The organism is Chitinophaga agrisoli, assembly GCF_008386695.1.
Taxonomy (GTDB): domain Bacteria; phylum Bacteroidota; class Bacteroidia; order Chitinophagales; family Chitinophagaceae; genus Chitinophaga; species Chitinophaga agrisoli.
Window position 1 is genome coordinate 346029 of record NZ_VUOC01000001.1, and the last position, 230686, is coordinate 576714.

General features: G+C 49.8%; 178 protein-coding genes and 12 tRNA genes (1 of these 190 running past the window's edge). 79 read left to right on the forward strand and 111 right to left on the reverse strand.

All coding sequences use genetic code 11. From position 1 onward, the window contains the following. The first annotated feature begins 41 nt into the window (after positions 1-41). Entirely contained in the window at positions 42-1193 is a 1152-nt protein-coding gene (locus F0L74_RS01420) for an amidohydrolase family protein (RefSeq protein WP_149836059.1), read from the forward strand. Between the two features lie 254 nt (positions 1194-1447). After that, the gene (locus F0L74_RS01425) at positions 1448-2554 is read left to right on the forward strand and encodes a mechanosensitive ion channel family protein (protein ID WP_149836060.1); all 1107 of its coding nucleotides are present in this window, start codon (positions 1448-1450) and stop codon (positions 2552-2554) included. A gap of 197 nt (positions 2555-2751) precedes the next feature. Here F0L74_RS01425 and F0L74_RS01430 read toward each other — a convergent pair whose 3' ends face one another. The 3 genes from F0L74_RS01430 to F0L74_RS01440 are packed head-to-tail and all read right to left on the reverse strand — an operon-like array spanning position 2752 to position 4819. Further along, a complete protein-coding gene (locus tag F0L74_RS01430; protein ID WP_149836061.1) occupies positions 2752-3258 on the reverse strand; it encodes a thioredoxin family protein in 507 nt (168 codons plus the stop codon). A 10-nt stretch (positions 3259-3268) separates the two neighbouring features. After that, positions 3269-3814, reverse strand: coding sequence for a MerR family transcriptional regulator (locus F0L74_RS01435; RefSeq protein ID WP_246197597.1), 546 nt, complete (start codon positions 3812-3814; stop codon positions 3269-3271). 33 nt (positions 3815-3847) lie between these two features. Continuing rightward, complete coding sequence (locus F0L74_RS01440; RefSeq protein WP_149836062.1) at positions 3848-4819, reverse strand: M23 family metallopeptidase; 972 nt, start codon at positions 4817-4819, stop codon at positions 3848-3850. A 598-nt stretch (positions 4820-5417) separates the two neighbouring features. Between F0L74_RS01440 and alaS the strand changes: the two genes are divergently transcribed. Then, complete coding sequence (gene alaS / locus F0L74_RS01445) at positions 5418-8033, forward strand: alanine--tRNA ligase (protein ID WP_149836063.1); 2616 nt, start codon at positions 5418-5420, stop codon at positions 8031-8033. A gap of 118 nt (positions 8034-8151) precedes the next feature. Beyond that, complete coding sequence (locus tag F0L74_RS01450; protein WP_149836064.1) at positions 8152-8403, forward strand: hypothetical protein; 252 nt, start codon at positions 8152-8154, stop codon at positions 8401-8403. A 14-nt stretch (positions 8404-8417) separates the two neighbouring features. Here F0L74_RS01450 and F0L74_RS33190 read toward each other — a convergent pair whose 3' ends face one another. Beyond that, entirely contained in the window at positions 8418-8594 is a 177-nt protein-coding gene (locus F0L74_RS33190; protein WP_188315820.1) for a hypothetical protein, read from the reverse strand. 172 nt (positions 8595-8766) lie between these two features. Between F0L74_RS33190 and F0L74_RS01455 the strand changes: the two genes are divergently transcribed. Both F0L74_RS01455 and F0L74_RS01460 read left to right on the forward strand, forming a co-directional pair. After that, positions 8767-9339 carry an NADPH-dependent FMN reductase gene (locus F0L74_RS01455; RefSeq protein ID WP_149836065.1) on the forward strand — a complete coding sequence of 191 codons (573 nt, stop codon included), beginning with the start codon at positions 8767-8769 and terminating at the stop codon, positions 9337-9339. Between the two features lie 155 nt (positions 9340-9494). After that, positions 9495-10541 (forward strand): PDZ domain-containing protein, encoded by a 1047-nt coding sequence (locus F0L74_RS01460; protein ID WP_149836066.1) that lies wholly within the window; start codon positions 9495-9497, stop codon positions 10539-10541. 86 nt (positions 10542-10627) lie between these two features. Here the strand turns inward: F0L74_RS01460 and F0L74_RS01465 are convergent, their stop codons facing one another. Further along, entirely contained in the window at positions 10628-12028 is a 1401-nt protein-coding gene (locus F0L74_RS01465) for an aldehyde dehydrogenase (RefSeq protein ID WP_246197598.1), read from the reverse strand. A gap of 187 nt (positions 12029-12215) precedes the next feature. Between F0L74_RS01465 and gatB the strand changes: the two genes are divergently transcribed. Together gatB and F0L74_RS01475 are read left to right on the forward strand one after the other, a co-directional pair. Then, positions 12216-13670, forward strand: coding sequence for an Asp-tRNA(Asn)/Glu-tRNA(Gln) amidotransferase subunit GatB (gene gatB / locus F0L74_RS01470; protein ID WP_149836067.1), 1455 nt, complete (start codon positions 12216-12218; stop codon positions 13668-13670). 180 nt (positions 13671-13850) lie between these two features. Further along, positions 13851-15020, forward strand: coding sequence for a TlpA disulfide reductase family protein (locus tag F0L74_RS01475; protein ID WP_149836068.1), 1170 nt, complete (start codon positions 13851-13853; stop codon positions 15018-15020). An 80-nt stretch (positions 15021-15100) separates the two neighbouring features. Here the strand turns inward: F0L74_RS01475 and F0L74_RS01480 are convergent, their stop codons facing one another. From F0L74_RS01480 to F0L74_RS01525, 10 genes are all read right to left on the reverse strand, one after another. Then, on the reverse strand, positions 15101-15619 hold the full coding sequence (locus F0L74_RS01480) for a hypothetical protein (protein WP_149836069.1): 519 nt from the start codon (positions 15617-15619) through the stop codon (positions 15101-15103). Positions 15620-15698: 79 nt separating this feature from the next. Further along, the gene (locus F0L74_RS01485; protein ID WP_149836070.1) at positions 15699-17186 is read right to left on the reverse strand and encodes a SusD/RagB family nutrient-binding outer membrane lipoprotein; all 1488 of its coding nucleotides are present in this window, start codon (positions 17184-17186) and stop codon (positions 15699-15701) included. A gap of 20 nt (positions 17187-17206) precedes the next feature. Next, a complete protein-coding gene (locus F0L74_RS01490) occupies positions 17207-20320 on the reverse strand; it encodes a SusC/RagA family TonB-linked outer membrane protein (RefSeq protein WP_149836071.1) in 3114 nt (1037 codons plus the stop codon). 495 nt (positions 20321-20815) lie between these two features. After that, positions 20816-21673, reverse strand: coding sequence for a hypothetical protein (locus tag F0L74_RS01495; RefSeq protein ID WP_149836072.1), 858 nt, complete (start codon positions 21671-21673; stop codon positions 20816-20818). Positions 21674-21699: 26 nt separating this feature from the next. Next, entirely contained in the window at positions 21700-23418 is a 1719-nt protein-coding gene (locus F0L74_RS01500) for a SusD/RagB family nutrient-binding outer membrane lipoprotein (RefSeq protein WP_188315821.1), read from the reverse strand. Positions 23419-23442: 24 nt separating this feature from the next. Next, the gene (locus F0L74_RS01505) at positions 23443-26595 is read right to left on the reverse strand and encodes a SusC/RagA family TonB-linked outer membrane protein (protein WP_149836074.1); all 3153 of its coding nucleotides are present in this window, start codon (positions 26593-26595) and stop codon (positions 23443-23445) included. 344 nt (positions 26596-26939) lie between these two features. Then, a complete protein-coding gene (locus F0L74_RS01510) occupies positions 26940-28388 on the reverse strand; it encodes a SusD/RagB family nutrient-binding outer membrane lipoprotein (protein WP_149836075.1) in 1449 nt (482 codons plus the stop codon). A 25-nt stretch (positions 28389-28413) separates the two neighbouring features. Continuing rightward, positions 28414-31647 (reverse strand): SusC/RagA family TonB-linked outer membrane protein, encoded by a 3234-nt coding sequence (locus F0L74_RS01515; protein WP_149836076.1) that lies wholly within the window; start codon positions 31645-31647, stop codon positions 28414-28416. A 945-nt stretch (positions 31648-32592) separates the two neighbouring features. Next, positions 32593-33303: an IS1595 family transposase gene (locus tag F0L74_RS01520; protein WP_149836077.1), complete on the reverse strand. Its 711-nt coding sequence runs from the start codon at positions 33301-33303 to the stop codon at positions 32593-32595. Positions 33304-33554: 251 nt separating this feature from the next. Beyond that, positions 33555-35963 carry an efflux RND transporter permease subunit gene (locus F0L74_RS01525; RefSeq protein ID WP_149836078.1) on the reverse strand — a complete coding sequence of 803 codons (2409 nt, stop codon included), beginning with the start codon at positions 35961-35963 and terminating at the stop codon, positions 33555-33557. A 106-nt stretch (positions 35964-36069) separates the two neighbouring features. On the opposite strand from F0L74_RS01525, the gene porZ reads away from it, so the two are divergent. Together porZ and recO are read left to right on the forward strand one after the other, a co-directional pair. Beyond that, a complete protein-coding gene (gene porZ / locus F0L74_RS01530; RefSeq protein WP_149836079.1) occupies positions 36070-38352 on the forward strand; it encodes a type IX secretion system anionic LPS delivery protein PorZ in 2283 nt (760 codons plus the stop codon). A gap of 19 nt (positions 38353-38371) precedes the next feature. Further along, on the forward strand, positions 38372-39109 hold the full coding sequence (gene recO / locus F0L74_RS01535; protein ID WP_149836080.1) for a DNA repair protein RecO: 738 nt from the start codon (positions 38372-38374) through the stop codon (positions 39107-39109). A gap of 10 nt (positions 39110-39119) precedes the next feature. Here recO and F0L74_RS01540 read toward each other — a convergent pair whose 3' ends face one another. The 5 genes from F0L74_RS01540 to rsfS form a co-directional block, all read right to left on the reverse strand. Next, positions 39120-39905, reverse strand: a complete 786-nt coding sequence (locus F0L74_RS01540) for a UDP-2,3-diacylglucosamine diphosphatase (RefSeq protein WP_246197599.1) — start codon at positions 39903-39905, stop codon at positions 39120-39122. Positions 39906-39981: 76 nt separating this feature from the next. Then, positions 39982-40419 carry a hypothetical protein gene (locus tag F0L74_RS01545; RefSeq protein ID WP_149836081.1) on the reverse strand — a complete coding sequence of 146 codons (438 nt, stop codon included), beginning with the start codon at positions 40417-40419 and terminating at the stop codon, positions 39982-39984. Positions 40420-40503: 84 nt separating this feature from the next. Then, complete coding sequence (locus F0L74_RS01550; protein ID WP_149836082.1) at positions 40504-41139, reverse strand: LutC/YkgG family protein; 636 nt, start codon at positions 41137-41139, stop codon at positions 40504-40506. Between the two features lie 11 nt (positions 41140-41150). Next, on the reverse strand, positions 41151-43175 hold the full coding sequence (ftsH, locus tag F0L74_RS01555) for an ATP-dependent zinc metalloprotease FtsH (protein ID WP_149836083.1): 2025 nt from the start codon (positions 43173-43175) through the stop codon (positions 41151-41153). Between the two features lie 115 nt (positions 43176-43290). After that, a complete protein-coding gene (gene rsfS, locus F0L74_RS01560; protein WP_149836084.1) occupies positions 43291-43692 on the reverse strand; it encodes a ribosome silencing factor in 402 nt (133 codons plus the stop codon). 217 nt (positions 43693-43909) lie between these two features. On the opposite strand from rsfS, the gene F0L74_RS01565 reads away from it, so the two are divergent. Continuing rightward, complete coding sequence (locus F0L74_RS01565; protein WP_149836085.1) at positions 43910-44653, forward strand: biotin--[acetyl-CoA-carboxylase] ligase; 744 nt, start codon at positions 43910-43912, stop codon at positions 44651-44653. A gap of 160 nt (positions 44654-44813) precedes the next feature. Here the strand turns inward: F0L74_RS01565 and F0L74_RS01570 are convergent, their stop codons facing one another. Beyond that, positions 44814-46361 carry an ArnT family glycosyltransferase gene (locus tag F0L74_RS01570; RefSeq protein ID WP_149836086.1) on the reverse strand — a complete coding sequence of 516 codons (1548 nt, stop codon included), beginning with the start codon at positions 46359-46361 and terminating at the stop codon, positions 44814-44816. Between the two features lie 384 nt (positions 46362-46745). Between F0L74_RS01570 and F0L74_RS01575 the strand changes: the two genes are divergently transcribed. Further along, the gene (locus F0L74_RS01575; protein WP_149836087.1) at positions 46746-47738 is read left to right on the forward strand and encodes an aldo/keto reductase; all 993 of its coding nucleotides are present in this window, start codon (positions 46746-46748) and stop codon (positions 47736-47738) included. Here the strand turns inward: F0L74_RS01575 and F0L74_RS01580 are convergent, their stop codons facing one another. The 4 genes from F0L74_RS01580 to F0L74_RS01595 form a co-directional block, all read right to left on the reverse strand. Further along, positions 47739-48071, reverse strand: a complete 333-nt coding sequence (locus F0L74_RS01580) for a translation initiation factor (RefSeq protein WP_149836088.1) — start codon at positions 48069-48071, stop codon at positions 47739-47741. A gap of 49 nt (positions 48072-48120) precedes the next feature. Further along, positions 48121-49005, reverse strand: a complete 885-nt coding sequence (locus tag F0L74_RS01585; RefSeq protein ID WP_149836089.1) for a diacylglycerol/lipid kinase family protein — start codon at positions 49003-49005, stop codon at positions 48121-48123. Positions 49006-49059: 54 nt separating this feature from the next. Further along, entirely contained in the window at positions 49060-49908 is an 849-nt protein-coding gene (gene nadC / locus F0L74_RS01590; RefSeq protein ID WP_149836090.1) for a carboxylating nicotinate-nucleotide diphosphorylase, read from the reverse strand. 164 nt (positions 49909-50072) lie between these two features. Continuing rightward, positions 50073-50591 (reverse strand): DUF4783 domain-containing protein, encoded by a 519-nt coding sequence (locus F0L74_RS01595; RefSeq protein WP_149836091.1) that lies wholly within the window; start codon positions 50589-50591, stop codon positions 50073-50075. Between the two features lie 336 nt (positions 50592-50927). Here F0L74_RS01595 and gpmI point away from each other — a divergent pair, with 336 nt between their 5' ends. From gpmI to uvrC, 4 genes are all read left to right on the forward strand, one after another. Next, entirely contained in the window at positions 50928-52451 is a 1524-nt protein-coding gene (gpmI, locus tag F0L74_RS01600; protein WP_149836092.1) for a 2,3-bisphosphoglycerate-independent phosphoglycerate mutase, read from the forward strand. A gap of 123 nt (positions 52452-52574) precedes the next feature. Beyond that, positions 52575-53897 (forward strand): LVIVD repeat-containing protein, encoded by a 1323-nt coding sequence (locus tag F0L74_RS01605; RefSeq protein WP_188315822.1) that lies wholly within the window; start codon positions 52575-52577, stop codon positions 53895-53897. Positions 53898-54128: 231 nt separating this feature from the next. Then, positions 54129-54701: a hypothetical protein gene (locus F0L74_RS01610; RefSeq protein WP_149836094.1), complete on the forward strand. Its 573-nt coding sequence runs from the start codon at positions 54129-54131 to the stop codon at positions 54699-54701. An 8-nt stretch (positions 54702-54709) separates the two neighbouring features. Then, complete coding sequence (gene uvrC, locus F0L74_RS01615) at positions 54710-56515, forward strand: excinuclease ABC subunit UvrC (protein ID WP_149836095.1); 1806 nt, start codon at positions 54710-54712, stop codon at positions 56513-56515. Between the two features lie 7 nt (positions 56516-56522). Here uvrC and F0L74_RS01620 read toward each other — a convergent pair whose 3' ends face one another. The 8 genes from F0L74_RS01620 to F0L74_RS01655 form a co-directional block, all read right to left on the reverse strand. Then, positions 56523-57110, reverse strand: a complete 588-nt coding sequence (locus F0L74_RS01620; protein ID WP_149836096.1) for a DinB family protein — start codon at positions 57108-57110, stop codon at positions 56523-56525. 119 nt (positions 57111-57229) lie between these two features. After that, complete coding sequence (gene porN, locus F0L74_RS01625; protein ID WP_149836097.1) at positions 57230-58285, reverse strand: type IX secretion system ring subunit PorN/GldN; 1056 nt, start codon at positions 58283-58285, stop codon at positions 57230-57232. 23 nt (positions 58286-58308) lie between these two features. Continuing rightward, complete coding sequence (gene porM / locus F0L74_RS01630) at positions 58309-59844, reverse strand: type IX secretion system motor protein PorM/GldM (RefSeq protein WP_149836098.1); 1536 nt, start codon at positions 59842-59844, stop codon at positions 58309-58311. A 52-nt stretch (positions 59845-59896) separates the two neighbouring features. Then, positions 59897-60631 carry a type IX secretion system motor protein PorL/GldL gene (gene porL / locus F0L74_RS01635; RefSeq protein ID WP_246197600.1) on the reverse strand — a complete coding sequence of 245 codons (735 nt, stop codon included), beginning with the start codon at positions 60629-60631 and terminating at the stop codon, positions 59897-59899. A gap of 132 nt (positions 60632-60763) precedes the next feature. Beyond that, the gene (gene porK, locus F0L74_RS01640) at positions 60764-62065 is read right to left on the reverse strand and encodes a T9SS ring complex lipoprotein PorK/GldK (protein ID WP_246197601.1); all 1302 of its coding nucleotides are present in this window, start codon (positions 62063-62065) and stop codon (positions 60764-60766) included. A gap of 491 nt (positions 62066-62556) precedes the next feature. Further along, positions 62557-64605, reverse strand: coding sequence for a thioredoxin domain-containing protein (locus tag F0L74_RS01645; protein WP_149836100.1), 2049 nt, complete (start codon positions 64603-64605; stop codon positions 62557-62559). Between the two features lie 205 nt (positions 64606-64810). Then, positions 64811-65578 (reverse strand): uroporphyrinogen-III synthase, encoded by a 768-nt coding sequence (locus F0L74_RS01650; RefSeq protein ID WP_246197602.1) that lies wholly within the window; start codon positions 65576-65578, stop codon positions 64811-64813. A 69-nt stretch (positions 65579-65647) separates the two neighbouring features. Further along, entirely contained in the window at positions 65648-66838 is a 1191-nt protein-coding gene (locus F0L74_RS01655) for a DUF4271 domain-containing protein (RefSeq protein WP_149836102.1), read from the reverse strand. A gap of 118 nt (positions 66839-66956) precedes the next feature. Between F0L74_RS01655 and hemW the strand changes: the two genes are divergently transcribed. After that, positions 66957-68081 carry a radical SAM family heme chaperone HemW gene (gene hemW / locus F0L74_RS01660; RefSeq protein ID WP_149836103.1) on the forward strand — a complete coding sequence of 375 codons (1125 nt, stop codon included), beginning with the start codon at positions 66957-66959 and terminating at the stop codon, positions 68079-68081. A 78-nt stretch (positions 68082-68159) separates the two neighbouring features. Here the strand turns inward: hemW and F0L74_RS01665 are convergent, their stop codons facing one another. Further along, a complete protein-coding gene (locus F0L74_RS01665) occupies positions 68160-69044 on the reverse strand; it encodes an oxidoreductase (RefSeq protein ID WP_149836104.1) in 885 nt (294 codons plus the stop codon). A 534-nt stretch (positions 69045-69578) separates the two neighbouring features. On the opposite strand from F0L74_RS01665, the gene F0L74_RS01670 reads away from it, so the two are divergent. Continuing rightward, positions 69579-71957 carry an ABC transporter permease gene (locus tag F0L74_RS01670; protein ID WP_149836105.1) on the forward strand — a complete coding sequence of 793 codons (2379 nt, stop codon included), beginning with the start codon at positions 69579-69581 and terminating at the stop codon, positions 71955-71957. Positions 71958-72077: 120 nt separating this feature from the next. On the opposite strand, the gene F0L74_RS01675 is transcribed toward F0L74_RS01670, so the two are convergent. Further along, a complete protein-coding gene (locus F0L74_RS01675; protein ID WP_149836106.1) occupies positions 72078-73223 on the reverse strand; it encodes an endonuclease/exonuclease/phosphatase family protein in 1146 nt (381 codons plus the stop codon). A 172-nt stretch (positions 73224-73395) separates the two neighbouring features. Between F0L74_RS01675 and F0L74_RS01680 the strand changes: the two genes are divergently transcribed. Continuing rightward, positions 73396-74376 carry a glycosyltransferase family 61 protein gene (locus F0L74_RS01680; protein WP_149836107.1) on the forward strand — a complete coding sequence of 327 codons (981 nt, stop codon included), beginning with the start codon at positions 73396-73398 and terminating at the stop codon, positions 74374-74376. A 427-nt stretch (positions 74377-74803) separates the two neighbouring features. On the opposite strand, the gene F0L74_RS01685 is transcribed toward F0L74_RS01680, so the two are convergent. The 3 genes from F0L74_RS01685 to F0L74_RS01695 all read right to left on the reverse strand — a co-directional run bounded on the left by F0L74_RS01685 (position 74804) and on the right by F0L74_RS01695 (position 76542). Continuing rightward, positions 74804-75562: a hypothetical protein gene (locus F0L74_RS01685; RefSeq protein WP_188315823.1), complete on the reverse strand. Its 759-nt coding sequence runs from the start codon at positions 75560-75562 to the stop codon at positions 74804-74806. 38 nt (positions 75563-75600) lie between these two features. Beyond that, positions 75601-76176 (reverse strand): Crp/Fnr family transcriptional regulator, encoded by a 576-nt coding sequence (locus F0L74_RS01690; protein ID WP_149836109.1) that lies wholly within the window; start codon positions 76174-76176, stop codon positions 75601-75603. A 66-nt stretch (positions 76177-76242) separates the two neighbouring features. Continuing rightward, on the reverse strand, positions 76243-76542 hold the full coding sequence (locus F0L74_RS01695) for a hypothetical protein (protein ID WP_149836110.1): 300 nt from the start codon (positions 76540-76542) through the stop codon (positions 76243-76245). A 1505-nt stretch (positions 76543-78047) separates the two neighbouring features. Here F0L74_RS01695 and rhuM (F0L74_RS34075) point away from each other — a divergent pair. From rhuM (F0L74_RS34075) to rhuM (F0L74_RS33990), 3 genes are read left to right on the forward strand one after another with little or no spacing between them, the layout of a single operon-like run. Continuing rightward, positions 78048-78209, forward strand: a complete 162-nt coding sequence (gene rhuM / locus F0L74_RS34075) for a RhuM family protein (RefSeq protein WP_368732344.1) — start codon at positions 78048-78050, stop codon at positions 78207-78209. Next, the gene (gene rhuM, locus F0L74_RS33985; RefSeq protein ID WP_213086866.1) at positions 78169-78471 is read left to right on the forward strand and encodes a RhuM family protein; all 303 of its coding nucleotides are present in this window, start codon (positions 78169-78171) and stop codon (positions 78469-78471) included. Before rhuM (F0L74_RS34075) ends, rhuM (F0L74_RS33985) begins: the two co-directional genes overlap by 41 nt. A 31-nt stretch (positions 78472-78502) precedes the next feature. Further along, the gene (gene rhuM / locus F0L74_RS33990) at positions 78503-78880 is read left to right on the forward strand and encodes a RhuM family protein (protein ID WP_213086867.1); all 378 of its coding nucleotides are present in this window, start codon (positions 78503-78505) and stop codon (positions 78878-78880) included. A gap of 248 nt (positions 78881-79128) precedes the next feature. On the opposite strand, the gene F0L74_RS33995 is transcribed toward rhuM (F0L74_RS33990), so the two are convergent. Further along, positions 79129-79326 carry a helix-turn-helix domain-containing protein gene (locus F0L74_RS33995; RefSeq protein WP_149836111.1) on the reverse strand — a complete coding sequence of 66 codons (198 nt, stop codon included), beginning with the start codon at positions 79324-79326 and terminating at the stop codon, positions 79129-79131. Positions 79327-79538: 212 nt separating this feature from the next. Between F0L74_RS33995 and F0L74_RS01710 the strand changes: the two genes are divergently transcribed. Beyond that, the gene (locus F0L74_RS01710) at positions 79539-80087 is read left to right on the forward strand and encodes an outer membrane beta-barrel protein (RefSeq protein ID WP_149836112.1); all 549 of its coding nucleotides are present in this window, start codon (positions 79539-79541) and stop codon (positions 80085-80087) included. A 28-nt stretch (positions 80088-80115) separates the two neighbouring features. Here the strand turns inward: F0L74_RS01710 and F0L74_RS01715 are convergent, their stop codons facing one another. Further along, positions 80116-81222, reverse strand: a complete 1107-nt coding sequence (locus tag F0L74_RS01715; protein WP_149836113.1) for a DNA alkylation repair protein — start codon at positions 81220-81222, stop codon at positions 80116-80118. Positions 81223-81323: 101 nt separating this feature from the next. On the opposite strand from F0L74_RS01715, the gene F0L74_RS01720 reads away from it, so the two are divergent. Continuing rightward, entirely contained in the window at positions 81324-81854 is a 531-nt protein-coding gene (locus F0L74_RS01720; RefSeq protein WP_149836114.1) for a DUF4136 domain-containing protein, read from the forward strand. Between the two features lie 101 nt (positions 81855-81955). Here the strand turns inward: F0L74_RS01720 and F0L74_RS01725 are convergent, their stop codons facing one another. Both F0L74_RS01725 and F0L74_RS01730 read right to left on the reverse strand, forming a co-directional pair. Continuing rightward, positions 81956-83104 (reverse strand): glycoside hydrolase family 172 protein, encoded by a 1149-nt coding sequence (locus tag F0L74_RS01725; protein WP_149836115.1) that lies wholly within the window; start codon positions 83102-83104, stop codon positions 81956-81958. A 142-nt stretch (positions 83105-83246) separates the two neighbouring features. Further along, positions 83247-84431 carry an aldose epimerase family protein gene (locus tag F0L74_RS01730; protein WP_149836116.1) on the reverse strand — a complete coding sequence of 395 codons (1185 nt, stop codon included), beginning with the start codon at positions 84429-84431 and terminating at the stop codon, positions 83247-83249. A gap of 491 nt (positions 84432-84922) precedes the next feature. Here F0L74_RS01730 and F0L74_RS01735 point away from each other — a divergent pair, with 491 nt between their 5' ends. After that, positions 84923-85933, forward strand: coding sequence for a LacI family DNA-binding transcriptional regulator (locus F0L74_RS01735; RefSeq protein ID WP_149836117.1), 1011 nt, complete (start codon positions 84923-84925; stop codon positions 85931-85933). Positions 85934-86193: 260 nt separating this feature from the next. Here F0L74_RS01735 and F0L74_RS01740 read toward each other — a convergent pair whose 3' ends face one another. Together F0L74_RS01740 and F0L74_RS01745 are read right to left on the reverse strand one after the other, a co-directional pair. Then, positions 86194-87168: a deoxyhypusine synthase family protein gene (locus F0L74_RS01740; protein ID WP_149836118.1), complete on the reverse strand. Its 975-nt coding sequence runs from the start codon at positions 87166-87168 to the stop codon at positions 86194-86196. Positions 87169-87348: 180 nt separating this feature from the next. Continuing rightward, on the reverse strand, positions 87349-87804 hold the full coding sequence (locus F0L74_RS01745; protein ID WP_149836119.1) for a hypothetical protein: 456 nt from the start codon (positions 87802-87804) through the stop codon (positions 87349-87351). 663 nt (positions 87805-88467) lie between these two features. Here F0L74_RS01745 and F0L74_RS01750 point away from each other — a divergent pair. The 6 genes from F0L74_RS01750 (at position 88468) to F0L74_RS01775 (ending at position 93359) form a co-directional block, all read left to right on the forward strand. Continuing rightward, the gene (locus tag F0L74_RS01750) at positions 88468-89055 is read left to right on the forward strand and encodes an acyl carrier protein phosphodiesterase (protein ID WP_149836120.1); all 588 of its coding nucleotides are present in this window, start codon (positions 88468-88470) and stop codon (positions 89053-89055) included. Between the two features lie 133 nt (positions 89056-89188). Continuing rightward, positions 89189-89788, forward strand: a complete 600-nt coding sequence (locus tag F0L74_RS01755) for a DUF2911 domain-containing protein (protein WP_149836121.1) — start codon at positions 89189-89191, stop codon at positions 89786-89788. Between the two features lie 329 nt (positions 89789-90117). Continuing rightward, the gene (locus tag F0L74_RS01760; protein ID WP_149836122.1) at positions 90118-91260 is read left to right on the forward strand and encodes a cystathionine gamma-synthase; all 1143 of its coding nucleotides are present in this window, start codon (positions 90118-90120) and stop codon (positions 91258-91260) included. Positions 91261-91294: 34 nt separating this feature from the next. Further along, positions 91295-92068 (forward strand): TIGR02757 family protein, encoded by a 774-nt coding sequence (locus F0L74_RS01765; protein ID WP_149836123.1) that lies wholly within the window; start codon positions 91295-91297, stop codon positions 92066-92068. Between the two features lie 14 nt (positions 92069-92082). After that, positions 92083-93024 carry a DUF6263 family protein gene (locus tag F0L74_RS01770; RefSeq protein WP_149836124.1) on the forward strand — a complete coding sequence of 314 codons (942 nt, stop codon included), beginning with the start codon at positions 92083-92085 and terminating at the stop codon, positions 93022-93024. Continuing rightward, complete coding sequence (locus F0L74_RS01775; RefSeq protein ID WP_149836125.1) at positions 93021-93359, forward strand: hypothetical protein; 339 nt, start codon at positions 93021-93023, stop codon at positions 93357-93359. The genes F0L74_RS01770 and F0L74_RS01775 overlap by 4 nt, the downstream gene beginning before the upstream one ends. Before the next feature lie 3 nt (positions 93360-93362). On the opposite strand, the gene F0L74_RS01780 is transcribed toward F0L74_RS01775, so the two are convergent. The 3 genes from F0L74_RS01780 to F0L74_RS01790 all read right to left on the reverse strand — a co-directional run bounded on the left by F0L74_RS01780 (position 93363) and on the right by F0L74_RS01790 (position 97923). Next, the gene (locus F0L74_RS01780) at positions 93363-94025 is read right to left on the reverse strand and encodes a sterol desaturase family protein (RefSeq protein WP_149836126.1); all 663 of its coding nucleotides are present in this window, start codon (positions 94023-94025) and stop codon (positions 93363-93365) included. Between the two features lie 93 nt (positions 94026-94118). Further along, positions 94119-96722, reverse strand: coding sequence for a bifunctional glycoside hydrolase family 9 protein/polysaccharide deacetylase (locus F0L74_RS01785; protein WP_246197603.1), 2604 nt, complete (start codon positions 96720-96722; stop codon positions 94119-94121). Further along, the gene (locus F0L74_RS01790; protein WP_246197604.1) at positions 96709-97923 is read right to left on the reverse strand and encodes a serine hydrolase; all 1215 of its coding nucleotides are present in this window, start codon (positions 97921-97923) and stop codon (positions 96709-96711) included. The genes F0L74_RS01785 and F0L74_RS01790 overlap by 14 nt, the downstream gene beginning before the upstream one ends. A 99-nt stretch (positions 97924-98022) precedes the next feature. On the opposite strand from F0L74_RS01790, the gene F0L74_RS01795 reads away from it, so the two are divergent. Together F0L74_RS01795 and F0L74_RS01800 are read left to right on the forward strand one after the other, a co-directional pair. Next, positions 98023-99039, forward strand: a complete 1017-nt coding sequence (locus tag F0L74_RS01795; RefSeq protein WP_149836128.1) for a fumarylacetoacetate hydrolase family protein — start codon at positions 98023-98025, stop codon at positions 99037-99039. Positions 99040-99101: 62 nt separating this feature from the next. Then, positions 99102-99986, forward strand: a complete 885-nt coding sequence (locus F0L74_RS01800) for a flavin reductase family protein (RefSeq protein WP_149836129.1) — start codon at positions 99102-99104, stop codon at positions 99984-99986. 79 nt (positions 99987-100065) lie between these two features. On the opposite strand, the gene F0L74_RS01805 is transcribed toward F0L74_RS01800, so the two are convergent. Next, a complete protein-coding gene (locus F0L74_RS01805) occupies positions 100066-100836 on the reverse strand; it encodes a DUF4197 domain-containing protein (protein WP_149836130.1) in 771 nt (256 codons plus the stop codon). A 57-nt stretch (positions 100837-100893) separates the two neighbouring features. Further along, positions 100894-101727, reverse strand: a complete 834-nt coding sequence (locus F0L74_RS01810) for a universal stress protein (RefSeq protein WP_149836131.1) — start codon at positions 101725-101727, stop codon at positions 100894-100896. A gap of 276 nt (positions 101728-102003) precedes the next feature. On the opposite strand from F0L74_RS01810, the gene lysS reads away from it, so the two are divergent. Further along, positions 102004-103515, forward strand: coding sequence for a lysine--tRNA ligase (lysS, locus tag F0L74_RS01815; protein WP_149836132.1), 1512 nt, complete (start codon positions 102004-102006; stop codon positions 103513-103515). A gap of 1030 nt (positions 103516-104545) precedes the next feature. On the opposite strand, the gene F0L74_RS01820 is transcribed toward lysS, so the two are convergent. From F0L74_RS01820 to F0L74_RS01835, 4 genes are all read right to left on the reverse strand, one after another. After that, positions 104546-105535, reverse strand: coding sequence for a potassium channel beta subunit family protein (locus tag F0L74_RS01820; protein ID WP_149836133.1), 990 nt, complete (start codon positions 105533-105535; stop codon positions 104546-104548). Positions 105536-105787: 252 nt separating this feature from the next. Beyond that, positions 105788-106339, reverse strand: a complete 552-nt coding sequence (gene lptC, locus F0L74_RS01825; protein ID WP_149836134.1) for an LPS export ABC transporter periplasmic protein LptC — start codon at positions 106337-106339, stop codon at positions 105788-105790. 27 nt (positions 106340-106366) lie between these two features. Then, positions 106367-107662, reverse strand: coding sequence for a BamG family beta-barrel-assembly machinery protein (bamG, locus tag F0L74_RS01830; protein ID WP_149836135.1), 1296 nt, complete (start codon positions 107660-107662; stop codon positions 106367-106369). Between the two features lie 164 nt (positions 107663-107826). Continuing rightward, positions 107827-108462: an LON peptidase substrate-binding domain-containing protein gene (locus F0L74_RS01835; protein ID WP_149836136.1), complete on the reverse strand. Its 636-nt coding sequence runs from the start codon at positions 108460-108462 to the stop codon at positions 107827-107829. Positions 108463-108574: 112 nt separating this feature from the next. Between F0L74_RS01835 and F0L74_RS01840 the strand changes: the two genes are divergently transcribed. The 5 genes from F0L74_RS01840 to meaB are packed head-to-tail and all read left to right on the forward strand — an operon-like array spanning position 108575 to position 113172. Continuing rightward, positions 108575-109531 carry a glycosyltransferase family 2 protein gene (locus F0L74_RS01840; protein WP_149836137.1) on the forward strand — a complete coding sequence of 319 codons (957 nt, stop codon included), beginning with the start codon at positions 108575-108577 and terminating at the stop codon, positions 109529-109531. A gap of 15 nt (positions 109532-109546) precedes the next feature. Then, positions 109547-110593 carry a glycosyltransferase family 4 protein gene (locus F0L74_RS01845; RefSeq protein WP_149836138.1) on the forward strand — a complete coding sequence of 349 codons (1047 nt, stop codon included), beginning with the start codon at positions 109547-109549 and terminating at the stop codon, positions 110591-110593. A gap of 1 nt (position 110594) precedes the next feature. Further along, on the forward strand, positions 110595-111353 hold the full coding sequence (locus F0L74_RS01850) for a glycosyltransferase family 2 protein (RefSeq protein WP_149836139.1): 759 nt from the start codon (positions 110595-110597) through the stop codon (positions 111351-111353). A gap of 22 nt (positions 111354-111375) precedes the next feature. Next, positions 111376-112281, forward strand: coding sequence for a glycosyltransferase family protein (locus F0L74_RS01855; RefSeq protein ID WP_149836140.1), 906 nt, complete (start codon positions 111376-111378; stop codon positions 112279-112281). After that, positions 112282-113172, forward strand: a complete 891-nt coding sequence (meaB, locus tag F0L74_RS01860; RefSeq protein WP_149836141.1) for a methylmalonyl Co-A mutase-associated GTPase MeaB — start codon at positions 112282-112284, stop codon at positions 113170-113172. A gap of 52 nt (positions 113173-113224) precedes the next feature. Here meaB and F0L74_RS01865 read toward each other — a convergent pair whose 3' ends face one another. Beyond that, positions 113225-115105, reverse strand: a complete 1881-nt coding sequence (locus F0L74_RS01865) for a chloride channel protein (RefSeq protein WP_149836142.1) — start codon at positions 115103-115105, stop codon at positions 113225-113227. Between the two features lie 514 nt (positions 115106-115619). On the opposite strand from F0L74_RS01865, the gene F0L74_RS01870 reads away from it, so the two are divergent. The 3 genes from F0L74_RS01870 to F0L74_RS01880 all read left to right on the forward strand — a co-directional run bounded on the left by F0L74_RS01870 (position 115620) and on the right by F0L74_RS01880 (position 117228). Further along, positions 115620-116162 carry a protoglobin domain-containing protein gene (locus F0L74_RS01870; RefSeq protein WP_262714227.1) on the forward strand — a complete coding sequence of 181 codons (543 nt, stop codon included), beginning with the start codon at positions 115620-115622 and terminating at the stop codon, positions 116160-116162. 89 nt (positions 116163-116251) lie between these two features. Further along, positions 116252-116512 carry a DUF2024 family protein gene (locus F0L74_RS01875; RefSeq protein ID WP_149836144.1) on the forward strand — a complete coding sequence of 87 codons (261 nt, stop codon included), beginning with the start codon at positions 116252-116254 and terminating at the stop codon, positions 116510-116512. A 77-nt stretch (positions 116513-116589) separates the two neighbouring features. After that, positions 116590-117228, forward strand: coding sequence for a MarR family winged helix-turn-helix transcriptional regulator (locus F0L74_RS01880; RefSeq protein ID WP_149836145.1), 639 nt, complete (start codon positions 116590-116592; stop codon positions 117226-117228). A 41-nt stretch (positions 117229-117269) separates the two neighbouring features. Here F0L74_RS01880 and F0L74_RS01885 read toward each other — a convergent pair whose 3' ends face one another. The 15 genes from F0L74_RS01885 to F0L74_RS01955 all read right to left on the reverse strand — a co-directional run bounded on the left by F0L74_RS01885 (position 117270) and on the right by F0L74_RS01955 (position 133442). After that, a complete protein-coding gene (locus F0L74_RS01885; protein WP_149836146.1) occupies positions 117270-117488 on the reverse strand; it encodes a hypothetical protein in 219 nt (72 codons plus the stop codon). Between the two features lie 37 nt (positions 117489-117525). Next, on the reverse strand, positions 117526-118095 hold the full coding sequence (locus F0L74_RS01890) for a DUF420 domain-containing protein (RefSeq protein ID WP_149836147.1): 570 nt from the start codon (positions 118093-118095) through the stop codon (positions 117526-117528). Positions 118096-118112: 17 nt separating this feature from the next. Next, a complete protein-coding gene (locus tag F0L74_RS01895) occupies positions 118113-118799 on the reverse strand; it encodes an SCO family protein (RefSeq protein ID WP_149836148.1) in 687 nt (228 codons plus the stop codon). A 63-nt stretch (positions 118800-118862) separates the two neighbouring features. Beyond that, positions 118863-119267, reverse strand: coding sequence for a cytochrome C oxidase subunit IV family protein (locus F0L74_RS01900; protein ID WP_149836149.1), 405 nt, complete (start codon positions 119265-119267; stop codon positions 118863-118865). Positions 119268-119351: 84 nt separating this feature from the next. Then, a complete protein-coding gene (locus F0L74_RS01905) occupies positions 119352-120026 on the reverse strand; it encodes a cytochrome c oxidase subunit 3 (protein WP_149836150.1) in 675 nt (224 codons plus the stop codon). A gap of 56 nt (positions 120027-120082) precedes the next feature. Next, positions 120083-120637, reverse strand: coding sequence for a cytochrome c oxidase subunit 3 (locus F0L74_RS01910; protein ID WP_246197605.1), 555 nt, complete (start codon positions 120635-120637; stop codon positions 120083-120085). 31 nt (positions 120638-120668) lie between these two features. Then, entirely contained in the window at positions 120669-121544 is an 876-nt protein-coding gene (gene cyoE, locus F0L74_RS01915) for a heme o synthase (RefSeq protein WP_246197606.1), read from the reverse strand. A 94-nt stretch (positions 121545-121638) separates the two neighbouring features. Further along, entirely contained in the window at positions 121639-123462 is a 1824-nt protein-coding gene (locus F0L74_RS01920) for a cytochrome c oxidase subunit I (protein WP_149836152.1), read from the reverse strand. A 91-nt stretch (positions 123463-123553) separates the two neighbouring features. Beyond that, positions 123554-124618, reverse strand: a complete 1065-nt coding sequence (locus F0L74_RS01925; protein ID WP_149836153.1) for a cytochrome c oxidase subunit II — start codon at positions 124616-124618, stop codon at positions 123554-123556. 106 nt (positions 124619-124724) lie between these two features. After that, on the reverse strand, positions 124725-125933 hold the full coding sequence (locus F0L74_RS01930; protein WP_149836154.1) for a quinol:cytochrome C oxidoreductase: 1209 nt from the start codon (positions 125931-125933) through the stop codon (positions 124725-124727). A 106-nt stretch (positions 125934-126039) separates the two neighbouring features. Further along, the gene (locus F0L74_RS01935; RefSeq protein WP_149836155.1) at positions 126040-126681 is read right to left on the reverse strand and encodes a c-type cytochrome; all 642 of its coding nucleotides are present in this window, start codon (positions 126679-126681) and stop codon (positions 126040-126042) included. A 151-nt stretch (positions 126682-126832) separates the two neighbouring features. Next, positions 126833-127426: a DUF3341 domain-containing protein gene (locus F0L74_RS01940; protein ID WP_149836156.1), complete on the reverse strand. Its 594-nt coding sequence runs from the start codon at positions 127424-127426 to the stop codon at positions 126833-126835. 90 nt (positions 127427-127516) lie between these two features. Continuing rightward, entirely contained in the window at positions 127517-128953 is a 1437-nt protein-coding gene (gene nrfD / locus F0L74_RS01945; RefSeq protein ID WP_149836157.1) for an NrfD/PsrC family molybdoenzyme membrane anchor subunit, read from the reverse strand. A 107-nt stretch (positions 128954-129060) separates the two neighbouring features. Then, positions 129061-132120 (reverse strand): TAT-variant-translocated molybdopterin oxidoreductase, encoded by a 3060-nt coding sequence (locus F0L74_RS01950; RefSeq protein WP_149836158.1) that lies wholly within the window; start codon positions 132118-132120, stop codon positions 129061-129063. Between the two features lie 50 nt (positions 132121-132170). After that, positions 132171-133442 (reverse strand): c-type cytochrome, encoded by a 1272-nt coding sequence (locus F0L74_RS01955; RefSeq protein WP_438502953.1) that lies wholly within the window; start codon positions 133440-133442, stop codon positions 132171-132173. Between the two features lie 325 nt (positions 133443-133767). Between F0L74_RS01955 and F0L74_RS01960 the strand changes: the two genes are divergently transcribed. The 3 genes from F0L74_RS01960 to F0L74_RS01970 all read left to right on the forward strand — a co-directional run bounded on the left by F0L74_RS01960 (position 133768) and on the right by F0L74_RS01970 (position 136591). Continuing rightward, a complete protein-coding gene (locus F0L74_RS01960) occupies positions 133768-134556 on the forward strand; it encodes a copper resistance protein NlpE N-terminal domain-containing protein (protein ID WP_149836159.1) in 789 nt (262 codons plus the stop codon). Positions 134557-135310: 754 nt separating this feature from the next. Continuing rightward, positions 135311-135874: a phosphoribosylglycinamide formyltransferase gene (gene purN, locus F0L74_RS01965; protein WP_149836160.1), complete on the forward strand. Its 564-nt coding sequence runs from the start codon at positions 135311-135313 to the stop codon at positions 135872-135874. Between the two features lie 51 nt (positions 135875-135925). Next, on the forward strand, positions 135926-136591 hold the full coding sequence (locus tag F0L74_RS01970) for a hypothetical protein (protein ID WP_149836161.1): 666 nt from the start codon (positions 135926-135928) through the stop codon (positions 136589-136591). Between the two features lie 86 nt (positions 136592-136677). On the opposite strand, the gene F0L74_RS01975 is transcribed toward F0L74_RS01970, so the two are convergent. From F0L74_RS01975 to F0L74_RS01990, 4 genes are all read right to left on the reverse strand, one after another. Next, positions 136678-137235 carry a thioredoxin family protein gene (locus F0L74_RS01975; RefSeq protein WP_149836162.1) on the reverse strand — a complete coding sequence of 186 codons (558 nt, stop codon included), beginning with the start codon at positions 137233-137235 and terminating at the stop codon, positions 136678-136680. 48 nt (positions 137236-137283) lie between these two features. Beyond that, positions 137284-139584: a TonB-dependent receptor gene (locus tag F0L74_RS01980; RefSeq protein ID WP_149836163.1), complete on the reverse strand. Its 2301-nt coding sequence runs from the start codon at positions 139582-139584 to the stop codon at positions 137284-137286. A 147-nt stretch (positions 139585-139731) separates the two neighbouring features. After that, positions 139732-140916, reverse strand: coding sequence for a GTP-binding protein (locus F0L74_RS01985; protein WP_149836164.1), 1185 nt, complete (start codon positions 140914-140916; stop codon positions 139732-139734). A 115-nt stretch (positions 140917-141031) separates the two neighbouring features. Beyond that, entirely contained in the window at positions 141032-141427 is a 396-nt protein-coding gene (locus F0L74_RS01990) for a MerC domain-containing protein (RefSeq protein ID WP_149836165.1), read from the reverse strand. Between the two features lie 190 nt (positions 141428-141617). On the opposite strand from F0L74_RS01990, the gene F0L74_RS01995 reads away from it, so the two are divergent. The 5 genes from F0L74_RS01995 (at position 141618) to F0L74_RS02015 (ending at position 145505) form a co-directional block, all read left to right on the forward strand. After that, entirely contained in the window at positions 141618-142250 is a 633-nt protein-coding gene (locus F0L74_RS01995) for an ABC transporter ATP-binding protein (RefSeq protein ID WP_149836166.1), read from the forward strand. Positions 142251-142445: 195 nt separating this feature from the next. After that, positions 142446-143648 carry an ABC transporter permease gene (locus F0L74_RS02000; protein WP_149836167.1) on the forward strand — a complete coding sequence of 401 codons (1203 nt, stop codon included), beginning with the start codon at positions 142446-142448 and terminating at the stop codon, positions 143646-143648. After that, the gene (locus F0L74_RS02005) at positions 143641-144375 is read left to right on the forward strand and encodes a DUF3299 domain-containing protein (protein WP_149836168.1); all 735 of its coding nucleotides are present in this window, start codon (positions 143641-143643) and stop codon (positions 144373-144375) included. Before F0L74_RS02000 ends, F0L74_RS02005 begins: the two co-directional genes overlap by 8 nt. A 49-nt stretch (positions 144376-144424) precedes the next feature. Beyond that, entirely contained in the window at positions 144425-145051 is a 627-nt protein-coding gene (locus F0L74_RS02010; RefSeq protein ID WP_149836169.1) for an SCO family protein, read from the forward strand. Between the two features lie 22 nt (positions 145052-145073). Next, positions 145074-145505 carry a Fur family transcriptional regulator gene (locus F0L74_RS02015; RefSeq protein WP_149836170.1) on the forward strand — a complete coding sequence of 144 codons (432 nt, stop codon included), beginning with the start codon at positions 145074-145076 and terminating at the stop codon, positions 145503-145505. Positions 145506-145538: 33 nt separating this feature from the next. Here the strand turns inward: F0L74_RS02015 and F0L74_RS02020 are convergent, their stop codons facing one another. From F0L74_RS02020 to F0L74_RS02030, 3 genes are all read right to left on the reverse strand, one after another. After that, positions 145539-147251, reverse strand: a complete 1713-nt coding sequence (locus F0L74_RS02020; RefSeq protein ID WP_246197607.1) for a M3 family oligoendopeptidase — start codon at positions 147249-147251, stop codon at positions 145539-145541. 199 nt (positions 147252-147450) lie between these two features. Then, positions 147451-148131 (reverse strand): DUF5606 family protein, encoded by a 681-nt coding sequence (locus F0L74_RS02025; RefSeq protein ID WP_149836172.1) that lies wholly within the window; start codon positions 148129-148131, stop codon positions 147451-147453. A 71-nt stretch (positions 148132-148202) separates the two neighbouring features. Continuing rightward, positions 148203-150776: a lamin tail domain-containing protein gene (locus tag F0L74_RS02030; protein WP_149836173.1), complete on the reverse strand. Its 2574-nt coding sequence runs from the start codon at positions 150774-150776 to the stop codon at positions 148203-148205. 163 nt (positions 150777-150939) lie between these two features. Between F0L74_RS02030 and F0L74_RS02035 the strand changes: the two genes are divergently transcribed. After that, positions 150940-151929 carry an aspartate-semialdehyde dehydrogenase gene (locus tag F0L74_RS02035; RefSeq protein WP_149836174.1) on the forward strand — a complete coding sequence of 330 codons (990 nt, stop codon included), beginning with the start codon at positions 150940-150942 and terminating at the stop codon, positions 151927-151929. Positions 151930-152310: 381 nt separating this feature from the next. Next, positions 152311-152562 carry a hypothetical protein gene (locus tag F0L74_RS02040; RefSeq protein WP_145710668.1) on the forward strand — a complete coding sequence of 84 codons (252 nt, stop codon included), beginning with the start codon at positions 152311-152313 and terminating at the stop codon, positions 152560-152562. Positions 152563-152672: 110 nt separating this feature from the next. Here the strand turns inward: F0L74_RS02040 and F0L74_RS02045 are convergent, their stop codons facing one another. The 4 genes from F0L74_RS02045 to uvrB all read right to left on the reverse strand — a co-directional run bounded on the left by F0L74_RS02045 (position 152673) and on the right by uvrB (position 158783). Beyond that, on the reverse strand, positions 152673-153335 hold the full coding sequence (locus F0L74_RS02045) for a DUF2461 domain-containing protein (RefSeq protein ID WP_149836175.1): 663 nt from the start codon (positions 153333-153335) through the stop codon (positions 152673-152675). A 117-nt stretch (positions 153336-153452) separates the two neighbouring features. Continuing rightward, positions 153453-154559 carry a porin gene (locus tag F0L74_RS02050; RefSeq protein ID WP_149836176.1) on the reverse strand — a complete coding sequence of 369 codons (1107 nt, stop codon included), beginning with the start codon at positions 154557-154559 and terminating at the stop codon, positions 153453-153455. Positions 154560-154861: 302 nt separating this feature from the next. Next, positions 154862-156247, reverse strand: coding sequence for an ammonium transporter (locus tag F0L74_RS02055; protein ID WP_149836177.1), 1386 nt, complete (start codon positions 156245-156247; stop codon positions 154862-154864). Positions 156248-156722: 475 nt separating this feature from the next. Further along, a complete protein-coding gene (gene uvrB / locus F0L74_RS02060) occupies positions 156723-158783 on the reverse strand; it encodes an excinuclease ABC subunit UvrB (RefSeq protein WP_149836178.1) in 2061 nt (686 codons plus the stop codon). A 167-nt stretch (positions 158784-158950) separates the two neighbouring features. Here uvrB and F0L74_RS02065 point away from each other — a divergent pair, with 167 nt between their 5' ends. Next, on the forward strand, positions 158951-159751 hold the full coding sequence (locus F0L74_RS02065; RefSeq protein ID WP_149836179.1) for a S1/P1 nuclease: 801 nt from the start codon (positions 158951-158953) through the stop codon (positions 159749-159751). 143 nt (positions 159752-159894) lie between these two features. Here the strand turns inward: F0L74_RS02065 and F0L74_RS02070 are convergent, their stop codons facing one another. After that, on the reverse strand, positions 159895-160818 hold the full coding sequence (locus F0L74_RS02070) for a PfkB family carbohydrate kinase (RefSeq protein ID WP_149836180.1): 924 nt from the start codon (positions 160816-160818) through the stop codon (positions 159895-159897). Positions 160819-161358: 540 nt separating this feature from the next. Between F0L74_RS02070 and F0L74_RS02075 the strand changes: the two genes are divergently transcribed. After that, the gene (locus F0L74_RS02075) at positions 161359-161853 is read left to right on the forward strand and encodes a hypothetical protein (RefSeq protein WP_149836181.1); all 495 of its coding nucleotides are present in this window, start codon (positions 161359-161361) and stop codon (positions 161851-161853) included. Between the two features lie 231 nt (positions 161854-162084). Here F0L74_RS02075 and F0L74_RS02080 read toward each other — a convergent pair whose 3' ends face one another. The 3 genes from F0L74_RS02080 to F0L74_RS02090 all read right to left on the reverse strand — a co-directional run bounded on the left by F0L74_RS02080 (position 162085) and on the right by F0L74_RS02090 (position 173996). Next, the gene (locus tag F0L74_RS02080; protein ID WP_149836182.1) at positions 162085-164115 is read right to left on the reverse strand and encodes an OmpA family protein; all 2031 of its coding nucleotides are present in this window, start codon (positions 164113-164115) and stop codon (positions 162085-162087) included. Positions 164116-164142: 27 nt separating this feature from the next. After that, positions 164143-165147, reverse strand: a complete 1005-nt coding sequence (locus F0L74_RS02085) for a PorP/SprF family type IX secretion system membrane protein (RefSeq protein WP_149836183.1) — start codon at positions 165145-165147, stop codon at positions 164143-164145. A 65-nt stretch (positions 165148-165212) separates the two neighbouring features. Next, the gene (locus F0L74_RS02090) at positions 165213-173996 is read right to left on the reverse strand and encodes an Ig-like domain-containing protein (RefSeq protein WP_149836184.1); all 8784 of its coding nucleotides are present in this window, start codon (positions 173994-173996) and stop codon (positions 165213-165215) included. A 1172-nt stretch (positions 173997-175168) separates the two neighbouring features. Here F0L74_RS02090 and F0L74_RS02095 point away from each other — a divergent pair. The 5 genes from F0L74_RS02095 to F0L74_RS02115 all read left to right on the forward strand — a co-directional run bounded on the left by F0L74_RS02095 (position 175169) and on the right by F0L74_RS02115 (position 183949). Further along, a complete protein-coding gene (locus tag F0L74_RS02095) occupies positions 175169-177730 on the forward strand; it encodes an NACHT domain-containing protein (protein ID WP_149836185.1) in 2562 nt (853 codons plus the stop codon). 605 nt (positions 177731-178335) lie between these two features. Next, on the forward strand, positions 178336-179244 hold the full coding sequence (locus tag F0L74_RS02100) for a transglutaminase domain-containing protein (RefSeq protein WP_149836186.1): 909 nt from the start codon (positions 178336-178338) through the stop codon (positions 179242-179244). A gap of 103 nt (positions 179245-179347) precedes the next feature. Next, positions 179348-181195, forward strand: a complete 1848-nt coding sequence (locus F0L74_RS02105) for a chloride channel protein (protein ID WP_149836187.1) — start codon at positions 179348-179350, stop codon at positions 181193-181195. A 170-nt stretch (positions 181196-181365) separates the two neighbouring features. Beyond that, a complete protein-coding gene (locus F0L74_RS02110) occupies positions 181366-181968 on the forward strand; it encodes an NAD(P)H-dependent oxidoreductase (protein WP_149836188.1) in 603 nt (200 codons plus the stop codon). A gap of 97 nt (positions 181969-182065) precedes the next feature. Beyond that, complete coding sequence (locus F0L74_RS02115) at positions 182066-183949, forward strand: monovalent cation:proton antiporter-2 (CPA2) family protein (RefSeq protein WP_149836189.1); 1884 nt, start codon at positions 182066-182068, stop codon at positions 183947-183949. 6 nt (positions 183950-183955) lie between these two features. On the opposite strand, the gene F0L74_RS02120 is transcribed toward F0L74_RS02115, so the two are convergent. Then, a complete protein-coding gene (locus tag F0L74_RS02120; protein WP_149836190.1) occupies positions 183956-184270 on the reverse strand; it encodes a hypothetical protein in 315 nt (104 codons plus the stop codon). Positions 184271-184353: 83 nt separating this feature from the next. Here F0L74_RS02120 and F0L74_RS02125 point away from each other — a divergent pair, with 83 nt between their 5' ends. Further along, positions 184354-184905, forward strand: a complete 552-nt coding sequence (locus F0L74_RS02125) for a cupin domain-containing protein (protein ID WP_149836191.1) — start codon at positions 184354-184356, stop codon at positions 184903-184905. Positions 184906-184929: 24 nt separating this feature from the next. Here F0L74_RS02125 and uxuA read toward each other — a convergent pair whose 3' ends face one another. After that, the gene (gene uxuA / locus F0L74_RS02130) at positions 184930-186096 is read right to left on the reverse strand and encodes a mannonate dehydratase (RefSeq protein ID WP_149836192.1); all 1167 of its coding nucleotides are present in this window, start codon (positions 186094-186096) and stop codon (positions 184930-184932) included. Between the two features lie 84 nt (positions 186097-186180). Between uxuA and F0L74_RS02135 the strand changes: the two genes are divergently transcribed. From F0L74_RS02135 to F0L74_RS02145, 3 genes are all read left to right on the forward strand, one after another. After that, complete coding sequence (locus tag F0L74_RS02135) at positions 186181-187440, forward strand: alkaline phosphatase family protein (protein WP_149836193.1); 1260 nt, start codon at positions 186181-186183, stop codon at positions 187438-187440. 60 nt (positions 187441-187500) lie between these two features. Beyond that, positions 187501-189159, forward strand: coding sequence for a RagB/SusD family nutrient uptake outer membrane protein (locus F0L74_RS02140; protein WP_149836194.1), 1659 nt, complete (start codon positions 187501-187503; stop codon positions 189157-189159). Positions 189160-189618: 459 nt separating this feature from the next. Beyond that, on the forward strand, positions 189619-190089 hold the full coding sequence (locus F0L74_RS02145; RefSeq protein ID WP_149836195.1) for a hypothetical protein: 471 nt from the start codon (positions 189619-189621) through the stop codon (positions 190087-190089). A 67-nt stretch (positions 190090-190156) separates the two neighbouring features. On the opposite strand, the gene F0L74_RS02150 is transcribed toward F0L74_RS02145, so the two are convergent. The 15 genes from F0L74_RS02150 to F0L74_RS02220 form a co-directional block, all read right to left on the reverse strand. Next, complete coding sequence (locus tag F0L74_RS02150) at positions 190157-191257, reverse strand: slipin family protein (protein WP_149836196.1); 1101 nt, start codon at positions 191255-191257, stop codon at positions 190157-190159. Between the two features lie 633 nt (positions 191258-191890). Further along, on the reverse strand, positions 191891-192376 hold the full coding sequence (locus tag F0L74_RS02155) for a ribonuclease H-like YkuK family protein (protein WP_149836197.1): 486 nt from the start codon (positions 192374-192376) through the stop codon (positions 191891-191893). A 20-nt stretch (positions 192377-192396) separates the two neighbouring features. Further along, a tRNA-Phe gene (locus F0L74_RS02160) sits at positions 192397-192468 on the reverse strand. Positions 192469-192473: 5 nt separating this feature from the next. Further along, positions 192474-192547, reverse strand: a tRNA-Asn gene (locus tag F0L74_RS02165). A gap of 4 nt (positions 192548-192551) precedes the next feature. Further along, positions 192552-192624 (reverse strand) — tRNA-Lys (locus F0L74_RS02170). A 44-nt stretch (positions 192625-192668) separates the two neighbouring features. Beyond that, positions 192669-192742 (reverse strand) — tRNA-Lys (locus F0L74_RS02175). A 7-nt stretch (positions 192743-192749) separates the two neighbouring features. Continuing rightward, positions 192750-192822 (reverse strand) — tRNA-Arg (locus tag F0L74_RS02180). An 11-nt stretch (positions 192823-192833) separates the two neighbouring features. Next, positions 192834-192912, reverse strand: a tRNA-OTHER gene (locus F0L74_RS02185). A 6-nt stretch (positions 192913-192918) separates the two neighbouring features. Next, positions 192919-192991: transfer RNA gene (locus F0L74_RS02190), tRNA-His, on the reverse strand. 7 nt (positions 192992-192998) lie between these two features. Further along, positions 192999-193070: transfer RNA gene (locus tag F0L74_RS02195), tRNA-Gln, on the reverse strand. Between the two features lie 3 nt (positions 193071-193073). Then, positions 193074-193146: transfer RNA gene (locus F0L74_RS02200), tRNA-Ile, on the reverse strand. A gap of 7 nt (positions 193147-193153) precedes the next feature. Then, a tRNA-Ile gene (locus tag F0L74_RS02205) sits at positions 193154-193226 on the reverse strand. A 54-nt stretch (positions 193227-193280) separates the two neighbouring features. Continuing rightward, a tRNA-Asp gene (locus F0L74_RS02210) sits at positions 193281-193352 on the reverse strand. 30 nt (positions 193353-193382) lie between these two features. Then, a tRNA-Asp gene (locus F0L74_RS02215) sits at positions 193383-193454 on the reverse strand. Positions 193455-194446: 992 nt separating this feature from the next. Next, positions 194447-195166: a phytanoyl-CoA dioxygenase family protein gene (locus tag F0L74_RS02220; protein WP_149836198.1), complete on the reverse strand. Its 720-nt coding sequence runs from the start codon at positions 195164-195166 to the stop codon at positions 194447-194449. Between the two features lie 182 nt (positions 195167-195348). Here F0L74_RS02220 and F0L74_RS02225 point away from each other — a divergent pair, with 182 nt between their 5' ends. Continuing rightward, positions 195349-196026 carry a hypothetical protein gene (locus F0L74_RS02225; RefSeq protein WP_149836199.1) on the forward strand — a complete coding sequence of 226 codons (678 nt, stop codon included), beginning with the start codon at positions 195349-195351 and terminating at the stop codon, positions 196024-196026. Between the two features lie 362 nt (positions 196027-196388). Beyond that, the gene (locus F0L74_RS02230; RefSeq protein WP_246197608.1) at positions 196389-197156 is read left to right on the forward strand and encodes a murein L,D-transpeptidase catalytic domain family protein; all 768 of its coding nucleotides are present in this window, start codon (positions 196389-196391) and stop codon (positions 197154-197156) included. On the opposite strand, the gene F0L74_RS02235 is transcribed toward F0L74_RS02230, so the two are convergent. From F0L74_RS02235 to F0L74_RS02245, 3 genes are all read right to left on the reverse strand, one after another. Further along, complete coding sequence (locus F0L74_RS02235) at positions 197143-198777, reverse strand: L,D-transpeptidase family protein (RefSeq protein ID WP_149836201.1); 1635 nt, start codon at positions 198775-198777, stop codon at positions 197143-197145. The two genes, F0L74_RS02230 and F0L74_RS02235, sit on opposite strands and share 14 nt — an antisense overlap. Beyond that, the gene (locus tag F0L74_RS02240) at positions 198774-199223 is read right to left on the reverse strand and encodes a BP74-related protein (protein WP_149836202.1); all 450 of its coding nucleotides are present in this window, start codon (positions 199221-199223) and stop codon (positions 198774-198776) included. The genes F0L74_RS02235 and F0L74_RS02240 overlap by 4 nt, the downstream gene beginning before the upstream one ends. 197 nt (positions 199224-199420) lie before the next feature. After that, positions 199421-200611 (reverse strand): DUF5009 domain-containing protein, encoded by a 1191-nt coding sequence (locus tag F0L74_RS02245; RefSeq protein WP_149836203.1) that lies wholly within the window; start codon positions 200609-200611, stop codon positions 199421-199423. A gap of 157 nt (positions 200612-200768) precedes the next feature. Here F0L74_RS02245 and F0L74_RS02250 point away from each other — a divergent pair, with 157 nt between their 5' ends. The 3 genes from F0L74_RS02250 (at position 200769) to F0L74_RS02260 (ending at position 204831) form a co-directional block, all read left to right on the forward strand. Beyond that, entirely contained in the window at positions 200769-201134 is a 366-nt protein-coding gene (locus F0L74_RS02250) for a BlaI/MecI/CopY family transcriptional regulator (RefSeq protein ID WP_149836204.1), read from the forward strand. Between the two features lies 1 nt (position 201135). Further along, positions 201136-202467, forward strand: a complete 1332-nt coding sequence (locus F0L74_RS02255; protein WP_149836205.1) for a M56 family metallopeptidase — start codon at positions 201136-201138, stop codon at positions 202465-202467. A gap of 63 nt (positions 202468-202530) precedes the next feature. Then, positions 202531-204831: a GH92 family glycosyl hydrolase gene (locus F0L74_RS02260; RefSeq protein WP_149836206.1), complete on the forward strand. Its 2301-nt coding sequence runs from the start codon at positions 202531-202533 to the stop codon at positions 204829-204831. A gap of 265 nt (positions 204832-205096) precedes the next feature. Here the strand turns inward: F0L74_RS02260 and F0L74_RS02265 are convergent, their stop codons facing one another. Both F0L74_RS02265 and F0L74_RS02270 read right to left on the reverse strand, forming a co-directional pair. Beyond that, a complete protein-coding gene (locus tag F0L74_RS02265) occupies positions 205097-206167 on the reverse strand; it encodes a family 10 glycosylhydrolase (protein ID WP_188315824.1) in 1071 nt (356 codons plus the stop codon). 12 nt (positions 206168-206179) lie between these two features. Beyond that, positions 206180-207016 carry a carbohydrate-binding family 9-like protein gene (locus F0L74_RS02270; protein ID WP_149836208.1) on the reverse strand — a complete coding sequence of 279 codons (837 nt, stop codon included), beginning with the start codon at positions 207014-207016 and terminating at the stop codon, positions 206180-206182. Between the two features lie 771 nt (positions 207017-207787). Here F0L74_RS02270 and F0L74_RS02275 point away from each other — a divergent pair. Next, entirely contained in the window at positions 207788-208147 is a 360-nt protein-coding gene (locus F0L74_RS02275; protein WP_149836209.1) for a winged helix-turn-helix transcriptional regulator, read from the forward strand. A 24-nt stretch (positions 208148-208171) separates the two neighbouring features. Here the strand turns inward: F0L74_RS02275 and F0L74_RS02280 are convergent, their stop codons facing one another. Further along, positions 208172-210022: a gamma-glutamyltransferase family protein gene (locus tag F0L74_RS02280; protein ID WP_149836210.1), complete on the reverse strand. Its 1851-nt coding sequence runs from the start codon at positions 210020-210022 to the stop codon at positions 208172-208174. 79 nt (positions 210023-210101) lie between these two features. Continuing rightward, positions 210102-211106, reverse strand: coding sequence for an endo alpha-1,4 polygalactosaminidase (locus F0L74_RS02285; protein WP_149836211.1), 1005 nt, complete (start codon positions 211104-211106; stop codon positions 210102-210104). A 253-nt stretch (positions 211107-211359) separates the two neighbouring features. On the opposite strand from F0L74_RS02285, the gene F0L74_RS02290 reads away from it, so the two are divergent. The 9 genes from F0L74_RS02290 to F0L74_RS02330 all read left to right on the forward strand — a co-directional run bounded on the left by F0L74_RS02290 (position 211360) and on the right by F0L74_RS02330 (position 227051). After that, positions 211360-212511, forward strand: coding sequence for a T9SS type A sorting domain-containing protein (locus F0L74_RS02290; protein ID WP_149836212.1), 1152 nt, complete (start codon positions 211360-211362; stop codon positions 212509-212511). A gap of 681 nt (positions 212512-213192) precedes the next feature. Next, positions 213193-216192 carry a SusC/RagA family TonB-linked outer membrane protein gene (locus F0L74_RS02295; protein ID WP_149836213.1) on the forward strand — a complete coding sequence of 1000 codons (3000 nt, stop codon included), beginning with the start codon at positions 213193-213195 and terminating at the stop codon, positions 216190-216192. A 17-nt stretch (positions 216193-216209) separates the two neighbouring features. Beyond that, positions 216210-217685: a RagB/SusD family nutrient uptake outer membrane protein gene (locus F0L74_RS02300; protein ID WP_149836214.1), complete on the forward strand. Its 1476-nt coding sequence runs from the start codon at positions 216210-216212 to the stop codon at positions 217683-217685. 48 nt (positions 217686-217733) lie between these two features. Further along, entirely contained in the window at positions 217734-218918 is a 1185-nt protein-coding gene (locus F0L74_RS02305; RefSeq protein ID WP_188315825.1) for a carbohydrate-binding protein, read from the forward strand. A 10-nt stretch (positions 218919-218928) separates the two neighbouring features. After that, on the forward strand, positions 218929-219966 hold the full coding sequence (locus F0L74_RS02310; protein WP_149836216.1) for a DUF5007 domain-containing protein: 1038 nt from the start codon (positions 218929-218931) through the stop codon (positions 219964-219966). 12 nt (positions 219967-219978) lie between these two features. Continuing rightward, the gene (locus F0L74_RS02315; RefSeq protein ID WP_149836217.1) at positions 219979-223206 is read left to right on the forward strand and encodes a SusC/RagA family TonB-linked outer membrane protein; all 3228 of its coding nucleotides are present in this window, start codon (positions 219979-219981) and stop codon (positions 223204-223206) included. Between the two features lie 19 nt (positions 223207-223225). Next, on the forward strand, positions 223226-224713 hold the full coding sequence (locus tag F0L74_RS02320; RefSeq protein ID WP_149836218.1) for a RagB/SusD family nutrient uptake outer membrane protein: 1488 nt from the start codon (positions 223226-223228) through the stop codon (positions 224711-224713). A gap of 10 nt (positions 224714-224723) precedes the next feature. Continuing rightward, complete coding sequence (locus F0L74_RS02325) at positions 224724-225437, forward strand: fasciclin domain-containing protein (protein WP_188315826.1); 714 nt, start codon at positions 224724-224726, stop codon at positions 225435-225437. Between the two features lie 12 nt (positions 225438-225449). Continuing rightward, complete coding sequence (locus tag F0L74_RS02330) at positions 225450-227051, forward strand: IPT/TIG domain-containing protein (protein ID WP_149836220.1); 1602 nt, start codon at positions 225450-225452, stop codon at positions 227049-227051. On the opposite strand, the gene F0L74_RS02335 is transcribed toward F0L74_RS02330, so the two are convergent. Further along, on the reverse strand, positions 226996-228189 hold the full coding sequence (locus F0L74_RS02335) for an MFS transporter (RefSeq protein ID WP_246197609.1): 1194 nt from the start codon (positions 228187-228189) through the stop codon (positions 226996-226998). The two genes, F0L74_RS02330 and F0L74_RS02335, sit on opposite strands and share 56 nt — an antisense overlap. A gap of 150 nt (positions 228190-228339) precedes the next feature. Here F0L74_RS02335 and yiaK point away from each other — a divergent pair, with 150 nt between their 5' ends. After that, positions 228340-229329: a 3-dehydro-L-gulonate 2-dehydrogenase gene (gene yiaK, locus F0L74_RS02340; protein WP_149836221.1), complete on the forward strand. Its 990-nt coding sequence runs from the start codon at positions 228340-228342 to the stop codon at positions 229327-229329. 6 nt (positions 229330-229335) lie between these two features. Here the strand turns inward: yiaK and F0L74_RS02345 are convergent, their stop codons facing one another. Both F0L74_RS02345 and F0L74_RS02350 read right to left on the reverse strand, forming a co-directional pair. Further along, entirely contained in the window at positions 229336-230094 is a 759-nt protein-coding gene (locus tag F0L74_RS02345) for a c-type cytochrome (RefSeq protein ID WP_149836222.1), read from the reverse strand. Positions 230095-230216: 122 nt separating this feature from the next. Continuing rightward, on the reverse strand, positions 230217-230686 hold the 3' portion of the coding sequence (locus tag F0L74_RS02350) for a hypothetical protein (protein WP_149836223.1). It continues 244 nt past the right edge of the window; 470 of the gene's 714 nt are visible here — the last part of the coding sequence; the start codon falls outside the window, past its right edge; its stop codon occupies positions 230217-230219.

Sequence of the window (230686 nt, forward strand, 5' to 3'; positions counted from 1 at the left end):
TGCAAAATTAACATCATTTAATTTATTATAAGCAACCGGGTATGACCCAACCTATTAAATTAAGCGGCAAGGATCTGTTTAACGGGCGCCAGTTACTGGGCCCAGACAAGGTATTGATACTGGATAAGAGCGGCCGGGTGGCCGATATTGTGGATAAAAATGAGGCCGGCGGTGATATACAGGAGCTGGATGGCATTCTGAGCCCGGGCTTTGTAAATACCCATTGCCACCTGGAATTATCGCATATGAAGGGTATGATCCCGGAAAAAACCGGGCTGCCTGCCTTCCTCACAGCCGTTATGACCCGGCGGGGGGCGCCCTCTCCCGATACAGACGCACAGCTGGCTGCCGCGGAAACCGCGATGTGGGAGCAGGGCATCAGCGCCGTGGGAGATATCTGCAACGGCACGGCTACCCTACCCCAAAAGCAGCAGGGACGGCTGTATTACCACTCTTTTATCGAGTGTATGGGCTTTATAGACGCCGCTGCCGGACAACGGTTTGAGCAAAGCCTGGCGGTATACCGGCAGTTCCAGGAGACCATCAGCCCCCAACACCGCTGTTCCCTGGCGCCGCATGCCCCCTATTCTGTGAGCGCCACCCTGTTTGGCCTGCTGGCCGGATTGGAAAACAATACGCCGCTGACCATCCATAACCAGGAGAGCGAGGCGGAAAACATCCTGTACCGTCAAAAAACAGGGCCATTCCTGGAATTTTATGAGCATTTTGGCATGGACATCAGCGGTTTTAGTGCCGGCCATGCCAGCAGCCTGCAGGCCTGTTTACCGTATCTTTCCGGCAGCCCGCTGCTGCTGGTGCATAATACTTTTAGCGCGGAGGCAGATATGCTGGCGGCCCAGGAACGCGCCCTGCCTGTGTATTGGTGCCTTTGCCCGCTGGCGAACCTGTATATAGAGGACCGTTTGCCGGATATTGATCTGCTACGGCGGACGGGATGTACCGTTGCCCTGGGTACGGACAGCCTGGCATCTAATCACCAGTTATCTATCTGGGCGGAGATACAGGCCATCCGGGAGCGGTATCCGGAGATACCGCTGGCGGAACTATTGCAATGGGCCACTTTTAATGGTGCGCAGGCGTTGGGGATTGGCGACCGGTATGGGAGTTTTGAGCAAGGCATGCAGCCGGGGGTGGTGGTGATTGGGGAAGCCGGCGTTACCAGGGTGGTGTGAGATATTGGCATAGATCAGTGCAAAGGGGTATTTTACGACAGAACAACCATCCTCCCAAAGCCCTTACAGCTGAGCATTTCACGATGAATTAAGAGGAGAAAACCCCTGAAACCCGCTGTAATATGGGAAATATATGGGTTGCATATAAGTGTGATATGGGTTGCATATGGATGACATATGGGGCGGATATTTAGCAAGCCCTTCAATCTATTATAATCCTCCGTTATATTTGCAGCCGCGAAACTTTACTTAACATGGAATCAATACTGGACCAGCAGTTACTGGGCAATCCTATACGTAGCTATCTGATATTGGCGGTAGTGCTGCTGGTGATATTTGCAATAAAACGTTATCTGTCCGGGTGGATCGCCTCCCTGGGCTTTAATCTTATCAAACATTGGTCGCCGCAGATAGAGCGGCGGGAACTGGCCCAGCTGCTGTTACGCCCCCTGGAAACATTCCTGGTGCTGGTGGCTTTTATGCTGACCATTAACCATTTCCGGTTTCCGCCAGCGCTGAATGTAATCATCTATAATAAATACACGCTTAAGGACATGACGGATACGCTGATGCAGATCGCATTCAGCATATGTATCCTGTGGATATTACTGCGGCTTATTGACTTTGTAGCCCTGATCCTGGAAAAGCAGGCAGACCTTACGGAGGATATGACGGATAACCAGTTCATTGTGTTTTTCCGGGACTTCTTTAAGGCGATCATTACCATATTGGGGGTGATCGTACTGATACGGATCCTGTTTGGCTCTGACCTGGTGAACAAGATCATTGCGGGCCTGGGTATAGGCGCTGCCGCCCTAGCCCTGGCCGCCAAGGAAAGCATTGAGAACCTGATAGGCTCCTTTATCATCTTCTTTGACAGGCCTTTCCGTGTGGGGGATAGCGTAAAGGTGGACGCCTACCAGGGTACGGTAGAAAAGATAGGGCTGCGCAGCACCCGCATCCGCACGCTGGAGAAGACATTTGTAACGGTGCCTAATAAAAAGATGGTGGACAGCATACTGGATAACCTGACGCTGCGCACGCAGCAGCGGGTGGCCATGAAGCTGGAGCTGCCTTCTGAACTATCTGCGGATATGGTGCTGAAAGTGGTGCATGATATACAGGGGATCCTGGGGAGCAATAGCCATGTGCTGCCGGGGTTTACTGTCAACCTGCATGATTTTAATAAAGATACGTACCTGGTACAGGTGATCTATAATACCTACATCATAGAGGGCCTGCAGTATGCCGCGCTGCGGGAGACCGTCAACCTGGCGATCATCCGGGCGCTGGAAGAGCAGGGAATAAGGCTGCCCAGCACAAGTACGCGGGTGGATGTGCAGCTGAACGGGCAGGGGTAAAATGATGGTGTCAGGGGTGAAGTGATGGTATATTAACCCAAACGGGCAAGATACAAGATACAGGAGAAGGCAAGGAGAATAGCGGCCTAACAGGGTTAAAATAATATCAGAAGGGCCGGTTAAAAGTAAAATTTACTTTTAACCGGCCCTTCTTGTTGTATAAATTTAGTGATTTATCTGCGGCAAATCATCCGGGATCAATTGTCGCCTTTATCTTTTTTATCACTTTTGAGGAGAATTTTGGCCAGGTCTGCTTCTACGGATTCATCTACGGAGTGGGTGATACGGCCTATTTCCTTGCCTTCTTTCATGACGATGAAGGTGGGCACTTTTTTGATCTTATAGTCCTGGGGGGCGCCGCTATCCAGCTTCTCATCAGCCCCAAAGATCAGCATCTGTGTTTCCGGGCTGCCGGCCAGTACCATTACCTTATACAGACGGGGGAAGAGCTCCCGGCTCTGGGCATCCCAGGTGCCTATGATGGCTACTATATTGAACTTATCGCGGTTGCTTTTGATATAGTTCAGCATATTGTCATTAGGCTGATATTTATTTACGCCGGTATAGAACCAGGCGTAGGCGGTATCGCTTGTTAAGGCTTTCAGATCCAGTTTACCCTTCAGCACATGAGCAGTTTGCGCCTGGCTGGAGAGGGCTGCAAAAAATAGTAAGGTTCCTCCCAGTAATAATGTTTTTAATCTCATATCCATTTTTTTATAATTGATCTTTAAGTTCCGTGAGGAACCCTCGTACTTTAAGCAAAGCCTGTACCATTTCGAAATTACGGGCGGCTAACTTCTTATCTTCTTTTAGTTTTTGCTTGGCGCCTTCGATGGTATACTTGCGTTCGCGGAGCAGGTGATAGATGAGTTTCAGGTGGTGGATGTCTTCCTGCCGGAAGAGGCGGTCGCCTTTGCGGTTCTTTTTGGGCTGGAGGATATCGAATTCATTTTCCCAGTACCGGATCAGGGAGGTATTGACACGGAACATCCCTGCTACTTCGCTGATGGAGTAGTATTGTTTGTCCAGCGCTACTTTATCCAGTTCCTTGATCACGTCTCCGTCATCGCTTACGTCTTTCAACGATTTGCGGCCCCGCTTTTTCTTTTGCGGCGCAGCGGTCACTGGTTCAGCAGGCGCGGTCATTTTATCCGCAACGGCAGCCCTGGCGTCTGGAGGCGTTGTTACTGCCTTTTCCACCTTCTCTACGGGAGGGGTGGCTGGTTCCAGGGAGCCAAAAAGGTCCAATTGGTGCATCATGGCAGAAGATCAATGTGGCAAATATCCACCAAATTAATCAAAAGACTGATTACCAGAGCGGGCTATTTTTAACATCCGGTCAAATTCTTCCGGGGAGAGGTCGTTGAAGAAGAAATATACGGGGTCTACTTTTTCGCCGTTTTTCATCACTTCATAGTGGCAGTGGGGGCCGGTGGATTTACCGGTGCTGCCTACCCAGCCCAGCACATCGCCGCGTTTTACGGTTTGGCCGGCTTTTACTTTGGTGCGGAGCATGTGGCCGTAGAGGGTCTTGTATCCATAACCATGGCGTATGAGCACGTGGTTGCCATAGCCTACATCGCTCAGGCTGGCCTCTTCCACCACACCGTCGCCGGTGGAGTAGATGGGTGTGCCGCTGGGGGCGGAGAAATCCAGGCCCGCATGAAATTTAACGGTTTTATATACTGGGTCTATACGGTATCCGAAGCCGGATGCAATACGTTTCAGGTCTTTGTTGGCCACGGGCTGTATGGCGGGAATGGAGGCCAGCATCTGCTGTTTGTTCTTTACCAGGTTATCTATTTCTGAGTAGGATTTTTCCTGGGAGCGGATGCGGTTCATGAGCTCTTTGAGCAGTACGGCGGTGCTGGCAATGATATCGCTGCTGGCGAAGGACTGGAGCTGGGCCAGTTCTTCTTCTTTCTCAATGGTGCCGGCGCGGGCGCTGTCTGGTATGGGAGAAGCTTCAAATATAACGCGGTAGATCTCGTTATCGCGGTGCTGTAATTCCGTGAGCTGGCCTTTGGCCTCGTTCATACGGTGCTGCAGGGCATCGTATTGTTCCCTCATGTTGTCGATCTCGCGGCGGAGGGACTTTTCCTTGGGCGAATCCAGGAAACGGTAGGATACGGACAGGAATAGTACGCCGGTAACGATTGCGGCAGACAGGAATCCGAGGATCCGTAATACTTTTACCCGTAGGGATACTACGAGCTTCTCGTATTTAAGGGTTTGCGTGTTATAGAAATATTTGACCTTCTTCATGAACCAGGTTAGCTTTTCTTTTAGCCAGGACATTTGTCCTAACGTAGTTCCTTCAGTTTTAGTATTTGGGGCGAACGGGATGAAAAATAGCGGTTAGCTTTGAGCGGTTAGCGCTTAGCTAAAGGCTGTGGCTTTGGGCTGCGAGCTGCCGGCGGGTGAGGCCGGGAGTTGCAGAGCCGTAGGCTTTGAACCGGTAACAGACCATTACCGGCGCACCGGCGGTAACGGCGTACGGCCTTCAAATGCTGTGCGTTAGCATTGGCAGCACGTGTTGCGCTGCAAAACTAACGGTTCGCTTTGAGGGCTGCGAATATGGTTAGCACCTACCGGGCTACACGCCAACGGACAAATGCTACACACCTTATTTTGAATAATGTTACAGGTTTCAATATTTTTGCACTCCCCCTGCAAAATCTATAGATCTGGCAGGGATAGGGGCGTGCAAACCTAATGGAATTAGATTAAAATGGCAATCTTTTGAGTGTCAATTTTCTAAGTACCTACAGTTGGCTTAAAATACAAATTAAAGCCAAATTTAGATCAGACGCAATTTTATTTATAAAGTTTTAAATACATATTAATAGGATATAATACTTTTATGACAGCTTCCGAGATCCGACAGCAATTCCTGGACTTTTTTGCTTCCAAAGGCCACCACATTGTGCCATCAGCGCCTATCGTGGTGAAGAATGACCCTACCCTGCTGTTCACCAATGCGGGTATGAACCAGTTCAAGGACTACTTTCTGGGCAACAAGCCCGCGGCGTGGGCGCGTGTGGCGGATACGCAGAAATGCCTGCGGGTGAGTGGAAAGCATAATGACCTGGAAGAAGTGGGGATCGATACCTACCACCATACCATGTTCGAGATGCTGGGCAACTGGAGCTTTGGAGACTATTTTAAGCAAGACGCCATTGCCTGGAGCTGGGAGCTGCTCGCCGATATTTATAAAATACCTAAGGACCGCCTGTATGTGACCGTATTTGAAGGCGATGCCAAAGAGAACCTGCCCCGTGATGAGGATGCTTACGACTTCTGGAAACAGCATATTGCCGAAGACCGGATCCTGATGGGCAACAAAAAGGACAATTTCTGGGAAATGGGCGATACCGGCCCTTGTGGCCCCTGCTCTGAGATACATGTGGATTGCCGCCCGGATGCCGAAAGGCAGCAGATAGATGGCCGTACCCTGGTGAACGCCGACCATCCGCAGGTGATAGAGATCTGGAATAACGTATTCATGCAGTTTAACCGCCTGAAGGACGGCAGCCTGGTCCCCTTACCCGCTAAACATGTAGATACCGGTATGGGCCTGGAGCGCCTGGTACGCGTACTGCAGGGTAAAACATCCAATTACGATACGGACCTGTTCATGGGCACCATCCATGCAACGGAAAAGCTGGCCGGCCTTAACTATGGCGGTACAGATACCAAACCGGATGTAGCTTTCCGCGTGATAGCCGACCATATACGCGCCATCTCCTTTACCATTGCCGATGGGCAGCTGCCTTCGAATACCGGCGCGGGGTATGTGATACGCCGCATCCTGCGCAGGGCGGTACGCTATTACTATTCCTTCCTGGATACCAGAAAACCGCTGTTGCACGAGCTGGTGCCGGTACTGGCACAGCAGTTTGCACACGTATTCCCGGAGTTGCAGCAGCAGGCAGATTTTGTAAAGAAGATCGTATTTGAAGAGGAAAATAGCTTTTTACGCACACTGGAAAGCGGTATGCGCCGTATTGAGGATGTGCTTAGCAAAGGCGCCGCTAACAAGATCATAGATGGTAAAGCGGCTTTTGAACTGTACGATACCTATGGCTTCCCTATCGACCTTACCTGGCTGATAGCCACAGAAAACGGGTTTACGGTAGACGCGGATGGGTTTAAAGCTGAAATGGCGCAACAGAAGAACCGCTCCCGCGCGGCTACAGAACTGGATACCGGCGATTGGGAAGTATTGGAAGACGCTCCAGTCACCACCTTTGTAGGTTATGAACTGCTGGAAAACACCACCCGTGTAACCAAGTACCGTAAGATAAAAGCCAAAGGCAAAGAGCAATACCAGCTGGTGCTGGAACAAACGCCTTTTTATGCAGAAAGCGGCGGACAGGTAGGCGATACCGGCGTATTATTGTTTGGCGACGAAAGCATTGCCGTTACAGATACCAAAAAAGAGAATGACCTGATCGTTCATTTTACCGATAGCCTGCCGGCCGATATAACTGTACCCGTGAAAGCGGTGATCAACCGCGAACAACGGCAGGATACCGCCCGTCACCACTCTGCCACCCACCTGCTGCACGCTGCGCTGCGCCAGGTACTGGGCACACATGTGGCCCAGAAAGGATCGCTGGTGAATGCAGAGTACCTGCGTTTTGACTTCTCTCATTTTGCCAAGGTAACAGACGAGGAAATGGCTGCCATCGAAGAGATCGTGAATGAAAAGATACGGCAGAATATACCCGTGGTGATCCGCGAAATGCCGCGCGAAGAAGCTATGCAATCCGGCGCTATGGCCCTGTTTGGCGAGAAATACGGGAATGTGGTGCGCGTAGTGATGATAGACCCGGCCTATTCCGTAGAGCTGTGCGGCGGTACCCATGTGGGCGCTACCGGCGAACTGGGACTGTTCAAATTCATTTCAGAAGGCGCTGTAGCCGCCGGCGTACGCCGCGTGGAAGCTGTTACCGGCGCATGCGCGCTACAGTTTGTTAATGAGCAGCTGCAACAGCTGAAGGAGATCAAAGGCGCGCTGAAAAATCCGAAGGAACCAGTGAAAGCGGTGGATAACCTGGTACAGGAAAAAGCCAGCCTGGAGAAACAACTGGCCCAGCTGGAACTGGAAAAAGTGAATGCGCTGGCAGTACGCCTTAAAGAGGAAGTAAGCGCTATTAATGGCGTGAACTTTATTGGAAAGGTGGTGACTGTTGGGAATACAGAGGCGTTAAAACAACTGGGCACTGCCCTTAAGAATATTGATAACCATGTTATAGTGCTGGCGGCTGATGTGAATGGGAAAGCCGGTGTAGCGGTGTTGGTAGCGGATAGTTTGACGGCAGCGAAAGGATGGGATGCTACGAAGATCATTAAGGAACATGTGGCGCCGTTGATCAAAGGCGGCGGCGGCGGGCAGAAATCGTTTGCTACTGCCGGCGGGCAAGAAACGGGGAAATTGGCGGAAGTGATTGAGAAGGTGAAGGGGTTGTTGTGAGAGGGTGAGTGTTGTGGAGAGTGAGGCGTGGTTGGCGAAAGAATTGGAACCCGCATAGGCTGAGAGGCTTATGCGGGTTTAAATTTTTCTTACATTCGCATAAAGCAATGATAATGAAATGAATACATCAGATATCAGGCTGAAACTTTATGAATACATTCGAGTGGCTGATGCTAAAAAAGTAAAAGCGATCTTCACATTGGTAGAGCATGAGATAAACGAAATGAATCATTGGTGGGAGGACCCTGAGGTGCTTGATGAGCTGGATAAACAATCTGAAGCCTTCGAAAGCAGAAAAGAAAAAGGTTCTCCCTGGAAAGAAGTTAAAAAGCGTATTCTGGTGAATAACGCTAAACCCCGCAATAAATGAATTGTACTGAACTGTTATGAACGTTTTGCTTTTTGTTGTTTGGTGGCAGGCTTTTTCGTTACCGTACGTTTCTTACGGCCTGTTTGCCTGTAGTAGGCTATGGCCTCATGGATCATAGATTTGTCCTGCTCCGTTAGCGGCGTGGGATCTACCACAAAATCGACTCCCTTTGGTTCTTTAATGCATCCCATTGTTATTTTTTGAAATATTGATTAATAAGCTTTGCAGCTGCCTCCGGAAAGATAACGCAAACCGGCCAAGCATCCCCCAAAAACCTAATATCCGTTACAACAACATTTCTTAATCTACCTTAAGATTTATTTTATTCCCCCTTCGTTTCTTTGTATCATTAAACAAACGAAGATGTACAACCTGAAAATAATTACCTCTACTACACGGCCCGGCAGAAAAGGACCTGCTATTGCTAACTGGATAGCTAACATCGCTGCACAGAACCCTGAGCTGAACATCGAGATCCTGGAACTGGGCGAGATCAATCTGCCTATGATGGATGAACAGCACCACCCGGCTATGCGTAAATATGAGCATGCCCATACCAAAGCCTGGAGCGCTACCATCGAAAATGCAGATGCTTTCATTATTGTTACTGCGGAATACAATTTTGGTATCCCCGCCCCGCTGAAAAATGCATTGGATTACCTGTTTCATGAGTGGAACCATAAACCGGTGGGTATTGTAAGCTATGGCGGTATATCCGGCGGCACGCGCGCCGCCCAGATGCTGAAGCAGGTAGTGACTACGCTTAAGATGTTCCCTTTATATGAGACAGTGATCCTTCCTTTCTATAGTCAACATATGGAGAACGATCAGTTCAAGGGCACTGAGTCTGCTAATGCTTCTGCACAGCTTATGCTGAAGGAATTACACCGCGTTATACCTGCTATGCAGATCATGCGGGAAGTACAGCCTGCTTAATTCCACAACGGACGTTTTATAATTCGATACTTCTATCTAATAAAAGGGAGCCTATGGTTCCCTTTTAACATTCCATTAAGTCCCCATCCACCGCTTTTTAACTTTTCCTTTGTGCAGATACCCCCTAAATTTGTCGTATTAAAATTTAGTATATCATGGGAAAGTTACTCCAAACGCTGACCCTGGCAGGATTGACCTGCTATGCGCTGCTGACGGCGCCGATAGCGAAGGCGCAGGATGCAGACGCCCCTGGCAAAAAATCCGATAAGCTGGGCGAATATGATGAGATCATCATCAAACGAAAAACTAACCAGGACGGTAAGGTAACCGTCGAGATCAAGGATGGCGAGGTATGGGTAGACGGCAAGAAGCTGGAAGAGTACAAAGATGGCGACCTGACCGTATACCGCCGCAAGATCCGGCCGATGGATGGCAATGCTTTGTCGTTTAATGGCCCGCGTGGCGGCATGTCATTCTTCAATAATGATGACGATGACAACGACGGCGGCATGGTGATTGGTGGCAGTAAAGCCTTGCTGGGCGTGCTTTCTGAAAAGAAAGAAGCTGCAGGCGTTACCATTAAACAGGTATCCAAAGACAGCCCGGCAGATAAAGCCGGCCTGAAAGCAGGTGATGTGATCACCGCGGTAGATGCGGATAAGATCGCAGAGCCGCAGGACCTGTTTGAAAAGATAGGCGAACATGATCCCGGCGATAAGGTAACCATTACCTATCTGCGGGATGGGAAGGAGCACAAAGCGACGGCTACGCTGGATGAGCGGAAAGATGCCGGTACGTTCAACTTTTCACCGGCGCCGCGCGGCAATGGCAATGATAATTTCTTCCGGTTTGCGCCTCCCCGTGGGCGGCAGCCTTATGGCGGCGGCAATGGATTTGGCTGGTTCAATGAAGGCGATAACCGCGATACCCGCCTGGGATTATCTGTACAGGATACGGAAGATGGTAAAGGCGCCCGCGTACTGGATGTGAACGAAGGCTCTGCAGCCGCTAAAGCCGGTTTTAAACAGGATGATATCATTACCTCTATTGGCGGCGAAGAAGTGAACTCTGCCAGGGATGTAGTGAACAGCTATCGTGATAATAAGGATAAAGGCAGTATTACCGCTAAGGTGAAGCGTAATAATAAAGAGCAAACGCTGACCATTACGGTGCCAAAGAAATTGAATAAAGCAGACTTATGATAATGAGGTAGTGGAGTTGTGAGATTAATTTGATATGGTTTTAAGTGTGTGAAGATGCCCGTTTGCCGTAATGGCGAGCGGGCACTTTACTTTATAAGCAGTTTTACATATTTGAGCTTGTTTTTGAAGGGGGGATATTTCATCGGCACATCCAGCCAGGTGGCGGTACGCATAATGCCTTTGGGATGGGTAAAGGTATCGAAGCTGTAACGGCCGTGGTAATGTCCCATACCGCTGGCGCCCACGCCGCCAAAGGGCAGCTCCGGATTGGTGAGGTGTACCAGGGTATTGTTGATGCAGCCGCCGCCAAAACGTACCTGCTCTTCCAGCAGCTTACGGGTGGAGGCCCTTTTTGTGAATACATATAACGACAGCGGATAAGGATGCCGGCGGATGAGCTGCATGGCTTCCTTCAAGTCATCAAAGGCTAGAACGGGCAGGATGGGGCCAAAGATCTCTTCCTGCATAATGGGAGATGACCATTCTACTTCTTCTATCAGGGAGGGCGCTATGTACAGCTTTTCGCGATCTGCCCGGCCGCCGTGGATGATACGGCCCTGTTGCAGATAGGCGGTTAACGTATCAAAGCGGCGGGCGTTGATGATACGGCCATAGTCCGGGCTGGCGGCAGGGTCCTGACCATACTGGTCTACGATCGCCTCTTCCATGGCGGCTATGAGCGCGGCCTTTACCCGGCTGTGCACCAGTACATAGTCCGGCGCTACACAGGTTTGTCCTGCATTCCAGAATTTACCCCATACAATACGCCTGGCAGCCACTTTGATATTTACGCGGTCATCCACCACGCAGGGCGATTTGCCACCCAGTTCCAGCGTTACCGGCGTTAAGTGCTGCGCCGCCATCTCCATCACTTTTTTACCCACGGCGGTGCTGCCGGTAAAGAATACATGATCAAAACGGTGCTCCATGAGGGCGGGTATCACCTCGCTCCCTTCGCCCTGGATGAGGGCAATGTATTGGGGCGGAAAGGTGTCTGCGATAAGCCGTTCGATAACGGTGGCGGTATGCGGGGCCAGCTCGGAAGGCTTGAGCACCGCGCAGTTGCCGCCGGCGATAGCTCCGGCCAGAGGGCCCACCAGCAGCTGAAATGGGTAATTCCAGGGGGCGATGATGAGCGTGAGCCCCAGGGGCGAACGTATGATCTTACTATGGCTGGGGTAATGCTCCAGGGGGCTGGTGACCTCCTCTGGCTGCATCCAGCGTTTGAGGGAGGTGAGTATATGATCTATTTCTGTGTATAGAAAGCCTACTTCGCTGCCGTAGGCCTCCAGCGCGTGCTTGCCCATATCTGCATGCAGGGCCTCCAGGATGGCGTTTTCGTGCTTTTTAATGGCTTGTCTGAGCCGTTTAAGCTGCGTTTTGCGAAAAGCATAGGGCAAGGTGGCGCCGGAATCAAAATATGCTTGTTGGGCGGCATATATATCATTGATATTCATATTGATAATATGCGGATGAGCGATTGTCATACAGAATAACTTCATTACTAATGTACTGATAAAAAGCGAAGGGGCCGCGCAGTGGGCTGGTGGAGCCGGGTGGGCGGAGCGGGTGGGCGCAGCGGGGCCGGTGGATATGAGAAGTGCGGATAAAAATATATCTTCGCCTCCACACATTGCATGGCAGCGTATCTGCACAAATGCACCTTGAATTTTTATGAGCGCGAACATTGACTATAACAAGTATGAGACGGTAATCGGGCTGGAAGTACATGCCCAATTGCTCACGGAGAGTAAGTTATTCTGCGGCGACAGTGCGGCGTTTGGCGGCGCTCCCAATACGCATATCAGCCCTATTACGCTGGGACATCCGGGCACGCTGCCCCGTATGAACCACAAAGCGGTGGAATATGCCGTTAAGCTGGGCCTGGCTTGTCATTGCGGGATAGCGGAGGAAAATTATTTTGCACGTAAGAACTATTTTTACCCGGACCTTCCCAAAGGCTACCAGGTATCCCAACATACGGCGCCCATCTGCAACGGGGGCTTTGTCACTATTATTACCGCGGACGGCGAGCGCAACGTGCAGCTGAACCGCATTCACCTGGAAGAAGACGCCGGTAAATCTATTCACGACCAGGAGCCGGATAACACCCTGGTAGATTATAACCGCGCCGGCGTGCCGCTGGTGGAGATCGTAACAGAGCCGGATATGCATACCGGCGATGAGGCCTATGCCTATCTTACCGCCCTCAGAAGGCTGGTGCGCTGGCTGGGCGTATGCGACGGTAATATGGAAGAAGGCAGCATGCGCTGCGACGCGAACATATCCATCCGCCTGAAAGGCGAAACCACCCTTGGCACCAAGGTGGAGGTAAAGAACATGAACTCCATCCGCAACGTAAAAAGGGCCATTGAGAACGAAGTAAAACGGCAGATAGAGCTGCTGGAGACCGGTGGTACCATTATACAGGAAACCCGCAGTTTTGACGCCTCCAATGGCAGTTCTTTTTCCCTGCGCTCCAAAGAGGAAGCCAATGATTACCGGTACTTCCCGGAGCCGGACCTTGCCCCTTTCCGCCTGAGCCAGGAGCTCATTGGCGGCATAAAAGCGGCCTTACCTGCCCTGCCGGATGAGCTGGTGCAGCAATATACTACCCAATACGGCCTGCCCGAATATGATGCCCGCGTACTGTGCGATGATAAGGCCACGGCGGATTATTTTGCCCAGGTAGTAACCGCGGCGCCCCAGTATAAAGCCGCCGCCAACTGGCTGTTAGGCCCTGTAAAACAATACCTTAATGAACATACCGCAGGTATGGAGCAGTTCCCGCTACCAGCCGCCTCACTGGCAGCGCTGATAACGCTGGTAGAATCCGGCAAGGTGAACTTTTCCATCGCCTCATCCCGTATATTCCCCGAAATGATCCAGCAACCCGGCCGTTCGCCGCTGGAGATAGCTACGGCCCTTAACCTGCTGCAGGATACCAATGCGGACAATATTTCGCCCATTATAGACGAGGTATTGGCTAAATACGCTGGTAAGGTGGCAGAATACAAAGCCGGCAAAAAAGGCATCCTATCCCTGTTTGTGGGCGAAGTAATGAAGCTGTCAAAAGGCAAAGCGGATCCAAAGCTCACCAACCAGCTGCTGCTGGAAAAGCTTAAATAGTGATGAACGGTTAGCCCCGGGCCTGTAAACCACTGTACAAATGGCGGTAAAGCCTGCCGTATGGGCAATACGGCACACTTTTCGTTACATGAGCGGATCACCCCTTATGGGTGATTATTCCTTATTTTTGGGTAATAAAATCATGAAACCATCGGAAACAGGATCGAAAAAATACTTTGCATGAAAAAAATAACATTATGGCTGGCCCTGGGTTTGTTGCTGGCAAGTTGCGGACAACAGACAGAGAAAGGCAATTTTAACATATCGGTGCATTTAGCCAACGCCCCGCTGGGTCCCGTATTCCTGGAAGAGCTAACCCTCAAGGAAGTGAAAGTGGCAGACACCACTACCCTCAAAGACGCAAGCGGTAAATTTACCCTCAAAGGCACTGTGCCGGAGCAGGGCCTGTACCGCATCCGGTTTGGCAACAGTAAATACATCCTGCTGGCCCTGGACGCCGGCGATATGAAGATAGAAGGCGATTATGACAACCTGGATAAGATCAGCATAAAAGGCTCTGAAGCTTCTGCTGCTTTACAGGACCTTATGACGGACGCTAACGCCAAAGGCCAGGCGCTTACTATGGAAATGCGCGCGGTTGACAGCCTGCAGGGCGCCCATCTGCCTGACAGCGTTCTGCAAGAGAAGGTGAAAGCCCTGCAGCAAAAGGAATCTGATCTGCAGCAATCTTTTATCGCCTATGCGGACAAAACGCCTTACCCCGCCAATGCGGTATTTGCATTGAGCATGATCAGCAACCCGGAGATACTGATAGATCAAAAACAGGTGATCACCAACGTGGAAAAACGTTTTCCGGAGAATACGCTGGTAAAAAGCCTTGCCGGCCGTATTAACGAAATTGAGCAGCAGGTAGCTACCGGCGGTAAAGCCAACGCGGACAGCGGCGCTGAAGAAGAAAGCATGTCTGCCGTAAAGGTGGGTGATATGGCCCCTGATTTTACGCTGCCGGATCCTTCCGGGAAGATGGTAAAACTGTCTTCTTTCCGTGGTAAATACGTACTGGTGGATTTCTGGGCCAGCTGGTGCCAGCCCTGCCGTATGGAAAACCCGAATGTGGTAAAAGCTTATCAACAGTATAAGAACAAGAATTTCACCATACTGGGTGTTTCCCTGGACAAAAAGAAAGAAAACTGGGTGCAGGCGATACAGGCAGACGGCCTTACCTGGAGCCATGTGAGCGATCTGAAATTCTGGGATTCTGCCGTAGTGCCTTTATATGGCATTAACGGTATCCCTACCAATTTCCTGATGGACCCTAAGGGTAAAGTGATCGCCGCTAATTTAAGGGGTCCCGCACTGGAGCAGAAGCTGCAGGAAGTAGTGAAATAATCTTTTAAGACCGTATTATATAAAGAATGGGATGGCATCGCTGCCATCCCTTCTTATTTTGTCCTAATTCGAGAGCGTTGTTATGGTTCAATACGCAGGCGGCACTGAACGGGAACAATGGTGCTGTTATCTTCCATTGTTAAGAGGAACATCATGGCCCTTTCTACCAGCGTACCTGCGGTTACAGTTGCCGGGATCACATTGCCGGCGCCGGTTAGTTTGCTATTCCATTCTGTAATGGAGGTAGTGATGGTAACGGTAGTACCATTCACCGTAACAGGCGCATCCAGGTAAGATGTTATAGCGGCGTTGGTTACGTTACCCGGCGTAATGGAGGTAGCACCGGCAATAGCCCTGGTTACTTCTTTGATCTTTACGCTGGCGTTTGAGGGGATGCTCATGGTTATTTTTATAACGCCATCACCACTCAGCTTTAGTTTATAATATGGGTTGAAACCATAGGTGGTAGCCCCATCAAAAGTGACCGGTATCTCCGGCTTGTTATCCTTTACCAGATCGTCTGTGAAGTCTTTGCTGCAGGCGGTGAACATGGTGGCCAGCAGGGCAAAGAATGTTATCTTATTCAATATCTTTTTCATCTGCGATTAGTTTAATCTTGTTTAAGGCAGGCAAGCTTCCCGCCTCATGCGGGAACAGGTTCCACCGTTTCAGTTGCTATCAATCAACGTCCCACCAAACTTTAACGTTGGGTAAAGGCGCGGGTGAAAAGTTAGGGTTCCTGGCCACTTCCTGATCGATATATTGCGCTCTTACCGGGCGTTTACCATCTATACCTACAGCATTCTGGTGTTCTGCCATTACGGGGTAACCGGTACGGCGGTAATCGTTCCAGGCCTCCAGCGGGTTGCCGGTAAGGGCTATGTATTTCTGGGTGATGATCTGTTCTACCTGCTGCGCTACTGTACCACTGAGGGTTACGACGGCAGCATTGGCGGCAAAATAGGCGTCAATAGCCGTGTTCTCCACGCCGGCATCCTGCATGGAGGCGCGGATCCCTTCTTTATACAGCGCATCGGCATTTGCATCCGGGATAGAGATATCCAGGGTAAGCGCGGCCTCTGCCAGTATAAAGGCCCGCTGTGCATTTGTGAGCAGGCGTACAGGGCCAACACCATCCAGGCCGGTGATCACGGTGCTTAACCTGGAGAAAGTGGTATTAGTTGGTATGGTGCCCCTGTAACCATTATCCAGGGTAACAAAATTACCGGAGGGTTTGGTCACCCAACGATCCAGACGGGGATCATTCAGGGCCTGCAGGCGGGTTACGTAACGGGTGCTTACCAGCATCTCATCACGGAAACTGCTCACATTAATTAGATAAAACAGCGGGCTTTGGCTGCCTACTACGTTACCAAACTTAACGCCCATATTCTCCGTGTTTGATTTGATATAGTCTGCAGCCAGCGCCTCGTTAATAACGGTAGCGGCCAAAGCCGGCTCTCTTTTACTGATCTGCAGGGCCAGTTTCATCAGCAGGGTGTAACCGGCTTTTTTCCAGTTGGCGAGGTTGCCGCCGTAGATCAGATCGTCTTTAGTTCCCGGTTTAAGAGCAGAGGTAGCATCCAGATCAGCAATGCCTTCGCGCACCAGGTCAAACAGGCTTTGTATGCCCAGGCCAGCGTTGCCTTTATAGATATCTTCCTGTTTATCCAGGCGGGGCTGCAGCACGCTATTACCTTCTGTGGGGTAATCGCGGCCTTTCAGGGCCTGGGAATAAGGGATATCGCCCCATATGTCTGTTGTAAAGGCAAAGGTATAACCGAGCATGATCTTCCCTACGCCGGAATAGGCCTTGGAGTCCAACTCGTCGCCACGGCGTATCATATCCTTGAAGGCGATCAGGGAGCCGTCATAGAGGTCCAAACGCCATTGGTTGCCAAAGTCTGCGCCGTTGGTGTTGTAGATATCCCAGGTGGAAGGGCTGCCTGCAGTGCCGGTATGGTAGTCCATAATTACCTGGCCAAAGCGGTTCATATCGCCGGCGGCGGCAAAAGCGGCGCCAGACAGGCCGGATGCCAGCAACTGTGCAGGCTGTACTTCCAACGGGTTGTTGGGCGTATCATTTACATCCAGGTATTTTTTACAACTGGTGGTGGCAACCGCCAGTAATACTATGGGTATATATTTAAGCAATCTTGTCGTCATCGTGTACTTGATTTTACTGTTTAGAATGTAACCCTCAGGTTTGCGCCAAAGTTCCTGGTGGCCGGCGCACCGTTCAGATCCATGCCCTGTATGTTACCGGCGCCCTGTGTGTTGGTCTCAGGATCTGCGGGATAGTGGGGAGCATAGAAGAACAGGTTACGCGCGCTGGCGCCCAGGCTTACAGAGCCGATAGCTGAATTCAGGAACCAGCGGGAAGGCAGCGTATAATACATGGATATCTCGCGCAGGCGGTATACCGTTGCATCAAACACAGCGCCTTCAGAAGCCAGACCACCTAATGCAGCCCAGTAAGACTGTGCACTGATCTGGATATTATTGGGCACATATTTACCATCGCCGGTGGCTATTACGCCGGGCAGAATGCGGGGCTGATCCCTGTCAGCCGCGGTGATCGCCAGGCTGCCGTTGCCCCTGACATCCGCCATGCTAAAGGAGTAGATATCCCCGCCCTGTTTGGTATCTATCAAAAAAGACAAGGAGAAGTTCTTATAGCGGAATGTGTTGGTGATACCTGCAATCCAATCCGGATTGGGGTCTGAGATCACCTCGCCTGCTATACCGGGTACCAATAAACCGGTAGTGGGATTGATAAGCAGCTGACCGGCGTCGTTACGTGCATTTTTGGTGCCGATGATCACGCCATAAGCATATCCTTCTGCAATGGAAGGCTGGATACCGATGAAGCCATCGCCTGTGATGGCGGTATTCTTAATATCGCCCACGTTATCGCCAATACGGTGCACCATGTTACGGATGCGGGTGTAGTTGATAGACACATCCCAGCTAAAGTCACGGAACTGCAGCGGCGTAGCGTTTACCAACAGCTCAATACCCTTATTGGTCATTAAACCTACGTTAGCCGTACGGGTATCAAAACCAGAGGAGTTGGAAATAGACAGGTTAAAGATCTGGTTCACGCTTCTTGTGTAGAAGTAAGTAGCGTCTATACTTACGCGGCTTTTAAACAGGCCTACGTTAATACCACCTTCATAAGAATAAGTAAACTCCGGCGTAAGCTTATCCGGCGCCAGGCGGTTGGAAGGGTCGAAGCCCGGTACAAACCCGCCGGTTGTAGAGATGGGGAAAGTAATGCTGGCGGTGTTGTTACCGTAACTGGATTTGGTGTATGTATTGTTCAGCAGATAGGGATCCGCATCACGGCCTACCCTGGCGGCGTTTACGCGCAGTTTCAGGTAAGACAGCACATCAGACTTCAGCTTGAAAGCATCTGTAGGTACAAAGCTTAATGCTGCGGAAGGATAGAAGTATTTGTTGTTGTCTTTAGGCAGTGTAGAGGACTGGTCCATACGGCCGGTGAGCTCCAGGAACAGGTAGCTCTTGTAGTTAAAGCTTAACTGGCCGTAGTAGCCCAATAACCTTCTGCGGTTGCTGGTTTCTGTACTGGTAGAGAATACCAGGGCGCCTGCAACGTTCTCAAAGTTAGGTACTGTAAGTGACTGCGCGTTGATGGTAGCGTTCTGGAAATCGCGGTGGTTGATGTTCTGGCCCAGTAAAGCGGTTAATTCCAGACCGGGCGTGAACAGGTCCTTTTTGAAGGCGCGGATATTCAGGTCGCCGTTAAACTCGCCACGGTAGAACTGGTCTTCCAGGATCTGGCCTTCCGGGTTACGGGCGGATGTTGGCTGTGCTACGAATTTGCGGCGGTCGTTATACATATCACCGGTTACGCGGTAAGAAGCGCTTAACCATTTGGTGAAGTCATAGCTCAGGGTAAAGTAACCGAACACGCGGTTCAGCTTACTGGTGAACTGTTCGTTGAACACGCTCCACATGGGGTGGTTCTGCGTAGTATTATAGAAGATACTGCGGCCGGTAATAGGATCTTCAAAGGGTTGCCCCATGAGATCATAGCTACGGGGAATACGCGTAAGCAGACCAAAGGCGCTGCCGCCGTTACCCTGCGGTATACCCAGCTGGTTGCTGCGCACATATGTAACAGAGGAGCTTACTTTAATACCATTCTGGAATTTGCGGTTACCGCCCAGCTGTACGCTGTGCCGGTTGAATTCCGTTTCCGGTATAATACCTTTCTGTAAAGTGCTGGATAAGCCCAGGGTAATATTATTATCTGCCGTACCGGAAGAGAGGTTCACGCCATTCTGTATGATCCTGCCGGTCTGGAAGAAGTCTTTTACGTTGTTGGGATACGCCTTGTAAGGAACACGGGTACCCTGTGTAGTGGTGATAGAATCCAGCGAGCCAAAAGCGGGGCCCCAGGAGTTGCTGGAGTTGGCCACATAATCATTATTGGCGCCTTGCCCGTATTCATTCTGGAATTCAGGCAGACCTGATACCTGGGAGAAGTTCATGGAAGAGGTAACAGTAACTTCCGTTTTACCCGTCAACCCTTTACCACTTTTAGTAGTGATGAGGATAGCGCCGGCGGATGCGCGGGAACCGTACAAAGCTGCAGCAGCGGGGCCTTTCAGCAGGTTCACAGATTCTATGCTCTCCGGGGCAATATCTGCCAGGCGGTTAGAAGGCTGTGTACCAAAGAGGGTGTTCTGCGTATTATCCACATCGTTGCTGAATATTACGCCATCCACAACGATCAGCGGCTGGTTACTACCAGAGAAGGAAGTGATACCCCTTATATTAATATTAGTGCTGGCGCCGGGCGCACCGCTGGAGCTGGAGATATTTACGCCCGCTACCTTACCGGCTAATGAGTTCAGCACGTTGGGCTCTGATTTCTGGGAAAGATCTGCGCCGCTAACGGTTTCCGTAGCGTAACCCAGGGAGCGTTTATCACGTATGATACCCTGTGCCGTTACTACTACTTCCTGCAGGCTTTTGGTATCTGGCTTTAATTGTATGGTAATGCTGGAGCTATTGCCAACACCAATTTCCTGGGCTTCGTAACCTACAAAGGAAATAATCAATGTGGCTGAATTCTCCACTGCATCCAGCTTAAAGGAGCCATTTGGAGTAGATACAGTACCGGTATTAGTGCCTTTAATCTTTATGGTAACGCCGGGAAGCGGTGTACCATCCTTTGCATCCAGTATCTTACCGGAAAGGGATCGGGTCTGTGCTAAAGCGTGCACCACACCCATGGCTACAAATAGCCATAGCAGTAAAGCTTTTTTCATGAGTGATTTAGATTGATTGATGGTTTATTTTACAGCATTTTAGGTCATAAGAGTCCCCGTTGCTTCAACAAGTCCCCGTCAAAGCAATAGCAGGTTTAAACATATACCTGTTACGTTATGTCATTTTGGTTGTTCGTCTTGTTCCTATGCGGGAAATAATCGGGTAACACTATCACTCCGTGTGTAATGGCTATTCTTCACCAACAGTGTGTCGCATATTATTACTCATAGGTTGAATTCATAGTACTACAGGGTTTCTGGGCAAATAGGCAAAGGCTCACAAATTGATTATTACTTGCTACGTTCCCTGGTACAGATACTTGATTTTGGTTTAGATTATTTTTTAGATTTTGGTCTTGCTACTGATACTAAATGCAATATATAAATTTAGTAGGAAATAACAACATACAACTTAAATGTTACCGGCAAAAAAATACCCCGTAACAGGCGTTGTATACCGTGTTACGGGGTAGTATAAACGTATTATGTACTGCGCTATTTATGCAGTTCAACAGTTGCTGCGCCAAAGCTGCCTTCGTCTACGGTATTGGTTAACCGTACAGACATGGTAGTAGCACATGCATCTACAGTACCTGTGCCTTCCGCAGCAGGTTTATGATAAGGCGTACCAGGCAGGGTAGGCAGATATACCTGTTTGGGCACTGTTATTTCCTGTGTTTTGAGGTTGACGTTGAAACGTATTACAGCGGTGGGATCCTGTACCCAGCCGGTGATCTTGAGCACATTTGTACCTTCCAGCGCTATTGTTACCGGGTAAGAGGCTTCCCAGAAATCCGGGTCATCTACTGTAAACGTACCCAGCAAATCATTTATATCCAGCGGGCATACTTTTTTATACTGTATGCTTAGGCTGGAGCCGGGAAAGTTCTGTGCATCGCCGCCGTAAGGCTCTGTACCATCAGTCCTGAAAATAGGAATAAAGGTGCCGTCGGTCAATGTAACGTCTGCGCCTATATCAAACGCATCGCCGGTTTGTATATCTGCGGCTGTTTTACCAAACAACTGCGCCAGCTGGTCAGCAGTTACATCTATTGTGGCCGGGAAGGATGATACATTCGCCTTCAGGGTTTTGATCTTAGACTTGTCGCCATTCATGACAACTACTATATCCATTTTCTGCGGCTTGTTATCGTTAGCAAAGTAGAGGCCTACATTAAAGCGGCCGCGGAATGTTGCCGGGTCTTGTATCAGCACATCTACGCTGGTGTCTTTTACAAACTGCGGCAGTACGGTGCGTTTAAGATCCGGTATGGCAGGATTATCCTTATCCCGGCAGGAGCTGACCATCAATACCGCAGCGCATAATATCATTAAGCTGAATATCTTGTTCATACGTTAGTGTTTTTAGCTTTAACAAATCACTTATCCCAGAATACGGGGTAAGAAGCCGGCTGCTTTTGCGCAGGGGCATTGGTATTTACGTTCAGGTCATCTACGCTCCAGGGCAATGATAATGGGTAGGCGCGGCTTAGCTGTACCTGTACAGGCGGTTGGACGGGGTTGAAAGGGTCACCATTGATGGGTGGCTGAAAACGGCCGCCGGGCGCCTGTGTAGGATCTTTAGGATTGAACAGCACCGGGTAGCCGGTACGGCGGTAATCCGTATAGGCATCCACACTGCTGCCAAAGGCGTTGATCCATTTTTCCGTCATAATGATCTCCAGCCTGCCGGCAGCGGGTTTGCCGTCAAATTCTGCCAACACTTTATCACGGTAGGTATCTGCTGCGGCAGCACCTGACAGCGTTGGTACCGTTTGGGTATTGCCAACCAGGCTCACTACAAAATCTACCATCTTAAATGATTCATCCATTGCGGCTGACAGCTTAGCCCTGGGATCGCCAGCTATTACGCCGGCCTGCATCAGCTCTGCTTCTATAAACAACACATCCGCATACGTCAGGAATTTATAGGGGGCTGCGCCGGTAGCGCTGCTGCCATCTATTTTTTCTCCTTCGCCATCATCATAGCGGCCGCCCACCGGGTAGATACCGAATACGGTCATGCTTTGGTCCTGTGACCAGTCGCGGTTAGGGCCGACGGAGCCGAACAGGATGGAAAGGAAACCGCCGTCCCGGTACTCTACGGGGCTTTGTGCGGGATCATCAACTGTCAGCTGACGGTAGAAGTAATAAGGCACACGCGGGTCCGGATTACCGGTAAAAATGCGTTTGTTGTAGCCTTTCATGATCTCCCAGAACCAGGGGCTTTGGTAGTGTGTTTTTTGTCCGGCGTAATAATCATTAAAGCCAGGATTACGGTCATCCGGAGAGGTACCTTTACCATACCGCATCAGGAGGCTTTCGTCTGTGCTGCTGATAAGGTTATCATCCGCTATGAGCGCGTTTACCTGAGTGGATACGTTCTGTACCAGCCTTACCTGGTTGTATAACTTCAATTTAATGCTGTTACCGGCTTTGGTCCACAGATCCGTATCACCGTTGTAGATAATATCATCTACCTCCGGTACTGCGGTATTGGGCGCATCTGCGGTAAGGTCGGCAATGCCCTCATCCAGCAGGGCAAACAATTTGGGATAGATCTCTGCGCCTTTGTCGTATTTAGGGAAGCGGATACCGTCTGAGGCCAGCTTATTTGCTTCTGAGAAGGGCACATCTGCAAAAACATCCACCATCTGGCTAATGGCATACGCCTTCAGGATCTTGGCGATGCCCGTGTATACCTTGTTGCCTTCTTCCGTACCCTGGGTGATGATCACTTCCAGGTTCTGGAGGCAACCCAGTATGTCTGCTCCTACCTGTGCAGGGGAACTGCTGTACATACCTTTCCAGGCGCCGTTGATATCGAACTGGCTACCATCTGCACCGTATTGGTCCTGTACCTCACGTACTACTACCTGGTGGGTATATACGGATAATACTTCTGTGAGGCCGCGTGCGCCGCGGTTATCGTTGGTGAAACCCAGGGCATAGGACAAGCCCTGTTCTGCCGTGGGCAGCAAGCGGTTGAGCGAGGTTTTCTCCGGATGATACGGGTCCTGGTTAATATCGAGAAAGCCTTTAGTACAGCCGGTCATGATCACCAGCGTTACCAAAAAACTATAGATTGATCGTTTCATTGTTTCCATTTTTTGGTTGATAAATCAGAAAGTAACCTTGAGGTTTACACCAAAGCGGCGGGTAGTAGGCGCTGCGGACAGCTCTATACCTTGTGTGGTGGTGTTACCAAAGCTGTTAGCTTCCGGGTTAAACCGGGTGTACTTGGGGAAATTAGGCGCCAGGTACCACAGGTTACGACCAGAAAGTGTGAGCGTTAAACCGGCAACAGGTATATTCTTAAACAGGCTCTTGGGGAAATCATAACCCAGGGTCACTTCGCGGAGCGTGTATAAGGTAGCGTCATATACATTCCATTCCGTAGCGGAGTTGATAGCGAATGTTTCGCCAAAGTAGAGCTCATTCATACTAATGGCAGTGGTATTCGGGATCTTTTCTCCTTTATCATTCAGGATGGGTTTGCCGGTATTGGCATCGCCATAGAAGCCAGGAATGATACGTGCTGTTTCGCGGTCTTCTGTATCCCGTGTTACGCCGCGGCCCAGTAATGAGCTTACGGTTACGGAATACATATCTCCATGCTGTGTCCAGTCAAACAGCGCTGAAAGGAAAAACCCTTTATAGTTGAAGTTGGTGCTGAAGCCCGCTTTAAAATCAGGGTTAGGGTTGCCTATCATCTGTTGATCTGTAGCCCGTATCATGAAACCGGTGGCGGGGTCTATGAGCAGATTGCCCTGATCATCCCGGTAATCCACGGTGCCGCGTAAATAACCAAAAGGTTTGCCCGGCTCCAGGTAGGGGGAGATCTCTGCTAAGATATTCTCCAGCGGTACCCTGTCTACGCCCGGCAGCAGTTCCTTTACAATGCTCTTGTTATGGGTCAATACGCCGTGTAATGACCAGGTGATATCTTTGGTCCTTACCGGTATCACATTCAGGTCTATTTCCACCCCTTTGTTGGTAAGCTTACCAAAGTTCTCTATCACTTCTGTAAAGCCGGAAGAAGCGGGAAGGGTTACTGGCGCTATCTGGTTGGTAGAGTTCCTGTAATAATAAGCAGCATCCAGGGCGATCCTGCTGTCCCAGAATTCGAGGGTGGCGCCTACTTCAAAGTCCTTGGTGAACTCTGGTTTCAGGTTAGGATTGGCGGCACGGGGGTTCAGTAATAAACCGGACTGTCCCTGGAAGGGAGCGTTGATACTGTATATATTCCGTAACAGGTAAGGGTCCGCATCGCGGCCTACTTTTGCCCAGCTGGCCCTTAATTTACCAAAGTTCAGCACTTTACTGTCTATGCCAAATGCCTGGGTAAATACAAAGGAGCCTGCCACACTGGGGTAGAAATAACTACGATTATTGCTGGGCAGGGTGGATGACCAGTCATTACGGCCGGTGAGGGACAGGAAGGCGAATTGTTTGTACCCGAATTCGATATCACCAAAAGCACCCCAGAGGCGGCGGCGGAAGTAGTCCGCATCTGACAGCACGCTCTTGGTATTAATGATGGTATAGATGCCAGGAGATACCATTTCGTTACCCTGCATGATCTCTTCACGTTTAGTACGCTGGTTCACGTTATGCCCCAGGATCACTTTCAGGTCAAAGTCCTTGTTATTGAGCTTTGGGGTGAACGTAGAGATCAGGTTGGATTCTATCTCCTGGAACTGGTAGTTCTGTTCTTTGATGCGGCCTTTACCTTCTGCCGCGCGGGAGCCTATATCTGTTATTTCCCGGCGGAAGAGGGTATTGGTATTGGTACCTATCTGGTAGCTCACATTCCACCAGGGGGCGATATCATAGCCCAGCTTTATGCTGGCGATATAGCGGTCCGTATTGGTGGTAATGGTGTTATGCTTCCATGACCAGAAGGGGTTATCATATTGCGCCTTACTGGTAGAAACGGGCAGGCCGTTCGCATCTTCAAAGGGCAGGTTGAGGTCCCAGTTACGGGCCAGGAACAGGTTACGCGCAAATGAAGAAGCGGAGCCATCCACCTGGTTCTCACCAAATACGCCCCCTACCTGGTTACTGCGCGCATAACTGAAGTTAGCGCTAACGGTAAGGCCCATATCTAAGCGGGTAGTACCGCCAATGGCCAGGTTGCCGCGGTCGAAGGCGGAGTTAGGTACATAACCATCCTGCTTGAGGTAGGAAGCGGTAGCGCTCACGGATGATTTTTCATCGCCAGCGTTTACGCTCACGGAATTCTCGTATACGGTACCTGTTTTAAACAGGTCCTTTACGTTGTTGGGATAAGCCCGGTAAGGCACTTTGCCGCTGGGAAAAAGATCCGGGAAAGCGGCGGCATAATCCGGCCAAACATCAATGGAATCGATGGTGCCAAATGCGGGGCCCCAGGAGCCATTGGCATTGGCGTAGTTGAACAGGGTACCTGCGCCGTATTTGTTCTGATAATCCGGCAGGTTGGCGACCGTTTCAAAGGCAAGGCCGGTCATGTAGGTGAGCTCCAGTCCTTTCTTGGAACGACTGGCGCTACCGGACTTGGTGGTGATGATCACCGCGCCGTTGGATGCACGGGAACCGTACAGTGCCGCAGCAGCAGCGCCTTTAAGCACGGTCATGGAGGCGATATCATTGGGGTCCAGGGATGAGAGGCCGCTGGAGTAAGCGCCACCGCCGGATGTTTGGCTGGAGGTGGTTACCTGGTCGTTGTTGTACGGGATACCGTCTACAATGATCAGGGGCTCGTTATTACCATAGAACGAGGTATTACCCCTTATGTTGATCCTGGTAGCGGCGCCCGGGGTACCCTGGGAGGTGCGGATATCCACACCGGCTACTTTACCTTGCAGGCCCTTGAGCACATCCGGCTCAGATTTCTGCACCAGCACATCCGGTTTTACCGTGGTAGCGGAATAGCCAATAGATTTTTCTGAACGGCGTATGCCCACCGCCGTTACCACAATCTCGCCTAATTGTTTTTTGTCTGCCTCCAATCCTACACTTATGGTACCATTGGCGCCCACCTGCCGTTCCTGTGAGAGGAAGCCTATAAATGAAAATACCAGGGTGTTAGCCTGGTCTATATCATTTATCCTGTAAGTTCCGTCGGGGCTGGTGTAAACTCCTTTGTTTGTTCCTTTCACCTGTACAGTAACACCCGGCAGGGGTGATCCGTCTTTATTATCTGTTACTTTTCCGGTGACCGTTCGTGTTTGGGGATAAGCGTGGAGGGCGCTAATGACCGTAAGCAGCCATATGAGTAGCTCCTTTTTCATAGACGTGAAGATTTTGGTTGATGATAAAAACGTTTAACACTAATAATTTACGAAAAAAAAGGCGATTTGGGGCTTAAAAAAGTGGTAGGGGAGTCAATAACCATATAAATAAAGCTATATGTTATTTATTTCGATTATTTGTAAAGTCTGCAATTATTGAGCGGGAAAGATATGTAAGATGCTCACTGAAAGCGGGATTTGTTGCATTTTATTATTGCAATCGTTTGTTGCATCAGCTGGCTGTACAGGGTGGTTTTGGACAGAACAGCTCTTTTTATCTAGTTATAAAAACAAAAGGCTGCCAGTAGTACGGCAGCCTTTTGTCTTATTAAAAGCGGTATTTATTATGGTTTAGCCCACCAAACTTTGGTAGCTACCGGCACCAGTCCGGGGAAGTTAGCATTCTGCGTTACTTCTGTATTAGGATACAGTAAGCGAGCAGGCATGGTAGTACCACCTAAAGAAGACACTTTAGAGGGAACGAAGAAATCCGGGAACCCTGTACGACGCCATTCTGACCATGCTTCAAAGCCCTGGTTACCACACATGGCATAGTATTTCTGTGTGATGATAGCTTTGATCTGATCTGCCGGAGTACCTGGGAATGCTGCCACCTGGGTGGTGATATATGTACCGGGCTCTATCGCGTATGAGGTAAAGCTGGCGGTAATACCCTGCTGATACAGCGCCTTAGCATCGCCTGTACGCCAGCCACGGGCTACTGCTTCTGACTGCAGGAAATAACTTTCTGCAGCGGAGATCAGTTTCACGGGCGCTAATGCAGACTGGTCATTTTTAGGATCTGCGCCCACTATGATGGTAGGAGCGGAGAATCTTGTTCCAGCGGGCACGTTGTTATAATTACCCTGCGCAATACCGGCTACGGTGTTGGCGCCACCAGTAGTGTCTACAGTGTAGAATACTTTCACGCGCGGGTCATTCAGCGCGTTCATGGCATTTACAGCAGTAGCGCTGGCGGCCAGGTTAACCGTTCTGCCAAGTGACAGGATCTCTGCGAACAGCGGGTTTTGGTTACCACCTGTAGTAGAATACGTAATCTTTGCATCTGCCTGCAGCAATGGAGCATTTTGCAACGTGGCAACGCTATCAGCCATAGCAGCGCCAGCTACGTTAGACAAACGCATAAATGCACGCAGCTTTAAGGTGTTGGCAAACTGTTGCCACAGGGCCATTTTACCGCCAAATACGATGTCATCTTCATGCGGCGTTGCCTCTGTGCCTACATCAATCAGGCTCAGGCCTTTGTTGAGGTAGGTGAATATGCTATCGTACACTATTTTCTGCGCGTCATAGTGAGGATTGGTAATGTCTGTATTATTAGCCTCTTTTACCGGTACATCGCCAAAGGCATCTGTAATCATCTGATAGGTGTAACCTTTCATGATGTATGCAACAGCTGCGTATTGCCTGTACTGCGGTGCACCTTCTGATTTACGGATAACTACCTGCAGATCCTGCAGTGCATTCGTATACAGGGCACGCCAGGGCCTGTCAAAGCTGGATGCGTTAATTGAGTATTGATCTATGGACCTATACTGGGAAGCGCCTGGAGACTGTGTCCAGTACTGTCCCCAGATGCTGCCATAGATCTGGAACTGATTACCTAATACAAACCCGGTGGCGGCCTGGGCAGACGGCAGCAACAGCGTCACGTCCGCATCAGAGGGGGCGTTAGGGTTATCGTTTATATCCAGGAATTTTTTACATCCTGTAATACTAACCGCACCAAGGGCCAGGGCCAGTGCTGCTATTTTTATTTTGGATCTTTTCATGATTGTCTGTCTTTTTTAAGCAACATTAAAAACTAGCCCTAACGTTTACGCCAAAGTTCCGCAGAGACGGCTGGGCAGTAAAGTCAAAACCTTGCAGGTTACCGGCGCCAGCGGAGTTGATCTCCGGATCAGCAAAACCGTTCTCTTTGGGAGTCCAGATGAACAGGTTGTTACCAAAAACACCAACGGACAGATCACCAAACGGCGTTCTGTTTAGCAGGCTCTTAGGCAGGCGGTAGGTAAGGCTGGCCTGACGGAGCTTAACATAAGATGCGTCAATTACATTCTGACCAGAAGGGATCACCTCTGTATAATAGAAGTAAGGATCATACTTTACATCTGTGTTAGGTACCAGTTTGCCGGTGCCATCGTCATATACGGAGTTGGCCCATACACGGGGATCGCGGCCGCCGACAGCAGTTGTTGCAGCGGTACCGTTGAACTCAGTGATGTCTTTGGTCCTGGAGAAGAATTTACCACCCTGTTTGGTATCAAATAATACGTTCAGGGAGAATCCTTTGTAGGTAATGTTGGTACCCCAGGATGCCTGGTATTTAGGATTATAAGAACCCAGGTAAACGCTACCAGGCGTTAACAGGGGAGCGCCGTTGTTCTTGCTTACGATCACATGGCCCTGGTCATCACGCTGCAGGTCCTGTGCGTAGAAGGTACCATAAGGCCGGCCTTCTGCCGCTACGATAGCCATACCGCTCAAACCACCCAGAGATACCTGGGATACGCCTTCGATGTTCAGGTCCAGCACCTTATTGGTGTTTTTAGTATAGGTACCGTACAGTTCTACTGTAAGGCCATAGGTGGTGCGGATAGGCGTGCCACGCAGCCCCAGCTCTATACCTTTATTTTCCACAGCGCCGGCGTTGATCACTTTACTTCTGAAACCAGTTACTTCAGAAATAGGAATGCTCAGGATCTGGTCTTTGGATTTATTGCGGTAGTAGGAGAAGTCTACTGAAATACGGTTATCCAGGAAATTCAACTCTGTACCTACTTCATAAGCGGTGGTGATCTCAGGTTTCAGGTTCGGATTACCGATCCTGCTATCCTGCGTTAAACCAGGAACGCCGTTGAAGGGGAAGGTAGTGCTACCAAAACCGCTGGTGATATCTGTTTTTACAAAGTAAGTGTTCAGCAGGTAAGGATTGGCATCGTTACCTACCTGTGCCCAGCTGGCGCGTAATTTACCATAGTTCAGGATCCTGGAGAAGCTGGTACCATTGAGGAGCTCAGTGAACACCCATGAACCGCTTACGCTGGGATAGAAGAAGGAACGGTTGTTTACAGGTAAGGTAGAGGACCAGTCGTTACGGGCGGTAGCGTCCAGGAACAGCATGTTCCGGTAAGCCAGGCTTAACTGACCATACAGACCTATCAGGCGACGGCTGGTATATTCATCAAAAGTATATACGGGACCGTTACTGTTATCGAGGTTGTACCATCCGGGTACTACCAGACCGGCAGACCTGTTGGTGCTAACTTCTGAAGTAGTGAAAGTACGTTGGCGGATGTTGTTACCTACCATTAAGGAAGCAGAGAAGTCTTTGCTGAAATCCTTTTTAGCGGTGATCATCAAATCATGAGTGATCTCGCTCAGGTTATAGTTATCTTCTTCATACTGACCAACTTCAGAGTGGGTTTGCAGATCGCCGCCGCTATTGTAATAAGCTTCGTCGATCGGGAGCAGGTTGTATTTGGGATACTTGAGCCTTCTGCGGTCAGCGTAAACGTCCGCACCCAGCCTTTCAGTGATATTCAGCCAGGGCAGTGGTTTATAACCTATTGTGAAGTTACCGAACACGCGGTCCACATCGTTTTCGTTACGATAGTTCTGCAGCAGGTAGTAAGGGCTGGCGGTATAAGCGCCGTAGTAGCCGTATACTTCCTGTCCGGCAGCGTTACGGATGCCGCCATAGCTATTGTAAGGATTGTTCAGGTCACCGATCTTATCAACAGGGATATCGCGGGGGGTCTGTATTACGTTGTCAAATACGGAACCAGGACCCTGGCCACCCTGTATCATGTTGCTCTTGATCTTGTTATAGTTAATGGACACGCTGGTGTAGAACTTGTTGCTCAGGTCTGCGCTACCATTAAAACGAACGCCATAACGATTGTATTTATCGCTATTGCCGGGCATTACCCCATCAGAGTTCAGGCTGCTTAGCGCCAGGTAATAAGCGGTTTTTTCCCCGCCACCGGATAAGGCCACGTTGTTATCGATGGCTTTACCCAGGTCAAAGAAGTTCTTTACGTTATCCTTCTGGGCTACGTAAGGTTTCTCCTGGCGAACGCCGTTGATCTCCTGTCCCCAGGGTTTGGTCTGACCGTCGAATTTGGGGCCCCAGCTAAAGTTCTCCCTAAAGTCAGGCTGCATGCCACCACCCTGACCGTAGTCATTCTGGTAATCAGGCAGTTTCAGCACGTTGGAGAAAGTACCGGTAGTGCTAACGGTCACCTCATTTTTCTTAGCGCCTTTTTTACCTGATTTGGTGGTGATGATGATAGCGCCGTTGGAAGCACGGGAACCATAGAGTGCCGCTGCGGCAGGGCCTTTCAATATGGACATAGAGGCGATATCATCCGGGTTGATATCGTTACCGCGGTTACCGAAGTCCACAGAAGAGCGGGCATCTGTACCACCGGTACGGCTATCGTTATTACCAGTGATGCTGGTGTTATCTACGGGCACACCGTCTATCACCAATAAAGCCTGGTTATTACCGGAGATGGAGGAACCACCTCTTAATACGATCCTGGAGGAGCTACCAGGCGCGTTAGCGGTGGAAGTGATGTTTACGCCGGCTACTTTACCAGATAATGCATTGAGGGCGCTGGTGCTGTGCGCCTGGCCGATCTCTTCTGCATTTACGGTGGGGGCAGCGTATCCCAATGAGCGCTTATCCCTGCGGATAGCGTTGGCGGTTACTACTGTTTCTGTGAGGCTGGTAACATCTTGTTGCAGTACTATATCGATGTTATTGGAGCCTTTAACAGCCATTTGCTGTTCTTTCATACCTACAGATCTGAAAACCAGGGTAGCTCCTTCCGGTACCTGGATAGAGTAGCTACCATCGGGACTGGTAGTTACCCCTGTAGTGGTGCCTTTCACAATTACGGCAGCACCTATTACCGGTTGGCCATCGTCTGCCGAAGTTACTTTTCCCTTAATGGTCCGGCTTTGTGCGAAAGCCTGCCCAACCAGGAACAATACAGACAGCAGAAGAAATAGACTTTTCCTCATAAGCTTTGTTTAGTTTGTTGATTGACTGATTGATTGATTATACTGATTGATTGACTATAAACTAACTGATTGACTAATATATTGACCGATTAACTACATTGACTAACCATACTAATGATCCATTAATAGCACAAGTTGATTAATCCATTGGATCAACCTTACTGATTGATTGATAATTTGTATTGATCGTTGTCAAATGCCAGATAATCGTACTGATCGATTGATTTACGTTAGATTAACCTTATTTACCGAATAAAATCCGTGCTGATTGATTACCTATTTAGATTAACCTTACTGATTGATTGATTAATTGTACTGATCGATTACCTACGTTAGATTAACCATGCTGATTGATTGATTACCTCTGTACTGATTGATAAAAAATAAAGCACTAATTACCCCAGACCCCTACTATGGCGTCTTTAACAAATCTTCCTTCCTTAACAGTATTTTGGTTGCTTACTTGGGAGACGTACTTAGCGCTGCGATTAAATAGATTTCGATTCTGGCAAAGCGAGTATATCCTGTTATTAAGCAAAGTTTCCTGTTTCCGTGTTTTAATACTTTTTTAACATTTCAAAGGTAAGCCGATTAAGAAAACGATTTGAAAATATAGCACAATAATAACACGGAAACGCGGATGTTTTAACAGTGTTTTAACGTATAGTTAAATTTTACAATCGATAATGGTTGATAGCTAGTGTATTATCATTAAATCTTTACTAGATAAATATGATAAACATTTTTATCTAGTACTATAAAAAGTAAGCAAGCGGTAGGAATACCGCCTGCGCTCATCAACCAAAATCTAAATCTAGATAATCCAGATTTATTGCAAAATTTTGAAATGTGTTCGCTGGCGAATGTCTGCTCCTGAGCCACTATCCCGTGTAATTAACCGGGTATGTGTAGCGCACATGACCTTTTCTTAATGTTTAAACCTAGTCAGGAGAGGTTGAGTGTATGCGTCTTCAGCAGGTTTAGCAACACTTCGTACAGGTCCTCATTCCGGTGATTGTACCGGAACTCGCACTCCTTCAGATGAAGGTAGACTGTACTGCGGTTTAACCCTTTGAATTTAGCAAGGCGATGTTTGGTGAGTCCCCAGAAGGCGTCTATGTCCTCCGCAGCTGTCCCGTTGCTGTTTTCCCCAATGCTGTTGTGTTCCAGGCGGTATAAGCGGTAATGTCCCAGGTCCACCACATTGCTGAAATGACGTAACCGTTCTGCTGTCCCCAAGGTTTCCAGCACGGAACGGCCTCTTACGATGGCATGTATCATAGCCCGGCTCACGTCCGGGAGGATCTCCGTATGCAACCGCTCTGAGTGCCGGTAAATGCCAAATACGATAGGTTTGATAGCACGGCTTACCTCGGTTTTAACGGACAGGGCGGTATCATGGCCGTTACGATGCTCGTAATGGTCATGACGTTCCTGGCTGTTACCGGGTTTCACCATGCTCTCTGCGGGCTGTTGCTGCTCGCAATACCTGGCTATTTGCTGACGGATTTTCTTCAGGTAACTGTTCACAGTTACCCGGCTGACCCCACTAATACTGGCTATCTGAGTAGCCGTGAGGTCTTCAGAGAAGAGCTTAAGGATCTCCTTAAATTTTCGCTCAGACAAGTGAGCGCCCTTTAAGTACCTGTTTTTCATTGAACAAGAAGGTTAGAATGGCATGTTAAACCTCCTACTTTTTAATGGGTATATAGTGCGCTTTTATACAAACGGCTAAATGGGGGTGATGAATGTTGGTTACTAGATTATTTTATGCACGGAACTTGTCCAGATCGGCTAATTTTAGCATGCTAAAATCCCTAAAAAGCGAACGTCCCGGAGGCTGAATTCCGGGACGTTCACGTTTTAGCAGGCAATGAGTGTTTAGCACCGCTAAATAAGTTTACATATTACTTTTCGTCATCCTTGAGGCCTAATTTGGACATTTCTACATCCGGTTCATCATCCAAGGTTGGCCATAATTCTTTTTTCTTTGCTTTCCTGATCACTGCTTTCTCCATCCACAAGAGCAGGGCCGGCAGTATAGTTAAATTGGTCACCATGGCCATTACCAGCGTTAAAGACGTTAACCAGCCAAGGGATTTGGTACCGCCAAATTCGCTGAATGCAAAGATCATGAACCCTGCAAACAGGATAAGGGAGGTATAGATAATACTAAGACCGGTTTCGTGGATGGTTTGCTTAACTGTGGCAGAAATATCGAAATTATGATGCGGTAATTCCTGCTTAAAGTTCACCAGGAACCGGATAGTTACGTCTATGGCTATACCCAGGGCCACGCTAAACACCAGTACGGTGGATGGCTTTAGCGCAATATTCATCCATCCCATTACACCAGCGGTAACTGCCAGCGGAATAATATTGGGGATAAGCGATATAAGGAGCATGCGCCAACTGCGGAACAGGTAGAGCATACAGAAGATGATGAGCACAAAGGCCAGCAGGATACTTTCTGTAAGGCCATTAATAATGAAACGGCTGCCCTCCAGGAAGATAACGCTGGTACCGGTGAAGGATACGTTATAGTGGGCGGTGTCGAAGATCTCCTGCACTTTAGGCCGCAGAGAATCCAGCAGGATGGGCAGGCGGCGGGAGCCAACATCCGCCATGTTCACACTTAAACGGGCCACCTGGTGGGTGCTATCCATAAAAGAGGCCAGCAGTTTGGTAAAGGAGGCATTGCTATTATTTCCTGTGTTCTTATTACGCAGGTAGGGCGCAAGAAAGCCTATATCAAACTGGTTGGGCACGCTATAATTGCTACTGTCACCATTATAATAGGCCTGCCGGGCAAATTTAACGCCTTCTACTACGCTCAGCGGCCGTGCAAAGTCTGGCTGGGCGGCTATCAGTTTGGTGAGCTCATCCAGCTTATTCAGGGTTTGCAGCCCTGTTACACCGTTTTTCTTTTTGGTATCTACAGTGATCTCCAATGGCATTACGCCTTTGAAGTTATGCTCAAAGAATTTTAGATCTGTATACAGGCGGTCGCTTTTCGGGATATCATCCAGCATGTAAGCTTCCGGCCGCAGGCGTAACATACCCAGTATGGCGCCTACTACCAGCGCAATTGTAACTATGTATACAAAGGGACGGTATTTAAAGACGAGCGTGTTCAGCAGGTCCAGGATTGCGCGGAACGAGCGGTTATCCAGGTAGCTGGTATGTTTGGTCTTGGGCGGGGGCAGATAGCTGAGCACCGCGGGCAGGAATATAAAGGAGATGAGGAAGATGAACATGATGTTGGAACCTGCCACTACGCCAAACTCCTTTAACAGCGGGCTTTGGGTAAAGTAAAACACGCCGAAACCGATAGCGGCGGTAATATTGGTGAACAAGGTTACTACGCCCATACGCTGGATCATGCGAACCAGGGCCTCTGTTTTATGCCCGCTTTTGGCATATTCCGTATGGTATTTGTTGAGGAAGTACACGCAGTTAGGGATACCGATCACTACGATCAGCGGCGGAATAAGCCCGGTGAGCAAGGTGATCTTGTACTGGCACAGCTCGATAGTACCCACCGACCATATTACGCCTATTGCCACCACGATCATTGACATAAGCACAGCGCTGAAAGAGCGGAAGAACAGCAGCAGGATCAGTGCGGTTAATATAAAGGACAATTTCAGGAACAGCTTCATCTCATCGGCCACTTTGGTAGCCATAATGGTGCGTATCAGGGGTAAACCGCTCATCCGTACCTGTGTCTGGTGTTTTTTGGCAAAGCTGTCCGCCAGGTCCGTTAGCTGTTTTACCAGCCCTACGCGCTTTGCGGAGTTCATCACATCCTTATTGATGCGGATGGCCATGAGGTAGGCATTGGAAGACGGATTATACAGCAATCCCTGGTAAAAGGGGAGAGAACGGAAAGTGGTAGCCAGGCTATCCAGCGTGGCCTGATCCAGCTTCCCTTCCGGGAAGGCCGGCACCACGGTCAGCTTTCTGGTGCTGTCATTCTTTACCAGGTTAACTGCCACGGGCACACTCAATACATTCTCTACGGCCGGTACGCCTTTTATATCCTTATTCAGCTGCACGTAGTCATTGAAGAAATCTGCTTTAAAGAACTGGTCTGTTTGTACGCCCAGCACCATCAAATTGCCATCTTCCCCAAACTGCTGCCGGAACTGCTGGTAAATAATATACTCAGGGTTATCCCTGGGTATGGCGCTGCCATATTCATAGGAGAGCTGCACCCTGCTGGCATAGAAGCCCATAACGGCCGTACCTGCCAGTAACAATAACAATAGCGGTAATCGGAACTTTAACACCCAACCTGCTAAGCGTTGCCACATAGAGAAAATTTGAATTTATAAATAGCGTAAAGGTAAATAAATTCATGTGCAAATGTGAGCGTGTACAATTTGCATATTCGCACATTTGCACATTAACTTTGGGTATATGCGATGGATCCTATTTCCCCTTATTTTGCTGTTACACCTGTGTATTGCCCAGGCCCAGTCCGTGCCAGTAGGCCATTGGCGGGAGCATTTGCCCTATCGTCAGGCCCGGGCCGTAGCCAGCGGTAATGGCAAGGTATATTGCGCCACGGCTTATAATCTCTTCTCCGTAAGCATTGATGATCATGACATTACCCGTTATACCAAACTAAATGGCCTGCATGATGCCGGCATCAGCGCCATAGGGGTGGATGAGGACCGCTACCTGGTAGTGATCGCCTACCGGAACGGCAACCTGGACCTGTTACAGCAGGAGCAGGTGACCAATTTGCCAGACATCCTCCGTAAAAATATACAGGCCGATAAAACCATTAACCGCGTTTTTTTTAATAAGGGAATGGCCTGGTTGTGTACCGGATTTGGGATGGTGCTGGTGAATACCGACAAAAAAGAAATAGCCGACACCTATGTTATAGGCTATGACGGGGCCTACACCCCTATCTATGCTGTGGCTGCCGATGGTAACTATTATTACGCCGCCACCGCTCAGGGGGTGAAAAAAGCGCCGGCCGCCGGCAGTAACCTGGCCAATTATCAAAACTGGACGCCGCAGATGCAGGGCCTGCGTAATGATACCGTGCAGCAGATCCTGTACCTGCAGCAACGCCTGCTTTGCGCGCAGCATGACAGTCTTTACTACTGGGACCAGGACCGCTGGACCCCCTGGTATGCGGATGGCTGGCGGATCAACTCCCTGACGGTAAGCGGTACACAGCTGCTGGTATGTGAGCAGCAGGGCGCCAACGCCCGGGTCATTAGTTTATCTGCCAACGGCGCCATTACCAACACTTTACAGGATGGCCTGTTGCCTGCCCCCGTACAGGCTACCGGACAAGACAATACGATCTGGACGGCCGATGCGCAGAACGGCCTGGTATATTATGATGGCACTGCTTTTAGCAGCCTTACCCCTAATGCCCCCGCGGATGTGGTGGCCGGGAATATGCTTTTTATCAACAACAGCCTCTGGGCTACGGCCGGCGCCGTAACAGAAAATTGGACCGCTACGGGTAACCGCAACGGCTATTTTGTGTTTGAAAAGGAGGAGTGGCATAATTTCAACGGCAGCACGCAGCCTTATCTCAATGCGGTAAAAGACCTGTTACCGCTGGCAGCCGATGCTGCCGGTAACCGCTACATAGGCTCTTTTGGTAATGGCCTGCTGGTACTGGACGCCAATGGGCAGCATACCATCATCCAACGACCCACTTTACCAGGAGCCAACGATGATCCGCAGTCTACCCGTGTAAGCGGCCTGGCCACTGACGCTGCCGGTAACCTATGGCTCAGCGCTTATGGCGCGGACCGGGATGTACTGGTGAAAAAGCCAGACAATAGCTGGATCAGTTTCCGGATCCCGTATGCACACACCTATAATGCTGTAAGCGATATATTGATTGATGATTTTGACCAGCCGTGGATCATATCCCCCCGGGAAAACGGCTTGTTTGTGCTGAACCACGGCGGCACCCTGGAAAATACGGCAGATGATCACTGGATGCTGTACCGTGCCGGCGCGGGCCAGGGCAACCTGCCCGCTAACGACGTACGCTGCCTGGCCAAGGATAAGGATGGCTGGATATGGGTAGGCACCACGCAGGGTATTGCTATCTTTCCCTGTGCGCAGAATGTATTTGGGGCGGGCTGCAGCGCATACCTACCCATTGTAAAGCAGGATAATTTTGCCGGTTACCTGTTCCGCGATGAGCAGGTGAACGCTATTGCGGTAGACGGCGCCAATCAGAAATGGGTAGCCACGGAAAAAAACGGCGTGTGGCTGATCAACGCCACGGGAGAACAGATACTGGCTCATTTTGATACGGATAACAGTCCCCTGCCGGATAATACCGTATATAAGGTGGCTATTGACCCGCTGACGGGCGAAGTATATTTTGCCACCCGCCTGGGGCTGGTATCCTACAGGGGCACTGCCACGGAGGGCGTTACAGACATGAAAAAGGATAGCGTACTGGTATTCCCCAACCCGGTGCCAGCGGGCTATAATGGTATTATTGCCATCAGGGGCCTGGTGGCCAATGCCCGTGTAAAGATCACGGACATCAGCGGGCGGGTGGTATTTGACACCCGCGCCCAGGGCGGCCAGGCGGTATGGAACGGGCGGGATTACACCGGGCGCCGGCCGCAAAGCGGTATATACCTGGTATTTGCCACGGACGATAATGGCGCGGAGAAACTGGTGACAAAACTGGCGTTTATCAACTGATGTCCTAACTTCGTATATCATGTTACATAAAACGCGCGGCATAGTATTAAGGGTTGTGAAGTACGGGGACACCAGCGTAATTGCGGGTATTTTTACGGAGCTGTTTGGCATGCAATCCTATATAGTGAACGGCGTACGCAGCTCCAAACCACAGGCAGCCAAAGGCAACCTGCTGCAGCCAGGCAATATACTGGAGATGGTGGTGTATCATCATGAACAGAAACAGCTGCAGCGCATTGCGGAATTTAAGATGGCGTACATCTACACATCGCTGCATTATAATGTGGTAAAGAATACGGTGGCGCTGTATATTATAGAACTGCTGCAGAAATGCCTGAAACAACCGGAGCAGCAACTGGATCTCTACTATTTTGCAGAAAACACCCTGCAGCTGCTGGATGGCAGCGAGGCCGCCATAGCAGCCAATCTTCCCTTATATTTTACCCTTAAACTGGCGGAGATGCTGGGCTTCCAGCTTAATGGCCGCTATACAGAATACACCCCATACCTGGACCTGCGGGAGGGTACGTTTGTGGACCTGCCCCCGCACCATAGCTATCATCTGGATGATGTGAACAGCGAATTGACAGATATGCTGTTCCAATGCGCGCAACCACCGGCCCTGGGATATATTACCATGAGCAAAGAGCGCCGGCGTAAGCTATTGTATGCCTACCTGGACTTCCTGAAACTGCATCTGCCGGATTTTACGGAGCTGCACTCCCCTACAATATTACATGAGATACTGGATGCATGAGGAACAGCGTTTAGCTCTCAGCTTTTAGTGTTTGCTGGTATTTTTCGAGGGTGAGGTTTGTACCATCGAATACGGCGTAGGTGAAATAATTGAGCCAGTCGCCCAGGTTGATGTAGCGGCTGTTGGGGCCTACCTGGAGATCCAATGGCAGGTGGCGGTGCCCGAAAATGAAGTAGTCGAAATGTTCTTTCTGTAGTATTTCTTTGCTGTAGATGGCCAGCCATTCATTTTCTTCTCCCAGGAACTGTTCTAACTCCATGCCGGTGGCGGCGCGGCTTTTACGGCTGAAATAGTTGGCGAGCGCAATGCCCCAGGAAGGATGCAACAGGGAAAAGAGCCAGCGGCATACGGGATTACGGAAAACCTTTTTCAGGAATTTATAGCCATGATCGCCGGGGCCTAAACCATCGCCGTGGCCTATATAGAAGTTTTTATCGCCTATTGTGTAGGTCTGCGGCTCGAAGAACACGGGGATATTCAGCTCTTCTTCAAAATAGCCGTTCATCCACATATCATGATTGCCTATGAATACGGTAATGCCTATGCCCTGATCAGACAGCTCTGCCAGCTTGCCCAGCAGGCGGGTATATCCCTTGGGGATGACCTCTTTATACTCAAACCAGAAATCGAAGATATCGCCTACGAGGAAGATGTGCTGCGCATCCTGGGCCACCTCATTGAGCCAACGCACGATCACCCTTTCCCGGTCGCGGCTGGCGGCCGCATTGGGAGCGCCCAAATGAAAGTCTGAGGCGAAGTAAATACGTTTACCAGCAGGCAACCCGATCCGTGACACTTTAATTAGTAATTAATAATGAATAGTTAATAATTGTAAATCAGTGGTGCAAGATATGGTTTTCGGGTGGGAAAAGTTAATTCCCCATGCGGGCATCACGGTATTCATCTTCAATGTTGGTCATGTCTATCTTCACGGGATCATCAAAGCCATTGAACAGGAATATTTCCCAGGCGTATTTAGAGCGGTTGAGGTCTATGGGCACTACTTCGCCGGTGGTTTTCACGAACTCCAGTTTAAACTGGCTGGTGTTGAGGATCTTTACCTGCTTGCTGGTCAGGAATTGCCGGGCCTCGTTCATGTACTGCTGGTTGGCGTCTGCAATACCCTGGAAGCTTTTCTCTCCAAAGTCCCGTTTGAGCTGGCCCATTTTACCGCGGCCGGGCGTGTAGAAAACGGCGCAACGGCCGGTTATGCGCATAACGCCGGCTTCTTCGTTACCGGAGGCGCCTGTGTAATTACAGGATAAGGATGTTGTGAGGATGATGGCCAGCGCCATTAATAACCTTGTCATAGTTCGATGATATGCTTAACAGAACAGCGTCCCGATGAATACCAGGACGCTGTTTTTATAATCAGTTAATGTTGTTTTTAGCAACTATTCGTCTACCAGGAACACATATACTTCCTTTGGGCCATGTACGCCAACCACTAACGTCTTTTCGATGTCTGCGGTACGGCTGGGGCCTGAGGCAAAGGAGATGGCAGAAGGCAGCACGCCGTTATAGCGTTCTTTTAGCCGGTTAATAGCGTCCTTGAGGTCAAATACCAGCTGATGCGTATAGGCGATCACCAGGTGCACCGGCGTGTATACGGGCAGGGCCCTCCCGGAAGGCTGTGCAGCGCTAAGCACCATGGTGCCGGTACGCGCTATCAGGTATTCACAATCGGTGATGGCGGCTTCTGCGTTGTGCATATCCCCTTTGTTGAGGAAAGACAGCTGATCCAGCTTAAAGCTTTTCAGCAGGGAGGGCGTCTGGCAGTGAACGTTTGTCCACTCCTTGTGCGCTGCCAATGCCTGCAGATTGTCTACCACTTCCTGTTTACCGGTGCAAAAGATGAACTTCCCCTGCAGGCGGGCAAACTCCTCGGCAAACTTTAACTCCAGCCCTTCGTTCTCCGTTTTGAAAACAGTATTGTTGCCCTCCGAATTAGGGAAGGGCAACTGTACCGGCTGGCTTAATGCATTCCGTACTCGTTTGAGAATATTTTCCTTGGCGGGAGAAATCTTCATTCTACTACCTATTACGCATTAACAGGGGTGGGAGAAGGATTGATGATATCTGTAGGATGTACGCCATCGGTAGTCATACCTTCTTTATTCAGGTGGTGCTCCTTGTGCGTATCATACGGACGTTTACCGATCAGTCTTTCCAGGTCTGCCTGGTATAATACTTCTTTTTTCAGCAGTTCCTGTGCCAGTACCTTCACATTATCCAGCCTTTCTGTAAGCAGGGATTTGGTGCGGAGGTATGCTTTTTCTATCAGGTTGCGTACTTCTTCATCGATCATTTTGGCGGTTTCCTCAGAGTAAGGCTTTGTAAAGGCCTGATCGCTGTTAGGATCGTAGAAGGAAACGTTACCTACCTTATCGTTCATACCGTATACGGTAACCATTGCATACGCCATGCGGGTGATCACCTGCAGGTCGTTCTGTGCGCCGGTGGATACTTTGCCGAATACGATGTCTTCTACCGCACGGCCGCCCAGGGTCATGCAGATATCGTCCATCAGCTGTTCGGTATTGTACAGGTATTGTTCTTTAGGCAGGTATTGCGCATATCCCAGCGCGGCAACGCCACGTGGTACGATGGTCACTTTCACCAGGGGATTGGCGTGCTCCAGGTACCAGCCGCAGATAGCGTGGCCGGCCTCGTGGTAAGCGATCACCTCTTTCTCTTCCGGGGAAATGATCTTGTTCTTTTTCTCCAGACCACCAATTACGCGGTCAACCGCATCGTTGAAGTCTTCCATTTCCACTTCATTCTTGCCTTTACGGGCAGCAATGAGGGCGGCCTCGTTACATACGTTGGCGATGTCTGCGCCGGCAAATCCGGGAGTCATAGCGGCCAGTTTCCTGATATCGAGGTTGGGTGATGTCTTGATAGGTTTCAGGTGCACGTCAAAGATGGCTTCGCGGCCTACCAGGTCTGGTTTATCGATGGAGATCTGGCGGTCGAAACGGCCGGGGCGCAGCAGGGCGCTATCCAGTACATCCGGACGGTTGGTGGCAGCCAGGATGATGATACCGCTATCGGTACCGAAACCATCCATTTCTACCAGCAGCTGATTCAGGGTGTTCTCGCGCTCGTCATTACTCATCATCACGTTTTTACCCCTTGCACGGCCGATAGCGTCTATTTCATCGATGAAGATGATACAGGGCGCTTTTTCGCGGGCTTGTTTAAACAGGTCGCGTACACGGCTGGCGCCTACCCCTACGAACAGCTCCACAAAGTCAGAACCGGACATAGAGAAGAAGGGCACCTGGGCTTCGCCTGCCATGGCTTTTGCCAGCAGGGTCTTACCGGTACCCGGAGGGCCTACCAGGAGTGCGCCCTTGGGTATTTTACCACCCAGGGAGGTATATTTCTTGGGTTGTTTAAGGAAGTCGACTATCTCCATGACCTCCACCTTGGCTTCGTCAAGGCCAGCTACGTCGTTAAAAGTGATATTTACGCGGGTGCCTTTATCGAAGAGGGTGGCTTTGGATTTACCTATGTTGAAGATACCGCCGGGGCCGCCGCTACTACCGGCAGGGCCGCCCATTTTACGCATGAGCAGGATCCACAGGCCAATGATGAGGATAATGGGCAAGAGCAGTTGTATAACCGGTTCAAACCAGCTTTGGCGGTCTACATAGTATACGTTTACCTGGTCTTCCTTCTTTACTGCCTGTTGGGCTTTATCCAGATCTGCCTTAAAACTTTCTTCGCTACCGATACTGAATTGAAAATGCGGGCCTGGGTTGGGGGCTCCGAAACGTCCTTTTGATACTTTCTCGTATTTTGGTTCGTTTAATTTCTCTTTCTTGATGTAAACCTCCACGTATTTCTTGTTCACTACTACCAGCTTGTCCACGTCTCCCGGCTGTAAATTCTCCAGTTGGAACTGCTGGAAGCTGATCTCTTGCGGCTGTGAACGAAAATCAAGGAAGTTCATAGCCAGCAGGGCGATACCAATAAAGGCATACACCCAGTATATATTGAACTTTGGTCCTTTCTTTGGCGATTTGTCCGAACCCTTAATAAAATTGTTGCCTCTTTCCATAATAATCTAGTCGCTCCTTTACGGATGTTTATTGCAATGTATTTCGTATTTTTTTTATCATCAACTATTATTTATTAATAGTTAATGTATGTAACACTGACTATTCGGGTTTTTATCATTCAATGTGTTCAGTTCTTTCAGCATCGCTCCACATTTCTTCCAGGTTATAGAATTTGCGTGTTTCCGGCTGAAAAACGTGCACCACCACATTCACATAGTCTACCAGTATCCATTGCTGCGCGGTAAAGCCTTCGTGCTTATACGGTTGTTCACCTGTAGCCAGTTGCACCTGCTCTTCCACGAAGTCTGCAATGGCCCTTACCTGTGTGTTGGAATTAGCTTCACATATGATAAAGAAATCGGCCACAGCTTCAGGGATATGGCGCAGGTCCAGGGATACTACATTTTCCCCCTTTTTTTCCTGGATGGCCTTTATGATGGTGGTAAAAATCTCACTGTCTCTGCTTAAGCGTGTTTGCGCTTTCTTACGCGTGCTCAGAACGGTTAAGGGTGCCAATAAAAACTTGTTTTTGTTAAAAATAAACTTTAATTATCAAAATTACTAAAGAAGCGGGAAATATAACTGGTATAATGGCCCGCAGTGGCCGTCCAAATGTTAAGAAAACAATAAAATACGTTACTTTCCCGGCCGTTGTTATTTTTATGCCTGTGAACCGGACGGAAACTACCAGTGAGGCCGATCCGGCTGAAAAACATTCAAATTAGGATTTCTCGTGATTGGACAGCCTTTTTACATTTTAGACAAAATAGACAGCACCAATAACTATGCCATGGAGCAGGTAAATACGGGGCTGATAACGCCTGGTACGACCTGGTTTGCCATGGAGCAAACGGCCGGAAAAGGGCAGCGTGGGAAGCAATGGTTCTCGCCTCCGGGAGAGAATATCATGATGACCATAGCGCTGCAACCCAATGGGCTGCCGCTTTCCCGGCAGTTCCTGCTCAGTGTAGCCGTGGCGTTGGGCGCGGCGGATTTCTTTGGCCGTTATGCGGGGGATGAAACCTGTATAAAATGGAGCAATGATATTTACTGGCGTGACAGAAAGGCAGGCGGCATTCTGATCGAAAATGTGCTACGGGGCAGCACATGGCAATATGCCATAACGGGTATAGGGATCAATATTAACCAGACGCAGTTTCCCGAGCATTTGCCCAATCCTGTATCCCTGCGGCAGATCACAGGTAAGAGCTGGGATGCGGTAGAGCTGGCGCAGGAGCTGTGCCGGAGCCTGCAGCCCTGGCTGCAGCAGCTGCATCCGGCGCATTATAATTCGTTGCTGCAGGAGTATAAAAGCCGTCTTTTCCGTCTGGAGCAGCCGGGTTTGTACCGGATGCAGGGGGAGTATTTCCAGGGAACGATACGGGATGTACTGCCTGACGGAAAGCTTTGCCTGGAGCGGGATGGCGAGTTATTACAGCTGGATTTTGGCGAAGTGGAGTTTATTATTGCGAAATAAATTAGCCTTGCATCAGCAGCCTATGTTTTTAACGGATATTCCGCGTGCGCCTGACCGATTGCGGACGGTTCTCCGGCCGGTTGCGGACATATTCGAGGCGCATGGAAGGCTGCATTCTCAGGGTGTCTTACCATTACCGGCAGCTGGCAGCGGTTACCGGCTACCAGGCCCGTAATTCCCGGATCTGCTGGCGTTGCAGCTCGCGCAGGCCGGCCGGGGCCTCTGGTTTTATGTCTTTTAGCAGGTACACGCTTGTGCCGTACTCCCGGGCCAGCGGGTTGGTGACCTGCCCTATCTTTTCAATGGAAGTTGAAAACCTGTGGGCATGTTCGTCCGGCTCCTCATCATCTACCAGGATAATGTACTGCAGGTCTTCCATCCGAGGGAACCAGAAGATATAGTCCGCATTAAACGATAATGCAAAAGGCAGTTTACCATTCCCATAATAGTTAAGCGCGCCCGCCTGCCCATAGTTGCCGCAGATAACCATGGTATGCGCCCTGGCCGGTTCCGGGATCAGCTCATATGCCTTTACGGAGAGATTGGCCATCTCCCGCCAGCCCAACATGTCTGCAAAATCCTGGGGCAGTGCATGATCTTTCCCATCTTCCCAATGCAGCAGGCCGAACGCCTGGAACTTCTTCGCTTTTTGCTGGATCACCTGCGGGGTTAATACCGGAAAAAGCACGTTGAACACATAAGCAAAGGGTAATATCACCAATAACAGCCATGCTACCCGCATATATTTTAACCAGCTTGCGCTGAACAGCCGTTCCCAGCATACCGCGCCAAAGGCCAGCAATACCGGGTATAAACCCAGCGCGTAATAGCTTTTAGCCCGCAGGTACAGGAACAGCGTGATCACAAACACGTACGTAAGCCCCAGGAAGAGGTAGGGCCGGAAAGGCCGGTACAGGAATAGCGCTACCAGGCCGGCCACAAATACAAAGGCGCCTGAAATGAAGAACAGGAACTGGTCTTTCATGAAATCGAAGCGGTTCACATTCACCAGCTGGTATTTGGTGAGCTCTGCCATATGGTGCATAACGGGCATTCCATTGGCGATCTGCCACCAGATATTAGGCAGCGCCAGCAGCAGGGCGATGCCGATGCCTGTGTACAGGTATTTGTTAAAAAAAACCTTGCGCTGGGGCGAGAGCAGTACCGCAGGCATGAGGCCCGCCACCAGGAAGAGGATATTGTATTTATTCAGGAAGCCGAGGCCGATAGCTACTCCCAGCCATAGCAGGTTACGCCGGTGGCCGTTATGGATGTAACGAATGAGCAGGTAAAATACCCAGGTCCAGCTGAGCACGTCAAAGGAGTTGGGCTGGTACAGCATATTGAGGCGCAGCATAGCGGAGCAGAGGTATACCGTGCCTGCCAGCAGCTGTGCGTATATACCCCCTTCTAATTCTTCTATCATGCGCCAAACCAATACCATGGTGCCGGCGCCAAACAGGGCCGGAAAGAATTTTACCCAAAAGAAGCCACCGCCCAGCCATTTGATCAGGAGGGAAATGAATGCCGTAAAAGGCGGAACAGACAGATACCCTGCGGAGAGATGGCTGGCGAGATCGAGGTGCAGGTATTCATCCCGGTGGAGATCATATACGGGATTGATGATGCAATAGTGCAGGACCATCTTCACAAGGATGAGCGCAGCCAAGAGATAATATGTGGTTTTACGGTGCGTGATTACTTTCATGGTGCGGTGTTGTTCTTATGCATATACATGCATATAAAGGGTAATATAGTTATTCAGCGGCAGATCCGTATAGGCGGCATAAAAAACGTCCCGGGGGAGTAAACCCGGGACGTTCATTGCAGTTAAAGCTTTAACCTTGTTTAAAACAAGATTTTGGTTGATAAAGGATAATTCAATTTGTGAATTCTTTGTTAAATAATCAAAAATATAATTGCAACTGTATGTCAAATTGAGGGATACATTCCTCCGGAAGCCGCTATCCAAAATCATAGCGGCGGTATTGAATAAAAAAATAAGCGGCTGTTTTTAAGGATGCGTAACTTTGCAATCTTCACTATAAGTACCCCCTTTACCTTATTCAATGACCAGATAAAATCAATTTTTATGCAATACAGGACGTTAGGAAAAACAGGAGAAAAAATACCGGCTATCGGGCTGGGATGTATGGGTATGTCACATGCTTATGGCAGCGCCGGTGACCGCAACGATCAGGAATCGCTGGCTACATTGGAGTATGCGCTGGAACTGGGTATTAATTTCTGGGATACTGCGGATATGTACGGCAAAGGCGCTAATGAAGAGCTCCTGGCCAGAATACTGGCAAAAAAGCGGCAACAGGTGTTTGTGGCCACTAAGTTTGGTTTCCGTTATAATGCGGATGGCAGCACGTATATAGACGCCTCGCCGGCTTATATCAAACAAGCCTGTGACGCCAGCCTTCAGCGTTTAGGGACGGATGTGATAGACCTATACTATGCGCATCGTATAGACCCTAATATACCGGTAGAAGATACTATTGGCGCTATGGCGGATCTGGTAAAAGCGGGCAAGGTACGTTACCTGGGCCTGTCTGAGCCGTCTGTTGCCTCTATCCGTAAGGCGTATGCCATCCATCCTATTGCCGCTTTGCAGAATGAGTACTCCCTGTTTACGCGTGATGTAGAGCGGGAAACGCTGGCGGTAACACGGGAACTGGGTATTTCGCTGATCGCTTATAGCCCGCTGGGAAGAGGTATGAGTGCGGCGACCGCTGTTGATCTGTCGCAACTGCCGGAAGGGGATTTCCGCCGTACGCTGCCGCGTTTTCAGCAGCAGGAGCTGGAGCAGAATACCTTGCTGGTAAAGAAGCTGGAAAGCCTTGCGCACGATAAACACTGCACTACGGCGCAGCTATCGCTGGCGTGGCTGCTGTCTGAGGGAGAAGATATCATTCCTATCCCCGGTACTAAACGCCGTAAATACCTGCAGGAAAATGCCGGAGCGGCGGACATTAACTTAACCACTGCTGAGCGGCAGGAGATCCGGGATATACTAAAATCTACCGCGGTAGCCGGTGACCGGTATGCCGATGGTATGATGCGGCTGGTGAACAAATAGTTATTTCACGTTATACTTCCAGTCCTGCAGCCATTTTATCACTTTGTCCCGGTAATCGCCCTGGATGATGATAAGACCGTCTTTCACGCTACCGCCCGTGCCGCATTTTGTTTTAAGCTCCTTACCCAGCTGTTCCAGGTCTGCAGGCATTCCCACAAAACCTTCTACCAGGGTTACCATTTTACCGGCCCGCTGTTTGGTATCCAGCTTTACTTTAAGGCGTTGCTGGGCCGGTGGCAGGGTAGCTTCTTCCGCAGGCTGTTCCTGCTCAAAGGAAAAATCAGGATTCGTGGAGTATACGATCCCGCCGGGATTATGTTTCTTCTTTGACATGACGATTCAATAATTACGCGTAAAATTACTGCATTACGGTCAGTTCGGTTTAATTGTTAACGATCACCTGCAGGGCGGCCTTTACTACCTTAAATTCCACCTGTGCGTTGTTACCCAGCGGCACCGCATCCCCATCCACCTGGAGATAGGCCAGCTTAGGACTGCTTACCGTAATATTGCGGCCCGTATAACGCTGCATATATTTGGTCTTATGCACGGTGCCCAGCAGGGAATGGATGCATAAAGGCAGTAACCCGAGGAAGCTTACGGGCGGCACAACAACTACATCCAGCAGGCCATCGAACAGATCTGCCTGGGGTGATAGCTTAAACTCGTAGCCCAGCTGGTTACCATTGGCCATACTGAGAAGAAAAGCTGGTTTTTGCAGGGTTTTGTTACCGTCTATGTTGATGGTGTAAACATTGTCCTTGTATTCCCGGAAGCTTTTGATCACCAGTTTGGCGTATCCCTGCAATCCGCGTTTCTGCATATTGCGGAAGCGTTCTGCGATGAGCGCATCGAAGCCTACGCCGGCATTGCTCAGGAACAGGTGACCGTTGGCATAACCTGCATCAATGGCGCCGCGTTTATTCTGTGCGATCAGCTGTAATGCCTTCTCTACGTTCAATGGTATTTTCAGCGCCCTTGCCAGTCCATTGCCGCTGCCCAGTGGTATAATGGCCAGTGCGGTGTTGCTGCCGGTAAGGCCCTGTGCGATCTCGTTGATGGAGCCATCGCCGCCTACTGCCACTACGGTATCTACTCCGTTTGCTACCGCTTCCTGCGCCAGGTGCGTGCCATGGCCCAGGTAAGCAAGATGGGTGATCTGTACAGAAAAGCCGGGGGCGGGCAGATGCCTGCGTATTGTATCCTCCAGCCGTTTCTCCCGGTCTGTGCCCGCCTTGCGGTTAATGATAAAAAGTATCTTTCTCATGATGTATTTTACCGCAGAATGATCTTGATCCTGTATCACACGACAACGTTGTGATCATTCTACTGCTTTCAAACTAAGGTCCAGGCTAACTGCATGATGGATGACCGCCCCTGCGGAAATAAAGTCTACGCCTGTTTTAGCGTAGTCTACCAGGTTATCGAGGGTGATGCCGCCGGAGGCTTCTGTTTCGCAGCTGCCTTTGATGAGCTCCAGCGCGGCGGCGATCTGCTCCGGGCGGAAGTTGTCCAGCATGATGCGATCTACGCCGCCTACGGCCAGCGCTTCGCGCACATCGTCGAGGTTGCGGGTCTCTACTTCTATCTTCAGATCGAGCTTGCGCTGCTGCAGGTAAGCGATGGTCTTTTGCACTGCCTGGGTAATGCCGCCGGCAAAATCGATATGGTTATCCTTTAGCATGACCATATCGTATAAGCCCATGCGGTGATTAACGCCGCCGCCGATGCGTACCGCTTCCTTTTCCAACAGGCGGAAATTAGGCGTGGTCTTACGGGTATCGAGCAAGCGGGTATGGTAGCCCTGCAGCTTATCCACGTACTGGCGGGTAAGCGTGGCAATGCCACTCATGCGCTGCATACAGTTCAGCACCAGGCGTTCCGTCATCAGCAGGGTATGCACGGCTGCTTCTACCTCGAAGGCGGTATCGCCGGGCTGCATAACATCACCATCCTTTTTGAAGGGGGTGAACACGGTGAACATATCCATGTAGCGGAAAATGGTTTCTGCTACCTGCATGCCGGCCAGCAGGCCTCCTTCTTTTATCTTTAAGCGTGCCTTGCCTTTGGCGGTGGGGGGAATACAGGCCATGGTGCTATGGTCCCCGTTGCCAATATCTTCTGCCAGCGCCAGTCTTATCAATTCCTTAAGTGCAGTCTCATTTACCATAGCTTCCAGATTAACCGGTGAGGTGATTGTTTTGTCCCGGCGCCATTTGTAGGTATCCCGCAAATGGCGCTTTGAGGCCCCAAAAATAAAGAGTGCCCCCGTAACTTGTACGGGGGCACCGTGGTTTTTCAAATTATATTCAGATGAATGGGAGAAAACGGGGATCATTTGCTTTCAAAACGCAGCTGGTTCAGGAGCAGGGCACTACCCTTTTTCTGCAGGAAGAAGGATGTGCGGTAGAGGCCACCGCTGGTGGTCATATTCCCGATCCCGTAACGGGAGCCGCCGCCTTCGCCCTGGTGCAGCAGTTCAAATGATTTTACCTGGTTCTTGGCAAAAAAATCCTTGAGGATGATCTCTGCCTGCGCTTTGCTGTATGAGCTGGCCCTGCCACCTATACTGATCTCTACGGTATTATCGAGATGGGGGGAAAGGCTCCCCGCATCGCCTTGTTTCAGGGCGCTTACAACATCTTCAAAAGGGCCGCCGCCAAATGCTCTCAGCGGGCGGGCTGATAATGAGAAAATGGTAACGATGCCTCCCAGCAGCAGGATACCCAGCACATACATATACCTTGCCCATGGCTGCCTTTGCGGTGCTTCATGGGTATTGGCATTAGCCTCGCGTGACTGGATCGAACCTTGCTGCATCTCCCTCTCTGTCTTTAACATGCTCGGTTTCATAAGAAAAGATTCTTTTTAGTTGCCATGCCCGGTTTCATGGTTATTTCCAACACATTTTTATCGCCAACCCCAGCTGTTGCCAAAACTATGCCAGTTTGTAAACGGCTTGTTAAAATACAATTATGGTTGTAGCGCATAGATAGTAACCAATGCAAATATATTGATATATAAATTTTCTACGCGGCATAAAAGACGATTATGTGAGCGTGCTGCTTGAAGGTTACCGGAGCATGTTAACGGGTATTCTGTAAGCGTTAAATTTGCATAATTTTGAAAGTATTCAAGGCTTTATGAGTATTTTCACGGCTTTGTTGGATTAAATCTTATCAACGGATCATGGAAAAGAAAAAAGCAATCCTGGTTATTATGGATGGATGGGGCCTGGGACAGGTACCTGCCGCTGACGCCATATCGCATTCAAACACGCCTTTTGTTAACAGCCTGTACAACCAGTACCCGCATAGCCGGCTGGTTACCTGTGGAGAAGCGGTAGGATTACCGGAAGGGCAGATGGGTAACTCTGAGGTAGGGCACCTGAACATTGGCGCGGGGCGCATTGTATACCAGGAGCTGCAGCGTATTAACGTGGCCATCCGCACCGGCGAGCTGGCGCAGAATAAGGTGCTGCTGGATACGCTTCAGTATGCTAAATCCAACAACAAAGCACTGCACCTGATAGGCCTGGTAAGCAATGGCGGCGTGCACTCCCATATCAATCATATCAAAGCGCTGACGCAGATAGCTAAAGATAATGGCCTGGAAAAGGTGTTCATACATGCCTTTACAGACGGCCGCGATACCGATCCCAAAAGCGGGCTGGGTTTCCTGGAAGACCTGATGGTGCATCTTAAAAGCACTACCGGACAACTAGCCACCATCACCGGCCGTTATTATGCCATGGACCGCGATAAACGCTGGGAACGCGTAAAGCTAGCCTATGATGCGCTGGTGAACGGCGCCGGCACACCTACACAGGATCCGCTGACAGCCGTGAAAGCATCTTATGCAGAGGGCGTAACCGATGAGTTTATCAAACCTATCATCGTTACTACGCCGCAGCTGGCGCCGCTGGCTACGATTGGCGAAGGAGACGCTGTACTGTGCTTTAACTTCCGTACGGACCGTTGCCGCGAGATCACCCAGGTGTTGAGCCAGCAGGCTTTCCCTGATTTTGAGATGCAGCCGCTGCACCTGCACTACACCACCATGACGGAATATGATAAGACCTATAAAGGGGTGTATGTGATCTTTGAGAACGATAACCTGAATATGACGCTGGGCGAAGTGCTGGAGCAGAATAACCGCACCCAGATACGTATTGCAGAAACAGAGAAGTACCCGCACGTGTCCTTTTTCTTTTCCGGCGGACGTGAAAAGGAATTCAATGGAGAACGCCGCCTGATGGTACCCTCTCCCAAAGTGGCGACCTATGACCTGCAGCCGGAGATGAGCGCTTACCAGGTAACCGATACGATTGTGGAAGAGATCAATAAACAATCTGCCGATTTTATATGCCTGAACTTTGCCAATGCTGACATGGTAGGCCATACGGGCGTGTGGGAAGCTGCGGTGAAGGCGGTAGAAACGGTAGACGCCTGCGTAAAACGTGTGGTGGAAGCCTCTCTGCAGAATGGCTACACGGTATTCCTGACTGCGGACCATGGTAACGCTGATTTTATGATCAACGCAGACGGTACGCCTAATACGGCACATACCCTGAACCTGGTGCCCTTCTTTATCATCAATAATGATTTCAAAGGCGCTGTAAAGGATGGCAAACTGGGAGATATTGCTCCAACTATCCTCCATTTCATGGACCTTCCGGTACCCAAGGAAATGACCGGCGACCTGCTGGTATAACACCGCTAATCAACTCATAAACAGGACAATCCATCCCAGGCGGGGTGGATTGTCCTGTTTATGGTATGGCCGTTTGTAACTTTCCCGCCCCTGCCCCGTTCTATTGATACAAAACTTACCCCTATGCGCTCTATACTGTTTAAGCAGCTGCAGCGGCAGATCAACCAAACGCGGCAGCCCCTCGCCATCCTCTATAAGCTTCTGATATCCGCCTTTATTGCGGCAGCCCTGCTGTCTGTTTCCAGTTGCCGGAAAGATGAATGTAAGGATACCATGCGGTATACCATCTATACGCCTGTGTTTGCGTCTGCCGCAGAAGTGCGGGCACGCTTTAAAAGCGAGGCGCCCAGGCCTATTGAAGCCGCAGGGAAGATATACCTGTATGGTAACTATATTTTCCTGAATGAGCTGAATGAAGGCATCCACATTATTGACAACAGCAACCCGGAAGCGCCTGATAATTTTGCTTTTATAAATATCCCCGGTAATGTGGATATGGCGGTAAAGGGCCATGTGCTATATGCGGACAGCTATATGGATCTGCTGGCTATAGATATCAGCGACCCGCACCAGGTAAAGGAACTGAAACGGCTTAAAGATGTATATCCCCAGCGGGTGTATGAATATTTCAGGGCTACCAGCGACAGTATTGTGATAGATTATCTTACCAGGGATACGGTAGTAGAGATACCCTGCCACCGGGATCTTTTGTTTGGGGGGCAGTTTAACAGCCCCGGCGTATTTGCATTGAGCTCATCCAGTGATGGGGGTAATAAATCCGGCGCCATGGCGGCGCTGGGCAAAGGCGGCTCCATGGCGCGGTTTGCCCTGCTGAATGATTATCTGTATACCGTGGATTATTCCCGTTTAAACATATTTGGGATACAAAACCCCGCATCGCCTGAAAAACAGGATGAGTTGTACCTTTTTGATGTGGTGGAGACGATCTTTCCTTACCGGGGTAACCTGTTTATTGGCTCCCAGAGCGGTATGTACATCTATTCCCTGCAGAACCCGGCGCACCCGGTTAGAAAAGGCGCTTTTGGGCATATACGGTCCTGTGACCCGGTAGTGGCGGAGGATAGTACCGCCTATGTGACCCTGCGGGGCGGGAGTGCTTGCGGAGGTTTTACCAATCAACTGGATGTGCTGAACATCAGTGACCTGTCTAACCCTATTCTGATCAAAAGCTATCCGATGAGCAGCCCGTATGGGCTGGGGATAGATGGCGAACACCTGTTTGTGTGCGAGGGCAGCAACGGGCTTAAGTTCCTGGACGCCAGTGATCCACAAAATATTACGTCCGTGGCGCAAGTGCCGGTAGAGGCGTTTGATGTGATACCGCATAATAAGGTGTTGTTGGTTACGGCTAAGGATGGGCTGTATCAGTATGATTATAGTAATCTGCACGCGCCGAGGTTGTTGAGTAAGCTGGTGATAAACTGACGTGCGGATGAGGGGATATTGCAGGGTGGTTACAAGATAAGGTGGAGGAGTGCTGTGGCGTTGCAACAAATATAATTTATAACTATTTATAAAAAATAGTAACTATTCGGGCGGGTAGTCCGTTTTACGTTTTTTAGTGCTCTCGACAGATTTGCTCATGCATCAGATGCGCCGTTTTCACGGCGCATTATTTTTTTTGTATGGAGGAGGGGGTTGGAGTAATTTTGCGGGATGAAAATAAACAGATACCCGCTGTACATGGTACTGGCAGCTATGGCGATGGCAGCCTGCAGCCCCGGCAGCCAACAACCGGCCAACCAGGCCCCGCACAGCGATCTGAAAGCATATTTTGAACAGGAAGCCATACAGGCAGGTAAAAGCGGCCTGCTGTTACAGAAAACGGTGACATTGAACGGGCAACGGGAAGATCTGCATCTGACGGCAGACAGCAGCCAGCTGGAGCACCTGTTAAAACCCTTTATGGACGCAGATGTTAACAAACCCTCTTTAAAGGACGCCTACCGCACCGATACTATCAAAGACCTTTTTACCGGCAACAGCTCCATTATGTACACGGCGCGTAAACAAGCTACCCGCCCGCAACAGGTTATACTAAACCTGGACAATAAAGGCCAGATCAATACGGTAACGGCACACAGCAGTACGCATAACCTGGTGTATGATTACCAGCAACACCTGTTCTACCAGCACCTGAAGACCATCCGGATCACCACCTTCCAGAAGATAGCCTTTCTGAAGCCCCGTGAGCTGGACGTTAAAGTGTCGCTGGCCCCTAAAAAATAGCATTGGCGATGACAGCAGCGGAGTTTCAACAGATATCACATACCATACCCATACAGGCAGGCATCTACAAGTATTATGGCGATGACGGGGAGCTGCTATATGTAGGCAAGGCCAAGAGCCTGCGCAAACGGGTAAGCTCCTATTTTGTAAAGAACCACGATAATTTTAAGACGCGGAAGCTGGTGCAGACCATCCACCATATTGAGTTTACCATCGTGAACTCTGAACAGGATGCGTTTTTGCTGGAGAACTCGCTGATCAAGCAGTTCCAGCCGCGGTATAATATCAACCTGAAGGATGATAAGACCTATCCCTATATCGTTATTAAACACGAGGCCTATCCCCGGGTGTTCCTTACCCGGAATATTATCCGCGATGGCTCCGAATACCTTGGCCCCTTTACTTCTGTAGGCCGCGTACGGGAGCTGCTGGAAGTGATCCGGTATAATATCCCCCTGCGGACCTGTAACCTGAACCTCTCTGAGCAGAATGTACGCAAAGGCAAATTCAAGGTGTGCCTGGAGTACCACCTGGGCAACTGTAAAGGGCCCTGCGAGGGCCTGCAAACGGAAGAGGATTACCGGGCGGGGCTGCAGCAGGTAAAGGAGATCCTGAAGGGTAACCTGGCCCCGGTGCTGAACATGTTCCGCGCGCAGATGCAGAACTGCGCACAAAACATGGAGTTTGAGCAGGCGGAGATACTGCGTAAGAAGATAGAGAGCCTGCAGGCTTATCAGTCCAAATCTACCATCGTAAATGCGCGCATGGGGCATGCGGATGTATTTTCTGTTCTCAGCGATGGCAACCATGCCTATGTGAACTACCTGCGGGTGCTGAATGGCAGTATTGCCGATACCAAGACCGTGACGCTGGAAAAGAAGCTGGAGGAAACAGACGAGGAGGTACTGGCGTATGCTATCGCCTACCTGCGCGATGCTTTTAAAAGCCAGACCACAGAGATCATTATACCCATGCCGGTGGAATACCCGGAGGAGCATGTTACCCTGACGGTGCCCAAGGGCGGCGATAAGAAAAAGCTGCTGGAACTGTCAGAGAAGAATGTGAACTATTTTAAAGAGGAACTGCACAGAAAGAAGATCCTGCACCTGGAAGGCAAGACGGACGAAGAGAAGAAAAAGGTGCTGTACCAGCTGCAGGCGGACCTGGAGCTGCCGATACTGCCTACGCATATTGAGTGTTTTGATAACTCCAATTTCCAGGGCAGCTATCCTGTGAGCGCCTGCGTGGTGTTTAAGGATGGCATCGCCTCCAAAAAGGATTACCGGCATTTTAATATCAAAACGGTGGAAGGCATCAATGACTTTGCCTCTATGACCGAGGTAGTTCACCGCCGGTATAAACGCCTGCTGGCAGAGCAGCAGCCATTGCCCCAACTGGTGATCATAGACGGTGGTAAAGGGCAGCTGGGCGCCGCTATGGAAAGCATCCGCGAGCTGGACCTGATAGGCAGCATGACGGTGGTAGGCCTGGCCAAGAATGAGGAAGAGATCTTTTTTCCGGGGGATAAGGATAGTATCAAACTACCTTTTAACAGCGAAAGCCTGAAGCTGATACGGCGCATACGGGATGAGGTGCACCGTTTTGGCATCACCTTCCACCGGCAAAAGCGCAGCAAGGGCACTTTTAAGAATGAACTGGAATCTATTAAGGGTATAGGCGAGAGCACCGCCACACAGCTGTTACAGACCTACCGTTCCGTGAACCGGGTGAAGCAGCTTTCAAAAGAAGAGCTGGAGGCAGCGGTTGGCGCGGCCAAGGCGAAGCTGATATGGGCGCATTTTAACCCCGAGTGAGGGGAGTTTACTTGCTCCCTACTGCGCGTAATGCCTGCAGTACATGGCGCTCTTCATGGGCGATGAAGAAACGGAAGGTATCCCCCAGGGGGAGCTTTAGCCAGGACGCCAGGCTGGTAGGCACTTTTAATTTCCCCAGATCTACATTACGGGCTTGTTGCAGGAGGGCCAGCAGTTGCTGTTGGCCGGCCATGAACTCTTTTATTACCTGCGTGGTATCCAGCTGGGCGGCAGGCCGCGCATTTTTTGGGGCCTGCATACGCATGGGCAGGGCGCCATCCGGTTTGGGTTGCATGGTTTTGGTGAACCAGTGGCCCAGGGCGCTGCTTTTAAAAACGGCGGACGCGGGTTGGGCGGTGGCCGGTTGGGATGCCTGCGCTTCCGCAATGACCCTGGCCAGTTGAGGCAGGTAAAAACGGCTATAGATGTTCAGGTGATCGAGGCATTGGAGGGCGCTCCATTTACCCTGGGCGGGTGGTAATTGCAGTACGGCATCCGGCAGGTGGGTGAGCTGATCCTCTACGTTGGCAACGAGGCGTTGTACCTGGTGTGTTAAGTCTTCCAGCAGCGCTACAGAGTTGAATACAGCGGACATAGATGAGGAAATGGGGTTTAGTCTTTAATGGTGCAAATATATGCTATAAAAGCAACAAGGTCATAAGGTTCGAAACCCTATGACCTTGTGCGTATAAAGTATTTTTCAGACGAAGTCTATTAATACTGCCACAGATCCTGTTCTTTGTTGAAGATCTTGTCCTTGATGGCCTGACCTTCTAACAGACGCATGGTACCGTCTTTGATGTAATCCTTGATCTCGCGGTTGTACGCGTTGTTCTCTTTTACAACAAAGCTGGAGAAAAAGCGCATTTCGAACAGATCTTCCCAGCTCATAGAAGCGGCGTCGTTGTTCTGATTGTACACGTCGAACTTAGCCAGCACGGGACGCAGATCCGGGTAGTATACCCAGAAGAGGGGGATGGAAGCGCGCAGGGAGCCATCTTCGTTCATACGGGATACCATTGGCGCAATGCCGAGGATACGTACTTTCAAAGCGGAGGCTTCTTTGTCGAACACCCAAACTTCTTTGATCTTGTACTGTACGATGGTACGGGGATCAAATTCATCGCGGGTGGTTACCATTTTCTCTTCGCCGGTTACCGGGTCTATGCTACGTACGGTCCTTTCCTCACCACTGGTTTTGGTCTGGATCTCTTCGTAGGTCATGGGAGTGGTAAAGCGGTCATCGATGGGGGCAAAAGCCTGAATCTCGCCGCTCTTTATGGAGCTCAGTAATATATTAATGAAGAGCTGGTTTACACCGTTTTCATCTTCTACGTTGTACTGGAAGGGGAGGTTCATCTTTTCGCGGATGTCGAGTACCTGCCATACACGTTTTTCCCAGAATTTATCATCCTCGCGGATGTTATCATAGTCGATGGGTGTACGGTCCCTTACAGAGTTACGGGCGGTTACGCCGTCTATACGCAGTGATTTACGGGGAGTATCCACCACAGGGCCTACGGGGGCGCCTACTCCATCCTGGCGGAGGGAAGCGGCGTTTACATCCGGCTGTGCCGGCGGAGGCGTTACCGGGTTACCGGTAGCGGGGTTTACCACGTCACTGGAATCCACGGTTTCTGTGGTCGTAGTGGTCGTCGTCGCAGTTTTACGGCGTGTTGTGCCGCCCCTGCGCTGCGCCTGTGCATCTGCAGCCAGTATTACCAGCAACAAAGCGAACCAGCTCATTCTTTTAACTATTACTCCTCGCATAGTTCAGTAATTTATTTACTGTATTAGTTTAATTTAAACGAAGTGTTACCCATGTTTCGTACAATACCGTCCGGGCCTTTCACTTTCACGTTATCGAAGTACACCTGGTCACCGGCGCGTAAAGAACGCACAGCACCTACAACATTGTTGGGGAAATATGCGGAGTTGGCTTCGCCTTCCACATAATCTTTACCACGGGCTTCGATACCTACACGGTAGCTCACCACGTCGTATTTTACGCCTTCGAACTCAAAGTTCTCCAGGTCAGCCCTGAGACCGCCCTGTACTTTAAAGTCGGCTGCTTTCATAGTACCGCTTTTGTTCACACCCACCTTCAGAACGGGATCGGGGATCATTTTTACACGGAACTCTTTGCTGCCAAGGCTTTTAGTTTTGCCGTCCACGTTAGCTATCACGTTGATGATAGCCCTGCCGGGGTTGGCTACGGTCACCATATAGTTACCAGCGCCTTGTTTCCTGATGCTGCCTACGTTGATGGAAGCGTTCACGCTTTCAGCAGGTACGCCGGCTGCAGAGATGGAGATAGGGTTCTGGAGGCCTATGTAAAGAACGTTCATTTTATCAGCGGAGATAGAAGTGGTAGAAGCACCTACGTTATATGTTTCGCTGAAAGGGATGGTTTCGATCTCGCCGTTGCCTTTAGGCATGGAGATGGTACCTGCGATTGTTTTCTCGCCTATACCAGCTACCGGCAGGGTGAAAGTACCCAGACCGTCTTTAGCGGTGATTGTCTGACCATTTACCACGATGGTAGGGTTCACTGTTGTGCTGTACGCACCTACTGCGATCTGCGCGGTCAGTGTCTGGCCTTCCATGAGGTTTTTAGAGTTCAGAGATATAAACGGTCTTACGTGGTCAAATTGTATCCTGTTGGCATCAATTTGTTTCAGCAGATCGTCCAGTACCAGTGACTCGGAGTTTTTAACGTCGTTCTGGAACTTACCGAGGATGGTTACCGCAGCGATCGTGGGCACCATGTTAAAGTGGTAAGTAGTCCAGGTCTTCGCAACTTCGCCGTGGCCGTTGGTAGCTTTACCGATCTCCACACGCAAGGGCAGCGTTTTTTCGAATTCTGCTCTTTTGCCTGGTGTTACATAGGAAAGGAATTTATCGCGCAGCTCTTTCAGCTTAGCTTCCATTTCCATGCCTTTCTTCTTGTTCTCCATTACGCGGGTAGGAGCGTCCAGGTTATCTTTAGATTTGATCTCACCGTGTTCGTCCTTACCGCCGCTTTCAGCGATGATGAGCTCTTTCAGGCCGTCGATGTATTGGAACATGTCAGATGAGATCTTTTTCACTTCCTGGGCTTTAGCCTTGATAGGGGCTACCCTGGTAGGATCTGTTTTCATCTGCTCTTCGAATTGACCGTAGCTCAGATCGTTTTTGCTGGTAATGGATCTGTTAGAAGTATTGATAGAATCATTTACGATATTGAAAGCGTTTAATATTTCGGCAGAAACGTTCAATGCCAACATAGCCGTTAAGACCAGGTACATGAAGTTGATCATCTTCTGCCTAGGATCTTTAGGTAGTGCCATAGTTTTTTAGTGATTTAATGATTGTGTTGTGTTACTAAACTATTAGCGTACCTTATCTTCCGTGCATAGCGCTCAGCATGTTACCATAGATGGTATTCAGGTTGCTGAGGTTCTTAGCCAACAGGCTGATCTGTTCCTGTGTCCTCTTAGCGTCATCGATGCTGCCACTCATAGCCTGAGAAGTTGTCAACAAGTTCTTGTAGAAGTTGTTCATAGCTTTGAGGTGGTTGTTGGTGTCTTGCAGTTCCAGCTCATAGATGGCATTCAGGGAAGCCAGGTTTTTAGTCATACCCTGCATTTGCTCATGGAAATGCCTGGTGGACTCAGAAGCGCTGTTAAAGGATGATACTGCAGAAGCAGCGGAAGTGTAAGCTGTAGCAACGCTACCGATAGCGTTTGCAGCTTCGCGTGTTTTCTGTGTGTAATCACCGGTTGCAGCAACCACGTCGCTGATGTCCCTCATTTTGTCTACTGTTGTACCTAACTTCTGGAAGTTCTCGCTGAGACGTTGCAGATTAGCAGGGGTGATATCGGCTTCTGTCAGCATTTTATCCAGGCCGTCAACAGCGGGGTGACCGCCATAAGCAACAGCTGCCGGAGCATGTTGTGCAGAGCTATCCGGAACGAAAGCGTAAACAAAGAAGATCAATGCTTCTACGCTCAGACCCAGGATAAGTGCGATATCAGCTCCTTTCCAGTGCTGCAGTTTGAACAGCGCACCAATAATTACTACAGAAGCTGCAATACATACAAAGAAGTTCAACCATTTCGCCTTGTTAGGATTCATAGCCATAGGTTAAAATTTAATCTGGTTAAAGTTAATTACGGTTAAAGTTGTTTTTAAGGAATAGTTATTGCTCAAAGATTTGCGTTTGTCGTACATCGTCAGGTCTCTCTGTGTATACATGGCTACAATTTTTTACTTCTTCTTATTGAAATCGTTCTTGGAACGGCTCAGGAAGGCGATTGTACACCTAAATCCGATGTAAGATTTAGCGCTATCCTGGTATTCATAAGACCGGGTACCTGTTTGCAGGAAATAACCGATATCTTTCCAGGAGCCGCCTCTTACGGATTTGCGTTTCATCTTAGGCACAGCATCATCCGGCACATCCATTCTCAAGTACGGGTTCATGTCAGAGGTAAAGGAATAAGAATTCTCGTAAAAGATATCCTGCGTCCATTCTGCTACGTTACCGGCCATGTTATACAGGCCGTAGTCGTTAGGCCAATAGGCATCTGCGCGTACGGTGTAGAAACCGCCATCTTCGGGGTAGTTACCACGACCGGGCTTAAAGTTAGCCAGCAGACATCCTTTTTTGTTGCGGATATAATAGCCACCCCAGGGGTATGGCGTTTGTTCCCTGCCGCCGCGTGCAGCGTATTCCCATTGGGCTTCTGACGGCAGCTGGAATTTATCTTCTGTAAAGAGCTTTTTAGAGGTACGGTAGTCTTCCCAGAACTTACTACGCCATTCGCAGAAGGCGCTGGCCTGGTGCCAGTTTACGCCAACTACCGGGTAGTTATCGAAGGCCGGGTGCCAGAAGTACATACGTGTCATGGGCTCATTGTAAGCGTAGGAGAAGTCGCGGATCCAGCAGAGGGTATCCGGGTAGATCTTCACGTCTTTCTTTACAATGAACTGTGAGCGGGGCTTACCGGCATTGGAGCGCAGTTTGGCCTGGTCCCAGTTGAATGTTTCCTGGTGGTACACCAGTTTATACACGTCGATCTCTGGTTTGTTATACAGGCGGTCTTCCGGAGCGTAGATCATTGCGTCGATCTTCTCGTAAGTAGCCTTGTCTTTCCAGTTGATCTTCTGTTTCCAGTCGATAATATCCTGATCACCATCTTTTTTCACGTGGCCCATCAGGATGTGGGCTATGGAGTCACGAACCCAGGTTACAAACTGCCGGTATTCGTTGTTGGTGATCTCGGTGGCGTCCATGTAGAAGCCGGAAACGGAGATGGACTTGTTACGGGCGGTGAAAGCGTAGTTCACATCCTCGTCACTGGGGCCCATGTGAAAGGTTCCGGAAGGTACATAGACCATTCCATACGGTACAGGAGGAAAATACTTCGGTCTGGGGCTCACTCCAATCAGTTGCCCTTGCGCATTTTTGGGGGTTTTACTACCACCACAGCCAACAGCCAGGAGGCTCACCAGCAAAACAGCGAACAGACCGCTTGAATAATTAAGCTTCATAAGGGTAGCTTTCATCTGAGAAATAACTTTTTTTCAAAGGACAGATGGAATTTGCATCTCCCGATCTCACTAACATTTCAGTTTTATATGCTCCTTCAATCATCTGCAACAATTTGGCTTTTTCAATAGTGAGACGGGATTGTTGATCCTATCTACAAAATTCAGGTTTTGTCAATGGCACAGGCGTAGTCGCTGGGACTCTCCTGAAGCATTAGGCATTTGGTCGTTTTTACTGACAGCCGGGGATTTGTCTCAACATAGCAAGCATCACAAAAAGCGTTGACCCTTAACTTATCCACCATACTTATCCACATCCGAAACGGTGCAAGATAACAAATGTAACAATTATTTTTAATCCGTAGTTAACTTTCGTCCAACTTTTTCAATTCCTCACAGACCCTACGGTAATAACTATAAACGTCTTTTTTAACATTTTATTATACGACCCGGAAACCATTTGCTCAATTGTTCACCCTTATGTCCAGAACTGTAGTGCAAGTTAATAATTATTTTATTAAATTAATTATTTCTTGTATATAAAAGACAGGTTTAATACAATGGTAATCTTCGCAAACGTAGACCAGGGTTTCTCCCGGGCGTTCGCGCTGTTCGAGCAAAGGCAGGCCAGGCTGGTCTTTCTCAGCACCCAGCAGTACTTTGAAGGGGATGTAATACCCATGTACTTCCTGCATGCGGGCGCGGTACTCTTTGCCCACAATGGCTATTTCCCGCGTGCCTTTTACCATTTGTAAAATGCCTGCCGCCCAGATCCCGAAGGAGGTAGGATAGCGGACAACGGTTTGCGATAAACGTGCCAGCATATCTACAGCGCGGGCGGCCCAGGCGCGATCATCGAACACTACTGAAAGATACCATAAGTTATTGACCATAAGGGCGTTGCCACTGGGCACGGCGCCGTCGTATACTTCTTTTTTGCGCACGATAACATCGTGCTGGTGTTGCATGGTGTAGTAGAAGTAGCTGCCGGCTTCGTCAGAGAACTGGCTGATAACCACGTCTGTAAGCTGTTTGGCCCTATGGAGCCAGTGCAGGTGGCCGGTTACTTCCTGGAGGGCGATGAGGGCGCGGATAAGGCAGGCATAATCATCCAGGAAGGCGGGATATTTAGGGGTATCTGCCTTGTAGGTATGATAGAAGACGCCTTCCTGGCCGGGCTGCTGCATATTGCGCCAGCAGCAATCCATGGCGCGTACGGCCATATGGAGGTAATGATCTTCCCGGAGGGCGGCGTAGGCTTTGCAGCAGGCGTGGATCATGAGGGCGTTCCAGCCCAGCAGGATCTTATCATCCAGGCCGGGGCGGATGCGGGTATCCCTGACGGCGAGGAGCTGCTGGCGGCAGTTATGCAGGAGGGTTTCCAGGGCGGCCTGGTCTATGCCTTTTTCTGCAGCGAATTCCGCCAGGGGCTTACGGATCCAGAGTATATTCTGTTCTTCCCAGTTGCCATGTTCCGTAACATCGTAGAACTCGCAGAACAGGGGAGCCTTATCGCCCAGGATGGCCTGTACTTCTGTGAGGCTCCAGGTATAGAACTTGCCTTCCACCCCTTCCGAATCCGCATCGAGGGCTGCGTAAAACGCCCCATTTAGGTGGGTCATTTCCCGCTCAATGAATTCGAGGGTATGGTGGATAGTTTGTGCATATATTTTATTCCCCGTAAGCTGGTAGGCCTCGCAGAGGGTATCTACCAGTAGGGCGTTATCGTACAGCATTTTCTCAAAATGCGGCGCTAACCATTGCTCATCCGTACTATAGCGGGCAAAGCCGCCGCCCAGCTGGTCGTAGATGCCGCCCTGCAGCATTTTGTCCAGGGACAGGAGGGCCTGTTGCAGGCCTTCCGGGGCATTGAAGCTGTGATGGTAGCGGAGCAGGTACTGGATGGTGAAGGTACCCGGGAATTTGGGCGCCCTGCCGAAGCCGCCCCAGGCGGTATCTGCCTGGGTCATGATATTCTTATAAATGGTATCGCACTGATCGCGGGTGAAGAGCTCCTGCTTAGGTATATTTAAGAAGGAGCCGGTTTGGGTACCAAACTGGTTGGACTGGGCCAGGTGATCTGTAAGGTTGGCGGCCTGCTGGTCGATATCTTCCCGGCGTTCGTTAAAAGCCTGGGAGAGGGCGGTGAGCACTTCTTTCCAGGAGGGGCGGTTAAACGCTTTTACGGGCGGGAAGTAGGTACCTCCGTAAAAGGGCCGTTTATCCGGGGTAAGGAAGACGTTGAGGGGCCATCCACCGGAGCCGGTCATGGCCTGCACGGCATCCATATATATATGATCGAGGTCCGGGCGTTCTTCCCGGTCTATTTTAATATTAATAAAATGCTCGTTCATGATGCGGGCGGTATCCGCATCTTCGAAGCTTTCCCGTTCCATGACATGGCACCAGTGGCAGGCGGCGTAACCTATGCTGACGAGTATAGGTTTATCTTCCTGCTGGGCGCGTTGCAACGCTTCCTCGCCCCAGGGATACCAATCCACGGGGTTATGTGCATGTTGGAGCAGATACGGACTTGTTTCCCCCACTAACTTATTCATCCACGTTCATGATTTAATTCAGCGGTGCTCATGAACACATCATGCTGATTCACGTTCACACAGGCTATGGTTAAAGTAAAATGATTCCGGATAGATCTTGTTGGCTTGCTTATGACAATTTAGTTAATATCTTATATATCAGCAAAAAAAAGGACGGTATTTAACCGTCCTTCTCAAGTAAATTATCTTTTTGCTTCCTGAGCTGTTATTTTTTGTTCAATTCGGAGAGGTATTGCTCCAGGGCAGCTACCATGGAGGGAGCCTGCGGTGCGGGGGCTTTCACATCCAGCCGGAGGCCGGCCTCTTCCACGGCGGCGGAAGTGCTGGGGCCGAAGGCGCCGATGCGGGTACCGTTCTGCTGGTATTGCGGCAGATTCTCGAACAGGGATCTTACGCCTGAGGGGCTAAAGAATACGATCATATCGTATTCCTTTGTAGAAAGAATCTCCTTTACATCGTTAGAGACTGTTTTGTAGAGTGTAGCGGTAGCGTACTCACATTTATTGGCCTTTAACCATTCTTCGATATCTTTTTTCTGGCTGTCAGAGCTGGGGAAGAGGAACTTTTCATTGTCCCGGTGTTTGTTCATCACTTCCAGGAGGCTTTTGGTAGAGCCGTCTGCCCCATAGAACACCTTACGCTTACGGTACAGTATAAATTTCTGCAGATAGAGCGCTACGGCTTCTGTGATACAAAAGTATTTGCAATCCTGCGACACTTTGATCTTCATTTCTTCACAGACCCTGAAGAAGTGATCCACCGAATTACGGCTGGTAAAGATGACTGCCGTAAAGTTCAGGATATCAATCTTTTGTTTCCTGAAGTCTTTGGCAGATAATCCTTCCACCCTTATAAACGGAAAAAAATCCAATTTTACATTGAACTTTTTAGCCAGATCATAATAGGGGGATTTCTCAGTTTCAGGCTTTGGCTGGGAAATGAGGATCGACTGAACATGATGTTTTACTTGCAAATCTGTTTTTGGCCCGCCTTTAATCATACTTAATTTGCTCTTGTGTTAACAATTGCAGTAATTGGTTAATTAATTACCCGTTAACCAAATGAGCAGCACCTTAGTTAAAAGCAACACAGGCGCTACTTCGAATGCGCAAAGGTAAAGAAAAAAATGCAATTTACTGAAAGATAGATACTGCTTTACTACAGAATAGGCCCTAACATACCTGTACCCAATTAATAAGGTTATAAAAAATAATGATATATATAGGAAGGCACGGGCGATTTCCGGCTGGCAAAAAGCCAGGATCACCAGGAAAGGCACCAGCAATATGCCGAGCACTTTATTAATAAGGTTGAGTATGAAGATGTAAGCATCCGCGAGGTCTGAATTGCCGAACAACCATCCACAGAAGCGGAGCACTACGAACTTAATGCCATAGATGAGGGCTACGAGGATGATGAGGCCCGGGATCAGCAGCCAGGCGTCTGCATTAAAGATATATTGCTGACGGTACATCAGGAGGTAGAGGTATAACCCTACGCTGATGACGAAGAACATATTTAACAGGAAGTTAGGGAAGGGCGATTGCGACAACTGGTCCTTTAGCTGGCGTTGGCTAAGGGTAGGGTTGAGGAAAGCCCGGAAGAGGTCTGAAAAATATTTGAGGTACGACAGGCGGATGACGCCGAGTAACATGACCACCCCTCCTACCAGGTACACCAGCCAATCGAGGTCCTTATAGGGCCGCAGGGTGTTTAGATCGTAATACTGTGGTTTGTTGGGATGCAAAAACATGTTCTTACTGGCCAGGTTCCTTAAAAAGACGTCGTATGCTGTTTCCTGGTGTAAAGGTAGTTTAGGTTGCTGCGGCAGCGTATCAGTAGCGGCTTGCCGGGCATTGGCCGGCTGGGCGTTGGTGAGCGTGGCATTTGTGCCGGCGGGCGCGGGGCGGCCACTGGCGCCGGGCGGTGTAACGCCGGTGGTAACGGTGGCGGAGGCCGGGTTAGCGGGCTTGCCGGAAGGCTGTTGCGTGGCAGCAGAGGTATTAGTTTGTTGTGCGGCGGCGGCAGCCTGTTTGAGGGCGGCGGCGGCGCGGGCGCTATCGCTGAGTGGTTTTTTCTTTACCACCGGTTTGGGACGGGCGGTATCCAGCTTTTGCGTAACGGCATTATTGGTTACAGGCGCGTTATTACCTGCACTGTCTGTTTGCGCCCGCAACTGTATACTACTGAAGATGAATAGGAATAGTAAGAATAACCCGTTTCGCACCAGCATATATTTATATTTGCAAAGATAGTATAATTGTCCATAGTCGCTAAAGAAGACGGGCGAAGGCCTGGCGGGCGCTGTGCAGCGGTGAGACCCGTGACCAACAACTATCTACCTTATTATTATGGCCGGTATTTATTTACATATTCCGTTTTGCAGGCAGGCTTGTTACTACTGCAATTTTCACTTTTCAACTTCACTGCAACAAAAGGAACCCCTGGTGGACTGTTTGCTGGCGGAAATGACCTTGCAACAGCCTTATCTGCAGGGGCAGCCGGTACATACCCTTTATTTTGGCGGCGGCACTCCCAGCCTGCTGGCGGAAGACGATCTGCGCCGTTTGATGGAGCGGCTGCATGCCCTGTTTCCCATCGCGCCGGAGGCAGAAATAACCCTGGAAGCCAATCCTGACGATCTGCAGCCCGGTAAACTACGGGCCTTAAAGACCGTGGGGATCAACCGGCTGAGCATAGGCGTACAATCTTTTCACGAAGCGGACCTGCGGTGGATGAACCGCGCGCATAACAGCAGCCAGGCGTTGCAATGCATACAGGACGCGCAGGCAGCCGGTTTCGATAACCTGAGCATAGACCTTATCTACGGCGGGCCTACGCTGAGCGATGAAGGCTGGGCACAGAACGTACAGCAGGCCATCGCCCTAAAAGTACCCCACCTCTCCTGCTATGCGCTGACGGTGGAACCAGGAACCGCGCTGGACGCTTTTATCCGCAAACAGCAGGTGGCGCCCGTGGACCCAGACAAAGCCGCCCGGCATTTTGAGCAGCTGATGCAATGGGTAGGACAGGCAGGTTATGAACACTACGAGATCTCCAATTTTGCGTTGCCCGGCTGGCGCTCCCGCCATAACAGCAGTTACTGGCAGGGGCATCATTACCTGGGACTGGGCCCATCCGCCCACTCCTTTAACGGCCATAGCCGGCAATGGAATGTATCCAATAACGCCCGGTATATAAACGCGCTACAGGAGGGAAAAGTGCCTTTTGAGATAGAAAACCTTACGCCGGCGATGATGCTGAATGAGTATATCATGACCTCCCTGCGTACGCTGGAAGGCTGTAACCTGACGCTGGTGGAAGAGCGGTATGGGGCAGATAAACGCCGGGAGCTGGAGCGCGGCAGCCAGGTGTTTGTAGAGGCCGGGCAAATGCGGCAGGAAGGGAGTATGTTGGTATTGAACCCGGAAGGGCGGCTGTTTGCGGATGGGATAGCAGCGGAGTTGTTTGTTTGATGCGGGAGGAGCGACTGATAGCGGTAGATCACGGCGGGGACGCATCCGCGTTTGGACATGCCCCCGCTGTACTGCAACCTATCGTTTTACTTCGTGAAATTGTTTTCCTTCTGTTGTTTCGAGGAAATTCACCGCCTCATCATGATCCGTGGAGGTGCTGACCGGCAGCCATTGTTCCAGTTCTGCGAGCTTAGCCGCTTCTGCCTGTTTTACGATACTTACTGCCTCACTGCCCAGGAGCAGGTGTACCGGAGGCTCCGGATGATCTACGAGCTCTATCATCACTTTTGCCGCCTTATCCGGATCGCCCATGGGGCTGAACTTACCACTTTTAAAGAGGTTGATCCTGGCGCCTACCGTTGTTTCATACCCTTCTATTTCCGGGGCGAACGACATAGAATCTGTAGCCCAGTCTGTGCGGAAACCGCCCGGTTCTACAGATGTAACCCGGATGCCCAGGGGTTGCACTTCTTTGGATAATGTTTCGCTGAAACCACCCAGCCCGAACTTAGCCGTTTGATAGATAGATAACCCTACGCCACCTACCCTGCCGCCGGTAGAGCTGATCTGCAGGATACGGCCGGAGCGCTGTTTGCGCATGTAGGGCAGTACCGCGCGGGTGATCTCTATGGGCGCGTATAAATTAGTTTCCAGCTGGCTGCGTACCTGCTCATGCGTGAAGGCTTCCGTAGCGCCGGTGATACCGAAACCGGCGTTATTCACCAGTACGTCTATACGGCCAAAATGCTGGATGGTTTTGGCTACGGCATCGGCGATCTGCTGCTGGTTGGTAACATCCAGCTGAATGGGCAGGATCTGGCCGGGGTATTTTTCTGTAAGATCTTTTAACTGTTCCGGCTTGCGGGCAGTGGCGGCCACCTGGTCACCTTTTGCTAATACGGCCTGTGTGAGGCTGCGGCCAAGGCCGCGGGAACTACCTGTGATAAACCAAATCTTTGTCATTGTTTGTTGTTTTATTTAGTACAAAGTTCGGGCAGATAGAGGGGTTGGTGTTTTGTTAAACGGCTCAAAGTAGTTTGTTGAAAAGTGCAGGGGGATTCTGGTTGTTTCCGGGCGTTTTCCGGGGTGTTTTCCCGGGCGCGGCTGTATCCTGGCAGGAATCCCCCAGCAAACTGCGCCTGGCTGTGGGGAATACTATTGGGCGTTGGGGGCGTGGCGGGGCATTGCTAATATTGGGCGACAACAAGCGTGTCACGCCAGCCAAGGTTTGCTTTGGGGATCCCTGCAGGAAACTGGCGGAGCGGCAGGATGGAGGATACCGCAAAAGCACGCCGAAAAAGTGCGTGTAATGAAACGGCAATGGTTGGTTCGCCATGTTGGTTCGCCATGTCGGTGCTCAATAATGATTCTCAATAATGGACATTGGTGTTCGCAAACGGACGGTTATGGGTGATTGACGGTGAGTAAGCTATTGAATAATAGCGTGTTGCTGATTTGGTATATTCTTGGAGCCCAGGTTTTTATAATGGATCCGTTATGCTAAAGAACTACTTTAAAATTGCTTTCCGTACCCTGGGGAAGAGCAAGCTGTATTCTGCCATCAATATTACGGGCCTGGCTGCAGGTATGGCCATTGCCATGCTGATTGGGCTGTGGATACTGGATGAATGGACCTTTGACAAACAGTTTGACAACCATACCCGTATTGCCCAGGTATGGCAAAACACCACGAATAACGGCGCGGTGGGCACCGGCAATAATGAGCCCTATCCCCTTGGGGAAGCGCTGCGCCGGGATTATGGCAGCGATTTTAAATATGTAGCGGTAAGCACCTGGAACCAGACGCATATCCTTTCCAGGGGTGATAAGAACCTGAGCAGCATGGGTATATTCTGCGAGCCGGACCTGCCTAAGATGCTGACGCCCCGGATGCTGGCCGGCACCAATGATCTACGATCACCCAATACTATATTACTATCCCGTTCCCAGGCCAAAGCCTGTTTTGGGGACGAAGACCCATTACATCAGACCTTACAGGTAAATAATAAAACAGCGGTGGTGGTAACCGGGGTGTATGAAGATATGCCTTACAACTCCAGCTTTGCGCAGGTGGGTTTTATGATGCCTTTTGAGCAGTATGCGCGCAATGAGGGGCTTTATGAGAGTGATAATCCCTGGCGGGCCAACTCTTACCGGACCTATGTGCAGCTAGCGGACCATGCCCGTATGGCCACCGTATCTGCCAAGATCCGGGATGTGAAGATGCGGCATGTACGTGCGGATGAACAGAACTTCCATCCGCAGCTGTTCCTGCACCCTATGGACCGGTGGCACCTGTTTTCTGCGTTTAAGAACGGGGTGAATACCGGGGGGCAGATCCGGTATGTTTGGCTGTTTGGCGTGAGCGGGATATTCGTGCTGTTGCTGGCGTGCATCAATTTTATGAACCTGAGCACGGCCAGGTCTGAGAAAAGGGCCAAGGAAGTGGGCATCCGCAAAACAATTGGCTCTGAACGGCGGCAGCTGATCGCCCAGTTCTTTTGCGAATCTTTGCTGATGACCAGTATAGCCCTTGTGCTGGCGTTGCTGCTGGCGCAGCTGTTATTGCCTTTATTTAATACGGTGGCAGATAAGCGGATGGCCCTGTTATGGGGCAGCCCTTTATTCTGGCTGCTTTGTATAGGTTTTAGCCTGGTGACGGCCATGATAGCCGGCAGTTACCCGGCCTTGTACCTGTCCTCCTTCCGCCCGGTGAAAGTGCTGAAAGGTACTTTCCGGGCGGGACGGGCAGCGGTGATACCGCGCCGGGTGTTGGTGGTGGTGCAGTTTAGCGTTTCCATTGTGCTGATCATTGCCACGATCGTAGTTTTCCGCCAGGTGAAATTTGCGGAGAGCCGGCCTATTGGTTATGACCGTAACGGACTGGTGATGCTGCCCATGTATACCCCTGATATACACACGCATTTTGACGCGGTAAAACATGATCTGCTGGCGACCGGCGCTATACTGAATATGGCGGAGAGCTGGAGCCCGGTAACCGCTGTCTGGAGCACCAACAGCGGATTTAACTGGGAAGGACGCGACCCCAATATGGCGCTGGATTTCCCGAATGACGGCGTATCCTATGACTATGGTAAAACATTGGGCTGGCAGTTTGTAGCCGGGCGGGATTTTGACCGTTCTTTTGCGGGGGATAGCGCCGCTTTTGTGATCAATGAAGCCGCCGCCAAATTTATGGGGCTTAAAGATCCTATAGGCGCGCGGGTTACCTGGGATGATGAACCCTATACTATTATCGGTATTATTAAGGATGTGATAGCGGAATCGCCTTATGAGGCGGTGCGGCCGTCGCTGTTCCATATCAATAACGACCCTGGTACGCGTATGATCGTGAAGATCAATCCCAAAGTAAGCGCGGTGGAGGCCCTTCGTAAAACGGAAGCCGTGTTTAAAAAATATAGCCCGCAGCAACCTTTTGACTATCAGTTTGTGGACCAGGAATATGCCAGGAAGTTTGGCGATGAGCAGCGTTTTGGACAGCTGGCCACCGTGTTTTCTATTCTGGCGATCCTTATCAGCTGTTTGGGACTCTTTGGGATGGCATCTTTCATAGCGGAGCAACGCACCAAGGAAATAGGCGTGCGGAAGGTGCTGGGCGCTACGCTGTTTAGCCTGTGGCGGTTGTTATCATCTGATTTTGTGGTACTGGTGGTGATATCTGTAGGTATTGCGTTTCCGCTGGCGTACTTTTTTATGGCCAGCTGGCTGCAGCATTATGACTACAGGACAGATCTGAGCTGGTGGATATTTGCAGTGGCGGGCGTGGGGACGCTGATGATCACTTTGTTGACGGTGAGTTACCAGGCGATCAGGGCGGCGATGATGGACCCGGTGAAGAGTTTGAGAATGGAATAGCTGATGTGCTGATGTGCTGATATGCTAATGTGCTAATGTGCTAATGGGGAATGCAGCGGAGATAGATAGATAAGGGCCCATCGCCGTTGGTAAAAATGGCGATGGGCGGGATGAAATGACTTATGCGGAAGGCTTTTTAGCCGTGGTTTTCCTAGCTGCTTTGGCGGGCGCGGTGGTGCTGGTTTCTTCTTCCTGCGGGGGCAGCAGTTTTGCCTGTAAATAGGCATCTGTATGATCGATGGCGATCTCTACCCACATGGGCAGGTGGTCTGACATCTGGAACGTGCGCCAATATGTTTTGTAGTACGCTGTTTTATTCTGACGCGGCTCTCCATCTGAGGTGGTGTTATAATCCTCTCCCATATCCGCCGCATACTCCAGCTCATCCTGCTCACGGAATACCCATTGATAATAGTTAAAGATGCCAGCCTTGCCGGTAGGCTCAAAGAGATCGGGTTTTACCTTAAAGGCGATCTGGTCATAGAATTTGTTCTGCTGTACATTGGAGGGCAGGGACTGCAGCTGTTTGGGAATAACAAAGCCGGCATCTGTGATTGCCTTGAGGGTGCTATCCTTAGGGCTATAGATATTAAAATCGCCCAGCATAAGGACATTGTGCGACCATTCCAGCTTATTATCCGCCTTTTTACCGATAGACTTTGCAATAGCCGCTATTTCCGCGACACGATCCGGATCATTGGCCGCCGCTGTGCCGTACAGGATATGCACGGTGGTGAGCTGGAAGTTAGTCCACCCCGCCTTAAACCCCGCCAGGTATGGCGTACGCGCCAATTGTCTGATAGGCTGGTAAACGGTTTGTCCGGTAACGGGGTCTTTTGTCTGGAAGGGCGGCAGCACCAGCTCGCCGGCCAGGCCGCCGAACTTTACTTTACGGGTATCGAAGACGAAGGCCAGGCGTTCTCCATTGCCCTGGCTGCCTTCTGTCACATCTGTAAAAATATACTCCCAGTTGCCGCCCAGTATTTTCATGAGGGTATCGAGGGCGGTGAGATCTTCGCGCACTTCCTGGATGGCGATCAGATCAAATTTGGAAATGATCTCCGCGATATAATAAAAGGCTTCCTGGGTACGGCCGCCGTATTTGGTGGTACCGAACTCACGGATGTTCCAGGTAGCGAGGAGGAGATTACCTTCCAATGTTTTTGTGGGGACCTGCTCCTGCAGTTTTGCACGGAGGGTAAGCAATCCTTTGAGGGTACGCTGGCCTTGCGGGGTTTTGGTATTGAGGTTCTGGTAGAAAGGCATGGGACGCTTTTTTATAAAGTAAATACAAAGGGGTTATGTGTGGCGCCAAACTGATGTTATCAAATTGTTGTATCCAGGTGCAAGGTAAGCGAATCCCGCGAGGTTAGCCGGGTGACACCGGAGCCATATAATAATTTTATACTGTGACATTCATCTGATATCTTAGCAGCCTATGAGCCAGGAATTAACATTTACTGTGCAGCGGGCCTTGCCTGTTAACCTAACACCCGCTGACCAGCCGCTTTTTGAGCAGGCATTCAGCCTTAGCTTACCACCGGCCGGGGTACAGGTGGTGGAAAATGCGGTGATATTAAAGGATACCATTTTTAGTCCCGGTACGCTGAAATTTTATATAACTGCCTCGCATATACTGCCTTTTACGCGTCAGCAGGCGCTGAAAAGGCTTAGTTATTACCTGCGGCCTTTCTGGCGGACTGCGCAGGCAATATGGATAACCGATGAATGGAGCGCGGAATATTTTCACTGGATGACGGATGCGCTGACGCGGCTGATGGCTGCCCGGCTACAGGGGTACAACTACCCGGTGGTGTTGCCGGCCCATTTCCGGGAGCGGCCTTATATCACTGCCTCACTGGAGATGCTGGGATACAGCGCTGTTTACCTGGAGCGGAAACGGCCGTTGAAAGCGGCTTCACTAGTAGTGCCGGACCATACCGCGCCGACGGGTAATTATAACCCGGCTTTGCTGGGCGAGCTACGGCGGCTTTTTGCACCGGCGACTACGGTGCAGCCTTACCGGAAGGTGTATGTTAGCCGGCAGCGGGCCAACCGGCGGCGTGTGCTGAACGAAGACACGTTGTTGCCGGTACTGCAGCAGGCGGGTTTTGAGATACATTGTTTTGAAGACTATAGTTTGCAGGAGCAGCGGGCCATTATGCAGGAGACGAAGGTACTGGCAGGGTTACATGGGGCGGGATTGACGAATATGTTGTTTATGCCGGCGGGCGGGCAGGTGCTAGAGATCAGGAATATGGGGGATACGCATAATAACTGTTTCTTTTCGATGGCGGGCGCGCTGGGGCATGCGTATTATTATGTGTTAGCGGACGGGACGACGGCGGATACGTATGCGGCGGATTTTAGGGTGGATGCAGGAATGTTGGCGAGTGTGGTGAAAGAGATGGGGAAATGAAGGGTTCCCGGTGAGAGCACCGGGAACGGGCATATTAGTTACACTTCTCAAAAAATAAGTTTGGTGAAACAATCCTTTCAGTGATATAGGCAAAAAAGTTCCCGGCGGGAACGCCAGGAACGGAGCTAATCCTTATCTATGAAAAAACCCAAAAACTTTAGCGGCATAAGTGAAAGAAATGGTTCCCGGCGGGAACACCAGGAACGTTTTTGTTAACCCCTATCTATGGAACCAAATGATCTTTAAAGGCATAAGTGAAAGAAATGGTCCCCGGCGGGAACACCAGGAACGGAGCAGATACATGTTAAATCAACAAAATCACCATCACGATTAATTTCTTTAATAGGTTCCCGATGTAAGCATCAGGAACGGAACATACATGTCAACCCATTATGCTATGAAAAGTCACTAGTTATGAATGAAACAGTCATATCAACCGCTGTCCTACCTCTATCTCCATATAGCTATTAATGCCCAGGAGCTGCAGGATAGCTGACAGTTTCTGGTCCAGCTGCTCTCTTTCATTGCGGATGGCAGCGGCAATATCTGAAGCCTGCCATTTGTACTCAGGCATATGATCTTCAAGTGTTTCTCCAAAATAATTGCCGGCCTTTGCTATGATACGCGGTATAACCAACGGCTCTCCATTTGCATACACCGGCCTTATATGCCCTCTGCCGGCAAAATCGAAACGGAGGTTTGACAGATCATCCACGGTTAATTTTACGTGTCTATTAAGTACCTGAAAACTGCTTCTTACCGCATTGGCGAGCTGATGATCCGTGCACAGCGCTTTAAACTCTTCTTTAAGATTATACCACTGCGCTTCGCAATCGACAACATATTTTTTCAGTAGTGTCCAGTCTATGTATCCGTCTATGCCTTTTTTAAGGAATGCAGGGGGGATCTTTTTCTTAAGGATGCTTGTTATTACATCCGCATAAGCGATTTTGTATTCCCTGAGCAGGTAAGTGATCTTTGGTAGTATACTTTTAATCTGATGATAATACCGAGACTCCTGCATTGGATCTATGTCTGCCACTGAGACATATTCGCGATGATATTCGTTAAACGAACCCCAAAGCTGAATAGGTTCATTAACAGGACGAGAGAAACAAAGACTGTAAACAGCCGCCAGTAATAGAATAAACGCCAAAATAACAACTGTGATGAGGAAGCTTTCCATGTGATATGATTTTAAAAAACATTAACAACGCGTAGCATTTAATACACCCCTTGTTCAGCCTTTATCCTGCTAAGTGTAGATGCAGTCATTCCTAAGAAGGACGCCAGGTATTCTGCGGGAACACGGCTCACCAGATCAGGATATTGTTGCAGAAAGGTGAGGTATCGTTCTTTTGATGTTTGCATGCGCAAGTCCCTTATATATTTATCCCAGAGGGTATAATACTTCTGTGTAATGATACGGCCGACTATATTAAATTCTAAGAACCTTCCATAGATCGCTTCCAACTTGTCATAGCTGATATAAGCCACTTCTGTGCGTTCTATCGTCTTAATATACTCATGGCTGGGTAACTGGTCGAAGAAACTGGAGACAGAAATAATAACGTCGTTTTCCTTCATAAACCAGGAAGTGACTTCATTGTCGTCTTGCTGATAATACGCTCTGACCAGTCCTTTTTTAATAAACCAGATGTTTTTGCAGACCTGGCCTTCTTCTAACAATGGGAAACGTTTGGGAAAGGTTTTACAAATGAGGCTTTCAGAGATGGTTGCTTTCAAGGAACCCGACATGGGGTAAATCGTGTCAAGAAAGTTGATGACAGTTTGAGGCATAAAACAAGTTTTAGTTTAAAAAATTGGTGTATAATAATTGGATAGTATCAGTAGTTATAGTTTGGGCTAGTAACTGACGGGAGCGCTCATCCTTGCATGAGCCCTTGCTTCCGTTGCATTTATCACCCAGTTTTTTGCAGCTGTCTGCCAATTAATAACGGGTGGAATGGTTGCTGTTTTCCAACCTTTGGTTTCGTAATGATCAAAAAAACAGGCGGCTGCCCTGGCAGGAAGGCCATTATGTATAAAATATGTTAAGACCTCATCCCATGTGGGAGATGAAACAGGTTGCCTGAGCAACGTGTCTATTTTAAGTAATAGGTGTCCGGTATCCAATACTGCATTGGATGCTTTAGCTTGTATCATAAGCTTAGATGTGTGGAGTTATAAAGCAATAGTTTTTAAACCTGCCCTCAGATCAAACCGGGTAAGGCAACTGCTTGTTGATAATTCGCGAACGTTTCCAAGTATTTTCCATTGGGAAATGTAGTATGGATCAGCAGCGTAGATTTAAAATAGGGTGCTATATTCAGCATCTCATAGAAGCTGTTCAGATGCTGAATAACAATTCATAGTTGTTCTCCGTCATATGATTGCTATGGTGTTAGTTTTAGCGATATGGTTTTAGTTATTGCATTCTCAAATTGAGAAAGAAAATTACAGGGACAAAATTATGGGGTTATTTAATTCAAAAACTTGATAAATGACAAGAAATTGTAACACTTTCAGGAATAAACGATTCCCAATAGTGATATAATCGATTGCAATGGGTAATTGGGGTAAAAATGGTTCCCGATGGGAACACCGGGAACGAACCATTTAAGTTACTCCAAAACATAATGAAACATGCCGCGTTATTCCAAGCCTTAGATGATTATCTCCCCTTTAGTACAATAAAAGGCTAGCTTCTATTTTCTGATAGTTGGTTATACCCTGGTCATTAGTTGGTTGGTTTGTTAAAGAGGGTGTAGTTATTACACCCTCTTTTTGTTTTAGGTAGCAAATGTTCATTTAAACGTATGCACATTAAGCGCTCCGTAAAATGCCTGGTATGAAGGAGAATGTATTAGCGTTTAAAATCCAATGTCCGGATCGCGAGGGCGGCATCGGCCATATTATCAGCACCTAAGGAGTAAGCCCCTTAAGAAAAGAGTTATGCTTTTTAAGAAGTTATCAGCAAAAGAGACTGTCTGAAGGCCAATTGCTTTAATATTTATATTTTCATAGGAGCATATAGTGCCCTCTGTCTAAAACTTCGGTCTATGCTACTGGCAAGTTATTCTTTTAACAGGGGTTTAAACAGCCATGTAACTGAATAAAAAGAGGCTTATAACCGCTTATCCGCGCAGTTGGCCGGGAAGCTAATCACGTTGAACATCTCGCGCATGCGGCTACGGATACGGAGGCCATAGCGTTGTTCTATTTCGTTGCTATTAAAGTGGTGGTGATATGGGTGATGGTACCCCTATCTATAAAATCATTATACCGTAAATAGAGCACCTGTTCCAGGTATTACAGACAGTACCGAAATAGGAGACGATGCTCTCCACCCCGAGATCATCAAAACAGATGTTATAGGGCGTGTCCGTTTCCGGGGCATACTTCTGGATAGCGGGATATCCCTCATCTGCAAATTTTTGGGCTACCTGGCCACAAGGCCTTATCAGAAGGCGTATCTGCGGTTCTATTAATTTTCGTATGAGGATGTCATAGCTTTTGTTTTGTTGTATGTGTTGGTGATTCAGTTTGTCGTCTGTCGTCAACCTGGGGGCCGGCAGGGAGTGGTTTCACACCTGGCGTGGAGCATCCAGTTACGCGCCGAGGCCTGCCAGCACCTCAAGGAAATATACAATACAGGGGAATTGGAGGAGATGGCAACTGCTCGAAAAATTCGAGTAGTTCAAAAAGAGGGCAATCGGGATGTGAGCAGAGATTTAGATTTTTATAATTTAGATGCCATCATAGCCGTTGGCTACTGGGTAAACAGTTTTCATGCTACACAGTTTCGTATTTGGGCTACCAAAAACACTTAGAGAGTTCATTATAAAGGGCTTTGTCTTAGATGATGAAAGGCTTAAACAAGGCAAACGGTTTGGCAAGGATTACTTTGACGAACTTTTGGAACGTATCCGTGAGATACGGGCAAGCGAAAGACGCTTTTACCTCAAAATAACCGACATCTATGAGCAATGCAGTATTGACTATAACAAGGATGTCGAGATAACACAGAAGTTTTTTAAAACTGTTCAGAACAAGTTGCACTTTGCCATTTCAGGTAAAACAGCCGCCCAATAATTGCAGAGAGAGTCAGCGCAGATAACCCAACATGGGTCTGCAGACATGGAAAAATGCGCCGTCAGGCAAAGTATTGAAAGGCGATATTGGAATTGCAAAAAACTACCTCATAGAGAAAGAGATTAAAGAATTGGAGAGGGTGGTAACCATGTATCTTGATTTTGCCGAATTACAGGCTTCAAGACAAATACCTATGAAAATGGCAGATTGGGTTACCAGGTTGGATGCCTTTCTACAATTCAACGAATACCAGATTTTAAAGGACGCCGGCAAGGTGAGCCATGAAGTAGCCTTGAAATTGGCAGAGAAAGAATATGATAAATTCAGGATAACTCAAGACCGCAACTTTGAAAGTGATTTTGATAAAGAAGTAAAGAAAATAACAGATAAACCACCAAAGGGGAAATAGTACCCACGACAAAATCTGAAGTCGATCTACCAATTTTTCATTTCGATATTCAAGCGTTCTGCGTTCTTTTTCTAATCTACTTCTCCACCGGTAAATGGACTTTTCATAATTGGTTACCTTGATGACCATGTTTCTTAAAGCCATCGGTATCACATGATATCAGTGAAAGGTTAAACGCTGGATAATATTTTCTGGAGGCCTCGTGATCAAGAGCGAACTTAAGAAGTAAAGAATTGGCCTAGCTGCACCTACAAGGCCTCCGCAAACTTCACAATTGTAATAAATTCAATATTTTTCTGTCCATTCTCAATGCGGCTTATATCACTGGGATCTATACCCGTGAGCATCTCCAAATCCGCCTGGGTTAATTTCTTAGTTCTCCTGATTTGACGCAGGCGCTCGCCAAAATTCTGTAGTTCCCGAGTATATCTGTCTGTTGCCATCATGCGAATTAAGCCGGAAAAGTCAATGAAATTCTCAATAAAATAAGGGGGCTAATGCATTCGTGAGCCGAATAACCCACCTATTCGGCTCATTTTCCCTCCATTCCTGAGCCGAATAACTCAATTAACCGCCTCACCTATAACACCCATCCTACCAATCCATCTATCCCTTAACTTTACATCAGCAAATCAACCTATAACAAACCATCCCCTTTATGAAACGCTTCTTACTATTTGCCCTGCTATGCCTCCCCTTAGTCACCTCCGCGCAGGGGCTAAAATACAGCCATGCCTACCTGGGCGCGCTACTGCAGAACGGCCGGCCGGGTGGCAGCCTTGTCCTATCTTACGGTTTTAATAAATACCTGGGCGTTGGCGCGGGGATAGATATGCTCTCTTACCGGCGTAACGGCTATTCAGACGCTACTTCCTTTATTCCATATTACCTGGATGTGCGCGTGAAATACCCTTTTAAATGGATAGCCCCGTATGTGGCCGCCCAATTTGGTAAACAAGCGTATGATTATAAGCTGGCGGACCTTACAGACGTATCCACCACGGTGAGCGAGCAAGGAAAATTATTTTATGGTCTGGGGCTTGGTATTAGCAGCGTGGCGCCCAAAGGACGGATAGGTGTGTTCCTGTCCCTTATCTACCGGCGTTACAAGTTTAAGTATACCCCTAAGAACTTTAACTATAACGGACTACAGTTTGAAGACCGCACTGCTGCGCCGGTGGTACTGACCGGAGGCATTGTGTTTTAAGATATACAAGGCTGGCCAGGAATAATGGTCAGCCTTCCACCAATTCAAATTCCTTCACCCCTTTCTCCTCTCCATTTACAATTACAGATACCTGATGTGCTCCTGGATAAAATACCCGGGTGGTAATGATCTTAAATGATTGCTTTTTTACGATCTGTACCTGCTCCCCTGGCTGCAACAGCCGCTCGCTGATCTTAAATACCTTACGCGCCAGCTGGCCTTTGGATTTGTTGTAATAGATGCCGTACTCCAGGCGGATGGTCTGCGCGGCCTTGTCATCATTACGAACGGTAAAGCTGAATGACAGGCTATCGCCAATGGCCACCCTGGGAGTTATTACTTTAAAGCCGGTAATGCTGGCATGGCTGCCATTCAACCCATAGTGGGCTAATACTTCTGTATGGCCTTGTTTTAGAAGGGTGCGGCAACCGTGTTTGATGATGGCGTCTGTTTCTTTGCTGATGCCTTTCCAACGGCGGGCAATATCCATGACGATGGCCGGATGATCTTTGGCGATATCATTCAGGTTATTGGCCACGCTGCGCCTTACCCATTCTGAGGGATCGTTTTTGAGATTTTCCAGGATGGGCAGTACGGGCGCAGGATCTTTTTTGAGGGCGGGGATAGCCATGGCCCACGGCAGGCGGGGGCGGCTGCCTTCGCTGGCCAAACGGCGGACTTTATAGTTGTTGTGTAATGACCATTGGAGGAATACATCCATCATACGGCTGCCATATTGCAGGATGAAGGGCCGCACGGCAAATTCGCAGCTCACGAACTGGGTGATGAGCTCCAGCGAGGGAATGGCGCTGTCAAAATGCTGCAGGCCGTAACGTTCTACATAATCCGGCAGGAACATATAGGCCAGGCCGTCTTCTGCTACTTTGTCTTTTCTTAACTGGGCAATGATCTTTGCCAACAGTTTGGCTGCTTTGGGGAAATCATCCGGCAAAAATTCATGCAGTACCTGCGAGGTATGGTACATCCGTTCTTTAAGGGCTTTATCTGCAAAGCCGTGGTCGAAAATGCGGGCAATGAAGCGCTTTTTATCAAAACCGGGAACGGTTTCCGTAAGGGTGGCGGACAGGCGGCCGTAGAAGGCGGGGGAATAAATATCTTTCAGCAAATTGCTCATGCGTGCAAAATTAGCGTAATGCCGGCACTCGTGCCATAGTGATTAATTTGTCAACCTAATTGGCAGATTAATTGTAGTTATCCTGTACCATCCGTTTAGCCATGAAACCATTTTTACTTATATGCTTGTTACTGACAGGCCTCTATGCCTGCAGCCCCATCCAGGTACTGGACCAGGAACCTGTAGACGATTTTTCGCTGAGTAACTACCGCACCTTCAGCTTTTACGAGATAGATACCGGCGGGGATAGCCTCCGTAACCGCATGTACCGCCCCAGCATTGCCGCCCTGAAGACCCAGATCACCCAACAGCTGCAGATGCGCGGCCTGCAACCGGCAGGCGATTCTGATCCGGACCTGTTGGTGAACATCGGTATTATGATACAACAGAAAATACGTAACCAGCAGGATGGCGGCCTCCGGTATATGGGACAAAGACGCTACAATACGCAAAATACCGTGGTGGAAACCGGCCAACATTATAACGAAGGCACCGTAACCGTGCACCTGGTAGACCGGGCGGAAAATAAGCTGGTATGGCGGGGCGCTGTAGAGGGCGTGGTACCTAATAAACAGGCTTCGCTGGAACGGAATGTGGCGGATGCTATGGAGGCGCTGTTCAAAGGGTTATGAGGGAAAATCTATTATAAAAAAAACTGCCCCGGCAATCAGACTTGCGGAGGCAGTTTAATTTGTATATCATTCAGATCGTTGTTGGCTATGTCTTACCGCGATCAATTCACTTCCAGATCATTCTTAACCGGCAATTTAGGGAAAGGGCTATGCGGCTCCGCCTGATACCAGTACACAACGGAGCTGATATCTGACTGCTGCTGCAGGTAACGCCCGCCGCTGCGCCAACCCAGGTCCTGGATGGTGACCTTCAGGTCTTTGTCAAACCGTACCGGGTCCATGATATGCCAGCGGTACAGTCCAAAACGCTGTTGAGAGTCGTACACGCCATTGGGCCGTATTACCTGGGGTAAGCCGGTGTAAGGCGTGCTGAACTCCTGGTATTGATGGGTTTTATTGTTTTCGAAGTTGTACGATCCGCAGAAATAATCCTCCGTACCGGTGCCACAGATAGTGGGATACTGGCTATCGCCGTCCATAAAGAACTTGATCTCCCCTTCGCCCCACCAGCCGTTATTATTTACACCCCAGGCCAGGTAGGTGCCTACGTACTGGCCCTTGCCTTTAATACCATCTAACAAAGTATAGCTACCACCTTTGGTGGGATTGTTACGGCGGAACTGCGCGTGGAAATAGCCGGCATCTGCGGGAACATCTGTCAGCGTATAGTCTACCTGGTAGTAGAGGGTCATACGCTCTGTATTGATGTTCTCCATGGTGATCTTACACTTTTTGCGGAAAGGCATAGCCCAGTAACAGTTAAAAGCGCTGCCCGGGTTTACACAGATGGCCAGGGAGTTTAGCTGCGCATACTGGCCCCAGCCCATGGCGAAGAAGTCGCCTACGGGCACTTCTACAGAAGGCGTGGCCTCATCGTCCCAATAAAAGCGGATGATAGAGAAGCGCCAGTTGCCGGTGGGCGTCATCCAGATGTGCTGGATAGCGCCGGAGCCGTTGATCTCTGCCAGGGTGTAGGTTTGTCCGGGCTCTATGTGGATGTAGGGGCTTACCTTCCACCCCTGACCCAGATCTTTGGCGGCGCCACGGGCCAGGCCCTGATCCAGGGTGGCCATACCGCCTTTGCCTTTTTCGCCGCTGAAGTTTTCCGGGCTGATGCTGCGGGTCTTAGCATCGGATAACTGGAACAGGTTGCCCATGTTCATATTAAGCCCGTTAAAAGGTTGCTGCTGCGCATTAAGAATGTTTGCTACAAGTACGGCACAACAGAGTGTAAAGAGTTTACGTACCATGGAGGACAGGTTTTATAACGTGGTGAATGTGTTAAGCATCCAAATTACAAAACGGATCAGCGAATACATAATCCGTTAAAAATAAATGTCCTGCACCGTTAGGGGATGCAGGACATTTATAAATATGCTTATACCGGCAGGCCTATTTTACGCCAAACTTGTAGATACAGGTTTGTTCGTAGGTTTGGCCAGGTTTCAGTACTACAGAGGGGAACTCCGGTTTGTTGGGAGAATCCGGGAAGTGCTGGGTTTCCAGGGCCAGGGCGCCGCGGTGCACATAGGTTTTACCGCCTTTGCCCATATCTGCGGACATGAAGTTACCGCCATAGAACTGTACGCCGGGCTCTGTTGTCCATACTTCCATATAACGGCCGCTGGTAGGCTCCAGTACGGTGGCTGCCAGGGACAGCTCCTTACCTTTTTTGTTGAGCACCCAGTTGTGGTCATAGCCTTTGCCGAATTTCAGCTGCTCAAAGTCGTCGCCAACGCGCTGGCCTATAGGCGTAGGCGTGGTAAAGTCCATGGGGGTGCCTTTTACCGCTTCCAGCTTACCGGAAGGGATCAGGCTGCTATCTACCGGCGTAAACTTATCCGCATTGATCATGAGCACATGGTCGTTGATATCTCCGTTGCCGGCGCCGTGCAGGTTCCAGAAGGAGTGGTGCGTAAGGTTTACGATGGTATTCTTATCTGTGGTAGCTTTGTAGCTGATCTTAAATTCGTTGCTGTCTGTGAGCTCGTAGGTCATGGTGATATCCAGGTTGCCGGGATAACCTTCTTCGCCGTCTTTAGACAGGTAGTGGAATTCTATGCTATGGTCATTGGGTTGTTTGGCATCCCAAACCACATCGTTATACCCGATCTTACCGCCGTGCAGGTGGTTGGAATTATTGTTTACGGCCAGGGTGTATTCCTTACCGTCCAGTTTAAACTTGCCTTTAGCGATACGGTTGCCGTAGCGGCCTACCACGCCGCCATAGAAGCGGTCTTTGGTGGTGATATAAGAACTGAGGCGGTCATAACCCAGCTCTACGTCTTCCAGCTTGCCTTGTTTATCCGGCGCCAGGAGGGATACCACTTTTGCGCCGTAGTTGGTAACAGCCATCTGTACGCCGCCTTTGCTTTTCAGGTAAAATAATTTTACTGCCTTGCCATCCAGGGTGCTGTCGAAGTTGGCGGTAGGCACCAGGCTTTCAATAGACATGATGCTGTCGTGGTTTGTACTCATACTATCAACTGAATTATTATTTGTGTTGGTACCGGAAGACTGACAGGCGCTTATGCCCAGTGCAGCAGCGACCGTTAGCAGTGGAAGTAAATTTTTCATATCGCAGTTGTTTATAAGGGTCCAATATACGTTTAATGTGTGAAATAAAAATCCGGGCACTAAAAAGCCGGGAAAGGAGTTTCCCGGCCGCAAAATTTGGCCTTTATCCATTAAAATTGCATTACGCCAATGGAGTGGTAATGCATCGTGTAGTATTGAATTGCAAAATATAAGGTAATGACCATATATATATGTCCGATAACAAAATAACGTTACCGGTAACGTTTGCAGTACTAAAAAAAATAATATGTTTGAAGAGATCAGGGGCAGTTTTTTGCAGTTCATCCTGCTATCCGCACCGCTTATGAAATAGGAGGCCCTGCCTTACCCGGATTTTATTTTATTTGCCCGGCGAACATCAGACATTTGTATTATAACAGCTCAACCTATTAATGTGGTGATCATCAATTAATACCGGACACCTAACAAGGATGTAGCAGACCATTGTAAGGGGAAAAAGAATTTCAGTTAAACCGTACCTATAGCAGGAGATGAAGAATAAGCAGGTCACTATTAAGGATTTAGCGCGGAAGTTACGACTCTCTGTATCTACTGTATCCAGGGCATTACGCAACCTGCCGGATATTAACGAAGAAACGCGTCGTAAGGTATTGGAATTGGCGGCAGGGCTGAACTATGAGCCCAATTATATTGCGCAGAGCCTGATCAATAAACAAACCCGCACCATAGGGGTGATTGTGCCCATTATAGCCACCCATTTCTTTTCCCATGCCCTGAGCGGTATGAACGAGGTGGCCAATGAGCATGGGTACCATCTTATGTTCTGTCAGAGCAATGAGAGTGCGGAACAGGAGGCGGAAGGCATCCGTCAGCTGGCCAGCTGCCGGATAGACGGCCTGCTGATATCCGTTTCCAAACAGACCCAGGATGCGGCTCCTTTTGAGAAGCTGCAGCAGAAGGGTATCCCGTTTATGTTCTTTGACCGGGATCTGCGGCATGTAACGGCCTCCCGGGTGATTGTAGACCAGTATAAAGGCGCTTTTAAGGCGGTAGAGCATATGATACAACAGGGCTGTCAGAACATTGTGCACATGGCGGGGCCAAAAGGGCTTTCCGTAGCGGACGAACGGCTGCGGGGGTATAAAGACGCCGTGGAAAAACATGGCCTGCCGTTTAGCCCTAAACATATTGTGCATTGCGGGAAGTTTCAGCTGGATGCGCCGGAGGCCATCAAAAAGCTGATGAAGCTGCAGCCGGATGGGATCTTCTGTATCAATGACCCCTCCGGGGTGATCGCTATCCAGCACCTGAAAACTACGGGATACTGTGTGCCGGGGGATGTGAAAGTGGTGGGTTTTAATGGCGACCCGGTGGCGGAGGTGGTAGAGCCGGCCCTGAGCACGGTGGTGCAACCGGGGTATAAGGTAGGCCGGGAAGCGTTGAAGATGCTGATACGGCATATTGAGGAGAAGAGCCTGGAAACGGAGGAATTGGTGCTGGAGGGGAAGCTGGTGATCAGGAAATCATCGAAAATGTGCTAGAGAATGTGCGGATGTGCAAATGTGCAGATGTGCAAATGAATGGAATGGAGTAATGGTATATTAACCAAACAGGGCAAGATATAGGAGAAGGCAAGGAGAGAACAAGGAGAGGACAAGGAGAGCGTTGGGCAAACAGGGTTAAAATAATATTAGAAAGGGCTGATTAAAGCCCTTTTTTGCTTTAATCAGCCCTTGTATAAAATTAGGTAATTATCTGCATTTAACTCATTAGCACATTAGCACATCCGCACATTGGCACATTAGAGGCCCAATATATAGGCAAAGATGAGCGGCGCTACGATAGTAGCATCGGATTCAACGATGAACTTAGGCGTGTTGATGTCCAGTTTGCCCCAGGTGATCTTCTCATTGGGTACAGCGCCGGAATAAGAACCGTATGAGGTGGTAGAATCGGAGATCTGGCAGAAATAGCTCCAGAAGGGTACATCGTGCCATTCCAGATCCTGGTACATCATGGGTACTACGCAGATCGGGAAATCGCCGGCGATACCGCCGCCTATCTGGAAGAAACCTACGCCTTTGCCGGCAGAGTTATGCCGGTACCAGTCAGACAGCCATACCATGTACTCGATGCCGCTTTTCATGGTAGAAGGGTTCAGTTCGCCCTTGATGCAGTAAGAGGCAAAGATGTTGCCCATAGTGCTATCTTCCCATCCGGGTACGATAATGGGGATATTCTTTTCTGCGGCGGCCAGCATCCAGCTGTTCTTGGGATCGATCTCGTAATGTTCCTTCATCACCCCGCTCAGCAGCAGCTTGTACATATATTCATGGGGAAAGTAGCGTTCGCCTTTATCCTGCGCGTCTTTCCAGATCTTGTAGATATGTTTCTGGATACGGCGGAAAGCTTCTTCTTCCGGGATACAGGTGTCTGTAACACGGTTGAAGCCTTTTTCCAGCAGTTCCCATTCTTCCTGCGGGCTCAGATCGCGGTAGTTAGGTACCCTTTTGTAGTGGGTATGGGCTACGAGGTTCATGATATCCTCTTCCAGGTTAGCGCCGGTACAGGAGATAATGTCTACTTTACCCTGCCGGATCATTTCAGCAAAGGAGATACCCAGCTCGGCGGTACTCATGGCGCCGGCGAGTGTTACCATCATCTTGCCGCCTTCCAGCAGATGGGTTTCATAACCTTTGGCAGCATCTACCAGGGCGGCCGCATTGAAGTGCCGGTAATGATGCTGGATAAACTGAGAGATAGGCCCTTTATTCATTATAGTGTAAAGATTTGATTTAAAACAGGGGGCAAAGGTAATAATTAGTTTGGAGTTGGGGGCAGGGGTTAAGGAGAATTAACAGGGAGGATGGGGGATGTAAAAAAAAGGTCCATAGCACAACTACTATGGACCGGAGACTAAACAACACAGCTTATAGAATGGCTATAAGACGACGACTTATGCTTTTTTAAGGCGCTGATGTACACTCAGCAGGCCATTACTGTCGGACTTTATGATCATCCACGTCTTTTCACCTTCCAACGTAATATAGTATGAGGTGGTGCTATTAGCTTCCAGCTCTACGGTAGAACGAACCTCATATTGCGGATAACGTTTCTGCAGCCTGGTGATCACGGCCAGCGGCAGCTGGTCTTCCATGATGTAACGACGGGTAGACAACAAAGTGCCATCGGCGTCGAAGTAGGCGGATACCTGGTTTTCACCGATCATAAATTTGGCGGTAAAGACCTTCTGGTCATCCGTATACCACCTGATATGGGTGGCGCCGGCAAATGCCTGGCTCAAAGCGGATTTAAGTCTTGTGGAGGCTTCTGTTTCTGTGGAGTGCGCCCAGGCGCCACTGCCGCTTAATAAAGCGACTGCTACACATAACATTACGAACATCTTTTTCATGGCGGAAAAATTTAGGGTTGAAATGTTTTGTTTGTGATTAAATAACACACCAAAGGTAAGATGGCTGTACACGCGCCCCAACCCATTATTTGCTAATGGTATAGCTTGATCAGTTGATATTGATATATGTTGCAACAGTTACAACCATCGTGGTATTTTTTTTGCAGATAGCGGAGCCGCTGCACAGTGTTTGCAGGCGAAGAACGAATGTTGCACGGGCCGGCGTTAAGCTTTTGTTAAAGTGGAAGAGTGATAAATGGTATTCTGATGAACGGATATACGGTGTTACCAACCCATCATGTATGTCCGGAAACGCACACTGGTAAAAGGATACAGCGGAGTGGCCCGCTTGGTAAAATGCAATGGATTGTAGTGGGTGATGAAAGGTTAAAGACATGGATATGCGGGATTGCTGATGATATATCATGCAACTTTTCTGTAGCCGGCTATAGCGCTGGAGCGGTTTGCCATCAACATACCGTATTAGCTTTATACACGGGCAAAGGCCATAGCGCTTTGCCGTCAACATAGACCATAGCAGCTTGTACAGGGGCGTTGGCGGTTACCGGCGTATGCAACCTTTGCACTTTAGATGAACGGGCCCTTACCTGGAGGAAAGGTTGCCAGCTTCGACATCCGCACATTAATACGTAATTTGCCGGAATGAACTTCCTGGCGCATGCATATCTCTCTTTCCATGACCCGTCACTGATCATCGGCAATATGATCGCCGATTTTGTGAAGGGTAAACAACTACAGCTATACGCGCCGGAGATACAGCGTGGCATCCAGATACACCGTGCAATAGACAGCTTTACTGACCAACATGCTATTACCAGAGAGGCGCGTCAGCTGTTCCGCCCTTCGTGCGGCCTGTATGGGGCCGTGTTTATGGATATCATCTATGATCATTTCCTGGCGCGGGATACGCAACGGTTTACAGAAGCCCAGCTGGCAGCCTTTGCCCAATCCGTATATGACGTAATAGACCAGGCGGATATGGAGCTGCCGCAGGTGTTCCGGGAGGTATTCCACTATATGCGTACCCAGAACTGGCTGTTCCATTATGGTACCAGGGAAGGCATTTCCCGGTCGTTCAACGGTATTGTGCGCCGTGCCCGTTACCTGGATGTGCCGGCCAGCGTACCGTTTGCCATTTTTGAGAACCATTATGCGGCGATGGAAACCTATTATGCTGCCTTTTTCCCTGAGCTGGAAGCCCATGTAAAAGGGCTGATCAGGGGGGAGTGACCACTTATCCCGCCCAATAAAACGCGTGTAAAACCCCGATCTGACCTGGCTGGCCCGCCGCAGCTTTTCCCCTACCAGTTATTTCACTAAGTTTGGGGCCTGAAATGTATTCTCTTAAAATTTACAGCCAGCAATGAAACAGCTAATCTTCATTATCGCTATCATGTTATCCGGCATGGTGGCGCAACCCGTTTGGGCGCAGGACAAGAAGCTTCCTCCCCTGGATGCCAGTCCCATGGACATGGCCTACTATCCACCCGTATACCCCTACCTGGTAAAGGTGAAAGGTGAATCCGGCGCCCTGGTGGCCCGGGTAACCTATAGCCGTCCGCAGAAAAAAGGCCGTAAGATCTTTGGCGACCTGGAGGAATATGGCAAGGTATGGCGTCTGGGCGCCAATGAGGCCACCGAGATCGAGTTCTTTATACCGGTGAACATAGGCGGTAAGAACGTGCCTAAAGGCCGTTATACCCTGTATGCGATACCCCAGGCCACCACCTGGACCGTTATCCTGAACCGTGAAACGGATATATGGGGCGCTTATAAATACGATGCCTCCAAGGACCTGCTCAGGACATCCGTACCCGTTACCAACATAAATACGCCTGTTGAAGCATTCACCATGATGTTTGAAAAGGCAGATGGCGGGGCCAACCTGATCATGGCATGGGATGATATTATGGTAAGTCTGCCGGTGAAGTTCAATGACCGGTTAACAGCGAAGCGGAAATAAGACAAAATAAAAAGGGCGGTAAGAATACCGCCCTTGTAATAATTTTAACCATATCCTATGAAAAACCTGAACCAAAATTACACGGAATGCACAAACGGGTTTTCCCGGTTTTGGTCAACGCCGGGAAAATGTTCGTGAGTGTATCGAATTTCCGGGTATAGGCATATCGAAAGCAGTATTAACGCAGTGGCGCCCCTCCCCCCAAACGTAGTTCTACGTATAGGCGTTATGAACGTATAAACCCCCTTTGACTTCAGTATCAACCCCTTTTAGTACCTTTGGCTGGCCCGCCGGGCACGCATCTCTCATATTTAAAAAAGTTTAAAGACATGAAGCTGGGAACAAAGCTGATACACGCTGGCGTAGAACCTGATCCATCTACAGGGGCTATCATGACCCCCATCTATCAAACCTCCACCTATGTGCAAAGCGCTCCCGGGCAGCATAAAGGATATGAGTATGCGCGCACGCAGAACCCTACGCGGGATGCGCTGCAAAATGCGCTGGCGGCGATAGAGAACGGTACCCACGGCATCTGCTTTGGCAGCGGCCTGGCCGCCACAGATGCGGTGATCAAACTATTGGAGCCGGGTGATGAGGTGATCGTCTCCAACGACCTGTATGGCGGCACCTACCGCATCTTTACAAAAATCTTTGAACGTTACGGCATTAAATTCCATTTCATAGGCATGCAGGATGCGCAGCAGATCCGCCAGCACCTGAATGGCCAAACGAAGATGATCTGGATAGAAACGCCCACCAACCCGCTCATGAACATCATAGACGTTGCAGCCTGCGCCCAGATAGCGCAGGAGCATAATCTGCTGTTGAGCGTAGATAATACTTTTGCCTCTCCTTATTTGCAGAATCCGTTGGACCTGGGCGCCCATATTGTGGTGCATTCCGCCACCAAATACCTGGGTGGCCACAGTGATGTGGTACATGGGGCGGTGATCGTAAAAGACGAGGCATTAGCCAAACAGCTGTATTTTATCCAAAACAGCTGCGGCGCTGTACCAGGGCCACAGGACTGCTTTCTGGTGCTGCGCGGCCTTAAAACGCTGCATGTGCGTATGCAGCGCCACTGCGACAACGGCGCAATTGTGGCCCGTTTTCTGCGGGAACATTCCAAAGTAGCTAAAGTGTACTGGGCAGGTTTTGAAGATCACCCTAATCATGACATCGCCAAAAAGCAGATGCGCGGTTTTAGCGGCATGATGTCCTTTACATTAAAGAATGATAGCATGGATGCAGCGCTGAAAGTACTGAGCGGCACCCGCCTGTTTTCCCTGGCAGAGTCATTAGGGGGCGTGGAATCACTGATAGGCCATCCGGCCAGCATGACCCACGCATCCATTCCACGGGAAGACCGGCTGAGTTACGGCCTGACTGATTCCCTCATAAGGCTGAGCGTTGGCATTGAAGATGCCGATGACCTGCTGGCAGACCTGGACAGCGCGATTACCGGATAAAGCCATCATTATGATGATTCCTATAACCGATTCTATGAAATCTCGTGAACTGAAGCAGTACCTGGATGCCAAGGCGGCATATTATGATCATCCTGACTTTATTAAGAACGACCCGGTATGTATACCGCACCGGTTCAGTAAACTGCAGGATGTGGAGATCGCCGGGCTATTTGCAGCTACGCTGGCATGGGGTAACCGAACCACTATCATCAACAAATGCACGGAACTGCTGTCGTTGATGGATGATGCACCTTTTGAATTTATACGCTACCATCAGCCTATGGACCGCCGGCGGCTGATGCAGTTCTGTCACCGGACGTTCAACGGCCTGGACCTGCTTTATTTCGTGGAGTTCCTGCAGCATTACTATACCAATGTGACTTCGCTGGAATTTGCCTTTAGCGGGCATATTATCCCGGAGGATGAGACGGTGGAAAAGGCCCTGGCCGGGTTTCACCGCATCTTTTTTGGGCTGGAGCACCCGGAGCGTACCCGTAAACATATCTCCACCCCGGAGAAAAACTCCGCCTGTAAGCGGCTGAACATGTACCTGCGGTGGATGGTGCGCCGTGATAAAAATGGCGTGGATTTTGGGTTATGGCAACACATCTCCCCGGCTCAGCTGGTTTGTCCGGTAGATGTGCACGTAGCCCGGGTGGCAACCCGCCTGGGACTGATCAGCGAGGCCAAATCCAACTGGAAAACGGCCCTGGAACTAACGGCCCGTCTCCGGGAAATGGACCCGGAAGACCCAACAAAGTATGATTTTGCCTTATTTGGGTTAGGGGTGATAGAGAAATATGTGTAAGAAAAATGAAGACAATGAAGATATTTTTTGGCATGATGGCTATTACCGCCGCCTTTTCTTTACCGGCGGCGGCACAGGAGTATGCGGACCTTAGCTACAAATTTCAGGCAGGACAACAGTTTGCACTGACGCAGGAAAGCCGGAGCGAGACCTATACCACCGTAAACGACATCACACAGCGCGTAACCCGCGATTTTAACAATACCATCTCCATAGATGTAACAGAAGCGCAGCCCGGCCGTACCGTGCTTAGTTTCCGCTATAAGGAGCTGAAGTTCAACTTTAACAGCCGTAACCAGAATATATATGTAGACGCCAAAACGCCGAATGATAAGGAGCCCTTTCAGGCGGCGCTGCTAAAGATACTGGACCATCCCTTTACCGTGGAGCTGCAGAATACAGGCGCCATTAATAAGGTAAACGGCCTGGATAACCTGCTGGACAGCGCATCTACCACTTTTGCCTCTCTGAAAAAGGACGAGCAGGAAGCCTATAAAAAACTGATGAAAGACCAGTTTGGCACAGACGCTTTCCGCGCATGGCTGGAGCAGCTGCTGGTAATTTACCCTGCACACGGCGTTAAGACCGGCACCCAATGGGAAGAAAGCGTGCCCCTGCGTACCGGCCTGATAGGCCGTATGGACCTGTACTGGAGCCTGCAGACCTGGGATAACCAAACCGCCAAGATCAGCACCACGGGTAAGGTAAAGACCAATAAGCTGGAGATGCTTACCCTGGAAGATGGCATACAGGCCACCGCGGAAATAGAGGGCACCATGCAAAGCAATAACCTCATAGACCGCAACAGCGGCTTTCCCAGCATATGTATACAGAACCTGGAGATGACCGGTGAGTATACCTATAAAGCCAATAAGGCCAAAAAACTGAAGACCGATCTGAAAGTACCGGTGAAGACCATCACCAACGCCTCCTATAAAATAAAGCAGATGAAATGACGCTGGTTCCCGAACCATACCTGCAGGTCACAGCCCGGGAACTGGGCGAGACCATGGAATTGCATTTGCCGGATACCGTTAGTTATGAACAGCTGGAAGACATGCTGGCGCAGCGGCTGGAAATACTCATCAGTGAGCATTTCCAGCAGTTTGTATTTTTACTGTACCGGATTGATGTGCGGGAGGATAAGATCCGTGAGATATTGGAGAAAGACGCCGGCGAAGGCGCGTATCATAAGATAGCAGCATTGCTGATAGAGCGGCAGCTGGAGAAGATCAGAAGCCGGGAAATGTACAGGAGTACACCGCCTGAGAATGATGAAGAAAAATGGTAGTAATTACTTATCAAACATCAGCTCCCTCACCTTTACCTTATCTTCCTGTTCCTTTCTGAGATCGAAACCGGTGCCAAATAAACGGTCCCACAGGGAAGAGCTTACCCCAAAACCTTTTTCATCACTCTTATAATGATGCAGATGATGGTTACGCCAAACGGGTTTCATAAACCGGAACGGCGGGTTCCAGGCGTGGATGGCGTAGTGCATGCTGCCATAGATAAGATAGCCTAAAATAAAGCCGGGGAAAAACATAAATGTATACTGACGGAGGAACAGGTACTGTCCGGCGAAAATGATAGACGCCAATATAAGGCTGGGAACAGGAGGCATAAACAAACGCTGTTTATCCCTGGGGTATTCATGATGGTTACCATGCATTACATATACGATCCGCATTATTTTGGGGCTGTCACTTGCAAAGTGAAACATAAAGCGGTGCATGATGTACTCGAAAAAAGACCAGAAAAACATGGCGCCAAAGAATATTAACGCTACCGTGCCTATACTAAACCCTAATACCTGGTTACTGTGATAGAGCATGTACCCTATGATGGGCAGGTACAAACCCCAAATGATCAATGGATGCGTTTTGGTGAGCATCTCCAGGTACTTACTCTCAAACAATCTGGCCTGTCCTTTATTCTTTATCTTATCAAACTTCATAGACCCTGGTTTTGTGCAAAATTACGTCAAAATGCAAAAAAACGAGCCGTTGGCCGGCTATAAGGATAGCTGTAAACAGATCAAAATCAGTGCCTATCTGTACCGCAGTAGTTCTAATAGTGTTACCAGATCATAATCTTTTTGCCGGAGGTATTGCAGCAATTTATCAAGCCCATCCCAGCAAAGATCTGTACGGCGGGGATCAACGCCGGCATGCATAAGCAATATAAAACCGTTTAGGCCTGCAGGATGTTGTTGCTCATAGGCTTGTATAGATTGTAAAATCGTATTGCAAGAGCGGTATTGTTTGCCCAGCTGGGGCCAGGTATAATCTGCATGACTTAGCGTGCCCGGAGTATAATTTATCAATTGTAGCTGTAAAGCGGTTGTCCATGCGGCAATGGTATCGTTGTACCACTCGTAAGGCGGCAGGAAAAATGGCGCCTGTTGACGGGTAATGCCTTGTTGTGCCATGGCATGATAACATTGCAGCAGATCTGTACAGAACTCCTCTTGTGTAACAAGCAGGCTATCTCTTTTGTTCCAGTCACAGTAAAGCAAATGCTGATCTGAGTGCGGGCCCAGGTAATGGCCGTTATGCCTGAGCTGCTGGATGAAGGCTTTATTGGCAGGATTGCGGTAGAAGCGGCCGGTGAAGAAAAAGGAAGCGGGGACGTGGTATTGTTGCAGGATGCGGGTGATGACAGGGACGCCATTGGCAAATTCATCTGCGGTGAATACCAGGGCGAGTTGGCGGCGGGTGGTATCTGCACGGGTGATGGCGCCGTGGGTGTAGGTGAAAGAGGTTGGCATGGCCTCATACTCCGCTGCGGCCAGCAGGTAAATGAGGCTGGCGGTGCCATCCATGGTAGGCTCATTGGTGGAGTAATCGCCAAAGTCATCATGATATACTGCCAGGCTGGATTGAAAAGGCGCATATTCATCGCCGTTATGCAAAGTGATGCCGATGAGGTTCCCATAAATGCTGCCGTATACCGGGCCATCTACCAGGCCGCCATTAACGGGATAGTTATACAAATGGCTGAAAGAGCTGTGCGGATCCTGGGGAAAATCGCCATTAGCGGGAAGGCCGGCAACCATGGCTGTGCCCCAGGGGTTGCAGCCAAAGAGCCAGTCGATACAGGCCTGCTCCAGCTGCTGGTAACGGGTGTCTTTCGTAAGCTGCCGGTAACGGTTACACTGGATGGCAAAAGATACCGTAAGGTTATTGGAGCACCAGATAAAGGGGATGCCGCGGTAGAAAGCATTGTGCCGGGCTTTTTCCCAAACAGCGCTGATGCCCTGGCGGTAGTAGCTCATGGCAGCCGGCTGGAGTGCGGGTTGCGTGCGGGCCAGCTCATAATGGCCAAAATTGTGAAAGGGGTACCACTGGTAATGCCGGGCAGTATCGGCTCCCATCCAGGGCGTAAGCGGCTCCTGCCGGGCCCATTGCATGGCCTGGTTGATCAGCGCCCGCTGCCGGGTAAGGTTGCCCAGCATAACGGCCCCCAGTTCCATATCATCCATCCAGTTGTCTTCTTCATAAAAATAGGGCGCGCCGCAGGGAGCGGTTTGGCATACGCCGGGGTGTTTTACGCCCAGGGCATAGGCGGAAGCGGCCTTTTGTTGCAACAGGGCGCTGTACTGGCTGTCTATGTTCGTGTATAAGCTGGCGCCCAGGGCAAAGGCGCTGGCAAATTTGCCGGCGGTGGAGGCCAGGCCGGTACTTCGGTTCTTGAAGTGTTTAAGGCCCTGGGGCTGGCCGGTGCAGAAATATACCGGGCGCTCCAGACCACGGCCATAACTGGCGGTATCTGCTGTGGGCAGGCGCATGCCGCGGTGATCGCGGTCGTCTGCCAGCTGGTTAAACATATGATCCGGGGCCGGGTGCATTCTAAGCAGCCAATCCAGGCCCCAGCGGGCTTCGTCCAATATGTCTGCCAGGCCATTGCTGCCGTTAAGCCCATTGGCGGCGTGGGTATCTGTGAAAACTGGCTTGAAATCCCGCCAGGCGGCCAGCAGGTGATAAGTGGCATTGGCGGAAGTGGTAACGTATTGCAGGTAATCGCTGGCGTCATGCCATCCGCCGGAGGCGTTGATATGGGTACCATCCGGCATGGGACCGTATACGGTAAAGCCGTCGTGGGTATGACAAGAGTCTTTGAGATAGGGGTTGAAACCGCTGCGCTGCTGCCGCATGTATTGCAGACAAAAATCTGCGGCGCCTTTATATACGTCTGGCTCGATGCGGAAGACCGGGGAGATGCTGCCGCCAGCGGAGAGGTAATAGGCCCCCGGGCGCTGGAATTTTGTAAAATCCAGACGGCGGGTATGGGTGAAGGGGCCATAAGCACCAAAGTCTTTGCTGGTGGAGGTTTGGAATATGATGTTGCCGGTGGCGGCATCGTGGAGGGCGAAGGTGGCGGCTGGGGCGGGGGTTTTGGCGCACCATACGGCTACTTTGATGCCTTGCGGCGTGTAGCCGAGTTGATTAATGCGGATCCAGGAGGTGGTATCCTGGGCAGCGGCAGGGCCTTGGGTGGAATTAGCGTTTTGGGCGGAGACGGAAAGGTAGATGGGCACACAGGCGGCGGAAAATGCTATTACGCGGACCGCCATCCACCCCCACAAACGTTTGGGCCATTGCCCCTGCCATACATGATCCCTTTCTTTCTTTATCGCATCAATAAGTTGCATCCAGGAACTTTTTCAGGTTAGGCCCGTACGCGCGTTCGCGTAAGAGCTCATACTGGTAAACGATATTGCCGATCTCCTTAAAGAAGGGGTAACCTTCTTCCTCATACTCATATCTGTCATCGTTCAGTATCCTATCCCGGTTTACGTACACCGTACCGGTGAGCATAAACTCTATATTATTCTTGAAATCTACGATATATGCTACATCTGTTAAAAAGCCAAAGGCCCAGCCGGTTTTATTAAATACCCGGATGTAGGGCGGTATATGGGCATGCCCGGCTTTGAACATGAAGAACTTGGTGAAGCTGTCAAAATACTCCCGGGGATCATATTTGGGGTAATCTGATTCCCGCGGCAGGGCCGACATGTAGTGATAGAGGAAGCGGTAATCTTCCTTCTTCAGGTGGAAACGCTGCGATTTGGGCACAGATTCCGGGAACAGTACCGTTTGCATCATATGCTGCAGATCCGTGAGCGGCAGGTTATTATGCCGGGTAAAATCCATGGGGCTGCATATAAGGCTGTCATTCCGGTCCAGGTAGGCATCCCCAATAAACTCCTGCCGGCTGAAATCAAAGGGCAGGCTGCAGTAGGCCTCCGGCTGCTCGTACACCGGTTTACCTGTGTACGTAACAAAGCGGATGGGATTGGTGTGGCGGTTGCCTTCCTCATCCAGCGGCATAAAACGCCGCACAATACGCACCTGGGGATAGCCTTTGGCCCAAAGCTTTTCATGGATATCCTGCATGCCTACAAATTCATACAGGCGGTTATAAGCGTTATTGTCGCTGACCAGGAACACTTTTTTGATATAATGCGCAATGGAGGGCAGGCCATTGGCGGAAGTATTGTCCTGATCTACCCTTACCTGGCCTTTGTAGGCGCTGTCCGTAAGCATGGGGGTATACATATCCAGTCCCTTCTTATGCAGGGTATGCAGCTTTTCCAGCGCCAGCAGGGCAATGGGCAACTTTACCGTGGAAGCGGGGTTGAAATAGGTATCGTTATTTACATTGAGATAATAATGGGTAAAATGCGGCTTGTTGTGTTTGTCCCTATCAATCTGGGTATAAATAACCTGGTATCTGAACGTATCCGGGTATTGGAGTATGTGTTGCAGGGCAGGGGATGCCCGTCTCTTAACCAGCCTTTCCAATAGGAGGCTGTCAGACTTTGGTTGCGCCCATGAAGATAGATACAAGCACGCGGCAATTATAGTGAGTGGAATTCGCGGCATATCTTCAAAAATAAAAAATAATATATTTGGCAGCCATAGCGCCAAAACAAAAATTTAACAAAGATGAAACTTGTTACTTATTTAAGGGACGAAGCGGACCAATTAGCCCTGTTAGTGGACGGAAAGTTGTATAACACGCAGGACCTGCATCCGGAGCTGCCTAATAATATGCAGATGTTCCTGATGATGTGGGAAGATGTGATAGGTGTTGCCTTACATGCCAATGAGCAGCTGAAAAACGGCACTTACCGGGGAAGCGCTATCGGCATTCCCTATGAAAGCGTGCACGTACTGGCGCCGGTGCCCTTCCCTACCTCCTGCCGTGACGGATATGCTTTTCGTCAGCATGTAATGGCCGCCCGCCGTAACCGCCGGGCAGAGATGATACCGGAATTTGATCAGTACCCGATCTTTTACTTCACCAATCATAATGCCATACAAGGCCCCGGCCCCGTAATGTGTATGCCGGACCATTTTGACCGGCTGGATTTTGAGCTGGAAGTGGCCGTGGTGATCTGTAAAGCAGGCCGTAACATCACCGCAGAAGAAGCGGATGATTACATTGGCGGCTATATGATCATGAACGACCTGAGCGCCCGTACCCTGCAGATGGAAGAAATGAAGCTGAACCTGGGCCCCGCCAAAGGCAAGGACTTTAGCACTGTTATAGGCCCTATGCTGGTAACGCCGGACGAGCTGGAAGCTTTTAAAGTACCGGCTAAACCCGGGCATACCGGCAATAATTTCAACCTTAAGATGACCTGCCGCGTTAATGGCGTACAGGTAAGCGAAGGCAGTATGGGCGATATGGACTGGACCTTTGCCGAGATCATAGAGCGCTGCGCCTATGGCGTACACCTGCACCCCGGCGATATCATCGGCAGCGGCACCGTAGGTACCGGCTGTTTCCTGGAGTTGAACGGCACGGGTAAACTGGCGGATGCCAATTACCAGGAGCAGTGGCTGCAACCCGGCGATGTAGTGGAGATGGAAGTGGAAGGCCTGGGCGTGTTGCAGAATACGATGGAGCAAGAAGAAGGAACGGACTTTTCACTGCTGAAGCTGAAGAAGAATGTGTAGCCATGAATCACTGATGGAAAGCCGGCATCCGGTCTTTTCTAAATAATAATATTCTCCTGTTTATGCATCAGATCATTCCGGGGCAGGTAAAAACCGGCGACTTGCATGCCCTGCTTTTAGGGGCGGTATCGCCGCGCCCCATTTGTTTTGCCAGTACGGTAGATGCTGCCGGACAGCCAAACCTTTCCCCTTTTAGCTTCTTTAACGTATTTGGCAGCAATCCGCCTACGCTGGTCTTTTCCCCTTCGCGGCGGGTGCGGGATAATACCATTAAACATACCCTGGAAAATATCTATGCCACTAAAGAAGTGGTCATAAACGTGGTCAATTATGCCATGGTGCAGCAGGCCTCCCTTGCCAGCTGCGAGTTTGCGCAGGGTGTGAATGAATTTGAAAAAGCTGGGTTTACGGCCCTGCCATCGGAAAAAGTAAAGCCCGCGCGGGTAAAAGAAAGCCCGGTACAGCTGGAATGTGTTGTAAAACAGGTAATTGAGACCGGGCAGAGTGGCGGGGCAGGCAACCTGGTGATCTGCGAACCGGTATTGATCCATATCAATGAAGATGTGCTGGATGCCGCCGGCCGTATAGACCCGCATAAAATAGACCTGGTGGCCCGTATGGGGGGCGATTATTATTGCCGCGCCTCCGGGGATGCCGTTTTTGAAGTGCCCAAGCCCAATACCCGTATAGGTATTGGCGTAGACGCCCTGCCGTTAGCGGTGCGTAACAGCCGGATCCTGACGGGTAATAACCTGGGCATGCTGGCCAATGTACATGAGCTGCCGGTGATAGACGCCGCTTTTGAGGATGTGCAGCTGAAGAATATTATCCAGTATTATAGTGTTTCTCCGGATGAGATGGAGCAGGAGTTGCATTTGTATGCTAAACAATTGCTGGAAGCGGGGAAAGTGATGGAGGCGTGGCAGGTGCTGTTATCAATTTGCTGATGTGCAAATATGCTAATGTGCTAACATGCCGGTAATGTATTCCATCATCAGCAAATTAGCACATCAGCAAATTAGCACATTATTTTCCGAATACTTTCTTTAACAGATCAGTGGTCTGGGCAGCGGGATTAGCGCGGATATTGGCTTCTTCCTTGCCGATCTGATCGAACAGGGCCGCTACAGCACGGGAGGTCACATAATCCTTCAGATCAGGATTTACCTTGGTCATGGTAGTAGGCAGCTTGTTATACGTATTCACAATGTTTGCGTAGTATTTGGTAGCGCTGGTGCTATCCAGCGCGCTCTGGATATTGGGCGCAAAAGCAGATTTCAGCTGATCAGTGGTCTTGCCTTTGAAATAGTCTGTAACGGAGTTGTTACCGCCGGTTACCAGTTTCAGGGCATCGGTTACTGTCATTTGCTGGATAGCGTTACCAAAGATAGGGGCTGCTGTGGTTACGGCGCCTTCCGCAGCGCGGTTGATCTGCAGAATGGCTTTATCCACCTGGCTACCCAGGCCTATGCTGCGCAAAGTTTTCTCTATTTTCTGGGCGTCTTCCGGAAGGAACATCTTATATGCCTCATTTCCAAAGAAACCGTCTTTTTTACTTAATGCGGCGATACCTGCGCTTACGCCTTTAGACAGCGCTTGTTTGATACCGGAACCTGCTTCAGACTCCGTCACCTTGCCACTGGCGGCATTGCCGGTGCTTTGCGGAGTGCTGGAGGAAGAGGTCTTGGTAGCGGTGCTGCTGCTTTCCATTTTGTCTTTCAGCTTCTTTAATAACTGCGCCTGGCTCAACTGCAGGGTAAGCAGTGCAGGCAACATAAGCAGGATACTTTTCTTCATGGTGTTGTGGTCTTGTATTAAAATTAAAATTAATCAAATTAATGTTTATCGTATATATTATTCATGGATAGTGAGCAGGGGTATATGGGTATGAAAGGCCAGCTGGGTGGTGCGGCTGCGTTTGAAGATATGTTCAAACAAGCCATGTTTTTTAGGGATGATCAGGATAAGGTCTGCCTCCTGTTGGACGGCAAAATCCATAATGCCCTGGACCACATTGGTATGGTCTATAAAATGGAACTGCGGATTATAGCCTTCCAGCAGGGTATCCAGCATCAGTGTTTCGTAAGGCGTATCGGAGGTAAAATGTTTGCTATCATGGTCAATATTTAACACATGCAGCTCCGGCCGGAAAACATCGAGCAGCTTTTTGAGCGGTTGTACGGGTGTATTTTGCACCACTTTGCGGAAATCGCAGGCAAAGACCATTTTCCGGATAGGGGTAAAACGGGCGGCGGAGGGTACAATGATCACCGGGCAGGTGGTATGTTTTACCACATCTACGGTATTGGAGCCCACCAGGATCTCTTCCAGCTGGCTGCCGCCGGTAATGCCCATGACCACCAGGTCTGCCTCTTCCTGCCTGCATAGCTGGTCTATCTGGGCCGGCAGCAGGGAGTTCTCCGCCCGGGTTTCCAGGCTGGCATTGTCCGGCAACAGGGGCAGCAGCTCCCGTTTCATCTTCTCCAGGCCTTCGAGGCTGGCAGCGCGCAGCTCTTCCGGGTTGACCATGGGCACGGTAGTGGGCACCTCCGGGATGGGCACGATCAGCTCATAGGCATGATACAGCACAATACGCGAAGTATCCATCTGCCCGGCCAGTCCCAGCGCATAACGGGCCGCGTTATACGCCGTTTCGGAAAAGTCTGTGGGAACTATGATTGTTTTCATCCGTATGGGTTTTAGAGATCTATGATGGCTTAACAGGTCCTGTTTATACCGCCTACATGGTTATTTTCCAGTCAGTTATCCCCTGTAAAGTTACCGCTATCTGCCGGTATAACGGCCCGCCATTCACCTGTAGAGAAAATTTAATGCCAGAAGTGCAGAATGCCGCCCGGCGGACTGTTATGTAGTGTTAACAGCCTGTTCTATAGGGGCCTGGGGCAGTATGGCTATGGACTATCGACTATTACCCTTATTTTTGCACTCCATTTTGAGTAATACATGACACAATTATCTGAGCAAGAGATTATCCGCCGGGACAAACTGCAGGAACTGCAGAAATTAGGTATTGACGCCTTTCCGGCGGCGGAATACCCCGTGAATGATACGTCTGCCAATATTAAGGCGAATTATTCCGAAGAGACGAAGGACCAGTTCCAGGAGGTATGCCTGGCCGGCCGTATCATGACCATCCGGGACATGGGTAAAGCCGCCTTTGTGAAGATCCAGGATAAGGCCGGTCTTATACAAACTTATATCCGCCGGGACGATATCTGTCCCGGGGAGGATAAGACCCTGTATGATACCGTGTTCAAGAAGCTGCTGGATATAGGGGATATTATCGGCATAAAAGGCTACGCCTTTATTACCAAGACCGGCGAGACCTCCGTGCATGTAAAACAGTTTGATATCCTGTCAAAGGCCCTGCGCCCTTTACCCGTGGTAAAGGAGAAAGAAGGGGAAACCTTTGACGCCGTAATAGACCCGGAATTTAAATACCGGCAGCGTTATGTAGACCTGGTGATCAATCCGCAGGTGAAGGAAGTGTTTATTAAACGTACCCTGATCATGCAAACCATGCGTGATTTCTATAATGCCATGGGTTACCTGGAGGTGGAAACGCCGGTGCTGCAAGCCATCCCCGGTGGCGCCACCGCCCGGCCTTTCGTTACACATCACAACGCGCTGGATATTCCGCTGTACCTGCGTATAGCCAACGAGCTGTACCTGAAAAGGCTGATCGTAGGCGGCTTTGAAGGCGTGTATGAGTTCTCCAAAGACTTCCGTAATGAAGGTATGGACCGTACCCATAACCCGGAGTTTACCGTAATGGAAATGTATGCCGCCTACCGCGACTATGAATGGATGATGCGCACCACAGAGACCCTGCTGGAGAAAGTAGCCCTGGCACTGCATGGCACTACTGAAGTACAGGTAGGCGACAAAACCATCGACTTTAAAGCCCCCTACCGCCGCGTAACCATGTACGAGGCTATTAAAGAGCATACGGGCATAGATATTAGCGGTATGGAAGAACCGGAGCTGCGCGAGGTTTGTAAGCAACTGAATATATCCGTGCCCAACAATATTGGTAAGGGCAAACTGATAGATGAGATCTTTGGCGAAAAATGCGAAGGACATTATATACAGCCCACTTTTATCACTGACTACCCGGTGGAAATGAGCCCGCTGACCAAAAAACACCGCAGCAAACCCGGAGTGGTGGAACGTTTTGAGCTGATGGCGAACGGTAAGGAGATCGCCAATGCCTACAGCGAGCTGAATGATCCCATTGACCAGCGCCAGCGTTTTGAAGAGCAGGTGAAATTAATGGAGCGGGGCGATGATGAGGCCATGTATATTGACTATGACTTTTTACGGGCGCTGGAGTATGGTATGCCCCCAACCGCCGGCATTGGTATAGGTATTGACCGCCTGACCATGCTGATGACCAACCAGCCGTCTATACAGGATGTGCTGTTCTTCCCGCAGATGAAGCCGGAGAAGTTATAGTGATGGTATACCGTGGTAACTGATGGCAGACAGGCGTAAAACGGCTGTTTACGCGAAGAAGAGACCGGAAGGAAAAATAATCACACCGAATAAAAAAGGGGATGTAAGAATACATCCCCTTTTACTTTTTTTGACCATATCCTATGAAAACCAATTCAAAATTAACCTTCCAGCGCATATACCCATACTATAGTTCTTAATCGTTAGCAATCTTTGAATGGATGGTAGTATTTAGCGAATAGGTGGTAAAGTAGATTTGTTAACGCGGCGAAAAAAGATGATTAAGGGTGGAAAATACGCTTCTGTACCGCATATGAGGGGGCCGGCGGTTTGATATGCGCGCCTGAACTAAAACAAAAAGTCCCGTTCTGTTTTACAACTGAACGGGACTTTCTTTTATCTGAGATAGAATGTCAAGCAGAATCATTTCAGGCTTTCCGGAAAAAGAAACGGGGCTGCAAGACTACAGCCCCGAAAAATTTTAACCATATCTTTATTGAAAAACCTGTAACAAAGATCATATTTATTTAATTATCCACCCCCCCATTCTAGTGAATGCTATATTTTTCTTGGGGAACGTGGCGAATATGCAGATAAACGCAGATGCTTTTAATGAGTCTGCTAGATAAGATTTAAGGATGAAAACGATCTGGATATTGATATTCAATAATTTATAAAAAATAGCCAGACGTATCATTCCGGACACTATGAAGACTTTTCTCCGGGAAATAACGGTATTTACGGTTTAAACGTAAAAAAGTGCCGTTGCCGGCACTTCCTTAAAAAGAAAAAGGGTGGTAAGAATACCGCCCTTGTAATAATTTTAACCATATCCTATGAAAAACCTAAGTCAAAGATAGATTAGCATATATAGGTTTTTCTCCCATTTCCGTGAACGATGCAAAATTGTTCGTAAAAATGTAGGATTGGGAATTATACTATTGCATTAAGATTTTTTAAAAATTAATAATTATTACGATTATAATATCTCTTTAATATTAAAGAGATTGTAAACTAATGATGGATTTTTTTACCACTCATTTTGCGCCGGCGCGGTGCCCATAATGGCATCTATCTCCTCCATCACATCCAGGGTAAGCGCCGGATAAACGTCCAGGGCCTTCAGGTTTTCCGTTAGCTGTTCTTCTTTGGTAGCCCCTAATATGGCCGTGGTCACATGCGGATTACGGATACACCAGGCAATAGCCAGCGTAGCCTGTGAGGCATTGAGGCTGGCGGCTATCTTTTCCAGTTTGGCCACCCTATCCAGCTTATCCTGCACGAACTGCTGGTCTTTTAGCCACTCAAAGCCGGGCAGACCCAACCTGGAGTCCTGGGGAATGCCTTTATTATACTTGCCGGTAAGCAGGCCGGAGGCCAGCGGGCTCCAGATGGTAGTACCCATTCCTATATTCTTAAAGATCTGCAGGTACTCCTTTTCCATACGGGTACGGTTAAAGAGATTGTACTCCGGCTGTTCCATAGCCGGGCCTATGAGGCGGTACTCGCGGGCTACCATATGCGCTTCCATGATCTCCTGGGCGCTCCATTCGGAGGTACCCCAGTACAGGATCTTGCCTTGCTGTATCAGCAGGTTCATGGTCCATACTACTTCCTCAATGGGCGTATGTTTGTCTGGCCGGTGACAGAAGTATAGGTCCAGGTAATCTACCTGCAGGCGCTGCAGCGCTTCATGGCAGGCTTCTACCAGGTGTTTTCTGCTTAAGCCGGTTTGGTTGGGTTTATTCTGTTTACCCCTGGAGCCAAAAAAGGCTTTGCTGGATATTGTATAGGAACTGCGGTCCCATTGTTTCTTTTTAAGTACACGGCCCATCATCTTTTCAGATTCGCCCAGGGCGTATACTTCTGCATTGTCAAAAAAGTTGATGCCGTTATCGTAGGCAATGCCCATGAGCCGGTCTACCAACGTATCCTCTATCTGTTTGTGAAATGTAACCCAGCTTCCGAATGATAATACGCTAAGCTGTAGTCCCGTTTTACCAAGTCTTCTGTATTCCATAATTGTAATGTTTTAATTAATTCCGGATGGTGTGGTATTCATTATGAGTGGATTACAAATTTGGGCAAAAAAATCCGCCTGCACAAGAACAGTACGGCCCAGGCTGGCACAGTTCTTGACCATATAGCAACGAAATTTTAGGTTAAAAAATAGGTTAAAGCGAAGAAGGCCTGTTCACCATGGTGAATGGGCTTTTTTCGTTTATGTATGCGGGTGAGGAGACGTTTTACAGCGGGTTGGTTTCCAGATAGCTTATTGCAAAGTACTATCCTGTACCAACACCTGACCGCGGGGATTGATGATGTTATAGTCGGAAAAGTCCTGGTTAGATTCCAGGCCGGTACCATAGATGGTATCTGTTGGAGTGCTGATACGCACTGGTTTATTGGAGAAGAATTTCCCCCTTTTGGAGTCCCAGTTAAGCTCATTACAGTCCAGGCGCTTCCCTTCCTTGTTCACTACCACCACACTGTCGCGCAGGAACACATTGTCATCGTTCTCGAAGTATTTACCATATTTGGCAGTGACGGTACTTTCTACGTGCAGACTGTCATTATAGGATAATACTTTTAAACCGTTATTGAATTCCACATAAGAAGGGCGATCGAGGTAGCGCAGCATGGTAGGCGCCGTTAACTTGGCTCTTACGCGCCCGGTTTGGCTATAGAGGGACTCTATATTGATGCCCTCTTCTACAGCAGCTGCTTTCTGATCGAGCCGCATGATGGACTGCATATCATTCTCACAGGCATAAAAGGAAAGGAGGCATATGGACAGCCAGACCATCTTCCGGTAACGGCGCATATTAGAACTGTTTATCAACGCCGCAAATTAATCATATTTCCGCTTAATAAACCAGCGGTCATTTAAAGTGAAGCCTAATACCATGCGGTACCAGGTTTCTTTAAGAACGGTTTGATTATTGCCCCGGTGCCCCACTTCAAAGGCAACATTGATCACGGAGAATTGGTTGGAGTAAGGTTGACGGCGTACCGGCAGGCCGGCGCCTATAGAAAAGCCGAATACAGGCATATCCTGGCCATTGAGTTTCAGATAATCCACCCCGTAGTAACCGCCCACCCGGTAGGTAACTTTGTTCCAGTAGCCGTTGATAGCGCGTGCGTTAGGTACAAACTGGCCGCCTGCCGCCATTTTCCAGGCATTGCGTACGGAGTCTTTCTCCCCAAAGTTACGGTACTGATCCCACTGCTCTGTGGTAAAGTCCAGGCCAAAGGTCCAGTTTTCCTGCTTACGCAGCACTATACCGCCGCCTAACTGTTGGGGATATATGATCTTGCCCCGCTCTCCTTTTTCATAGAGCACGGTATCCTGGGTGATATAATCATTGGAAGCGCCATCGAAGGCAAGGGTTTCCCGCATCTGTTCCCTGCGGCCGGAGAGGTTCTGCTTCAGGCTGCCGGTGGCGCCCAGGGTCAGATCCATTTCTTTGCCCAGATCTATACGGTACTGCAGGCCAATATTATAAAACAGGTGGCCATAACTTACCCGCTGTGTGTGGCGGGAAGGGAATATGAACTGATTAGAAGGGTAGATGGCCTTGGTGCTGTTCTCGATATTACCGAACAGATAGCCCACGTTGGCGCCAATGCTAAAACCGCCGATGCCCACGCCGGTACCGGCATAGACCTGGTACAAGCCGCCGTTGCCTTCATACTGATAGGCTACAGGCATTTTAAGGGTATCGAAAAAGGTTTGCTCCGTGTTCTCCATGATGTTATAAGACACCTTGGTAACAGGGCGCAGGCCTAATACCATGCCCCATTTACGGGCCAGGGGCACACCCAGCTGAATGTAGGAAAGGGAGCCCAGACCGGAACGGAAGTTCTTGTCATTATTGGAAATTACACGGGCACCGCCTTCTACGGCAATATCAAAAGTGGTTAATACCAGGTTGGAATAGCTGGCCGGATTTACGAAGTTAACAGACTGCGGATCGCTGTAGGCCTGGGAAACGCCCCCCATACCACGGTTGATCACGTTCTGATTTAAATTAAGATCCCCCAAGCCGTAGCGGGAATATGGTGAGTTATCCTGTGCAGCAACAGTGTTAGCCAGCAGCAGCAGAAAAGCCAGTAAGCAAAGAATGCCAGCTTTAGTTCTACGCATTGAGTTGATCGGTTATTTGGTTTACTGGTTTAGGGTTCCTGGTGGTTATCAGGAACTACCCACCCAAAATAAGACCGCAAATATCTAATTTTTAAAGCGGGATGCAAAAAAAACCAAAAACCGGGCTGTTAAAAGGTCGTTAAAAAATGACCATTCAGCTATTTTTATAGCCCTTCTGCCGATAAATTCCTGAAATGGCCGTTGAGCTTTACGCGTTCTTTGAGCTTTTCCATTTCGGCCATCAGCGGTATCACCTTGAGCAGGTGGCGTTTAAGATATTCCAGGCGTTGGGCCTCCTGGAACAGGTGCAGCAGCTCATATTCCTCTTCAAGGGACAGGCCGGCGTGGTGGGCCAGGTCATAGGCGCTCAGCTCCTCATCTTCTTTATTGAAGTTTTTATTTACCTGCAGGATGTGATGCAGCTCACGGATGGCGTGCAGCACCTGCTGGCGCAGGCGGGCATGTGTTTTGGCGGTGTTCTCCGGGTAGTTAACAATAGCGCCGTCATATAATTTATCCGGGATGGTCTTGATCACTTCCAGTATGCGGAATACACTGAGGCCCCTGGTAACGATATCCATTTCGCCGTTCTCGTACTCTTTTTCCACCCGCACCAGTTCTACCAGGGTACCGTATTCTACTATCTTTTTATTAATAACCGTGGGGATACCAAAAGGCTTTTGCTCTGAAAGACACTCCTTTACCAGCTGTTTGTAGCGGGGCTCAAATACGTGCAAGTTCAATTGTTCCTGTGGGTAAACCACTATACCTAAAGGAAATATGGGAATAAAATTGGTCATAAGTAACTGCTAAGTTAAAAAATAATACCCTACAGGCGGCATAGCAGGATTGGCGGTATCAGGGTATATTACAACAAATTGTATTTTTACCCTTTTTAAAGTTTATTACGCTATGCAAACGTCGTATGATGTTGCGGTGATCCTTATTAATTTTAATTCTACTGCGTACACCATCAATTGTATCCGTTCCATAGAGGAGCATACAGCGTCATCTATCAAATGGCAGATCGTGGTAGTAGACAATGATTCCGCAGAAGATCAGTATCAGCAGCTGCATTCCTTTGTGGATGGTAAGGAAAACATTATATTGGTAAAAAGTATACTGAACCTTGGCTTTTCAGGTGGTAATATGCTGGGGGTACAACATGCCCGGGCCCGGTATCTGTATATACTGAACAACGACACTGTTTTTGAGAACGATTGCTTAAAGATATTGTACGATTTTATGCAAACTCATCCGGATGCCGGACTTTGCACGGGACAGATGCTAAATGCCGAAAGGGCGCCCATCCGGTCGTTTGGGTATTTTCCAACGCTATCATTGAAACTACTGGGATCCGGTTTATTACGCCTACTGTATCCGCAGGAGTATCCCCGCCGGGAGGCGGTGTATGAGCAGCCTTTAAAAGTGCCGCTGATCACCGGGTCTTCTTTATTTGTGCGGTATGAGATGTTTGCGGCAGTTGGCGGAATGGATACCAATTATTTTTTTTACTGTGAGGAGGAGGATCTGGCGCTTACCTTCCGGAAAAGAGGCTGGCATTGCTACCTGGTACCCGCAGCCAGGTTTGTGCATTTTGTAAGCAAGAGTATTACCGTAAAAAAGGATTTTTTGCAGGAATACTATTACTCGCTGATGTACTACTTTTCTAAACATTATACCTGGCCGGTGTATCATTGCCTGAAATGGTGGTACTTTTTTAAGGTGTTGAAGAAATTTTACAAAGGCGGCTTCTATGCAAAAATAGCCTGGATGATAGCAAGGAACGCGCCGCCACACTATTCATTACGTTTTAAACAACAACTACGGGTAAGTGGGACGGGAATAACCGGATCAACTAAATTGTAAACTTAATAGCTATTTATGCCTTTGATAGGGCTGGACTTAGAAAAATTAAAATATCCGCATAATGGCCTGTACACGGTTTGCTGGCAGTTAGGACAACGCCTGCCCCGTTACCTGCTGCCTAATGAGGAACTGCTATACTACCTGCCCGCCGGTTTTCGTGGTTTTGATAATGTGCGTTATGAAACCTTGTATTATCAATGGTATCACCGTTATTTATTTAATCCGCCTAAAACAGCTGTCTGGCATGCGCTGCACCAGGATACCAATGTATTCCCCCGCCGCCGTGCCGGTAAGCTGGTGCTCACCATTCATGACCTTAATTTCCTGATGGACGAGCGCAAAGACGACCGTACCAAAGCTCAGCTGCTGCGCAGGCTGCAGGAGCAGGTAGATGAGGCGGACCGTATTGTGGCTATCTCCCAATTTACATTTGACACTATCCAGGAGCATTTAAAAGTAGATACTGATAAATGCTGTATTGTATATAACGGCGCTGATATACAGGAATATCCTTCCTTTGATGCGCCCTGTTACCGCCCCCGGCGGCCTTTCCTTTTCTCCGTAGGCATGCTGTTGCCTAAGAAGAATTTTCATGTGCTGCCCGCGCTGCTGCAGCATAACCAATATGAGCTGATCATTGCCGGCGCCCCACATGGCGATTACTTCCGTAAGATCCAGGAAGAAGCTGTCCAATATGGCGTTAGCAACCGGGTAAAGCTGCTAGGCCCCATCAGCGACCAGGATAAATACTGGTACCTGAAAAACTGTTATGCCTATGTATTCCCTTCCATGACGGAAGGTTTTGGCATACCGCCCATTGAGGCCATGCATTTTGGCAAACCGGTGTTCCTCTCTGACAAGACCAGCCTGCCGGAAGTAGGCGGCAACCTGGCTTATTATTTCCGCGATTTTGAGCCGGACGCCATGCAGAAAGTGTTTGAGGATGGTATGACGCACTACGAACAATATAAGCCGGCAGCCGCTATTATCGCGCATGCACGGCAGTTTGGCTGGGATCGTATGACCTGTGAATATCTCAAAATATACCGTAGCTTGTATTGATATGTCTACCTTATCCGCGGTTATCATCACCAATAACGAAGAAAAAAATATTGGCCGCTGCCTGCAGTCCTTAACGCAGGTGGCAGATGAGATCATTGTGGTGGATAGCGGGTCTACAGACGGAACGGAAGCTATTTGCCGCCAATACAATGCACAATTCATCCGGCAGCCATGGCTGGGATACGGGCCGCAAAAGAACCATGGCATCCGGCTTGCGGCGCATGACTATATCCTCTCGCTGGATGCGGATGAGGAACTGTCGCCAGAGCTGATCACTGCCATCCGCCAGGAAAAAGAAAAAGGCCTTAGCGGCGTATATGTATTACAGCGGCTCAACAATTTCTTTGGCCAGTTTGCCAGGTATGGCCTGGAATACCCGGATCATAAAACAAGGATCTTTAACCGGCAGCAGGCGCTGTGGAATGATAGCCCGGTGCATGAAATGCTGGAGATAGCGGAAGGTGTAGCGCCGGTTACCTTACCGGGTTACCTGTATCATTACAGTTATGATGATATAGAAACTTATCTGTCCAAGTTCAACAACTATACTACCCTGGCAGCAGAAAGCCTGTACCGGCGTGGTAAACGGGCCGGTGTTATTAAACTGGTATTCAGCCCGTGGTTTACGTTTATAAAGGGGTATATTTTTAGAGCGGGTTTCCGGCAAGGGCTGCATGGCTTTCTGCTGGCGGCGCTGGCGGCTTACTATGTGCTGATAAAATATGCCAAATTATGGCGGCTGCAGCGGGCTAATAAATAATTATTTTTGAAAAAAATTTATAATGAAGGTCAGCGGGTTCTCTTATGTAAGAAATGGCTTTACCATCGACTATCCTTTCCTGGAATCCATTCAATCCATACTGCCGGTTTGTGATGAGTTCATTATGGTGGTGGGCGATTCTACGGATGGCACCCGGGAAGCCATTGCCGCGCTGAACAATCCCAAGATCAAAATAGTAGATAGCGTGTGGGATGATGCCGCCCGCGAGAATGGGAGCATATTTGCGGTGCAGGCTAATATCGGCCTGGATCATATCAGCCCCTCCAGCGATTGGATCTTTCATATACAGGCCGATGAGGCCATACATGAAAATGACCTGCCAGTGATCCAGAAAGCCATGCAGGACCATCTGCACAATAAAAAAGTAGAAGGTTTCCTGTTTCATTTCCTGAACTTCTTTGGTGATTATAAACATTACTGCCCCACGCGGAAGTTCCATACCAAAGAGATCCGTATTGTGAGGAATAGTCCTTCCATCCGCTCTTACCGCGACTCACAGGGCTTCCGTAAATACCAGGACCCGGCCAATCAGCAGGCGGAGAAAGGCGAAAAGCTACAGGTAAAGCTGATAGACGCCCGGGTATACCACTACAGTTATGTACGCAACCCTATGCGCCAGGTGAAGAAAAATATTGAGCTCTCCAAACGTTATACAAAGGACGACGCCGCCCTGGAAGCCATGGCCAAAAGGGATGCCGCGGGTTTTGACTATAATGTGATAGATGTGCTGCAGGAATTCCATGGCAAACATCCTGCGGTAATGCAGCAAAGGATCAGTCAGCAGGATTGGGAATTCCGCTACGATCCCTCCCGGACCAATATGAACTTTAAGGAGCGGGTATTGTATTTTATTCAAAGGCTTACCGGCAAGCAATTATTTACCTATAAGAATTACCGCCTTATTTAAATGACGCAGCAAACGGCAGATATCCAACACCTGAAAACACTGGCCCGCCGCATTTCCCTGGTGGAAAATGAGGCAGTGGGTTATGAGCAGTTATTGGAGCAGCTGCCGGCTGGTAGCCCCACCAGGGTGATAGGTATTACCGGCCCTCCCGGCGCCGGTAAAAGCACACTGGTAAATACGCTCATCACCACTTTGCTGGCACAGCAAAAAACGGTGGCCATCATTGCGGTAGACCCATCGTCCCCGTTTAATTTTGGCGCGCTGCTGGGCGACCGGATCCGGATGAGCCAGCATTTTAACAATATGCAGGTGTTCATCCGCTCTATGGCCAACCGGGGAGCGCTGGGCGGGTTGAGCCCCAAGATCATTGAGGTGAGCGATGTGATCAAAGCGGCGGGATTTGACTACCTCTTTATTGAAACCGTAGGCGTGGGGCAGAGTGAAGTAGATATAGCCGGTATTGCAGATACCACCGTAGTAGTGCTGGTGCCGGAAGCCGGCGATGAGATCCAGACCATGAAAGCCGGCCTGATGGAAGTAGCGGATATATTCGTGGTGAATAAAGCAGACCGCGACAGCGCGGATATGTTTGTAAAGAACCTGCGCCTGTTATCTGCCGAACGGCATACCCGCGACTGGCAGATACCGGTATTAAAGACCATAGCCACCCGTAATGAAGGCGTGGAAGAACTGATAGCCGCCATAGATAAACATCAGCAGCAGATAAACGGGCAGGACCGCCGCAGCATCCTCATGGCGGATAAGGCCTGGCAGCTGATACAACACCGCCGCATGCGGAATGTGAATAAACAGCAGCTGCAACAACAGATACAACAGGCATTGCAGGAAGGTAATTTTAACCTGTACCGGTTTATCAATAACTGGCAATAAAAAATCCCGGCTGCGGGCAGCAACCGGGATCTCCTGTATAGCTAACACTTCTTTATTTCAATACGCCATTTTTGATGAGCATCTTCATTACCTGCCGCTTAATAGAAATATTAAGGGAGCTGGTCTCATCGGCTTCCTTGGCATGCTGGTAGGTGGAGAAAACGCTCCGGTAGCTGACCATACCTATGAGAAACCTGTTCTGCTGCGGGTCTATGACCGGGAGTATATCCTGGTGGTGGCGGGCCATGAGGTCTACGGCATAGCGCAGGGTGCTTTCTTCCGGTGCGGTGACCATATTGGTGTGCATGACATAGGTAATGGCCGCATCTTCCGGCGTTTCCGGCAGCAGCACATCTTCTGTTTTAACAATGCCTACCAGCTGCTGATCAGCATCTACCACGGGATAAGCCAGCTCATAACCGCCCAGTTTATTTTCATACAGCCAGGCGCGTAACTCGCCAATGGTGTTTTCATGGCTCATCATGACCAGGTTGGATACCATGGCGTCTTTTATATGCACGCTTTCCAGCAGGTCTGGTTTATAGGTATGCGGCGTTTGTACCCCACGGCGGGCGATCTTTTCTGTCATGATGGTATTACGCATCAGGAAGAAAGACACGAAATAGGAGGCCACGCACGCGCCTATGAGCGGCAGCAGGGTATCCCCATCCCGCGTGGTTTCCAGTGCAAAGATGATGGAGGTAAGCAGCGCGCGGGTAGCGCCGGCAAACATAGCTGCCATACCGATCAGGGCCGCCACGGAAAAGTTGATGTGCACATTGGGAAAAGCCAGCTGTAGTAAAAAGGCAGTGAACAGGCCCAGTGCGCCGCCGATGGTTAACAGGGGCGCCAGCGTACCGCCGGAAGTGCCGCTACCCAGGGAAAACGACCAGGAAATGAATTTGAGCACACCCAGTACAAATAGCATGTGCAGGGTTACTTTTCCGGCCAGCAGGTTATCTATATTCACATAACCAACGCCCATTGTTTCCGGGGCAAAATAACCTACCACGCCTACTACCAGGCCGCCAATGGCGGGCCACCACATCCAGTGGATGGGCAGTTTCTCAAAACCGTCTTCTATTGCATACACGGCCTTGGTGATCAATGCGGCCAGGATACCGATGATGACGCCGATGGCGGAATACGCCAGCAGGGCTGTATTAGTAGGAGCCGTTACATCCGGTATGGTGAATACCGGCGCGTTGCCCCAGTAGAGATAGTGAAAAGCCGCGCCGGTGATGCAACCCAGTATTACCGGGATGATACTACGCGGGGAAAATTCAAACAGCAGCAGCTCCACCGCCAGTATTACGGCTGCCAGCGGACTGCCGAATATACAGGCCATACCGGATGCTGCGCCAGCGGCCAGCAGGATCTTACGCTCGTTGGCTGTGATGCTGAATATTTGGCCTATAAAAGAGCCCCAGGCGCCGCCGGTAGCAATGATAGGGCCTTCAGAGCCAAAGGGGCCCCCGGTGCCGATAGAGATGGCGGCGGATACCGGCTTCAGGAATGTGATGATGGGTTTTATGCGGCTTTTGTTTACCAGCACCTGCTCCATGGCCTCCGGTATACCGTGGCCACGGATGGCCGCAGAGCCGTAGCGGGCCATAAAACCTACCACGATCGCGCCTATTACAGGCACCACTATTACCCATATGCCCCATTGATGATGCAGGGGCGAAGTATCCTCTACGGAAAAGTTACCGTAGAACGAAATATTGGTGATCAGGTTAATAAGCAGCAGCAGCACCCTGGCAATAAGGCTGATAACGGCCGCATTTACCACGGTTATTACAGATAAGTACAGTACCCGCCGCGGGTTAATGCCTCCTAACGAGGGATCTACCTGGGCATCTGCCAAAGCCGGATCCATAGAAGGGGACACTGGAATGCCAACCCGGGTAAGGGTCTTAAAAATGTTCATCATGGTTATTCAATCTCCTATATAATCAAGTAATAAAAGCAATTAGCTTTTAGCGATTTGCTGTTAGCTGCAGCCTGCACTAAGAGCTAACGGCTAAAAGCTAATGGCTGTTGTAAGCGTATTGAAGTTCAAATCTATAAACTCGGGGGTATAAACTCAAATAAAAAGATGGAGATTTTCATTTATACATAAACACGTCTGCTTTTCGCAGTGTGGACGTATCTATCAGCGACATTCGTCGTATATGCAACGACACGTTTGGTTAACGAGTTGTTAATTGAAATAGATAGCTAAATAGGACAAGTACTGCATAACCTGTATTTACTATCTGTTTATAAATCATTTTTACATGGTAAATAAGGTACATATCAAGAAAAAAACGCGGTGAACGAATTGTTAAAAATTTTGTTAGTTAGGAGTGCTTATTATTTTTGTAAAGTTCAGACTTGTGTCGCTACTCCAAATTAAATATATATGTATGATAAATGGCAAGCGTTATGAAAGTACGTCGGCCGGCATGACCTCATCAGCTTTGAGTTTACGGGATTTAGTATTGTTAAAGCGAATGCTGCTGTTTACCCGCGAAGATGAAAGGTATTTGCAAATGGCCGGTGAGATACTTTCCTCCAAAGCAGAGACAATACTTGATATCTGGTATGACCACATGGTAGCCAACGATTACCTGGCGCACTACTTTACCAGGGATGGGCAGCCGGATGCAGATTATCTCAACACCCTCAGACCCCGCTTCGGGAACTGGATCAGGCAATTATGCCAGCGCCCTTACAACACCCACTGGTCGCAGTACGAACAGATCATTGCCCAACGTTACCAGGACCAGCCGATGCCCACAGACGACATGAAAGACGTACCGGTGATCTTTCTCCGTTACCTGGTTACCTTCATTTACCCTGTTACCAATGCTATCCGCCCCTTCCTCAGCGAAAAAGGACACCGCCCGGAAGAAGTGGAAAAGATGCACCAGGCCTGGTTTAAGGCTGTAAGTATGAGCGTGATACTGTGGACGTATCCCGACCCCGCTATACAGGAGATCTGTTAATCAGTTAATTCATTAAAACCATTAAGACACCGGATCAACGCTACATCCCCATAATTTTATTGGACCGCCTACCGAAAACCTCACCTACCATGGAAGTTGCTGTATTTGACACGTACGTTAAGAAAAAGAATGGGGGATATATGCACTTTGACATCATTGTTGCTGCAGACACCCGCTACGACCACGTGCTTACCTTTGGTAAAGCCTATCTTCAATCTAAATTACGCGCCTCGCCGCATATCTCTACCCGGGAATGCCGCTTCTGCCACCTGGAAGAAGTGATACCCGCCTGGGAAAAAAACATCGTAAAACAAGGCTATTATATACATGAAATAGAAGGCTGCCACTAATCCCGGGATTAAATTTCCTGCAGTAGCAATTTTTCGTATATTAGCCGGTTACAAAAAGTTAGCAGGAAAGCAGGACCATGGGGAAAGCATCTATTTCTATATTCAGCCCCGAACAGCAGGCCGGTAACGTATCCAGCAAAGTGGTAGCCGCATTAGAGCGGCTGTCAGAAGCCTTTCGTGTGCTGCTATGGAATGAAGCTAAACAACATGGACTGAGCCCTATACAGGTACAGCTGCTTACTTTTTTGCTCCATTACCCGGAGGAGAAAAGAACGGTGACCTTCCTGGCTACTTACTTCAACATGACCAAGGCTACTATCAGCGATGCCATCAAATCCCTGGAAGGTAAACAGCTGCTGGTACGGAAAGCTACCGCTAATGATTCCCGCAGCCATACACTACATCTGGTAAAAGCCGGAAAAGCCCTCGCAAAAAAAGTGGAGCAGTTTGCCTTGCCTATACAGGAAACCGTTACCCAGCTATCCACCGCTAACCAGGATAGCCTGCTGGAGTCTTTGCTGAAACTGATCCAGCAACTGAACCATAATTATGTGATCACACCGCAGTACATGTGCCTGAACTGCCATTTCTATACACAGAAGAATGGCGGGCATTACTGTAATCTGGTAAAATCGCCGTTGAGATCGGGAGATCTGAGAGTGGATTGCCCGGAGTTCCGGTTTCCGGAAGAACCGGTGGAAGCGGATGGGGAATAGCGGGCCACTAAGGACCGGCGAGCGGAATAAGAATGATATTTCTACTCTTCGCTGCCCGGCCTGTTGCTCTGCCACCAGCGGAAACCTAAGATCCCCGCGATCAGCAGCGGCGTAATAGCCAGGTAAAGAATACCGTTATTTAAACCCTTGGCAGGTCCTTCGCCCAATTGCTGGGCAGTTTTGGTGCACAATGAGCATTGCGCCATAGCAGCCGGAGCGCTACATAATAAGATCAGCAATAATTGTCCTAACTTCTTCATCCGCATCTAAATTATTGATTGTACAAAGATACGCCCATTAATAATAGGGAGATATCATTACATATACGATCACCCCGGTAATGGCTACATAGAACCAGATGGGCCAGGTAATACGCGCAATCTTCTTATGACGGGTAAAATCTGACTGCAGGCCCCGCAGCAGGGTAAATAATACCAGCGGTACAATCACCACTGCCAGCACAATATGGGTGAGGAGGATAAAATAATACACGTAACGGGTGCCGCCTACAGCGGTCTTCTCTGCCGCATCCAGTATATGGTTATGGTCGCTATCGCCAAACTTCGTGCTTTCCGTAAAAAAGTGGAAAGTAACGTAAGATATCAGGAAGATGGCGCTTAATACCACCGCCGTAAGGTTGGCGACCTTATGTGCCTGTACATGACCGTTCTTGATAAAATAGAGGCTGGCCAGCAGCAGCACCGCAGTAGCGGAGTTCAGGATGGCATGGACCAGGGGCAGGATGTGCACATCAAACCCGGCTTCCATCTTGGGCCGGGGCAGGTAGAATAAGATGGCTACCAATACCGGTATCACAATGGATATGATGGCTATCGGCAGGTTAAGATTTTTGTTCTTGATACTCATACAGTTCCTTTGAGACACTATTCATTGCCGGACATCAGCCTTTTCCATAAAGGTGGCCTGTTCCGGTCCTTTTCCAGGTGCAGTACTGCAATATCGTTGGCGCACTGCCGGATGGCATTGCTGTCAAGCCCATTGTAGTAGCCGCGTATATGCCCGTTCTTATCTATCAGCACCAGCTTTTCCGTGTGGATGAAATCATCCGCGCCACCATCGCCTTCTGTTACCGACACGAAGAAATCGTGGCGGGCCAGGTCATAAATTTCCTTCTTATCGCCCGTGAGCAGCCACCAGTTATCCGGGTTAATACCGTGTTTGTTGGCGTACCAGCGTAATCTTTCTGAGGAGTCGCGCTCCGGATCTACGGAGAAAGAGAGGAGTTGCAGCAGGGTATCGTTCTTAACGTAGGCCTCCTGGATCTTCTTCAGGTTGGCCGTTAACGTAGGACAGATACTGGTACAGGAAGTGAAGAAGAAATCTACCAGTACCACTTTACCCGGCAGGTCCTGCAGGCCTACCTGCTGGCCCTGCTGGTTAGTGAGTTTAAAGTTCCGGATGGTATGATACACGGTATCATAATGGGTACTGCCATTCTTAACTACGGTATCTACCCCTTCCGGAATGTAAAAACGTGGTACTGGTACCACGTTTCTACCGTAATGATCTGTTATCAGGTACCCCAGCAACGGCACTAACACCGCCAACATAACCCCTATAATAGCCCTGCGTGAAATAACCTGTGATTTTATGATTAATCTACTATGATCTGCTTAGTGATGCGCTTCTTCATGAGCAGGCGCTTTCACTTCCTGGCGGGCAGCGCCCGGTGACAGGTCTTTACGCATGTTCTTCCAGGAATCACCATCCGCCAGGAAGGCGATGATAAACCATACGAACAGCGCCAAAGGTATCAGGATCGTCATGATCAGGTTCTTGATCTCGTGGCGTAAGTGCATAAATTCTGCAACGATAAAGAAAGCCTTGAAGATCGTGAGGATGATGAAGATACCGTTCAACAACAATTTGGGAGGAACGCCTGTTTCCAGGTGCAGGAATGCCAGACCAACTTCCACTATTGTTACGCACAATAAGATCCAGAACGTTTTCCAGATGGCTTTAGTGGAGGCATCATGCTGCCCGTGCTCGTGCCCTTCTGCTGTATGTGTATGTTCCATTACTAATTACTTTTTTAAAATTCCGAAATTGATAATTTACTCCAACTAGCCGCCGTGGCGGTTTTCTTACCCTGTTACCAGCTATTACAGCAGGTAGAAGCAGGTGAACACAAATACCCAAACCAGATCTACAAAGTGCCAGTACAGACCTACTTTCTCGATCATTTCGTAGTGGCCCCTTTCTTCGTAGGTGCCTTTCAGCACGTTAGCCAGGATCACTATATTCAGCACCACGCCGGAAGTTACGTGCAAGCCGTGGAAACCGGTGATGGTAAAGAAGAAGTTCGTGAAGTTAGTAGAAGCAACGGTACCGTTGATGTTGGAGAAAGGATTGCGGCCCCACCATGCGCCTTCGTGGAACAGGTGTGTCCATTCCCATGCCTGACAGGACAGGAAGGCGATACCGCCTACGATCGTCCAGGCCATCCATTTTACTACAGCTTTACGATCACGCATGTGGCCGGCGTGTACAGCTAACACCATGGTCACAGAGCTCATGATCAGGATGAATGTCATCAAGCTCACAAATACCAGCGGCATGTGCGCCTCGCCCATACCGGGGAACGAGCGGAATACCTCGTTAGGATCAGGCCAGGAGGTGCTCATAAAGCGGATAGTACCGTATGATATGAGCAATGCGCCAAAGGTAAAAGCATCTGACATCAGGAAGTACCACATCATCAACTTTCCATAGCTCACATTAAAGGGAGAATATCCCCCGCTCCACCATTTTTTCTTCGCTGTAACTGCTGTATCCATTTTTAATTTAATTCGTTGTTATTTATTTCGGCGATTAATGTCTGTTTTTACCTTGCTTACCTGGCCAGGCTCAGGAACACCAGCAGGTAGATCCATAGTGCATCTACAAAATGCCAGTAAAGCGAGGCCACTTCTATAGGTACTGCGCTGTACACGCGCACCCGTGTTCTGTAGGCCCTGGCAAACATGATGAGCAGGGCTACTACACCACCCAATACGTGCAGCATGTGCATGCCTACTATCACGTAGATGAATGAGGCAGATACTGGTCCGCTAAGTGGCAGGCCCCGCTGGCTTAGCTGCGAGAAACCTATACACTGCAGGGCAGCAAATACCACACCCAGGATGGCGGTAAGGGTAATGAGCTGTTTGTAACGTCTCATATTCCTTTCCTTGAACTGTTTTACCGCCAGCTGGATAGTGCCGCTGCTGATCAGGATCACAGCAGTAGATATCCAAAAGATGTGCGGTAATTCAAAGACCTGCCAGTTTGCCTGCGAGCGTTTTACTACATAGGCACTGGTAAACCCGATAAACATCATGGTAATACTACCCATGGCTATCCACAGGGAGTATTTATGCGGATGTATTTTCTTTCGTTGTACGCTCATTGCCTGCATCACTTCTCGTTCAGTTTTGTTTTTATATTTTATCAGCCAACAGTGCCAGCTGAACTACAGTCAGATAGATATAGGAGCCAAACATCAGTTTACGGGCGGATGGCACATCGCATTTCCTGTAGAGCGTAACTGCCCGGTACAGGTAAAAGATGCCCGCCAGGATGGTGATGATGGCGCCAATGCTGCCGCTTAGCTTTAACAGGTAAGGCGCAATGCCAGCCGGTATAAGCAGCAGGGCATAAGTGGCAGACTGCAGCGCGGTCATTTTATTGGGCCCACCAGCCGCAGGCAGTAGCTTAAAGCCAGCCTTTGTATAGTCCTGGTGTGCAATCCAGGCAATAGCCCAGAAATGCGGGAACTGCCACAGGAACTGGATAGCGAACAGGGACCAGCCGCCTTCGCTGAGCTGGTTAGCACCGGCTGCCCACCCGATCAGGGGAGGCAAAGCACCCGGAATGGCGCCTACCAGCACTGCCAGTGAGTTCCATTTTTTCCAGGGGGTGTATACAAAGCCGTAGATCAGCAGTGACGCCAGGCTTAGTATAGCACAGAGCCAGTTAAAGCTCCAGGCCAGTACCGCTACGCCGCCTAAACCGGTTACCACGGCTACCACGGCGGCTTCCGTTTCGGAAATACGCCCGGCAGGCAGGGGACGGTTGGCGGTGCGCGCCATCAGCTTATCCGTGCTCTTCTCCCAAATCTGATTAATCGTATTGGCAGATCCGGATACCAGCAGGCCACCTACAAATAATAAAAGAACTTTTACCACACTGAACTCCACACCCGGTACCAGCAGATAACCCACCACACTTGAGAACACCACCATGAACGTGAGGTTAAACTTCATTAACTGGAAGTAATCCCTCGCCTTACTGGCTACTGCATACGATAACGACAATTTTATGGAGTTTTCTTGCAACACAATTACTAGCTATATCTTTTGGCAGTTAGCTTTTAGTGCTGGCTGCAGCTAAAAGCTAACTGCTGTTTTATCAATGTTTTGACTCATCAGGACCAATAGGAACGGTTTGCGGAATAAAGTCCTTACCGTCTTTGCTGTAGTCATATGCCCAACGGTGCACTTCAGGAATTTCGCCAGGCCAGTTGCCGTGTCCGGGACGGATAGGCGTAGTCCATTCCAGGGTGGTAGCATCCCACGGGTTGGTGGTGGTCAGCTTCCTTCCTTTGAAGATGCTGTAGAAGAAGTTGAACACAAACAGCAGCTGGGTAGCGAATACGGTGAATACTACTATACTGATGAATTTGTTCAGTTCCACGAATTGTTTGAAAGACTCCCAGTTAGAGTAGTCATAGTACCTTCTGGGCATACCCGCCATACCTTCGTAGTGCATGGGCCAGAAGATCAGGTAAGCGCCCACCAGGGTGATCCAGAAATGGATATAACCCAGGGTGCCATTCAGGTAACGGCCGTACAGTTTGGGATACCAGTGGTAGATACCGGCAAACATACCAAAGAAGGCAGATACGCCCATTACTATATGGAAGTGCGCGATCACGAAATAAGTATCGTGCAGGTGAATATCGATGGAAGAGTTACCCAGCCAGATACCGGTTAAGCCACCAGAGATGAAGGTGCTCACGAAACCGATGGAGAACAGGGAGGCCGGCGTAAAGCGGATACTACCTTTCCAGATGGTGGTAAGCCAGTTGAACACCTTGATGGCCGATGGTACCGCGATCAGTAATGTTAACAGTACAAAGAACGCGCCCAGGAAGGGGTTCAGACCGGTAACGAACATGTGGTGCGCCCATACCAGGAAGGCCAGGATGGCGATTGCGAACAGGGAGCCCACCATCGCGAGGTAACCGAAGATCGGTTTGCGGGAACTAACCGCCAATACTTCAGATACCATACCCATCGCAGGGAGGATGATGATGTACACCTCAGGGTGACCCAGGAACCAGAACAAGTGCTGGTACAGGATGGCGGAACCGCCTTCGTTGGACAGTACTTTACCGGCTACGAACAGATCGCTCAGGTAGAAGCTGGTGCCTGCGTGACGGTCAAACAGCAGCAGGATAAAACCAGACAGCAGTACCGGGAAGGACAGTACGCCCAGGATAGCGGTGAAGAAGAAGGCCCAGATAGTGAGCGGCATCTTCGTCATGCTCATACCCTTGGTACGCATGTTCAGGATGGTAGAAATATAGTTCAGACCGCCCAGCAGCTGAGACACTACGAAGAGCGCCATGCTGGTCAGCCAGAGATCCATGCCTATTTTAGAACCGATAGAAGCATCACCCAGGGCGCTCAGCGGAGGGTAAGAGGTCCAACCGCCGGAAGCAGGGCCTGTTTGCACAAACAGGGAAGCGGTCATTACCAGGCTGGCCAGGAAGAAGAACCAGTAGCTCAGCATGTTCATGAATGGAGAGGCCATATCACGGGCGCCTACCTGCAGGGGGATCAGCAAGTTCGAGAAGGTACCGCTTAGCCCGGCTGTCAATACAAAGAATACCAGGATGGTACCGTGCATGGTTACCAGCGCGTAGTAAGCTTCTGCAGAGATATGACCGCCTTTAGCCCAATGGCCCAGCAGACTTTCCAGGAAGGGGAAAGTAGCATCCGGGAATGCCAGCTGTAAACGGAACAATACAGAAAAACCAGCGCCTATGACCGCCCAGATGATACCTGTGATCAGGAACTGCTTGGCGATCATTTTATGATCCATGCTGAAAACATACTTCGAAATGAAGCTGTCTTCATGATGATGTTCATGCCCGTTGCCATGGTCATGCGCCACTGCGCCGTGCGTTGCCTCCTGTTGATGACTGTGCAAGGTTGCTTCGTTACTCATAATCGGTTCTGTTTATTATCAAACTAACATCAGGGGAGCGCCTGGTAGCTAGCTTATTTTAGTGTTTAATGGTTCCTAACAAATTTACGCCTTAGTGATTCAGATTAGCTGCCACTGTTTTCTTAGTGGTATCTTCTGCCGGTTTCTCAGCCGGAGCCGGAGCGGCGGGTGCGTTGCCAGCAGGAGCAGCGTGAGCCAGCTCATACTGTGACTTCTGCGCAGCAGCCCATTTGTCATACTCTTTCTGCGTTTCCACTACGATAACAGCTCTCATGGAGTAGTGACCAACACCGCACATCTGATCACAGGAGATCTCGTATACGAAATCCGGGTTACCGGTTTTCTCCTTCATCTGCGTGGTGGTGAACTTAGGCGTAAACCACAGGGTGGTGGGGATACCAGGCACGGCGTCCATTTTAAGGCGGAAGTGTGCCAGACCCACGTCATGCACCACATCGCGGGAGCCGATGATCAGTTTTACCGGCTTGCCTACTACGAGGTGCATTTCATTGGCCATGAAATCGTCTTTGTTCAGGTTATCATCCCAATCCTGACCAACGGGATTGGTAGCATCATTAATATTTTTGAAGTATTTGCTGCCCAGCAGTCCGTCTTTACCGGGGTAGCGGATGAGCCAGTTAAACTGCTTACCGGTGATCTCAACCACCATAGCATCTTTTGGCGCATCTGAGGTGATACGGAACCAGTGTCTTAAACCGATGGCCACCAGGATGGTGAGCGCAATGGCGGGGATCACAGTCCAGATCACTTCCAGCTTGTTATTGTGCGGGAAATAAAACGCTGCTTTTCCTTCTTTCTCCTGGTATTTGAAGGCAAACCAGAACAGGAGGACCTGTGTGATCACGAACACGACGCCGGTCATTACCAGGGTCCACATGATCATGTTATCGATGGACTCGCCCTGCTCAGATGCCGCTTCCCCCAGGATCTTGCCTCTCATTGCCTCATTACAGTAATACACACCGATGAGTCCCAATACCAGGAAAGCGATCAGCAAAAAGCCGTTAATACGGTTGTTCTGCTGGCGGGCCTTCTTTTCCCCCTTCAATATGGACACATATTCGCTCGCCTTCGCAATCTGGAAGATGACTACGAATATGAGCACAACAACTAAGACTGCTAAAAAACCTGACATTGCTACTTGAAATAATTAAGTTATCTAATGCTTTTCGTTGTTTCTAATACACTTTATTCCTCTCGCTTCCCGTTTTACCGGGATCCACTCCGGCACGCCTACATCATCAGGTGTGGTGTACAATGCTTTCTTTCAGATAAGGATGGTTCTTGGGAACCAGCGGCGCTTTAGCCAGCTGCTGAGCAGTGACAAAGATGATCACGCCTACAAAACCCAGACCTACACCAAACTCATACCAGGGGAAGTGCAGCGCCTGTGAAGTAGCGGGAGCAACCATCTGGAAGAAATCGAGCCAGTGACCAAATATAATTAATATGGCTATATATGTCATAGCCGTAAAGTTACGCTTGGTATCACGTTTCATCAGCAGCAACAGCGGCAGGACGAAGTTAATGATCAGGTTCAGGAAGAACACGCCGCGGAACGGACCCCATACGCGAGGCTGGAAGTACACCGTTTCTTCGGGGATGTTCGCATACCATGTAAGCATGTACTGAGAGAACCAGAGATATGTCCAGAAGATGCTGAATGCAAACATAAGCTTACCCAGGTCATGCAGGTGCTCTTCATTTACCCAGCTCATGTAACCATGTTTCTTCAGGTATATTACAAATAAAGCGATCATTGACAGACCAGATACCCAGGTGCTGGCGAAAGTGTACCAGCTGTACATGGTGGAGTACCAGTGTGCATCAACGCTCATCAGCCACAGCCAGGGGGTGGTAGAACCAACGCTCAGGGCATAGATCACGATGAAACCGCCACACCAAACGGAATTCCTCCACAGGAGCCGGCGGCCGGTGTCCGGAGACAGGTCCCAGCTATCTTCCTGCAGGGACATGTTACGCAATTTAATGGTAAACAGGATCCACAGACCCAGGGTGATGATGGTAGCAGTAGTAAAGAACCCGGCGCCCAGGAACGCAGATTTACCTTTTAAGATAGGATCATGTTCTACGTGTTCCAGGTTAGTCCAGTGGTATACCTGGTCTTTATGACCAAATACCAGTATCATCAGCACCACAAACAGGATACCGCCTAATACCGGCACTGCCATGGAAAGTGCTTCCGGCACCCGGCGGAAACCGACATGCCATCCGCCATGCGCCAATGTGGTAACGCCGATAAAAAAGGTGCCGACTAATGCTACCAGCAGGAAGAACGTGCTGTTCTGCAAAATGCCGCCCCAAAAACGGCCAGAGCCATGCTCGCCTCCCAAGGCCACTAATCCGATCAATAAGGTGAGTACGCCAATGCCCATTAACACGAAGCTGGTCGTTTTTAATTTTGCCGGTACTACAAATTGGTCCTTCATGTGTAGTTCTTTATCTTTTTATTTATCGCATGTAACCTTGCATATCGCTATGCCGGGTTCCATCTCAAAGTAGTTACTGCTATTGTAATTAAATTCTGCTGCCGTCTTATTTCTTAATAGTTGCAGTGTCACCGCCAGATGCTGCAGGTCCTGCAGCCGGCGCTGTGGGCGCTGCATCGGGAGCAGGCACTTTGCTGCCGTCCTGTACGCTCTTGATATAAGCAGCGATGATCCAGCGTTGAGACCTATCCAGCTGGCTGGCGTAGCTTCCCATGGCATTCCAGCCATAGGTCATTACGTAGAACAGCCGTCCCTGGGTATAGTGTGATTTAGGACCACCAGCGGCCAGGTTAGCCGGAGCAGCGGGGTAAGGGCCGTCGCCGCCTTTGTACAGCGGGCCGTTACCATCCAGCGCTGTACCATGGCAGATACCGCAATAGATATTGAACAGACGCTTGCCTTCTGCCACATCAGCCTCGGTGATAGTAAGCGGATTCTTAATAGTATTAGCCAGCGTGGTATCGCCTTCTTTTACATGATAAGGCAGCAGCTCACCTCTTTTAACGGTGCCTTCTACCGGTTTCATGGTTGCCAGGCGCGGGTTGTAGAACTCATATGCACGGGATTCATACATATCTGGCATATAGATCCTGCCGGGCTTTCTGTGATGCTCTCCTGTATTACAGGCCGCCAGTAAAGCTCCGCCTGCCAAAGCAGCTACTACTAATATGTTGGAAGTCCTTTTCATCGGAATTTAACGTCTTTTTTTTATTGCCAGATGGAACCTTGCGGTTTCATTTGATTATCCTTCGTCTTTTATATTGTCAGAAGCCTCTGACTACTTTGTTTCTTTTTATCTGCCAGATCCTCACTGCTGGTCTGGTAGCTTCCGGGCGTTTTTACGCGTTCAGCGGAGTAACCCTTTCGTTGATCAGGGTATCGTCCTTATCAAAGCGGCCATACCACCAGCCGGTTTCTGCCCTTTGCTCATTGATCTCCTGGGCGCCAACGCTGGCCAGGAAGCTCTTGATCTCCTCTGCGTTTGATTTGCCGGTCACCTCTATCGCCATTACAAATTTGTCATCTGTCTGACGGGGGTGGAAAACGTGCTTTTTTACGCCCGGGGCCAGCTGGCACAGGTAGCAGAAAGTATACACCATACCTATCGCAGAGAACAACACAGTGAGCTCAAACGTGATGGGTATGAAGGCGGGTAAGGGGAAATGCGGTTTACCACCTATGTTCAACGGCCAGTCTGTGGTAAATACCCAGCTCATAAAAGACAATGCTGTAGTGGTACCGGTAATACCGTATATGAAGCCGGCGGTGTGCAGGCTGGTTTCCCTGAGGCCCATGGCATGGTCCAGACCATGCACCGGGAACGGGGTGTACACATCATGGATCTTGTACCCTGCGGCACGTACTTTCTTTACTGCCGGGAACAACACCGCTTCATCATCAAAACAACCTACAACAAAATTTTTTGCAGCCATATTTTAAAAAATTCAAAGTCTTAAAATAGTTCTCTGTGATTAGCCTGGGTTATAAGTGACTGATACCTATCTCCCATGGCCGGTTACTCATTAGTGTGCGTGTGCCTGATCGTGTGCAAACTTTTCTGCATCCTGCTCTTCGTACGGCGTCATTTTCTCCTTGAAGTTCTGGCCGGAAGTTTTCAGTACGTGTTTGATCTCCGCTACTGCAATTACCGGGAAATATTTAGCGAACAGGAAATAACAAGTGAAGAACAGACCGAATGTACCCAGGTAGAAACCAACCTCAGGCCAGGCCGGACGGTAGTACACCCAGCTGGAAGGCAGGTAATCGCGGTACAGGGAGGTACAGATGATCACGAAACGCTCGAACCACATACCTATGTTCACAATGATAGACATAATGAAGGACACCATTACGCTCCGGCGCATCTTGCGGAACCAGAACACCTGCGGCGTGATCACGTTACAGGTCATCATGATCCAGTAAGACCAACCCAGCGGACCGGCAGCGCGGTATTTGTAGAATTCTGCGAACTCATACTGTGAACCGGAGTACCATGCCATGAACAGCTCTGTTAAGTAGGCGCAACCTACGATGGAGCCGGTCAGTACAATTACCCTGTTCATTGCGTCCAGGTGACCGATGGTGATATAATCTTCGAGGTGTAATATTTTACGTGTAATGATCAGCAGGGTGTTCACCATTGCGAAACCGGAGAAGATCGCACCCGCCACGAAGTAGGGAGGGAAGATGGTGGTGTGCCAGCCTGGTATTACGGAAGTGGCAAAGTCAAAAGATACGATGGTGTGTACGGAGAGTACCAGCGGAGTAGATAAACCGGCCAGCACCAGTGATAATGATTCGTGACGTTGCCAGTGTTTGGTAGAACCGGTCCAGCCAAAGGAAGCAACACCGTAGAGCAGCTTACGCAGCTTGGTCTTGGCCCTGTCACGAACGGTAGCGAAGTCAGGTATCAGACCTGTGTACCAGAACAGCAGGGATACGGTGAAATACGTAGAGATCGCGAATACGTCCCACAGCAGCGGGGAGTTAAAGTTCACCCACAGCGGACCGCGTGTATTTGGATAAGGCAGTACAAAGAAGGCCATCCAAACACGACCCATGTGGAAGATCGGGAACTGGCCCGCGCACATTACCGCAAAGATGGTCATGGCTTCTGCCGCACGGTTCACCCCTGTACGCCATCCCTGACGGAACAGCAACAAGATCGCGGAGATAAGCGTACCGGCGTGACCGATACCTACCCACCATACGAAGTTGGTGATATCCCAACCCCAACCTACGGTCTTATTCAGATTCCACACACCGGTACCGTAGTATACCTCCCAGGTTACGGAGAACGCACCAAACGCTAACAACGTGAGGGAAATAAAGAAGCCTACATACCACAATTTACCAGGCTTGGCCTCAATGGGGCTGATGATATCTTCGGTTACCTTATGATAATCCTTTACCCCATTTACTAAAGGTTCTCTCAGTGTGGACTCGTACTTTAAATGCATAGTTCGTAAAGCTTTTAGCTGTTAGTTGCTGGCTAATCAGCCCTTGTCTTTGTTATGATCTGTGATCTCTGATTCTACTTACTTCTTCTTAATGCCTTCTGCATCCATTATCCGTGGTGTGCAGCTTCTGCATGTTCTCCTTCAGCTTTAGGCGCTGCATCCTTGTTACGGATCTTAGCCAGGTAGCTGATAGAAGGCAGCGTATGGATCTCTTCCAGCACATAGAACACCCTTTCAGTCTGTTCTTCGTTACGGATCTTCGCTACGCGGCTTTCTTTATCGTTTACGTTACCGAATACGATAGCGTCTGCGGCACAGGCTTGCTGACAAGCAGTTTTGGCTTCGCCGTCTTTCATCGGGCGGCCTTCTTTCTTAGCAGTCAGTTTAGCATCCTGCAGGCGTTGTACGCAGAAAGTACATTTCTCCATCACACCGCGGCTACGTACTACCACATCGGGGTTCAGTACCATACGGGTGAGGTTGTCGTTCATATCAGATACATCGTACAGGTTGTTATCGAAGCTATCAGCGCCGTTCCAGTCGCGCCAGTTAAAGCGGCGTACTTTATACGGACAGTTGTTAGCGCAGTAACGGGTACCGATACAACGGTTATAAGCCATCTGGTTCAGACCTTCAGAGCTGTGGTTGGTAGCAGCCACCGGACAAACGTTCTCACAGGGAGCGTTATCACAATGCTGGCACAGCATAGGCTGGAATACTACTTCCGGGTTGTTCTCATCACCGCTGAAGTAGCGGTCGATACGCAACCAGTGCATTTCATGCGCTTTGATCACCTGCTCCTTACCTACTACAGAAACGTTGTTCTCTGCCTGACAAGCGATGGTACATGCGCCACAACCGAAACAGGTGTTCAGGTCGATGGACATGCCCCATTTGATGCCGGGGTAAGGGTGGTTGGGATATAAAGTAGCGTCTGCACGGTAATCGCTGCCGTATTTAGCCAGCTCTTCGCGGTCTTCGTTCACTGCTTTAGGGTTCTTGATGAACTCTTCGAGCGTGGTTTCCTTGATGATAGGACGGCCTTCGTAGCTGTTATGCTGTTGGGTGATGCCGATGTCGTACTTAGTACCGGTAGCTTCTACAGCTACATCGGAAGCGAAGTAATCAAAGGTTTGACCGTTATAGCTTACAAGAGGATAAGCGTTCTGACCAACACCGCCGGCAGCAGCGCCTGCGTTCATGTTGCGGCCGTAACCTACGGCGATCGCGATCACGTCAGGGTGAATGCCCGGTACGATTATCAGGGGCAGTTCAATTGTTTTGCCGTTAGCTTTTATCCTCAGTACATTCTTGGCAGCGTGGATCTCGTAATCGTCGCCCAGCTGTTCGCCGTATTGTTTAGCGAGGGTATTGGATACGCAAGCGTAGTTATCCCAGGTAGTGCGGGTGATAGGATCCGGCATTTCCTGCAGCCAGGGGTTGTTTGCCAGTTTACCGTTACCGATAGCTACTTTCTCATACAGCACCAGTTCCAGTTTACCGCCTTTTTTAGCGCTGCTGATCTTTGCAGAAGCAGCGGCTACATCGCCGGCAAAGGTAGCGCCGCCCAGGGCAGGCGCAGTGGAGGGCTCGATAACGCCATCCTGCAGGGTTTTATCCCATGCTTCCTGTCCGCCCAGTTTGGACATCCACTCATTCTTCAGGTAATCTACCCAGTTGGTGGCATTGCCGCTCCAGGTGAGCAGGGTATCTTCAAAAGCGCGTGTTTTGAACAGGGGCGCGATAGTAGGCTGTGTAAAGCTGAAGTAGCCGGTCTTGCCTTCTGTATCACCCCAGCTTTCGAGGAAGTGATGCGCAGGAGCGGCATATTTGCACAGTTCGGAAGTTTCGTCTTTACGGTCGTTGAAAGAAACTACCAGTTTAGCTTTCTTCAGACCATCTGCAAACTTCTTACCGTCGAAGTAATCATATGCAGGGTTTACGCCGTTGATCAGCAGGGCGCCAATGTTGCCCGCGTTCAGGTCGCTTACCAGCTGGGCCATCTCGCTGTCGATACCCTGACGGTAGTTAGCGGTGGTAGCCCAATCTATTGTAGCACCGTTAGCGCCTACCAGGTTATTGATGGCGTTAACGATCAGCTGTACATTCACATCGTTGGAGCCGGATACTACCAGCGCTTTACCCTGTGCATTCTTCAGGGCTTTAGCCGCTTTAGCGATACCGTCTGCCAGGCGTTTGTCTGCAATGCCGCTCACGGAACCGCCGTTCACAGCATTGTACAGGGCCAGTGTAACGGCGCCTGTTTCAGAAGGTTTGTGGGTGAACCTTTCGTCAGCGTTAGCGCCGGTGAGGCTCATCATGCTTTCGAAATGGAAATGTTTGCTCATTTCCGGTTTCTCCTGGTTGATCTTACGGGTCTGGCCAAACTGCTGAGAGAATTCGGCAGGGTTTAACCAGGTACCCAGGAAGTCAGCGCCCAGGCTCACTACTACTTTTGCATTCTCGAAATGGTAAGAAGGTAAGGTCTTTTTACCATAGGCGGCCTCATTGGCCAGCAGCATCGCGGAGTAGGATACTGCATCATATGTTACATGGCGGGAACCCGGGTATTTAGCCAGGAATTCACCGATGACTTTCTTGGTAGAAGGGCTGGTGATGGTAGAGGTCAGTAATACTACCGGCTGGCCGCCCAGGCTGTTCAGCGCAGCGGCTACTTGTTTATCCAGCTCTGCCCAGGTGGTCTCTGTACCGCTGATGGTAGGATAACGCAGACGGGCACTATCGTACAGGCTTAATACCGCGCCTTGTACCCTTGCGGTGGTAGCACCGTTTGTTACGGTGCTTAATGTATTACCTTCTATTTTGATAGGCCTGCCTTCGCGGGTCTTTACTACTAAGGGAACGTATTCGCCGTCTACAGCGTAGGTAGAGGCGTAATAGTTAGGTACGCCGGGGGTGATCTCTTCCGGCTTATTTACGTAAGGTATAGCTTTCTTGATAGGTATCTCACAACTAGCGGCAATCGTAGCGGCTGCCGTAGTGAATCCCAGGTATTTCAGGAAATCCCGGCGGGGGGTAGTAGCGCCCAGCAGGCTATCACTCTCATCAAACGGCAGCTCTTCTCCAAATTCGTTCTTCACTATCTCCTGATGCGCTTTGGTATTATGCAACTCCTCCAGGCCTTTCCAATACTTTTTCTGCTCCATGTTAATTTATATACGAGTTACGGTGATTATAATTTGATCTGGTCTATATATTAGTAGTGACATTTCTGACATTCAGTACCACCTACCATTTCAACGGTCACACTGTCGATCTTGCCATCTTTAACTTCCTGGTGGAACTTCTCAAAAATGCTGTAGTATTTGTTATCGGCGAACTGCACTTTGGTAGTACGGTGGCAGTTGATACACCAGCCCATGGACAGGTCTGCGAACTGATGAACTTCGTCCATATCCTGGATATTGCCGTGACAGGTCTGACACTGTTGTTTACCTGCTACTACGTGCTGAGAGTGGTTAAAGTAAACGTGGTCAGGCAGGTTATGGATCTTAGTCCATTCGATGGGCTTACCAGGTTTAGTGTATTTCTTCGCTTCAGCATCCCAGCCTACATAATCGTACAGTTTCGCGATCTCTGCGCTACCGTTGATCTTCTTACCTTCTGCGGTGAACAGGTCAGGGCCATGGTATTCATTGATGACCTTGTGACAGTTCATACAGATATTTTCAGAAGGGATCATGGCGTGCTTGCTCTTCTCAGCGCCAGCGTGGCAGTACAGACAGCTGATCTGGTTGATGCCTGCGTGTACTTTGTGAGAGTAGTGGATAGGTTGCTCCGGCATGTAGTCTTTCTGACGACCCAGGCCGATAGCGCCCTGGATGGTGAAATAACCGCCGATCATGAAGAGGACGATCACGCCCAGCGCGATGTACGCCTTATTCTTATAGAAGGGAACGGGTTCCGGTGTGGCTACTCCTTCTTTATCGCCAGCAAGCTTATTCAGGTTGCTGTTGATCTGCATCAGGATCAGCGCTACAACTGCCAGCACCAGGGTGATGATACCGAACAGGAGGCTGTTGTCCCCGCCTTCTTCCGCAGCAGCGCCGCCTGCACCAGGAGTAGCTGCTTTTGCGTTAGGATCACGGGCGCCTTCTACTGCGATATACCCCAGGATATTATCTATATCTTCATCTGTAAATGCAGGAAACGCAGGCATTACCTGGTTAAACTGCTTAAACAGTGCATTAGCATAAGGATCACCAGATGCAATTACAGAAGAGGAGTTATGAATCCATTGGTGCAATAATTTCTTATCAGACCATCTGTCTTCAACCCCTTTCAGTGCAGGACCTGTGAGTTGCTTATGTACATTATGACAAGATGCGCAATTTGCCTGGAACAATGCTTTACCCTTAGCCGGATCAGCAGCTTGAACTGTAGTTGAAACCGAGAGTACAAGACCCGCGCATAGGATAAGAACACTCACTAATTGCTTGCGCAAACGAATGGAAACACGACGATACACAGCCTATTAAGTTTAGATTTGACCTTAGTTTCTTAAAAGTGCCAGCAAAAATAAGACACAATGTTGACAATTTATCAACAAATAAAAAAATTATTGGTTGCAGCTATAACTCTTTTTTCTATACATAAAAACTTTACACGGCAAATTTTATGATAAATATCATGTTCCGTATAGGGGGTGACGAACATCGGTAAATAACACCATAAATGGGTAATTTACCAATTGCATGGTATTATATTATATACAGAGGTAGCCCGATAATTGTTGTGGCAGACGCATAATAATAAATGGCGTAAATTTAAATAACCTGCTAAAACTGATCCCCATGCGTTATCCTTCCTTCATATTTACTACCGTTTTTGGACTAAGCCTGCTGACTGCCTGTGGAGGCGGTTCCCGGCAGGAGGCAACTGACAGTACCCTTACGGCCAGCATTGGCGCGGCCGGTACAGCGGCCATCTCCGGCCCGGCCAGCAAGGCAGCGGGCAGCTACCAGGGTACCCTGCCCTGCGCGGACTGTCCTGGGATAGATTACCAGCTAAGCCTGTATGAGGACCATCACTATAAGGAGCTGATGGTGTACCGGGAGCGGAATAATAACCAGCCGGTGCTGGATACCGGGCTGTGGCAGATGGAGAATGACACTATTATACGGCTAAGCGGCAACCAGGGGCAGCAGTTCCTGTTTGGGGACGGGAAGCTGTACCAGCTGGACCGGCAGGGACAGCGGATTACGGGGGCGCTGGCGGACAATTATATCTTACGGCCGGTGGAAGGCGGTGGCGACCGTGCCCGGATGCTGGAGAAGGCGGCCGCCGGGGTGGATTTTATGGCGGCAGGGAATGAACCCGGCTGGACGGTGGAGCTGGACCGGCAGAAAACGATCTATTTTCATACGGCTAACGGGGATTCTTTGCGGATACCCGCCCCGCGGCCTAAGCCGGATACGGATACGCTGAAGGTATATATGACCAAGACGGAGAAGACGGAGTTTACGCTGACGATCAGGAATAAGGCTTGTAATGATGATATGAGCGGGTACATGCGGCCGTATACGGTGGAGGTGCAGATGAAGGACAGGATGTATATGGGGTGCGGGGAGTATTTGAAGTGATGGGCTGGTGTTTTGATGGGAATGCAGCGGAGGGAGTGACTGGCGACTGTATATGATGTAGCCAAAACACACCCAACAAGGTGGCTATTCGCTAACAAGTCTGACAAATTATGATACCGTTATTGCGGTAAAACTGGGGTGTTTCCCTCCTAAAACCCTATTGAAAGGTTACTGAAAGGTTACTGCAACCCTACTCGACCCTATTTTGAAACGATGCTGCAAATATGTCCCCGGGAGTACGATAGGCATTTAATGTATATGTAATGAGGCTGGCAATCAGGTGCCGGTCATAAAATGGGAGGTAAAGCGTCTCAATTCCGAAAAACTTACTGATACTGCATCTACACATGTACCCCGCCGCTATTGCAGCAGGGTAAGGGGCTACGGAGCTGACCATAGCTGAAATGCCCGGTTTACCGGGAAATATATGGGTTGCATATGGGTGTCATATAAGTGGCACACGGATGGCATACGGAGTGCGGATATCTGTGCGGTCATCAACCTAAACCGTGGTTGTTATGCAAGGAATTTTTAAAGTGTTGAACGGACCTGGCAAACTGTATGTAAGCATGGCATGAATATGCTGCCGATGGTTAGCCGGTACGCCGTGTGGTTGATAAATATTATCTGGTGGCATGCAGCTGTTTTGCTGGTCTTCTGTAACTGTAATTATTATATAATTACGTTGTAAGTATCCTGTAATTATTCATCAAAGTATCCCCTACCTTTGCAGCGGTAAAAATTACATCCAGCTTTGAAAAATATTGCCATTTTTGCTTCAGGCGCGGGCAGCAATGCCCAAAAGATCATCGATCATTTCAGGGAGTCCAATATAGCCAGGGTTACATTGATCCTGTGTAATAAACCGGACGCCGGCATATTCCAGATCGCAGCCAAAGAAAACATCCCGGCAGTATTGATCGAAAAGGAACCGTTCTTCCGTGCGGATGATTATGTGCAGCTGTTGCAGCAGGCGCAGATAGACCTGGTGGTGCTGGCTGGTTTCCTGTGGAAAGTACCCGCCAACCTGGTACAGGCCTTTGCCAACCGTATCATCAACATACACCCGGCGCTATTGCCCAAATACGGCGGAAAAGGCATGTACGGTCATTTTGTACATGAAGCGGTGATCACCGCGGGCGATAAGGAAAGCGGCATCACTATCCATTACGTAAACGAAAAATATGATGACGGCGCTACCATATTGCAGGAGCGTTGCGAGATAACGCCAGCCGATACACCGGCTACCCTTGCACGAAAAGTGCAGGTGCTGGAACACGCCTGGTACCCGGTAATTGTGGAACGATTATTGACCTAAAAAAAGCCTGGCGGCTGTAAGGCCGTTAGCTATTTTTCCCCGGCAACTGTTATGAAACGAACACTATTTGTTTTACTGTCCATTTGTTGTTACTGCCTTACTTCCCGGGCACAGGATAAACCTACCTCCTTCCGGAACAGCACCTACATTAAAGCCAATGTAACCACCCTTATCAATGAGCTGGATGTTTATATTGAGCAGGAGCTGACCCAAAAGCTAAGCCTTGAATTAGGCATTACCGGCATCTATACAGACTATCCCGATTATGTGCTGGCCAAGAAGATCGATTTTGGCCAGAAAAAGCCTGATATCAGCACAGAGCAGTTCGTAGAGGGCCGTGGTCTGGGATTCCGGGCGGCGCTGCGCTGGTATATCTTCTCTATTTATGAAGGTAATTCCCGGGCGGGCGGCACTTATTTTCAGCCGGTGCTGTTCTATAAGAAAGTGTTTTATCCCAATGAAGAGGTGGAGATAATGGGGAATACCTATAAGGAATCTGCCAGTAAGGATGTGGCGGGGTTACAGTTGCTGCTGGGCCGCCAGTTCAAAAAAGATAAGATCATTTTTGACCCGTATATAGGATTAGGCATCCGCAGTAAGATCTATAATTACAGTAATTATAACAATAACAATGGGACGGTGCAGAACAGTGAAGGGCAGCTGGTGAGCTTTTTTCCTAGTTTACAGCTGGGGATCAAGTTGGGGCTGAAGCTGTAGTGTGATGGGTGTGCTGTTTGCGTGTTGATACTTTCCTGCTGGCAGTTTCCAGGTTGATGCTGCAGCCGTGTTTGTTGATCCCGTTGTTAATCCAGGCTGTCTGTTCCTTTTTGCCTGCTGATATCTTTCTCTCCCGCGCAGGCCCTTTGTAAGAGGTGTAATAATTGTTTACTGTCTATGTAGCCGCTGGTGCGGAAAATGATCCGGTAATGCTCATCCAGTAATACGATGGATGGGTAGATGACCGCATCGCCTTTCATGAGAACGTTAGCCAGCTGGTTCTGACCGCTGTTGTTACCCCGGGGCTGGAAGGCGTATACTTTCCCTTTGAAGTGGATCTCCCGTTTTTGTTCGGCATCCAGCGAAATGCTGTAGAAGCAGTTATTGAGCAGCTGTACTACTGGTTTGTTTTGGAGGGTGGTATGCTCCATCATGTTGCAATAGGCGCACCAGCTGGTACGGATAAGCACAAAGGTCTTGCGGGGCGCGGTTTGCATGGCGCTATCCAGCTTTTCGAAGGTGGTGTAGCGGACCTGGGCGGCGGCGGGGAAGGAGGAGAATAAGGCCAGCAATAAAAGCAGGAGGCCACGGATATGGGGGCCACCCCTGTATTGTACATGTCCCTTAGGCAAAATGTGGTGCATGATAATGATCGTTAAACTTCCTTATCCGGAAGGCCGCCACCCCTCCTATTATTTTACTGTCCAGCGTACGCCCAGGAAGCCCCGGATGCCCTGGTTAGGCGCGTATACATAGCTGGGATCGAACGTGAGGGCATAAGGGTTATCGGGCGTGGGCAGTACATTTCCCTGCGGGTCGTGTACCACCTTTTTGTCGAACGGGTCCGTTGACCGGGCAATGGCGTCTTTCCGTGGTCTGAAGTTAAGCAGATTCTTAACGCCACCGTATACCTCCCATCCATTCGTGCATTTTTTGGTGAATTGTATATTCTGCAGGCTCCAAACGGGCGAATTAGCCGGGCGGGGGTCCAGCGGGCCCAGGAGGGGCAGTTTCATGGGACCATAGATGTTACCGGTATAATCGATGGTGAGGCCCCAGCGCGCCAGGGTATAGGAGGCCGTCCAGGTACCGGTAACCCTTTCTGTGAGCAGGGGCCGTTGCTTTATGTTTTGGCCATTTACATGCGTGATGGTGTTTACATCCATGAGGGTGGCGCCGGCCAGGATCTTCAGGGGAAAGGAGAACGCGATATCCGCATTCAGGCTAAAGCCTTTGGAAACAGCGTAACCATCCAGGTTGTTATAGATGATGGAGTCCGGGCTGGTATTATAATCCGGTATGATCTTATTGCTGAAGCGCGTATAGAACGCAGACATATCCAGCCCCAGAAAGGCATTATTGAGATTGATCTTTTTAACGTAGTTGAGGTTGATGTTCCAGCTCTTCTCCGGCCGCAGATCTTCCCGGATCACTACCTGCCGTGCCCCGGTAAGGGCGGCATGATCTTCTGTAAATACAGATACTACCCGGTAGCCGGTACCTATGTTCAGCCGCAGCACATCCTGCTCCGTGGGCGCCCATTTATAGGCCAGGCGCGGCGTGAGGATGCTGCCATGGATAGAGTTATAATCATAACGCATGCCCAGCAGCAGGGTATGTTTGGGGAATAGCCGGATCTCGTCCTGTAAAAAGACGCCGGGCAGCCAGGTTTTGGTAGGCGCATCTGCGGGGCCATGCGGGGTGGGCTTTTCTGTAGCCACCGTATTATCGTCATAATAAGTATAACGCAAGGGGATGCCGGCCAGCAGGTTATGCGATCCCAGCTGTTTATCCCAGGTAAGCTGTGCAAAAGCGATCTTCTGGTTGGCCAGGAACCAGGTTTTGCCGTAGGCGGAGTTCTGATCATGTACGTTAAAGGAGTATTGCAGCATGATCTTTTCCCGCAGGGGCAGCTGGTACGAGCCTATCACTTCCAGGCGGCTGGTGCGGATGCTCTCTCCATAGATGCTGTCTGTGCCGCGCCATTGTTTGCCCCAGCGCATATCGCCACCCCAGCGGTCTTCATAATAATACCGGGCAGCCAGCGAGGCGATGCGTTGCTGTTTACGGGCGAAGCTCCATTTATTGAATACGGAAATGCGGTGTTGCAGGGTTACATCTGTAAAGCCGTCGCCATTGTTATCAATGGGGTGCTGGTAATTGTAATAGTTTACGCCCAATAAGGAGTGCGCGTTGCCGGCGTTAAAGCGCAGGCCCAGGTCTACATTGTATTCCTGCCAGCTGGTGCTGAAGACATCTGCCGTTAAACGCGGCGCCGTTTCCGGGTCTTTGGTAATGATGTTGATCAACCCCGCCACCGCTTCTGAGCCGTAGAGCGTAGAGGCAGGGCCTTTTACGATCTCCACCCTTTCTACCAGGCTATTGGGAATACCGGACAGGCCGTATACGGTAGAAAGCGCGCTCACGATGGGCATGCCGTCTATCATCACCATGGTATAAGGGCCTTCCAGGCCATTGATATGGATATCCCCGGTATTGCACACATTACAGTTAAGCTGGGGGCGTACGCCGTTTATATTCTGTAAGGCGTCAAACAGGCTGGGGGTAGGATTCTTACGGAAGAACAGGGGGGTAAATACATCTACCGGTACCGGGCTTTCCATTTTAGTGACGGGTTTAAGGGTGCCGGTCACCACTACTTCGTTAAGGCTGGAGGAGGCGGTTTGCAGGGTGATGTCCAGGCGGGTAATGCCGCCGGCTTTTATCTGTACCGGTTGCGCATGTTTTACAAAGCCTACGGCGCTTACCTGTAACTGATGGCGGCCGGCGGGGATGTGTTGCAGGGTGTACTCGCCGGCTTCGTTGGTGACGGCGCCGGTTTTTAGATCTGAAAAACCGATGCTGGCAAAGGGTAAGGGCCGGCCGTCTGCCCAGACTATGCCGCGGAGCTGCCCTGATGGGACGCTGTTTTGTGCCTGGGCTGCGGAGCAGGCGAATGAACAGTACAGAATATAGCGTATAAATTTGATCATCTGAAACAAATTATATTACAAATGTAGGTGAAGGTTTATAAGTATTCTAAATTTATTTTTAGACTGGCCTAAATTTTAGAGGGGATTTGTGGGGGCGGTATTAGGTTCTGGGAAAGCCGTGGCGACTGGGCGGCAATGAGTTCATTATTACAACACAGGAAAAGGATCCCTGAAATCATACCCCTCCTGCCATTGCTGTATCTCCTCCGCGGTACAGCTGCAGGCGTCCAGTTCCTGCGTAATACGCTGCTCCTCCAGCTCCTGCCCAATGATCACGATCTCGTTATAACGGTCTGCGAATACCGGATGCCAGCGATCCATCAGTAATCTATAGGAAGCTTTATCCATTTGCCACTCGTCGCGTGGGATGGCGCACCACCAGTACCCGGCCTTATCTGCACGGAGGGAGCCGCCGGCCTGGCTCCAGTTTATGGCGATGGCAGGCCGGGAGGCCAGCCATAACAAGCCTTTGCTACGCAGGATGTTGCCATGCCATCCTTCGTTAATATACTGCCACAACCGCTCCGGGTGAAAAGGCTGACGGCTGCGGTATACAAAAGAGTGAATGCCGTATTCTTCCGTTTCCGGGGTATGCGGGTTTTCCAGCGCGGCTATCCAACCGGCGTTTTGTGAAGTGCGGTCAAAGTCGAATAGCCCCGTATGCAGGATCTCCTTTAAAGGCACTACCCCATTGGTACTTTCGATGATACGGGCATCTGCGTTGAGTTTGCGTAATAAGGCTTTGAGCGTGTTTAATTCGTGCTGCGCTACCAGGTCGCATTTATTAAGCACGATCACGTTGGCAAATTCGATCTGCTCCGTGAGCAGGTTTACAATGCTCCGGTTATCTGCTACATCTTCTGTAAGGCCCCGTTCCTGTAGCAGGGTGGTACTGTTATAATCCCGGCTGAAGTTCCAGGCATCTACTACGGTGACCAGCGTATCCAGGCGGCTTACGCGGCTGAGGTCTATATTATTGAGCTCATCCTGGTAACAGAAGGTTTGCGCTACGGGCAGCGGCTCAGAGATACCGCTGGATTCTATCAGCAGGTAATCAAAACGTTGTTGCGCCGCCAGGGAGGCTACTTCGCGCAGCAGATCCTCCCGCAGGGTGCAGCAGATACAGCCATTGCTCATTTCTACCAATTGTTCGTCTGTGTGGTGCAGTACGTTTTCGTTCTTTACCAGCTGTGCGTCGATGTTTACTTCGCTCATATCGTTTACAATAACAGCTACGCGCAGGTTTTCGCGGTTATGTAAGACATGGTTTAGTAAGGTGGTTTTGCCGGCGCCCAGGAAGCCGCTTAATACTGTTACGGGTAATTGTTGCATATGGTGGGTTTATGAATGATGTTATGCTATGGGTTGTGGTATTTGAATGTTTGATTTAGTGCGTGTATGACTATGGTTTTTGGGTACCTGATTGTTTCATTTAACGCGTGTATAATTATGCTGCAGTTTTATGATAGTGCCTGCATTGCCGTAGGTTCCACCAGTGAGCGATGATAATGAACAAGGCCCCTGTTGCAATGATACCAAGGCCAGGCAGGCCGGTTTGCAGGAAATGCCCCAGCAGCAGCAATACCAGGCCTGTTATAAATAACAGCAGCGGTTTGCCTTGGCGGTGGTGATAACGGTAGCCTCTGTATAAAGCAATACTACCTACCAGGAAGGTGAAGCCCATTAGGCCATACTCCAGCGCCTCATTCTCCAATAACTGGAAGCCCATCAACGGCAGTAACATCATCATCAAAGGCAGCACGGCACAATGCACCGCGCAAAGCAGGGATGCGCCTATTCCCCAGGCATCCAGGTTTAACTTACGTAAAAACTTATCTGACATAATTCTTCTGTTTATAGATGTACGGCAAATGCCTGTCCGGTAGCGGTTTGGCGGAAATGAACGTATACGTATTATCCTCTTATTATATTTTTCGAACCTCGCATCGCTATCACAAAACTATTAAATTATTTGCAACTTAGTTGCGATTTATATTTTTTAATTTACTTTTACATGCATTAACAGTTGAGGTATGTTGCAGACTACTGGATTGGAATATCAATACGGAAAGAGAAAACTACGGTTTCCTGCACTGTATTGTGGAGCGGGAGAAGTATTGCTGATCACGGGATCATCCGGTGCAGGCAAAACAACTTTGTTGCATTTATTAGCGGGGTTATTGTTGCCGCAAAGCGGAGAGGTCCGCATTGCTGATACTGTCACTACGCGGCTGCCGGCCGCTGAGATGGATCGTTTCCGGGGCGCGCATACCGGTATTATTTACCAGCAGCCTCATTTCATTGCTGCATTGCAGGTAAGGGATAACCTGTTGCTGGCGGGCCGTCTGGCGCGTAAACCGGTAACACCTGAAGCCGTGAACCGGATCACGCATGCCCTGGGTATCCATCATTTGTTACAACAATACCCGGCCCGGCTAAGCCAGGGCGAGCAGCAACGGGTTTCCATTGCACGCGCGTTGTTGCCAGCACCGCCGCTTATATTGGCGGATGAGCCCACAGCCAGCCTGGATGATCATAACTGCACGGCGGTTGCAGAGTTATTGGCGGAGCAGGCGGGAGAACAACAGGCGGCATTGGTGATCGTTACCCATGACAGCCGTTTAAAAGAGGTATTTGCTAATAGGATACATATTGGCGAGGGATGAGAATGTAATGCGAGGGTAGGCGCTACTGGCGCGGGAATACGTGGACGAGGTGAGGGATGCCGGGTAAAGAGTGAGACAAAGGCATCCTTCACGGTTCACGTAAGAGTTTTGCTGTTTATATGCTGTTGACCGCAGCCATTGCTTGCCGATGATAACCAGAATTACTTTCATTCGATCACCGTTATTACTTACCCAATGATATTCAAGATCGCTTTCAAAAACCTGCTGCACCGGCCACTACGCAGCCTCACCAGCTGGCTGTTGCTTACCTGTGCCAGTGGTATGCTGGCACTGTTGCTGCTGGTGCAGGCGCAGGCGGGTCATCAGTTTGAAGACAATGTGGCCGGCATCGATATGGTACTGGGCGCTAAGGGCAGCCCGCTACAGCTTATCCTATCCACCGTATATCATGCAGACGCCCCCACGGGCAATATCCGTTTGCAGGAAGCACAACGCTGGATGCAGCATCCCATGGTACGCATGGCCATTCCCCTGGCGCTGGGCGATAGTTATAATGGTTTCCGTATTGTGGGCAGTACGCCGGCCTATATTCTACATTATGGCGGACAAATGGCCAGTGGACGGCTTTTTAAATCGTCTATGGAAGTAGTGGTAGGCAGCATAGTGGCGCAGCGTAACCATCTTCATATCGGCAGCCGGTTTAACGGCATGCATGGCCTGGGCGCTGCGGGGCATGTGCATGAAGGACAGCCTTATACCGTAACAGGTATATTATCACCGGCAGATAATGTGCTGGACCAGTTGGTTATCACGGCTGTAAACAGCGTATGGGATATTCATGCCCATCATGACGACGATGATGGGGATGAAGCGCCGGCACATGATACCAGCCGGCAGATCACGGCTGTGCTGTTACAGTTCCGCAGCCCTATGGCGCAGTTGCAGTTCCCCCGCTGGATCAATGAGCAGACGAATATGCAGGCGGCCGTACCGGCCATTGAAGTGAACCGGCTGTTATCGCTGATGGGCAGCGGTATCCAGCTATTGCGCATTATTGGCTGGCTGCTGATGGCGCTGGCCGTGAGCAGCATATTTTTTATGCTGCTGCAGTCGCTGGAGGAGCGGCGTTACGAACTGGCCCTGCTGCGTAGTATGGGCGCACAGCGGGTGCAATTATTGTCCCTGCTGCTGTTGGAAGCCGCTTTTCTGGGACTGGCCGGTATTATCAGCGGTTACCTGTTGAGCCGGGGCATCCTGGGTATCATACAGCCAGGTTTAGCGCAGCAGTTCCATTATACCATGCGGCACTGGTGGCAACCCGGGTATGCAGAAGGCGGCCTGGCGCTGCTTACCTGGTTTATTTGCCTGGCAGCCGGGCTGCTGCCCGGTATCCGGGCTTTCCGCTTGAATATCTCAAAAACCTTAGCACATGTTTAGTAGTACACAACGGTATTTATTGGCCGCCGGCGCTTTTTTGCTGGTGTCTTGTACGGATATCAGCCGGTTTTGCCGGCATAATGGTAATGGGTATCTGCAAAGATGGTTAGCAGCGAGGGCGGCAGGGATAGGGAATATGGGGGAAGGGATTGGGGGTAATGTTGTTAAAGCTTTTACGGTGGGTGGGATCAATGAGCAAGCGCATATTGTAACCGCGGTGGGCACTGCTGGAGACGCCACGGAGATCATCCCGGTGGATGGCCCACTGTTGGCGGGTGCAAACGCCGTTTCCCAGGCCGTTTTACCCGTTGCGCCTTCCGTCCACCCCGCCCGGGAGCAGGACCAGCCGCCACGTTCCGTTACCTGGCGGCAGCTGAAAGACGTGGTCTTTAACCGCATATGGGACGAAAAAATGGATATGCCGATGCTGTACCCTCAGTTTAGCCGCGGTATCAAGAGCCTGAACGGTGCTTATATCCGTATTGCAGGTTATGTGATCCCGCTGGATGTGAATGGCGGCATTTATGTGCTCTCCGCCAATCCTAACAATGCCTGCTTCTTTTGCGGCGGCGCCGGACCGGAGTCTGTGATGGCGTTAAAACTAAAACCCGGACATGCGCGGTTTAAGACGGACGATTACCTGACCTTTACCGGAAAGCTGCGGCTCAATGAGAAAAATATTTACGAATTATATTATAACCTCGATGGGGCAGCTATCGCAAACTAGCCAGCTAGTTTTGTCTTACCTTTGCAGGTAGATTAAAAAGCGGGGCTTTATGTCAAAAAAGAGCGTATTCTATATAATTTTCTTTGGGGTGCTTACCATTGCCTTTTTAGCGTATGCAGGATCTGTGATCATGGACGAAACCGGCAGTTTCTTTGGAAAGGAGAAATTACCGGTACTGGGCAGCCCCGGACATGTGATAGGCGGTTTTTCCTTTACGGACCAGGACGGCCGTACCATTACCAGCAAAGATGTACAAGGCAAGATATATGTGGCGGAATACTTTTTTACCACCTGTACCGGTATCTGCCCCAAGATGAACAAGAACATGGAAAAGGTATATGCCGCCTATAAGGATAACCCGGACTTCCGCATACTTTCCCATACGGTAGACCCGGAACATGACAGCGTACCTGTTTTAAAAGCTTATGCAGAAAAACATGGCGCGGACAGCCGGAACTGGTGGTTCCTGACCGGTACCAAAAAAGAGCTGTATAAACTGGCCCGGGCGGGATATATGGTAGATGACGGCACGTATACCGGCGAAGAAGACTTTGTGCACACCCAATGGTTTTCCCTGGTAGACGGCGAAGGCCGTGTACGCGGCCTGTATGAAGGCACCAAAATATCTGATGTGGATAAGCTGATCACGGATATAAAGCGGCTGATGGACGAGTGATGTGCGGATAAAAACGGTTTTTATGACAAACTACAATAAAGAACTGATCGGTGAGATATTACGAGGCAGCCACCTGAGCGTAACCGATACGCGGGTGAAGATCCTGGAGCTGTTTATGAAAAGTAATGGCGCGCTGGAGCACAGCGATTTTGAGAAGAAACTGAACGGCCAGGCCTTTGACCGGGTAACTATCTACCGTACACTACAGGCCTTCATGGATAAAGGCATTATCCATAAGATCCCTACCACGGATACCTCTGTACAATATGCCTTGTGTAAATCTGCCTGCTCAGAACATGACCACCACGATCATCATGTTCATTTTAAATGCGAAGAATGCGGCAATACCCTTTGCCTGGAAGATACTGATATCCCTTCTATCCAGTTGCCCAATGGCTATGCTATCCGCAATGTAGAGGTGGTAGTGAGCGGGGTGTGTAAGGAATGTAAATGATGTGTGGATGCGTACATCCACACATCAATATTGTTAAGCAATTGCGTCCATCTCTTTCTTCACGAAATCTGCCAGTTCTTTCACGTAGGCAGGTGAAAAATCAAAACGGATACCCGCTGCTTTGTATAACTCCGGTAAGGTTTTAGTGTTTCCCAGGCTAAGCGCCTTCACATAATTATCCAGGGCCTGCTGTTTGTTCTCCTTGTACTGTTTCCACATAGCGATAGCGCCCAGCTGGGCAATACCATACTCGATATAATAGAAAGGCACTTCGAACAGGTGCAGCTGCCGTTGCCAGTTGATGGCGCGATAGGTTTCCAGACCGCTCCAATCCACCACGTTGGGGGAGAATTCGTCCAGGATGCCTACCCAGGCGGCCGTACGCTCTGCTACCGTATGCTGCGGATGCTCGTAGATCCAGTGCTGGAATTTATCGATAGTGGCTATCCAGGGGAAGATGGAGATAGCGCGCTCCAGCTGCTGGCGGCGGGCGCGGCGCAACTCTTCCTTATCGCTGAAGAAGATATCCCAGTGATCCATGGTGAAGAGCTCCATGCTCATGCTGGCTACTTCGGCAATCTCCATGGGATATTCCTTAAAGGCGCTCAGGGCCAGGTTATGGCTCAGGAAGGAATGTACGGCATGGCCGCCTTCGTGCACCATGGTGGTGAGGTCCCTCATCTGGCCGGCGGCATTCATAAAAATGAAAGGCACGCCGGTTTCTGCCAGCGGGCAGTTATAACCGCCGGGCGCTTTACCTATGCGGCTTTCCAGGTCCAGCCGGCCCATTTGCTGCATAACGCGCAGGCAGTTGCCAAAGAAAGGTCCCAGCTGGTCAAAGGTATCGATGGCTTTGTTCACCAGTTCCTCCCCGGTATGAAAAGGCTCCAGCGGTTTTGTGCCGGCCGGTTCCGCTTCTGTATCCCAGGGGCGCAGTACATCCAGCTGCAGCTTTTGTTGCTGGCGTTGCAGGATATCCTTCACCAATGGTAGTATATGTTCCTTTACGGCTGCATGGAACTGGAAACAATCCTCTTTTGTATAGTCAAAGCGGCCCAGATCTTCGAACTTATAATCGCGGTAATTGGCAAAGCCTGCATTTCTGGCTACCTGGTCGCGTTTGGTGACCAGTGAGGTATACAGCTGGTCCAGGGTGTCGCGGTCTTGCAGACGGCGTTCGCTGGTTTTGCGGTATACTTCCTCCCGCAGGGTGCGGTCGCTGCTCTCCAGGAATTTGGCGGCCTGTTGCAGGGTGTATTCCTTTCCGTTTACCTCGATGGTCATCTTGCCGTTGATGACGCCATATTGCTGCGCCATTACGCTCAACTCTGCCTGCAGAGGCACGTTCTCCTCACGGAACAGCTTTACCTGTTTGCGTACGCTGCGCAGGTATGTGGCATAATCCACGCCCAGCTCTTTAGCGAAGGAGCTATCCAGCAGTTTACGGTTCAGGGCATCCGCGTAAGGTTGCAGCTTAGGCTGGATCTCCATGAAGAAATAGGTGAATGCATCTTCCAATGCTTTGTTGGCGGTGTCGCAGGTCATGCGGATCTGGCGCCAGGCAGCATCTTCACTTACAACGGCGTCCAGCTCGCTGAGGTCTTTTAACCATTGCTCCAGGTCTTGCGCACTATTCAGCGGGCGCTGTTGCAGCGCCTCAAAATATGGCTGCAGCGCGTCCCAGGTGGTAACGGTAAAATCCTCCGGCAGGAACCGGCGCAGCAGCTTTTCAATATTTGCGTTCATTGTATTCATCTTACTGTTCGTTGAATTCATCTTACTAAAATAAAAAATTCCAGGCAACAATGCCTGGAATCAGTTTAATTATCAACTACGGAACATTGCTCATGAGCTCCTTTAAAGGGAAATCATGGCGCGGATAATTACGAATCTGATCTAACTGATGCTTAATTCGTAATCCGTAATTGATAATCCGTAAATAGTATTACTCTTCCGTTTTCTTCTTACGGGTAGTGGTCTTTTTAGGCGCCGGGGCTTCTTCACCTTCGGCAGCAGGCGTTTCTTCCTTCTTAGCCCTTGGTTTCTTAGCCGGTTTTTCTGCAGGCGCAGCTTCCGCTTCAGCACCCGCATCTTCCTTAGCGGCAGCAGCTTTAGGGGCTTTTGCCTTCTTAGCAGGTTTTTCTTCAGCCGCAGCAGGCGCCGGGGCTGGTTCCGCAGCAGCGGTAAGGGCCTCTCCTTCAGCTGCTGCTTCAGGAGCCTGCTCTTCCTCCAGGACCTCGTCAAACTTCAGGAGATCATTGTTTTTGAGGATGGCAAACCATTTTACCATCTTCTTCATATCACTTACATATACCTTTTCTTCGTCAAAAGAGGGGTATATGTTCCGGAAATAACCCTTGATGGTGTTATTATCGGCATTGGCGGCGATCACAGGGAATTCCGCCTCTTTTTCCTGCATAGCTTTAAAAACTTCTGCCAGGTTTACATTATCACCAGTGGTAAATACTTCAATACTCTCCAGCGGGGTAAAGTTGTGCACGCGGGATGAAACAAAGCGGGTGCTTTTGTCTTCCAGCGAACGGACAATAGCTCCATCCTGTTTGCTGGCTAATAATTGAAACAAACCACCCAAACCGGTTACTGCAACTATTTCTCTATACTGCATGTTCAAATTTTTAGGAGCGCAAATATAAATAATTAATTTAAGATGGTTTAACGTAGTATACAGATTAATTATTACTTTAATCTCTTGGCCAGTACTACCGGTAACTTCCAATGCTTTAGTCTCCCCTGGTTGTCAAACATCTCCATAAAAATAATGTATATCCCGGCAGCAAGGCTTTGTTTCTTTTCATCAAGGCCGTCCCAGATAATATGATTACGGTTGCCCAATACGCCGTTTTGCAGCAATTGCCGTACCGGTCTTCCTTGGCTGTCAAATATTGTGATGTTAGCGACACCGGGCTCCCGGATGTTGCAGCTGATCACTGCCAGATCATCCATGCCATCCAGATCCGGGGAAAATACGGAAGGGACAACGGTTACTTCGCCCGCCAGTTCCGGCAGCCCCAGTTGTTGGGAGTTGGCGATGCCGGGCGTGGCGTAACCGGCTGTAATGGCTGCCGGATACCAGTTATGGACATCTGCCGTAGCCAGTCCGGTACTTAGCCGCTCCAGGGATACGCCCTTGGTATTGCCCGCCAGGGGTAACTGCATGTCTGGGGAATAAGGCAGGGCATCTACCTCTTGGCCGGCAACGTTGTACAGCGCCAGTGTACCGCCTTCATTGGGTAACAATGGTAGGTTATTTACCTGCAACAGGTTCTCAGCGGCTTTACAGGTATAATACCGGCATAAAGCATCCGGATCACGCGTAAGGGCCAGGTATTGCCCTGGCAGTAGCAAACGGCCATCTGTTGATAAGGGAACCGGATTTTCCGGCCGACCATCATCCCCCAACATGGAAATGTACAGACCGGAAAGGTCTATGACAGCATTGCCGTTGTTGTAGATCTCCACAAATTCCGGCGCGCCTTGCAAGGGATCGAATAATAACTCGTTGATGATCACGGTGCTGCTATCCGGTGTTGTTGGTAAACCTGCTGTAACACTGTTGTGAAGACCGGCAGGTTGACCAGTGCAATCAGTAATATTACTGGCTGTTATTGCATATATAGTGGCGTGCTGCAGGGGTGACGCCAAATGTAATTGAACAGTATTAAATAAGGGTGGCATCACGGTGGCGGCCGCAACAGTTAATGCGGGGATGATATGATATGCCGCCACGTTCGCGGCCAGCATACTATCCAGGGTTTTATTGAAATATAATAGGATAGTATGCCTGTCAGGCACATAAGCGCGTTGCAGGTCTATAAAAGTGTTATCTGTAGTGGAACTTGCAACAGAGTTAGACGCACCCGGTGTACCGCCAGTTGGCGCTGTGGAAGGTTTCCAGTTGGCCTGACCGTTACAGGGCGCTGCAGGCGATATCATCTCCAGGCTCCAGCCACCTTTTTCTTTTATGGCATCTGCATACCAGTTTCGGTGGTAGGCTACCGCGTGCATCAGGCGGCCATCAGCTTCATATAAAGCCAGCGTATCTGTTTCATTACCAAGGGTAGGAAATTTATCCAGGGGTAACAGGTTTTGTTGGGAGAATAGTGATGTTTTATCTGTCCGGCAGAGCAGCACCAAACTATCCGGTTGCAGCGTATAAACTGGCAGCACTGTTGCTCCGCCCGTGGCGGCTAACCGCCAACCCTGTAACTGTATATCATGAGGACTTACATTGCGCAACTCGATGAATTCTGCAGGTGGTAGACCTACCGATGGTTCAGGATCAGAAAATATTTCATGTATGAGTACCTGATAACGACCGGGTAGATAGTATAGGAAAGATACCCGGATGGTTTGCGCTATATTGCCGCCCGCATCGGTAATACCGTTTATTGTCAGCCGTACACTATCACCATCAGGAAAAGGCTGATCATAATACAGGTGTATACCATCTGCCTGCTGTATTACAGCTGCAGGAGCGCCTATATTATTATCTGCAATATATCTGGCTGCAGTAGTATCCACCCATTCAGAAAATTGTAATAACAATTCGCGGGCATTCAGCACTTTAACTGCTAGTAATTGCGGCGCCGTGGTATCTTTTACCAGCGGTATCACCTGTATATCATCAAAAAAATGTTTTTGAAAAAAAGACGCGGTAGATTGACGGATCAGTACACCAAAACAAACTGGTGCATGTACCTGGGAATCTGTTATGCTGCCTTGCAAAAAATAGTTACGGCCTGTACCGGAAGTATCTATCCATAAATGCCAGGTATCCATTTCATCACAGGTTACTTTCAGTTTTAATGTGACTGCGCGTTTGTTGGTAAGGCCATCACGTCCGTCAATTATCTTGTACGGCTCATGGTAAGGTGTTTTGCGATACAGGCAGATCTCATCATCCTTACCGCCAATGCGCACGAAATACCCTGCTGTAGCGGGATGCAGCAGCTGACTGCTATCCGCCTGCAGGAAAACATCTGCATAGTTGTTGGAAGAGGTGTTGAGATCCAGCTGCATCCACCATTCCCATATAGCGGGTGCAGGAATATTGGCCGGCGCGTATAGTCCAAAATAGCTATCCGGTTGCAGCCAATTGCTTTGAAGACGGGCCTCATTTACCTGCCAGGCCGTATCTGTACCATGCCAGGGAACAGATGGTCCATTAAAAAATTCATGAATCTGTGCGTGAGAAAGTGTTGAGAACAGCAACATTAACAGCGCTACGCCTCCAATTACAGGCGTTCGCATAAAATAAATGGTTGGTGAGACTGCGAATATAGAGAATAAGATAGTATTTTTGCGACTCCAAAATTCTGAAATGTAATATCATTCCAAAACGATCCCGTTGAACTCCAGCTAGTTAAATGCAGTGAACGTTCAACTTGGTCATAAAAAACAATCTTTTTCCACAATGAAAGTTGCCGTAGTAGGAGCTACCGGGCTGGTAGGCTCAAAAATGTTGCAAGTGTTAACGGAAAGAAATTTCCCGGTTACGGAGCTAATTCCCGTAGCTTCTGAGAAGTCTGTTGGTAAGGAAGTAACATTCAAGGGTAAGGCCTATAAGGTAGTGACTGCAGAAACGGCAATCTCCATGCGTCCTAATGTAGCGTTATTTTCTGCCGGCGGCAGCATATCGCTGGAATGGGCCCCGAAATTTGCGGCAGCAGGCATCACGGTTATTGATAACTCCAGCGCATGGAGAATGGATCCCTCAAAGAAACTGGTGGTACCGGAAATAAACGGTAAAACACTCACCCCGGAAGATAAGATCATTGCCAATCCCAATTGCTCTACCATACAAATGGTACTGGTGCTGGACCCTTTACATGCTTTATATGGCATTAACCGGGTAGTGGTATCCACTTACCAGTCTGTAACCGGTACCGGCGTAAAGGCAGTGAACCAGTTAATGAATGAACGTAAAGGTGTGACCGGCGAAATGGCATATGCCTACCCCATAGACCTGAACGTAATTCCCCAAATTGACGTTTTCCTTGATAATGGTTATACGAAGGAAGAGATGAAGATGGTGAACGAGACCAAAAAGATCATGGGAGATGAACGTATACGCGTTACCGCTACCACTGTGCGCATACCAGTAATGGGAGGCCATAGTGAGTCTGTAAATATTGAGTTTGAAAAGGACTTTGACCTGGCTGCAGTACGCAGTGTTTTGGAAAAAGCTCCGGGTGTGATCGTGGTTGATGATCCCTCACGTCAACAGTATCCGATGCCTAAAGATGCGCATGAAAGAGATGAAGTATTTGTAGGTCGTATACGCCGCGATGAAACGCAACCTAATACGCTGAATATGTGGATAGTAGCAGACAATTTGCGCAAGGGGGCTGCTACCAACGCGGTGCAGATAGCAGAATATCTGAATCAAAAGCAATGGCTCTGAGATCGGCCATAGATCACGGTTTACAAGACTTAACCATATAGTAATGTTAGTGTAGTTGATACACAACTAATTATGGTGAATTTTATTGTGGTCTATCACCTGCCGACTTTCAGCAATGCATATACGATTTTTGCGTATAAGTAATTGAAAGTCTCATCATTATGTTGAGATTGTTGATTAAATGTTCGTGAAAGAAGATCATAAGAAGGGTAAAAATTACACGGAAGTAGTATTGATTGGTGCTGTTTAATATTGGATTTTGGTATCATAATCCTATGCCGACTTGCTTCTATGAAAAATACATCAACTTATGCTAATACAAGAGAGAGTGCTATGCCGGAATCGTATATTTTGTCTAATCTGTAAATACCCTTAAATCCTATGAAGACCAACACCAATCGCGAGCTTTTATTGATGCACAAATTTACTGAAGAGTGGAGCAGCAACTTCTCTTCACAGGTATCCCGCATTATGAACATTGTTGATCAGCAGGATACGCTGGATGGCATTATACCTATTATTGAGGTAGCCAATGTGTATAACCAACGTTTTGCTCACACCAGAACGGACAAGGAAAATTTATTAAAGAACCGTAAAGCCCGCCCTTTTGAGTTTTTGATACACAAGAATTAATTTAGGGTAATTACAGAACAAATTGGAGGAGAAAAGGACGCGAACCCTTTTCTCCTTTTTATGCCTGTATGTGCCGTTAGGTTGCAATACGGCACATGGTTATCATATCTTTATTCGTGCAGGGCCCTATCCAGGAATTTGACAAAAGGCTGCATTACTGCAAATACTTTTAACACTTCGCGAACCAGCGCCGGTTGTGTACAGGTATCATCAGAAAAAGCGTGCCAGGCAGTAAAGCTTTTCAGCTTTAAGTATGCAATGGCAGGATTATCTGGCTGATAGCCCTGTGGTACTGTTTTTAAGGCCTCCCCTTCGATCTTACCAAAATATTTGATGAAATCTTTGTTGCCGATGATCTGTTGAAATTCGGCGAAGTTATAGTCGATCTCCTGTCTTACTTTTTTCAGGTTCACGGCTTCCGGCTGCCATAGTCCGCCGCCGGCAAAACTATTGCCACCTGGTTGCAGATGGAAATAATATCCTGGCCGGGGAGATTTACGGCCACCGGGCGAAAAAGAAGCGCCCATATTGTTCTTATAGGGAGTCTTATCTTTTGAGAACCTAACGTCTTTGTAAATACGAAAAACGCAATCCTTTACCTGCAAACCCTCCAGATCACTATCCTGTCTGTTAAGCCCGTCGATCAGCTGTTGTACCATGCTCTCAAAATCAGCCTTTGCATTCTGGTAATCGGATTTGTGCGTATCAAACCATTCCTTGTTGTTGTTTTTGTCCAGGTTCTTCAAAAATTTCAACGTGGTATCCTGCAACATGCTCAGTGGATTTTTACCGTACAATATAGGAAAAAAGTGAAAAAGGGTTCCGTCAGTTTAACGGAACCCTTTACAGGCGTGCATCAAGCCTTTGTTATATTTGCCTGAACTGTAATATCAGAAGCGATAGGTGGCTGCCAGCAGGATATTGGCGGTGTTGGCGGTTGGCGCGCCGGAATGTTTGTTAAAGATATCCTTTGATGCGTTATCCAGCCGGAACTCCGGCATAATGGTGAGATTGCCCACTTTATAGTTAACGGTAAGGGTGCCGGCTACTACGCTGCCACCTTCCAGTGAGCTGGCAAAGGTCTTGAGACGGTCTTTATCCTCGAAATATTCGCCGCGCAGGGTAAGCCCCAGGGTTTCTGTAAAATCGAGATTGATGTACAGGGCGGAGCCCCACCATTTAACGCTATGGTCTGCGTCGCCGTTACCATTGCCATTAGCTTCCTTTGTACGCGTATTTTTATAGGTGCTGAAAGTACCGTTATATCCCAGGCCCAATAAGGTGTTTACCTGGTAGGTGGCTACAAAATCCAGCTGGTGGTTTTGCATGCCGGCAGTGTCTTTTCCTTCCAGGTAGTTAAGGTATAGTTTCATGGGGATATTGGTGGGCGTAAAGCCTACCTGCGCGCCTACGTATTTATTATCGCTGAAGTTGACAGACTTGAGGTCAGTGGGATTAAAGACGCCTATCATGGCGCTTAAATAAGAGGTGATGGCAAAATCCGCCTTAACGCCGGTATTAAAGAAGGGGCCATTGCTGAACATATAGCTCATGCTGTAGTTACGGTTCAGGTAAGCATCCACCAGCTCGTAGCCCACATGCGTAGCAAAACTACCCAGGCTTATCTTGATCTTGTCTGTTACCTGGTAACCTACATATAATTGCTTAATGGCTACCGCGATGCCATTCTTACTATTGACGGTATCGTTATAGGAAAATTCAGAAGCACGTCTGCCAAAGCCCAGATCTGCTACAATGCTTCCTTTTTTGAATCCATGTTCTACTTTCAGGGATACCATTCCCAATTCAAAAGAGTTATGTGAATTGGTGAAACTGGTTTTATTATCCGTGGTGTTCCTGTTGAAATTATACTTGTAATACACATCCGCGGAACCGGACAATTTAAACGCCTCCTGTGCTTTCGCAGTGTCTGCCGTTTGGGAGAATGCAGCAAAACAAGTGCAGGCAGCGAATGTGGTCAGGATTGTTTTCTTCATTGTAAGGATTTTATTTTCATGGCAAAGCACAGCCGGTCTGATCGTGCTTCGACCAGCCGGGCATCAATGCAATGAAATTGGTTGATAAAATGTTGGAACGAACTAGTAAACTCCTATGCTACCTTTCTTTTACTGTGTATAGATTGCTTTGGGGGTGTATGAGAGGCAATGATATGCTGATAGATCAATAATGGATAATCAATAATTAATACAGCGTGTTAAACCTTTATTTTCCTATTAATTATCGATTATCCATTATTGATTGCGTCTTTTATCTTATCGTTATCGTATATAGTCTAATGTTAGTGCAAGATCTCTTCCTGTTTGAGTGAGCCGGTACCATTCACGTGCAAAGGAGTGGGATGGTATTGCTCGTTGTGCTGGGAAGCATCCAGGCCCAGTACTTCTTCTTCGTCAGATACGCGCAGCGGGTGGATGTAGTTGATCAGCTTAAAGATGCCGTAGGAAACGATAAAGCTGTAAGCTACTACTATCAACATACCCAGCAGCTGGTTCCGGAACAGTTCAAAGTTACCGTAGAACAGGCCGTCATTGCCGGCAGGGTTGATGGCTTTGGATGCGAAGATACCGGTGAGCAGCATCCCGCTCATACCACCTATACCATGGCAGGGGAATACATCCAGCGTATCGTCAATGCTGGTTTTGGATTTCCAGTGTACTGCCAGGTTAGATATGATAGCGGCAATGAAGCCGATGAATAAACTTTGCGGAACAGCTACATAACCAGCAGCAGGGGTGATGGCCACCAGGCCAACCACGGCGCCTATACAAAAGCCAAGTGCCGAAGGTTTGCGGCCACGGATCACATCAAAAAATACCCAGCAGATGCCAGCAGCGGCAGCAGCGGTATTCGTAGTAGCAAAGGCAGATACTGCCAGGCCATTGGCGGCTACCGCAGATCCTGCGTTGAAGCCAAACCAGCCAAACCACAGTAAACCGGTGCCCAGCAGTACGAAGGGAATATTTGCGGGCTGTAATTCTTTCTTTTCTATATGGTCTTTTCTGCGTTTGAGCACAAGGGCGCCGGCGAGGGCTGCACAACCGGCAGAAATATGTACCACAGTACCACCGGCAAAATCCAGTACGCCCATTTTATATAGGAAACCATTGGGATGCCAGGTCCAGTGGGCGATAGGCGCATATACCAGCAGGCTGAATAATACCATGAACAGTACATAAGAAGTAAAGCGGATCCTTTCTGCAGTAGCGCCTACCACCAGTGCCGGGGTAATAATAGCGAACTTCATCTGGAATAAGGCGAACAGCAGCAGGGGAATGGTAGCTGCGCCTGCCCAGGGTGCGCCGGACCCAACGCCTTTAAAGAAGAAAAAAGTACCGGGATTACCGATTACTCCGTTTATAGAGTCCCCGAATGCCAGGCTAAAGCCAACCACCACCCAAAGCACACTGATAAGCCCTGTAGCGATAAAACTTTGCATCATGGTGTTGATGATGTTCTTTTTGTTAACCATCCCACCATAAAAGAAGGATAACCCTGGCGTCATCAAAAACACCAGCGAGGTAGCCACTAATATCCATGCAATGTCTCCGACATTATATTTACTGGTATCGGAAAAATTAGCGACTGTAGGAAAGAACATACCAATAATTGCCAGAATGGCAAGAAAAATGAATGGCAGGTAGTCCTGGAATGCAGTTTTCTTCATAGCGTTTGCGTTTAATAATCTGCAATAAAAGTATTCTTTTAATCGAAAGATTCACCCAAACTTCGGAAAAATAGAAATGATTGAATTAAAAAGAGCATTATTGATCCAAAATCAACTACATTATAAAATATTATAATATTAATTTGGATTTAGCCGTTTAGGAAAGGTATATTTTAGCAGAAAATATTAGCTAACTACCTATTATCTAATAAATTAGGTAAAGGTAAGTGGTACATTTAACAATTTTCTAACCTGGCGAGGTGACGTATTACAGTTGTGTGGGGTATATGTTCATAAGTAACTATATATCAACAAGAAATACATATTCAGAAAATTATTGAATATCTATTGGAATAGTCTGGGTAAACAAATATTAAATTATTTATAATGCGATAACGGGAGTAAATGGTGTGGAGTAGAAAAAGTAAACATTGAATTATTTATAATATATGGAGTGTAAAAAAACAGGCAAGGATTAACCTGCCTGTTTCATTTCTTCGAGTTCGCGTTGGAGAGCAAACATTTGGTCCCTGAGACGGGCGGCCTCCATAAAATCGAGGTCTTTAGCTGCCTTTTCCATATCCCGCTTCACTTTCGTGATGGCTTTTTCCAGTTGCGGGATGGTTTTGGCGGTGGCTGCCTGTCCTTTTGCGAAGGACATCGCATCCTCTGCTACCAGGGATACCTCTTCATGGATCGCGTACGGCGATTGCTCGTCGTAGTTCTTGATCTCCAGTACGGACGTCTGTCCCATGATCTGCTCAATGGATTTACGCACGGTCCTGGGTGTGATGTTATGCTTAATATTATAAGCCACCTGTTTTTCGCGGCGGCGGTTGGTCTCATCGATGGTGCGCTGCATGCTGTCCGTGATCTTATCGGCATAAAAGATCACCAGGCCGTCTACGTTACGGGCGGCGCGGCCGGCGGTCTGGGTCAGGGAGCGCTCATCGCGGAGGAAGCCTTCTTTGTCAGCATCCAGGATGGCCACCAGGGATACTTCTGGAAGATCCAGGCCCTCACGCAGCAGGTTTACGCCTACCAGTACATCAATCTTACCCAGGCGGAGGTCCCGGAGGATCTCTACCCGCTCCAGGGTATCTACCTCAGAGTGGATGTATCTTGACTTAATATTAATGCGATGCAGGTATTTATCCATTTCTTCCGCCATACGTTTGGTGAGGGTGGTCACCAGTACACGGTCGCCTTTTTGTACCCGGCGGTCTATTTCGTCCAGCAGGTCATCCACCTGGTTAACGCTGGGCCTTATTTCAATGGGGGGATCCAGCAGCCCGGTGGGCCGTACTACCTGCTCCACAACGACGCCTTCTGTTTGCTTTAGTTCGTACTCGCCGGGGGTGGCGCTTACAAAAAGTACCTGGTTCAGCAGGTTCTCGAACTCGTAGAAGTTCAGCGGGCGGTTATCCATGGCGGAGGGCAGGCGGAAACCAAAGTCAACCAGGGTGAGCTTACGGGAGCGGTCGCCGCCGTACATGCCACTGATCTGCGGAATGGTCTGGTGGCTTTCGTCCACTACCAGCAGGAAATCCTTGGGAAAGTAGTCCAGCAGGCAGAAGGGACGGGTACCCGGCAAACGCCGGTCCAGGAAGCGGGAGTAGTTCTCGATGCCGCTGCAGTACCCCAGCTCGCGGATCATTTCCAGGTCGTAGTTTACCCGTTCAGATAAACGCTGGGCCTCCAGGTGCTTGCCCTGGGCGCGGAAGTAGTCCACCTGGGCCAGCAGCTCGTCCTGGATCTCGAAGATGATCTGCTGCATCATATCCTTGGGCGCCAGGTACAGGTTGGCCGGGAAAATGGCCGCATTGTCCATGGTCATGATACGTTTGCCGTTGGTGGTATCGATGCTTTCTATTTCTTCTATCTCGTCACCAAAGAAGGTGATACGGTATCCATAGTCCACGTAGGGCAGGTTGATGTCTACGGTATCGCCCTGTACCCGGAAGGAACCGCGGGTAAAATCGCCGGTAGTCCGGGTGTAGAGTGAGTTCACCAGCCCGTGTAACAGCGTATTACGGCCAATGGTCTGGCCGCGGTTAATACGCAGGATCCCGTTTTCCAGTTCAGTAGGGTTACCCATACCATATATACAGGATACGCTGGCTACTACGATAATGTCCCGGCGGCCGGATAAGAGATTGGAGGTAGCCCGGAGCCGCAGCTTATCCAGCTCGGCATTAATGGACAGGTCCTTTTCTATATAGGTATCGCTGACCGGCATGTACGCCTCTGGCTGATAGTAGTCATAATAGGATACGAAGTACTCCACGGCGTTCTCCGGGAAGAACTGCCGGAATTCCCCGTACAGCTGGGCCACCAGGGTCTTGTTATGGGTGAGTACCAGGGTGGGCTTCTGTACTTCCTGTATTACGTTGGCAACGGTAAAGGTCTTTCCTGAGCCCGTTACCCCCAGTAAGGTCTGAAAGGTTTCCCCGTTCTTCAAGCCTTCTGTTAACTGGCGGATGGCTCCCGGCTGATCACCGGCGGGAGGATAAGGTGCATGTATCTTAAATGGCATATTGATAATTCTCCTGTTCTAAAGACGCCTGCGGTTACTGCGTCTGTTTTTTTAAGTGTATATCAAATTTACGAAACTTGTAGCTTTCTACCTTGGGGTGGGTTGGTTGAACTACCCCGCTTGGCATTTGGCGGTTTATTTTACATATTTGAGCTTTCAAATTAGTTATGCGCTCAAAAAACCTTTACGGCCTGTTACTGGCCTTATTATTACCCTTACTTCCCCTGACAGGTTATTGCTGGGGACCTATTGGCCACCGGGTGGTGGCGGAAATTGCCTGGCAACACCTGAGCCCGGAGGCACGCAAGGCCATTACCGGCCTGCTGGGGCGTCAGCCGCTGGCCATGATCGCCAACTGGCCGGATTTTATTAAGTCGGATACCACGCACAAGTATGACCATACTAACCGCTGGCATTATGTAGACTTTCCGGGGAACATCAGCAAGGATAAATTTAATGACCTGCTTAAAGCGGAGAAAGGCGAGAACCTGTTCACGCAGACCCAGGCCATGATCACCCAGCTGAAATCTGCCACTGCCAGCAAAGAGGAGAAAGTGTTTGCCCTTAGCTTCCTGGTGCACCTGATCGGGGATATGCACCAGCCGCTGCATGTGGGCAGGGATGAAGACCAGGGCGGCAATAAAATAACCGTGTATTGGTTTAACCAGCCATCCAACCTGCACCGGATCTGGGATGAGCAGCTGATAGAATTTCAGCAGCTGAGTTATACGGAGTATGTACGGGCTATTGATATCGCGCCGGCCGCTACGGTACGTGATCTGCAGCGGGGCAGCATCCAGGACTGGATGTATGAATCGCATGTGTTGTCTGATAAGGTGTATGCGAAGACCAAAGAAGGGGATAAACTAAGCTATCGGTACAATTATGTGTTCCTGGACGATCTGAACCAACAGCTGCTGAAAGGTGGTTTAAGGTTGGCCGCGGTGCTGAATGGGGCGTTTAAGTGATGATGGTACGTGGCGCCGGAAGCTATACAACAGCTGGAATAAAGGGCTGAAGGGCCAAAGGATCAAAATATTAAGTGCTGATGAAAAAGGAGCGGGAACGCTGGCCTTTCTTCATCAGCACTTTTTTATTTAGCTGGTAACTACTATACCAGGTCTATATCAAAATTCACTAACTCTACGAATTCTTCCAGGCGGGCGCTGATGTCTTCCTGGGTGATCTCGCGCAGGCGGCCGGTACCAAATTTCTCCACGCAGAAGGACGCCATGGCGGAGCCAACGATGATGGCTGTTTTCATGTTCTCAAAAGAAATGTCCTTGGTCTTAGCCAGGTGACCTATGAAGCCGCCGGCAAAGGTATCACCAGCACCGGTGGGATCGAATACGTCTTCCAGCGGTAAGGCGGGGGCAAAGAACACGTGGTTCTCGTGGAACAGCAGGGCGCCATGCTCGCCTTTCTTGATGATCAGGTAGCGGGGACCCATGGACAGGATCTTATGGGCAGCCTTTACCAGGGAGTATTCACCGCTCAATTGACGGGCTTCGCCATCGTTCACCATCAGCACGTCTACCATTGTCAATACTTTCTTGAGGTCATCCAGGGCGGTTTCCATCCAGAAGTTCATTGTATCCAGCACGATAAGCTTGGGGCGTACCTTTAACTGGTTGATCACGCTGATCTGTACCTGCGGGGAGAGGTTGCCCAGCACCAGGAATTCGCTTCCCTGGTAGCTATCCGGGATCACCGGCTCAAAATCGCCCAGTACATTCAGTTCTGTCACCAGGGTATCCCGGGTGTTCATGTCCATGTGATACTTACCGGCCCAGTAAAAAGAGGGGCGGTCTTTTTTGATCTGTACGCCATCCAGGGCTACACCTTTGGCAGCCAGGGCATTCAGTTCGGCCTGGGGGAAATCACTGCCTACTACAGATACCTGATTGATGGGCTGTACAAAATTGGCAGCCGTCCAGGCAATAAAGGTAGCGGAACCGCCAATGATCTTTCCTGACTTTCCAAAGGGCGTTTCTATTTCATCGAACGCCATAGAACCTACGACAATGAGCGACATAGTTTGCTGGTTGTTTACTGGTTATTGGTAAAACAGGGGCAAAGGTAATAAAATAATGGGCTGCTGCGATAATATGCTGATGACGTGAGGGGTACACCAGGGAGCGGGGCTATTGCTATAAGCAAGGATAATCAGGTTGGCATGCTGAGTGGAGGAACAGACTGCATGCTGAATGGGGAACAGCGTGGCATGCTGCATGAAGGAAGTTACCTGATACGGAAGTTCCTTAATACCTGTAAGGATCGTCTTCCTAATACTTCCGGAGCTGTTCACAATAACTCCGGGTTGTTCACATAGCGTTACAATAGCTGGCGGCGCCACCGGATAAATTATGGCTATCTATATACCCACGTTAGATCATAACAAAACAGTCCTCATGAAATTATTGTTAAAGTTTTTTTACCGCCTGTGTAACCTTTTGATAAAGTGCCCGTTTAACATTCAATCAACGTTGAGGAACCTATAATTCAAAAACATCACAATTGATCAGGTGATAGAGAAACCTAATTACCAATTAAGACCTGAATAAAAACAGAAACCATGCTTATTTTTAAAAAACATACTCTCAAACTGGGAGTGATGACGGCTGCCCTATTGGGTATTGGCTTTGTAGCCTGCAACGATGATGACAACAATGTACCGCAATTCCGCAGTAAGGAATACAGCCTGAAAGGCGTACGTGGAGCGGATAGTAATATTGTAGTAGGTACTGTAAAACTCTCTGAAAACTATGACAGCACAGTGAACCTGGTTGTTACGCTTAACAAGTCTGTTAATAATACACAGCAGGTGATACGGCTTATCAAAGGCAGTATTACCGCCCCTGCTACTGATACTATTAAGGTTGACAGTGTGGCCGGTACAGGTAATGCCGTAACGAAAACATTGTTACAGAATGTCCGTGAGATCAAAGTGGGCAATGATACTATCTCCTTCCGTTATGACAGTGCTGTTAATTATACCGCTTTTATAAAAGTGAGCGTAAAGCAGGACAGTGTTACTGCTGTAGGAAATGTATTTAAAGCGGCGCAGTAATTATCTGGGCTGTATGCTGAAGAAAGTGGCCTGGCAAGAGTGATGAACAGCTGAAGAAGTAGCTTGGTAAGAGTAATTGCATAGCCGAAGAAAGTGGTTTTGTAAGGGTGCTAGAAGACCCACAGTTAATAGTAAAGAGTGACGAAAACACGAAAGCCCCGGATCCGGAGCTTTCGCTTTTCTGAGGGTGTGCCGGTTATAGGATATGGTTCCAGCTTCGTATAACAGGGGTTACTGTAATTGGGGCTGGATACGTAATACCTTGAACTCCGTTCTCCGGTTCAGCTGTCTGCCATCAGGGTTATCCTTGCCGTTAGGCAGGGTATTAGGCGCTATAGGTCTTGCCTCCCCATAGCCCTTAGCTACCATGCGCGAAGTGGGAATACCTTTGCTTGCCAGGTAATCCACACAGGACTGAGCCCTATCCTGCGACAGCTTAATATTATAGGAATCCGTGCCTTTGCTATCTGTATGCGATCCCATTTCTATAATAATGTTCGGATTATCCTGCATAATGGCCACTACCGTATCCAATACGATCAATGACTGTGGCCTTAAAACGGCTTTGTTGTAATCGTAATAAATATCCTTGAGGATGATGGGTTTGCCTACTTCAAAACGTTTGAGACAGATAGATGGGTTCATGAGGGAATCCAGGCTGGTGAGCTCGTCTGTATTGAAGTAGATCGCTTTAGAGAAATAGTTTTCCTTCTCTGCCATCACTTTATAGTTCTGTTGCATTTCTACATCAAAGCTGTAATGGCCGGTTTCGTTTACGGTTACCTGTTGCAGTACTTTTTGTTGTACGGTATCCAGCAGGGTAACGGTAGCGCCGGTCAGCGGCATATTGCCATCGCAATCGAGGATCTGGCCGCTGGCGCTTTTGGCGTTCTTCTTAATGCTGAAGAGTTCCAGACAGCATACGGATTCGCGGTCAGAGCTGATGTAGCCACCGCGGAGCGGATTTTCCTTGTCTACGGGGGTGTAGTAGATATCGTCTTTGGAGGAGTTGAGTGGCACCCCCATGTTCTTAGGCGGGGACCAGTTGCCGATGCTGCCTTCGCTGCTGAAGAAATCCAGCCCGCCAAGGCCAACGCGGCCATCTGAGCTAAAGATCAGCACTCCATGCTGGGCATCGTAGTAGGGCGCTTCTTCCTCATCCCTTGAGTTAATGCCGGTACCCATGTTCTTGGCGGCCCCTGGCATACCATTCTGCAGGGGGCTGTACCAGATATCATATTTACCCATACCTCCGGGGCGGTTAGAGGAAAAGAACAGGTATTTATTATCAGCAGTAACAAAAGGCTGCATAGAGCTAAAGCCGTCTACATTCACGTTTGTGCCTACTGTTTTAGGCTCTGACCAACCGCCGCCCTGGCGGATGCTCATATAGATGCCAGCGTGCTTCTGACCGTTCTCCGTATTCCAGCGGGTGAGATACATGGTGTTGCCATCCGGGCTAACGGCGGCAGCTCCCTGGTCCATACCCTTGATGGCGGGGATGCTCACCTTTTCGCTGTTATCGAAGGTGAAGCCCTGGCCTTTGGCCACGAACAGGTCATTTACGTAGGGATTCTCTTTCTTTTCTTTGTCTTTTTCATTCGCGCCTGGCGGGGTTTCCGGGCGGGAGGAGGTGAATAGCAGGGTATTGCCGCCCATCACAACCGGGGCGTAATTGGCGCCGCCACTGTTTACATTACCGCCTATTTTATTGATGCTATAGCGGGCGTTACGTTTGGCTTCTGACAGCGCAAACTCGCAACAGGCTATCTCCAATGCTACGCGGGTGGATATTTCATCTGCCTTGGTATAATCGCTCTGAAATTGTTTCAGCTGATCCAGCGCTTCCTGGTATTTACCATTAGCGCGTAAGCTAACGCCATACCAGAAACGGGCCAGGGGGAAAGTAGGATTGTTGAAGGCGGCCACCTGCCCATAGTAGACCTCTGCATTGCCAAAGTCGCGGTATTGGCGGTAGGATTCTGCCAGCCGGTATACCACTGTTTCATAGTCCTTGATCTTGCTGCTTTTTTCAGTAGTGGCGCTGCCACCACCGGTATTTACCGCGTAGGGCAGGATATCCTGGGGTTTTACCCGGAATGTGCCCAGCGCCTTGCTGTAATACTGTGCTGCGGAGTAATAGTCCTTTGCATTATAATACACATCAGCGGTGCGTCTGAAATCATATACATACTGCGCATGCGCAGTGTGAAAGCTCCCAGCAAGGGTGATCATCAGCCAACAGCGTATAAATTGTTTCATCTGAAGATTTTTGTTTTAATGATGGTATTACAGCCTGGGGCAGATAAAGTATTCTTCTGTCAGCACTCTTTTCTTGCGGCTGATAAAGGAAAGCGACAGCTCAAAGCTGTTGCTGCCGTTCACCAGGCGGCTCAGGTTAGATACATTGGCGTCATAGCTGAGGCCCAGTACAACGTTCTTGTAGTGGAACCCTGCAAAGGGTATCATGGAATCGTCAAAGCGGTAGGTAGCGCCTGCCAGCAGGTCAAACTCAGGATTTACGGTATACTGGCCGTATACGCCCAGCACTTTCTCTGAGGCGTTCCCCTGGCGCATGTATAAGCCATGGGGGGTAAGGCTCAGCTCTTCTGTTACCTGTATTTTGGTACCACCATGCGCCAGGTAGCGCACCGGGTATTTACGGTTGTCATTGGCTACAAAGGGATCTTCCGGCTGGGTAAGATGGCCGGCAGATACGCCTACAAATGGATTTAAGCGATGGTTGGGGTTACCGTCGAAGAACATTACTCCGGCAGCAGCATCAAAGGCGGTAGATGAAGTATTATTCAGGTTCTCGCCGTTAAAGATGCTGGGGTCGAAGCCGATGGTAGGGCTCCACTGGGCCCCTGTCTGGAACTTGGAAGGATCTACCTTACGGTTGATGATTCCTGCCTGTAAGCCAAATACGAGCCGGGAGGTACCGGTAGCGCCGAATTTTACGCCGCTATAGGATACGCTGGCCATGGCGTTGAGGTAATTGTATCCTGCATCCCCTGCGGACATGTTCAGCACATTCACCCCTACCCCGATGTTTTTTTCGGTAGCCGCATCGAATGACACGCCGGTGGTGGAGAATGCCTTGCCGTAGTTAGTCCACTGGTTGCGATAGTTACCGCTGATGCGGTAGTCGCCATCCAGTACGCCGGTGAGGGCAGGGTTTAACCATAGCGGATAAGCATAGTATTGGGAGAAATGCGGATCAACCTGTGCCCTTACCACGCGGGGCAGCAAAGCGCATAAGCAACACACCAGAACAATTATATTTTTCCTCATAGGAATGTTTTTTACCGGTTAAAGATTCCCGTCCCGGCATGAACCGGAACGGGACATTATTATGTTTAGCGGATGATCGTTACGTTGCCTTTCTTAGTTACCACAGCGCCATTCTGCAGGGTAGCCTTCACGATGTACACATATACGCCTGCCGGTTGCTGACGGCCGTTCATGGTACCATCCCAACCCTGCTGCTGATCTTTGGACTGGAATACCTGCTGGCCCCATCCGTTGTAGATATGCAGTTCCATGGAAGCGATGGTATTGCCATAAACTTTCAGCACATCATTGGCGCCATCGCCATTGGGGCTGAACAGGTTGGGCACGAAGACCTGGTCGCCGGCCGGGTTAGACGTCTTGCCGGTAACACCAGCAGAGAGCTCGCTTGTCTGACATACGTTGGTGTTTACAGCCCGTACCTGCAGGGTTACTGGCTGGTTAGGACTTAAACCGCCTACTGTATGTGTGGTACCGTTAGCACCGGAGCTGGGCGGCGCAAAGCTGGCGCCGTTGTTAGTGCTTACTTCGTAGCGGGTAGCGCCTGTGATGGGGCTCCAGCGGAAGGTAACGGAGGTAGCGGAAGAGTCGCTGATGGTCACTACCGGTGTAGCCAGCTGTTCGAGTACCGTTATAGTGGCCGCCTTGCGGGAGGTGCTGGCGCAGCCTCCGTCTGTAAATACTTCCACGTAGTAGGTGGTGGTATTATCCAGGGGCGGTGTAGTGTAACTGCTGCCTGTAGTGAGCAGCGTACCACCGGTGGCTGCATTATACCAGCGGAAGCTGGCGCCCGGCACGGATGGCGCGGAGGCCGTGAGCGTTACGGTGGTACCCGGGCATTCCGGATCCGGTATGTCTACGGCTATGTCATTAGCATCCGGCGCGCCTACGGTTACGCTTACAGCGGTACGTTGGTTGCTGGCGCAGCTGTTGCCGTTCACAGCCTCTACATAGTATTGCTGGTTAGCTGTTAATGGTCCGGTGTTAAGGGTAGCGCCTGTTGTCACGGCAGTACCACCCGCAGGCGTATCATACCAGCGGTAGGTGAGTGCCGCGTTGGGATTAAGTACCTGCAGGGTAGCTGTCTGGCCCGGGCATATGCTTACGGTGGCGCTGGCCACGGCCGGCACATCCGGTACCGGGTTGACGGTCACATTCACCGGCGTGCGGCTGATGCTGATACAACCACCGGAGCTGGCAGCATCTACATAGTAAGTGGCGTTAGATGTGCGTGCAGGCGTAGTATAGGATGCACCTGTGAACAGCGGTGTACCGCCTGCAGATGTGCTATACCAGCGATAGAGCATGCCGGTAACCGGGTTCCTGACTGTTAATACAGCGGACTGACCGGAGCAGATCACGGCTCCATTTGCCAGCGGCGCATCGATGGTGCTTACCACCGTGGCGGTAACACCGGTACGTGCTGTGCTTACACAGCCTGCGTTAAAGGCAGCTTCCACATAGAAGGTAGTGGTAGCGGTCAGGCCGGCGGTGGTATATGCAGTGCCTATAGCCAGCAGGGAACCACCATTCGGTTGGTTATACCAGCGGTAGGTCACTGCCGGATCAGGATTCTGGATATTAAAGGTGGCAGTACTGCCTATGCAGGTGATCACGTTGTTAGATACCACTGTGGGCGCTGCAGGCGTATTGCCGGCCTGTATGCTCACCTTGGTGCGGGTAGCACTGGCGCACTTATTATTAAGCACGGACTGCACGTAGTAATCACGGTTACCATTTACACTGGCTACAGTGAATACAGGGCCGGTGAATACCAGGCTGCCGCCTGTAGCTGCATCAAACCACTGATAGGTGTATCCCGGCAGCGGATTCTGTACTATAAGAGTAGCATCCTGGCCGTTGCAGACCTTCACGATGGAAGCAACTACCGTTGGCGGCGTAGTATTGTTGGATACTATCACCTGGAACACCTGGTTGATATTCTTAGCGCCACCTGGCAGGGTAGCTTCTACCTTGTAGGTAACATTTGCGTTCAATACCGGCGTTGTAAAGCTGGTACCGGTAAATACCAGGCTATTGTTAGCAGCGTTATACCAGCGATAAGTAACACCGTTTACGGGGTTCACTGCATTGAGCATGATATCGCTGCCGGCGCAGATGGTGATAACGGTCGTATCGCCTTCGTTACCGCCGTTGCCGTTATTCCTTACGGTCACTACCGCGCGGGTTGGGCTGGTACAAGGGCCAGCGCTGGCCTCTACATAATACTTGGCGCTATCGCCAGCCAGCGGCGGAGTGGTAAAGCTGGTACCTATTGCCAGCGGCGTACCGCCGGTAGGCGTATTGTACCAGGTGTAGGTAATGCCTGCCTGCGGGTTAGCCACTGTAAAGGTAACCGTGCCACCCAGGCTGGTGCTCTGATCGTTGATGGTAAATGTTGGTGGCTGCAGGTTACTGATCACCCTTACGACACCGCTACCGCGGCTGCTGCTGGCGCAACTGCCAACGGTCGCCTCTACATAATAGCGGGCGCTATCTGCGCCAGTGGGCGGCGTTACCGTAAAGGTAGCGCCTGTGTTGATGATGGTACCACCAGTGGCGGTATTGTACCAGTTGTAGGTTACACCCGGTAGCGGGTTAAGTACGGATAAGGTAGCCGGGCCACCGCAGCTAATCACAGCATTGCTGGCCAGTACCGGTACTACCGGCGGATCTACCACGGTGATGATAAAAATCCGCAGCGTATCACGCAGGCCGGCGCCTACTGTGCCTTCCAGGCGGTAAGCAGCGTTGCTGTTCAATACCGGTGTGGCGTAGGACGGAGCGGAAGCCACCAGACTATTATCAGCAAGATTGTACCAGTAGTGTGGCGCGAAGCCTACCTCATTAATATTTGCAGACAGCGTGGTGCTGGTACCTCTGCAGATAGTGATCCTGGTAGTATCTACGTTACCATTGCAGGTAGTACCTGTTACGGTAACCGGTATACGTACCGGGTTAGCACAACCGTTGCGGCTGGATTCTATATAGAAAATAGTGGGTGACTGTACGATGGGCGGGGTATTGAATATACCGCCGGTGAAGAGGGCTGTGCCGCCGGTGGCAGTTGCATACCATTTCACCGTAATGCCGGCAGTATCCCTGGCTACCAGCCGGGCAGAAGAGCCCAGGCAAACGGTCAGGGAATCTGTGTCTGCTGAAGGCTTGGCAGGCACTACATGTTGTTCTGCTGCAAATACCTCCAGCGTAGTCAGCGCGGTCAGTACACCGCCGATGCTTACGTATACCGCATTATAGTCTGCCGGCGCTGCGATGGTAGCAATGAATTTATTACCGCTGAGCAGCTCAAGATTCAGCAGGCCCAATCCTCCATTGAGGAATACAGGGTTGCCAGCCGGGCTGCCGTTGTTATAGGTCTGCACCCTTATTCCACCCAGAAGTTGGGCATCTGCCAGGCCGCCAGGCAGCGCCAGTACCAGGCGGATGCTATCCCCTGCTTTGCCGGGCTGCTGGAAGTTGAGCACCTGGCCTATATACCCGATGCCTATGTTAGACCTTACTTTAGATGAGGTAGTGGTATCGCCATCTACCGCATTATTGGCATCGGTTACCCCACACAGCAGGCAAATGCTGATAGGCGCCGTATACACCGGGCTTTGTGTGGTGTTAGCTGCGTAACAAGGCACGCCGCCATCGCCATCGCTGAGCCTTACTGTAGCCACTGCGCGGGCAGGGCTGGAGCAGGAGCCGGTGATCGCCTCCACATAGTATTTGGCGCTATCGCCGTTTAGCGGCGGCGTGGTAAATGAGGTACCGGTATCTACCGGCGTACCACCGGTAGGGGCGGTATACCATCTGTACATTACATTACCCTGCGGGTTGGCCACCATAAATGTAGCGGAGCTGCCCGTGGTGGTAACGATCTCCGGCGCCACGAGGGTAGGCACTGCCAGGCTGCTGGCCACCGTGATCTCATAAATACGGAGGGTATCCAGGATATTGCCCGGGAATGCGCCTGTAAGCCGGTAGCTGGCATTTGCATTCAGGGCAGGCGTAGTATAACTGTTGCCGGTAGCCACCAGGCTATCATTGGCGAGATTGTACCAACGGTAGGTTGCTCCTGCTTCCACGCTATCCACGGTAAGGGTGGTGCTGGCGCCGGCGCAAAGGGTAAGGGTAGTAGTATCCGCACCCGGACCTACGCCGCAACGGGTACCTACATATACGGTACCTGCGCCGCGGCTGCTGCTGGAGCAGCTGCCTACGGAGGCCGCTACATAGTACATAACAGTATCCACACCGGTTGATGGCGGAATAATGCTGAGCACCGCGCCGGAATCTACGAGGTTACCACCGGTAGGGGCATCGTACCATTTGTAGATGCTGCCTACCTGCGGGTTCAATACAGACAGGGTAGCTGTGTTACCCACGCAGACGGTTACGCTGGCAGCGGTTAGCTGCGGCGTAGCCGGAGCGGCTACTGCTTTTACGGTAACCGGCACCCGCTGCGGGTTAGCGCAACCGTTGCGGCCGGATTCAATGTAATAGGTAGTGCTGGCCTGGTCGAGGGCTGGCGTATTGAAGATGCCACCGGTGAATAATGCCGTTGTGGCATTGGTGGATGCATACCATTTCACGATGATGCCGGCCGTATCCCTTGCCACGATGCGGGCGCTGCTGCCCAGGCATACGATCAGGGAATCAGAATCGGCATCCGGTTTGGCGGGCAGGATGATCTGTTCTGCATTGTATACTTCCAGGGTGGAGAGGGCAGTTAATACACCACCCAGGCTTACCAGCACCGCATCATAAGTAGCCGTAACCGGTATGGTGGCCTGGAATTTATTACCGTTGATCAGCGCAAGGTTCGCCAGCCCACCACCATTCAAGAACACCGGATTTCCAACGGGGTTGCCGCTGTTGTAGGCCTGTACCCTTACGCCACCCAGCAGCTGCGCATCGGCCAGGCCGGTGGGCAGCCCCAATATAAAGCGCAGGCTATCGCCGGCAACACCAGGCTGCTGGAAGTGCAGCATTTGTCCGATGTAGCCGATGCCTATATTGGAACGGATCTTCGTAGACGTATTGAGATCTGCATCTATTGCGCTGCCAGGTTCAGTAACGCCGCAGAGCAGGCATATATTCAAGGGGCCTGCATATACGGGGCTTTCCTGTGCATTGGCATATGTACAGGGCAGCGGACCATTTGGCCCATTCACCAACATAGCCAGGGCAGAATCGCGCCTGCTGGCCTGTCCGGATGCATCTACCGCCTCAGCATACACGCGGCCGTTGGCGGTAATGCCCGGCGTAATGTACATAGTATCCGTAGCCAGGATGGTACCACCGGAATCCACATTATACCAGCGATAGCTAAGCGCCGGATCAGGATTGGCGATACGGAAAGTAGCTGACTGGCCCGGGCTTACAAATGCCGTATCCGGTATGATCACCGGCGGTAAAGGCCTGGTGGAGATGGTCACATATACAGGGGTGCGCCTGCTGGAGCAGGTGCTGGAATCCGCCTGTACATAATATACTGTATTGGTATCTAGCGCAGGCGTAATGAACTGCGCGCCGGTATCTACTGCTGTGCCACCACTATCAACACGGAACCAGCGGTAAGCATATGCCGCATTGGGGTCTACTACGTTGAAAGTAGCCGTCTGTCCGCGATCTATGGTGATGTGCGTAGGGTCTACTACTACAGCCGGGAGGCCCAGCTTAACAAATACAGGAGTGCGGGTATTGCTGCCGCAGCCATTTACACCGGTGGATACGGCTTCTACATAGAACACGGTATCTGTGGTGATATTACCAGGGCTGAAGCTGGCGCCGGTTTGCAATGCGGTACCGCCGGAATACTCTTTAAACCAGCGGAAAGTAGCGCCGGCAGGCGTAGTAGCTGTAAGGGTAACGCCACCACCCGGGCAGGCCCTTACCAGGCTATCCTGTACGCCAGCGTTAGGTGGAGTAACTTTTGCATAGAAGATATTAAAGGAAGAAATGGCGGCCAGTAATGCGTTATAACCTATATGCACACTGTCAAATGCCACGCCCGGAGCAAATACCAGCTCTGAATGTATACTATCATCCAGCAGACGGAGATCAAGCAAAGCGGCATTATTATACTCCTGCACCTGTGTGGCGCCATTATATAGCGTAAATGTAAGGCCGGCCAGCAGGCCAGCATCCAGCAAACCAGTGGTGGCACCCACGCCAATGCGCAGCGAATCTGCCGCGCCGCTCAACGCGGGGAAGCCAATGCCCTGGAACACACCGCCCAGTAAGCCTATGCCCACGCGCATTTCCGAAGCGGTGTTCACATCGCTATCCACTGCGTTAGGGCCATTAAGGACGGCACAACCCAAACAAGCCACACCGCTGGTGCCGGAGGACTGCGTAGTAGCAGCGCCGCAGGTAAGCGTATTCAATGGCCTTACAATTATGGGCACCGCGGTACGGATAAGGCTGTGAAGCCCATCACCCGGAGAAAAGGCTTCTACATAATAGGTTTTATTGCCGATGAGCGGCGGCGTGGTAAACTCATTACCGGTAAATACGGGAGCACCGCCGGTGGGTGTTTCATACCAGCTGAAGGTTGCATCCGGTATGCGCGGAATGCTGGCGCCAAAGCGGGCGGTCTGTCCGGCATCCACGGTATCTGAAGCAGGCGTGATCCTGGTTACCTGTACCGGCATCATGGCGGTAGCCTCGCATAAGTATAATCCATCTGCCAGGCCTACGACTGAGATCAGGTCCACCTGAGTACCGTCAAAAGTATGGCTGGCAGGGAAAGAGATACGGAAATGATTCAACCCGTCAGAGGTCCCTAATAGCTGAAGATTGATGAGTGAGTTGTCCAGGGTAACTGCATCGTTATTGGGCGCATTACCCAGGAATGTCTGTACCCGGATGCCGCTGAGCAATGATGTATTTGCCAGCAGGTTGGCGCTGGTAGCCATGAACAACACAACGCTGTCACCAGGCTGATATTCCGCCGGGAAGCGGATATACTGTCCCACAGAACTGGCTACGCCCAGGGGCATGCTCAGGAGGGAGCAGGTAGTTGTATCGCCATCTGCTGCTAATGCCGCATCATTTACGCTACAGAGCGCGCAGGCCACCCCGCCGAAACGTGGACCTTGCTGTTCTATCCCATAGGTCCAGAGCGGCCCGGTACCGCCAGCGACGGTCACCTGTACGGCGGTACGCTGGAAGCTGGTTTTCCCGGAGGGGTCCACCCCTTCCACATAATAAGTAGCGTTACGTGTAAGCGGGGGCGTAGTTAACACGCCATTCGCAAATGGCGCACCGCCGGTGGGCGAAGTATACCAGTTGAAGGTAGCGCCCGGAATACGTATATCGGGCGTCAGCGTAGCCTGTTTACCATAGTTAACGGTAGCCGGTGAAGGGTTTACCGTAACCGGTACCATGGCAACGGCCTCATACAGTTTAAGCGGTTCCGCCAGCGAGAGGGATACCGCGGGCGCCAGGTTTATCTGTACCGCATCGAAAGTATCTGTTACAGGAATGGTGACTTTGAATTTGCGGTTATTGCCTACGTTAAGGCCCAGCAGTTCCAATCTTACCACGGAGGCATCCAGTCTTACCTCATCATTATTTTCAATGGCGGGGCCAAGGATGGCGTTGTGATAGGTCTCTACCGTTATGCCGGGCAACAGCTGACCGGTGAGCAGGTTATCCGCCGTTTCCATGAACAGCACGATGCTATCACCAGGATAGTATTCGCCGGGGAATTTCACCAGCTGGCCCACGGAGCCCAGCACGCCTATCGGCAGGGAGAACCCGGATGCGGTAGTGGTATCTCCATCTACTGCCAGACCAGGATTATTGACACTACATAATGCGCATGCCAGTCCGCCGGTGCGCGGACTGATCTGATCATCGCCATAACTCCAGATGGGGCCAGGCGCGCCGGATACCCGGACAGTAACGGGCGTACGCACATAACTGCTGAGGTTATCCGGCGTGGTAGCCTCTATATAGTAGGTAGTAACATCGGATATGGGCGGAGTGGTAACATTAGCGCCGGTTAATACGGCAGTACCGCCGCTGGGTTGTGTATACCATTTAAAAGTGGCATTGGGCAGGCGGAGGGAAGCGCCCAGGGAAGCGGTCTGGCCGGATACGATAACGGTGGTATCCGGGTTGGCAATAACGGGTACAACGGCCGCTGCTTCATATACACGCAGCGAGCCAAGGGCAGCCAGTGCAGCAGAGATATTGATCTGTATTGCGTTGAAGTTATGCTGCATCTGCACCACGGCGCGGAACTTGGGCGTATTACCGGTACCCAGGCCCAGCAGCTGTGTGTTTACCAGGGCGCCGTTGAGGAAAGTTGCATCATTATTAGAAGTACCGTTATTGTAGCTTACTATATTAATACCGCCTAACAATTCTGCGGATAGTGCCTGGTTGGGCACTTCGAGGTCGATGGCTACATAATCGCCTGCAAGGTAATCGCCGGGGAAGTTAAGGCGTTGACCCATTGAACTGGCGAGTCCAAGGGTGAGTACGAGCCGGGAGGAAGTAGTGGTATCGCCATCTGCTGCCAGTGGCGCTGTTTCTATAAAACAGCCCACGCATAACAGCCCGTTTATCTGCGGGCTTTGCGTGGTAGCAAATGTCCATAGGGGGCCTGGCGCGCCGCCTATTCCCATAAGGGGTAATGTTTTTGTAAAGGGAGCATAGGGGTGCTCTTTCTGGTAATCCTGCTGCCATGGCTGAAGGCCGGTGGCAGTGGCTGTCTTTGCAACGGGGGCTGTAGCCATAACCGCTGCCTGCGGCAGCGCCAGCAACCCGACGAAATAAATGACAGCAGGGATAACAGCTCTTAAAGAACTTCGAAGAGTAGCTTTTAGATGCATAGCAAATAATTGGTTAATATAATGCGTTACGGTTTTTACATAGTCATACTATGAATCTAAACTCTGGCAAGGGCTATGGACTTTAGGGCGCTCGTAATACTGTGGGAAGTCTGACGAACAGGTATTAATTTTTCTACAATCTGTTAAAGGAATGTTAGATGTAACAGGTACGAATGTACTCCGCTGAGGAATAATTGGGAAATTCATTTCATTCAGCGGAATGAATACATTCAGCGTATTCAGGATATTCATTTCTGTTCATTTTGTTCATTATAATAAAGGGGTTCTTGTGTGACCGGTTGCCACTTATCCAGGCGGCGCAGGTATTTACATCAGATGGTTCAGGTATCACTTATTTGAGCAGGCTGTGGATGTTCATTCTTAATAAATGCATGCAGATAACCGCAGTAAGTATCACTGTAATATCCGTAGCGCCAGTTAATTGATGGCCCGCAATCGTTAGCATCGCCACTAAAATAAGTGGTGCGCATATGCTGCCGTGTTACCCGCGAAAATGCTGCATTTTTTTATCTATGGCGCCGGGAGGTAGCCATGGTGGGTGACTTGGATAGGTGAACCCTGCTGAAATGCCCGGTTTAAGGGAGAATATACGGGTTGCACACGGGTGTCATATAAGTGGCATATGGATGGCTTATGGAGAACAACCTGAAGCGATGCGGCTGAATATGACATTACAAGCGCACCGGTGACCTTTGAACGGAATTTTATTCTTTGCGGGAATAAACAGGTGCGCGACGTATATATTCCTTTCAGGAATAAAAATTGTGTTATATGTATATTCCTTACAGGAATAAATCGATCTGTTAATAATAAATTAATGTAGCAAAAAAGTGGAATGAAATTATACCGCAGGGATTTGTATCAGCGTACAGAACGTCATTTTACGGCAGTGCCGAACACCGGTGTATACTGGAGAAGAGCACGCATTTTGCAGTAAGATCTGCCATCAGCATATAAAGATCTAACCGTTAATTGTTTCCCTGAAAACACCTACGCATACACTAACATATATTTAATTAAATATGCGTCTCAGCCGCTATAGCTACTACTTTCTGTCCAATTTAAAAAAATCAAAAATCTAAATACAGAGTATATACGTAATTATACTTGAAACCTGAGAGTCATAACCTAAAATCCATTCCGTGCCCCCTATGATAGATCTGTCCTATGATTTTATCATAACGCTACAGCAGGAAGTACTGCGAAGATTTGGCGTAGAAGTAATGTTACCGGGAGATTGTAAATATCTCTCCCAATCCATCCTGGACGCCACCACGAAACTGGTGAGCGAAACAACCCTCAAAAGAGTGTTCGGATTTGCTGTGGCCCAACATAGCTTTTCCCGGTATACACTTAATACCTTATCGCAATACTGCAATTATAAGGACTGGGAAGATTTCCAGAGTCATCATTACAAACAACTCAGCGGCGACCTGACCGTTGATAACAGTAAATGGGCCGACATGAAGAACAAGGCGGACGCGGTTTCCCATTACACCATGGTGACGCTGAAGAACCGTTCCGGCATCCCCTACGTATACACGGTTCCGCGGCAATATTGCACCTCGCATATTGAGCGCTTCCTGGAAAGCGATTATGCCGCTACGGCATTAATAGCGCCGCCCGGCTGGGGTAAGTCCGTAACGTTGGTGCATGTAGCGGAATACTTTTGGTTTGGCAAGGAAGCCCGTTATAAACAGGATATCTGCTGGTTCATACACGCACATGCGGCAGGCAGCCTGCTGTTGAAAGGGTTCTCGCTCTCCTCCTGGCTGGATAACCAGCTGAACCTGGGTAGCGGCGAAAACTTCCGGGAATATTTTGCGAGTCATTTTGATAAAAAGGGCGGCCGCCTGGTGCTGATCATCGACGGGTTTGACGAAATTGCCGTAGCAGGCGATAAGCTGCGCCTGATGTATACCAAGCTGGAGGATTTTGTTTATTCCAATGACCTGTTCCCCTGGGTGAAAGTGATCCTTTCCATCCGCAGCAGCACCTGGTCAGAGATCTTTCAGCACTCCGTACAGTACCCGGCCTTCCGGCGCTACTGGTACCTGGGCGCAGAGATGGACGAGGAGACGAACATCAACCTGCCCCTGCTCACGGAACAGGAGGTAAAATCCATCCTGTATAATCACCAGTTTGACCCGGCAACGGTGCGTACCTTCAGCGAGCACTTCCTGCAGAAGTTGCGGTATCCGTATTATCTGCAGTTGTTTTGTCAGCTGAATGCCGGACCGGAACAATCCTTTACCGATGAGCATTTAAGCCTGTTTGAGATCGTTTCGAAATTTATTCATCAGCGGGTGTTCAGCTCGCAGAGTAATTCGTTTAAAATTAAGATCATTGAGCAGCTGCTGCAACTGCTGGATTACGGACGGGGCGGACAATATACCGATAAACTGCTGCTGCTCAACCAAAACCCGGATCATTTTCCGGCGTATAAAGAGCTGCTGGCGGATAATATACTGGTAGAAGAGAACCTGAGCCAGGAGATCATGTTCCATGTGAAAGTGCGTTTTGCGCATAATTTTCTGCTGGAATATTTTACGGCCATGTATTTTATACAGGAAGGCGGACAGGTAATTAGTGAAACGATGCTGCAGCGGGTGCTGCAACACCTGCCCCCCTCCTCTTACCGCGCCAGCGTGTTTAAATGGCTGCTGCGTTATGCTATCAGCCATGATCAGCAGGAAGCTATCCATAAAATGTTCTATCTGCCGCTGACCAACGTGGAAAAATCTGTACTATTGGAGTACCTGGTGCTGCATTATCAACATGAAGGCGACCGGCTGGTGGAACTGAAGACCATTTTCCCGCAGGGGTATTTTAAGAAACATCCGCTGAGCGATTTTATCAGCGAAGATTTTATGCAATTTGGCAAACGGAAGGTGTTACTTGCGTTGTTGCCCCTGGCGGATGTGCAGGAGGATAAGCTGAAAGTGCGCAGTATCCTTTTTCAGCTGTCGCTGATGCAGCTGGATGCGGAGCAGTGCGAGCTGGAGCTGAATAATATTAAAAAGATCTGTAGCAAAGATCCACTGGATGAAGGGCTATGGATCACCCCGTATGAAATTTATCTGTTCATTTATGAGTACCTTAAATTTGGTATTTTGAATGCGGGGATCAAGGAGAAGATTTATAATTACACCCGTTATTGGAGCGGCAGTCCGCAAAGGCCGTTCTCCGTATCCCAGGAGATTGTATACCGTAATATGGGGCTGGTTTTTATCTTGCTGGAGGACCATGCGCATCTTTTTAACTTCAGTAAACGGCTGTTTGAGAATTATCCATCTTTACAATACAGGAAATCTGATAGCTTGCGGCAAACGCTGCTTTGCTGGCAGGCGTATGCCCAATTGAATATGGGTAATCATCAAACGGCGGAGAAGATATGCCGGCATGTGGACCAGGTGCTGCGGAAGAATGCGGCGGAGCTGTATAGTGTGAGGCATTTGGAGGCGTTGCAGAAGATCATCCTGGCGAATGTGTATTATAACGGGCAAGAGTATAATAAAGCGATCCGTGCGGCGGAGGCGGCGATGGAGACTACGCAGAAGCAGGATCTGAAATTGCTGGCGCTGATGAATTTTTCATTACTTAGTAAGATATACAGGCAGTTGCAGATGGATAAGCAGTTATTTCAGGCGCAACAGCAGGTGGAGTTGATACAGAAAAGTACGTCGTTTAAGCAGGCGGCGCGGTTGTGGTGATTTTTTTGTTTCACCCGCTGTGGATTAATTCCTGGGAGTGTATCCATGTGCTAACAAGCAACCACATTAACATATTGATGGAGAGCAACCTAACCCGCTCCCCCTCCCGCACGACATGCAATCTGCGTTGCCGGCAGGTTCCGGGGTGGGGCCTTGGCTGGCGCGGCTCTTGCAGCCAAACTGCAAAACGAACAACCCGCGGCAGGCGCAGCCCCACAGAGGAACCCTGCCGGCATAGCCTATTCCATCCCCCACTCGCAATACTCCACCCACCGCGCTCCACAGCCTAATCCCAACCATCAAACACACACCAACATTAATCACCAAACGCCCAACATCAACCTTCGACTATTAACTATTAGCTGTTGACCATTAAGTATTAAGTATCAAGTATCGACCATTAACCACCAACTATTAACGATCAACCGTTAAGTATCAACCTATATCTATAACTGTCCATTACTCTGATTCTAAAATAAAACTTCTCCTTTACCTCTCCCTAAGCCGGATGGCTTATCTCTAGGATAAAATCCGTATTTTAAAATATATTTGTTATTTGGTCTTCTTAAACCGGTACGGCGGGTTGGAGAAATATTATTATTAGCATGGCGATTGACGAAAGTAAATACAGCAGCTTCCAGCAGTTCCTGCTCAATTTATTGAGCGTGCTTACTGTGCTGCCGCTGGCGCCCTATCTGAACCGGTATATACCCCAGATCGTGGCCGGGGGCTGGCATCTGGATATGATGGTGGCCATTGTGGCCTCCTTCCTGTTTACGCGGCTGGTGCTGTGGATATTTAAACCCCTGATCATACCGGTGTTTGTGCTGGTGTGCGGTATATTGGCCTTTAACTATTTTGCGGGCCGGTACAGCTTTTACAATGTGCTTAATGACTACAAAGGTATGGTGCAGGGTAACTGGGGCGCCAAAGACAGCAAACAGCTGGATATCCTGAGCCTGTACCCACGGCGCGTGGAAACCTATCGTGATAAAACGGTACGGGGCATCCGCGATAAGATCAATTACCAGGACTCTGTAGTGCGCAACTTTTCTGTGCTGCACTCCCTGGAGAATTTTGATGAGTACTTCCCGAAATATGGGAAAACGGTGCGCTTCCTTTCCCTCTTCCACTATATTAATACCCATTTTAAGTATGTGCAGGACGCCCGGCGCGATGAATACTTTGCCACGGCCCGGGAAACCATTATGAATGGCCTGGGGGGTGATTGTGATGATCATTCCATCCTGATGGTGTCCTGTCTGCAGTCCATTGGGGCCCGCTGCCGTATCGTACTGGTGCAGGGGCATGCTTATCCGGAACTGTTTTGCGGCGATAAGGCTGATTTTGAAGCCATGAAACAGGCGATCATCACCCTGTTCCCCAGACCGGTAGTGCGGGAGATCTATTACCATGAGATGAAGGGCAGCTACTGGATCAATCTGGATTATACGGCGCGGCATCCTGGCGGCCCGTATATGAATGACAAAGTATATGCACTGATAGAGCTGTAAAAGTCTATCCATGAAATACGTACTGATCAGATACGCCATGATAGATACATCCTGATCGGGCCCCTTTCACCCCGTTTTAAATCTGCAGGGTTATATTTGCAACATGAGCCGATTTAACCGTCTCCGGAAATTCCACAGCTTTTTCCGGTTTAAACAGGATTTTGAGCAGTATAGTCTGAAGAAAGCGCGTAGTTACGAGATCATTATTCACTGGCTGCATAACAAACTAAACCGTACCCAGTTCCTGATGCTCTCCGGCGTGCTGGTTGGATTGGCAGCTGGATTTGCCGGTGTGGTGCTGAAATTACTGGTGCATTATATTCACTATGTGATCACTTATAAGGTGCACTTCAGCGCACAGGTGATCTTTTATGTACTTTTTCCTTTCCTGGGTATTGTCATGACCACGCTGGTGGTGATCTGGTTCTTTAAAGGCGAGAGCCGTAAGGGGATACCCGCCATCCTGTACGAAATAGCGCAGCATAGCAGTCAGGTTGCTCCTGTTAAGATGTTTTCGCAGATCATACAGAGCGCCATTACCGTGGGGCTGGGCGGCTCCGCAGGGTTGGAAAGCCCGATTGCGGTGACAGGATCGGCCATTGGTTCCAATTATGCCAGCAATTACCGGCTGGGTTATAAGGAAAGAACGCTGCTGCTGGCCGCCGGCGCCACTTCCGGTATTGCCGCTGCCTTTAATGCCCCCATTGCGGGAATGATGTTTGCCTTTGAGATCCTGCTGACAGGAGTGGTTTTCTCCGATTTTATTCCGCTGATACTGGCGGCTGTTTGCGGCAGCCTGCTTTCCAAAATGATCCTGCAGGAGGAGGCGCTGTTCCATTTTGAGTCGCGCGTGCCTTTTAACTACCATAATATACCTTACTACATTATCCTGGGACTTCTTTGCGGCATCTATGCCCGTTATTATGTGATGATCTATCAGCGGATAGAGCATCTTTTTCACCACCTGCACTGGACCAAACTGCAGAAGGCGATGCTGGGCGGGGCCATCGTATCCCTGCTGTGCGTAGCCATGCCGCCGCTGTTTGGCGAAGGTTACCAGTCTGTAAAACTACTGGTGAGCGGTAATGCCAATGATATTATACAACATAGTTTTTTACGGTACCTCCCGGCGCAGAGCTGGATCATACTGGTATTTACCGGCTGCGTATGCCTGCTAAAAGTGTATGCCACCTCCTTTACCATCCATGGCGGCGGAAACGGGGGGAATTTTGCGCCTTCGTTGGTTGCAGGCGGTTTCCTGGGGTATTTTTTCGCGATGCTGTGCACCCAGCTGGGCCTGACGGATGTACCTATGGTGAACCTGGTAATAGTGGGCATGGCAGGCGTGATGGCGGGCGTACTATATGCGCCGCTGACGGCTATCTTCCTGATAGCGGAATCCAGCTCCGGATACGATCTGTTTATTCCGCTGATGATCGTATCCACTATCTCTTTCCTGATGGCCAAATGGTTCTCTCCCATATCGCCGGATCTGAAGGAGATGGCGGAAGCCGGCAAGATCTTTACCCGCGAGCACGACCGGAACATCCTTTCTATCCTGAAAATAGAAGAGGTGATGGAAACTGATATACCGCAGATCAATATCAACGCCACCCTGCGACAGCTGGTAGAACTGATCAAACAAGGGCGGCGTAATATGGTGGCCGTGGTGAACCAGGACCAACAACTGGAGGGGATCATTACCCTGGAAGATATACGGCCCATTATGTTTAACCCCGAACTATATGACACCGTACATGTAATGGTGCTCATGAAAGCGCCGCCAGTCATTATTCACCCGGAGGATAGTGTGGCGGTTGTAATGCGGAAACTGGATGAAACCCATTCCTGGAACCTGCCGGTGGTAGCGCAGCGCCAGCTGCTGGGCTTTGTGTCTAAATCAGGGATATTGAACAGGTACAGGCAGCTGTTGCAGGAATACTCGGATTAATGTGCAAATGTGCAGATTTGCAGATGGGGAAATGGGAGGATGGGAGGATGGGTGAACCTCTAGGAAAAATTTATTACTATTGATCAACGAATTAACATATAAAATGATGGTGGGGGTGAATCTGCAGGCATCTGCACATTTACACATCCGCACATCTGCATATTAAACTTATGGCCAAAATACTGATCCTGTTTGCGCACCCGGCATTGGAGAAGTCGCGCGTACATGTTACGCTGATCAATATCATCAAGGGGATACCGGGTATTACGGTGCATGATCTGTACGAGATCTATCCTGACATGAATATAGATGTAGACCGGGAGCAGGCGCTGTTAACACAGCATGATATCATTTTTTTCCAGTATCCTTTGTACTGGTACAGTCCGCCGGCTATCATCAAGCAGTGGCAGGACCTGGTACTGGAGCATGGCTGGGCCTATGGGCACACGGGCAAAGCCCTTAGCGGCAAGTGGACGGGTAATGTGCTCAGCACCGGCTCCGGCAAAGACGCTTATCTGCCGGGCGGGCACCATGGCCATACGCTGGCGGAGTTCCTGGTGCCGTTTAAACAAACGGCCCGCCTGTGCAATATGACTTTTCTGCCGCCTTTTGTTATACATGGCACGCACCGTATGCGGCGGGAAGAGGTGCCATTCTTCTGTGAGCACTTTGGATCGATACTGGAAGGGCTGCGGGATGACCGGTACACCCCGGAAATGATTGCCCAGGCTGTGTATCTGAATGACCTGCATGATCTGGGTAAAGCTGATTAAATTATGCGGCCGGTTTGACCGCTTACGCATGCTATTACTGACATTACGCGCTATTTGCTGATCTTAGCCTCCAATTGCTGACTTTAAACTGAAAAGCATGAATGAACATTCCTTTTTCTTTACGGCAATGATCTACCTGGCCGCCGCGGTGGTGTGTGTGCCGGTGGCCAAAAAGCTGGGCCTGGGAGCGGTACTGGGGTACCTGCTGGCTGGCATCTTCATTGGTCCTTATGTAATGGGATTCATTGGCTCAGAGGGCCAGGACATCATGCATTTTGCGGAGTTCGGCGTGGTAATGATGCTGTTCCTGATAGGTATAGAGCTGGAGCCTACGCTGTTATGGAAAATGCGCGCTCCTATTGTTGGCATGGGCGGGCTGCAGGTGCTGGTAAGCACGGTAGCGATCGCCGCGATTGCCTGGTGGGCGGGCCAGCCCTGGCAGGCGGCGCTGGCGCTGGGCATGACCTTATCGCTCTCCTCTACCGCTATTGTGCTGCAGACCCTGAAAGAAAAAGGACTGATGGCCTGTGCCGCCGGACAAAGCGCATTTTCCGTGCTGCTGTTCCAGGATATAGCCGTGATACCGATGCTGGCCATTTTTCCCCTGCTGGCCCCTGCCGGCGCCGTCACCGGTAATGGCGGGCACACACTGCGCGAGGAATTGCCCGGATGGGCGCAAACCCTAATGGTGTTTGGCGCGGTGGTCCTGATCATACTGGCGGGCCGTTACCTGGTACGCCCGCTGATGCGGGTAATAGCGCGTACCCGTGTGCGGGAGCTGTTCACCACTTTTGCGCTGCTACTGGTGGTAGGTATTTCCGTACTGATGACGGTAGTAGGCCTCAGCCCTGCGCTCGGAGCTTTTCTGGGCGGGGTGGTGCTGGCCAACAGCGAATACCGGCATGAGCTGGAAAGCGATATAGAACCTTTTAAAGGCCTGTTGCTGGGCCTGTTTTTTATAGCGGTGGGCGCTTCCATTGATTTTGAGATGCTGATGAGCAGCCCCCTGTTGATGGTGGGGCTGGTGGTAGCCTTGATGGTAGTGAAATTCCTGATCCTGTTTGGTTTGGGAAAACTCTTCCGGCTAAGTACAGACCAGAACCTGTTGTTTGCCAGCAGCCTTTCGCAGGTAGGGGAGTTTGCTTTTGTACTGTTGTCGTTTACCCGGCAAACGGGCATCCTGCCGGCGCAAACCACCAGCGTTATGACGGCGGTAGTGGCTGTGAGCATGGCGCTTACCCCGCTGGTGATCCTGGCTTATGAGAAACTGCTACAACCCCGGTTTACCGTCAAAGAAGAAAAAACGCCCGGCCGCGAAATGGATACCATCCCGGAGAAAAATCCTGTGATACTGGCCGGTTTTGGAAAAGGGGGAAGTGTAGTGGGCCGCTTTCTGCTGGCCAATAACGTGCCTACCACCATACTGGACATGGACTCTGACCGGATAGACCTGCTGCATAATGTAGGTATACAGGCCTATTATGGTGATGCTTCCCGGTACGACCTGCTGATGGCCGCCGGCGCAGCGGAAGCTAAGGTGATCATCATCGCCACCGATACCATAGAACAAACCATTGCCGTAGTGAAGGAAGTACGCAAAAACTTCCCTAACCTGCAAATGCTGGTGAGGGCGGAATCACTGCCGGATACTTTTGACCTGATGGAGCTGGGTATTCTGCATATTTACCGCGACTACCTGGATACCTCCCTGCGTATGGGAGCGGATGCGTTGCATATACTGGGGTACCGCGCCTATCATGCGCAAAGGGCGGCCAGCACTTTCCGGCAGCATGATGAAAAAGCCGTTAAGGAATTATCTGCCCTGCGGGCCGATAAGAAGACCTATCTGAGCGCTTTCCGGGAACGGATAGAAGAGATTGCCAAGCTGATGCAGACTGACAAGGACAAAACCTGGGATGCCGAGAGCCAGAGCTGGGATGAGACCTCGCTGATAGCAGAAGAAGGGGAACGGGTGAAATAAGCGCGGCTAGATGCCAGGCTCTCCGGGTTTGTTAGTGTCTGACGCCGGCGGATTGCCTTTACCTGGTTCCTCAGGGCCGCCGTTTATAAGATGATCTTCGATGCGGGTGGCCACATCCGCCAGCAGGCCGGCATCTATATCTTTAGTGGGGCCTTCGCCGTAGGATACTGCGCGCAAACCGCCTTCTTCGTCCATTTCGTAGATGATCTCATGCTGCTCGATCATCACCTTAAATACTACTTTATATGCCTGCATCACAGGCTGCACTTCCAAAATGTGCGGCCTTCCGTTGTATTCGAATTTGAGTAAAAACTTGTCCACGCGTATTAAGATTTTCAGTCAGCCCAAAAATAACCGTTTTATTGGTACAAGAGTTGAGGCATATTATAAAAAAATTTAAGCGTATGGCACAGCTTGTTTTGTTATCCAGCGAGATACAGCCGTACTCTCTGAAGGATGACGGTACCTTTCCGAATAATGCGCATCTGCCCGTTTTATATTATGAAGATTGCCTGCAACTGCCAGATAACTTCTCAGCAGGCCCGGCTATTGAGGCATTATTCGTCAGCAATCAATGGGGCGGCGTTTGGCAGAACGGCATCCAGACATTCCATCATTACCACAGCACTTCGCATGAGGCGCTTGGCGTGGCCAGCGGCCATGTAAACCTGCAGCTGGGCGGTCCGCACGGTGTAGTGCTGGAGCTTAAAAGGGGCGATGTGGTCATCATCCCGGCGGGCGTAGCCCATTGCAACCTGGACAGCAGCACGGATTTTAGCTGTGTAGGCGCTTATCCACGCGGGCAGGAGCAATACGATCTATTAAGCGGAGAACCCGGCGAACGGCCGGATGCAGACGCCCGCATGTCGTTGCTGGCATTACCGGTCATAGATCCGGTGTATGGTACAGACGGCCCGTTGATGAATTACTGGGTGGAATGGAGACAGAAAGTATGATCTAACCCGGTGACCGGTAACCCATCATTGTTGGGCGCGGGCAATTCCCAGCTCCAGTCCTATTAGCGCCGCCAAACCTTTCATACGCCCGATAGCAGAATAACCGGGATTACTGTGCTTATGCTGATCATCCAGCATACGATGTCCGTGATCCGGGCGGAAGGGGATCGGTAACGGCTGCTGTTGTTGCAGTTCCAGCAGTATTTTCATGACGGCGTACATATCTACATCGCCCTGCAGGTGATCTGCCTCAAAGAAATTGCCATTACCCGCCTGCTGTACATTGCGGAGATGCACAAAATGAACGCGGTTACCGATCATCTGCAAGATAGCCGGCAGATCGTTTTGCACGCCGGCGCCCAGGGAACCGGTACAATAACAGATGCCATTGGCGGGGTTATCTACGGCATTGAGAATAAAAGCAATATCATCATACCCGGTTACGATGCGGGGCAGACCCAGCACATCAAAAGGGGGATCATCCGGGTGGATGGCCAGCTTCATATCCAGCTGCGCCGCTACCGGCGTTACCTGTTCCAGGAAGTATTTTAAGTGTTGTTGCAGCTGTTCGCGGGTGATGTTAGCGTAATGCGACAGGCGTTCCCTGATACCGGGTATATCCAGCTTCTTTTCACTGGGAATGCCTAAAAGGATGGTATCTGCGATGGCCTGTTTTTGCGCGGCGCTGTAATACTGCCAGCGGCGGGCGGCTTCTTCTACCACGGCGGGATCGTGATCCCGGGCGGCGTTCTCCCTTTCCAGTAAGTGAATATCAAACAGGGCCAGGTCTGCACGGTCAAAGTACAGAGCTTCCGCGCCATTAGGCAAACGGTAGCTGATATTGGTACGCACCCAATCCAGCACGGGCATAAAGTTATAGGTAACTATACGGATGCCGCAGGAGGCGAGGTTGCGGAGGGTTTGTTTGTATTTTTCGATATAGTCCTGGTAATTGCCGGTTTGTGTTTTAATGGATTCATGTACGGTTACGCTCTCCACTACGTCCCAGGTAAGGCCGGCATCTTCAATTAATTGTTTACGCGCGGCTATTTCTTCCACCGGCCATATTGCTCCATGCGGGATCTGATGTAAGGCCGTTACGATGCCGGTAGCATCGGTTTGGCGGATATCTTGCAGGGTTACCGGGTCTTCTGGTCCAAACCACCGCCAGGTGGGCTTAAGTAATTTCATACGTTGTGGAATTATTGGCATAACTGAAATGTAACGTGTAAAATAGTAAATGATCCCTAATTTTATCGCATTTAATACGACCGTATGAGACCATGCCTTTTCCTTTTATCCTGTATCCTTTTCCTTATCGTTTATACTGCAGCCGCACAGGACACTGCCCAGCTGATAGTGCCCGGCCGCAGTAACAGCGCCGCACAACAGCAAAAGCCCTATGTGATCCTGATCTCTATTGACGGGTTCCGGTATGATTATGCAGAAAAGTTCCAGGCGCAAAACTTATTACGGCTATCCGGTAATGGCGTAAGGGCCAGGGCCATGCAGCCCAGCTTTCCTTCGCTTACTTTTCCCAATCACTATACATTGGCTACGGGTCTTTATCCCGCGCATCATGGCCTGGTGGACAATACCTTTTATGACCGCAGCCGGCAAAAGGAATACCGTGTAAACAACCGCGATGCGGTAGAAGATGGTACCTGGTATGGCGGCACGCCTTTATGGGTACTGGCAGAACAGCAACAAATGGTAAGCGCCAGTTATTTCTGGGTAGGCTCTGAAGCGCCCATACAGGATACGCGGCCTACCTATTATTTCCGGTATAATGAGAAAGTAGGTATAGACCGCCGTATACAGCAGGTAGTGGAGTGGTTAAGCCTGCCGGCAGACAAACGTCCGCACCTGATCACCTTCTATTTCCCGGAAGTGGATCATGCCGGGCATTCTTACGGACCGGATGCTGACAGCACACGTCATGCGGTGCAGTTTGTAGACGCCGCCATTGGCAGGATGAACGAAGCAGTAGCGCGGTTACAATTACCGGTGAATTTTATCGTAGTATCGGATCATGGTATGATACAGGCAGATACCGCACATGCGTTAAAAATATCCAAAGACCTGCTCCCGGCCGATTTCAAAGTTGCTGCCTCCAATGAGAAGATCATGTTATACAATGATGACCCGCAGCGCGTGCAGGAGATCTATCATACCTTAAAAGCACACGCAAACCATTACCGGGTATTGCTGAAGGCGGAAACGCCCGCCAGATGGCATTATGGACAGGAGGACCGTTATAACCGCATTGGCGATATCATATTATTGGCAGATGCAGGTTATGCCTTTGGCAGCAGTAACGGGCGTGTATCACCGGGGCATCATGGGTATGATAATAACCAGGCGCGGATGAATGCTATATTTATGGCCTGGGGGCCGGCATTTAAACAGCATTATACCATGGGCGCCTTTGCCAACATACATGTTTACCCATTGGTAGCCAATATATTAAACCTCACTATCAATACGCCTATAGACGGTGATCCGGCGGTATTAAAAAATGTATTAAGGCCATGAGGTAAAAACCATCAATATCTATATAAAAAATTATCTTTATAGGATAATTGAACCCTACCTATGAAAAAAATCGCACTGTACGCGCTTTCTCTGGCCCTATTATCCGCCTGTTCGAAAGACGACAACAAACCCAAAGACGACAATGTCCCTACGGACAATACTACCCTGGAAGTACAAGTATACAACGCCACCAACTGGAACCCAGGCGCGCCTGCGGGCCAGACAGAGGCCGGCGTTACCGTACAACTCTTTACATCGCAGGCCAATTTTAACAGCAATACTGTTGCCTATACACAAACCACCGGCAACGACGGTAAAGCTGTCTTCACTAAGATCAATGCCGGCGAGTATTTTATCGTAGCCCGTAAGGGAGATCTGGACAACCTGCTGGGCGCAGTGCTGGTAAGCGGCGCGTATGTAGGTTTTAAATCTGACTCCCTGTATCAAACCACCGGAGAGATTGCCACAGCGCCTATCAATTCGCTGGCGGCGCCGGGTAATTTCCGGCCGGATGATCTTAATGGCGACGGACAGATCAACAACGATGATAAAGGCGCGCTGCCCTGGCAAACTGCTACCGCGAAATCCAATGCCACTGTTAGCCGCCGTATTATTATAGGCAGAACGGATAACCGTCCTTTTCCGCAGTTTGGCAGCAAAGCACAGGTAACACAGGTAATGCAAAGCACTTTTGCAAGCCTGGATAAATGGTGGCAGTTTTCGCTGGCCGTAGATGCGGTATATACAGATGATTTTGGCTGTACTGCATTACCAGGCACGGCGGCGCTGGGCAATGAATGGTGTACGCTGAATGGTTACACCGGTGTAGTGGCTACCGATCCGCTGGCAGAAAAACTCTGGAAAGATGGTTATGCAGTACTCTTTCAGCTGAACCGCATTATCAGCTATGTGCCCGCTATGCAGAGCGCAGATATGACCACCGCGGACAAAGCCCTGGTTGTAGCCCAGGCTAAAGGATTAGCAGGCTTTGTATACCAGCGGCTGATCACTTTTTTTGGCCCTGTACCGTTGCTGAATGTTAACGATATTACCTTACCTACCAATGCCACCAGGGCTAGTCTTGATAACAGCAATGCTTTCGCGGCTACGCTTTTAACAGACGCCATTACAGGATTAGGTACTGATAAGACCATCATCTCTGCCGCTGCGTGCAGGGCTGTACTGATAAGGATCTTCCTGGCTAAGCATCAATTTGAAACAGTAAGGACTTATGCCAACGCTATCCTTTCTGATAATAGCTACAACCTGGCAGGCACGCAGGAACTGTTCCAAAACCCTTTTAACAAAGAGGTGTTATTCAAAACTATGAGCTCACAAACAGCCGTTTTCGCGTCTGTGTTCAATAAAGGCGTTTTTGCGCCGGCACTGCGCCTGACAGAGGTATTATTTGCCTTTGCCGAAGCCAATGTTCAATTAGGCGAGTTAGCGGCCGGCGCTGCTGCGTTAGATCAAATACGGGATCGTGAAGGATTGGACAACGTAAGCTATACCAACAGTACAGACCTCATGGCTGCACTGCTGGACGATTGGAAACGGAATATGCCGCTGGAGGGCGTTCGTTTTGGCGTACTGGCACACCGGGGCTATTTATTACAGATATTAACGCCACTGGGCTATCAGTCAAAGAATGCACTGTTGCCCGTGCCGCAAAGCATAATGGTAGATCATCCCAATATTACACAGAATATGGGCTACTAAACTTTTCCCTAACAAGGGTTAAAGGTTACAATAAAGATCAAGACAACGGGCTGCCTTTCCAGGCGGCCCGTTTTTCTTGGGTGGTACTACTAATACGTGATGCTGTTTATCATCACCAACATGATGTTGCTTATTCTAACGCAAATAAACTATAAAGGTGATGGCTATGCCCATTACCGGTCACGATGATTCCGGCTGCAATGGATTGCAGTTACCCCTATCTGCGAAAATGGAGTTAAGGGGAGGGATACAGTAATAAAAAGAATGCAATCCTGAAAAGAGGGTAAACAGCACGAAACGTTTATAGATAAAGGGTTCCAGGCCTATTTAAAACTGTTAGTAATAACCCCTCAACTGTTAAAGAAACGTTAGTAAACCCCTTTACTGTTAAACAACGTTAACGGATTTAAACCCCGTGAATTAACGCTTGTCCAACTAGCGTATCAAATATATGGGAACATGAAACGCTTATTCATACTCGCAGTATTGCTTTCAGCAAGCATCGCTTTCCAGCCTTCCAATGCACAGGTAAGATTGAATGTAAATGTGAATATAGGCAGCCAGCCTGCATGGGGCCCCACTGGTTACGATTATGCGGAGAACTATTATTTACCGGACATTGATGCCTATTACAACATCCCATCCAAACAATTTATATACCTCGATGGCCCCCGTTGGGTAAGGACGGCCACGCTGCCTGCGCGCTACCGCGGCTTTGACCTGTACCACAGTTATAAAGTGGTGATCAACGAGCCCAGGCCTTATCTGCACCATGATGTATACCGTACGCGGTATGCAGGGTACAGGGGCCGGTATGACCAGGTAGTAATCCGGGACAGCCATAGCAACAGGGCTTTTGCAGACAGGGATCATCATGATCATAATACATGGCGGAACGACAGATCAAGAGGCCGGGGACATAAGCACTAACGAACAGTGTTCATGCACGCCTCAACACAGCAAAGGTGGCCGTAAATACGGCCACCTTTTTTCATTGCTATTTCACAGGTACAAAGATCTGGCGCAACTGATCTATTAGTACACCATTTCCATTCAAACTAATGTTATTGACCCGCTCTGCTATCTTTTCCACATACTCCATCTCCTTCAGCTTAAACAGCATGGAATTATCTTCCATCAGTTTAGCCGTATTCAGCAAGCTGCGGGTGCTGGCGGTTTCCTCGCGGCGGGTGATAATGTTGGCCTGGGCCTTTTTCTCCGCCATCAGCACCTGGTTCATGATCTCCTTCATATCGCCCGGAAGGATAATATCGCGGATACCAAAGCCCGCTACGGCTATACCCAGTTGTGCCGCCTTTTCCTTAACGGCTTCCAGCACATAGGCCGCCAGGGCGTCCTTTTTCTCCAGCAGTTCATCGAAATCGAAGCCTGCAATGTACTCCCGCAGGGTTAACTGGAAGATGACATACAGCTGGCGTTCATGCTCCTTATTCTGCAACAGGGCCTGTTCAATATCCGTGATACGGTATTGCGCCCAGGCATTGATGCGCAGGGAGGCCTTATCTTTTGTCAGGATCTCCTGACCATTCAGCTCTACCTGCAGCTGGCGTGTATCTATTTTACCAACAAATACCGGAATATCATTCTTCCAGAAGTAGTATATACCGCTTGCCAGCGTTTGCGCGTACTTGCCATCTATCAGCAGGATAGCCTTTTCGTAGTGTTCCACGCTAAAGGTGCGGATAAACGGAGCCAGCTGTTTGTTCAGCAGGGTGGTACGGTCTATCGGCTCCGTGATCACGGCTTTGCCGATGTCTGCACGGGTGAATGTATAGTTGATGATACCTTTCCAGAAGGCGTACCGGCCTGCGGTCAGTACTTTCTTCAGCAGACCATCTTCGTACTGCAGCACTATTTCATGATCCTTTACTTCGATCACGTGCAGCCGGTCCCGCAGCACGTTATCCTGGAGAAGGATATTCCACTGATGGGTGGCATTGAAGGCCTGGGTCATATCATATATTTCCAGGGTCTCGAAGGGCATGAGCCAATAGCTACCTGTTGTAAGCATGTGCTGGTATGCGCCTCGTTTAAATACCAGACCCGTCTGGTGGGCGTTAATTCGTACTCGTTTCATGTGTTTAATTTTTTCATCTGTTTAAAAAAAAGCCGCGTTACCAGCCGGACATCCCGCATTCACGGGGGCCATACACTACCAGGCGCCTGTACCGGGGATACAGTTTGTGTGCAACTCACTAACCCGCTGTTTGCCGGTATCAGCGCTGCCTGGTAGGCTGCGTGGCCCGCAGGTGTTTGCCGGATCTTTATGCCCCATCCTTTTGATGGAGCATGAGCGGCAGGTAACCTTCGGCTTCTGCAGTTCGCCATTTTTTTAGGAAGGAGCGGTCTTCCGTCATTGGTTTTTAAGGCCAATTCTGATTTTAACTATCGCGATACCTTTACGCTACCAGGGATGAAAGCCTGGAAGGGACTCGAACCCTCACTCTATAGATCCCACAGGATACTGCACTATGCCGCAACAGCATACAGATCGTTACTACTACTGCACTGCGGAGCTCTCAAAGCTCCAGCCTCAGGTTGCGGGATATGCGGGTAACCTCTTCTTTTGCTGATGCTCCGCATCAGCGATACTTTTCGTCCTTTAAAGCCGGGATGGCGTTACCAGCCTTTTGCTGATGATATTCCATTCACCCGTTATTGCTATGAAGGCGTTTTATTAATTGTTTTGTTATCACTTCCATCGCTTACACTAGTGCACGGCTTTATCCGCGCAGTTCGTGCTGGCAAATGCATGTGGTTTGGCCCTGAAAACAAAGCCCATCCCCATAATGTACCCCATGGCTTCCTTTAAAGCGTCGTTACTTTTGAAACCAGGGCTGGTGTTGATATCTGCATGGACTTCCATATCCACGTTAAAAGCAGTAAAGAGGCTACAGAGCTCATAAGCGATCTCTATGCTTTTTGTTACTTCTTCCAGCATGCGTTCTTTGATGGCCATTTTCCGCTGGCTGGTCTCATTGTGGATATACATGAAACCGCCTTTTCCTTTGCGGAGGAATACGATAACGGTGGCAAACTCTGTGATGCCGCCCTTTACCTGGCTATCTGTACCTATACATACCTTCATGGCATGTCCCTGTTCCTGCGCCTGTAACAACACGTTCCTTACTTCATCTTCAATTGCTGCTTCTACGATGGAGCCATTTAACCTTCTCCATTGTTTACGCTTTTCCATGGCTATACTTTTTATTAGCGCGGATGTGGCAGGGCTCGAACCTGCAGCCACGGTGCTTCAAACCGCTGCTCTACCATTGGAGCTACACATCCATTGTTGGCGGATAAAGAAAGGATCGAACTTTCATCCACGGCTTAACAGGCCGGCGCTCTACCATTGAGCTATTTATCCATAGTTGGTCCGGTGAGATTCGAACTCACAGCCCCCGGTTTAAAAGACCGGAGCTCTAACCATTGAGCTACGAACCAATGTTTGTTGACGGGCTCCCGCCCCTCCAGCATCATGTCCTTAGTTGGCCCGGTGGGACTCGAACCCACAGCACCCGGTTTAAAAGACCGGTACTCTAACCAGTTGAGTTACGAACCAATGTTTGTTGACGGGACAGGACTCGAACCTGTATCTCCATATTCGTAGTATGGAATTCTATCCAATTGAACTACCTGTCAATTTATTATAGTTGGCCCGGTGAGACTCGAACTCACTCCGCCAGCCGGCGGATAAGAGACCGGAGCTCTAGCCAGTTGAGCTACGAGCCAATATTTGGGCGTCAGTCGGGAATCGAACCCTGATCTCCCGGCCCACAACCGGGTGTTCTACCGTTAAACTAATGACACCATGTATGTTACCGGGGCCGGACTCGAACCGGAATCATCACAGTCAAAATGTGATATGTTAACCATTACACTACCCAGCAATGTGGTGACTGGCGGACTCGAACTGCCAACCGCTACGGTATCAGCGTAGTACTCTACCAATTGAGCTAAGTCACCCTTGTTGTTGGCCTGGCCGGGTTCGAACCGGCAACCTGTTGCGTATAAGGCAAATGCTCTCACCATTGAGCTACAAGCCAATGCTGCTGCCCCTTTCAGGCAAAACAGACTTCCCGCCCCTTTCAGGCGTAGTGCGGTCCGTACGGGAATCGAACCCGTAGCGTCGGATCGACAATCCGGGATGTTAACCATTACACTAACGGACCATAAAAATGCTGCCTCTTTCAGGCGTAGCGCGGTCTGTACGGGAATCGAACCCCTAGCGCCGGATCGACAATCCGGGATGTTAGCCGTTACACCAACAGACCATAAAAATTCGTTTCATTCAGCCATGGCAGGGCTTTCACAGGTTGAATGCTAGACTTTATCCTGCAAAAATCTTTCGTCCTTTCAGGGCATGGCCTGGCCTGTACGGATTCATACCCGCAGCATCAGATCAACCATCCAGCATGTTAACTATTACACTAATCCTTCTTTGCCAGGCATAGCATGGCCTGTACGGGTTTGTACCGTAGCATTGGATCAACCATCCAGCATGTTAACTATTACACTAATCCTTCTTTGCCAGGCATAGCATGGCCTGTACGGGTTTACCGTAGCATTGGATCAACCATCCAGCATGTTAACTATTACACTAATCCTTCTTTGCCAGGCATAGCATGGCCTGTACGGGTTTATACCGCAGCATCGGGTCAACCACCCAACATGTTAACCATTACACCAGGAAGCCATAAAAAAAGCCCGGTCGGAGTAAACGACCGGGCTTTAAATTTGCAACACAATATTATTTATTTGTGTGCATACCAAGGTCGTTTATGGGGTGCTTCCTGTTCATCACCGCGGGCATCAATATCCTGATCCGCCTGTTTATGGCAGGGGCAATTGCCTGGCAGCTGTGTGCCATTCATTACTGTAAATCGTTTGTATAGACTATATCGTGATCTCATGTGTTTAATATTGGTAATAGACCCGCCTTCGTTATTTCCCGGGAAATCCTTAACAGTAGCCAGTGCCAGTAGCTGCTGCCCATGATCCGGGAGGGTAAAAGGCATAAAAAAAGCCCCCGCTTGCGGCGAGGGCTTGTTATATCGAAGTAGTTCTTTTCAACTATTCTGTAGCATAACCTGCCCCGCCAACGGTATCGTCCCATTTTGGACTGAAGCCGTTAATCTCTATTGTATGTAGATCGTAGCGTTGCATGTTGCTGTTTTATTTGCGTTTAATTTTTAACGACACAAAGATGGGGACTTTTTTTTATAAAACAAATTTAGTTTGAATATATTTTTGCAACTATGTAATATTAATTCGGAAGATACTCTGCCCAGGCTATTTCAGGAGGTAAAATAATATTTGAAAATTCCAGGTGCAGGACCCTTCTGTTAGTATTGCCGGTGGCCCTGTCAGATGCATGCAGCAGTAAGGGGCGCATGATCATGATACCACCTTTTTGCACGTTGCACACGGAGACTGTTTCCACGGACCAGTTAATAGTTTCCGGGCGGTAGACGCCTTTGCGGTGCGAGCCCGGGATCACGCGCAGAGCGCCATTGCTACTATCGGTATCATCCAGGTGGATGCGGATGGTAAAGATGTTTTCCAGTACCTCTAAAGGCGGTTGTACGCCAAATTGTTGTTGTTTTACCGTCCAGGGGCCGTAACCGGGGAGGGCAGCCTTCCTGTCCACAGAGATCGTAAGATCCTGGTGCCAGGCTACAAACCAGTTGGATTGCGCCGGTTTATCAAAGTAGATGGATTTTACGATAAAGTAATCAGCGCCAAAGAATTGGTGGATGATTGCTTTTAACGCGGGCGTAAAGACAAGGGAGGGCAAGGCGGGGATGTTTTGCAAACACTGCCGGATGGCGAAAAGGTCTTCTGTTTTACGGAAGGCGGGTGAGGAGGCATCTGCAGCGGTAATAGCCTGACTGATGGCGGAGAGCTCCTGGGGGGTGAAGACATCATCGATGATGGTAAATCCGGCGTCGTGTAGTTGCTGTTTATGGGAATGCTGGTTGTGCATGGCTATATAGAAAATATATTAAATACTGTTAGCGCTATGGGTAATGGCAGTACCATAAAATTAAAAAAGGGCTCATCATAAATGAGCCCTTAAGTCTTTTACCTGGTTACATTTCTATAAAAGAAAGAGGCTTTACCAGATCTACGTTACGAATGTACCAAGATTTCGCGATATTGCCAAGTATGAAGTTGACCTTAAGAAACAAACATCTATCAAGCCCCAGATATAGCAGATACTTAGTAGCGACGGCAAACAACAAGGAAAGGGCTAAAAAACTCTACAATGCCAATATACAGCTGGCCCAGGCATTTCATCCTCTTTTAAGTCAGTTTGAAGTTGTTTTGAGAAATAGTCTAAACATAGTCCTGTCAGGTTATTTTAGTGACCCAGACTGGATCATTAATCAAAATGATGGTTTCATGAGAGATCTTTCGTTAAATCCTCAATTCTTCTTAAAAAATGCAATACTGAAAACAGAAAGTAAATTAACGCGCAGATCCATTCCTATAACAAGTGGAAAGATAATTTCCGATCAAACCCTAGGCTTCTGGGTCGCGTTTTTCCTGGCACATCATTATTCTCTAGTTGGCGGCCGGCCGATTCACATTTTTCCTGGCAAACCAGCCATTGAAAACCGGGCGAGCATTCACGCTAAACTTGATGCCATACAGGGTTTTAGGAATAGAGTAAGTCATTGTGAACCGTTATGTTTTGTTGGACATAACATTGACTGTTCAGCCATTTCGGCTATAAGAACGACCCTTTACAACCTAATTGGCTGGATAGACCCACAGTTAATTCCTTTCTTCGAAAAAATTGATACCGTACAACGCAGAATAAACCAAATCATGGCAATTTAGGCAGTAATTGGTCATCCAGGCCATATAGAAAATACCCTAATATATATCGCAAATTGCAATCTCTGCCGTGAAATGTGTTCAAATTGTTAAAAATCAGCTTTAAACATGCTAAAATTTCAATTTTCCGGGTTATTTTAGCGATATTTGTAAACTATTCCATGCCTAAACAGGCACATCAGAGAGACAACTGTTAGAGTTATTTAATCATTTCCTATTTGTGAATTAAAGGAGTTGTGAAAATGAACATACCTAGAAAAGCCAAACTTTTTGTTTTTCCGGCCATACTGTTAACTTGTTTGTTTACAGTAATCAATGTATCCTCCATTGGACGTAAAAATCTGAAGCTTAAGATTGCTGCCAGTATGGTACGATCCAATACCGCTATGCTGTATGACAGCCTGCAGCTGGGTACCCTGGGCCTGTCCACAGACGCCTTTATGTATGGTATACAGGGCTTCCAGCGGCTGCTGAATGCCGGCCGGCTCCAAAATGACAGCGTGCTGGCTATTGTAGACTTCAGTTTACCCTCTTCGCAGAAACGTTTATTTGTTATAGATGTCAGGAACAGCAAGCTGCTGTTCAATACGCTGGTGTCCCATGGCCGTAATTCCGGCAAGCTCAACGCCGTGAAGTTCTCCAATAAGCTGAACAGTAACATGAGCAGCCTGGGCTTTTACATCACTGATAATACTTACATAGGCGAACATGGATTATCCCTCCGTTTGCAGGGCGCTGAAAAGAGCATTAACGATAATGCGATGCGCAGGGGTATTGTCATGCACGGCGCGTCCTATGTGGATGAAAGTTTTGTTGATAACCAGGGATATATTGGCCGCAGCCTGGGCTGTCCGGCTATCCCGGAGGAGGTGAAGGAAGACGTGATCACTGCGCTTAAAAACGGCGCCTGCCTGTTTATATACAGCGCCAATCCAAATTATATTGCCCATTCCAAAATGCTGCAACGAGGTAAAAACGTGGCGATGAACACGCCGGTGATGCCAACATTTCATGCAAATGCTGCCGTTCGTCCGGTACAGGCGCTTGATATAAGCGCTTTCTCCGCACAGCTGCCAGATGTAAGCACCTTAAAGGAGCAGGCGCCTGGCATAAACAGTCCTACCGCAATGTAAGCTGCCCGTTATTTCCGTTAAACATTTTCTGCGCCATGCGCGCATCATGCCCATAAATATCCTCGCGGAACTGTAATACGCCCTGCTCATCCACCCAGGCGGTATAATAGGTTACCAGTACGGGGATGGTTTCCTTTAGCTTAATGTATTTCTCTTTGTCGCCCTGTGTAAGGGCGCTATCAATCTTCTCAGGCGTCCATTTGGGCATTCCCTGCAATACATAATTCGCCATCTTTACCGGGTCGCTTAGCCGGATACAGCCGTGGCTGTATGCTCTTTTATCCTGGTTAAAGAGACCTTTGGCGGGCGTATCGTGGAAGTAGATGTTAAAGCTGTTGGGGAACAGGAATTTTACCCGGCCCAGGGCATTCTTCTTTCCGGGTAGCTGCCGTACAACGGGCACGCCATTCCGCTCGCCGGTGATCTCCATCTCATTCTTTGCCAGGTAGTCTTTATCCTTAGCAATGGAGGGCAGGATCTCTTTTTGCACAATGCTGCGGGGCACATGCCAGTAGGGATTGAACACTACCTGGTTCATATCTCCGGAGAACATGGTGGTGCTGTGACCCTCGCGGCCTACTACCACGGCCATATCAAAAGCCTTTTGTTTTCCTTCCCATACGTGCAGCATAAACTCCGGTATGTTTACGATGATCAGCTTCCCTTCCCGTTCAGCCGGCATCCAGCGCATCCGCTCCATATTGATGAGCAGCTGCTGCAGCCGTACCTGGGCGGGAACGTTCATTTCCCGTAACAGCGTGTCCGTTATCACGCCGCTGGGCGTATATCCGTGGCGGGACTGGAAGGTCCTGACGGCTGTTTCCAGGGCGGCGTCAAAAACGCCGGTACTGTCTGCGCCTGACAGCTCGCCGGTGACCTGCAATCTTTTTTTGACAAGCAGCAGGGCGGTGTCCTGGTCTCCTTTTTTATATCGCTTTTTAGCTGCGGGAATAGCGGGCCAGCCGCCTTTGCGGGTAATGCTTACATATTGGGCCAGCTGCTCTTTCATGGCGCCGTAGGAGGGGTTAACCGCTTCATAAGCGCGATGGCTGCGGCTATCGTTGGTCAGCACAGAATCTGCCAGGTCCATCAACCCATGCCGCTGGATGGGGATGAACTGTTCCAGGGCTTCTACCGGCAGGCCTTTATGCTCATCCGTATTTAAGGCAAATTGTATAAACCGGCGGGTAAGCTGCAGCTCTGTTTTAACGATACCGGCTTCCTGACCGGTGATGGCAGTATCTTCTTCTGTGGCCAGTTCATCCAGCCGGGTCTCCATCTGCTGGCTAGCGGCAGTAGTATCGTGGCTGTAGTGGTACAGGCTGCGGAAACCCAGGGCCTGTTCTGTTAATCCCTGGCTATCGAACCAGGCGTATTCAAAATTGCGGGTGTTGTAAAAGCTGCGGATGGTATTGGCCACGGTATCATTCAGCTGCTGCTGGGTGATGAACTTTTCCACCGCGGTGCTATCCAGGAAAAGATCGTTGTAGGCATTCGTTTTATTCACTGCCGTATTACGGGGGGTAATGTGTGCAGCTTTGTTTTTGTTGGCCGGTTTACAGCCTGCAGACAGGAAATAGATACCGGCGGAAATAATTAAAGCGCTTAACAGCCATTTCATGGTGTGATCTCCTTTTTAATGTAGGATGACCATGGCCCAAATCTTTTCACCGTATTCATCCAGTAGGAATTATGCAGGTCTACGTCCGTATAAGGTTTGCCGTCATAGATCTCTACTGTCATATCCGTTAAGTCCCAATCCTGCTCGTTCAGATGCCACTTAAATGAGTAGGGGCCATTCTTATTATAACCGGCATCACCGGCAGAAAGGCTGCCTACCACTATCTTATGCCGCTCATCTTCCGGCAATGCCAGCTGGGCATTGATCTGGTTAATAAGCTGTGTATCTGAGGCCACAGCGGCCACTACAAAAGAGCTATCCCGCCATTCATGGTTATCTGCATGAAACCCTATCTCATAATAGCGGAACGGCGACGTATCAGGATCATTAGTGCAGGCAAGGGCCAGCAGCAATACGGTAATGAATACGCATAACAGTCTGAGCATGGTTTAATGGTTTTAAAATAGGTGAACAGATAAAGCGCTACAAATACTATACCCGCAAGGGAAACACTTATTCAGCGCTCGCTTACGGGTACAGATCAGTCATGAATATTGTACAGCATACAGGTCCGGGTAAACCGGTCATTGTTCACTGTACGTTTTTACATTGCTATTACTAAACGTTCACCGGGAGAATTTAGTTACAGCTGCAATTTTATTCCCATTCTGTTGAGGGCTTTGGCAATACCCATCACGATCACGGCGTATACAATACACCAGAGCATGCCGGGTATACCTTCATGCAGGACAGCCGGCAGTTTTATCTGCGACCATTGCAGCAAGGCATAAATGATAAAGGGGATGATATAGGTAAGCAGGGGATTGGCCGCTGCCGGGCGGAAAAAGGCTGTCCAGCGGTTTACCTGTTTTATGTCTGTAAGCCAGTATAAAAAAGTGAACAGCACGCAGCAGATAGCAGCGCTGTATAAACACCAGGTAGGCGTAGCGTAGATCTTGGAGATCTTAAAAAAGGGCCGGAGAAAATAGCCTGCGATGAATAATATCAGCGCAAAACCAAGCGCCCGTAGTATACGCTGCCGGGTAGCAGCAGAACGGCTCTGGTCAAAGAACAGTAAAGACAATACCACGCCGCATAATACGATAGAAGTATGTGCCGCATTGCCGCTTTGCGCGCTGATCCAGTGCCAGGCAGACTGGCTAACGCCAGGCTGATGGCCCACTGCGTAGAATATGATACAGATGGCGATCATCGCCAGCAGGCCGTATAAATTACCTTTGAACAGCTGGTAGATGATACAGCTGTACAGATAGGCCCAGCCAATAAGGCCCAGTATACCCCACCAATGCGGCTGCATATAGGAGCGGCCATCCTCACCGCCGCGGTACACCAGCGCCAGGGCTATTAAACCCGCTATACCAATGCCTTTGAGCACATACACCAGCCATTTTTGCGGAAGGGTGTATACATTCCATACCAGCAGTACGCACACATAAAACAGCAGGGACCATACGTGGATGGACATGCCCATGGCAGCCTCGTTATAATCGCCTTCTGCATTCACCATAAAAACGCCCAGCACCAGCAATCCCAGGCTGCGCCATATGATATGCCATTGCAGCTGCATAAAATTATCACCCTTGGCAATACGGCGGTTAATGGCGAAAGGGATAGACATGCCCACAATAAACAGGAATGCGGGAAATACCACATCTACAAAGGTCATAGCGTCTGCATCTGCAGGCATGTGTTTCATCCAGGGGGAAATGCCGCTTACGCCGGCCAGTTCATTCACAAAGATCATTACCAGTATGGTAATGCCGCGGAATACATCGATAGAAAGCACGCGTTGGGTGCTCAGTTGGTTGATCATGTACAGGGTTTAGGTCAATTATTGAAAAATAACACTTCGGGGCGACAATTTCAATGTTATTTCTATTGAACGTTAATAATCAATAGTTTACTACAAGTTTAATAATTAAACTACAGAAATAGTTTGCAAACTACAAACATAGTTATATCTTTAGTTCATGAAGAAATTATCCCGCAAAGAAGAAGAGCTCATGCAGGTATTATGGGATCTGGAAAAGGGCTTTGTAAAGGATGTGATAGAGCAGCTGCCAGACCCTAAACCGCATTATAACACCGTGGCCACCCTCATGAAACGCCTGGAGGAAAAGGGTTACCTGGGCCATAAGGAATATGGCGGAACTTACGAGTATTATCCCCTTGTAGGCAAGGAGGTGTACCGGCAAACGCTGATGAAAAAAGTGCTGCACACCTTTTTTGACAACTCGTACCTGAACCTGCTGGCCTACTTTGCTAAAGAGGAGAAAATGAGCGCCGAGGAACTGGAACAGCTGGTAAAAATGATCGATAAAGAAAACAAATCCTGATATGCAAGCCTTGTTTATTTACCTGTTAAAGGCAGGCTGTATCCTTGCCATTTGTTATACCGCCTGGCATCTGCTGTTACGGAAAGAGACCTTTTATCAGTATAACCGCATATGGTTGTTAAGCGGGTATATCTGCTCATTAATGCTACCGCTGCTGCCCATGCCTTCCATAGCGTTGCTTAGCCCGCAGCTGGGAGTTGCCAAAAGGGTTGCCGCACCGGTAAGCCGTATGCTGGATCCTGTAACTATACGGGTTACCGCAGATGGCGGCACGGGCTGGCTGGCCGGTCCCTGGCAGTGGCTTACGCTGATATATGTATTGGTAGCCGGTATTTTACTACTGCTACATGTATTGCAATTACTGCATGTGCGCAAACTGAAAAGGAGTGGTGTTGTAATAGCAGCAGCTCCCTACCTGCTGGTATACAGCAAACAGGTAACCACGCCTTTTTCTTTTGGTCATTCCATATTCCTCCCATGTGACAGTTATGATCCTGATACGCTGCACCAGGTACTACTACATGAGAAAGCCCATGCCAGCCAACGGCACACCTGGGATACCGTATTTGCCGCGTGTTATTGTTGCCTGTGCTGGTACAATCCTTTTGCCTGGATGATGAAGCGCGCACTGTTACTGAACCTGGAATACCTGGCAGATGCCGCCGTGCTGGAGCAACAGGTGCCACGGGGCCAATACCAGCATAATTTGCTGGCAATAGGGGTCTTCCGTCATACAAGATCGATCGTTAACCGTTTTGGACATTCATACCTTAAAAACAGAATTACCATGATGAACAAACTCCCTTCCAGGACTGCCAGTAAATTGAAATACCTGATGGCCATACCCGCCATAGGCATTGCTATTGGATTATCTGCCGCCGGCAACGAGCCCCGCCGGCCTTCACCTGAGATGCCGGCCTTCACATCCATGGCCCTCAATGACACATTGCCGGGATTTCCCGGGGGCAAAAAAGCCTTTGCAAAATTCGTGGCACAACGGGTCCGCTATCCCAGGGCGGCGCAGGAACAGGGTGTTACCGGCGTTGTAGAGGCGCAGTACACTATACTCGCCGATGGTACCCCCACTAATGTGATTATCCTGAAACAGCCTGCCGCCAGTAATTTAATGGGCGAAGAGGTAAAACGTGTACTGGCGCTGATGCCTAAATTTGAGACCTCCCCTGGTAACAAGACACCCGTTCAGCGTACGGTTAGCGTCAAGTTTATGTTAAACCGCCCGGACAACACCATGGCAGATGCGGCGCCCGGCGTTAAAACGGATGTGGTAGTAGTAGGCTACGCACCTGCCAGCAAGCCCTCCCAAGGCCGTTAACCCGCCAAAAAACTGCAAAAAAATAAGATACAGCCCGTATCTTGCCCTTTTAAAGCAGTAAACATGAAAACGGGGTTAAAAAACGGGTATCTGCTAGCCCTCTCAGGGCTGGTATTAGTGGGCGCACAGGTACAAGCGCAGGTTGAGCAACCAAAAAAGATCCAGGGACAAAAAGCCACAGAAAGCAAACCGCTTTCCTATGTGGACCCGTACATCGGCTCCGGTGGCCATGGCCACGTATTTGTAGGCGCCAGCGTTCCTTTTGGAGCGGTACAGGTAGGTCCGACCAATATTGTAAAGGGGTGGGACTGGTGCTCCGGTTATCATTATTCTGACAGCGTGGTAGTAGGCTTTTCTCAGACACATCTTAGCGGCACCGGCATCGGCGACCTGGGAGATGTGCTGATGATGCCTTATACCGGCGATATAAAAACCAGCACCGGTTCCCAAACCGATCCTGCTTCCGGTTATGGCTCCCATTACTCCCATGCCCGCGAAACCGCGCGGCCGGGATATTATGCCGTACAGCTGGATGATCGTGATATACAGGTAGAACTGACCGCCACCGAGCGCGTAGGCATTCACCGCTATAGTTTTCCCGCCGGTAAAACAGCACGCGTGATCGTAGACCTGCAGCAAGGGATTGGTTGGGATGCGCCGGTAGAGACTTTCATCCGCCAGAAAGACGCCTACACCCTGGAAGGCTACCGCTTTTCCAAAGGCTGGGCAGAAGATCAGCGGTTGTGGTTTGCCATCCGCAGCAATGTGCCTTTCAAAGATTTTAACGTATTTGACGGCGATGCCGCTCAACCAGGCAAAGAGCTGAAAGCGGTAAAGACCAAAGGCGTTATGACCTTTGCAAACAATACCAAACAGGTAACGCTGAAAATAGGCATATCTCCTGTTAGCAGTGAGAACGCGCTGGCTAACATCACCGCAGAAGCGCCCGGATGGGATTTTAACCAGCTGGTGCAGATCGCTAATACCAAATGGAATAAACAGCTGGCTAAGATAAACGTACAATCCGGCGATGAAAGCGCTAAACGCGTCTTCTATACCGCGTTGTATCACACCATGATAGGCCCGGCCCTGTTTAACGACCATGATGGCAGTTACCGTGGTACGGATAAAAAGGTGTATACACATCCCGGCTTTGATAATTATACCGTATTCTCCCTGTGGGATACCTACCGTTCCTGCGGGCCGCTGAGCACCCTTATACACCCGGAGCGTATGAGCGGCTTTGTAAACTCGCTGCTGGCTATTTACCAGCAACAGGGCAAACTGCCTATATGGCCGCTGATGGGCAGTGAAACCAATTGTATGGTGGGCTATCATGCCGTGCCTATTATTGCAGACGCATTCCTGAAAGGCTACAAAGGCTTTGACGCAGCCGCCGCGCTGGACGCCATGAAAGTGTCCTCTACCCGCGACGACCTGGGCGTGAACTATGTAAAGGAGCGTGGTTACATTCCCGCAGATAAGGAGTACGAATCCGTTTCCAAAGCCATGGAATACGCCATTGACGACTGGTGTATAGCCGCTATGGCCAAAAAGATGGGTAAGATGGACGATTATCAGCTGTATGCCAAACGTGCTGCTTACTATAAGAACTATTTTGACAGCACCATCAAGTTCGTGCGCCCCCGTATGAGCGATGGCAGCTTTAAAACACCGTATGATCCTTTCCAGTCCAAACATGAGAAAGGCGATTTTACGGAGGGTAATGGCTGGCAGTATACCTGGCTGGTACCGCAGGATGTAGAAGGCCTGATCAACCTGATGGGCGGCGATGCGCCGTTTACCCAAAAGCTGGACAGCCTGTTTAATGCCAAAGGCGATATGGGCGCCGAAGCGTCTTCTGATATCTCCGGTCTGATAGGTATGTATGCCCATGGTAATGAGCCCAGCCATCACGTTACCTATATGTACGCTTATGCCGGTAACCAGTGGAAAACGGCAGAAAAAGTAAGACAGGTGATCAAGGAATTCTATACTACCCGTCCGGACGGTCTGGCTGGTAATGAGGATGTAGGCGCTATGTCATCCTGGTATGTGCTGTCTTCTGTAGGCTTTTACCCGGTGAACCCGGCCAAAGGCATCTATGTATTTGGCAGCCCGGTATTTGATAAGGCTACGCTGCAGCTGCAGGGCGGTAAAACCTTTACCGTGCAAACGCTGAATAATAGCAAAGAAAATAAGTATATCCAGAGCATAACGCTGAATGGCCAGCCGTATACCAAAAGCTATATCCGCCATGCGGATCTGTTAAAAGGCGGTACATTGGTTATTAAGATGGGTAGTCAGCCGAATTATACGTTTGGTAAAGCAGAAGCGGACAGGCCTAATTCGATGATGGATTGAGTTGATGTGCGGATGTGCAGATGATTGGAAATGCAGGAGACTGATGTGCTGGTAATTGATTAATTTACATACAAATAAGAAGGGCCGGGCAAAAGTAAATTTACTTTTGACCGGCCCTTTCTGGTATTATTTTAACCCTTTTCGCTAAATGTTTACCTTCGCTTCTCCTTCGCTTTAGGTTCGCTTAAGGTTCGCTCAGGGTATACTGCTAAGATAGTATCAGTTTGGGCGGTGTGGGTTGATCCTTTAAGAACAGATCAACCGTTTAGCTGATAGCTTCCAATACCTCCGGCGTAACGTTGCCAAACAGGGATACCCCGGCGGCGCCGTTCTGTACCGCCAGTTGTACGGCGCGTTTCACATCTGCCATATTACCGTTAAAATCCGGGAGGAACAGGCCGGCGTAGAGCGGGAAACGGCCGTTGAGGCCTTTTACGCCTTCTGCTACCGCATCGCCTATCCAGCTAACATCTTCGCGGTAAAAACCGTGGTAGATCATCGGGTTCACGGCATCCAGGTTCCAGTTGGTCCAATCCTGGCGAACAATACGTTTGGCAATTTCCGGCGTAGGGAATACAGCGGCCGTAATGGGCTTTTTGTGCTGTTTGGCTACCAGGGCCAGGTTGTTAACGATATTGGTGATCCGGTCATAGCGGAATTTGCGCCAGGAAGGGCTCTGGTCCGGGTGCTCCAGCTCCAGCGGGTCCTTGCCGGTTTTCTCCTTATAGGCATTGCGGCAGGTATCGCAGTAACAGAAATCGTATTCCGGCAGTTCCCTGGACTGGTCAATACCGTATTTGCTCCACAGGTTCACGGGCAATATCACATCGCAATAGCGCACATAATCCAGGTGGATGCCATCCACATAATCCTTAGACAGTTGCATGCTCACCTGCTCCTTGAGGTAGTTAAGCGTTTCCGGTTTGCTGGGGCATAACCAGCGGTAGTAATCCACATAGGGCGGATGGGTAGCGCAGGACTCGCCTTTACGGTTCTGGGAATACCATTCCGGGTGGGCGGCCAGCAGGTCCTTTTCGCCGCGGTTCATGGTCCAGATCCAGCGATGGGCATTGATACCGTTCTTTTTAGCGATGCGGAAATGTTTTTCGCTATCTGCCTCAAAGTAGATGTCCGCAATGCCGGCCTTGCGGTACGCGGCATACCGTTGCTGGATATCCGCATCCGCGTCTTTGGGGTCCGGGTTGATCCACACGCGGTGGGAGGTGCGCCGCAGGGGCGTGGCAGCCAATGGCGCGGCGGCCCTGGCAGCCATGCCTGGTTGTACCAGGGCCAGGCTGCCTACGCCTAATGATTTGATGAAGCTACGTTTGTTCATTATAGGGAGGGTTTACTTTGGTTGAACAGTCTGGGTGGAAAACTGCAGATACCCCCATTTCTGCGGTATGTGCATGTTGATAACACCCTGGGGGGACCATACCCAGTTATGCTCCGGCACGGGCCTTTTAGTGGCGGGGTTGAGCACTTTCACATACTGGCCGTTCTTCACCTCTGTATCCCATTCCACGCGGGAGAAGTTGATACGCCAAACAGTGTTATTCAGCGGCAGTTCCCGCACGTTCAGCAGGCGCAGGGCGGTGAAGGGGATGGCCATTTCCACGGTCCAGGATTTATCCTTGTCCGTAGGTTTGTTGAGGGTACCATTGATATGTACGGCGGTGCGCATGCCTTTGGCGTCCCAGTTAATGAGGGCGTGGCCGCCTTCGTTGTAGGGGCGTGGCATAAACAGGTCAAAGGGAGTATTACGGGCATTCAGCTCTATTTCGAAATACTCTTTGGCGTCGTCATCCTGGTCAATAAACACTTCAAAATCGTTGTCATGGAAGATGATGGTATCGCGCTGCAACAGGCGGCCCCAGATATTTGGCTCTTCCAGTTCGGCGGCGATGTAGAGGTACTGCTGGTCCCAGAGCATTTTTACGCGGGTACGCAGGGGCGGTTTGGGTTTTTTATCCCCTTCGATGTCCGTAAAATCGTCTGTCCAGGCGGCCTGTTGCCAGGCGGCATCCTCTAGCTTTCCATCAATTACCAGTTTGGTGTTGGTTTGATAACAGGTATAGCGCAGTGGTGTGATAACCTGCGAAAAAGCAGGTACGGTCGTAAAAAGCATGGTGGCTCCGGCTATGAGGTTCCGGATGCTGCTTTTGCTGAGAGTAAATAAATGCATGGGGTAAATATAGGGCAAGTGTTGCGGAAAAAATAGTCCCCCCCTGCGTGCTATGCCCATCGCATAGTCAGTCAGTCAACCTATATTTAATCCCCTCCGGAAATGCTTTCTAAAGCGCCGGCGCCTATGGTAGGCGCCGGGCTTCCTGTTAGTAGAAAATCGGTATAAAAAAACTGTCCGCTGCCCTATAAATGACTCTCTGTTTATGGTATAAAGGAAATAACGGCATGCCAGGATGTTTGTTAGTGACGGCTGTCCGTTGCTAAACCCCGCCACTACCTTTTCAGGCGTATTGGGGTTAACAACGGCGCCGTCATTGTTCACTGTTTGTTTACGAGTAAAAACTTAGCTGAAGCCGTATGCGGGCATACGCTTTTTGTGTAATACCGGTATTAATGATTAATTAATTCAATTGTTCAGATCTGTTGTTTCGTGGCCGGTCCAGCTTGCCTGCTGCGGGCCGGCATTTAATAGTATAATTACATTTCACCTACCCGGTAGCCGCTCTTTTGCAAGGGAGCAGCATCCATTTTCATTGTTCATTCGTATTTCGCCCGTTGCGGGTAAATTCCCGCTTATATAATTCCTGTTTGATCTTTGGATCTATTCGACTACATTGCCAACACATTTTTAGCAGAACAGCCGTAACAATGAAATAGTGCATCCAAAAAAGCACAATTGCGATCACATTGTCGCTACAAAACAACTATTTCCCGGTTACGTGTGCAAGAACTCATTATTTAAATAGTAACTACTTAAATAAATATAGCTATGGCTGAAAGGAAGGTTAATTCAACCAACTACCAGAATCAAGCTTTCCTGGAGAACAAGTGTTCGCTGAACGAGCTGATGGTATTGTTGAGCCGCAGGTGGATCACAGAGATCCTGTTCTGTATTGAGGAAGGTAACAACCGGTTTTCTGGCATTAAAGAGGAATTGGCGCCTATTACCGACCATATCCTGGCCGACCGTTTAAAACTGTTGGAGAAAAACAGTCTTATTAACAGGCAACATTTCCCTGAGGTACCGCCCAGGGTAGTGTATTCGCTTACCGAGAGAGGTACGGAGCTATGCAGGCTGCTGGAAAAGCTCTGCGATTTCTCCGATACCATCCCGGTTATGCTTACATAAAAGGATAAGGCTGGTAATGCTATTTTACCAGCCAATACCATAATCTTCTCCGTGGTTACTGGAACCACCCCAGAAGCTCCCATGCTGCCAATCGAAATAGATGGCATTGATAGGGCCCGAGGTGCGTTCCTGGTAATCTATTTTATACCCCATCTGTTTTAATTCCTTACGGGTCCAGAACGGGGTGTTCTCCTGCAGGGTAATACCGCCAGGCTTGCGCTCATGCAGGCCAAAGCAGGAGTACATCTGGTAGCTGTTAAAATTGGCTGCTTCTACGGCTTCCTGTACCGTCATCCCAAATTCCACCACATTCAGGAAAAACTGCAGCAGGTTCTGATCCTGCGTATCGCCGCCCTGCACCGCAAAGGACAGGTATGGCTTCCCATCCTTCATGGCCAGTGTGGGCGTTAAGGTTACTTTAGGCCGTTTGCCCGGTTCCATTACATTAAAAGGGCTTTCTTTTTCATCCAGCACAAAACTCTGCATGCGCTGGCTCATGCCTACACCCGTACGGCCGGCAATGGTAGCTGGTACCCAGCCGCCGCTGGGCGTAACGGATACAACCCAGCCTTCCTGGTCTGCCGCCTCTACAGAGGTGGTGCCGCTCAGGAATGTCTGGAGGAAGGGATCATCCAGGCCATGGATAGGCTCGTCCGGTTTATACACGGCAGTATGCCCCCAGGTCTTTAACAGATCGAAATAGGGGTTGGTTTTGCCGCCGCCTTCAAAGGGGTAGGGATCGCCGGGACCTATCATGGTATCGTTCTTTTCCATGTTGATCATGCGGGCGCGCTCTTTTGCATAGGCTTTGGAAAGCAGGCCTTTCATCGGTTCTTCCGGCGGAAAATAGGGATCGCCGTAGTAGAAGTCGCGGTCTGCAAAGGCCAGGTTCATAGCCTGGTAAATGGTATGTATGTAGCGGGTGGAGTTGTAGCCCATGCCTTTAAGGTCAAAATTCTCCAGGATGTTCAATGCCTGCAGCATAGCGGGGCCCTGGGTCCATTGGGCCAGTTTGTACACCTCAATGCCTCTATAAGTGACCATCATGGGCTCTTCTATATGCACTTTCCAGTTGGCCAGGTCCTGCAGGGTGATCAAACCGCCCTGTTCCTGGCAGCCGCGTACAAATTCCCGGGCAATATCCCCTTTATAGAAACGGTCATAGGCGGCATAAATAGCCTCTTTGCGGGACTTCCCTTTTTTCAGGGCCTCCTGCTCCGCATCCACCATCTTTTGCAGGGTAGCCAGCAGGTCCTGCTGCCGGAAGATCTCCCCGGCATCCGGGGCTACCCGGGCACGGTCCGGATGGGTAAAGAACACCTGTTTGGAATAGGGCCATTCTGTGATCCATTTCTTATTATTCTGGATAGAGTTGGCGGTTTGCGCTTCTATTGGGTAGCCTTTGGCCAGTTCCATGGCAGGGGCCAGCACCTCTTTGAGGCTTTTGGTGCCATACTCTGCCAGCATGGTCAGGATACCGCCGGGCGTACCGGGCGTTACCGCCGCCAGGGGACCATACTCCGGCGGATAGCGCAGGTTCTTTTGTTTATAGAAAGCCGGGGTAGCACCGGTGGGCGCTACGCCCAGCGCGTTGATACCGATCACTTTCTTTGTTTTGGGATTGTAGATCAGGGCCTGTGTTTCCCCGCCCCAGCTTAGCACGTCCCACATGGTGGATGTAGCGGCTATCATACCGCAGGCGGCATCTACGGCGTTGCCGCCCTGCTGGAAGACGATGGAGCCCGCCGTAGCAGCCAGCGGCTTACCGGTGATGGCCATCCAGTGCTGGCCATGTAAAACGGGTTTCTGGGTGCTCTGGCAGATAGCCAATAGGGGCAGGCATACCAGTAATAGGGTTGTGTGGCATTTCCTCATTGCAAATAGATTGTTGGTTGTACTACCAAAATAATCTTTTGTTCATTGGGTCATGCCTGCAAAATAGATGAGCGGTCGTTTACCTGTTCTCGAAATAATCAAAAGCATCAATCAGGTCCAGGTAAGCCCCATCAAAGTGGCTATCCACTATCTTTTTTACATAGGAGCTGTCGTTGCCGTAGATGATATCCTGCCAGGCCGGCGTCCAGTAATCAACAAAATAGTTGCCAGGCCAGGCGGGGTCCTGGGCATTGATAAAGAATGGATTATCCTCGTCCCAGTTTGTTTGCCAGTAATAGCGGTATACTTCCGCCTCGCCAATGGACAGGTAACTGATGACCAGGCGTTTGCCGCCGTTGGCTTTGCGTTTAAGGCGGTCTATATCTGCAGCGGTGAAGGGGCGGCCGGCATCCAGGAACTGGTCCATAATGATCACATCATAATTAGTAGCGCTAACGGCATTTATAAATGCCGCTTTACTGGCATAATGCTGTGGGTTGATGAGATACAGGAAATTCCTGGCCAGTTTAAGATCTGTAATATCGTCTGCATTGGCATTGTAGGGCGGGCCGGGGATATTATCGAGCTCCCGGTGGTTGGCTGCAAAGGAGATATAACCGTTGGTGTTGTTGATGGCATAAGATGCATCTCCATTAGCCTGGGCGCAATAGTCTGTTACCAGTACCTGCTTGCTGTTCTTTATGCGGTCCAGGAAGGCGCGGAGATAGGCATTGTCTGCTGCGGGCGTAGGCACGTTATCATCCGTGTAGCCGTAATAAAGGTCCTCCTGGCCTACGGCATCTATTGCCTGTATATAGCTTTGCGCCAGGGTACCATTACTTTCACCGTTGGTGGTGATGAGCTCTATACCGTTCTGCGGAATGATAAGGAATTGTGGATTGGTTGTTTTGGCATACTGGCTGATGCCGGTCACGAAATTGCGCATTTCCTCGCGGTAATCTATCACCGCTACGGGCATCTTGCGGGCCGCTTCTTCAGCGGGCGTAATATTCTCTGAAGGTGAACACGCGTGTATGTTCAACAGGATAGGGAGTGCTGTTACCAGCAGTTGTCCGGTTTTCATAGGATATGGTTAATTGCCCTATAAAACGGCTGGGGGGAGCGCTATGGTATCCCATCGCTAAAAAGGCATAAAAAAATAACCTATCCTGTTAAAAAACCATGCTGTTCGGTTAAAATAACAACGGGGCTGTGTTTAAAAAACCTGTAAATTACTATTGCTTGCAATCGGTTGAAATGGGACGGCTCATTGCAGTAATAAGGGCGGTATCCCATTATACCGCCTGGTTTATCACTTAAAAAAATTCTACGTCATCATGAAATCCCTTTTACTCACCAACGGGCTCCTGTTGCTGACAGGCGCATTATTACCCCTTTCTCATCTATCCGCACAGGTAACACTCCAGGCCAATGGCCCTGGCAGCACGTATGAGCTTATTGAAAGCGTGCTGGGGAACGGCACCGCAAGCGAAACGCCGGACTGTGCGCATCCCGCATTTGGGCGGCATATCACAGAAGTGTTTGACAATGATCTGAATAAGAACGTGTTTGTGTTCCATATCCACAACACGCCGGATAATGACCGCTGTACGGATGCAGACGACCGGCAGCGTAATGAGATCAAGACCTTTGGCCCATCGCCGGCGAACCTGAAAGGCGCCCTGAACGAAACCGTTACCTATCGCTGGAAGTTTAAACTGGACGCCGGTTTTATACCTACCTCCGGCTTCTGTCATATTCACCAGATAAAGGCTGGCGATGGAGATGACGGCGCGCCTATCATCACCCTAACGCCACGGGCCGGCAATCCGCAAAAAATGCAGGTGATACACAGCACCGGCACCGGCGGCACCAGCGGGGAGATCACCAGCGTAAACCTCTCTTCCTTTAAAGGCGTTTGGGTAGAGGTGTATGAGAAGGTGAAATACGCGGTGAACGGCAGCTATGAAATTGTTATAAAACGGGTCAGCGACGGCGTTACATTGCTTTCTTACAGTGATAACAGTATTAATATGTGGCGGGACGAGACCACATTCTGCCGGCCTAAATGGGGTATTTACCGCAAGCTGGTATCCGGCATGCGGGATGAGCAGGTGCGGTTTGCGGACTTCTGTATCGCAGAAGGCAATGCTACCTGCCCCAGCGATGTGAACAGCACCGCTGTAGCTGCCGCCTCCATTATGCCAGATGGGAAAACGGATGCCGCTGCAGAAAAAGTAGCCGTGAAAATATTTCCCAACCCTACGCAGCACAGCACTACCATTGAGCTGGCGCTTAAAGAAGCGGGGCGTACCACGCTGGAAGTATATGATATGCAACAGCGGCTGGTGGCCACGCTGCTGAATAGCGAGCTGCAAGCAGGTACACACCGTACCGTATTTGATCTGAAAAATGTAGCGGCCGGGAATTATGTGGTGCATGTGGTGCACAACGGACGCTTGTTTACAAAAATGATAGCCAAACAATAACCCGTATTTTTTTGAGCGCCATTTGTTGCAGGCAACTGCAGCAAATGGCGCTCTCCCTTTGGGGCCTGCATATGCGGGTATAAGTACGTAATATATAGGTTAGATAGATATCGTATACGAATTACATACTAGCCTGTTTACAGTACATGCCTGCACTGGCACGGCTGTACGCAAATGGGCGCATAAGTATTACTTAGATGAGGGAAGGCATTTCAAATGAAAAATATTTGTTAAGAAAAATTATGAAAAATCGTTTTAGCTAATTAAATTTGATGACAACCGATTGAAGAAGTATCCGTAGCAGGATTTTTTTGCTTAAAGGCCACCAAGTTGTAGTTATAGTAGTAGTGAATCCCAGATCCGCGTTATCTATCAGCCTAAATCCAATGCCTTTGCAGCACTAACTATCCAGGACCATATTCCATCAGATTAAATATTCGTCGTACAGCATTTGAAAAATTCCACAATCATCGCACATGCAGGTTAGATTTTTACATCTCTCAAAGGGCCATGGTATCCGTATGCCCGTTATTAATCCGGACCATTTATATTTTCTGCTTTTACGAAAAGGGACTGAAACCACACAGGATCAGTAGTTAACCTGTTTTCACAAAGCGCGACCTTATTGTTCCAAACGTAATCCATCTTACGTGAGGGACCCGTATTGCTAAAATTCCACTTATGGCACATCCTTATTCCTCCCTGCACAAGGGCCTGGCGGGGGCGGCTATCTGTTTGCTGTTATGTAACAGCAACTATGCCCAAAACGTGTACAAGAACAAAGACACTACCGGTACCGCTGCAACAGATAGTATTGGCTGGTTAAAGAAAACTCCCCTGTTACCGCGGGATACTACCGGCCATCTTCCGAACAATGAACTGTTCCTCCCACACCCGCAGATAGGCGCCGTATCTGCGGTAGACATGAATGAAACAAAAAAGCTGCCCTACACCAGCATTGACCAGATGCTGGCCGGCAGGGTAACTGGCGTGGACATACGCACGCCCAGCGCAGAGCCGGGAAAACGTACCAGCGTATTTATCCGCGGCGCCTCCACATTATTGCTTAAGAACAGCGATGTTTTCTACGCGCAGCCTACTTATGTAGTGGATGGCATCCCACTGGTGCCGGACCATCCTTTCCCGTACGATATACAGCGGTTTGATCTTAACCGCATGGGTACGGAGATCAATCTCCTTAGCTTCCTGGACGTAAACGATATCGCAAGCATAGAAGTGCTGAAAGATTTTGCCGCCAGCGCCAAATATGGCCCGCTGGCAGCAAACGGTATTGTAAATATTACGACCAAAGGCCCGCGTTCCGGGCGTATGAAAGTAACCGTAAACTCATGGGTAGGCCTATCGCTACAGCCCAGGGTAAAGACGGTGAACGGGGAGTTTGAGCGTGATTTCCGTATGCCGTTCTATCAAAAATATGCGAATGAGACCCAGTGGCGCAATTTTCCGCGTTACCTGGCAGACTCCACACAGGACCGGTACTTTGGCGCATCTGACTGGGATGAGGTCTATTACCGGAACGGCTGGAGCAATGGCATACAGGCGGCCGTAAGCGGCGGCACCCGGCTGGCGAACTTCCGTTTTAGCCTGGGCCGCTCCGCACAGCAGGGTGTAGCAGACCGCACCGGTATGAACCGTTATGATGTGAATTTTGGCGTTAACCTGATGCCGGTAAAACACCTGATGCTTACTACCTACATCAGCGGCGCCACCGTTACCCGTAGCCGGAATGAGTTTATCCGCGACCGGGCCGGCGATGAGGATTACCTGGTGAATTTTGAAAGCCCGCCATCACCCAACAAGCAATATTTCCAGAGTTATTTTACCGCTATAAAGGATGGCATCAACAAGAACCGGAATAACAATGCCCGGGTACTGGCCAATCTGCACTACGATCTATCCCCCCACTGGTCTTTGAACAGCCGTTTTAGTATTGACTATACGCAGAATTTCCGCGACCTGTTCATACCTACCTATCTCAATGATGGCAACAACTTTGTATCCAATTTTGACGGGTTAAGCCGGCGTATGATGCTGGATAATTCTGTCCGGTATGATAACACCTTTGCAGACAAACACCATCTGGATGTTACCGTGGGACAGCTGGCCCTGTGGGATAAATGGCGTTATGATTACGGCAGGGCCTACAAGGGGAGGAGCGACTATATTAAAATATACAAGCCTGGTGATGACGCCAATAAAGAAGGCGTATTTGGCAACCTGCGCCTGCAGACCAATTATAAGGACTATACACAATCCAACCTGGCCTCTTTCTATACCAATGTTGGCTATAATTATGCAGGTAAATACTTTGTGAACCTGTACCTGCGCCGGGATGGCAGCTCTAATGTACCAGCAGCGCATCGCTGGCTGTTCTCTCCCACCCTGTCTGCCGCCTGGAAGATCAGCAAAGAGGACTTCCTGCAACAGGCCGGCTGGCTGAGTAACCTGAACCTGCGCGCCAGCTATGGCCGTGTGGGCCGGGTACTGATGGACGAATACTACAAAGGCGGCCCCATATACAATGTGGACATAGGCTGGAACGGCAACCCCAATATGGCTACCTATAACGCCTTTCCCGCTATTAATGCCGGCTTTGGCACCGGTTATGTAACCGATGATCTGAAATGGCCTTATGTAGAACAATGGAACCTGGGCCTTGATATAGGCCTGCTACACGACCGTATACATGCCTCCCTGGATGTATATGCCAAAACAGACAAGGATCTGCTGTTGAAAATACCCGTTATGGAAGAAAGCGGTTATACCGGCCTGGTAAAGAACGGTATGGACATCCGCAATTTTGGCTATGAGCTGGCCCTGGACGCCGCCATTATACAAGGCCCGCAATTTGGATGGACCACCAGCCTGTCCGTTTACACCAACCAGAACAAGCTGCTGGCCATGCCAGACGGCGTACAGGATATGACCATAGGCAACCGCCGCCTGCTGGTTGATAAACCCACAGACCGTTACTGGCTGCTGATCAACGAAGGCATTTATAACACGGATGCGGATATACCCATAAACCCATCCACCGGCAAAAAAATGAGCTACCAGGGTGTAGCCCTCCATGCCGGCGATCCCATTTGGAAAGACCTTAACGGCGACTATGTGATCAATGATGCGGACCGGGTGATGAAAGGCCGCCAGGTACCTGCCGCGCAGGGCTACTTCAGCAACACTTTCCGCTACCGGCAGCTGGAACTGCAGGTGCTTTGCAACTATGCCTTTGGGCGTAAGATCATTAACCAGGCCATGGCAGACCGTTTTGATTTTGCCGCACGTGAAGGCGCGGATGATATCAAAGGCATTAAGGAAGTGAACTACTGGGCCAAAGTAGACGGGGATTACGATAAATACCCGCTGTACAATCCCTGGAGCGCCGTAAATGCCTATCAACCGGATCAGACCCTGTTTTTGGAAGATGGTTCCTTTGTAAAGCTGCGGGCCATTACCCTTGCCTACAACCTGCGCGCATCCTGGATGGAACGCCGTGGTATTGAACAGCTACGTATCTATGCCACCGCGAACAACGTGGCCACCTGGACGCCCTATACCGGCGGCGACCCGGAAGCGGTGGACTATTTTGGCTATGACCAGGGCTATTACAACTGGCCCGCTCCCAGGAGCTTTACCCTTGGTTTTAACTTTCAATTCTGACCCAAAACAACTTTGCCATGCGATATACTATTGTGATCCTATTGGGAATGGCCTTACTGGGCAGCGCGTGTAAGAAGATGCTGGATGAGCCTTCCAGGCGCGCGCTGACGGAGGAGAACATGTGGCAGAACAAGAACGATGCCCGTGCTGCTACCTATGGCTGTTATGCGCTGATCCGCGCGGCCCTTATGAATGAGAACGCCCACTGGGTATATGGAGACATGCGCGGCGGCGATTTCCGCGTAACAAAACGCGGCGACCTGCAGGCGCTGGTAGACAATAACCTGAACGCCAGCTATGCCACCGCTGACCAGTGGCGCGACTGGCGCCGCTTTTATGCCGCCATTGCCCAGTGTAACCTGGCCATTGAACGGCTGCCGGAGGTGGTGAAAAATGACTACCGCTATTCTGTGAATGATATGGAGCTGGACCGCTCCCAGGTACGTTTCCTGCGCGCCTTTTTATACTATTACATAGTACGGATCTGGGGCGATGTACCGCTGATCGCCACCGTTAACGACGGTTCCTTTAAACCCGTAGCACGCAGCTCCGCGCAACAGGTACTGGACTTTGCCATACAGGACGCCCTGGCCGCCGCGTACGGACTGCCCTGGAAATATGACGGCAGATCCCCCGAGCAGCAGGGCGACTACCAGGGGCAGGGCGAAGGTCACCATACGGATATATCCGCCACCCGCGGTATGGCGTATACGCTGCTGGCCCATCTATATGCCTGGAAAGGCGATTATACAAACGCGCTTCAAAATACCCGCAACGTAATCGATAACCAGGCCCTTACCGGTTATAATTTTGTAAGCACCGCCGATCTTACCCGGCTGGATGGCTCTTTCCGCGGGCGTGGTTTAAGTAACATCTTCCAGGTGGACCTGAACTTTGACCATGCGGAGTTTTCCACCACCGGCCAACTCGAAGACTGGACCCTGCGGCTGCCGGATATCCCCAAAAGCGAATCAGAGATCTATGTTCCCAAAGACAGCATACTGGGTATATACAGTGAGGCCAACGACCAACGCGCCACGCTGTTCTTTTCCCAGCTGAATGACGCCTTCCCGGTGTTCTATAAAATGAAACAAGTAAATACCGCGGTTACTAATCCTACCCTGCGCTTCTATACATCTGCCATTATCATTTTCCGGTATGAGGAACTGTACCTGCTGCAGGCGGAGTGTAAAGCCCGCCTGGGACTAGGCGACGCCATAGGCGATCTTAACAACATCCGCAGCCGGCGTGGGCTAAAATCACTGCCCGGCAGCCCCAGTCAACAGGCCCTGCTGGACGCCATTTTTATGGAGCGCCGCCGGGAGCTGATAGGCGAAGGCTGGTACTGGTATGATCTTATCCACTTTAATAAGATCCCCCAATACACCCAGCTTACGCAACAGGATGTGAACAATGGCGCCGCCTACTGGCCGGTATCCAAAGCAGCCCTGGCTACTAACAGCGCACTTGTACAGAACAGTTTCTGGAGATAATGAGGCCGGATGGCAGATCCCGGCGATATACACGCTAAAAACAGACCAATGAAACCAAACATACCATCACCCAATAAACGGCCCGCATGGCAACGACACGGGCAGCTATGGCGCAGCACTACAGGCCTGTGCCTTATACTGCTGCTTACGGCAGGCTGTAAAAAGTATAATGAGTTCCGCAATGCCAAACCTACCTCAGAGGTAAGCGTAAATACCTATGATTTCCTGAAAAGTCAGCAGGGTTTGTATGATACGCTGTTACACCTGATAGATATAGCCGGCCTGGCAGATACGCTCAAGACCGCGAATGTGACCTTTTTTGCACCGCAGGACTACAGCATACGCACCGGCCTGTATAACCTGAACTATACCCGCGGCAAGTACGGTTTTGCCGGTAACTGGACGCTGGACAGCATTCCCCCGGCCGTATGGGATACCTTACTGCGCCGGTATATGATACCCGCGAAAGTAACCTCAGACTCCCTGGATTATGCGGATGGCGTAAACCTGACCACGCTCTCCTACGGTTATCTGATGAACGGGAAAACCGCGCCTACCAATGCTTCTGGCATCATTGCAGGCGGGCCTACGATCATACAGCTCAGCGATATGAACCGCTCCCGCTTTGTACGGGACTGGTCTACCTCCATTACCCAAAGCATAGATCTTAAGACTGCCAACGGGTGGCTGCATGTGCTGGAAAGTAAACACGTATTCGGATTTATATCGCTGGTGCCGCTGGCCTTCCCTTATTCCCTGAACCCCATACAGGCGCCTTACCTGGGCCTGCCATCACCCATACCCGGCACCATAGAGGTAGAGGATTTTGACGATGGCGGCGAGGGGCTCTCTTATCATGACACCGATAACAACAACAATGGCGGCCAATACCGTACGGAGCGTGTAGATATTGAGAACTGCGGCGAAGGCGGTTTTAACATAGGCTGGACCAGCGGTTCTGAATGGCTGGAGTATACCGTAGAAGTAACCGTTAGCGGCGACTATGACCTGGGTGTACGCGCAGCGGCCAACGACGAACCAGGCGGAGATTTTCACGTAGAATTTGATGGCGTGAACATTACCGGCACTATGCACTGCCCCCGTACCGGCGGCTGGCAAAGTTATATTACCCTTAGTAAAACGGTAACGCTTACCGCCGGCAAACATGTAATGCGGTTTGTGCTGGATACCGGCGGTTACAATATCAACAAATTCATTTTTACCAAACTTTAATCAGCGCACTATGCAACGTTACCTACCTTATTTTGCCATTGTTCTGCTGCTGGCTTTTATGGCCGCCGGCTGCTACAAGCATATGGTGCCGGATGAAGAGGACTTCTTCAGTAATAACATGAACTATAACCGGAACAATTTTCCGGTGAACCTGGGCCGTACCAATGTGTACGCCTATATCTTCAACGCAGATTATTCCACACAGCCCCTGGACTTTGCCATAGAGAATGTGCGCCACAGTGACAGTACTGCCGCACCGGAGCTGCTGGAAAATGTAGATACCAAGCAATGGAAGGAATACTACAGCGGCCTGGAAACCACCGTAGCGCAGATAGAAGCCAAACGCACCACGGTGAAGCGGCCCGTACTTGATATGCGGCCACACTCCGGCGAGATCTTTTTCTGGAATACAGACTCCGCCCGCGTAAAACCTGGTATCTATTATTTTGATGTAAGGGTAAAGAACAAAGGCGGCGAAAAGGTATTTAAGAATATGGTACTGGATGTACGCCGTCCACGCCCATATGATCCCTATGAGTTTGACGACATCACCGGCCTGCGTAAACCGCTGGACCAGGGAGGCATTAACCACCCGGATGTATCTGGCGTGGTGGATATGCTGAACCTGGCCCTGATCAGGGACAGCATCAATGTATACTTCCGTAAAACAGACGTCAAGGGCAATACGCTTACGTTCAAGATCTTTGATAAAGACTCATTGCCCATCCCATTCTCCAACTTTAACCTTACCCGCTGGGACAGCCTGCGTTACCGCAGCGGCGCCGCCGGGGTGGATGTAGCCTTTGGTTTTAACCGGCGTATGAGCCCGGACAGTACGGTGCTTACCTATGATGTAACCAGCCCATTCCCCATACTGGCAGATGTTTCCGGCAACTCAGACAAAGCCAGCATCGCCTTTGTGTATAACCGGGTATCCTTTGGCCAGCGGTTCAATGCCGCCATAGGGCTCAGTTTCGCCATTTATGAACCGGGCGACTGGGAAGTGATCATCAAGTTCAAGGTTAATCCAAAATTTCAGGACGATTAAAATTACCACGTTATGCATACCAGCTATTTTAAAATACCGGTCCTGTTTGTGCTGCTGCTGTTTGGCAGCATAGCCTATGCGCAGGAAAACATCACCGTACGGGGCCGTATAACAGACGCCACCTCGCGCGAGGGGCTGCCCGGCGTAACCATTATTGATGTGCAGGCAAAGAAGGGCCTGGGCATTACAGATGTGCAGGGCAATTTCTCCTTTACCATACAGGAAGGCAAAACCGTACAGTTCCGTTTTGTGGGTTATAAGGATATGACGCTGAAGGTGACCAAACCCACACTTAATATCTCCCTCTCGCCGGAGAACCGCTCGCTGAAAGAAGCCGTGATAGTAGGCTATCAGAAGCGTACCAAAGAGACCGTGTCCGGCTCCGTGGCCGTTATATCCGGCAAGGACCTGCAGGACGTACCGGTGTCCAGCGTACAGGAGCTGCTGCAGGGTAAGGTAGCCGGCCTTAATATCCAGAATAATACCGGCGCTCCGGGTTTCCGCGGCACCGTATCCATACGCGGTATATCGCAGCTGGCTATTAGCGGTACCGGCGACCAGACCTATCTGGCCACCAATAACCCGTTGCTGGTGATCGATAACGTGCCGGTGGATTATGACGGCGGTTTTTCCCAATCCATGCTGCAGCCAGGCGCCGCCACCGGCCCGCTGGCACTGATACCGCCGGATGATATACAGTCCATCGAGATCATGAAGGATGCACAGGCCACCTCCTTATACGGCTCCCGCGGGGCCAACGGCGTAATTGTGATCACTACAAAACGGGGCAACTCGCCTACGCCGGTCATTGATGTGAACAGCAGCGTTTTCGTGAACCTGGCGCCACAGCTGCGGCCCACCTGGGGCGGTAAGCTGGAGCGCGATTTCCGCATACAGTCTATCATTAACACCAGCCGCGACTGGCAGGAAGCCCGCGACCGCCTGGAGCAGTCGCAGTTCCTTACGGACAGCCTTAACAGCTTTTATAACAACTCTACGGATTGGCAGGGATTGTTTTACCAAACCACGGTCAACACCAATAACAACGTACAGATCAGCGGCGGCAGCCCTAAGCTGAACTATAAGGCCAATATGGCCTACCAGCGCAATGAGGGCGTGATCAAGAATACCGGCTTTGACAAATACAGCCTTAATATGCAGCTGAACATACAGCCCAGTACCCGCCTGCGGATCAGCACCCAGCTGTTTGGCGCATTGGGGCAAAAGCAGCGCGGCAACGGCGGCGGCCTTACCGGCAACGGCGCGGGCAATGCCTTTACCAGTTCCCTGATGCCCGGTCCTTCGCAGTTTGTAGGTAACCCGCAGTTTGAAGGGTATGAGAATAATATGGATGATAACAATACCATTAACATACGCGGTTTCCTGGATATGGATTATGAGCTGTTCAAGAACATACGCGTGAACTCCATTACCTCGTACGATTATTATACTGATACCCGCGACCGCTTTAACCAGGCCTTTGCCAATAATAACCAAACCCAGTTATACGGTTTTGTAGGCCGTCATGATGAGCTCAATACCCGTAACGGCGTGAACTACAACTTTAGCAGCAACCCGAATAATGTGGAATTTGGGCATAACCTGTATGCCAGCGTTTTCAGCGAGGTAAATATTAAAACAGATAATCAGCATGTAAGGGATATACGTAACGGGCCCAGTGATTTCTTCTGGGGGCCACGCGGTTACTCACCGCGTTTTTACCCCGGCAATCCCTGGAATGATGCCAATGGCACCAATGTGAACGGCACCAGCGTATCGTACGTATACCATGCGCTTTCCTGGGCGGGTTTTATCTCCTATAATTTCCGCACCAAGTACAGCATAGATCTTTCTTACCGGTTGGATGGCAACTCCTCTGCCGGTATTAACAATCCTTACACCAAGAACCCGGCCGTAGGGGTACGCTGGAACTTTGGCAAGGAAAACCTGTTCCGCCGGTTGAACTGGCTGGACTATGGCTCCGTGCGCGTCACTTATGGCGCCAATAGCCGCGCCGCTGCCACGCTACCCAATTTCCTGGGTATTTACCAGGTATATAACAACTACAACAACGGCCCGGCCATTGCACCTAATTTTAGCGTAATGGCCAACCAGTCCCTGGAGCCGGAAAAATCCAACCAGTTCAATTTTGGTGTGGACATTGGCCTGTTTAAGGGAAGACTGGAGTTTATTTATGATACCTACTTTAAAAAATCGTTTAACCTTATCCGCGATCTGTACCTGCCAGACGTAACAGGTTTTGACCGGGTACAGATCAATGGCGCTGCCGTGGTGAACTATGGCCATGAGCTGACCATTACCGCCCGGCCCATTAGCTCTCCCAACCCGCGTGCTTTACAATGGATGGTGAGCATAAACGGCGCTTATAACCGTGGCGTGCTTACGGAGCTGCCCGGCGGCCTTCATTTCTACCGCCAGGCGCAGGGAGCGCCCTATTACGAAGAGCTGGCGCTGAAAGTGGGCCGTAATCCCATCAGCAATTACCTGTATGAGACCAACGGTATCTACTCCACCACCGGCGATGTACCGGTGGACCCGGTAAAAGGCACCCGTTATAAATCTTTCCGCGGCAGTGGCACCCAGTATTTTTTGGGGGGCGATCCCCGCTGGACGGATGTAAACGGCGACTATGCCCTGGACGACGCGGATGATAACGTGATCAGCGGTAACCCTGATCCGCTGGTAACCGGCGGTTTTACCAATACGGTAAGCTACCGCAACTTTTCGCTGAACGTGTTCTGCTCCTTCCTGATCAAACGCAGCATCCTGAATAATGCCATGGCCGCCCGCCTGTACCGTGCCCAGTACCCGGAATCCCTGAGTATTACCGGCACCGCGGAAGGCCCGGTGAACTACTATGACCTGGACCGCATCAATTACTGGAAAAAGCCCGGGGATCAGGCCCAGTACCCGGCCATTGGCAATGTATTCCATGCGCGGGATGTGCTGCCCAACCGGCTGGACCAGACACTGTTCCAGGAAGACGGCTCTTATTTTAAGCTGAACCAGGTAACGCTGGCCTATACCTTCCGCAACCAGGACTTTATGCGCCGGTTGAAGATGCGTATGCTGCGTACTTATTTCACCGCTTACAATGTAGGCATCCTGTCGCCCTACTCCGGGCCTAACCCGGAAACGGTGACCTCCCTGGGACGGGATGATATAAACGGGTACCCATCCGCTGTCAGCTTTACGCTGGGTTTTGCGGTACAATTCTAAAACAGCCAAAGACAATGTTATGCAAACACGATATAAAACAGGATTGCTGATAGGTTTGTTGCTGCTTTGCATTTCCTGTAAGAAGTTCCTGATAGTGAAGCCGGTAGATACCCTGTCCGGCAGCGAGTTCTGGCAAAACAGGGCAGACGCGGAAAAGGCCATTAACGGCGCATACCGCCTGTTGTTGGATAAGTTCCTGGAATCCACCCTATACAATACCGGCGATTTCCGCGCCGGCTGGTGGAACTGGTTTGACAAACGCAACCTGGCCGCCCTGGGCCGTAATGATATGCTGGGCTCTGACCTGGCCAGTTCCGACGGTTCTGACCGGCCCAAGAACTGGACGCAGTTTTACCGTACTATAGCCGCCGCCAACCTGTGTATAGACCGTATACCCGGTATAGAGGACCCCGGCTTTACACAACAGCAGCGGAAAGCGCTGGTAGCGGAAGCCCGCTTTATACGCGCCTTTACCTATTTCTATATGGTACGCCTGTATGGCGATGTGCCGCTGCAGCTGGATCCCTATGAAACGGATATAAAACCGCGTATCAATATGCTTACCGTGCTGGATACCTGCATACAGGACCTGCGCGCCTGTGAGCCGGACCTGCCGGTAACCTATGACGATCCCACTTTCCGCGCCGTACGCGGCACCCGGGGCGCCGCCCTTACCCTGATGGCGCATATGTATATGTGGAAAGCAGGATTTGACCACTCGCACCAGCAGCAATACTGGCAGGAAGCCGCCCAGCTGGGCCAGCAGGTAATGGACCTGGGCGTATACCAGCTGCTGCCTTATACGCCGGAAGCTTTCCAGAACATATTTAAAGGCCGTTCTGCGGAAGGCATCTTTGAGCTATCCCTGGATATTAACTACGGCGTACAATTCCACTCCCTGATTGCGCAGTGGGTGTTGCACGAGCCTATCATCCACAGCAGCGGCAACCTGCAAGGCGGTTTTGGCAGCGAGATAACGCCAAAAAGGATCTGGCTGGATAAGATCTATCCCTCCGGGGAGCCGGATAAACGGTTCACCCTGTGGTTTGATGATCCTTATAGCGACGCCAACCCGCAGTCTGCCATGTATTTGAAATTCTCTGCCGTATCCAATCCCACTACCCGCGATTATGACGCTAACCTGATCATCTTCCGCTATGCGGACCTGCTCTTATTGCGGGCAGAAGCGCTGGCTGACCTGGGACAGAACGGTCCTGCCATTACGCTGCTGAATATGGTACGCGACCGGGCGGGCGCCCGCGCCTATGCCGGTGGCGGTGGCCCTGCCTTACAGGATGCCATCTTCCTGGAGCGCGCCAAAGAGCTGTGGGGAGAAGGGCACTTTTACTACGACCTGGTACGCACCGGCCGCATCATGGACAGGAATATGTGCGAGAACTTCCTGACGCCGGAGCAGTTTGACCGCCGTGCATGGACATGGCCCATAGACCTGGGCGCCGTAAAGAACAACCCCCTGATCATACAAAACGATTACTGGTCCAGATAAAATAATGCTTATGAAAACGAGCAAATTGAATGATGTAAAACTATGGCCGGTAGCCGCGATGCTGTTACTGGTGATACTGCTGTTCAATGCCTGCAAGAAGGATTATTATGTAGATGGCGGCATAGCCGACCCACACTATAACGGCAGCATTTATGATTACCTGAAGGGTAACCCTTACTGGTTTGATACCGTTACCTATATCATAGAACGCGCGGGTATGAAGGAAATGCTGCAGAACGATGACGTAACCTTCTTTTCCCCTACAGACGACGCCGTAAAAGTAGTAATGGATGAACTGAATGAGTACCGCTACTTTAACGTCAAAGACTCCGTACACCTGGAAGATATAGACCCAAAGGTCTGGAAGTACTTCCTTTCCATGTACGTACTCAAGGGCAAGTACCTGGCCAAACAGTTTGCCCGGGTAGACCCTGTGAATATCTATGCCTACCCAGGCATCAATTACGTAATGGATAATGGTTATGTACTGAACATAGGGCTGGTCTATGAGAACTATAACAATGTGGAGGCCGTAGGCCCGCGTACTATACGGTTAACAGATATTACCTATGACCCGCAGAACTTCCAGAACAACCCAAACATAAAGATCGCCACCTCAGATATACAGCCGAAGAACGGGGTATTACATGTGCTGAATAACAGTCACGCCCTGGGTTTCCGCGTGGGCTCCTTTATACTGACGGCAGAACAATATCTGAAATAAAACATTGTACAGATGAAAGCATTCCAATACATCACCGGGATAATTATATACTTACTATGTATGCAGGCCTGCTCTAAGGACAATATTGGCGAGAGCGGGAAAAACCCTTACCAGGATACGGTATTGCCGGCTATCCTGATCAGCAAGGGCGGCGTAGTGCCGGATAAGGGACATATGGACGAAGAGATCACCATACGCGGAAAAGGATTTAAAGAGCATCAGCAGGAGCTCTCCATCCTGTTTAACGGACAGGCCGCCAGCATCATTTCCGTAACAGATTCCACCGTGAAGGTAAAAGTGCCCGCTTTTGCCAGCACGGGCAATATTACCGCGCAGGTGGGGCAGCAGTATTTCTTTGGCCCTTTCTTCCGTGTACTGGGGCCTATGGAAACAGATACGATCTATCCCAGCTCCCGCGGGGCGGATAATAATATACGGGATATTATACCCCTTGAAGGCAACAAATACCTTATTGTAGGCGATTTCACCAATTATGACAACGCCAATATAGACGGGGGCGTAAACCGTGTAGCGCGCATTAATGCAGACGGCACCATAGACCGTAGTTTCAAATATGGCCGCAATACCGGCTCTCCCTCCACCGTGGTGAAGGCCGCCGCCCTGCCGGATGGCAAATACCTGGTGGCTGGCAGCTTTGCCAGCTACGAAGGGCTGCCTTATGCCAGCAGCATTACCCGGCTGTATAATAGCGGCGCCCTGGAAACGGTAAACGTTACCCGGCCTTCCGGCAAAGTACAGCCTACGCCGGCCATGAAAGGCGGCGTATCCGGCGTGATCAACAACCTGCATGTACAGCAGGATGGCAAGATCATCGTAACAGGTTTTTTCCGGTATTATGTGAAGCCCAATTATAACCTGGTGACGGTGAATGGCGCAGACTCCCTGCACCTGGACTCCACGCTGGTAAACCTGTTATGCCGCCTGCATCCGGATGGGATACTTGACACCAGCTATAATTATGACCTGGTGAATCACCGGGGAATGGAAGGCGTAAACGGCGTGATCAACAAATCTATTCTGCTGCCAGACGGTAAATTGCTGATAGCAGGCACCTTTACAAAATACAACGGCGCAGCAGCATTGCGTGTAGCGCGCATTAATACGGATGGCACCCTGGATCCCACATTTAATACTGCCCAGGGGGCCAATGGCCCTATTGGTGAAATGGCTATACAACCGGATGGGAAGATCATCATTACCGGGGAATTCACTACTTATGGCCCCCAGCAGGCGCCCAAAATTGCGCGTATCAATACAGACGGTACCCTGGATGGATCCCTGCAGGTAGGGGTCGGATCAAACGGAATGATCTTTAATGTGAGCGTAATGCCACAGGGGCAGCTGGTGCTAAGCGGCTACTTTTCCCGTTTTAATAGTATTACGTGTAATAACTTCCTGGTGTTGAACCCTAATGGCAGCATACACACCACCTACAATACCAATGGCGGTATCAGCCTGGGCACCAATGATGTAACCGGCGGTTTTACCAAAGTACTGCAGCTGCCTGACGAACATGCTATGCTGGGAGTGGGATCGTTTACGAAGTTTGACTTCCGGCAGTGTAACCGGATCGTAAAGTTACGGTACCAGTAGCGATGATATTTACCAGCACCATGAGGGCGCCGCCTATGCAGAAGAGGGGCCAGTGGCCAATATTCCACAGCCCTATGCCGATAGCGGAACCACAGGCGCCGCCTATAAAGGTGCTGGTCATAAATACCGTATTAAAGCGGTTACGCGCCTCCGGCATAATGGAGTAGATAATAGTTTGATTGGAGATCTGGATGGTCTGGTGGCCCACATCTACCAGGATGATGCCTACAATGAGCAGGAACAGGCCATTGCCGGTAAAATAAAATGCCGCAAAGCTGATCAGCTCCATGGCCAGGCCTATCCAGATATTCATAAAGGAGCCTTTGTTATCGCTACGCTTCCCCACCAGCGGCGATGCCAGCGCACTGGCTGCCCCCGCCAGGCCAAACAGGCCGATCGTAGCGCTGGAATAATGGAAGGGCGCCGAAGAAAGGAACAGCACCATTGTTACCCAAAAAGCGCTAAGCGCCGCAAAGGACATAAAATTACGGAAGGAGGCCTGCCGTAGCGCAGGCTGCGTACGGATATAATAGATCAATGAAGCCATTAACTGGCCATAAGTACCTTTAAAGGAGGGCATACTTTGGGGAAAACGCAGCCGCATTAATACCACCAGCACCGCACAGATACCCGCCGCCATAAAATATATTTCCCGCCAGCCAAAAATGGCCCCCAAAGTACCGCTTATGGAACGGGAGGCCAGTATGCCCACTATTACGCCCGCCATGATGGTACCTATTACGCTGCCTCGTTTATCATCATCTGCCAGGTGAGCGCCCAGCAGTAATATGAGCTGTGCGGAAATAGAGCTGGCCCCTATCAGGAAGCTGGCTATCTGCAACACGCCAAAACTAGGCGACATAGCCGCCAGGGCCAGCGAGAGCATGGCGGCCACCATACAGCCCAGGATCTGCTTGCGGCGTTCCATGATATCGCCCAGGGGCACCAGCAGCAACAAGCCGCAGGCATAACCTATCTGCGTAAGCCAGGCAATGCGGCCGGCCCGGCTTTCCGGTATACGGAAGTCCTTAGCGATCAACACAATCAGCGGCTGACAATAATAAATATTTGCGACCACCAGACCGGAGCAGGCAGCCATAAAGAGCGTATCCGATTTCCCCAACGATTTGCTGTGCATGTGCAGATTCATTTCAAAGCCCTGCAAAACTAGAAAAAAGTAGTAGCTTAATCCGGTACAATATGCCGGTAAGATTGGATAATCTGGAACCCATATTATTATCCAACAGGCAATTTTGTAATTTGACAGTCATCAGCAAAAAGTACCAGGATGAAACGTATACCCTTTGACCAACTGCAGCAAACGTTCAAGCATATACTGCTACAGCTTTCCTTTACCGAGGAGAAGGCGGCATTATGCGCCGGCATTTTTGCGGCCAATAGCCGGGATGGCGTGCATTCCCACGGATTGAACCGTTTTCCGGTGTTTGTGCAATACATAAAAGACGGATTGGTGAACCCTTCCGCGGAGCCCGAACTGCAAAGCAGCAATGGCCTTATAGAAACCTGGAACGGCAACCTGGGCGCGGGCATGTATAATGCCACCAAGGCTATGCAGCGGGCCATTACGCTGGCCACAGACAACGGTATTGGCTGCGTGGCGCTACAGAACACCAATCACTGGATGCGGGGCGGTACCTATGGCTGGCAGGCGGCAGACGCAGGCTGTATAGGCATCTGTTTTACCAATGCCATTGCAGGCATGCCCGCCTGGGGCGGCGCAGAACCGGTATTGGGCAATAATCCGCTGGTGATAGCCGTACCGCGTACAAAAGGGCATATTGTGCTGGATATGGCCATGTCGCAGTTCTCCTATGGCAAGATGCAGGAGTATGAGCTAAAACACGAGCAACTACCGGTACCCGGTGGTTATGATGACGCCGGCAATTTAACCACTAACCCATCTGCCATACGCGCCAATAAACGGGCATTACCTATTGGCTTCTGGAAGGGCTCCAGCCTGGCGCTGGTGCTGGATATTGTGCTGACGGCATTAAGTGGCGGCCGGTCTACGACTAAGATAACCGCGGATAAAAAGGAATATGGCGTGTCGCAGTGTTTTATTTGTTTACGCCAGCCGGATATGCATGATGCGCTGGTAGAAGAGATCTTGGCGTATACGAAGAGTAGCCAGCCGGCTATGCCCGGTGGGCGGATCTCTTACCCCGGGGAGAATACCCTGCGGACAAGGGTGCAGAGTGAAAAGGAGGGAGTATTGGTGAATGAGGAGATCTGGGAGCAGGTGTTGCAGTTGAAGTAATGGATATTACGGTCTTACCCCGGCATATTCCACCAGTCCCTGAACATCTTCAGCCGTTATGCCGCCGTGGAAGTCCGGACATTCCATGCCGTCACATTCCTTTAACCATGCTTTACGGAGGCTGTCTTTTCCACGGGATGGTTTGTCCGTAAGGAACCGATAGATGTAATCTGCATTACGCTGCTCAAGGATCTCACGGAAAGGAGGTCCAGTTAGCTTTTTATGTACGTTATGGCAGCTGGCACAATTCATCTGGAAAACCAATTTACCGGCACGGGGGGATGCCGGCGTATGGAAATCAGAGAAACTAAGCGGTTTATCAGGTGCAGGATCACTGCCTTTGAAACTAACAGACTGGAATATCTCTAAAACAGTGGCCGTACCCTCAATATCCTTTCCAGAGAGGCTAAATTCATTCCCACCTTGTACATTCACCAGCTTTATCAGCACAAAGCCATCTCCATCCTCTTTGGGGATCTCTACCAGGGCGGAAAAGCCATTGATCGTATCGCCGGCGTAACGCTGCTTTGTAGTATCTCCCAATGGGAAATGTGCGGCTGTAGCTCCCAGGACAAAATTGAGACTGTCCTTGCCATTCGTTAGCCCACCCATCAAAACATCACTGCCATAGCTGTTATACAGCCACCAGCCGGAAGGCGTTTTTAGTTTAAAAACACCGGCGTCAAGTGTTTGCCAGGGTGATGGCACATTGCTACAGGCAATGTAGAGGAAGATTAGTAAGGCGGTGATTAAGCACTGTTTCATAGGTATTAATAGGTAAGCGAAAGTTGGTTATTCTTTCCCACTTCATATATACACGTTTGTGGGCTCACTATCGCAGGAGGAGATGGATAATGATGGGGATCAAATCTTCGTAGATTTCCGATTTACAAATAACTTCCGTAAATAATATTGCGGCTCTCAAATGAAATATTATTGCTGAAGTATTCCTTCGTGCCGCTGTCAAGGTTAATAAAAAGCAATTCTCCTGTTTTTTCGCTGCGCACCAAATTGTACGCTGTCCGGAAATAATCTGACAGCGCCCCGTTAGGTAGATTATAGGCTGAACTTTGTTTTTGGGGCTCAAATCTCACCAACATCGTCTCGTTTGAAAACGCAAATAAGGTATCCAAAGTCATTTGATAACCAGTTTCGGGCGACATAGCGTTCATCCCCTTCTCCTCCAATAACTGCCTGAATTTTTCTTCGTTGTCACCAAAATAAACTATCGTGATTTCACCCGCCCATGAAATTTCTCCTTCTTGGTACAGAACGCTGATAGTATATTCACCTGCTGCGTGGCTCAGCAAGATGTTCGTAGCCCTAACGGTTTCTACAAGGGCGTGGCCAAACCGGT

What these genes read in the sequence shown, in the direction of transcription:
- F0L74_RS02235 (WP_149836201.1), bottom strand. Translation starts at nt 198,777, where the DNA reads ATGAAATGGCTGTTAAGCGCTTTAATTATTTCCGCCGGTATCTATTTC.
- F0L74_RS01465 (WP_246197598.1), bottom strand. Translation starts at nt 12,028, where the DNA reads ATGACAATCGCTCATCCGCATATTATCAATATGAATATCAATGATATA.
- F0L74_RS02155 (WP_149836197.1), bottom strand. Translation starts at nt 192,376, where the DNA reads ATGGAAAAGCGTAAACAATGGAGAAGGTTAAATGGCTCCATCGTAGAA.
- F0L74_RS01820 (WP_149836133.1), bottom strand. Translation starts at nt 105,535, where the DNA reads ATGGAATACAGAAGACTTGGTAAAACGGGACTACAGCTTAGCGTATTA.
- F0L74_RS02290 (WP_149836212.1), top strand. Translation starts at nt 211,360, where the DNA reads ATGAAATCCCTTTTACTCACCAACGGGCTCCTGTTGCTGACAGGCGCA.
- F0L74_RS02100 (WP_149836186.1), top strand. Translation starts at nt 178,336, where the DNA reads ATGGCGATTGACGAAAGTAAATACAGCAGCTTCCAGCAGTTCCTGCTC.
- F0L74_RS02260 (WP_149836206.1), top strand. Translation starts at nt 202,531, where the DNA reads ATGAAAACGGGGTTAAAAAACGGGTATCTGCTAGCCCTCTCAGGGCTG.
- F0L74_RS01745 (WP_149836119.1), bottom strand. Translation starts at nt 87,804, where the DNA reads ATGAAAAAGATGTTCGTAATGTTATGTGTAGCAGTCGCTTTATTAAGC.
- F0L74_RS02035 (WP_149836174.1), top strand. Translation starts at nt 150,940, where the DNA reads ATGAAAGTTGCCGTAGTAGGAGCTACCGGGCTGGTAGGCTCAAAAATG.
- porN (WP_149836097.1), bottom strand. Translation starts at nt 58,285, where the DNA reads ATGCGAGGAGTAATAGTTAAAAGAATGAGCTGGTTCGCTTTGTTGCTG.
- F0L74_RS01695 (WP_149836110.1), bottom strand. Translation starts at nt 76,542, where the DNA reads ATGATACAAGCTAAAGCATCCAATGCAGTATTGGATACCGGACACCTA.
- F0L74_RS01525 (WP_149836078.1), bottom strand. Translation starts at nt 35,963, where the DNA reads ATGTGGCAACGCTTAGCAGGTTGGGTGTTAAAGTTCCGATTACCGCTA.
- F0L74_RS02230 (WP_246197608.1), top strand. Translation starts at nt 196,389, where the DNA reads ATGGTACGATCCAATACCGCTATGCTGTATGACAGCCTGCAGCTGGGT.
- F0L74_RS01665 (WP_149836104.1), bottom strand. Translation starts at nt 69,044, where the DNA reads ATGACAAAGATTTGGTTTATCACAGGTAGTTCCCGCGGCCTTGGCCGC.
- F0L74_RS02325 (WP_188315826.1), top strand. Translation starts at nt 224,724, where the DNA reads ATGAAAACGAGCAAATTGAATGATGTAAAACTATGGCCGGTAGCCGCG.
- F0L74_RS01420 (WP_149836059.1), top strand. Translation starts at nt 42, where the DNA reads ATGACCCAACCTATTAAATTAAGCGGCAAGGATCTGTTTAACGGGCGC.
- F0L74_RS01455 (WP_149836065.1), top strand. Translation starts at nt 8,767, where the DNA reads ATGTACAACCTGAAAATAATTACCTCTACTACACGGCCCGGCAGAAAA.
- F0L74_RS02110 (WP_149836188.1), top strand. Translation starts at nt 181,366, where the DNA reads ATGGCCAAAATACTGATCCTGTTTGCGCACCCGGCATTGGAGAAGTCG.
- F0L74_RS01515 (WP_149836076.1), bottom strand. Translation starts at nt 31,647, where the DNA reads ATGAGGAAAAGTCTATTTCTTCTGCTGTCTGTATTGTTCCTGGTTGGG.
- F0L74_RS01680 (WP_149836107.1), top strand. Translation starts at nt 73,396, where the DNA reads ATGAGCCAGGAATTAACATTTACTGTGCAGCGGGCCTTGCCTGTTAAC.
- F0L74_RS01770 (WP_149836124.1), top strand. Translation starts at nt 92,083, where the DNA reads ATGAAGATATTTTTTGGCATGATGGCTATTACCGCCGCCTTTTCTTTA.
- F0L74_RS01610 (WP_149836094.1), top strand. Translation starts at nt 54,129, where the DNA reads ATGAAAATAAACAGATACCCGCTGTACATGGTACTGGCAGCTATGGCG.
- F0L74_RS01450 (WP_149836064.1), top strand. Translation starts at nt 8,152, where the DNA reads ATGAATACATCAGATATCAGGCTGAAACTTTATGAATACATTCGAGTG.
- F0L74_RS01805 (WP_149836130.1), bottom strand. Translation starts at nt 100,836, where the DNA reads ATGAAGAAAAGTATCCTGCTTATGTTGCCTGCACTGCTTACCCTGCAG.
- F0L74_RS01670 (WP_149836105.1), top strand. Translation starts at nt 69,579, where the DNA reads ATGCTAAAGAACTACTTTAAAATTGCTTTCCGTACCCTGGGGAAGAGC.
- F0L74_RS01925 (WP_149836153.1), bottom strand. Translation starts at nt 124,618, where the DNA reads ATGTCAGGTTTTTTAGCAGTCTTAGTTGTTGTGCTCATATTCGTAGTC.
- F0L74_RS02280 (WP_149836210.1), bottom strand. Translation starts at nt 210,022, where the DNA reads ATGAGGAAATGCCACACAACCCTATTACTGGTATGCCTGCCCCTATTG.
- F0L74_RS01685 (WP_188315823.1), bottom strand. Translation starts at nt 75,562, where the DNA reads ATGGAAAGCTTCCTCATCACAGTTGTTATTTTGGCGTTTATTCTATTA.
- F0L74_RS01850 (WP_149836139.1), top strand. Translation starts at nt 110,595, where the DNA reads ATGTCTACCTTATCCGCGGTTATCATCACCAATAACGAAGAAAAAAAT.
- F0L74_RS01780 (WP_149836126.1), bottom strand. Translation starts at nt 94,025, where the DNA reads ATGAAGTTTGATAAGATAAAGAATAAAGGACAGGCCAGATTGTTTGAG.
- nrfD (WP_149836157.1), bottom strand. Translation starts at nt 128,953, where the DNA reads ATGCATTTAAAGTACGAGTCCACACTGAGAGAACCTTTAGTAAATGGG.
- F0L74_RS33995 (WP_149836111.1), bottom strand. Translation starts at nt 79,326, where the DNA reads ATGATGGCAACAGACAGATATACTCGGGAACTACAGAATTTTGGCGAG.
- F0L74_RS02045 (WP_149836175.1), bottom strand. Translation starts at nt 153,335, where the DNA reads ATGTTGCAGGATACCACGTTGAAATTTTTGAAGAACCTGGACAAAAAC.
- F0L74_RS02220 (WP_149836198.1), bottom strand. Translation starts at nt 195,166, where the DNA reads ATGCACAACCAGCATTCCCATAAACAGCAACTACACGACGCCGGATTT.
- gpmI (WP_149836092.1), top strand. Translation starts at nt 50,928, where the DNA reads ATGGAAAAGAAAAAAGCAATCCTGGTTATTATGGATGGATGGGGCCTG.
- F0L74_RS01505 (WP_149836074.1), bottom strand. Translation starts at nt 26,595, where the DNA reads ATGAAAAAGGAGCTACTCATATGGCTGCTTACGGTCATTAGCGCCCTC.
- F0L74_RS02330 (WP_149836220.1), top strand. Translation starts at nt 225,450, where the DNA reads ATGAAAGCATTCCAATACATCACCGGGATAATTATATACTTACTATGT.
- F0L74_RS02015 (WP_149836170.1), top strand. Translation starts at nt 145,074, where the DNA reads ATGACAAACTACAATAAAGAACTGATCGGTGAGATATTACGAGGCAGC.
- lptC (WP_149836134.1), bottom strand. Translation starts at nt 106,339, where the DNA reads ATGCGCCGTTACCGGAAGATGGTCTGGCTGTCCATATGCCTCCTTTCC.
- F0L74_RS01765 (WP_149836123.1), top strand. Translation starts at nt 91,295, where the DNA reads ATGAAATCTCGTGAACTGAAGCAGTACCTGGATGCCAAGGCGGCATAT.
- F0L74_RS02025 (WP_149836172.1), bottom strand. Translation starts at nt 148,131, where the DNA reads ATGCAGTATAGAGAAATAGTTGCAGTAACCGGTTTGGGTGGTTTGTTT.
- F0L74_RS02305 (WP_188315825.1), top strand. Translation starts at nt 217,734, where the DNA reads ATGAAACCAAACATACCATCACCCAATAAACGGCCCGCATGGCAACGA.
- F0L74_RS01895 (WP_149836148.1), bottom strand. Translation starts at nt 118,799, where the DNA reads ATGTTGGCGGTGTTAGTGCCGTTGCTGGGGTACCTGATAACAGATCAT.
- F0L74_RS01710 (WP_149836112.1), top strand. Translation starts at nt 79,539, where the DNA reads ATGAAACGCTTCTTACTATTTGCCCTGCTATGCCTCCCCTTAGTCACC.
- F0L74_RS01870 (WP_262714227.1), top strand. Translation starts at nt 115,620, where the DNA reads ATGACCTCATCAGCTTTGAGTTTACGGGATTTAGTATTGTTAAAGCGA.
- F0L74_RS01645 (WP_149836100.1), bottom strand. Translation starts at nt 64,605, where the DNA reads ATGAATAAGTTAGTGGGGGAAACAAGTCCGTATCTGCTCCAACATGCA.
- F0L74_RS02030 (WP_149836173.1), bottom strand. Translation starts at nt 150,776, where the DNA reads ATGCGAACGCCTGTAATTGGAGGCGTAGCGCTGTTAATGTTGCTGTTC.
- lysS (WP_149836132.1), top strand. Translation starts at nt 102,004, where the DNA reads ATGACACAATTATCTGAGCAAGAGATTATCCGCCGGGACAAACTGCAG.
- F0L74_RS01755 (WP_149836121.1), top strand. Translation starts at nt 89,189, where the DNA reads ATGAAACAGCTAATCTTCATTATCGCTATCATGTTATCCGGCATGGTG.
- F0L74_RS01855 (WP_149836140.1), top strand. Translation starts at nt 111,376, where the DNA reads ATGAAGGTCAGCGGGTTCTCTTATGTAAGAAATGGCTTTACCATCGAC.
- F0L74_RS01910 (WP_246197605.1), bottom strand. Translation starts at nt 120,637, where the DNA reads ATGAGCGTACAACGAAAGAAAATACATCCGCATAAATACTCCCTGTGG.
- F0L74_RS02315 (WP_149836217.1), top strand. Translation starts at nt 219,979, where the DNA reads ATGCATACCAGCTATTTTAAAATACCGGTCCTGTTTGTGCTGCTGCTG.
- F0L74_RS02005 (WP_149836168.1), top strand. Translation starts at nt 143,641, where the DNA reads ATGTTTAGTAGTACACAACGGTATTTATTGGCCGCCGGCGCTTTTTTG.
- F0L74_RS02335 (WP_246197609.1), bottom strand. Translation starts at nt 228,189, where the DNA reads ATGCACAGCAAATCGTTGGGGAAATCGGATACGCTCTTTATGGCTGCC.
- F0L74_RS01720 (WP_149836114.1), top strand. Translation starts at nt 81,324, where the DNA reads ATGAAACCATTTTTACTTATATGCTTGTTACTGACAGGCCTCTATGCC.
- F0L74_RS01595 (WP_149836091.1), bottom strand. Translation starts at nt 50,591, where the DNA reads ATGAAACCGAGCATGTTAAAGACAGAGAGGGAGATGCAGCAAGGTTCG.
- F0L74_RS02125 (WP_149836191.1), top strand. Translation starts at nt 184,354, where the DNA reads ATGGCACAGCTTGTTTTGTTATCCAGCGAGATACAGCCGTACTCTCTG.
- F0L74_RS02090 (WP_149836184.1), bottom strand. Translation starts at nt 173,996, where the DNA reads ATGCATCTAAAAGCTACTCTTCGAAGTTCTTTAAGAGCTGTTATCCCT.
- F0L74_RS33190 (WP_188315820.1), bottom strand. Translation starts at nt 8,594, where the DNA reads ATGGGATGCATTAAAGAACCAAAGGGAGTCGATTTTGTGGTAGATCCC.
- uxuA (WP_149836192.1), bottom strand. Translation starts at nt 186,096, where the DNA reads ATGAAATTACTTAAGCCCACCTGGCGGTGGTTTGGACCAGAAGACCCG.
- F0L74_RS01785 (WP_246197603.1), bottom strand. Translation starts at nt 96,722, where the DNA reads ATGCAACTTATTGATGCGATAAAGAAAGAAAGGGATCATGTATGGCAG.
- F0L74_RS01920 (WP_149836152.1), bottom strand. Translation starts at nt 123,462, where the DNA reads ATGAGTAACGAAGCAACCTTGCACAGTCATCAACAGGAGGCAACGCAC.
- F0L74_RS01730 (WP_149836116.1), bottom strand. Translation starts at nt 84,431, where the DNA reads ATGAAAAATTTACTTCCACTGCTAACGGTCGCTGCTGCACTGGGCATA.
- F0L74_RS01485 (WP_149836070.1), bottom strand. Translation starts at nt 17,186, where the DNA reads ATGACGACAAGATTGCTTAAATATATACCCATAGTATTACTGGCGGTT.
- F0L74_RS01995 (WP_149836166.1), top strand. Translation starts at nt 141,618, where the DNA reads ATGTTGCAGACTACTGGATTGGAATATCAATACGGAAAGAGAAAACTA.
- F0L74_RS01475 (WP_149836068.1), top strand. Translation starts at nt 13,851, where the DNA reads ATGAAAAAAATAACATTATGGCTGGCCCTGGGTTTGTTGCTGGCAAGT.
- uvrC (WP_149836095.1), top strand. Translation starts at nt 54,710, where the DNA reads ATGACAGCAGCGGAGTTTCAACAGATATCACATACCATACCCATACAG.
- F0L74_RS01550 (WP_149836082.1), bottom strand. Translation starts at nt 41,139, where the DNA reads ATGAAGATTTCTCCCGCCAAGGAAAATATTCTCAAACGAGTACGGAAT.
- F0L74_RS01585 (WP_149836089.1), bottom strand. Translation starts at nt 49,005, where the DNA reads ATGAGAAAGATACTTTTTATCATTAACCGCAAGGCGGGCACAGACCGG.
- porZ (WP_149836079.1), top strand. Translation starts at nt 36,070, where the DNA reads ATGCGATGGATCCTATTTCCCCTTATTTTGCTGTTACACCTGTGTATT.
- bamG (WP_149836135.1), bottom strand. Translation starts at nt 107,662, where the DNA reads ATGCGTAGAACTAAAGCTGGCATTCTTTGCTTACTGGCTTTTCTGCTG.
- F0L74_RS01775 (WP_149836125.1), top strand. Translation starts at nt 93,021, where the DNA reads ATGACGCTGGTTCCCGAACCATACCTGCAGGTCACAGCCCGGGAACTG.
- F0L74_RS02275 (WP_149836209.1), top strand. Translation starts at nt 207,788, where the DNA reads ATGGCTGAAAGGAAGGTTAATTCAACCAACTACCAGAATCAAGCTTTC.
- F0L74_RS02055 (WP_149836177.1), bottom strand. Translation starts at nt 156,247, where the DNA reads ATGAAGAAAACTGCATTCCAGGACTACCTGCCATTCATTTTTCTTGCC.
- F0L74_RS01655 (WP_149836102.1), bottom strand. Translation starts at nt 66,838, where the DNA reads ATGCTGGTGCGAAACGGGTTATTCTTACTATTCCTATTCATCTTCAGT.
- F0L74_RS01865 (WP_149836142.1), bottom strand. Translation starts at nt 115,105, where the DNA reads ATGATGAACATTTTTAAGACCCTTACCCGGGTTGGCATTCCAGTGTCC.
- F0L74_RS02240 (WP_149836202.1), bottom strand. Translation starts at nt 199,223, where the DNA reads ATGCTCAGACTGTTATGCGTATTCATTACCGTATTGCTGCTGGCCCTT.
- F0L74_RS01835 (WP_149836136.1), bottom strand. Translation starts at nt 108,462, where the DNA reads ATGACCAATTTTATTCCCATATTTCCTTTAGGTATAGTGGTTTACCCA.
- F0L74_RS01990 (WP_149836165.1), bottom strand. Translation starts at nt 141,427, where the DNA reads ATGTCAGATAAGTTTTTACGTAAGTTAAACCTGGATGCCTGGGGAATA.
- F0L74_RS02115 (WP_149836189.1), top strand. Translation starts at nt 182,066, where the DNA reads ATGAATGAACATTCCTTTTTCTTTACGGCAATGATCTACCTGGCCGCC.
- F0L74_RS01490 (WP_149836071.1), bottom strand. Translation starts at nt 20,320, where the DNA reads ATGAAAAAAGCTTTACTGCTATGGCTATTTGTAGCCATGGGTGTGGTG.
- F0L74_RS02135 (WP_149836193.1), top strand. Translation starts at nt 186,181, where the DNA reads ATGAGACCATGCCTTTTCCTTTTATCCTGTATCCTTTTCCTTATCGTT.
- F0L74_RS01425 (WP_149836060.1), top strand. Translation starts at nt 1,448, where the DNA reads ATGGAATCAATACTGGACCAGCAGTTACTGGGCAATCCTATACGTAGC.
- F0L74_RS02345 (WP_149836222.1), bottom strand. Translation starts at nt 230,094, where the DNA reads ATGAAACAGTGCTTAATCACCGCCTTACTAATCTTCCTCTACATTGCC.
- porK (WP_246197601.1), bottom strand. Translation starts at nt 62,065, where the DNA reads ATGAAAGCTACCCTTATGAAGCTTAATTATTCAAGCGGTCTGTTCGCT.
- alaS (WP_149836063.1), top strand. Translation starts at nt 5,418, where the DNA reads ATGACAGCTTCCGAGATCCGACAGCAATTCCTGGACTTTTTTGCTTCC.
- F0L74_RS01715 (WP_149836113.1), bottom strand. Translation starts at nt 81,222, where the DNA reads ATGAGCAATTTGCTGAAAGATATTTATTCCCCCGCCTTCTACGGCCGC.
- F0L74_RS01690 (WP_149836109.1), bottom strand. Translation starts at nt 76,176, where the DNA reads ATGCCTCAAACTGTCATCAACTTTCTTGACACGATTTACCCCATGTCG.
- F0L74_RS01940 (WP_149836156.1), bottom strand. Translation starts at nt 127,426, where the DNA reads ATGGCTGCAAAAAATTTTGTTGTAGGTTGTTTTGATGATGAAGCGGTG.
- F0L74_RS02320 (WP_149836218.1), top strand. Translation starts at nt 223,226, where the DNA reads ATGCAAACACGATATAAAACAGGATTGCTGATAGGTTTGTTGCTGCTT.
- F0L74_RS01460 (WP_149836066.1), top strand. Translation starts at nt 9,495, where the DNA reads ATGGGAAAGTTACTCCAAACGCTGACCCTGGCAGGATTGACCTGCTAT.
- F0L74_RS01930 (WP_149836154.1), bottom strand. Translation starts at nt 125,933, where the DNA reads ATGAAGGACCAATTTGTAGTACCGGCAAAATTAAAAACGACCAGCTTC.
- F0L74_RS02310 (WP_149836216.1), top strand. Translation starts at nt 218,929, where the DNA reads ATGCAACGTTACCTACCTTATTTTGCCATTGTTCTGCTGCTGGCTTTT.
- uvrB (WP_149836178.1), bottom strand. Translation starts at nt 158,783, where the DNA reads ATGCCATTTAAGATACATGCACCTTATCCTCCCGCCGGTGATCAGCCG.
- F0L74_RS01750 (WP_149836120.1), top strand. Translation starts at nt 88,468, where the DNA reads ATGAACTTCCTGGCGCATGCATATCTCTCTTTCCATGACCCGTCACTG.
- F0L74_RS01735 (WP_149836117.1), top strand. Translation starts at nt 84,923, where the DNA reads ATGAAGAATAAGCAGGTCACTATTAAGGATTTAGCGCGGAAGTTACGA.
- porM (WP_149836098.1), bottom strand. Translation starts at nt 59,844, where the DNA reads ATGGCACTACCTAAAGATCCTAGGCAGAAGATGATCAACTTCATGTAC.
- F0L74_RS01900 (WP_149836149.1), bottom strand. Translation starts at nt 119,267, where the DNA reads ATGGAACATACACATACAGCAGAAGGGCACGAGCACGGGCAGCATGAT.
- F0L74_RS01480 (WP_149836069.1), bottom strand. Translation starts at nt 15,619, where the DNA reads ATGAAAAAGATATTGAATAAGATAACATTCTTTGCCCTGCTGGCCACC.
- F0L74_RS02255 (WP_149836205.1), top strand. Translation starts at nt 201,136, where the DNA reads ATGCAAGCCTTGTTTATTTACCTGTTAAAGGCAGGCTGTATCCTTGCC.
- F0L74_RS01905 (WP_149836150.1), bottom strand. Translation starts at nt 120,026, where the DNA reads ATGGATACAGCAGTTACAGCGAAGAAAAAATGGTGGAGCGGGGGATAT.
- F0L74_RS01885 (WP_149836146.1), bottom strand. Translation starts at nt 117,488, where the DNA reads ATGAAGAAGTTAGGACAATTATTGCTGATCTTATTATGTAGCGCTCCG.
- F0L74_RS01430 (WP_149836061.1), bottom strand. Translation starts at nt 3,258, where the DNA reads ATGAGATTAAAAACATTATTACTGGGAGGAACCTTACTATTTTTTGCA.
- F0L74_RS01935 (WP_149836155.1), bottom strand. Translation starts at nt 126,681, where the DNA reads ATGAAAAGGACTTCCAACATATTAGTAGTAGCTGCTTTGGCAGGCGGA.
- F0L74_RS01840 (WP_149836137.1), top strand. Translation starts at nt 108,575, where the DNA reads ATGCAAACGTCGTATGATGTTGCGGTGATCCTTATTAATTTTAATTCT.
- F0L74_RS01800 (WP_149836129.1), top strand. Translation starts at nt 99,102, where the DNA reads ATGCATCAGATCATTCCGGGGCAGGTAAAAACCGGCGACTTGCATGCC.
- F0L74_RS02105 (WP_149836187.1), top strand. Translation starts at nt 179,348, where the DNA reads ATGAGCCGATTTAACCGTCTCCGGAAATTCCACAGCTTTTTCCGGTTT.
- F0L74_RS02070 (WP_149836180.1), bottom strand. Translation starts at nt 160,818, where the DNA reads ATGTCGCTCATTGTCGTAGGTTCTATGGCGTTCGATGAAATAGAAACG.
- F0L74_RS01545 (WP_149836081.1), bottom strand. Translation starts at nt 40,419, where the DNA reads ATGACAAGGTTATTAATGGCGCTGGCCATCATCCTCACAACATCCTTA.
- F0L74_RS01845 (WP_149836138.1), top strand. Translation starts at nt 109,547, where the DNA reads ATGCCTTTGATAGGGCTGGACTTAGAAAAATTAAAATATCCGCATAAT.
- F0L74_RS01985 (WP_149836164.1), bottom strand. Translation starts at nt 140,916, where the DNA reads ATGCAACAATTACCCGTAACAGTATTAAGCGGCTTCCTGGGCGCCGGC.
- gatB (WP_149836067.1), top strand. Translation starts at nt 12,216, where the DNA reads ATGAGCGCGAACATTGACTATAACAAGTATGAGACGGTAATCGGGCTG.
- F0L74_RS02080 (WP_149836182.1), bottom strand. Translation starts at nt 164,115, where the DNA reads ATGAAACAATTTATACGCTGTTGGCTGATGATCACCCTTGCTGGGAGC.
- F0L74_RS02075 (WP_149836181.1), top strand. Translation starts at nt 161,359, where the DNA reads ATGCTTATTTTTAAAAAACATACTCTCAAACTGGGAGTGATGACGGCT.
- F0L74_RS02050 (WP_149836176.1), bottom strand. Translation starts at nt 154,559, where the DNA reads ATGAAGAAAACAATCCTGACCACATTCGCTGCCTGCACTTGTTTTGCT.
- F0L74_RS01975 (WP_149836162.1), bottom strand. Translation starts at nt 137,235, where the DNA reads ATGCACCACATTTTGCCTAAGGGACATGTACAATACAGGGGTGGCCCC.
- nadC (WP_149836090.1), bottom strand. Translation starts at nt 49,908, where the DNA reads ATGGTAAATGAGACTGCACTTAAGGAATTGATAAGACTGGCGCTGGCA.
- F0L74_RS01575 (WP_149836087.1), top strand. Translation starts at nt 46,746, where the DNA reads ATGCAATACAGGACGTTAGGAAAAACAGGAGAAAAAATACCGGCTATC.
- F0L74_RS01500 (WP_188315821.1), bottom strand. Translation starts at nt 23,418, where the DNA reads ATGAAACGATCAATCTATAGTTTTTTGGTAACGCTGGTGATCATGACC.
- F0L74_RS02285 (WP_149836211.1), bottom strand. Translation starts at nt 211,106, where the DNA reads ATGAAAACCGGACAACTGCTGGTAACAGCACTCCCTATCCTGTTGAAC.
- yiaK (WP_149836221.1), top strand. Translation starts at nt 228,340, where the DNA reads ATGAAACGTATACCCTTTGACCAACTGCAGCAAACGTTCAAGCATATA.
- F0L74_RS01880 (WP_149836145.1), top strand. Translation starts at nt 116,590, where the DNA reads ATGGGGAAAGCATCTATTTCTATATTCAGCCCCGAACAGCAGGCCGGT.
- F0L74_RS02140 (WP_149836194.1), top strand. Translation starts at nt 187,501, where the DNA reads ATGAAAAAAATCGCACTGTACGCGCTTTCTCTGGCCCTATTATCCGCC.
- F0L74_RS01740 (WP_149836118.1), bottom strand. Translation starts at nt 87,168, where the DNA reads ATGAATAAAGGGCCTATCTCTCAGTTTATCCAGCATCATTACCGGCAC.
- hemW (WP_149836103.1), top strand. Translation starts at nt 66,957, where the DNA reads ATGGCCGGTATTTATTTACATATTCCGTTTTGCAGGCAGGCTTGTTAC.
- F0L74_RS02065 (WP_149836179.1), top strand. Translation starts at nt 158,951, where the DNA reads ATGCGCTCAAAAAACCTTTACGGCCTGTTACTGGCCTTATTATTACCC.
- porL (WP_246197600.1), bottom strand. Translation starts at nt 60,631, where the DNA reads ATGAATCCTAACAAGGCGAAATGGTTGAACTTCTTTGTATGTATTGCA.
- F0L74_RS02095 (WP_149836185.1), top strand. Translation starts at nt 175,169, where the DNA reads ATGATAGATCTGTCCTATGATTTTATCATAACGCTACAGCAGGAAGTA.
- F0L74_RS02300 (WP_149836214.1), top strand. Translation starts at nt 216,210, where the DNA reads ATGCGATATACTATTGTGATCCTATTGGGAATGGCCTTACTGGGCAGC.
- F0L74_RS02040 (WP_145710668.1), top strand. Translation starts at nt 152,311, where the DNA reads ATGAAGACCAACACCAATCGCGAGCTTTTATTGATGCACAAATTTACT.
- F0L74_RS02020 (WP_246197607.1), bottom strand. Translation starts at nt 147,251, where the DNA reads ATGAACGCAAATATTGAAAAGCTGCTGCGCCGGTTCCTGCCGGAGGAT.
- F0L74_RS01675 (WP_149836106.1), bottom strand. Translation starts at nt 73,223, where the DNA reads ATGCCTTTCTACCAGAACCTCAATACCAAAACCCCGCAAGGCCAGCGT.
- F0L74_RS01495 (WP_149836072.1), bottom strand. Translation starts at nt 21,673, where the DNA reads ATGAACAAGATATTCAGCTTAATGATATTATGCGCTGCGGTATTGATG.
- F0L74_RS02225 (WP_149836199.1), top strand. Translation starts at nt 195,349, where the DNA reads ATGAAGTTGACCTTAAGAAACAAACATCTATCAAGCCCCAGATATAGC.
- F0L74_RS01890 (WP_149836147.1), bottom strand. Translation starts at nt 118,095, where the DNA reads ATGAGTATCAAGAACAAAAATCTTAACCTGCCGATAGCCATCATATCC.
- F0L74_RS01605 (WP_188315822.1), top strand. Translation starts at nt 52,575, where the DNA reads ATGCGCTCTATACTGTTTAAGCAGCTGCAGCGGCAGATCAACCAAACG.
- F0L74_RS01520 (WP_149836077.1), bottom strand. Translation starts at nt 33,303, where the DNA reads ATGAAAAACAGGTACTTAAAGGGCGCTCACTTGTCTGAGCGAAAATTT.
- F0L74_RS02295 (WP_149836213.1), top strand. Translation starts at nt 213,193, where the DNA reads ATGGCACATCCTTATTCCTCCCTGCACAAGGGCCTGGCGGGGGCGGCT.
- F0L74_RS01580 (WP_149836088.1), bottom strand. Translation starts at nt 48,071, where the DNA reads ATGTCAAAGAAGAAACATAATCCCGGCGGGATCGTATACTCCACGAAT.
- F0L74_RS01725 (WP_149836115.1), bottom strand. Translation starts at nt 83,104, where the DNA reads ATGGTACGTAAACTCTTTACACTCTGTTGTGCCGTACTTGTAGCAAAC.
- F0L74_RS02270 (WP_149836208.1), bottom strand. Translation starts at nt 207,016, where the DNA reads ATGCATTTATTTACTCTCAGCAAAAGCAGCATCCGGAACCTCATAGCC.
- F0L74_RS01810 (WP_149836131.1), bottom strand. Translation starts at nt 101,727, where the DNA reads ATGAAAACAATCATAGTTCCCACAGACTTTTCCGAAACGGCGTATAAC.
- F0L74_RS01440 (WP_149836062.1), bottom strand. Translation starts at nt 4,819, where the DNA reads ATGAAGAAGGTCAAATATTTCTATAACACGCAAACCCTTAAATACGAG.
- recO (WP_149836080.1), top strand. Translation starts at nt 38,372, where the DNA reads ATGTTACATAAAACGCGCGGCATAGTATTAAGGGTTGTGAAGTACGGG.
- F0L74_RS01795 (WP_149836128.1), top strand. Translation starts at nt 98,023, where the DNA reads ATGAAACTTGTTACTTATTTAAGGGACGAAGCGGACCAATTAGCCCTG.
- F0L74_RS02245 (WP_149836203.1), bottom strand. Translation starts at nt 200,611, where the DNA reads ATGATCAACCAACTGAGCACCCAACGCGTGCTTTCTATCGATGTATTC.
- F0L74_RS02000 (WP_149836167.1), top strand. Translation starts at nt 142,446, where the DNA reads ATGATATTCAAGATCGCTTTCAAAAACCTGCTGCACCGGCCACTACGC.
- F0L74_RS01760 (WP_149836122.1), top strand. Translation starts at nt 90,118, where the DNA reads ATGAAGCTGGGAACAAAGCTGATACACGCTGGCGTAGAACCTGATCCA.
- F0L74_RS01570 (WP_149836086.1), bottom strand. Translation starts at nt 46,361, where the DNA reads ATGAAAGTAATCACGCACCGTAAAACCACATATTATCTCTTGGCTGCG.
- F0L74_RS01435 (WP_246197597.1), bottom strand. Translation starts at nt 3,814, where the DNA reads ATGATGCACCAATTGGACCTTTTTGGCTCCCTGGAACCAGCCACCCCT.
- F0L74_RS01960 (WP_149836159.1), top strand. Translation starts at nt 133,768, where the DNA reads ATGCGTTATCCTTCCTTCATATTTACTACCGTTTTTGGACTAAGCCTG.
- F0L74_RS01620 (WP_149836096.1), bottom strand. Translation starts at nt 57,110, where the DNA reads ATGTCCGCTGTATTCAACTCTGTAGCGCTGCTGGAAGACTTAACACAC.
- F0L74_RS02085 (WP_149836183.1), bottom strand. Translation starts at nt 165,147, where the DNA reads ATGAGGAAAAATATAATTGTTCTGGTGTGTTGCTTATGCGCTTTGCTG.
- F0L74_RS02145 (WP_149836195.1), top strand. Translation starts at nt 189,619, where the DNA reads ATGAAACGCTTATTCATACTCGCAGTATTGCTTTCAGCAAGCATCGCT.
- F0L74_RS01970 (WP_149836161.1), top strand. Translation starts at nt 135,926, where the DNA reads ATGAAACGAACACTATTTGTTTTACTGTCCATTTGTTGTTACTGCCTT.
- ftsH (WP_149836083.1), bottom strand. Translation starts at nt 43,175, where the DNA reads ATGGAAAGAGGCAACAATTTTATTAAGGGTTCGGACAAATCGCCAAAG.
- F0L74_RS02150 (WP_149836196.1), bottom strand. Translation starts at nt 191,257, where the DNA reads ATGAAACGAGTACGAATTAACGCCCACCAGACGGGTCTGGTATTTAAA.
- rhuM (WP_213086867.1), top strand. Translation starts at nt 78,503, where the DNA reads ATGGGTCTGCAGACATGGAAAAATGCGCCGTCAGGCAAAGTATTGAAA.
- F0L74_RS01980 (WP_149836163.1), bottom strand. Translation starts at nt 139,584, where the DNA reads ATGATCAAATTTATACGCTATATTCTGTACTGTTCATTCGCCTGCTCC.
- F0L74_RS01950 (WP_149836158.1), bottom strand. Translation starts at nt 132,120, where the DNA reads ATGGAGCAGAAAAAGTATTGGAAAGGCCTGGAGGAGTTGCATAATACC.
- rhuM (WP_213086866.1), top strand. Translation starts at nt 78,169, where the DNA reads ATGCTACACAGTTTCGTATTTGGGCTACCAAAAACACTTAGAGAGTTC.
- F0L74_RS02250 (WP_149836204.1), top strand. Translation starts at nt 200,769, where the DNA reads ATGAAGAAATTATCCCGCAAAGAAGAAGAGCTCATGCAGGTATTATGG.
- meaB (WP_149836141.1), top strand. Translation starts at nt 112,282, where the DNA reads ATGACGCAGCAAACGGCAGATATCCAACACCTGAAAACACTGGCCCGC.
- F0L74_RS02265 (WP_188315824.1), bottom strand. Translation starts at nt 206,167, where the DNA reads ATGAACAAACGTAGCTTCATCAAATCATTAGGCGTAGGCAGCCTGGCC.
- F0L74_RS02010 (WP_149836169.1), top strand. Translation starts at nt 144,425, where the DNA reads ATGTCAAAAAAGAGCGTATTCTATATAATTTTCTTTGGGGTGCTTACC.
- F0L74_RS01510 (WP_149836075.1), bottom strand. Translation starts at nt 28,388, where the DNA reads ATGAAAAGATCCAAAATAAAAATAGCAGCACTGGCCCTGGCCCTTGGT.
- rhuM (WP_368732344.1), top strand. Translation starts at nt 78,048, where the DNA reads ATGGCAACTGCTCGAAAAATTCGAGTAGTTCAAAAAGAGGGCAATCGG.
- F0L74_RS01875 (WP_149836144.1), top strand. Translation starts at nt 116,252, where the DNA reads ATGGAAGTTGCTGTATTTGACACGTACGTTAAGAAAAAGAATGGGGGA.